This is a genomic window from Exiguobacterium sp. s48 (assembly GCF_018617395.1).
In the GTDB taxonomy this organism is placed as follows: domain Bacteria; phylum Bacillota; class Bacilli; order Exiguobacteriales; family Exiguobacteriaceae; genus Exiguobacterium.
In genome coordinates this window covers 1725931-1955462 of sequence record NZ_JACSKC010000001.1, presented here as the reverse complement: position 1 = coordinate 1955462, position 229532 = coordinate 1725931, and the positions used below count along the sequence as shown (strand labels likewise).

Genomic DNA, 229532 nt, shown 5'->3' with positions numbered 1-229532 from the left:
ATCCAAGTCATTTCGTTCAGCTCCTCTTATAGTGATGTCCGGACCGTCCAAAGCTCTGGGAAGAAGCGATGATCGAGCACGCGACGCAAGTAGTTCACGCCAGACGAGCCACCTGTCCCCATCTTCTGTCCGATGATGCGTTCCACGGTACTCATGTGGTTAAAGCGCCACATCTGTTGCTGACTCCCGATATCGAGTAGCTTTTCACCGAGCTCATATAAGTCCCAATACGTATCGACGTCTCGATAGACTTCGACCCATGCTTTCTCGACACTTTCATTCCATTCCCAATCCTGGGTGACATCACGTTCGAGCACGCTCGCATCAATCGATAGACCCCGACGATGCATTTCGCGGACCGTCACATCATAAATGCTAGGAGCCTGTAGCGAGCCTTCGAGCAATGGATACAATTTTTTATCGTGTGCGTAAACACTGAGCGTCCGTGCGTTTTTGAAGCCGAGTGCGAATTCGATCTGTCGGTTTTGGTAAGACTGAAAACCAGAGGACGAGCCGAGTTGGTCTCGGAACTCTAAATACTCGGCCGGTGTCAACGTCGCGAGGACGCCCCATGACTGGATGAGTTGCTGCTGAATCTTCGAGACGCGGGCGAGCATCTTGAACGAACGCTCGAGCTCCCCGTTCGTGATGGCCGTCGTGGCTGCTGTCAATTCATGCAAGATGAGCTTCATCCACAACTCGCTCGTCTGGTGGATGATGATGAACAGCATCTCATCGTGATGGTCGGAAAGGCGATGCTGACTCGATAAAATCGGGTCGAGCTGGAGATAGTCCCCGTACGACATGTCTTTTGAAAAGTCCGTTTGAATCGATTTTTCTACTTTATGTTCCGTGCGTTCACTCATGACAGTTCCCCCTTATGCGACCACTTCGCGGACGTTCTCGAACGCCTCGTACTCTTTGTCGTCCATGATTTTCTTCAACGTCACGATCACGTCATATACGTCGGTAAACGTGTTATACAATGCGACCGGTGCGAGACGGATGATGTTCGGTGCCCGAAAATCTGGGATGATGTGATGTTTCTTCAATGCCTTACAGATACGTGCCGCCTCCGGATGCTCGAGGCTCAAATGAGCGCCACGCTGTCGTGTGTCCGTCGGGCTACCGATGAAGAATCCGTGTGGTGCGAGCATCTCTTCGATCAAGTCCATCATATACGTCGTGAGCGCGAGTGATTTTTGGCGAATCGCTTCCATCCCGACCTCGTTGAACATCTCAAGCGCGCCAAGCTGAGGTGCAAGACTCATAACGTGTGGCGTTCCGATTTGGAATGCGCCGGCATGTTCGGCAGGTGTCATCGTATGATCCATATCGAACTGCTTATCTTTGCGCGAACCGAACCATCCGGCCAGTCCTGGTGCCGTGCCGAAGTGACGTTCATGTACGAATAAGCCACCGACCGTTCCCGGACCCCCGTTTAAATGTTTATAGTTGCACCAGTATGCGAAATCGACACCCCACTCATGGAAGTCGTGAGGGATGGCACCGACGGAGTGACAGGCATCGAAGCCAATCAAAATCCCACGCTCGTGCGCCGCTTTTGTCAGACGAGGCATGTCTAAAATCTGACCGCTCCGATAGAGGACGGTCGGCAATACGATAATGGCGATCTCATCGGTCATTGCGGCAATCAAGTCGTCTTCTACCAAGAAGCGCCCATCCGGACTGTCGACTTGAACGAGGTGCTCAGAAGGGTCGAGTCCACGCAATTCGAGCTGGCTCTTTAAAGCGTAAATGTCAGACGGGAACGTGAGGGCGTCTGCCAAAATCTTCGTGCGTTTGCCTTCCGGTTTGAAGAACGATGCGACGAGTTGATGCAAGTTCACCGTCGTTGAACCGGTGACCATCACCTCTTCCGCCTTTCCACCGATGAGCGGCGCGTTCAGAGTGGCCAATTCTTCAGACAAGTTGAACCAAGGATGGCGACCGGACATCCAACCGTCGATCCCGAGCTCTTTCCAGTCCGCAAGCGATTCAAGGAGTGTGCGCTCGGCTCGTTTCGATAAGAGACCGAGTGAATTTCCATCCATATAAATCCCGTCTTCCGGTAAATAAAATTCTTCCCGATACGATGCGAGCGGGTCTTGTTTGTCTAGTTGTTGTGCGTAAGCACGTGTGAAATCGTTCATCCCCATATTCCCCCTTTAAAGCTTATACGTTGTCAAAATCGTAGCAATCGGTCATGAGGAAGTCAACAAACAACGAGGGAGAGGGCACTAGCATACACATCAGTACTTATTTTGCTGTATTGTGAGTACTGGATTTGGGAAAAGAATCAAAGAGGAGGAATCGATATGAAATTGATTGCGATTGATTTAGACGGGACGCTGTTATCGCGCACAGGCGTGATTACAAAGGCAAACCAGGAGGCGATTCGTCGTCGGAAAGAACAGGGTGATATCGTCACGATTTGTTCAGGACGTTCGATTCATGATATCGAGGAGCTATTGAAGCGGAGTGACCTCGTCTGTCCGATTTTGTCAGGTAACGGAGCAATCGGGTTTTATGAGAACGAGCGAATTTACTATCATGCGATGGATCAAACGGTTGTAGACGAGCTATGGGAAATCGCGAAAGCAGATGATGCGTACGTCGAATTTTATACGAACGTGGGAGTAAAAGTGCTCCGTTCGGGGAGTGATTTATTAAAACAGGAACTCGATGAGGTGTTGCCGCATGATCAATCGTTCACTCGCGAGTGGGCGGAACGTGAGATTGAAATTCAAAATGAACAGTTTGGGCTGACGTACATGGACTCGATGGCAGATATCGACTTTGCACGAGATGAAGTGTACAAGGTGTTTGTCTACTCGTTCGATCGCCGAAAGCTACACCGGTTGCGTAAAATCTATGAACCACGGAACGATATTTTAATCACGACAGCAGGGTGGACGAAAATTGAAATCGGACATCCCCATGCGAGTAAAGGGGCAGCCTTGAAACAGCTAGCGGAGCATTATCAGATTCCGATGCATGATGTCGTCGCCATCGGAGATAATTTGAATGATGTGTCGATGTTCGAAGTGGCAGAAACAAGGGTTGCGATGGGGAATGCTGTGGACCCGCTAAAAGATTTGAGCACGCATATTACAAAAGATGTGGAAGAGGACGGAGTCGCTTATGCGCTGACGCACTATGTATAATTAGGATTATGGAGAAATCGTGAACGAGGATTGAATCTCACTTAAAACGGATATTGTATATATGTAACCATTCACTTTCTAAAATGAGTCGGGGAACGGGGAGGCACTTTCGTCACCTGTCGCTTATGGATGAAAGGGATGGGCAAAGTCCATATGAACGTGAATCGTGTATTCCAAACGATGATACGTCGGCCTCTGCTTGCCATCGGAGCAAGCATACCAGACAGACTGTTTGTATACGGAATTCCACATGATCCGCGTCAGAAGTGGACATCACAGGTGCCGAGTCCTCTCGTGCCCATTCAATCAAAATGTCTATGAGTCACCTATTCGATTTCATGTTTTCGAATGAAAAACAATTGGTGAACCAATGGACGATGAGCGGATTGGAATGATGCGTCACGTTGGCTTGGACAGCTCTAGTCGAACCAAATCATGGATGGGACGGTCAATCGAGCAAGGGCTTGGTTGGATGAAAGTCCGGGAACTAGAGAATCAAGAAAAGCGCCGAGTGAGGGCGCTTTTCTTGTGGTATCCTATTGAGTGAATGCAACCGATGGAGGGATCATATGCCAAAGCTATATTGGTTTGGGACGTTTCTTAGTGGAGTGATTCTTTTGACAACGGGAACGATGGAAGGTCTTTACCGCATACTCCCAATTGGGTTGATGGCTATCGCGGTCATCGGCTATTTCATACAGATTCGATTCGAGCAAAAGAAGCGGCGCCCTTGATTGGGTGCCGCTTCTCTATATTAGGTTATAAAGATTCGAGTAAACGTGTCATCACGTCATCGATTTCAATTTGCAGTGCATCGACTTGTCGTTGTAGCGCCATCAATTCATCAAGGTCATCCAATTCATTCATTCGTTGGAGCAGTTCCTGATGTTCTGCTTCTAATTGGGTCAGGTGAGTTTCCTCATCAACCGTAGATGGAGCGGGTTTCGTCTGCTTCAGCGATTTTGATGGCTTGGTGTGTTCCGTTTTCGATTCCTGTTTCGATTCCTGTCCACGTTTGTCGAGGGCATAGGCGACGTTACCTTCGAAACGTGTCATCGTTCCGTCGAGCCAATACGTGATGGGAAACAGCTTATTTAAGAAGTAGCGGTCATGGGAAACGGTAACGACCGTTCCAGGGAAACGTTCGAGCGCCTCTTCAAGTGCCTCTCTCGATTCGATATCGAGGTGGTTCGTCGGCTCGTCTAGGACGAGGACATTGATTTCTTCGTGGACGAGGATGGCAAGCATGAGTCGCATCTTCTCCCCGCCGCTCAAATTTGAGACCGGCTTAAACACACTCGCGCCGTAAAACAGAAATTGAGCGAGAAGATGTCTCGCTTTGCCTTCATCGACTGCGATCCGGTCTCGAAACGCCTCGATTAAGCGATGAGATTCGTCGAACGTGATATGTTGCGACAGATATCCAATTTTGGCTTGATCGGCTTTTCGGACGGTTCCGGATTGAGGGATGACTTCACCGAGTAACATCTTTAAAAGCGAAGACTTTCCACTCCCGTTCGGTCCGACGATGGCGACGCGTTCCCCGTGCCCTGTGTAGAAGTGCACGTCTTTAAATAGGGGACGGTCATAGATAAGTGTCACGTCACTCACTTCGAAGACATCGCGCCCGGTTCGCCCGTTCGTCGTGAACTGGATATTCGGTTGCTCGGCCTCGAGTTGTGGTCGTTTGATTCGTTCAATTCGTTCGAGCGCCTTTTCCATCGATTTGGCGCGACGATAGAACTTTTCATTCGGCGGATTGCCCTCGTTGGCCCATTGCCGCAACTGCCGAATCGTTTCTTTCATTTTTTTGATTTTCTTCTGTTGCTCCGTGTAAGCGTGAAACTGGTCGAGTAACTGTTTTTCTTTTTGGGCAACGAAGTCCGTATAATTCCCAGGATAACTCGTCAATTCTCCATCCTCGCACTCGACAATTCGCGTGGCGACTGCATCTAAGAAGACCCGGTCATGAGAAACGATGAGGAGAGCTGAATCGTAATCCTGTAAATAGGATTCGAGCCACGTCATTGCTTCTAAATCTAGATGGTTCGTCGGTTCGTCCAAAATGAGTAGCTCTGGTTCTTGAAGGAGTGCTAAGGCGAGTCCGATTTTTGTACGCTCGCCACCGCTTAGCGTATCGAACGGTTGGTCCACGAATGAGGTCAATTTGAGTCCATCAATCATTGCGCTGATTTTTGACTCGTAGACATATCCACCCGCATGTTCAAATTGTGCTTGGGTGGCACCGTATGATTCGAGAAGGCGTTCGAGCTGTTCAGTCGTCGCCATCTCTTGCTCGAGACGAGCCATGTTTTCGCTTAAGCGAATCACTTCCTCAAAAGCAGTGTACAGGACGTCACGGCCACTGCGTCCGGGGTAGTCGGGAAGCTGCACCAAATAGCCAATGGAGAGTCGTTGCCGACGATAAATCGTGCCGGCATCATGCTCTTCAGAGCCGACAATCATGCGTAACAGCGTCGTTTTGCCGCTTCCGTTTCGGCCGACGAGCCCGACTCGTTCGTTTTCGTTCATGAATAAATTGGCATCTGTGAGAACGGCGTGCCCGCCGTATTGTTTTTGAATGTGTTGAAGATCGATCAACATAATAGGTTCCTCCTAAGGTTAGGGCCTATCAAAAAAACCGAGCGCAAAGAAGCGCTCGGTTTAGAAAGAGAGAGGCGCTTTGTCGTATATTCAGCAATGTCTAAAAAAGGACAGACGGGTCCCTTGATTAAGCGACATCGTGAAAAATCGCACGCAAAATGTACAAATGTTCAGTTGTCCAATGCGTACGTCCGACAAATTTCACCTTTCTCCCTCCTTTCATTCAATCTATATCTTGATTGTAAGCGTTTTTCTTACGACTGACAATGAAAATAAAGGAAATGGAAGCAAAGACGTCGTATATAGTCGCCATCGAGGAGGCGAAGAAATGAGGAAAGAATGGCTAGGAGCACTCAGTTTGACCCTTGCGGCGAGTATATGGGGAGGGATGTATGTGGTCAGTAAATATGCGCTCGCATATATTGAACCGTTCACGTTCGTCTGGTTACGATACACTGTTGCATTTATGGTCCTTTTCGTCGTTTGGTTTCGGTTTGGACGGGAATCGATTCGACGGGCGGATTGGAAGTGGATCGGACTCGTCGGCGTCATTGGATACGTCGCTTCGATTTCGTTTCAATTTATCGGAACGAAGCTATCGGATGCACATACCGGCTCCCTTGTGACCGCAGCGACACCGGCGTTCATGGTCTTATTTGCCCGAATATTATTAAAAGAACGACTGACTCCTGTCAAGATTGGAGCGCTTGGGTTGGCAACGGTCGGTGTTCTCATCGTCGTCGGTTGGGAAGGGGAAGGGACGTATCGCTTAGGCAGTTTTATACTCGTATTAGCCGCCGTGACGTGGGCGCTCATGTCCATTTACGTCAAAATCGGAACACAGACCTTATCGACGTTGACACTGACGACGTTTGCGATTGGAGTTGCCTGGTTGTTGATGACCCCTTTGATGAGTATAGAGGTCATGCAGTCGGGTTGGCCAGATTTAAATGGCGTTCTTTGGCTCAGCATCCTCTATATCGGGATTATATCAACGGCAGGGGCGTTCTTCTTTTGGAACAAAGGGCTTGAATTGATGGATGCGAGTGTCGGGTCACTCTTTTTCTTCTTTCAACCCTTGGTTGGCGGGACGCTCGGTTGGCTCGTTTTGAACGAGACGCTCCATCTGAACTTCTTTATCGGTGCCGGTTGTATCATGACGGCTGTGACGTGGTCGACGCTCGCAGAACGGCGACAACAACTGCCCATTTCAGAACGAAATCTTTGACGACAAAGCGGTCACCCTTATGTTAGAGGGCGACCGTTTTTATTAAAATCCATGATGATCAAGCTTGTCTTGTTCGCGTCTCATTTCGAGTTCAAGTCGTTGAATCGCGAGTTTTTCTTCTTCAATCTTCAAGCGACGTTCTTCGACACGCGCTTCTCTCGTTTTAATGATTGTATTGGCGCCGACCGATGAAACGACAATCACCATGACCATGATGTAGAAAAAGAAATCCATGTGTATCCCTCCTTTAGTTGATTAAGTTCGTGACCAGTCGTTGTGTCTCAAGTGCGGTACGACCGTCCGTTAAAATCGCTGTATCCTCGATGAGTGCGGAAATGAAATGGTCAATCGCGCCCTGGAATCCTCGTTGCACGAGTGTCGTGTCCCATGAACCGAACGTTTCGACTTCATGCCGACCTTCTTTGAAACGATGTAGCGTGATCATCTCGTCGACGGACAACCGTTCTCCGTCACGAACGATCGAGACGTGCTCGTGATTCACTCCGGCCATGCGATGCATCGATGTCGTGTGCATTCCGTGCTCGTCTTGCCACACGTGGCGGGCAAATCGAAGCTCGTGTTTGTCATTGACCTCGATTTGACCTGAGACGAGTGTGAGCTCGGTACCAGCGAGAAAACGTAACGTATCAACGACATGTAAGTAATCATCGAGTAAGGTGAAGGTTGCATCCTTTGGACCGACATCGTTCTCTCGATGCTTCACCACATCAATCATGTGGGTAGGGGACTCATGTTGTAGACGCATATACATCGGTGCAAAGCGTCGGTTGAACCCGACCATCAGCTTTCGACCAAGTCTTTCAGCTTGTTCAACGAGTTGCGCTGCTTCTTCTACCGTTGCGGCGAGGGGTTTATCAACGTAAACATCGACCCCGTGTTCTAGTAGATACGATACGATGTCATAATGGGTTTCAGTTGAACTATGTACGAACGCTGCATCGATAGATGAGGCGAGATCATTCAATGTGTCGAATGAGGCCATTCGGTATGTTTGACAAATCGTGTCTCGCTTAGATGTGTTCGGTGAAAAGGCACCGACTACATCGATTCGAGGATGAATCGAAAGGATGGGTAAATACGCTTTTTGAGCGATGTTTCCGAGTCCGACGATCCCGATTTTAGGTTTTTGCATTCCATTCACTCCTTTAGTCCATCATAACAAAAAAACCGGACAACACATGTGTCCGGTTCAGGAATTATAAACTTGCACTTAAGACGATCTCACCTTGTGGCGTCTCGTTGCCACGATTCGGTTCTTTCGTGACAGCGACGGTATCCCAGTCGACGTCGACTTCATCCGAATCGAGCGTATAGATGACCGTCCCATTCCCTTTATCATCGGTGACGAAAGCACCGGTCGGAATAGGGGCACCATCTTTTAAGAGCCATACTTGATATACCTCATTGGCATCGAGTGAGGCTAGGCCGTTCGTTTGGACAATCAGTTGTGTCGTCCCGTCCTGCTCTGCAAGATAAGCGGTTCCTTCCGATTCGCCGTCGAGTGGGATTGTTTCGGTTAACGCGATGCCAGGGGCATCAGGCTGATCGGTGAGCAAATATCCATTCCCGATCAAGGAGAGAAGGAGTGCCGCTGCTAGGGCAACCATTCCCCAAACCGGTACGTTCCGTTCCTTTTTCTGTTTGAACGGTGTCACGGGTGGCAAGGATTCAGATGATACGGTCGTTGTGACGGGTTCATTGTCTTCTTCTTCGAATACACGATCGAGGACACGGGCTTTCATGCCTCGGGGTGGTTCAGTCGGAGTAGACAAGAACGCGACGCCACCGACGAGCGCTTCAAGTTGTTCGAGCTCTTCTTGACAGTCTTTACATGTTGCCAGATGTTGTTCAAACTTCATTCGTTCTTCTTCCGTTAAATGTTGATTGAAGTAGTCAATCAATTGGTCGCATGCGTTCATTGTTCTACCTCCTTTCCGATGAATTCATGGGATAACTGTTTCCTCAGCTGCCTCAGCGCCAGTCGAATCCTTCCTTTTACCGTTCCGAGCGGGATGCCGCATGCATCAGCAATTTTTTGCTGGCTCAATCCTTGGAAATACATAAGTCGGACAACCTGTTGTTGCTCGGCCGGTAATGTCGCCATGGCCGTTTCGATTTGAGCACGTTCTTCTTGCCATTCTACTTCTGTTTCGACAGAAGGTGACTCGGAAGGGATGGCCTCGGCATAGGATTCATCTAACTGTAAATCGGGTTTACGCTTCCGGATTAAATCGATTGCCACGTGACGACTCATCGTGAAGAGCCAGGAACGAAACTTTCCTTTTGACTCATCATAGACTCCACCACCGCGCCATAGTTTGATGAACACTTCTTGCATAGCCTCTTCAGCCAAATCACGATCCTTTGTCAGCTGTAAGACAAACGCGTATAAAATTCGTTCATACCGATCATACAATATTTCGAGCGCCTCTTTGTCCTTTTGCCTGACACGCTCATATAACTCTAAGTCAGTCATAACATACTCCTTTGCGCAGAAGGGATGTCCCTTGTATTGATCTAACGTATAAAACTGAAAAATGGATGACTATTTTGTGTGACGATTTATTGAACACGTCGCGGATGGGTTGGGGAGCTTCGCATAAATGAATAGTCTTAATTTCTCTGAAAAGATATAGGTGATGACACTTAACCCAATCGCCGTCATCAGCATCAATCCGATTGCGATGAAGGGAGCGGTCATCGTCGCCCAAAAGAAGTGTGTGCGAATGCCAAAAAGAAAAGCGAATACAATGAAAAATCCTGTAATCAAGCTACTCATTTGGCAATAGACTTGAGAGATTCGTTGAATCATAAGATGCCTCCTTTGTTTCATTGTACTATAGGAGAAAGAGAAAACGGTAAGGAGACGAGATCATGAAGCGATTTACGAATGAAGGACGCATCCTCATCTGCTTTGATTTTGATGAAACCTACTTTCCTCATGCATGTACATCAGATCAATTGGCATCCGTTCGTCGGCTTGAAGACTTTTTGGAACGATATTCGCATCAATTGTCAACGATGTGGGTGACAGGTAGCACCCTCAAATCGTTGCGTGAAAAAGTTGACCGAGCAAACCTTCGCTTTTGGCCACACCGCATTGCTTCAAGTCTCGGGACGGAACTGTATCGCATTGATGGGAATGGGACGTTTTTTGTAGAAGAACCCTATCAAGCGTCATTCCCGAGTGATTTTGTATCTCGTGTAGAACGAATTTGTGCACGGTCTATCAAGATAAAAATTGAATTAGAAGAGCAACCCGGGAATGGCTCGAGTCCCTGGATTCGTAGTTACTACGCCCGTGACCGGGGTGAATCATGGAAAGAGACGCTTCGACTACTAGCCGATGAAGAAGGGATTGCCGTCAACATCAGCCAATGTAATCCGAATGCAGGTGACCCGGCGGATGCGTTTGATATCGATTTTTACCCGATCCATGCCGGGAAGGTCTCAAGTATTGAATATGTATGTGCCACTTCTTCTTTTGCACGAGAAGATACATATGCTTTTGGAGACAGCGGAAATGATGTGTTTATGTTGGCACATGTGCAGAATGGATATTTAGTCAAAAACGCAACGAATCAGGCGAAACAGATTCATCCGAAAGTGACAACAAAACCTTATGCGGAAGGTATTTTAGAAGTGCTCGAGGCTGATGTTTCTTCGTTCATCTGATGTATGATTTGTTCTAAAGAACGGATCAGGGTTACACGAACGGTTTCTGTATGAGGTTCGAATTTGAGACGTTGTTGCCAGACACGACAAAATAAATCAGTCAAAGCCGCTTCTGCAGTTGCAGGGCGGTTATTTAAATGAAGCGCATATCGATAGAGTAGATTTTCGTAGCGCGTGTATAAATGTTCTAGAGCTTGTCGATTTTTAAGACGAATTTGATCGACTAAGCGTTCATCGAGTGTAGGAAGCATATGCAACTCCTTCTTATGAAATAAGAGATCAACAGGAAACGAATAAAGAGACTTTACTCAAATAAAGTGTCCTCTCTGTTCTTTCACTTAATTTCTCTTCTTCAAACAAAAGGATGTGGGAATGAATGCTTGAATATGCATGCCTCTCAATGATTCAAAACGTGTGATAACAATTCGGACAAGTCTGCGCATCTCCCGGCGCACGTTTGAATGACGTTTTACAATTCGGGCAGGTGACCGTTTCACTTTGTTGATTGAATAAACTGCCGCGATTGAATAAAATGTTGCGAAGGTTTGGTAAGGCCAAGGCAGCGAAAATCATGGCTCCAAATAAAAAGGCTGCCAAGATGAGTAATAATACATAAGTCATCGTGTGTTCCCTCTCTCGTTTTTGATTTCCTTCATCATAATCGAAATTTGAAATAGCGAACAGCTTATTGATGGAAACGGGAACAAATGTTCTGTACAATAAAGAAAAGGAGGGAAAACAGGATGAGAGAAGAATTGTTACGGTGGATGCGTTCGGGAAGAGTCACGGAAATGGTGTATGTCGATCGACATGGGACATTTTCAGAGCGACGGGTCAAATTGATTAAAGTGCAAGGAGAGTACGTCGTAGCATGGGATTTGAATAAACAAGCGAGACGAACGTTTCGAATCGAACAAATTCTTGCCTGTCTTCCCATCAACGAACGATTTAGAAAACGGAAGGCGGAGATTGGATGATTGCCTTACCAACGCTAGCATCGCCAGCTCAAAGAGCACTAGTCGCCAAAGGAATCGAGTCTTTGCATGAATTGTGTCCCTATACACGCCATGAGGTTGCGAGCTGGCATGGAATCGGACCGAGTGCCCTTCGCGTCCTTGAGCTAGAGCTAATAAAACATCACTTAGCATTTAAGGAAGAGGAACCTAGTACGTAAATGAAACGTCTAGGTTTTTTTGTGAAGTGATTGCTTTTCTTTGAAAACGGGAAGTAATATATTTGTCATCTCAATTGCCGTTTAAATCTAGTAACATGACGATAAGGTTTATGAACCTAGCGACACCCATGAGAAAGGACGTACACAGCATGAGAACGAAACGTTTATCCGCCATTCTACAAAATGAGATGGATGACATCTTTGATCCATGGGTGACCGGAGTCGAAACGGACTCTAGAAAGGTCAGTTCAGGGAATGTCTTTATTTGCATTCGCGGCTATACGGTTGACGGTCATAAGTTTGCGGAAGATGCCGTCGCTAACGGTGCGAGTGCGGTCATCTCAGAATATCCACTCGATCTCGATGTACCAAATGTGGTTGTTGCAGATACGAAGCAGACGGCAGGAGCGGTTGCGAGTGTATTTTATGATTACCCCTCTCATCGGATGCGTATATACGGTGTGACGGGAACGAACGGGAAAACCACGACAGCGACACTAACTTATGACTTGTTACGTCTTTCAGGACGTCATGCTGGAATCGTTAGTACGATTGGCGCGCGTTTTCATAATCAAACGGTTGAAACAGCCAATACGACACCGGAAGCCGTCGTCTTACATCGTATCTTGGCAGAGATGGTCGATGCAGGCGTCACAGATTGCGTACTTGAAGTATCATCGCATGCATTAATGGAAGGTCGCGTGGCGGGAATTCATTTTCATGCGGCCGCGTTTACGAATTTGACGCATGATCATTTGGACTACCATCGTTCGATGGATGAGTACGCCCGAGCAAAAGCGCGACTGTTTGAACAGGTGGAAGTAACGAATGGTGAGGCGATTGTGTTAAATGCGGAAGATCCGGCCAGTCATGTCATGGCTGAGTTTGCGCCGACTCGTCAAGCCATTATGTATAGTACAAAAGAGGAAATCGAGGCCGACATTCAAGTCATTTGGCGTGAAGAGACGGTACTCGTCAATATGAAAGAGTTTAAGCTCGAAGTGCCTGTTCGATTTATGGGGGCATTCAACGCAGCGAACTTAGCAGCGGCAATCGGACTTGTGTCGACTTCGGATATGGCGCTACGGACCATTGTTTCAAATGTTCCAGGACTTACTTTGCCAAAGGGACGATTGGAACGTTTAGCTACAGAGGATGCTGAGATTTATATCGACTACGCGCATACACCAGACGGGCTAGAGAAATGTTTGTCCACATTGCAACAAGACGACCGTGCACTTGTCGTCGTGTTAAGTGCGGCAGGAGACCGTGATCCCACTAAACGTCAAGACATGGGTCGGATCGCAAGCCGTTATTCAAACGAAGTGATTGTCACCGTACATGATGTCCGCATGGAAGACCCGAAACAAATCATTCGTGATTTAGTAAAAGGTATCCAACCGGATGTGAAGTATGTGACGTTTGAAGCAAGAGAAGATGCGCTCCGCCATGCTGCAAAACAAGCGTTAGCGGGGAAGCGTGTCGTGGTCGTCGGGAAAGGACATGACCACATCGAACGAATCGGTCGACAGTCGATTCCATTTAATGAATCGAACATTTTATTGGAAGAATTGAAAAAACGAAAAGGGCAGGAGCCTGCCGTTTAACAAAACGATGACGTTTGTCATCGTTTTTTAATGTGTGGAAATAAGCTAGGAAGGTAATAACTAGTAATGTAGTAGAATTGAAGGAGGAGAATAGACATGTCAGTTTTGTACAAAGAATTTACAAATGATGAAGAAGTCGTTACCGCCGTTCAATCGATGAAAACAAATGGGATTGATGAGTCCAATATCTACGTCATCACACATGACGATGACCGGAGCAAACGTGTCGCGGATAATGCCGATGCGAACACCGTTTCAGCAAGTGACGTCGGCTTGGGGACAGCCGCCAAAAACGTGTTCCGTAAAAAAGGGGACGAATTACGAGCCGATTTTCAGGAGCTCGGCTTCACAAAAGAGGAGGCAGAGCGCCTCGAAGAAAAGTTAGATCAAGGCAAAGTGCTCGTCGTCGTAAAAGATGCACCGGCCGGATTTACGATCTGATTCCACACCATGGAGAATAGAGAGAAAAGAGGCTGAATCGTGAGCGATTCAGCCTCTTTTGATGGGCTTAGCGAAGGCGGACGACGGTGCGACCACTCAATTCGCCACGCATCATTGCTTCGGCGTGACGTGGGACGTCGTGTAGCGGAATCTCATGAATCATTTCATTGAGAACTTTCGTGTCGATGAGTTCTTCGAGACGTTCCCATGCGTTCGTACGGCGCGTCATCGGTTGCATGACCGAATCGATTCCGATGAGCTTCACGCCACGTAAGATGAACGGATAGACGCTCGTTGGCAACTCGGCGCCTCCGACGAGACCGCATGCGGCGACAGCGCCTTCGTATCGTGTCTGACTCAAAATGTTGGCGAGTGTATTCCCACCGACCGAATCAATTGCGGCATCGAAGCGTTGCTTGGCGAGGGGACGAACAGGTCCTTCTAATTCGCTCCGATCGATGATCGTCTCGACACCGAGTGAGCGTAAGTATGGTGAATCTGTTTTACCGGTCGAGGCGACGACATGGTAGCCAAGACGACGAAGCAAGGTAATGGCGAAGCTCCCGACACCTCCGGTCGCCCCCGTGACGAGTACTTCTTCACCCGGACGTACGCCTGCATGTTCGAGTGCATCAATCGATAACATGGCTGTAAGTCCTGGTGTCCCGATGGCGATGGCATTCCGCATGCTCATTCCTTTTGGTAACTTCACGAGCCAATTCCCAGGCACTTGTGCATACTGGCTAAATCCTCCGAAGTGCCGTTCCCCGATCCCGAAACCAGTGGCGATCACTTCGTCCCCAACTTTGATGTCAAGGTGGTCAGATTCGACGACAGTTCCGACAAATTCGCATCCTGGAATGAATGGATAATGGCTCACGATTTTGCCCGATGTGGTTAATCCGAGCGCGTCTTTATAATTCAACGCGGAGTAGTGAACTTCCACTAACACATTTCCGTCCTCTTCTTTCGGAAGGACGTCGGATTTTACTTCTTTAACTTCGGCATGAAGGTGATCCTCGTGCTGGTCGAGCACGAGTGCTTGGAATGATTCATTCATCTGCTTAACCTCTTTTCCTATGGATGTCCTCACTCTAACACTCTTTCCCTCGCGAAATGAAATATATGCACGAAACTTTAGGGGGAATTGGGTAGAGAGTGGTACAATAAAGGGGATTCAAATTGCGTAAGGAGGAATGTAGTATGCGGCACGATGACTATGAGTTTGATGATGTAGAAGTAGAAGAAGGCGAATTGTTCAACGTATACGATATTCTCCCACCAGACGGGACAATCCTGGAGATGGCGACAGCTGAGGAAATGGTTCGAGCGGCCGAATTAGAAGCGAAACATCATGCGCTTCAACGGCTCCAAGATTCAAACTTTCAGTTAACAGGTGTGTCGTTCAAAGAACTTCTGACAGAATTTGAGCAGTATGAGCAAGAATCAATGGAGTTCTGGACAGGTGTCTATAACCGGTTACGCATTCCTTGGGCGTGGACGATTCGAATCGATGTGGCCAATGGCCCGATTCACGTCGTGAACGATCGTGATATCTTTATCGACGAAGACGACTTCGAAGAATACGATGTTGATGATTTATTAGAGGAATACGAAGAAGATTGAATCAAAAACGTCTTTCCCTCATTCAGATGGGAAAGACGTTTTTTTATCGTGGAGCAAGTCGTGACGGACTTTGTTTAGTTCGGTTGCTCCAAATAACAACCCGACGCTACATAAAATCGAGACTCCGCTCACCATCGCCCCGACGACGGCGGTATCTCCAATCATTGTGAACGACATGGTGAGGCTGAACAGTCCAAATAACAGTAATCCTCCAGCGATTGTTTTCATAGGATTCACCCTTTCACGTATCTATGCATGTAGTGTAGACGGTTTAACGAGGGAAGGGTGATTCTTTTTTTGACCTGGTAAATTATTTGATTAAGTCATAAATCGAATACGTCTTGCCATTTTCCAACGGACGGTCGATCAACTGTTCAGCAAATACACGAGCAACCGTCTCAGGAGAGCGTAGTCGTCCTTCTGTCTCGTATGAACGGAATTGTTCAAGGTCAGCAAACGCCTCTTCCGAAGAAGAACGAATCTCTGCCTGCATCGACGTATCCATCACGCCTGGATTGAATAGAGCCGCACGATGTGAGGTTCCTTCTAGCTCTAGTGCAAGCGTCTCTGTGAAATGATCGAGTCCTGCTTTCGTGCCACAATATGCGCTCCAACCTGAGATTGGACGCTTAGCAGCACCAGAGGTCACATGAATCAACTCAGTCGGCTTATCGAAAGCGAGGACCGCATTCGCCAGTAGCATCGGCGCAAGCAAGTTAGCGTGGACATGAGCGGTCACTTTCTCGCCATCTAATTGTCCGACACGATGAATCGGTTCAATCCATGCTGCGTTTTGGACGAGTAGTATGGATTCAGCTTTCTCTAAAAACGGTGCAATCTCCCGGATGACCGCATTGATTCCGGATACGTTAGACAGGTCGACTGATAGCTGTTGATACGTAACGTCTTCTGCCTGTGATCGAGAGAGACCGACCACTTCGCAGTTCCGAGTTTGGAGTTCCTGTGCGATGGCGCGGCCAAGACCACGTGAAGCGCCGGTAATGAGAGCGAGTTTCATCTATATTCCTCCTATTCGTGAATCGTTTTCCGAAACCCATAAAACGGACGGAATCGTAGTTTTTCGTAATATGTGTGCGAAGTTTGACTCGCTAACAGTTCGATTCGCGTTGTTGGGTATCGTTCATGAATATGTTGAAGTAGCTGTTCACCGAGCCCACGTTTTTGATAGGCGGGAGCGACCAACAGTTCACAGACATACAAACTGACTGTCGTATCGGTCAATCCCCTTAAGTAAGCGACAATCTCATCATCTTCAGACTCCATCACATAGGTGACGTTGGATTGACGCCATGCCTCACGTGTCAAGGCATCCCGTTCCACCAATTGGCTCCAACCTTCATCGTGATTGAGTTGTTGAATCGAGTCAAAGTCTGATTCTTTATAGGCACGAATGTTCATACAAGTGGTTCTCCAATCTGTGTTTCAATTTGTTTCATGACATCAAACGCCCCATCTGATTGATTTGAACAAATGACCGAGATGACCTCGTTTTCTGGATAGTACCCCGAATGAAAACTGACGCCCGGGTCATATCCCATCACATGATATTTATAGACGTCTCCCGATGCGTGATGTTGAATCCAAAGTCCGTATCCATAACTCCCGCCGCGGTCATTGACCGTCACATGTGGTGTGAGAAGGAGGGAGGTGGATGCGGCGTTCAGTAGCTGATGTGAAAACAATGCTTTCCAAAAACGACTCATATCTTGAGCGGTCACATAAGCTCCGCCATCTGCCCCACCTTTAATTGGAATCGCATATTGATTCGTACGCCACGTGCCGTCCGAGTTGTCGATATAACCGAGCGCTGTTTTAGCAGGCAAGGCATCGAGTGAGAAATATCCAGAATCGGTCATACCAGCAGGCTGAAAAATCGATTGTTCGACATAGTCGGTGAAGGACTGTCCGGTCACTTCTTCCACGATCAACCCTAACAAAATATACCCCGCATTGTTGTAGGAGAATCGAGAACCTGGTTCGCCCTTCATGGTTTTTTGTTGAAACAGTGGTAGAAAATCACGTAACTTTTGGAAACGATACATCGGGATATCACGCCATAGCGCTTCGAAGTCATCAGAGACGGACTCATCAAAATAGTCAGGGATTCCCGACGTGTGCGTCAACAGTTGATGCACGGTGACGTTTGGTGACAGATGAGGTAAGTCGAATGTTTGAAACGAGTCGAGCAAGGTGGAGAAGGATAGTTTCCCTTGCTCGACTAACTGAGAAATCGCGATTGCTGTAAACAGCTTGCAGCCGGAAGCGATTCCGAACCGTGTTGTCACGTCATGTTGAATCTGTTCTGAGCGATTCGCATAACCGTATGACTGGTGGATTGATTCGTTTCGATTCGTGACCAAATAGACCCCCGAAAATGTCTCGTCAATCGGTGGGTGTGTGAACTGTGACATGAGAAACCTCCATCTATTGAGTGATTCATTAAGTCGACTATATCATGTACGTCACAACCTCTCTAAAATTTACTCAATTTTCAAAAAAACATTTACCAAATAACAGGAATTGAGACAGGTGTCTGACCTCGAACGTGGTACGATATGGTCGAACAGAGAGGAAGTGGATTCAATGACGTTATTCTTCTGGGGGATACTCGTTGGATTTTTGATCGCCTTGTGGCTATACAAACGTCCACAGCCACATGCACCGTCTCTTTCGTTTATGCATTTCGGGAATCAAACGAAAGATGTCATTTACATTTTTGAAACGAAACCGACCTGGCGTTTCCGATACATCAGTCCTTCTTTAGATTTATATCTTGGAGAAGGAACGGTGATGCGAAGTTATTCAGATGCACAAGAGTGCTTTCGCAGAATCCACCCGGACGATCGGCGACTATTACTCGATAAAGTGGCGGGACGCGTCAACTACGAAGAAGCGATTCTTCAGCGATGGCGCACGAATGACGGCGCTTATGTATGGTTCGAGGAATATACGACCCCAATCTATGAGAATGGTGAAATCGTAGCGGTTCAAGGTGTGATTCGGAACATCGAAGCAGCCATGACCGAGCGTGAACGTCTCATGTATGAAAGTCGCCACGATAGCTTGACCGGTGTCTTCAATCGTCGGGCGTTTGAAGAAACGATTGCTCAAGCCGAAAATGCGTGTAACGTCGGAATCGTCGTGCTCGATGTGAACGATTTAAAAGTCGTGAATGACGAAGAAGGGCATTCAGCTGGTGACTGTTTATTGAAACGAGTCGGTACAATCCTTCAAGACATCGAATCATCCGTCTATCGTTTAGGAGGAGATGAGTTCGTCTTATTTCTAGAAATGATGCCTAAAGACGCATGTGAACGAATGGTTCGTCAAATTGAAGCGACTTGTCAACAAGAAGGGATTTCCGTTGCCATCGGGTTGGCATGGGCATCTTATCCGGAAACGATTGAGGAGCTTTGGCAACGTGCGGACGATGCCATGTATGAACGAAAGCGACAACAAAAAGTAGACCTCCTTGACGCGTAAGTTCAAGGAGGTCTATTTGTTTAGCTGCTTACTTCTTCTACGTCAGACGAGTCTTCACCTAAATTGTTTAGATAGCGTTCATAACGAGAAATGCCATAGCGGTATGATGCCCACATGAGGACGGACGTGACGACGACAAGTCCCATTGTCACTGGAACGAACCATTCGGAAACGATGCCGTTCGCATAAGCGAGTCCGATTGGTGAGAAGACAAGGTAAACGAAAATCATCGAAGCGACGAGCAAAATCGATGTCGAAAGGGCATGCCGCCATGGTTTGACGCGTCCGAGTTCGATTTGGATCGGATTTGTTTGCAGCATCGGTCGTACACGCGCAAATACGAGCATGATTCCCGTTTCGATGACGAAGAGGATTCCGTAAATATGGATAAAGTTGATGCCGATTTCGACGCCGAACCATTGTTTCGTTCCCCACACGAGGAAATAGTAGGCGATGACGTGGAAAAAGACGACGGTCTTCGCGGCGATCGGTGGCACACGTTTGACGAGCATTCCGATTAAAACGATGACGAGAATCGGGATGTTGAAGAAACCGGTGAAGCGACGGATCAAATCCCACAAGCCATCTGGTGCATACATGAGATTCGGGGCGACAAAGAACGAGACGAGCGCCACGAACGTCCCGAACCATTTACTGACACGGATCAACTCTTGGTCAGAAGCATTCGGCTTGAACTTCGGTTTATAAATATCGAGGACGAAGAGCGTCGCGATACTATTCAAAAGCGAGTTGAACGAGCTGAATACGGCACCGAGCAAGACGGCGAGGAAAAAGCCCATGAGCCACATTGGTAATAGTTCGGCAATTAGACTCGGATAAGCGAGGTCTGCCTTCTCCACGTTTGACCCATACAAATGGAATGCAATGACGCCAGGTAACAACATAAAGATTGGGACGAGTAACTTCAAGTAGCCGGTAAAGAGTACGCCTTTTTGACCTTCTGCTAAATTTTTTGCACCGAGAGCACGCTGGATTACGTATTGATTCAGTGCCCAATAGAATAAGTTCGCAAAAATCATTCCGGTAAAAATAGATAGGAACGGGACCGAGTCATTGGTGGAGCCGATTGCATTCAACTTTTCGGGATTCGTCGTCGCAATCGTCTTCATCCCGTCCAACAGATTCCCGTCCCCTAGTGCGAGGAAACCGAGCGTCGGAACGAGGAAGCCGATGATGATGAGACCGATCCCGTTTAACGTGTCCGATACAGCGACCGCGCGAAGTCCACCGAAGATGGCATAAATCGCCCCGATGATGCCAATGAACCAAACGACGAGCCAAAGGGACTGCTCAAAGCTGATGCCGAGAAGGGCCGGCACGTCGAACAGTTGTAGGACGGCCAATCCACCTGAGTACAGCATAGACGGAATCGTGACGCACATGTAGCCTATTAAAAACAACAGGACGGTCAATCGACGAACGTCTTCGTCATAGCGCTGACTTAAAAATTCAGGAATGGTCGAAATTCCGATGCCAAGAAAACGTGGCAACAAAAAGAGTGCCATGATGATGGCAGCTATCCCGGCCGTGACTTCCCAAGCCATCGCTGACATGTTGCCGGCGAACGATTGACCGTTCAAACCAATCAATTGTTCAGCAGACAAGTTGGTCAACAGAAGCGATCCCGCGATGAAGACGCCTGTTAGACCGCGACCGGCCAAGAAATAATCATCGGCACTTTCGACTTTTCCTCGCGTCATGCGATATGAGACGTAGGCGACGAGCGCCATGAACAAAGCACCAGTCACGAGTATGTAGAGTACTTGTTGAAATGTCATGAAATCCCCTCATTCCTTACTTATGTTTTATATGTATTTGTAGGAAATACCCTAAAGTGTAAGAAGGTAGTCATTTTAATCAGAGAAAATAAAAAACACTCGATGTTTCGAGTGTCAGCTTGTTGACAAATAACATGTTCGAACTCGTCCTTCCGGAGCCCACGCTTTCCTCAGGCAATCCCGGAGCCGCATCACGACCTAGGTCGCTGCTGGGTCTCCGTCGGATTGCTTTCCTGTAGGAGTCGGGGGCGCCGTCGGGCGAGCAACGCAAACGGTCGTCACCTGGCGGCCGTTTGTCTTTTTTCTAAGGCCACGACGGCCGAAGAAAATACTAAATACTTACTTCGAATCGATGCATCAGGGAAAAGGGAAGGTAAACGCCGAGCCCGCCCGTCATCAATCCCGAGATCATCCGCCTCGAGCCGCCGTTCAACATCCGTTCCGTTCGTCAGACCGTGAAGGATGGATGGTGTCGACTTGTTGATCATCAGATCCGCCCCTGTGTGTTCTTCTCACACCATTATATGGGACGGAGGACAAAAGGTGACCAAGAACGGGCAGGCGAGACTCCTGAGGGAATAGCAAGCAAAGGGAGACCCAGCAGTGACGCATTCGCGATGCGGCTCCCTGCTTGCCCCTAGGAAAGCGAGCCGTGTCCGGATTGGGCATAACACCTATACTTTGTCTATAGTCTGACACTCGATGTTTCGAGTGTTAGAAGAATTGGAGCATAGACGTCGCAACCGTGAAGTAGATGATGAGCCCTAGATTGTCCATCAATGTCGTGATGAACGGTCCCGAGGCGACAGCGGGGTCTAACTTCAGGCGATTGATGAGAAGCGGGACAATCGTACCAATCATTGTGGCGACACTGAGTGCGGCAAAGATGGAAACTCCGACAATGAAACCAATCAGCATATTGTCATACAGCAGCGTGATCACGCCGAAGATGACAATCATACAAGCGATTCCTAAAATAATACCCGTCCCGAGTTCGCGTCGAATCATCTTCATGACGTTCTTTCGATTGATGGTCCCGAGTGCAATCGAGCGGACGGCGACGACGAGTGATTGCGTGGCTGCGTTCCCGGCAGAGCCCATGACAAGTGGCATGAAGACGGCGAGAAGCACAATCGTTTCAAGCGTGTCTTCGAAACCACCAATCGTCGAGGCCGTAATCATGCCGAGAAACATGAGGCTGACAATCCAAGGGGCACGTTTTTTCGCCGCCTCGAGCGGGCTCATATTGATATCGGACGACCCCTTCGTCGCGGAGAGTTCTTCAAAGTCTTCCGTCGTCTCGCGCTCGATGACGTCTAATATATCATCGACCGTGATGATACCGAGTAGCTTTTGCTGATCATTGATGACAGGAAGGGCCAATAAATCGTACTTTTGGACAATCCGAGCCAAGTCTTCTTGGTCGGTCATGACGTTTGCCGAGATGACGCGAAATCCCATGATGTCCTCGATTTTCGCATCGAGCGGTGCGACAATCAAATCACGCAATGAAACGACCCCAACAAGTTGGTGCGCTTGGTCAACCACATATAAGTAATAAATCGTCTCGGCATCAGGTCCTAGTTCACGCAACTCTTCAAGGGTCAACCCGACCGTCTTATCAGCTTGAAGGACGACAAACTCAGTTGTCATGAGCGATCCGGCCGTTTCTTCTGGATACTGCATCAAGTCTTTGACTTCTTGCTCCTCGATATCATCCATCTGCTCAAATAACGTGTCCATGAACGCATCGGGTAATTCCCGCATCAGGTCGGCCGCGTTATCCGAATACATTTCATTTAAGATGCGGACGGCATACGGCTGAGGTGTTTCTTGGATAAATGTACATTGTTCCTCTAACGTCAGCTTTTCAAATAGATCGGTGAATACCTCAGGGGAGATGGTTCGATACACGAACGCCCGCTCATGTTGATTCAGTTCGATAAAATGATCCGCCTGCTCACCCGGGTGAAGGGAGAGGAATAGATCTTGAAAATCAATCGGGTCTCCTTTTTGAATCAATGTGCGAAGTGCTGCTTCGTGTTCGTTGTATTCCGTTTCTTCAATTTTCATATCCTCACATCCTGATCTCTCGCGTTTTCAATTTATTTTACGGTGAATAAAAAAAGTTTTCCGCTTTTTTTACGGAGATGTTATACATCATCCATACATCTCATTTCCCCTTGTCATGGCGCCGATTTTTAGAGCCTTGTTTGTTCATTCACAAAGGTGAACGTTTATACATAGCTATGTGGAATCGACAACAGGTGAAGTGCCGGATTAGACATTCGCAAATTTGGTAAAGTGATAAGGTAAGGGTAGTCACACACCCGAATCACAAGGAGGAAGCGAGATGATCTCAATGACGAATCAACCGATTTCACAAGATACGACGCTGAAACATCCGATTCATGTGTATTCAGAAATTGGAGAATTAAAAACAGTATTACTGAAACGACCGGGCAGGGAATTAGAGAATCTTACCCCGGAATATTTAGAGCGCCTCTTGTTCGATGATATTCCCCATTTGCCGGTCATTCAAAAAGAACACGATTATTTTGCGAGTGCGCTTCAAAATCGTGGTGTGGAAGTCCTTTACCTCGAAAAACTAATGGCCGAAACGTTATCACTCCCCGGTGTGCGCGAAAAGTTTGTCGCGGATATCTTATCGGAGTCTAAATCAAATATCAACGGCTCTTACGAAACATTAAAAGAGTATTTACTCGATTTTGATAACGAAATGTTGATTGAGACGGTGATGGCCGGTATCCGAAAATCGGAAATCAAGCCGGAGAAACGTCGCCATTTACATGAAATGATTGAAGATACGTACCCCTTCTTTTTAGATCCAATGCCAAACCTCTACTTTACACGAGACCCAGCCGCTGCAATCGGTCACGGACTCTCCATCAACCGAATGAAAGAACCGGCACGTCGCCGTGAATCACTCTTCACGCAATATATTATGCGCTATCACCCACGCTTTGCGAAACATGATGTTCCCATTTGGTCGGACCGCGACTATCGATTTGCGATGGAAGGGGGAGACGAACTCGTCTTGTCAAAAGAAGTCGTCGCCATCGGCATCTCAGAACGAACGACCGCACAAGGCATCGAGCGTGTCGCCCTCAACCTACTCAAACATGGAGACAGCTTTAAAAAAGTCATCGCCATCGAAATTCCGAAATCACGCGCCTTCATGCACCTCGATACCGTCTTCACGATGGTCGATTATGATAAATTCACCATCCATCCATTCATTCAAGGACCGGAAGGAAAAATGAACATTTTCGAGCTCACGTTAAACGCGGAAGGCGAACTCCAAATTACTCAACATACCGATTTGTTGAAAGTATTAAAAGATGTCCTTGGGTTACAGGAAGCCACGTTGATTCCTTGTGGTGGTGGTGATCCAATCGCAGCGGCTCGCGAACAATGGAATGATGGATCAAACACGCTCGCCATTGCCCCAGGTGTCGTGGTCACGTATGACCGAAACTACGTCTCGAATGAGTTGCTTCGCAAAGAAGGCGTCGAAGTGATTGAAATCATGTCGAGTGAACTATCACGCGGACGTGGGGGTCCACGTTGCATGAGCTGTCCGATTATCCGTCAAGACATCTAAATGTGATAAGGAGGAAGCAGTATGTCTACAACGTTCAACTTTGATTTGAAAGGTCGTCATTTTTTATCGCTAAACGAGTTTTCTGGTGAAGAAATCAACTACTTGATCGATTTGTCTGCTGCATTCAAACGTCAGAAAAAACAAGGCGTGCCACATCGGATTTGTGAAGGGAAAAACATTGCCTTGCTCTTTGAAAAACCATCGACGCGGACGCGTTGTGCGTTCACGGTTGCTGCTATCGATTTAGGGATGCATCCCGAATATTTAGGTAAGAATGACATCCAGTTCGGGAAGAAAGAATCGGTGCGCGATACCGCAATCGTCCTCGGACGCATGTTTGACGGCATTCAGTTCCGTGGCTTCGCCCACGAGACGGTCGAAGGTCTTGCGAAAGACGCAGGCGTACCGGTTTGGAACGGCTTGACCGACTTGTATCACCCGACTCAAATCTTGGCTGACTTTTTGACAGTGAAAGAGCAAAAAGGAGAGTTAGCCGGAATTAAATTCGTGTATGTGGGTGATGGACGGAACAACATGGGCAATACGCTGTTGATCGGTGGTGCAAAAGTAGGGATGGATATGCGAATCTGTGCGCCGAAATCACTTTGGCCATCTGATGAAATCGTGGACTACGCGAAGTCGGTCGCTGCTGAAACAGGTGCTGTGATCACCTTGACGGAGAGCATTGAAGAAGCGATGGATCAGGCGGACGTCGTCTACACAGATGTTTGGGTGTCGATGGGCGAAGAGGCGGCCTTCGCAGAACGGATCGAACTGTTGCGACCATATCAAGTGAACATGGATATGCTTCAAAAGAGCGGCAACCCGGACATTATGTTCATGCATTGCCTCCCAGCCTTCCATGACTTAGAAACGGAAGTCGGTCGAGCGATTCACGAACAATACGGATTGACGGAAATGGAAGTGACCGATGAAGTGTTCCGCAGTCGTCACTCGTTCGTATTTGATGAGGCGGAAAACCGGATGCACACCATCAAGGCGGTAATGGCAGCAACGCTCACGGAGACACGCGAATGGCTTGATCGTTGACGAGGAGGGGATTTCCCCTCCCGGTTCAAAATAAGCGAAAGGGATGAGTAGAATGTCTACGAAGTTGGAGCATGACTCAGGTGGTTCGGCTGGAGTACATCCTGACAAGCAAGACAAGCGGTTAGGTCTCGGAGCATTGACGGCACTTGTCGTCGGATCGATGATTGGCGGTGGCGCCTTTAACTTGGCTGCCGATTTGGCGCAAGGTGCGAACGCAGGTGCCATTCTCATCGGTTGGGTGATTACTGGGATTGGGATTATCGCGCTCGGTCTCAGCTTTCAAAATTTGACGATGCGTCGTCCTGACCTGGACGGTGGTGTGTATAGCTATGCACGGGCAGGTTTTGGGTCGTTCGTCGGATTTAACTCGGCCTGGGGATATTGGTTGTCTGCCTGGCTCGGAAACGTGGCGTATGCCACATTGCTATTCAGTTCGGTCGGTTATTTCTTCCCGATTTTTGAAGGGGGACAGAACATCGCATCGATCATTGGCGCATCGATTATGCTGTGGCTCGTGCATACACTCATCTTACGTGGGGTGCATGAGGCATCGATGATCAACATCGTCACGACGATTGCCAAGCTCGTCCCGATTTTTGCATTCATTACGATTACCTTGTTCTTCTTTAATCTCGAAAACTTCACTTTCGATTTTTGGGGACAAGGCGGCTTCTCGTGGGGAAGTGTGCGTGACCAGGTCGTCTCGACGATGCTCGTGACACTTTGGGTATTTATCGGTGTGGAAGGAGCTGTCGTGCTTTCTGGTCGTGCTCGGAAACGTTCAGACGTCGGAAAGGCGACCGTGATCGGGTTGCTCGGTACACTCGTCATTTATTTGCTCATTTCCATCATGTCGCTCGGTCTCATGACACCGGAAAATGTGGCGAACGCCTCACAACCCGCGATGGCATATTTGCTCGAATCGGCCGTCGGTCCGTGGGGTGCGATGCTCATCAACGGGGGACTCGTCATCTCTGTCCTTGGCGCGTGGCTCGGTTGGACACTTTTAGCGGCTGAGATTCCATTCGTCGCCGCAAAAGATGGGGTCTTCCCAAAATGGTTCACAAAAGAGAATCAAAATCAGGCTCCCGTCAACGCCCTTTGGTTGACGAACGGGTTGATTCAGCTCTTCCTCTTCACATTCTTGATTTCAGATGCCGCATATAACTTCGCCTTCTCTCTCGCTTCGAGTGCGATTTTGATTCCATACGTGTTCTCGGCCTTTTACCAAGTGAAAGTAGCGAAGAACGGAATCGGATATAGTGCCGGTGAACGAAAAACACGCGATTTGACGATTGGATTGGTCGCGTCCGCTTATGGACTATGGCTCATTTACGCCGCTGGAATCGATTATTTACTTCTCACCACGCTTTTATATGCACCAGGAACACTTCTCTACATGAAGGCACAACGTGAAAATGGCATCAAGTCACTCACTAAAACGGAATGGATGGTCGCCGGTGTATTGACCGCACTCGCCATCTTCGCAGTCGTACGCATACTATCGGGTAATATCTCAGTCATCTGATCGGGGGTATGGATATGGAGAAAAAACGTGTGGTCATCGCTTTAGGCGGGAATGCGATTCAACAAGGGAAAGATGCGACAGCTGAAGCACAAATACATGCCGTCGAGGCGACGGCGGAATCTCTCGCTGCACTCATTGCGGAAGGAGTCGAGGTCATCATCACACATGGGAACGGTCCGCAAGTGGGAAACCTGATGTTGCAACAAGCCGCATCAGACAGTCCGGCCACACCAGCGATGCCGCTTGATGTCTGTGGTGCGATGACGCAAGGGATGATTGGATACTGGTTCGAGAATGCACTGTCCAAAGCGCTTCGTGCACGTGGTCTTGAACAGCATGTGGCCTCGCTCGTCACCCGGAGTATTGTCGACCCGAACGATAGTGCGTTTCATCATCCGACCAAACCGATTGGTCCGTTTTACACGGAAGACGAAGCGCTTCATCTCGAACGGACGACGGGCTATGTTTTTAAAGAAGACGCAGGAAGGGGATATCGTCGGGTCGTGCCGAGTCCAATCCCTATAAAAATCGCTGAACATGCCGTCATTCGTACACTCGTTGAAGCGGGGCACATCGTTGTCGCTTCGGGTGGGGGTGGCATTCCGGTCATGGAGACAGCGGACGGATATGTTGGCATCGAAGCGGTGATCGATAAAGATTTCGCGGCCGCAAAACTGGCGGACCTCGTCCATGCAGACGTATTACTCATTTTGACGGCTGTCGAACATGTGTATGTCAATTTCGGGAAACCGGACGAGATGGCGCTTCAAGAAACGTCGAAAGAACAGATGGAGACTTATATTGCCGAAGGTCAGTTCGCACCCGGGAGTATGTTACCGAAAGTAAGGGCGGCGCTTCAGTTCGCCGAATCCGGTACGAACCGTGTCGCCATCATCACGTCACTCGATCAGGCACTAGCAGCCATTGACGGAGAAGCGGGTACACGAGTCCGTTTGGCGCCATCGCTTCAACAATAAAAATGTGTCGCAGACGTGAAGCGTTTGCGACTTTTTTGTTTTCTGCCTGGGTTCAAGGGGAAGGAATGTTGTATGCCAAAAATGAGATTGCTATCCTATTCAGTGTAAACGTTTGCACTTATTTCAGGAAGGAAGTGACGGAGAGCGGAAACGCTCGAATGTATGCGCCTATTCGAAGAAAATCATGTGTACCAGTCGTGGATGAGACCAAAAGCAAGAGAAGAGGCAATCGTTCAAGGAAGCTGCTATCGCTTTACCGTATTGACGAGTCAATTGATTCGAATGGAGTATGCGGAGGACGGTGTCTTTGAAGACCGTGCCACGCAAGTGGCATGGAATCGGGAGTTTGATGTGCCTGATTTTCGAGTGATTGAAGATGAGACAGAACTCCAAATCATCACCGAACATGTCCATTTATATTATACGAAAGGTCCGTTCGCGCCGAACACGCTCTACGTGGACGTGAAAGGGAACTTTAGTACGTATTATAGTCGTTATCAATTTAACGGTCCTGAACGGACGCTGAAAGGGACAGCGCGGACGCTCGACCATGTAGACGGGGCGACCGAATTAGAAGAAGGGATTCTCTCTAAACAAGGATATGCGATCATTGATGATTCATCCTCGTTTTTAATGACGGATGATCGCTTCGTTGAGCCGAGACGAAAAGGGATTCATGATATTTATTACTTTGGATATGGTCATGACTATAAACGGGCACTTCGCGATTTTTATACGTTGACAGGTCCGACACCGATGCTACCGCGTAAAGCGCTCGGAAACTGGTGGAGCCGCTATTGGCGATATGACGAGAAAGAGTATAAGGCGTTGATGCGCCGGTTCAAGTCGGAAAATGTTCCGTTCTCGGTCAGTGTCATCGATATGGATTGGCACGTGACGGACATCCCGGAAGAGTACGGGAGCGGCTGGACGGGCTATTCTTGGAATAAAAACTTGTTTCCTGAACCGAAGCGATTCCTCAACTGGTTAAAGGATGAGGGAATGATGGTGACGTTGAACCTGCATCCGGCGGACGGGGTTCGTGCGTTTGAAGACCAATATGCGGCGATGGCGGAGGCGATGGGAATTGATCCGGAATCGGGAGATCGAATCCCGTTCGATTTTTCAGACAAACGATTCATTCAAGCGTACTTTGAACAAATGCATCATCCACATGAGGCGGATGGCGTTGATTTTTGGTGGATCGATTGGCAACAGGGGTCGACCTCGAAGATGGAAGGACTCGATCCGTTGTGGATGTTAAATCATTATCACGCCATCGATATCGCCCGTGATGGCAAGCGGCCACTCATTTTCTCTCGTTACGCCGGACCAGGGAGCCACCGTTACCCGGTCGGATTCTCAGGAGACACGATCATCTCGTGGGCATCACTTGCCTTTCAGCCGTACTTTACAGCGACAGCGACAAATATCGGTTACGGGTGGTGGAGTCATGACATCGGAGGCCATCAGCTTGGGAAAAAAGACGATGAGCTCGCTGCGCGTTGGGTCGCATACGGGGTGTTTAGTCCAATCATGCGCCTCCATTCGACGTTCAGCACCTTCAACGGGAAAGAGCCTTGGCGTTTCGGGACCGAAGCCGAACAGTCGATGAAGCGATTCTTACGTCTGCGTCACGAACTCATCCCTTATTTATATACGATGAACTATCGTAACCATGCCGATGCGTTACCACTTGTGCTACCGATGTATATCGAACATCCCGATGACGAAACGGCTTATCAAGTACCGAATCAGTTTTATTTTGGTAGTGAACTCATTGTGTCCCCAATCGTCACGCCGATGGACCGAAAGCTCCATGTCGCCGGAACGAATGTCTGGCTACCAAAGGGAGAATGGTTTGATTTCTTCACGGGACATCGTTATGAAGGCGACAAGTCGATTCGTGTGTTCCGTGTACTCGATGAACAACCGGTCTTCGCCAAAGCGGGTGCAATCATTCCAATGATGCCGCATCGACCGCATGGGAATGAGACGGGGAATCCGAGCGAGCTAGAAGTACTCATCTTTCCAGGTGCCTCGAACACGTTCACGATGTATGAAGATGACGGGGAAAGCCGAGACTATGAGACGGGCGCCTCGCTTGAAACGACGTTCACGCTCGACTGGGAAGCGCGGACGCTTCACATCGAGACATCAGGTGATCTGACACTCGTCCCGGCAAATCGGACGTTGACGATTCTAGTTCGTGGGGTCGTCGGAGAAGGGGATTATGATGCGGAGACGCAGACGCTACACATCCCACTCGGTGAATGGAAACAAGAGCAGACAGTGACACTTCCTGTCGATGTGACACAGAACGCCCATCGACTTGACCGTCTCTATCGGTTCTTAGACCGCGCGGAAATCGCCTACGATTTGAAAGATCGTTTGTATCAGATGGCGACGACGAAGACGCGTCTCGAGGCCTGGTTGTTTGGCCTCCATGCGTTAGAACTCGATCGAGATTTGCAAGATGCGCTATTAGAACTGATGTTGGACTGAAAAAGGGGGGAACCCCCTTTTTGTCATGTCAGAAAACTGTCGGTTTTTGAAAGCGTTCTCACGAAAAATCCCTATATACTTGAGATAGAGGAGTCGATTAGAAATGAGGGGATGTATGATGCGACATATGTGGACAGTAGATGATTTACGACAGTTGACGTTATTTTCGAACTGTTCGAGTCGGGCGCTCGAACAACTCGTTCCGCACGTCTACTGTCGAACGTATCGAAAAGGACAACTGTTGTTCATGGAAGGGGATCCGCGAGAGCGCGTGTATTTCTTAATGAGTGGATACGTCAGACTCGAACGGATGAACGAGCATGCGACGCATCAGTATGCGGACTATGTGAAGCCGAAACAGTTCTTCCCATACAATGGATTATTCACGGAGGAAGACTATCGTCACACGGCTGAAGCAGTGACGGATATTGAGGTCATTTACATTCCGACAGACCGATTCGAGCGTTTTGTATCCACACAGTCGAATATGCTGCTCTATATCATCGGACAGATGAATCGCATTTTGGATTTGCATGAGCGGCGTGTCCAAGAAATCATCACCCCGAGCGCAAAAGAACGCGTACTCAATACGATCCACTTCTTAATCGAAGATTTAGGTGAACCGGATGAACAAGGGATACGTGTCCGTTGTCCGTTCACAGCGATGGAATTATCTCGTCTCTCCGGAACGTCCAGAGAGACGGTTTCTACGATTTTAACAAAGCTTCGAAAAGAAGAGGTGCTTCGAATGGATGCGCACCAGCTCGTCATCGATCATCCCGAATATTTTGAGCAGGACTTTGATTGACGCCACTCAGGAGAGGGCGTCTTTTGCATGTTCGAACGAGCGGAGCGTTCGCTTCAAAACGTAGCATATTGTATAATTAGTGATGAATCTCACAAAGCAATCGGATTGTGAACAGAGAAAGGATGAATGCAGTGAAACGACTGCAAACCCTTGCGTTCGCCGAGCGAGGTCACATCATCGGACTCGTGTTGTCTGCGGTCATGATTGGCCTATCGATTTTGGCACAAGCGTATTTAATCGTCGACATTGTCGACCGTATCTTTTTAAAAGATGAATCATTTGAAGCTGTCGTTCCGGCGTTACTTTGGCTCATCGTGGCCCTGTTGGCGCGAGCGCTTTTCGGCTATGTCTCCGGACGAATCGGAGCGAGTTTATCGGAAAAGGCGAAGCAGACGTTACGCCTGCAATTGCTAGAACGCTATGCCACGAGTCCGGTCGAGTCGTCCTTGACGGGACAGTCTGGGAAGAAAGTGAGTGTGTTCATGGATGCTGTTGACGAGGTAGATGCCTACTTCAGTCAATACTGGCCACAAGTAATCCAAACCTCAATTATTCCGCTTCTGATTTTGGTTGTTGTCTTCAGCCAACATTGGATTTCAGGTGTCATCATGATGGTGACGGCGCCGTTTATTCCGTTGTTCTTTATTATCATCGGGATTGCGACACAGAAAAAATCGGAAGAACAGATGGAGAAGATGAATCAATTTTCCGGGAAGTTTCTCGATGTCTTACAAGGTTTGACGACACTCAAACTCTATAATCGAACCGAACAGGAAGCAAAAGCGATTGAGAAGAGCAGTCTCGACTTTCGGGATGCGACGATGGTCGTCTTAAAGACGGCATTCTTATCTGGACTCATGTTAGAATTCATCTCGATGCTCAGTACCGGCGTCGTGGCGCTAGAAGTCGCGCTACAGATGGTCGTTTGGGAGAACCTGACGTTCTTCTCGGGCTTCTTGATTCTCGTGTTGGCGCCAGAGTATTACTTGGCTATCAAAGATCTAGGTAGCGCCTTTCATACGGGACGTGGCAGTATGGGCGCAGCGGATCGCATTTTTGACGTGTTAGACGCCCCGGATGATCGCATCCAGTGGGGGACGAAATCGCTTCGTTCACGGACACCGGACCTTGAACTAGAAGAGGTATCGTTTGAGTACGCAGGTGGACGATTTTCCCTTCAGCCATTGAGTGGTCGCATTTCGTCCGGCACCCACCTTGCGTTAGTCGGCGCGAGCGGTTCCGGGAAGACGACTGTCCTTAACGTGATCTCAGGACTTTTGCAAGTGAAATCAGGGCGCGTCCTCGTGGATGGTGAACCACTTCATACGTATGAGGAATCTGCCTGGTATGGAAATATTGCGTATATCTCTCAAAATCCGTATCTGTTCGCCGGGACACTCGCCGATAACATTGCTTTAGGTGAAGTGGCTGACGAGCGTGCGTTACTCGAAGCAGCCGAGGCAGCTGGTCTATCCGATGTGATCAATCAGTTACCGAACGGGATTTGGACAGAGCTCGGAGAGGGAGGATTCGGACTATCTGGTGGGGAGCGGCAACGCCTTGCACTCGCACGTGCTTTCTTTAAGCGCCCCGGTATTTTATTGTTTGATGAACCGACGACCGGCCTTGATTTGAAAACAGAGCGGATTGTCAGACGCTCGATTGAAGAGCTGTCGAAAGGTGCGACGTTAATCACGGTTGCGCATCGTCTGCATACGATCAAAGAGGCGGACACGATTTGGTTCATGGATGACGGGAAACGAATCGCAGAAGGGACGCACGAAGCGTTACTCGCTGTCCCAGAGTATGCAGAACTGTTTGCACTTCAGAAAGGGGTGAGCCGATGAATTCGCTTTGGACCATCACAAAATGGATGATGCGCGAGAAAAAAGATATCTTTCTCTCCATCTTCTTTGGATATGCGGCAGGGATTGCGGCGGTCGCCCTCTTCGCTGCAAGTGGCTATCTCGTATCACGGGCGGGGCTCGTCCCGCCACTATATGCGCTCATGGTACCTGTCGTCTTGATTAAGCTGTTCGGTGTGATTCGGGCGGGAAGTCGTTATCGTGAACGTCTCGCCTCACACCGGGCGACGTTTACGATTTTAAGTGAGTTGCGTGTCCGGTTCTATCGTCAGTTAGAGCCGCTCGTTCCGTCCATCTTCGCGAAATATCGGAGCGGGGACTTGCTCGCACGCGTCGTCGGGGATGTGGAGAGTCTTCAAAACTATTTCCTGCGCGTGTTTTATCCGCCGATCATTCTCGTCCTCGTCTTTTTGAGCACGATTTACTTCGTCACGTTCTTCTCGTTTACGGTCAGTCTCTGGATCTTGTTTGGTGTACTGATCACGGGCTTCTTGATTCCACTCGGATTTGCACGAATTCGTGCCCGTCATGACGAGACGATTCGCGCATTACGTGGAGATGTATCGATTCACTTGACAGAGATGCTGTTCGGGTACCGGGATTTGAAACTTCATCATCAACTCGAGCGCACGAAACAAGCTGTCTATTCGCACAGTGAGCGTTACATGGAGGCGGAGCGGAAAGATACGACGAATCAGTTCTTCAATTCGGCGCTCGTCGTCGCGGCTTCCTTACTCGTCTCATGGGGCGTCTTGGCCATCGGTGCGTATCAGGTGGTAAATGGAGACTTGAACGGATTGTTCTTGGCAATGCTGATCATGATGTCGCTCACAGCGTTTGAGAATACGACGCCGATGGCTGTCTTCCCTGGTCATTTTGCGGACAGCAAACAAGCGGCAGATCGTCTGTTTGAAGTGACGGAGCCGAGTGAAGTGATTGCAGCGCGTGAGGCGACACGTCATGACGTGACGTTCACGACATCGCCATCGATTTCATTTGAAGAAGTACGGTATCGCTATCCAGACACGTATCGAAATGTGATTGATGAGGTGACGTTACACATCCCGAGTGGTTCGAAGTCGGTCATCGTGGGACCAAGCGGGTCAGGGAAGTCGACGTTACTTCAACTGCTCTTGGCTTTCGTTCGGACGGAAGACGGCACGATTCGGTTGGATGAGTACAACGTGAACGATGTCAAACAGACAGCCATTTGGCAACATGCGAGCGTTGTCTTGCAAGACAATCATTTCTTTTACGGAACCGTTCGAGAAAATCTGGCGTTAGCGGGTGATTTCACAGACGAAGAGATGAACGTAGTACTTGAGCGCGTTCGTTTATCATTCACGCTAGACGAACCAGTCCTTGAGAAAGGGGCAAACTTGTCAGGTGGGGAACGGCAACGGTTAGCCATCGCACGGGCACTTCTCAAAAATGGGCTACTTTGGTTGCTCGATGAACCGACATCGGCACTCGATGCCGGTACGGAGGCCCATGTGTTCTCTGAACTGTTGACACAAGCCGGGACAGGGACGTTGATTCTCGTCAGTCATCGTTTGACCGGTCTAGAAGCGTTTGATCAAATCATTGTCATGGAATCCGGAAAAATCGTCGAAGTCGGGTCATATGAGGAACTGATGGTGAAACGTGGCATGTTCTATGAATTAAAACAAATCGAACAAGAAGTGTTCGCATCATAAAAAAGACGAGCGGCCCCGTCGGTGGGCTGCTCGTCTTGTTTTTGGCAAATATGGGTGCAACAAATGGGGGTTGTCGCAACACTTTCAAAAGAGTGTCGTGGAGGGGAATCCACGTGACGTGATGTGTTTGGGGAACGTACACGCCAAGCTTTTGGGAAGCTACAACTAGAGTATAATTGATAACGATTATCATTGTCAATGAGAATCATGAAAAAAATCCATACGTGCGAACACGTACGGATTGGGTCTTGAATTAATTCGAGGCCACGCCTTTTTGAACCGTGAATCGGATCAAACTGAACAAATATCTCGTGAAGAAGAGGGCGAACGCATAAAATACCGCGATGAACGGTGACTGAAGATGAATACCTGGGATGTTCATCAAAAACTCTAACACGAGTATAGATAAAAGAAATACATAAAGTGCCGCGTCTAAATAAAGTGGCATCAGTCGGCCACGTTGATGCCAAAACGTCCGAACAAGTGGTGCCACGGTCATTCCGACGATTCGTTCAGCGAAGCCGATGCTCAGAACGGCGATGATGAAAGATGGGACGGTGTTAAACGACACGAGTTCCGAGAAAAAGAACCCGGAAATCAACAGGAGTGGACCGATGACAATCATCATGGATAGCGATGTACGGAAGAAAATCCAAAGGTTCTGCTGAATCGAGCGAACGCCCCCGAGTGCTGATTGCTGAAGCGTTTTACCCCGTTTATAATCAAGCGCGAATGAGCCGATAAACATAATTCCAAATAACGATAACAAAACTGACATGAACGATGTTTCCCCTTTTCTGAATAAATCATGATGTACCAATACGAACCAAAGTCTAGCCTAGTTTACCGATTCGATTCGAGAAAGTAAAGCGAGAAAACACCGCCAAGTGTGAAGATGTTGACACATTAAGAAGCTAGGATGAAACGATTTCGTCCAGACTCTTTTGCGTGATATAACGCTTCATCTGCGTGTTTTAATACGCTATCGATTTCAATATCGTTGGAATGACAGGCTCCAAGCGAAACGGTAATGTGTAATGTACCGGCACTCGTTTCAAACGGAAAAGTAGAAACCTTTTCTCGAATAGATTCGGCAAGCCGTGATACTTCGTTACGTGTCGCATGTGGCATGACGATTAAAAATTCTTCGCCACCGAAACGCCCGACCAAATGGCGTTCTTCGCTCTCGTTAACAAGGAGCATACCGAGCTCACGTAAGACGTCATCCCCGACATCGTGTCCGTACGTATCGTTCACGCGCTTAAAATGATCGATATCGACCAAGATTAACGCATATTCCTCAGCCTCAACCGTCAAATTGGCCATCGCTTCGTTCAAGAGACGCCGGTTGGCAATCCCGGTGAGCGCATCGGTACGTGCGAGTTGTTGCTGATGTTGAACGTTCTCGAAGTGACGGCGTAATTCAAGAAGTAGTCGATAAGCGGCGCAGGCTCCACCGTAAGACATCAATGTATAGATGATCAAAACGGGATAGAAGAGACTGAGAGGGAGTGCAGCATAAATGGCCGCCCCGAAGATGACGACACTGATTGTAGTGAATACAAGTAAGGTAGCACGTGTATTGTCTATGCGCGTTCGGAGGATACTGATTGATCCAACGAGAACGAACATAGTCGCAAACGCTAAGTAAAGCCCAATCATGGCGCCGTCTGTATACCAAACGACGAGAGCGCGAACAATTAGAAAAATGACACCGGCAACCGTACCACTCACCCAGCCGCCGAATAAGACCGCAAGCATGATTGGAATCGCGCGTAAGTCAATCAGCACGCCTTCTAGATGTAAGGCGTTGGCTAACAGCAACGTGGCAATCAGTCCTGTCTGCACACCGAGCAACACTCTTCCTTTCAATGGAGACTGTGGTGTCAAGCGAGGTCGATTGCGAAACGGTAAAAAGGAAATGGTGAAGAGCGTGAACAAGATACACAGGTTGATGAAAAACGCATTTATGATTGCGAGCATCGAAGCTCCCCCTTACCCTGTATGGAAATATTTAGTTACAGTATAATGCATCTTCTTGGAAACAGACAGGCATAACCTGCGGGCGAAAAAATCCCTAAAGTGAGTATTCAAGAAATCATCGTTGATTCCTTTTGTCTATGCTGTGATTTGTCCCATCATTTAGAACTTTCGCTATGAGAAATCGAAAGTTTGGTATGATAAGAGAAAAGGAGGACTGTCCGTGCGTTACTGGGATCATTTTAAACGAGCGTTTATTCCGATTGCGCTCATCTTGATTGGATTAGCGATCTTTTATACTTTATCGGCTCGAGATAACATGGTGTTGACGCTTTTAGGGGCTGCGATTGTTGGAGTCATCTTATTTTTAGTAATGCGTCATGTGAATCAAGTCGAAGAAGACTGAAACGAGAACACATTTTGTGGTTCTCGTTTTTTGTTGTCTTGCTACATTTTTGGGTACACTACAAAGTAAGGAGGGATTTATTATGGCAAAAGCTACATTTGCGGGAGGCTGTTTCTGGTGCATGGTCAAACCGTTTCATAAATATGAGGGAGTCGAACGTGTCATTTCGGGATACACCGGAGGACATGTCGACAACCCGACATATCAACAAGTCTGTTCAGAGACGACTGGACATTTAGAGGCAATCGAGATCACGTTTGACCCTGAGGTTATATCGTATGAGGAATTACTCCGCATCTATTGGCGTCAAATCGATCCGACAGATGGTGGAGGTCAGTTCAACGACCGTGGTGAATCTTACCGTCCGGCCATCTTCTATCATACTGAAGAACAACGAGCTGCAGCGGAGCGTTCGAAACAGGAAGTGGAAGACTCTGGACGATTTGACCGACCAATCGAAGTCGAGATTCGTCCGGCAAAAACATTTTGGGAAGCGGAAGACTATCACCAAGACTATTATAAAAAGAACCCGTTCCGTTATGAGATGTATCGGGTCGGTTCGGGACGCGCGAAGTTCATCAAAGAGGCATGGAGCGATCGCAAACAACAGCAAGCACTTCGTGAACGCTTGACGCCGATGCAATATAAAGTCACGCAAGAAAATGGAACAGAACCACCGTTCCAAAATGAATATTGGGATGAAGAACGGGAAGGCTTGTACGTCGACATCATTGACGGGACTCCGCTCTTCACGTCTCACGATAAGTTCCAATCGAACTGTGGATGGCCGAGCTTCTCGCGTCCGATCGAAGAGAAACGAGTCGATTTGAATATGGACACGACGCACCATATGGTTCGGACGGAAGTCCGTTCGAAACAAGGTGACAGTCACCTCGGGCATGTATTTGATGACGGTCCGAAAGAGCTTGGCGGTTTACGCTATTGCATCAACTCGGCCGCTCTCCGATTCGTTCCTGTGGAAGAGCTTGAAGAGGCTGGGTACGGGGAATATAAACACTTATTCAACAAGTGAGGGAGAGAACCGTATGTTCACAGCCGTCAAACAACAAATTCGGTGCGAGACAATCGGGACCGTACTGGATTTTTATGACCAGTCGATTCGTCATCTTTCTGAAGAGGCGAGACAAGAGAAGTATACGAAGATGAGTTCGAGCCCATTCTCATTCTTTCGAGGGAGCTCACACTTGTTCTACTACGACTTTGCGAAAGTGCCGATTGCTTTTGACACAGGTCCCGATCATCCGACGTTCATTCAAGGCGACCTACACTTTGAAAATTTCGGTGTGTTCGAGGACGGAGCCGGGACCATCATCTATGATGTGAACGACTTTGACGAAGCGTACATCGGTTCCTACTTGTTCGATTTATTGCGGATGGCGGTTTCCGTCGATTTGTTCGCAGCCGAATCAGGATTTGACGGCAAAGCAGCAATCGAGGCATTTGCCCGGACTTATGCGGATGCCATCGAGCAACATGCATCTGGACGGAGTGAACATATTCAGTTCACGAAAGACAACACGTGTAAAGCGGTCAAAAAAGTCATTAAAAAAGCGGAGAAGAAGAAAGATGAGTTCATGTCGGAACGAACGGAAGTGAGGGACGAAGAACGCTACTTTTCGACAAGTGACGACCTGATTCCAGTTTCCTCGGAAGTACGGGAAAAAATCGAAGCGGCATGGGGTGATTATCTGTCTTCCTTGTCAGATCAACATCGCCATCACGCCGATCACTATGACATCAAAGACATCGCCATCAAGCTACAAAGCGGCACGGCTTCCATCGGGCTTGAACGCTACTATATTTTGATTGAAGGTGCCGATGAGGAGCACGATGAAGATGTCATTTTAGAGATGAAACAAGCGCAATCCGCTGTTCCGTCCCTCTTTCTTCCGACACACCTACTGTTTGAAAACGGGTTGTCTCATCAAGGGGCTCGTGTCGTTGCCGCACAACGGGCAATGGTCCACAGTCGGGACCCATATCTTGGCTATTTGACGATTGATGACAAAGAATATTATGTCAGGCAGCGTTCGCCCTATAAGCGAAAAGTAAAAGCGAAACACATGAAAGATGAGACATCGCTCATTGAGACGTTACAAGTTCAGGCGCAAATCACGGCAAAAATTCATACTCGAGCCGATGCGACATCGAATGTGCTCGACTATACGGCAAGCGAACGAATCGCGGCGGCAATCGGTGACTCCCCGTCCCTCTTTATTCGACAGTTATCGAGATGGGCTGATTTTTATGCAAATCAAGTTCGTTTCGACTATGACGCCTTTTTAAATTGGGTCGAGTCAAGGAATCGATGAGGATACTTGCGAATCGAGGATGAAATCCTGCACAATGGAAGCGTAAAGGATGTGTACGGACTATGATTACAGAACAACAAGTCATCGCCCAAATGCGTCAGGTGATGACACAGATTGAATTGTCGACCGGTGAAGTGCAAAAGCGTCATTTAGCAAAGTTAATGGGCTTTTGTGAATTACTTCTAGATGAGACGTCAGAAGCGAAAGCGGTCGGTGTGCCGCAAACGTCGACACCTACGAACGAGACAAAACCGCCACTTGATCGACAGATGGCTGCCTTTCTCGGCATTCCGATGGAGGAAGACGAACAACCGAAATCGGATTCATTGCTCGATTTTTGAACCACATGTCATGAACATGTGGTTTTTTTGTGGATTCACATTCGTTGACTTAAATACCTTAGGGGGTATAATGGGTGTAAGAAATGAATGCAAATGGAGGCGTAAATATGTTGGACTTTCTTTTTGTAGCGGTCATCATCGGAATCGTATATTTTTGGTGGAGTCGTCGTAACAATGTCAAAACGGTCTCGACAGACGATTTAAAGCGAAGAATCGCGGAAGAACGAAATATTCAATTATTGGACGTGCGTGAGCCACATGAATACCGCGGTGGACATATCAAGCAAGCGAAAAATGTTCCTCTTTCTGGATTCGGGAACGCACAGTCGAAGTATCCGAAAGACAAAGAACGTCCTGTGTATGTCATTTGTCAGAGCGGGATGCGTAGCCAACGTGCGGCAGCGATGCTGAAGAGTGCCGGATATACCGACGTCTATTCGGTAAAAGGCGGAATGAGCTTCTGGCGAGGATAATAGATGCGACTGAACGGATTCGTTCAGTCATTTTTTTGTCACCACGTTTTCTCTTTTGCATTTTCGGGGATTCTGCTACGGTAGGGAGAGAGTGAAAGAGAGGGGATCAATCCAATGGCAGTGATTTTATTTGATATCGATGGCACGTTAGTAGATACGACTGGACCGATGACGAAGGCGATTCATGAGGCGCTCGAGGAGCTTCCTCACCTTCCGAAACCGAGCGAAGAGGCGGTCCGCTCAGGATACGGCTTGGCAGGAAATGCGTTTTGGGAGCATGTCATCCCAGAAGCGACACTTGAAGAGATTCGTCTCATCCGTAGATTGCGCCACGCGACGCTCGAGAAGACGATGGAAGGGCAGAACGTCTTATTTGACGGAATTCGTGAGATGTTGGAGACGCTTCACGAGCAAGGACATACGTTGACGACGGCGAGTAACTGTGGCGTTCACTACATGAACTTGATTTTAGATACGCAACAGATTCGTTCCTATATGACGGCACCGGAATGTTTGGAGTCTGTCGGTGGCGAGAAGAAGGCAGATATTCTGACAGCACACCGTGTTCGTCACGGTGAGGCGGACTATATGATGGTCGGCGATCGCAAATCGGATGTCGAGGCAGCGCGGGCACATGACTTCCCGGTCGTCTTGACAGGGTTCGGATTTGGGAATGAAGAGGAATGGGCGCTTGCAGATCACGTCATCCAATCGCCGAACGATTTAGTCGAATGGGTCAACCGATAAAAAAAGGGCTTGTCGCATAACAATGTCGACAAGCCTTTTTGTATGCCTACACTTACAACCCGAGTGAGATGTATTTGACCTCTAAAAATTCTTCGATGCCGTGATGACCACCTTCCCGGCCGAGTCCGCTCTCTTTCCATCCACCGAACGGCGCTTGTGGAGTTGACGGAAGACCATCATTCACACCGACGATTCCATATTCTAATGACTCCGCTAAATAGACGGCTTCATTGATGTCTTGCGTGAACAGGTAAGCGGCTAAGCCGAACGGTGTATTGTTCGCCCGCTTGATCACTTCGTCGAGTGAATCGAACGTCGCAATCGGCGCGACAGGTCCGAACGTCTCTTCGTTCATGCAGAGCATGTCTTCATTCGCATAACGAATGACGGCTGGCCGGATGAATAAGCCGTCTAGCACCTCACCACCGTACACTTCACCGCCACGAATCTGAGCGTCTTCAATATGCTTTTCGACTTTACTGAGTGCATCGTCATCGATGAGTGGACCGATATCGACGCCTTCCTCTAGTCCGTTCCCAACTTTCAAGGCTTCGACCTCTTTGATGAAACGTTCCGAGAATTCATCAACGACGGCACGTTCGACATAAATTCGGTTTGCGCAGACGCATGTCTGTCCACCGTTACGGAACTTCGTGGCGACCGCTTGTGGAACGGCCTTGTCTAAGTCCGCCTTCGCTGTGACGATGAGCGGAGCGTGTCCACCGAGTTCGAGCGAAATCTTTTTCATCGTATCCGCAGCATCGCGCATCAGCATTTTCCCGACTTCCGTTGATCCTGTGAACGTCAATTTGCGGACGCGTTTATCTTGTTGCCATGCTTTGACGATATCTGATGCCTGTCCTGTGACAAGGTTGATGACCCCTTTTGGGAATCCGGCTTTCTCCGCTAATTTAACTAGTTCGATGGCAGTCAACGGTGTCGCTGATGCAGGTTTCATAACGACTGTACAACCTGCGGCAAGCGCAGGCGCGACTTTTCGTGTAATCATGGCAGCCGGGAAGTTCCAAGGTGTGATGGCTGCGATGACGCCAACCGGTTGCTTGATGGCAAAGATTCGTTTTTGATTTGATGAAGCAGGGATTGTCTCCCCGTATACGCGACGTCCTTCAGCCGCATACCAGTCGATGAATCCGTTCGCATAGTTGATTTCGCCAATTGCTTCTTTCAGTGGCTTGCCTTGTTCCTCTACCATCGTCCGTGCGAGTTCTTCCGTATGTTCTGTAATCAAACGATTCCATTCATTGAGTAGTTCGCCTCGTTCTTCTGCTGTCTTTTGTTGCCATTCTTGTAACGCCTCGTGCGCGGCATCGACAGCTTGTGTCGCTTCGGCGGTATCACTTTTGGTCACGACGGCCATCACGTTACCCGTGGCCGGATTGCGTACCTCGATTGTCTGTCCGGTTTCTGTCCATTCCCCGTTAATGAAGTTTTTCTCTTCTCGCATCTTGATTTCCCCTTTCCAAAAAGTGCACAGTTAATTAGAGGATACCCGTTTTTCTGAAACGCACACAAATTTCCAAAAAATGAGGGGATATTATGTGGATCATCATCATTGGCTATCTCGTCGGGAGTCTGCTTGGGGGTAGGCTGTATGGGGTGCTAAGTGGACATGATTTAGCGACATCTGGTTCGAAGAATACCGGTGCGCGCAATGCGCATCGCATCGGTGGTGTGAAGGCGTTTCTCATCGTATATGGATTCGACGTGCTCAAGACGATTCTCGTCCTACAGATGAGCGGACCGTATTTTTGGCAGACGGCACTCGCGCTCACACTCGGGCATATTTATCCGTTTTGGCGAATCCGTGCAGGTGGGAAGGGATATGCCGTTTTTTCTGGAATCATATGGGCATATGACCCATGGTGGTTTATCGGTGGTCTTGTTGTCTTGTTGCTCTTCATCAAAGTAACAGGTAACTCTCGTGAGACGGGACTAGTGATGCTGATCTTACTTCCGCTTGCTGCGCTTGGACATGTTGAGAATGTCATATGGGCTATGCTGATTGCTATCGTGATCGTCTATCATCATGTGAAGGAGGGAAACCATGATCGTATACAGAAAAGCCGTGGCGTCTGATTTTGACGCCATTCATCGGTTGAATTACGAGACATTCGTTGAAGAGATCCCGCAACATCCACCGAATCCGGAGCGACGACTCGTCGACAAGTTTCATGAAGAGAATACATATTGGATTGGGGAAGCGGACGGTGAAGTGATTGCCATGTGTGCGTTACGAGGGGAACGGCCGTTTTCATTGGAGCAAAAGGGAGTGCGTATTCCTGAAGGGGAATGGCTCGAGATACGTCTTCTTGCTGTGAAGAAAGCATATCGGCGCAATCGGACATTTGCCGGACTGATGCGTGCGGTCATCGACGATGCGACAGAACGTGAGGTTGATGGCATCGTCATCAGTGGAACGACACGTGAACAAGTACTTTACCATCGGTTTGGATTTGTGCCGTTTGCTGATCCGATTGGTCCTGAAGAAGCGAGATATGTCCCGATGATGTTAACGAGGACTGCCTTTTACAAATCCCAATCAGCGTCGACCCTTCGTTCGAAAAGTTTACTCGCAGGTCCCGTTGAATGCTCAGAACGTGTACGAATGCGACTCTCGAGGCAACCGCGCCCTCATCGTTCAAATGAAACGAAGCGAATGCTTGAAGCGGTGCAACAAAAACTCACGGGAATAATCGGACTCCCTTACGTCTATACGCTTCTTGGAAGCGGGACGGTCGCCAATGATGCGGTTGCCGTTCAGTTGGTTGGACAAGGTGTCATTCTCAATGCGGGCGAGTTTGGAGAACGCCTGATTGACCATGCCCGGCGTGCGGGTCTCGCTTTTGATGTCATTACAGTAGACGGAGATGGAAGGTGGGATCGAACTCAATTCGAATGCATTGCGCCGGATTGGGTATGGACCGTTCATTGTGAGACCTCACATGGGGTTTTAATCGATCTTGAACCACTTCAGACATGGCAAGGCATCGTTGCCATTGACGCGATTAGTGCCGTTGGGACGTTTGCCTATGACTATGGATTCGCGAACTACGTGACCTTTTCTTCAGGAAAGGCGTTGCGGAACGCACCGGGTCTCGCATTCGTCGCCATGAAGCATCGGGCAGAAGCGATGCGAAACGTGCCACGCTATCTTGACTTGTCACTTTATCAACCAATCGCCTTTACGCAGTCAGAACCGCTCCTTTCGGCGATGGCGGTCGCATTAGACGAACTGACGGAAGAAGAGGTCGCGTCGCATGAAGAGAAGCTGCTCGTCCTAGTCGATTCGCTTCATGAGAACGGCTTACACATTGAGCTCAGTCCTGCCCAGTCACCGGGTATCCTGACCATTCCGATTCCCTCTACCCAATCCTCCATCGCGCTGGGGAAACAATTGTCGTATCAAGGCTATCTCGTGCAATATGAAAGTGACTATCTAAAGCGGGCGAACGTCATTCAAGTATCGACCATGGGTTGGACGACGACTCGCATGATGCGAGACGCTGGGGCTTACATCGCACAGTGGATTCAACAAAAAACCGCCACTTCTGAAAGTGACGGTTCGCTTACACTCGAAAGTCTTGGCGTGCCAAATGACGAATCTTTCGTCCGAGGCGTCTCCAATTGAAATAAGCCAAAACGGAGACGACACCACCTGACCAAAAGAGCCATTCATCTGGTCGGATGTAGCCGAGTAGACCGACAAGTAAACCAAGTAAAATGACGATGGCATTGAACGTCTGACGGTGCAAGAGTTCTTTTGATTCCATGTTTCGCTGGAACATCGCTTGCTCCGACAGGCGTTTTCGTGTCGGTTCTTTTAAATAATTGTCGAGAAGGGGTGGGACGTTCAATAACTTTTTCGCATAATTGATCCCTGTCTTTACGTAACGATTTTGTAAGGTCGTTCCATCTTCCTCAAGCCAGTCGATGACAATCGGTTTCCCGAGTGTAAATAGGTCAATTTTCGGATCGAGAATTTGTAGAATTCCAAGTAAAGTCGAGGCGGCCCGACCAAAGAAGGCAAACTCTGCGGGTAATTGAATTGGTTCGTTTTTGACGAGTAACTGAATGTCTTGTAACACCTTCTCGATCAATTTCGTATCGACGGTGTCGATATCGGTTTCTAAATAAAACGTGACGGCCTTCTCCAACGCTTGGCGAATGTTTTGTTTGTTCGCCGTTGGTAAGAGAAAACGTAAATCTTCTAATCCGTCGACGATGCTGTCATAGTCGAGCGAGATGAACGCCTGTAGGATATTTCGAATTGTCGCCATATCTTGTGAGGTCGTCTGACCGACCATGCCAAAGTCGAGCAAAATGATGGTGCCGTCTGCCCGAATCTGAACGTTACCCGGGTGCGGATCGGCATGGAACTGTCCACCGAACAAAAGTTGTTCGGCGGCGAGTGTGAACAGACGTTCTGCTAGGGCGGAACGGTCAATGTCATTTTCTTTCAAAAAGGCGAGATCGGTAATACGGCGTGCATCGACCCAATCCATCGTCAAGACGCGATTTGTGCAGAGATGCTCATGATAATCCGGGATATAAACATCTGGATTGTCGGCGTATTTGGCTTTGAAATATAAGGCGTTTTTTAATTCGGTTTGAAAATTTAGTTCATCCCCGATGACAAAAATCATTTGGCGATATAAGCTATCTAAGTCGGTTGATTTTGCGAGGGATGTCCGCTTCAACATCGACGTGACAATCCGCATGGCTCGGAAGTCGGTTCGGATGATTTTTTCGATATTCGGGCGCTGGATTTTGATGGCGACCCGCTTACCGTTTTCGAGAAGTGTAGCACCGTATACTTCACCGATTGAAGCGGATGCGACGGCATCGATGCCGACGTCTTTGACGACTTGAGTGTATGGGACACCCCATTCCGCTTCAAGAATCGCACGTGACTTATCCCAACCGGATGTCGGGACACGGTCGACGAGCTCGGATAACTCGTTTAAGACGGCCGGTGGCAGTAAGTCTGCACGAATGGATAGGAATTGACCGAGTTTGATCAATAGACCCTCAAGCCGTAGTGCGTTTCGTTTATACTCGCGCGCGAGCTTGAGCATGAGCGCTTCATATTCTTCGGTCGTGGCGACACCTTGTTGTTGTTTGCGTGAAAAGGCGTACAGCCGGATGATGAATCGGGCGAACATGGTGACGATAATCCATATGCGGAACAAAGCGATACGTTTCATAGTAATACCGACATCCTTTACGACAGTCGCTCGACTGACCTGAATTTTTGTAACTATACTTTACCATACAATGCGTTGAAGAAAGGGCAAGGGATGTTCATGGAGTGGGAATTGCTCAACGTCGTCGGAACGATTGCGTTCGCGGCGAGCGGAGCCATCATTGCGATGGATGAAAAATACGATATTTTTGGGGTTTGGCTGCTCGCGTTTATTACTGCATTTGGTGGTGGCGCCATTCGAAACGTTCTATTAGGAAACCCCGTCAGTTTGATTTGGCAACAGAATGATTTATTTATTTTATGTTTTCTTGTCGCACTCCTCATCTTCCTGCTACCAAGTGTCGTCTTGCCACATTGGGAGCGCTGGGGCGTGATTGTCGATGCGATTGGTCTCGTCGCTTTCGCCTTCCAAGGAGCGCAGGTCGCCATCAAGCTTGATTTACCTTTATCCGCTGCGATTGCAGCGGCTGTCCTGACTGGGGTCGGCGGTGGGGTCGTCCGTGACTTACTAGCCGGACGTAAGCCGCTCGTCTTACAGTCTGAGGTGTATGCGATTTGGGCGATTCTCATTGCGGTCATTACGTACTACTTCAAGCTCGAAGGTGGCCTTGCCGTCTATGCGCTTTTAATTGTCGTCGCGACACTTCGAGTGATATCCTACTATCGGAAGTGGAATTTACCAGCACGAAAAGTCAGATAAGGGGGAAGACAAATGAAAATCTTATTAATGATCGGTGCCGGATTAATGGCACTCGGCGTGGCACTCGGTGCATTCGGTGCGCATGCGTTAAAAGAGAGACTATCACCGAATATGTTAGCGAACTGGCAGACTGGTGTGCTCTATCACATGATTCATGCGCTCGGAATCATCGGGATCGCGTCACTGCTCATGCGTGTGAGCATCAGCCAGTTTAACGTGGCCGGTTGGCTCATGTTTGCTGGGATTCTCTTTTTCTCGGGAAGTTTATATGTCATGGCATTGACGGGAATCACGAAACTGGGAGCTGTGACACCAATTGGTGGCGTTTTATTCATCGCCGCCTGGATTTTTGTCATCGTTGGTGCAACGAAACTATAAAAATAGCATATGTATGTAACGTCCATGTCTTGCTCATGTTCACATGAAGCGAGGCATGGATTTTTTTATGATGAGCCATCCCATCAATTGGAAATTGGATGTATACTTCCTATATTTATTATTTGAAAATAGGGTAAAGTATTCTCTATTTACATAAAACATTACAGAAAGATGTCAAAAAGGGGAGTCGAAAAAGATATTGATACATAATAAGTGGTGCGTATTCATTAGCGACGCTATTGTTTGTGCGTAATAAAATTGAAATATAACTTTAACAGGAAAATATCTAACAGTTAGATATAATTAGTCGTGTTGAAACTCAACGGATCGATCGTTTTTGTTACATACTGAAACGGCTTAAAATATGTAGTTCCGCTGGTACCCAGGTTTGTTATTTTAGAAAGGATGTACCTCATTCATGAATTGGAAACGCACAGTCTCGACGCTGACGCTAGGTGTGATGCTGATCAGCACACATACAGTTGCGGATGCATCGACGTCAATTAAAGAAAAACAAGAACAACAACAAAAAGTGCAAGAAAAACGAAATAACGTGAAGAAAGACCAAGCTGATACTTCATCAAAAATCGAAGTGAACAAAGAAGAGATTTCGAAAGTTCAGGCAGAGGTCAATAAAATGGACGCGCAGTTACAGGACATCATCAACGATGTCGCTATGAAGCGCCAAGAAATCAAACGCACTGAAATGAAAATCGAGGATTTGGAAGCTGATATTAAAGACTACCAAGAGAAAATGAAAGCCCAAGAAGAAATGATGAAAGAACGGATGGCCACGATGCAAAAAAATGGTGGTAGTTCAATCAACTGGGCCGAGTTTATCTTTGGGTCGAAAAATCTTTCAGACCTCGTCACACGCATGATCACAGCTGGAACGATTCAACGGAGTGACCAAGAATTGTTTGACGACTATGAAGCGACACAACGGTCGTTGAAAAAAGCACAGGCCGACTTGAAAGCAGAGCGTGCCTCGCTGCTCGAACAACAAAAAGCACTCGAAATTCGTCAAGCCGAGCTTGAAAAGAAAATGAAACAACGCGAAAAACGTATTAAAGAACTTGAAGAAAAAAATATCAAGTTCGAATCGCAAATCTTCGACCTTCAAGAGATTGAAGCGACGTTAGAGGCGCAAGAACAGGCGATTGCCGCTGAAATCGAAGCGCAACGTCGTGAAGAAGAGGAAGCCCGTCGACGTGCGGAAGAAGCAGCTCGTCAAGAGGCGGCACGTAAAGCGGAAGAAGCGCGTCAAGCAGAAGCTGCACGACAAGCGGAAGCAGCACGTCAGGCCGAAGCTGAACGAAAAGCAGAAGCGGCTCGTCAAGCAGCACAACAAAAACAAGACAATAAGACTAATACCACGTCTTCGTCATCTTCAAACAAGACGTCGACACCTGCACCAAAACCGGCACCGGCGCCAGCCCCTAAACCTGAGCCGACTCCACCGCCGGCACCAACGACATCTACGCCAGCTCCGTCTAGCTCGATGTTTATTCAACCGGCTTCAGGTCGATACTCACAAGGCTGGGGACCAGCGAGCGGCGCTTACGGATACTCGTTCCACAACGGCTTAGATATCGCAGGACCTGTTGGTACACCGATTCATGCAGCAGCTACAGGTACGGTCATTCGTGCAGGCTGGGGCGGGGCATATGGGAATCACGTCATGATCGCCCACGTCATCAACGGTCAAGTTTGGACAACGGTATATGCACATATGACATCAGTATCTGTCAGTTCAGGGCAACGTGTGACCCAAGGATCGAATATCGGGACGTTGGGAAGTACTGGTAATTCGTCAGGTCCACACTTACACTTTGAAATCCACAAAGGTGGCTACTCGTACTCGGCAACGAGCGCAGGAAGCACCGTCAACCCCCGTCAGTTCTTCTGATGCCTTAAATTGCGAGTTCCTTTCGATTGCGAAAGGAACTCTTTTTGCATAAAAAAACCCTCCGTATCATGACGGAGGGAGAAGACTTAATTGGCTTTTTCAATATTTTGTGAGCGACCTTGTTTATTACGCAATTGTTCTCGTACGTAATAGATGATGGTCAATCCAATCAACCATGGTACGCCGAATTTCAACAAGATGTTGAAATCTGTGAACCAGGTTGTGATCATCAGACTGAGGAGTAATACTGCTCCGAGTAATGGGAGGAACGGATAGCCCATCATGCGAACGGGAAGTTTTCGTCCAGTCCATTTCTTACGGAAGAACAAGTGGGAGACAAACACCATGAACCATGTGAAAATGGCTCCGAACATCGAGATTCCCATCAAGAATGGATACGACGACTCCATGAATACTTGTAGGAGCGCGGCAAGGACGATCCCTCCCGTTGAGACGAGTAACGCGAACGTCGGGATACCGTTTTTGCTAATTTTTTTGAACGCTTTCGGTGCATCACCGGCTTCCGCGAGTGAGTACATCATGCGTGTCGATGCATAGAGCTGTGCGTTCATAGCCGACAAGGCAGCGATTAAAATTACAAAGTTGAGGATGCCTGCCGCGAACGGGACATCGAACTGTTCCATGACGAGTACGAACGGACTTTGGTCAATCCCTGCTTGCTGCCATGGGATGAGCATGAGCATAATTGCGAGCGTGATGACATAGAAGAACGTTAGACGGAACACTGTCGCACGTAAAGCACGTGGTACAGCCTGGTCCGGGTCTTTCGCTTCACCGGCTGTGACAGCGACGAGCTCGGTTCCAAGGAAACTGAAGAGGGAGATGAAAATCGTCACCCACATTCCGTAAAAGCCGAACGCGAAGAAGCCTTCGTTTCCTGTCGTGATTGACTCAATCGGTGATCCTGGTTCGCCGAACAATGTGGCGGCACCGAGGACGATGAATAGGATGATGGCAGTTACTTTGATGAAGGATAACCAGTATTCGGTCGTTCCGAACGTGTGAACGTGACGGGCGTTGACGTAAATGAGTAGTCCACCGAAGAGGGCGACCCAAACGAACCCGTTCACATCTGGGAACCAGTAGCGCATGTAGATGGCGATGGCACTGACTTCAACCCCTACAGCCAGTACGTTCGCGACCCAGTAAGAGTAACGGACGAGAAAACCGGCGAGTGGATGAACGTATCGCTCGGCAATCGTTCCGAATGATCCGGATGTTGGATGGGCGACCGTCATTTCGGCGAGAGCACCCATGAGTAAGAGGACGATGAACGCCCCGATGGCATAGCTGACGAGCACGCTCGGGCCAGCGGTTTGAATCGCGAGACCGCTTCCGAGGAACAGCCCAGTTCCGATGGCGCTCCCGAGGGAAATCATCGTAAGTTGCCGGGTGGACAGCTCGCGCTTTAGTTTATTTGTTTCCAAAATCGATTCTCCTTTAGCTGAGTGAAATGTTGTTGTGGACGACTATAGCAGACGAAAAAAAACAATGTCAATTCGAAAAATCGATGAAGGTTTCTCATTTTTGGATGCACATATAGAGGCAAAGTTTTTATAATTTTTTTATTTGACATGGATTCATCTGCCCTGTATAGTACGAATTAACTTAACTGAAACGAATAAAGGCGTCGACGAAGAGAAGTAACGACGAATCCTGTATGACAGAGAGCTGATGGTTGGTGCGAATCAGTATATGGGACGTCGCGAATGGACTTCTGAGCTCTAAACCGAACTTTGAGTAGGCTTTAGCGGGTTACCCACCGTTATCACGGGGAAGCGGATGATTGTCCGTGAAGTGGGTTCTTTGGAACCAACGAAGGTGGCACCACGGGGTTACTCGTCCTTCTTATAGCGCAGGCTATGAGGAGACGGGTGACCCCTTTTTCGTTTCAACAATATAAATCGAGGATTGAGAAGAGTAGCGCGAGAAGACGTTTCGTCCAGAGAGTCAGGGATGGTGAGATCCTGACCGAGGCGTCCGCGTGAATGGGCTCATGAGAGCATGGCTGAAGAGAGTAGGCCGTGACGGTTTCCCCCGTTATCGGGATACGATGTGATTGCATCGGAGAGTGGATTCTTTGGAATCAACGAGAGGTGGCACCGCGGTCTTGAACCGTCCTCCATACGACGACTGTCGTGTGGAGTTTTTTTATACACATTTTTAGAGGGGGAACCGACGATGATTCAACAATTGGAGACAAACGCATTATCAACAGCAGAGATGAAAGTGGCAGCCAGCGAGATGTTCCAAGCGGATGAAGCGCAAATCGAACGAGTGCTTTTGGCGATGAAAGAGCGCGGTGAGACAGCAGAAGAGATGGCAGGACTCGCGGCATACATTCGTGAAGCGGCACAGTTCCCCCAGAGTGATTTACCCGTCCTTGATGTTTGTGGTACGGGTGGCGACGGGGCGCATACGTTCAATATCAGTTCGACCGTTGCCTTTGTCCTAGCTGGTCTTGGGATTCCAGTCGCGAAACATGGGAATCGAAGTGTATCGAGTCGATCCGGGAGCGCGGACGTCTTAGAGGCATTGAACGTTCCGATTGTGAAGACGGCAGAGGAGGTACATGCTGACTTGAAACGGACGAATCTCAGCTTTCTCTTCGCCCAGCATGTCCACCCGATCATGAAGCATGTCATGCCGGTCCGGAAACGACTCGCCACTGCGACCATCTTCAACCAAATCGGCCCGTTGACGAATCCACTTCGCCCGAAACGACAACTTGTCGGTGTCTATCATCCATCGTTACTCGAGAAGATGGCGACCGCGATGCGTCATCTCGGCGTCGAGCGCGGCATGGTCGTCCATGGTGCAGGTGGACTCGATGAAGCGAGCCTCGCCGGTGTGAACGACGTGTACTTCTTTGATGGGGAACAGACAGCGCGTTATGCGGTCGACCCACGAGATGTCGGCTTGATGCGGGCGCCCCTCGAAGCATTACGCGGAGGTACGCCGGAAGAGAACGCCGCAACCCTCGTCGCCGTATTGAACGGAGAAACAGGTCCGGCACGAGATGTTGTTTTACTGAACGCAGCACTTGCCCTTTGCACGTATGGCACGACCGCAACGCTTCGTGCAGGAGTGAAAGAGGCAAAACGAAGCATCGATGAAGGGCACGCTTTACGCGTGTTACAAAACTTACAACGTACGGAGGTCGAAGCATGAGTTATTTAACAAAAATCATCGGAACAAAAATGGAAGAAGTGAGTGACATGCAGCCCGTCGATGTCCCCGTGACGAAGTCAATCTCTCTCTTACATGTGATGAGCGAGGGATTCCATATCATTTCAGAGATCAAACGGTCGTCCCCCTCGAAAGGAATGATTCGGGAAACAGTCGACGTCGCCGAACGGGCACGTCAATATGAAAAAGCTGGTGCGACAATGATTTCCGTTCTGACAGACACGACGTATTTCAACGGTTCGTTTGACGATTTGCGACAAGTCGCCGATGTCGTCACCATCCCGGTGCTCTGTAAAGATTTCATCATCGATGAACGACAACTCGACTATGCAAAGCATTACGGTGCGAGTGTAGCGCTCCTCATCGTGGCGGCACTCCATCCGACACGTCTCCATGAGTTGACGCGATACGCTCGCTCCATCGGCCTCGACGTCTTAGTCGAAGTACATGACGAGGCAGAGTTAGGCATCGCACTCGAACTTGATGACGTGTTGATCGGCATCAATAACAGAGACTTAAAAACGTTCGAGGTATCTCTCGAAACATCGATCGATTTGATGAAACGCTACCCCGACGTCACATTCGTCAGCGAAAGTGGTGTCAGTACAGTCGAGGCGGCTGCACGTTTACAAGAAGCTGGGGCAAGCGCCATTCTCGTCGGGGAAGCACTCATGCGTGAAGAGGACCCGACCCGGTTACTCGAGGAGTTGAAAACATGTTCGTTAAAGTCTGTGGACTAAAGACAGAGGAAGCTGTTCAGGCGGCGGTCGAAGCGGGAACGGATGCCATCGGGTTCGTATTCGCCCCGAGTTCTCGACAAATCGACGTGACGACTGCGAAGAGATTAGCCGCACATATCCCACAATCGGTTCGCATCGTTGGTGTGTTTTTAAGTCCTTCAATGGAAGACATCGAGCAAGCGCTGGACGTAGGACTGACGGATTTACAAATTCACCATCGAACGCAATCAATGGAACAACTTCGCATCTTCGGGTTACCGATTATCGATGCGTCGACCGAGGAGACGGCAGATGTACGATTGATGGATCATCCGACCCCGGGAAGTGGGCAGGTATTAGACTGGGGCGCAATCGACCGGCCGAAACGTCCGTTTTGGCTAGCGGGTGGGCTATCCCCAGATAATGTGAGACAAGCGATTCAAATGATTCAACCAGACGGCGTCGACGTCTCGAGCGGTGTCGAGACGGACGGTGTGAAAGATATCAAAAAAATTCGTGCGTTCATTCAACGCGCCAAGGAGGAACTATGATGTATGCACAACCAGTGAACGGGAAGTTTGGACAATATGGTGGGAAGTATATTCCGGAGACGCTCATGCAGGCGGTCGAAGAATTAGAGGTCGCTTACGAAGAAGCGAAGCAAGATCCTGAGTTTCAAGAACGGTTCTCTTCCTTATTACGTGAATACGTGGGACGTGAGACACCACTTTATTATGCGTCGAACCTAAGTCGTCGCCTTGGGACGAACGTCTATTTGAAACGAGAAGACTTGAACCATACAGGTGCCCATAAAATCAACAATACGATCGGGCAGGCGCTCCTGGCGAAACGGATGGGGAAACAAAAAGTCGTTGCGGAGACAGGGGCGGGGCAGCACGGTGTCGCGACGGCAACGGTATGTGCGTTACTCGATTTAGAATGTACCATCTTCATGGGTGAGGTCGACGTCGAGCGCCAAGCGTTGAACGTCTTTCGGATGGAGCTTCTTGGAGCGAAAGTCGTACCCGTTAAATCAGGCAGTCGTACACTAAAAGATGCCGTCAATGAAGCGCTCCGTTACTGGGTCAAACATGTCGACGATACACATTATGTGATGGGTTCTGTTCTCGGACCACATCCGTTCCCACAGATGGTGCGTGACTTCCAAAGTGTGATCGGGACAGAGACGCGTCGGCAAATCCTTGAACAGACGGGACGGCTCCCGGACGCCGTTGTCGCTTGTGTCGGCGGAGGGAGCAACGCCATGGGCATGTTCTATCCATTTTTGAACGATGAGTCGGTCGCGCTCTACGGTGTCGAAGCGGCAGGAAGTGGTATTGATACAGATAAACACGCAGCAACCCTCACAAAAGGGGAAGTCGGTGTCTTACATGGGTCGCTCATGTATGTCCTGCAAGACGCAGCGGGTCAAATCGAGGAAGCCCATTCCATTTCAGCTGGACTCGATTATCCAGGGGTAGGACCAGAGCACAGTTTCTTGAAAGACATTGAGCGGGTGCGCTATGCGGCCGTCACGGATGACGAGGCACTCGATGCTTGTCTCGCCCTCAGCCGACAAGAAGGAATCATTCCTGCCTTAGAGTCTTCACACGCCCTTGCTTACGCAGAGACGCTCGCGAAGACGATGGGAGAAAACGATACACTGGTGATTTGTTTATCAGGGCGCGGAGACAAAGACGTCCATACAATCCGAGAGAAGGTGGCGACACGATGAAACTAGAGACAGCGATTCGACAGCGAGAAGGAGCGGCGTTCGTTCCGTATATCATGGCCGGTGACGGCGGGATGGACCGGCTCATCCCGACCATCGTGGAACTAGAGCGGATGGGTGCGACGGCGATTGAACTCGGGATCCCCTTCTCTGATCCGGTAGCGGATGGACCGATTATTGAGGCGGCAGGAATGCGCGCGCTTGAAGCAGGTGTGACGCTTGAAATGGTATTGAACCATTTAATAGAAGGAAATGATCAATTTAACGTTCCAATCGTCTTGATGACCTACTTGAATCCAGTGTTTCGGTTCGGGGTCCAACCGTTCTTTGATCGGGCGAACGAATGTGGGGTGAGCGGGGTCATTATTCCTGACCTTCCGTTTGAGGAGAGTCTCCAGTTATTCGCAGATGTTAATCGGCATGACGTCGCCGTCATTCCGCTCGTCACGTTGACGAGCAGTGAGGCGCGGACAACGTCCATCTTAGAAAAAGCAGAAGGATTCGTGTATGCGGTCACGCTCAAAGGAACGACCGGGAAAGCGGATGTATTCCCGGACGAGCTTCTCGCCTACTTAACTCGATTGACTGAGCAGTCACGTGTTCCCGTCTTAGCAGGATTCGGAGTCCATCGTCCGGAGCAAGTGCGGACGCTCGGGCAGGCATGTGATGGTGTCGTCGTCGGGAGCTTTATCGTCGAGGCACTTCATGAAGGACGAACAGATGACGTTCAGACGTTGATTCAATCAGCAAAACAAGTGCATATATAAAAAAACAGCGCTTCATACGAAGCGCTGTTTTTTTGCCTATAACTCCACTCGGTCGAGGCCGTCTTCACCAAATTTTTGGTCGAGTTGATCATGACGATACATCGAAGCGAGCACATATAAAAGGTCGCCTTCTTCGATGGATGTCTGTCCATTCGGTGGAATCAAGTATTCGTTTCGGACGATGGCGTTCACGACAGTGTTTGGTGGGAGTGTGATGTCCGCGAGCGTCTTTCCGATCATGGATGAGCTAGCTGTGACCGCATAAGGAACGAGCTTATGTTGAGACTGTTTGCTTGAGACGAGGGCGATTGTGTATGGGGAACGGATTTTATCCGGACCGAGCAACCCTAACTTCTCGGCAAGTGGCGTCAACGTCGTCCCTTGAATCAGGGCGCTCGTCACGACGACGAAAAAGACGGCATTGAATAACAGTTGGCTATTTTCGGTACCGGCAATAAGCGGGAATGTCGCAAGGACAATCGGCACGGCGCCTTTTAGACCAGCCCATGAGATGAACAACTTTTCTTTTCTCGTAAATGCCATGCCCAGTGTCGATAAATAGACGGCGATCGGACGTGCCAGGAACATGAGGACGAATGAGATAAGTAGTCCTTTCCAAATCAAGTCCGGCTCGATGAGTTGACGAGGGAAGACGAGTAACCCAAGGATAACGAACATGATGATCTGCATAATCCATGCGAGCGCTTCTGAGAATTGGACAATCGTCACTTCATGCGCCGTGTCCGCATTTCCGACAATCATGGCAGCGATATAGACGGCGAGTAATCCGCTTCCCAATAAGTAAGCTGTGACACCATACGTGAGGAACGCCATAGAAATCATGAGGACGGCATGCAATCCGCTCGAATCAAGTCTCAAGTGATTCAACATGAGGCGAGACAGTTGTCCAAGGATGAATCCGATTAATGCCCCGACAACGATTTGAAGGACGAACATCCAAATTCCGTCCCAGATGGTCGTATCCGGCTTCATCATGAAGTCGAGAGCGAGAATCGTCAAAAACATCGCCATCGGGTCGTTCGTGCCGGACTCGGCTTCGAGAGTCGCACCGACTTTCGGTGAGATATTCTTTCCTTTAAATGCGGCAAAGACGGCCGCTGCGTCGGTCGAACCGATAATCGCACCGAATAAGAAAGATTCAATCCAATCGAAACCAAATACGAAACGAACGGCCACGGCGACCACGGTCGTGGTAATCAATACTCCAAGCGTCGCCAGCGAGGCAGAAGGGGCGAGCACACTCCGAATCGATGACCATTTCGTTTGAAGACCCCCTTCAAACAAAATGACAATCAAGGCAGCGACTCCAATCAACTGCGCTAAATTCGAGTCGTCAAAGAAGATGAGACCGGTAATGTCACTTCCCATGATCATGCCGATTCCCATAAATAAAATCAAGGCGGGTAAGCCGAATCGAGTTGAGATTCGCGTCGCCATGACACCGGCTACGAGAAGTAGACCGAAGAGTAATATGAGTACATCAGTACTTATAACAGGTACGGGCAAACACAACACTTCCTTTCCAAAACAATACTCTTAGGTTCATTGTACCATGAAATCGTCTGATATTTCAGAATTGAGGATTAGGCAAACCATACACATTGGAATTGTCGGTTATGGATATGGTAAAGTAAACACATCATAGAAGGAGGAATGATGATGTCTAAAATTCACGTCATTCATGAAAACGAAGAATGGACGAACCACCTTGTTCATCGTTTAGAAGAGTTGAACTTGCCATATGAATTATGGCACTTGGACCAAGGGACGATTGACCTCGAAGCCACGCCCCCGGAAGGTGTCTTTTATAATCGGATGAGTGCCTCTTCGCACACACGCGGACATCGCTACGCCCCTGAATTGACGGAAGGTGTCCTCGCTTGGTTAGAAGCGAACGACCGGACTGTATTTAACGGCACGCGCGCGATTCGCCTCGAAGTGAGCAAGGTCAATCAATATACAGCGCTTCGCCGTGAAGGGATTCGTGTGCCGAAGACGATTGCGGCGGTCGGTAAAGCACAAATCATCGAAGCGGCTGAGAAGCTAGGCTTGACACCATTCATCACGAAACATAATCGAGCAGGGAAAGGACTTGGGGTCCAATTGTTCCATACGATTGAAGGACTCAAAGAATATGTATATGGTCCCTCATTCGAAGACTCGATTGACGGCATCACGCTCATTCAACAGTATATCGAAGCCCCGGAACCGTATATTACCCGCTGTGAATTTATCGGCGGAAAGTTCCTGTATGCGGTCCGTGTCGATACGTCGGAAGGATTCGAGCTCTGCCCGGCCGATGCCTGCTCGATTGAAGATCAGTTCTGCCCGGTCGGTGAGACGCCACCGGCGAAGTTCGAAATCGTCGAAGGATTCGATGACCCAATCATTCCACAGCTCGAACGATTCCTGAAAGCAAATGCGATTGATATTGCGGGGATTGAGATCATTCGAGACCGAGACGGCAACGTCTACGCCTACGACGTCAATACGAATACAAATTATAATTCCGATGCTGAAGCGAAAGCGGGATGCTACGGAATGCTTGAATTGGCTGCTTTCTTAGGCGACGCACTTCACGTCACCACGACAAAATAAGGGTCAGGCGCTCGCCTGACCCTTTTGCTGTGTATGTTTGAGTTGCTCTTCAAATCGATGTTGGACTAATTCTGCTGTCGGTGCCATTCGTTCGATGAACGAATCTAAACGTTCCGCAGTGTCACGATCGGTTTCTTTAAACACGCGCATCGTTGTTCACCTCGTTAATTAAGATTACTTGCTTACATCATCCTTAATTCCCGAGGTGTTATACGCGTAAACCTTTTACACGCTAAAGAATGTGCTCAAATTTTCTTTCGGTAAGATGTTCCCAACGTAGAAGTCGCCGAACTCACCGTATTTCGCACTCACTTCATCAAAACGCATCTCGTAAACGATTTTCTTGAACTGAAGTGAATCTTCAGCGAAGAGTGTGACGCCCCATTCCCATGCGTCGAATCCAGTCGACCCACCGATGAACTGCTGAATCTTACCGGCGTAACTACGGCCGATCATGCTGTGGCGATACATGAGGTCCTTACGTTCATCCATCGACAACATGTACCAGTTGTCGCCGTCGCGACGAGCCTTGCTCATCGGATAGAAACAGATGTGTGCGGCCTTTGGAAGTGTCGGATAGAGGCGTGAACGGATATGAGGGTTTTGATACGGGTCCCCGTCTCCAGATCCGCGATACATCCCGAGCTCGATGACCGACACGTATGAATACGACGGAATCATATAGTCGTATAGCGCTGTTTTGCGGAATGCGCGCTCGACGTCTTCAAGTTCGTTGAATGTTGGACGAAGGACCATCAAGACGAGGTCCGCCTTCTGGCCGAGAATCGAGTAGAAGGCGTGGCTTCCTTCACCTTTTGCTTCCACTTCTTCAAGAGAAGCGAGGAACGCTGTGAACTCGTCAATCATCTGTTGACGTTTTTCAGCATCAACGAGTTTCAAACGAGCCCAATCAATCGTACGGAAATCATGGAGTGAATACCATCCGTCTAATGTGGCGGCGGCATGTTGTGTATCTGTTGTAGGTACTGGACGTTCTGACATAAAAAAATCTCCTTTCGGGACTTGGCTTCGCCGTCTATTTTACCATACACGCTTCACTGACTGGCAACTTTGAGGCACTGTGAGGGTTATCACGATTCATGACGGGTAAAGAACAGAGGACAGAAACATGAAAACGGCTACAAAAATGGCTGTATCAGTCGATTTGTCGAAACTGTTCTATTCATATAATGATTGATTCTAAGCGATTTATGGCGAAATGGGCAGAATAGTTTATTTTGAAAAGGGTACTGTGTATAATTGAAATCGCGTAAAGACACAAGTCAACGGCAAAACCATTAGCAGTCATGCTGTAAATTGAGAAAAGGGGTTCATTCGTTATGAAATTATTTGAAACGTTGAAGCAAAAAGTTAGCCCGGTTCGTCCGACCATCGTCTTCCCGGAAGGTATCGATGAGCGTGTTCTTGGAGCCGCTGTTCGATTGAAAGCAGACGGTATGGTAGAACCGATCGTCGTCGGTGCGAGAGCAGATCTCGAAGCGGTTGCGGCGAAACACGGTTTCGACATCTCAGGTTTGACACAATATGACCCAGCGACATACGAAGACATCGACGTTCTCGTCGAATCATTCGTCGAGCGTCGTAAAGGGAAAGCGACGGCTGAACAAGCACGCGAACTCCTTACATCAGACGTGAACTACTTCGGAACAATGCTCGTTCACACAGGCAAAGCAGAAGGTCTTGTCTCAGGCGCGATGCACGCGACGGCTGATACGGTACGTCCGGCACTACAAATCATCAAAATGCAACCAGGCATCAAAAAGACGTCAGGTGTGTTCATCATGGTACGTGACGACGAGCAATACGTCTTCTCGGACTGTGCGATCAACATCGCACCGGATGCAGCGGACTTAGCAGAGAACGCGTTCTTGTCGGCAGCGACAGCGAAGACGTTCGGCATCGACCCACAAGTCGCGCTTCTTAGCTTCTCGACGAAAGGTTCTGCGAAGTCACCGGAAACAGAGAAGGTCGTGGAAGCGACACGCCTTGCGAAAGAGAAATCACCGAACCTTCCAATCGACGGAGAACTTCAATTCGATGCGGCATTCGTCCCTAGCGTAGCGGCGAAGAAAGCACCGGGTTCTGACGTTGCTGGTAAGGCAAACGTATTCGTCTTCCCAAGTCTTGAAGCAGGGAACATTGGCTACAAGATGGTTCAACGTTTCGGTGGATTCGAAGCGATCGGCCCAATCCTTCAAGGTCTCAACAAACCAGTGAACGACTTATCACGCGGCTGTAACGAAGAGGACGTCTACAAATTGACGCTCATCACAGCAGCACAAGCAATCGACGAGCGCAACGAAGCGTAAGTCCGGAGCATCCTTCTTATAGAAGGGTGCTTTTTTTGTTTTTTTAAAGGTGGACTGAGGTAAACTAAAAGAGGAGTCTATAATCGAAAGGGGAACTATGTATGCAAAGCATTCATGCGACAGAATTACGAGAAAAGTTAGAGAATGGGGAGTCTCTCCATATCATCGATGTGCGCGAACAAGATGAATATGAGTCAGGGCATATCCCGAACGTACCACTCTACCCATTATCGGAATTCCCACAAGTGACAGAAAAGTTGGCACAAGACAATGTGTATCACGTCATCTGTCGCTCAGGTGGACGGAGCCAGACGGCTTGTGATTACTTAGAATCGCAAGGCTACAAAGTCGTCAATGTCGACGGCGGAATGCTCGCTTGGGACGGCGACATCGAGGCGTGATGCTAGAGAATCCTTGGGTCGTCGTACCGCTTCTCATTGCGCTTTATCTCACTGTCTACGCGGTGATGAAGCGATTTGACTGGGAGAAGTGGCGACTCGTCTGGGCAGTGTGGGTGATGCTCATCATCATCTTATTGACGATTGAACTCGTGACAAGTCTATAAAAAATGCGGAACCTTCTTTAACAGAGGTTCCGCATTTTTTATGCGTCTTGGCGCTTATCGAATGTGATCGATGCGATGGCATCGTGTTGGTGAATCGACTCTTCGTTACGGCATTCGACGAAGAAGTTCACGACTTGTTTCATCTCGTACAAGTCAGCCGCGATCAAGCGGACCATGTCCTCGACGAAACGTGGGTTTTCGTATGCGATTTCAGTCGCACGTTTCTCATCCGGACGTTTGAGGACAGGGTGAAGTGGTGCTGAGGCGTTTGACTCCGCTGCATCGAGAAGGGCTGCACGCCAATCGAACCCGTCCATTGACGTTTCATCAAGTCCGGCTTCAATCGTGATGTACCCACGTTGGTTATGGGCACTGTATTCACTGATTTCTTTTGAGCATGGGCAAAGTGTCGTAACGTTGATGACGAGACCGACCGTCACGTTTGCGACGCCCGTTTCAAGGTTGTACGTCACACGATGCATGACATCCGCGTTCATCAAACCGCTAAGACCTGTCGCAGGTGCTTTACGCGTGAAGAACCATGGGTAACGGATTGTCAATTGACCTTCTGTTTGTTCCATACGCTCGGCGAGCTCCTGTGCGAATTCGATTAACGAACGGTTCGATACTGTCCATCCTTGTTGATGGTACGCGTCGAGCTGCTCTGTCAAACGAGACATGTTGATTCCTTTACGATCTTGAACGAGCGATGTCGTCAATTCGAATGTGGCAACCGTCGACTGAACTCCTTCTGGCGTTTCGACGTTCACAGGGTGCTTCACGTTCGAGATCCCAACACTGTCGAGAGCGAACAAGAAGTTTTTCGGTGTATTTTGTAAATCGACCATTTGTTCTTTCTCGGTCGGCTTTGTTCCTTTAATCGGTGGGACCGACCCGAACAATTTATGTCGTTCTGCTTTAGTAGGTAAAGCGACATGGCTTGTAGACATAATCGGATTCTCCTTTTTTTAGAGCGGTTCAAAGGACCACTCGTTCTTGTTAGGATTTTATCACGAAATGATGACTGAACGGGTATGATTTTGCTCTCATAACATGTTTTGAATGTGTGAAGGTCACGAATTCATTCATATATGAAAGAAAGAGGATTGATTTACTTCCGAAACGGGAATAAAATGGTCCTGTGAACTTAAAAAATAGATCACTATTAAATATGTAGGAATCGAAAGACAAAAGGAGAGGTTTTTATGGATTGGCAGTTAATCCTGCAGTACGCCTGGATCATCGTCGTGCTTGTCGGTTTAGAAGGCTTGTTATCTGCAGACAACGCGCTCGTCTTGGCCGTCATGGTCAAACACTTACCGCGTACAGAGCAGAAAAAAGCATTATTTTATGGGCTCCTCGGGGCGTTCGTCTTCCGATTTATCGCATTGTTCTTAATCTCGTTCTTAATCAACGTATGGCAAGTTCAAGCGATCGGTGCACTTTATCTGATTGGAATGAGTGGTCGACACTTGTATATGACGTATAAGGCACGTGGCCAAGAACCGAAGCAAGACTTGGCGGCTGAAGCGAAAGAAGAGACGGCTGTCACTGAAAAGCCGGTGTCGAAGAAAGAATTTTGGCTCACTGTCGCAAAAGTCGAATTTGCGGACATCGCCTTTGCGGTCGACTCAATCTTGGCAGCAGTCGCGCTCGCTGTGAGTGTCAAACCGCTTGGTCTCGGAGAAATCGGTGGGATTGACTCAGGTCAGTTCTTCGTCGTTTTGACGGGAGGACTCATCGGGGTCGTCTTGATGCGATTCGCCGCCCGTATTTTTGTCAAGTTGCTCCATCAACGCCCATCCCTCGAAACGGCTGCTTTCATCATCGTCGGTTGGGTCGGGGTCAAGTTGACGGTCCTCGTACTTGAACACCCAGGTTTCAAGGAATTGATTGCCGGTACACCGTTCGAATTCATGGGACTCCCAGACGGATTCGTCCACTCGACAGCTTGGACGATTTTCTTCTGGTCAGTCATGGTCGGAATTGCGACATGGGGCTGGTTCTCATCGAAACCGACAGCGGTCAAACAGTAAAAAAAGGTCTCTCGTTTTAAGCGAGAGACCTTTTTTTATGCCTGCACATTTTCTTTTTCGTAAATCGGCACCCAGCCCTCGGTCGTCACAAAAATACGAACAGCAACAACTTGACGGTCTTCTTGCAACGTGAAGTAATGACGTGTGTTGACCGGCACCGAGATAAGATCACCCGGATTGAGCTCGATATTGAAGTATCCACGTTCAGCATCGTCAATGGCAAAAATGCCGTGACCACTGACGATGAAACGAACTTCGTCATCTGTGTGGTGATGTTCTTTTTGGAAGTTGACGAGCAGTTCATCTAAGTTCGGTGTCGCGTCGGATAGCGAGATGACATCAGCTGTCTTGTAGCCGCGTCGCGCCGATACATCTTGAATCTCGTCACGGAACGTCGACAAAATGGCTTCTTTGTCCTCGTCTGACAGTTGATAGTTTTCCTGAAGGGAAACCGGTAATTTCGTGATGTCCCATGCTTCGTAAAGGATGTCTCGTGATTCTAAAAAGTCACGTACCTCTTGTTGGTCGCTGACGCGTTCTTCGGTTTGTTGAAAATAAATCGTTGCCATGTTGAATTCCTCCTTATGAATGGACGCCTAGGGCGCGTAATTTTAATGAATAGCTAAATAAAAATTCATATGCTTCTAAATAACGCTTTGCCGCAGCGGACGTTTCGCCCCAAACGGTGATTCCGTGGTTTCGGATGAGAACAGCACCAGCATCGCCTGTGACATGTGGGGCAAATGCATGGGCGAGTGTCGGGATATCCGCGTGATTCTCGATGATTGGGATTCGGACACTTGCCGTCTCTTCCCAATAGCCGAGCGCCTTGATGATTTCTTGACCTGTGAACGTCACATGACCTTGTGCTGCATACAGTTCCGAGATAACGTTGTTGTCGACCGTATGCACGTGAAGGGAACAGGTTGCGTTCGTATTGTTAAAGATTTCGACGTGCAGTAACGTCTCCGCGGATGGTTTGCCTATTTGTTCCCCAATCAATTGACCAGTCGCATCGACGAGAACGAAGTCTTCATCCGTACGCTTTCGTTTGTCACGACCGCTTGCCGTCACGAGGAACGTCAACGGGTCGTCCGATACGCGGATCGCCAGGTTGCCACTCGTCCCAGGGAACCAGTCTCGTGCGGCGAGCTCGTCTTTAATGTCGGCGAGTTCTACCCATCGTTCTTGTACGGTCATACGTTCACTCCTTTCATATGAGCTGAGATGTCATGGAATGTCTCGAACGGAACATAGTGAATTCCTTCCGCCTCGCAAAGTGAAATCAGTTGACCGCGCGCATACACAACGTCGGCACGTTTGGCGATTTCAAAATCGGTGACAGAATCCCCAATAACGATCAACGTGTCGGTAGGTGCGACAATCTGTCGGGCGATCGTCGGTTTGCAACATCCGCAATCGTTCGAGCAATGAACATCGCATAAATGAGGCCACGTGACGCGCGCTGTCTCTCCTGAAAAATCAACGTGATTGCAGTGGATGTGTTCCGGTTCGACATGACCTTCTAGAATCGGATGGACGAAAAAGTCCATGCCCCCACTGACGACATCAAATCGAAAGCCGTGCGACTCTGTCTCTTGTAAAAACTCGACAAACCCTGGTCGAAGCGTGATGGTCGACTGCAGAAATTCACGGTACTTCAATTCCTGTTCACTCGGGAGCAAGCTGAACATCTGACCGACGCCTTCTCGAATGGAGAGCGTTTGGTTCAACACACCATCTTTGAGTTCGACCCATTCAGGTGGGGCGAATTGTCGCATCAACGCGATGATGTTATCTTCTTCCGTGATGGTTCCGTCGAAGTCACAGATGACGTGCGTACTCATCGCGCACCCCACGCATCTAACGCAGTCGATAACGCATCGGTCTCGCTCGTCTTACCGATTGCCTGATCGATTGCTTGGCGGAATGCCCTCGCACCGGCAGCCGCACCGTCCGGGTGTCCGTGAATCCCACCGCCGGCATTGATGACGACATCCGTTCCGAAGTCTCGAATCAAGTCCGGGACGAGTCCTGGGTGAATCCCGGCAGATGGGACCGTCAGAATTGGTTTCGTCCAATGGGGTTCAGTCGCATATGTCTGAATCTGTTGTGTTTCGTCTTTCGGTGTCGACAGCGAACCGTATGGCGACGGGAAGAGTGTCAAGTCGGCCCCGGCGAGTCGAATCAGTTTCCCGAAGAGGAGGGAATGACGAATCGATCCGGTCAATGCTCCGGCAAAAGCAGGATGTGCCAAAATCGGGACGTGAATCTCAGGGTCTTTGGCGAGCTCTCGTAACGCGTCAAGCCCGTACGTATACACGTTGAACAACAATGCGGTCGCGCCTGCCTCGATCAAACGTTTTGCCTGATCGCGTAAGGTGAAAACGGGTCCGCTCAACGTGACAGCGTATAGAACGGAACGATCCGTCAATTCTTTATGTTCTTGAATGATCGATGCTCCAATCCGAGCCCGTTCGAGCGATGGGGTGAGCGGATTGTCATATAAAATCTCATCGTCTTTCACGAGATCGATGCCACCTGTAAACTGGTCACGAAGTTGTGTCGCCAAAAAATCAAGGTCACGCCCGATGACGCCTTTGAAGATGCTCATGGCGAGCGGTCGATCGTGTACACGAAGGATGTCGCGAACACCTTCAACACCGAATGCGGCACCCGGAAAGTCCGGGACGAGTTCCTCTGGAAGCGATAGGTCGACGAGTTGAACACTCGGGTCGAGGGAGAGCTTACCGAATGTCGTCGTCAGAATGGACGAAAAGTCCGGTGTCACGTTATGTAGCGGGTAGCGAATCGAAAAGCGACTCGTCGTTTCCTGTTGGGACGTTGAGATGACCTCACCGCGGAACGCCTGTAGTTGATGCTGCTCGAGATGGTTCAATTCGGTCCATGTCCCGACGGTCAGCTCATGTGCAATCTTCTCAGCCACGCGTTCGACGTGATCGGTATGTTTGATTTCATAAGTAGCGATGATTCCCATAAGTTCCTCCTTTCAGGTCAAACAAAAAATGACCTCATGCCAAGGCAAGAGGTCATTCGAAAACAATGAACTCTTATCTCTCAGCGTTAGCTGCAAGAATTAGCACCGTGCCATTTCTGGTCGGTTGCTGCGACATCATCGGGCTTGTCCCTCCGTCTGCTCTTGATAAGAATAGTTGTGAAGTTGTGAAATTTAATTGAATTTTTACATAGAATCGCGCACTCGTCAATTCCTTTTTTTGAGAAAAAAGTTTGAAAATAATGTTTCTATATATGCGTGTCAAAAATAGGGAGGCGACTAAAAATAGAGGATTGACAACTAGCGTGCCTAGTCCGTAATATTCGTTTCAACACGTCAAACACAATTACATCATTTACTCTTATCGCGAGTTGGCAGAGGGAATTGGCCCTAAGACGCCGCAGCAACCGACCATTTGGCACGGTGCTACATCCACCAGACATATGTCTGAAAGATGAGAGGAACAACCAATTTGGGTGTGCCTCTTTCTCGCGGAGAAAGGGGCTTTTTTCATGTATAGATTCAAGAAAGGGGAAAATCATCATGACTTATGAGGCGTTTACAGAACAAAGTGTTGTCGAACACGTTCGACAGTTGGGGTTACTAGAAGAGGGGATTGCAGAATGTGAGGAGATTGGGGATGGAAATTTAAATCTCGTCTTTCGTATTCGACAAGGAGAGACGTCATTGATTGTGAAACAAGCGTTGCCGTACGCAAAAGTCGTTGGGGAGAGCTGGCCGCTCACACTGGACCGGTCGTGGATTGAACAGCTGGCACTCCGTGAATTTTCTAAGGTCGTTCCTCAGTTCGTACCGGATGTACTCGGTAGCGACCGTGAACTCGCCTATACGATTTTGGAAGATCTGTCAGCGTTTGAGATTGTTCGGACGGGCTTCCTAAAAGGAGAGAGCTATCCGAATTTAGCCCGCCACGTCGGTACGTTCCTCGGAGAAACGTTGTTTGCGACGTCTGACTACGCGAACGGACCGCTCGTGAAGAAACAAATCGAAAAAGAGTATTACAATCCAGAGCTATGCGATATCACGGAAAAACTCATTTTCACCGACCCATATCGCGATGCAGAATCGAATCAAATCGAAGCGGCCCTTCGTCCGGATGTGGAGCAGCTGTGGTCAGATCTCGCCTTGAAAATTGAAGTGACGAAATTGAAGGTTGGGTTCGTGACCAAACACGAAGCGTTGCTACATGGAGATTTACATACAGGAAGCATTTTTGCGACCCGTCAGGAAACAAAAATCATCGATCCTGAGTTTGCTTTTTATGGCCCGTTCGGTTTTGACATCGGTCAAATCATCGCTCACTTGGTGTTCTCGACATATGCGCATCCGTTGAAACGGTTCGAACGCTTCACAGAAGTGCTCACCGTCTGGGAAACGTTCGAAAAAACGTTCCGTACCCGCTTTACACAGGCGGTCGAGCCGTTCAACACGGTAGGTTTCGTGGATGAACTGTTGCCATCCATTTTGAGCGATGCCATCGGTTACGCAGGTTGCGAATTGATTCGACGGACGGTCGGTCTAGCTGGCGTCGCTGACTTAGAGACATTGCCGGATGACCTGCGCATCGAACGGAAACGTCACGCCCTAGAGCTCGGCACACGTCTCATCAAACAGCGTCATCAGATTCAATCCATCGATCAGCTGATCCCGGTCTTGTCGGAGGTGCGCGTATGAGTGTGCAAAGTATTCATTTTGATGCCGACACGGAAGTGTTGACGATTTTAGATCAGACACTATTGCCGCAAGAAGAGCAATATATCGAAGTGCTAACGCTCGAACAGGCGGAACAGGCAATCAAATCGCTTCAAGTCCGGGGAGCGCCGGCCATCGCTTACTTTGGGGCGTTCGTCCTTGCGAAAGAAGCGTCACGCCTGCAAGACAATCCCTATTTTCACCTCCAATTGAATCAAGTCGGTCAACGATTGATTGCGACAAGACCGACCGCGGTCAACTTACAGCATGTCATCGAATCACTCCTTCGACTGAATGTGGGGGAGGACTTTGAACAGATTGCAAAAGCCATCAAGCAGCGTGCGATTGAAATCTATGAACAAGATGTGGCTACGTATCGCACGATTGGGGAGCATGCGCTCACCGTGTTACCCGCTGGTGGCAATGTATTGACGATTTGTAACGCCGGTGCCATTGCGACGTCACGGTACGGTACCGCGCTCGCGCCGTTCTATGTCGGGAAAGAGCGAGGCATCCCCTTTCGGGTGTTCGCGTCGGAAACCCGTCCATTGCTTCAAGGGGCACGGTTGACGGTATGGGAGCTCGACCGGGCGGACATTGACGTCACATTGATCACGGATAATATGGCTGCTTGGACAATCCAGACGAAACAAATCGATGCCATCATCGTCGGGGCGGACCGCATCACCCGTACCGGTCATACGGCCAACAAAATCGGAACACTCCAGCTTGCGATTTTGGCGAAGCATTACGGCATCCCGTTTTATGTGGCAGCCCCGCATTCGACGTTTGATTTGGAAGCGGATGACACGATTCAAATCGAGGAACGGGACGCGAATGAAGTGACCCATATCGGGGGACACCCGACGGCGCTCGTCGGCATCACCGTCTTCAATCCGGCGTTTGATGTGACCCCACCAGAACTCATCACCGGTCTGATCACAGAGACAGGAGTGCTCGAACCGACCGAGTCGGTCATTGTAGAACATGTAGGAGGAAACACATATGTCTAAAAAAATCATCTTCTTCCTGTTGACCGTCATCTTAGCACTTGCCGGATGCACGAACGAACAGGCGCAACCGAAAACGACTGCGACAACAAATAAAACAGAGACAAAAACCGTCAACGTCTCAAATGAGACACTTCCGAAAGATCTAGAAGTCGCCCTCGTCATGCAGATGTCGATCGGGACATTCTCTTCGCAATATATCGAAGGGGTGACTGAGCAAGTCGAAGCGTTCGGTGGCAACGTGAAAGTGTATAACGCCGAAAATGATTTGTCGAAAATGGCGAGTTATGTCGATACGGCGACGACGCAAGGAGTCGATGTGATCTTGATTGACCACGGACGTGCAGATGCCTTGAAAGAGCCTGTTCAACGGGCGCTCGACAAAGGCATCAAAGTTGTCGCATTCGATAACGATTTGACGAATGAAGGGGTGACGGTCATCGACCAAGACGATTATTCACTCGCATGGCGCTCGCTCAAAGCACTCGCGGAAGATTTGGACGGGAAAGGGAACATCGTCACGATCTGGGTCGGTGGATTCACACCGATGGAACGCCGTCATACGATTTATGATGCATTCTTGAAACGGTATCCGGGCATCCAGGAAGTCGCGAAGTTCGGTTCGGCGACGAACAACACGGCGCTCGATACACAAAGCCAGATGGAGGCGATTTTGAAGAAGTATCCAGAAGGCGAAATCGATGCGGTGTTTGCGATGTGGGACGAGTTCGCCAAAGGGGCGAGCCGTGCCATCAAGCAGGCAGGCCGTGACGAGATTGCCGTTTACGGGATTGACTTGAGTGACGAAGACCTACAACTCATGCAAGAAGAGGGGAGTCCGTGGGGTGTGACGGCTGCCACAGATCCGGCCGAAATCGGTCGCATTCAAGTTCGTTACGCCTACCAAAAAGTAGTCGGGGAAGAAACCCCTTCGATTCATTCGGTCGACCCATATCTCGTGGACCGTGATGTCTTGCCGGACGAGGCTGTCACGATGGAGGACCTTGGACAGTACGTGCCGGGTTGGGGTGAGTCGAATGCGGCATGGTCGGATTGGATGAAGGAGACGAACTGATGATTCGCTTGATACGAATCACGAAACAGTATGGTGACGTCACGGTGCTCGATCAACTGTCGTTCAGTTTGAAGCCGGGGGACATTCATGGGCTCCTCGGTCTGAACGGGGCTGGTAAGAGTACCCTCATCAAACTATTGAACGGAACGGCTGAACCGACGTCCGGCGAATTGTCCATTGATGGAAAACCAATCCGGCTCACACCAGCGGAAGCGATTCGTCATGGCATCATCACCGTATCGCAAGAAGTCGATGATGCGCTTTATTTGGACTTGCCAGTATATGAGAACGTCCTTCCATGGCAGACGGTGAAACGGATTTGCCCGCAACGTTTGAAAGAGCGAGCGAAACGTGTGTTGTCCCGAGTCGGTTTAGAGGTCGATCTAACGCGTCCAGCCGGTCACTATCCGCTCAGCGTGAAACAGCGCCTTCTCATCGCTCGGGCACTCGAGAGTGATGCTAAGTATTTACTCCTCGACGAACCGACCGCTGCCTTATCGGAAACGGATGCCGACGCCTTACTTGAATTGTTACAGAAGCTTGCGGCAGAAGGAGTCGGGATTGTCTTGGTCACGCATCGTTCAAACGAGCTCACACGGGTCACGTCGACCTCTACGTTTCTTCGGGACGGACGTGTCGTGTACGATGGACCGTACCAATCGCTCTCCTCGGAAGCGGTGCAGACATTTTTAAGTGGGACAACATTTGATGCGGCGTTAGAAAAGGCGGTGCCGGAAGACAAGATTTGTTTGTCCGCGCAGTTGACCCTTCCGGCGTTCCAATCCGAGATTTCGATTGAAGCGTATCGCGGAGAAGTGCTCGGGATTGGAGGATTGACGGGGAGTGGGAAGACGGAACTGATGGAAGCTTTGTTCGGTCTTTCTGGGATTCGTCAATCCATCACAATCGATGGAAAAGAACATGTGATCAAAGAACCGGCAGACGCCGTACGTTTAGGGTTTGCACTCGTTCCAGAGGAGAGACGTCGTCATGGATTATTTCTAGACGAGACGATTGAGCGGAACGTGATTGCTGTCGCAGGAAAGGCAACTCGCGTCTCGGACGTATTGGCATCGCTTCGCGTCCGTTATGCGAACGTGAAACAACCGGTTTGTGAGCTGAGTGGTGGAAATCAACAGAAGGTCGTCTTTAGCAAATGGTTACTCGACGACCGAGACATTTATCTGCTCGACGAACCGACAAAAGGAATTGATATCGCGGCGAAACAAGACGTATATGAACGTGTCATCGCACTCGCGAAACAAGGGAAGACCGTGTTGTTCACCTCGAGTGAGCGACACGAGCTCGAACGGGTCGCCAATCGAATTCTTTGGCTCGACCGTGGACAAATTGTAGAGAAAGGAGGCGTGTAAGATGGCACAATTGGTGGTCAAGGAACGAAAACGAATCAGCGGTCATATCGGACAGTATGGGACGTTACTCGCAATCCTTGGTTTGATTGCGGTCTTTACCGTGACGAACGATCAATTTCTGACATACGCAAACTTTAGTGACATCATCAAATCGGTGTCAATCGTTTCGCTACTTGCCCTCGGCGTCACGTTTTCGCTCATCGTCGGAGGATTCGACTTGTCGGTCGGCTCGACGGCGAGTCTTGCGACAATCGGGGCAGCGGCAAGTCTCGTCCTTCATCGACAAGAGCTTCTCGTCGCCCTGCTGATTCCACTTGCACTCGGGATTCTCGTCGGGCTGTTGAACGCGCTCGTCACAATCAAATTCCGATTACCGGATTTACTAGCGACGCTCGCCATCATGTACGTCATTAACGGGATTCAGTTGACGTATACGAAAGGATTCTCGATTTATGACAACATGCCGATTGAAGGGGGGACGGCGCCAGGGCGTTTCATCCCGTCATTTCTATTCATCGGTCAAGGGACGATCGGTCCGATCCCGTTCGTCGCCCTGCTCATGCTGGTGTTCTTTATCGGAGCGCATCTGTTCTTGACTTATACGCGGACCGGGCGTGAATTTTATTACGTCGGGTCGAACGCCGAAGCGGCCCGTCGTTCCGGAATCGCAGTGAATCGCATCAAGTTGTACGCCTACGTGCTCAGCGGATTGTTTGCAGCCATTGGCGGAATCATTCTCGCATCGCGAATCGGGACAGGACAAGTCTCGGCTGGAGCACCTCTTTTGATGGACGCTGTCGCGGCTGCCTACATCGGCTACGCCGTCTTTGGGACAGGGCGCCCGAACGTGATTGGGACATTGATTGGAGCTATTTTGATTGGAATTCTCTTGAACGGACTGACGATGTGGGACGTACCGTATTATGCGCAAGACATCGTCAAAGGGACAATTTTAATTGGAGCGCTCGGTCTTTCTTATATTCAGAAGAAACAGCGGACATGACAAAACCCCCGGACATCAGTTGTTCGGGGGTTCGCTTTGTTCACGTGTCATTGAGAGAAACGGATACACTCCACCGTTCGTCTCCTGCATGAATGTTTTCTGTGGGATGAAGCCGAGTGATTCATACAAACGGATGGCCCGTTTGTTAAACGAGGCGACGGAAAGATATATGGTACGAGTCCCATATGTCGCCTCGATCCAATTTAGGATTGACGTGAGGAATCGATGTCCATTGCCGTTCCCCGTCAAATCAGGGCGCATGCCGAGACCGATAGAAACAGCGTCTACTGATTCGAATTGCAACGTGACAAAGCCAATCAGCTCATTCGTTTCAAGGATGGCGAACGTTGTATCACCTCGCTCATCTGCATCTAAAAATAAGGCGAGATCTTCTTCGTCGGCATCCATATTGTAAAATGCGTAGTCACCTTCATAGCGCCACTCGAAGGCGATCAATTCGGCTTGCTCTTGGGTGAGTGGTTGAAACGTATGGCTCATAAAAATTCCTCGTCTCTGATTGAAGTGGTCATGCTACACTCAAATCGTATCATGAAAACAAGGGGAGGGAACGTGATGGCAGTCAAATTGGACATGGTCGGGATCGTCGTGACGGATATGAAGCGGTCGCTCGATTTTTATCGTGCGCTCGGGTTTGAGATTCCAGAAGCGATGAACGAGGAAGCACATGTAGAGATTGATGAAGGAGGCGTGCGTCTTGCGTTCGATACGGTGGAAGTGGCCGAATCAGTATACGGGGAATGGAAACAGGCAGACGGGCATCGGATCGAGCTTGCCTTCTTATGCGAAAGCCGTGAGTCACTGGATGCTTTATATGACTCAATCCTTGAACAAGGTTATGCGTCACACAAAGCCCCATGGGATGCGTTTTGGGGACAACGTTACGCCATCCTGTACGATGCGGATGGGAATTTGATCAGTTTATTCGCCTCATAAAAATAATCCCGGGCCATGTGGCTCGGGATTATTGATTGTCGTGGCACTCTCCCCATGAACAAAGGGCATTCATGGCAGGTTGAAGGCCGAGGGCATCTTCAGTCAATGAATACTCGACATGGAGGTGCTTCTCGGTCGAATAGTCGACACGGCGAACCATACCGAGTTGTTCGAGTTCACGCAATTGGTCGGTCAACACTTTCCGGCTGACGTCAGGGATCGCCCGTTGAATGTCAGAAAAACGAAGCGGTCCATCTTGAAGCGTACAGTACACTTGAGGGCGCCATTTGCCGCCGATAATCTCGAGTGCACGGTTGACGGGGAACGATGTGGTCATGTTCAAAGAGCCTCACTTTCGGGTAGTTACTTCAATGTGCGTACTTTTTTTCTTGCTTCAATGACAGTATCTTATCGTTATCCGCTAAATTGAGCAAACAAAAAGGAGTAGATGAAACATGACGTATCCAAGAACATTTTCACACATCGGTCTTTCTGTGCCGAGCGTAACCGAGGCCGTTAAATTTTATGAGGACGTGATGGGGTGGTATACCATCATGACACCATCAGACGTCGTCGAGGATGATTCGCCAATCGGCGTGATGTGTACCGACGTCTTCGGACCAGGCTGGGGTAAATTCCGCATTGCCCACATGTCAACAGGCGACGGAATTGGAATCGAGTTATTCGAATTCCCGAATAACGAGACACCAGAAGATAATTTCGAGTTTTGGAAGACAGGAATCTTCCACTACTGTGTACAAGACCCTGATATCGAAGGACTTGTCGAGAAGATTGTCGCCCATGGTGGGAAACAACGGATGCCAATTCGTGAATACTACCCAGGCGAGAAACCGTATCGCATGGTGTACTGCGAAGACCCATTCGGTAACCTCGTTGAAATTTATTCACATTCATACGAACTCACGTATTCGGAAGGAGCTTACTAAACATGAAAGCATGGCTACTCGACCAACCCGGTCTAGAACATCTGCACATTGGAGAAATCGACCGACCGACACCAGGAACGGGCGAACTGTTGATCCGTGTCGAAGCGGTCGCTTTGAACCCGGTCGACTATAAAGTCGGTTCAAACGGAAACCCGAACTGGGCATATCCACACATTCTCGGTGTCGACCTCGTCGGAGAAGTCGTCGAGGTCGGTTCAAGTATCGCCAACATCATTACGGGTTCACGTGTAGCCGTGCATACGGATCTTTCGAAATATGGAGGGTTTGCCGAGTATACGGTCGTTGATGCCCGGGCGTGTGCGGTCGTTCCGCAAGGTGTAAGCGATGAGGCGGCGGCTTCGATTCTATGTGCCGGAATGACGGCTTATGAGGCGGTCATGCAGAAACTGAACACGCGGGATAAGGAGACGATTCTCGTACACGCCGGAGCGGGCGGTGTCGGTGGCTTTGCGATTCAGCTCGCAAAACGCCTCGGTCTGAAGGTATTCACGACGGCATCTCCAGAAAACGTTGAGTGGGTAGAATCACTCGGGGCGGACGTAGTGATTGATTATAACGTCGAGGATGTGACGGCACGCATCATGGAAGAGACGGATGGACGTGGGGTCGACCTGATTTTGAATACGGTCGGACGAGACGTTGCGACAGCTGACCTCGATCGTCTCGCGTTCAGCGGACACCTCGCTTATATCGCCGGTCCACCAGACATGACGAATATGAAAGGATTTTCCTTGTCGCCTTCGATTCATGAGGTGGCACTCGGAGCGGCACATGCGAGCGAGGACGAACGTGCAATTCGCAACTTGGCGTATATGGCCGAAGAGTTGATGAACTTGCTCGATGCGGGTGAATTGAACGATCTCGTCACAGAAGTGTTATCGTTCGACCAATTGAAAGAAGGTCTCGAAAAACTACAAACGCGGAAAGTGCGCGGTAAACTCATCGTCCGGATTCGCGACTGAGTAGAGGACTCCCTGTTATACTGACAGGGAGTTTATTTGTCGAGGAGGGGAATATATGGAGCGATTAGCAGACACGTATCGTCAAACAGCTGTTCAGTTGAGCGGTCATGGCAAACGAGAAATCGGAGTATTGAAGCGTGCGTTTGAGCATGTGCGTGAAGATAAGCCGAGTGATCAGTATGGACAGGGGAAAACGATTCGGCAATTTGAAGAGAAGATGGGACAAGTCCTTGGGAAAGAGTCGGCAGTATTCTTTCCGAGTGGCACGATGGCGCAACAAATTGCGCTACGCATTTGGTGTGACGAGACAGGGAAGATCACGGTCGCGTATCATCCACTCTGCCACCTTGAAATCCATGAACAGGATGGCTTGAAGGAGTTGCATCACATCGAACCGATTTTAGTCGGGGAAGAAAATCGATTGATGACACTCGAAGAGATTCGAGCGTTACCGGATATCGCGTGTCTATTGCTTGAACTTCCACAACGAGAAATCGGAGGGGAATTGCCGACGTTCGAGGAACTTGTGGCAATTCATGAACACTGTCGTGAAAAAGGGATTTATCTGCATCTAGACGGTGCGCGACTGTTCGAATCGCTTCCGTATTACGAAAAAGAAGCGTCTGAAATCTGCGCGCTCTTCGATAGCGTATACGTCTCGTTTTATAAAGGAATCGGTGGGATTGCCGGTGCCATCCTTGCTGGACCAAAATCATTTTGTGACACGTCGAAGGTATGGAAGCGACGTTACGGCGGTGACTTGATCAGCCTATATCCGTATATTCTTTCTTCAGATTATTATTACGAGATGCGGAAAGATAAGATGGCCGGCTATCGGGATTATGCCGTACAACTGGCAGCGCGCTTCAATGAACTCGACGGCGTCTGGACGACACCACTCGTCCCGGTCACGAATATGTTCCACTTACATTTCCAAGGGGGGAAAGAGGAACTCGCTGAACGAATTGCAGGAATTCAAGAAGAGACCGGGATTGGCATCACCGGTTATCTCGTTGAAAAAGATGGGTACTGTTCCACAGAAATCAGTATCGGGGATATGTATGGCGAGATGACTCTCAATCAACTCGATGATCTTTTCAAACAATTCTATACAAGATAAGTGAGGAAACTTAGAGGACCATTGAACTGAACCCTGTTTTACGGACAGTTTAGTAAAAAGTGTCTCGAATTCTATGCGGCGATCAGATGGCCCCGATATTGTTCCGAGGTTATCTTTTTAGATTCCATTGCTTGCGTTCACTGTTGTAATAGTCGACATGGTCTTTCAGGTTTTCAAAGTAGGACTCGATTGGTGCTTTGTCGAGATAATTCCCACGGCGTGATATGGGCTGGGCCAATCCCAGCCCGTGAACCCGTGAGTGATAGGCTGGATGGGTGTAGTGGAACCCTTGGTCCGAATGAATCACCAAACTTATAAGTGGGCAAAACGTGAAGGATCGGCGTATTGGAAGGATGAAGAGAATAAAATAGCCTTAAGATTAACATTTAACTATTTCAAAAAAATGTTATAGGTAGATTTTTTATAATCCATCATTTTATACTTTTTGTAATAATATAATGATGGAGGTATTTAAATGTTAAAAAAAGGAACTTTATTTTTAACGATAGCTTTATTAGTAAGTAATCTAAGTTTAGGAATTCCAAACGATGTGTATGCCAATGAAATTCTTCCAAAAAACATTTCAGATGAGACTATTGATGTAGAGGTCACGTTTACTGATTCTGAAATCAAAGCAATATCTCTCGAACGTGAAGAAATCATTACAGATATTACGAAACAAGTAAAAACGAATCATGCATCACTCGACGAAGTAGTAGCGGAAAGTTTACAAAAGACTCAACAACACACCTTAATAGAAGGTTTGAATGAAGAACTTGAAATGATTAATCTTCCAACTTCGAATGTCACTCTTGACACAAACCTTGATACGGAAACTTATGAAATAAACGATAACTTATCTGTAACTTTTGATGATAATTTTATTATTGTAGATGAATGGAATGAATCAGATGAAATAGAATCCGAAGAAGACGTTGAACCTAACTTCTTCTCGTTCATCCAAAACATATTTTCTAGTCCAGTCCAAGCAGCAGGAACAAGCAAGATTAAAAATGCTTCCAATAGCCGCAGCATCTACGACGCAAGAGCTACTAGTTGGAAATTAGTCACAGCATATATTAGTGCTGAGTTCACTTATAATGGAACTACAGTCACCGCAAGAAGAACTGGGAACTATATGAAGACTGAAAATGGAGGAGGGGTTCTTATCGACATAGTCGATAAGAAGAGTGAAGTCCAAAAACCAAGCAGTTCGAGAAGAGTCGCATACCAAGAAGGGACAGCGATTATGGGGCTCACTGTTAAAGGACACGGTCTCAGACTCCAGGAACGATATCTACGTGTTAACGTAGAGTGTAATGCAAAAGGAATGATTAAAAAAGATTCTATTTTAAAATAATCTGGAGGCATGACATGAACTTTCTTGATTTCGCAGTATTTTTATTACTCTTTATTTCATTCGCAATCTTTATGATTGTTAAATTATTAAAAAAACCAAAGTAAAATACAAAATTGTAATCTTAAATCAATATTATTTTTTCATCGCTAACTAAGATTGACGAATGGTTTTGTTCATATTACGTTGCACTTTAAAAAGCGAAAAATGTGATGAATGGAAAATACTTCTCATCAACTCAATACTGTAACGATTTCAGAAGGTGTATTCTCAATGATAGAGGGTATGCCTTTTAGGTTTAACCATCCAAATAATGAGTTTACTTTTTTCATCAGATTTATTCTTATATTTTCCGAACTTTGCATTCATAAGTACGTGCTCAATCAACGCTAACACTACATGATTTGTTTTTCTTTTATTTTGAAGTCCTCGTGAAGTTGAAATCACTTTTCTTCAAATAAAAATGCATCAACGAAATAAAGGGTGCGCTGTTTTTTCATGGGACGATGTTCTTCAGACATTTTCCCAGACCAACTGGTCAAACTCTTTTGAATAGTGTATTTGTCGACAGCGTTCCGCACCAACGTACGAAGTGACGAACTTTCATTATTATCGAAGCGAGAATTTGAGTGGTGCAGAACATCAATTGATTTCAGCAATCGGGATGTTATCGATTTTGTTCGGCATCAGTACAATTCTTGTAGGAACCCGTTCCTATTTGAAGAAAGTGCATACGATCAACACGCAACAATTCAAATATGCGAAGATGAGTCTCATTGCTTTGGCAATTGGGATGGTCTTCATCTTTTCACTAACCCTCGTCGTGAGCTACTTTTTATTGTGAACGCAATCAGGCACCGTCTCTATTATGAGGCGGTGCCTTGTTCGTTACTGTGTCACAATCGCTTCGAGACGATCGAGTTGGGAAGTGAATCCTTCGACAGCTCCCATATCGACGACTTGTTGGAGGGCTTCCTCGCTTGGAAACTCGGAACGGCTTATGAATAACGTACCTTCTGGTGTATCGAGAAACTCATTTGTGATGGTCATGACAGGCAAGTCTGGATTGACGTGTCCGTCCGCATTCGAAAATGCGTCCGTATAGACGATTCGGGAGTAGGGATCGACATCGATAAAGGTCGATTTTCCCCATGAATCCATACCGTAAAAGTCACCCTGTTCTTTGTCGACGCACGTCATACAGTAGTGCCAAATGCCACCTGGTTTGAAGTCGAAGCTGTATACTTTCGTTTCCCATCCAGCCGGCCCCCACCATTTCTCGAGATGTGCTGGTGTCGAGAATGCTTCAAATACAAGTTGCCGTGGTGCCTTGAATAGTCGCTCCATAATCAAGGTCGTACCCTCTACATATGATTTAATCGTACTCATGTGGTCCATTCTCCTCTCGTTGTGACTCCGCTAAAAACGTTTCCAATCGATCGAGACGCGCCGTTTCCCGGGCAATATAAGTTCGCCAAGCATCTAACGGTTCGAGAGCTTGAGGTTTGAGCGCATAGCGTCGCCGATTGGCATCAACCGTTACCGTGACGAGACCTGCATCATGTAAGATTCGCAAATGTTTCGACGTCTGTGGTTGACTGATTCCAAGTTGTGTCGCTATCATTCCGACCGTCCATTCCTGTTTCCGTAACAATTCAATCATCCGCAACCGGCTCGGGTCGGCTAACGCTTGAAACAAAGAAGCGAGTTTCTCTTCCATCTGTCGTCACCGTCCTCTTAGTTTGGAATATTCCCGATTTAGAATATTCTAAATCGGGAATATAAAAAGGAATTCGTGATGAATTCCTTAATGCCGATAGCCGCGAATCCAAGTCGCCATATAGACAAGTGTCGCGATGATGAGCGTAGAAGCGAGTGCATAGATCGGATAGGCGGGAAGAACGTCTTCAAACAACGGATAAAACATGAACGAACCCATAAGGATTGGAACAGAGATGCCGAACGAGACGTAGGCAGCTTTTGTCGCTTTCGCAGTGATGATTTGCTCACGTTCATCGACTTCACTGAATTCAGTCATGCGGACGGACCATTGAGCGAAGCTTACCTGCTTATTCGGGCGTGTGTTAAACGAGTAGACTGTCCAAACAATGCCAAAAACAACGAGTAAAAGTAAAGGAAGCAGATTGAATTCAACTGAGAAGCGGTCAGACTCGATGACGGTCTTTGACACATCAGATAAAAACGAACTGAACAGAAAAGCCATTAGGACATACAGAATGATGCTTGAAATAGATTGAACGACGACGTGTTTCATTGTGATTCCTCCTCGATTGTGAATATAGACTCGACCGGTTCCTCGAACACTCGCGCGATTTGCATCGCTAACATAAGCGACGGCGTATAACTTCCTTTCTCGAGCGAGATGATCGTCTGTCTCGTCACACCGACCTTTTCGGCCAGGTCGCCTTGGGTTAACTGGTGCCGGGCACGCAGCTCTTTCACACGATTGACCAATGGCATATTGCCACCTCATTTCTAGTTTCTACCACTATTGTAAAACAAACTTTACATAATGTAAAGTGGATTTTACTTTTTAGGAGGTGCTACAATAACGGTATAGTCGAAAGGGGAGATAGCGGATGAAAATGATTGGAGGACAACATCACGTGTCAGCGATGACGGGTGACGCAAAGAAGAACTTACGATTTTATACGGAAGTACTAGGGATGCGACTCGTCAAAAAGACAGTCAACCAGGATGACCCGTCGATGTATCACTTGTTTTATGCAGACGAGACGGGGACGCCCGGAACCGATTTGACGTTCTTTGAGCTACCGTTTCTCGGACAAACGTATCGAGGGTCGAACAGTATTTCTCGCACATCCCTAAGAGTGCCGGACGGGGCACTCGCGTATTGGCAAGAGCGTTTCGACGCGTTTGATGTGGCATATGGGGAAGTCAAATCAGTTCTCGGACGGGCGACGTTGTCGTTTGAGGATCATGAGGGTCAACGCCTCTGTCTTGTGGAAGGGGGGAGCGGGACACCTTGGAAGAATGGTCCTGTTCCAACGGATGTCGGCATCTTCGGTCTCGGATTTAGTGAATGGACGGTACGACGGATTGAGAAGACGGCACGGGTGCTGACTGAAATACTCGGTTATCGATATGTGACGACGTTTGAACGGGATGGTCACGATGTACGTGTTTTTGAGACGGGAGAAGGTGGCGTGGCGACAGAGATTCATCTCGTTGATCGTTCGGATTTGCCATCGGAACGACCAGGACGGGGGAGTGTGCATCATGTGGCGATTCGAGTGAAAGAATCAGACGATATGACGAAATGGATTGAGAAGCTTGACGCACATGGGATCAGCCACTCTGGTCTCATTGACCGCTACTATTTTCAGTCGATCTACTTCCGCGAACCGAGTGGGATCTTAGTGGAACTGGCGACAAATGAACCGGGGTTCGCGACGGATGAATCGGTTGAGACGCTCGGAGAACGCTTGGCATTGCCGCCGTTTCTAGAGGCGAGACGAGCAGAAATCGAAGCGAAACTAAAGCCTTTATAACCGAAAAACCCGACGGCCATTTCAGTCCGTCGGGTTTTGTACGCCTAATAACATGGCAAGTTCGTTCGTTCGATTAGCAACGAGATCGGCAATCGTGTAACGGTCAAGCACATGAAGAAACGCCAGCATGGCCTCATTCAAAACGCCTCGTAAATCACAGGCCGGTGCAATCACGCAGCGACCTTCCCCGAAGCACTCCACGAGTTCGAACGGTTCCATCGTCCGAACGACTTCTCCCACATTGATATCATCCATCGGTCGTGCGAGTCGAAAGCCGCCACCTCGACCGCGCACCGATTCCAAGTAGCCATGTTTTCCGAGTTCGTATACGACCTTCATGACATGATTTTTGGAGATGTCATATTGATCCGCCACTTCTTGAATCGTGACGAGCCGATGTGAAAACGTAGCGCTATACATCAACGTCCGTAGTGCGTAGTCACACGTTTGCGTGAGTCTCATCCATCATCACCTCTTGTTTCATTGTACAAGACAATTCAAAAAAGTGCGATTCGGACAAATGTGAAAGGATGATGGCGAAAATAAGTCGGAAACGTGAAATCAACTTTAAACAAGTATTTAATATATTGCTTTAAAGTAACTTGACTCACATAATGAACGTGTACTGAACAAAAGGGGGAAATTCACATGTTAGATCAACAAACGATTGAGATTGTAAAAGCGACGGCGCCTGTTTTGAAAGAACATGGTGTGACAATTACGAAGCATTTCTATCAACGAATGTTCGAACAAAATCCAGAAGTACGTCACTTCTTCAACCATACGAACCAAAAGCGAGGACGCCAGCCAGAAGCACTCGCGAACGCGGTCTATGCGGCTGCCCTTCATATCGACCGGCTCGAAGCGATTTTTCCTGCCATTCAACCGGCACTCCATAAACATAAGAGTTTGAATATCCGGCCAGAGCATTATCCGATCGTTGGTGAAAACTTACTCGGAGCGATTCAAGACGTCCTCGGAGAAGCGGCAACACCAGACATCATCGACGCATGGGCGAAAGCGTATGGCGTGATTGCAGACGTCTTCATCTCACTCGAGAAACAGATGTATGATGATGCACCGTGGGCCGGATTCAAACCGTTTGTCATCGAAGAAATCATTGTAGACACACCGGAAGTGAAGCGATTCCGTCTCGTCGCAAAAGACGGGGGCGTCGGTACAGCCATTCCAGGACAATACATCTCGGTTCAAGCACGAATTGCGGGAGAGGATATCCTACATCACCGCCAATATAGCGTCATCGATACGACAGAAAACGGGTACTGGATTGCACCGAAAGCGGAAGGTCTCGTCTCGAACTGGCTTCATGAACAGACGGTCGGTACAGAAATCCCGGTGAGTGCACCCGCGGGTGAGTTCATCCTTGAAGCATCAGATCGTCCGCTCACACTCATCGCGGGAGGAATCGGGATCACGCCCCTCTTCAACATGGCGAAGACGGCACTCGAACAAGGACGTTCTGTCACGTTATTGCACGCAGTTCGGAGTATGGATCTTCGTCCGCTTGGAGATGAACTTGATGAACTCGTGGAGGAAGGGCTTCACTTGATCACACACGTGGATGACGTATCGGGTTGTATGAGTGCGATGCAACTCGAGGCACTTGGTGTCGAAGGACATGACGTCTACACGTGCGGACCAAATGCGATGATGGAGACGGTTGTACGTGTGATGCCTCAGGCACGATATGAATTTTTCGGACCGTCTGCTACATTAGCCAGTGGTGTATAAAAAAATATTATAAAAGTAGAATGTGGTTCGGACATCGTTCAAGTGAATGTCTGAACCATTTTTCTATGGACAGCAGGAATACATCGACATATGAAAGAAACTTATACTCAAACTAGAATGGATGGGGACAGGTGAAGAAATGATTGATTACAAGGGAACGGTTGCAATCGAAACCAATCGACTTCTTCTAAGAAAAGTTAGAAAAGACGAAGCTCAAACCATTTTCAATCATTGGCTAAGTGATGATCGAGTGATGGATAATTTAATAAAGGGGGCTCATCAGTCTGTTTCAGAAACAATTAGTAGAGTAAACGAGGTCGTAGAATCATATGATTCATTAGAGTTTTGTTATTGGGGAATTGAACTGAAAACAACGGGGCAATTGATTGGGTCCATTGATTTATTCAATTTTGATAGTATGACAGAGAACTGTGAAGTGGGCTATACCATTGGATACTCATGGTGGAATCGCGGATATGGAACCGAGGCGCTAAAAGCCGTCATTGATTTTGGATTCAAAAGGATGAACATACATAAAATTTCAGCTGCACATAATTTAGATAATCCTGCTTCAGGTATCATCATGAAGAAAAATGGAATGGTGCAAGAAGGAATAGTAAGACATATGATTCGGAATGCTAAAAACCAATATAAAGACTGTGCGATATATGGTTTGTTGCAAGAAGATTATCTAAAGTACGATGAGGAATCATCTTAATCATTCGTTCAGTATGTTGGAAAATACGAACACCCCATGCTTCGCGAATGCGTGCATGGGGTGTTTGAATTAGTACGTTAAACTCGCGGCGACGATGATCCCGACGACGAGTGAGGCGGCGAACAAACTGAAACCGATGGCCATATTGCCGTTCTCGACTTCTTTTTCTAAGTTCACGCCTGGTGTGAGGACGTATTCAAACGTCCAGAACGCCAATACTTGAGCGACAATCCCGACGAGTCCCCAAATGAATGCGTCGAGCAAGTTGACGCTGTTCGCCCAAACCGTATAGATGACGATGGCAAGTCCGAGCGCTTTCCCCCAAAGTTTCAAGGCGACGGCCATATTGCCTTCTTTGATTAACTTACGTTCCGAATATTTGGTCGTCAGTGCGAAGATGATGAGTCCGGCGAGAATGAGGCCGAATCCCGTCCCGAGATGGGCGAGGAAGCTTAAAATTGAATCGAGTGTGATGAATGTCATGAGTTCGTCTCCTTTTGTGTAGGTGTGCCAACGGCTAAGTAGTAAGATTGGTTGTTCGTGATCATGCTACCGGCGCGGACGCCGAGTGCGGATGCGTGTCCATTCAAACAGAAACATCCGACCATATAATGTGTCTCGACACGACCCTTAACGGTCGTCGTCATCCGTGTCGGAAGTTCAATGAACTGTTGGTACACGGCCGTTTCTTCCGCATACGTTTGTAATGCTTCCCGGTGAAACGGTTGGCCATCTTTCGTATACAAGATGACGGAGTCCCCTTCACGTCCAAACGCTGGTTTTTTAACATAATCCGATTCACCGAGAAACGGTGTCTCGTCTAAGTAAGTCGGTAAAAAATACGTAGCGATGATCTTGCGCTCGGCTTCATCAAACAATGTCTCCGTTTCGTACAGTTCCCAAATCAGCGCTTGTACACCTTTTGACTGCATGAGGAACGCAGAGAGAGGGTTGAGCAGCGATACCTGTTTTTGTTGATTGAGTTCAAGTAACCGGATGCCAATCAAGTCGCCGTCTGGTGCCCGGTCGTCTACGAGATGCTCAATCGGATACGTTTGGCGATAAAAGATGTCGATTCGCTCGCCCGATGGCGTGTAGACACCGTCTTCGTCGACGAGTAGGGCGTGCAAGGGTACGAATTCAGATGGTAAATCGAGCGTTTCTTGCAAGAAGCGTGCCGTCCATTTGTCTTCGATGTTGTCTTCATGGGCCGTGAAGACGATTTTTGGTGTACCCTCACGACCGAGTCGTTTCCATGCGGCAACGATGGCCTTCCGCAACTCGGTTTTCAGTTGAGCAGTTGCGTCTCTGTTTGGGTCGAGGAGACCGAACTCAGAAGCAACCACACCATTTACGTCAAACAGTTCCTTAATGAACGTCGGTGTGTCCGCATTGAACTCCATCAACTTGAGTTGACCGTCTTTCATGATCCAGTCGTAACGACCGATGATTGTCTCTTGAGGCATCGTTTTCTCCCGTAAGAACGGCAGGCTCGCCTCGGGGTAACCAAGTAGTCGGAGCGTTTCGTCAGGAAGCGTGCGCAACAGCTGATTCGTCTTCCGAAAAATTGAATCAACCGCCTCGGTCGCTTCTCGAATCAAGTCGACCTGCGAGGCGGGCATGTCGAAACAGTCGTATAGGGCATATTCTTCGTCGTTTAAATCGGGCCAAAAATAAGGGATTTGACTGTAGAGTTCGTCACGCGTCATCCGCCGAATCCACCTTTAGAGCCGCTCCCGAGTCCAGATTTTGACGACCCTGAATTTGAACCGTTCGATACGGCACCGGTCGCGCCGCCGTTCGACTTGTAAGATTTGTAGGTAGAAGAATTTTTTAGTGCACTTTTCGAGCGGAACAGGCTACCGAGTAAGAAGTAGCTACCATAGTGTGGGGACCGATCGTCGTCGCAATAATACGACTCCGTCACGTCATCCCAGTCCCAATCGTCACATTCATAGCCGGTCGGTTCTTCCGGGAGTGACGCTTCGTTATAACTGTCGTCTCCGCAAGCGGCAAGAGAGGTCGTCAATACCGCCGCAGAGAGACCGCTTAAAATTTTCTTACTTGTCTTCATGTTGATTCCTCCAATTCATAGCCAGTCGGTGTGACATAGATGACATACACACCACGATCTTCATCTGTTTCTGCAGAGTCCCGCTCATATTCTTTACCGGCGACGTACAAGTATTGGCTGCCGAGCATAGCGAGCGCATCGAGGTGACGGTCAACGTAATAGGCCTCGAGTAACGGGTTGTCAAAACGGTCATCGAGTGTACGAATCTCGACTTTAATCTCATTCGTTTCGTGTTTGTCCATCGGTCCTTCTGTGTACCGGTCGACATAAATCAAGAAGTATTGATCACCTTCTAAAGCGGATGAGCGTTGTTTATAGGTCATGCCGTCTTTGACGAAAAACTCACATTCACGACGGGCCAGCACTTCATCTAATCCGAGAGACGTGTAATGGTATAGTGGTTCGAACGATAATTCATTTTTATAGAGACGATACTCTAAGACGATGGAGTTCATAAGCCAGTCCTTCCTTTTTTCTTCTTATACGGAATCACGATCAAAATGGTTTCGTGAATCTTTTTGTAGATACGTTTAGTATATAAGAGAGAAGGAGGGGGAAACAGTGCATATCTTATTTCGTTTGTGGAAAGGATTAGCGAAATTATCATTTTTAAATGTCGTCTTGGCGTCGATTGGCATCATCGTCCTAGGAACCGTGCTCGGTTATTGGTTAGAGCCTGAGACGTTCGGATCATTATTTGATTCGTTCTGGTGGACGATGACGACGCTGACGACCGTCGGATATGGGGACTTTTATCCGTCCTCCGTGGCAGGACGATGGCTCGGGATATTCTTGTTCCTATTCGGGATTGGGATTATCGGGGCGTTGATTGGAAAATTGGTTGAAATCGGTGCGACGTTTCAACGGCTAAAACGGGAGGGAAGACTAGTGTATCGTGGAGAAGGACATTATGTGTATATCGGGTGGTCCCCGAAGACGAAGAAGGCAATCGATGAAGTGCTTAATTACGAACGGAAAGCGGAAATCGTCTTGATTGATCAGTTGATGGAGGAGCCGTACGTGCACGATCAAGTACACTTCGTATCAGGGGATGCTTCGGAGGAAGCGGTATTACTGCAGGCGAACGTCTTAAAAGCCCGACGAATCGCCATCTTTGCGGATGCACGCATCACGGAAACGTTACTCGCCGATGGGAAGTCGTTATTGATCGCATCGGCGGTCGAAGCGCTATCGCACGATCATCATGTCGATTTACATACGGTCGTTGAGGTATGCGAAGAGCGGAATATCTCGAAATTCAAACACGTCCGGGTCGACGATTTTATTTTGGCGAACGACTCGGTCTCGCTCTTGATGGCGAAAGCAACGTTGCAACCGGGGACGACGGCGATTTTCCGTCAGTTGTTGAGCAAGCAGTCGGGTGGAAACATTCAGTCACTGAAGCCGAAAGCCGAGTGGCAGAATGTTCGGCAAGCGAACACGGCTTTACTTGAATCAGGGGTGACACTCATCGCCGTCAACGACCGACTAGATGTGGCGACGATGTTAGATGTTCCCCTTCAAGATACAGACATGCTCTATGTCGTCTGTCATGACGATGTATTTGAACGATTATCATAAGGAGTGAGACCATGCACAACGGAACGTTTATCCGAAAGATGACACGCATGCAAAACGTGCAACGATGGGACGAATATGCCCCTCATTATCATGATAACGCAGCGAGTCATAGCTTTCGTGTCGCGGTCTTTAGCTTGATCGCGGCGTATGTGGAAAAAGAGAACGGACGTGAAGTCGATTTGCTCGATTTACTCGGGAAAGCCATTTTCCACGACATGAATGAAGTTCAGACGGGTCCGATTATGCACCGAACGAAAAAAGAACCGACCTTGATCGGTCATATCGAACGGATGGAGCGGACGGCGAGCCTCGGTCTTGTCGAGTTACTGTCGCAGTCGCTGCGTCCTCACTTCCACCGCTTCGTGGTGGAAGCGGAAGATGACTCGTTCGAGGGGCGGATTGTCGACGGCATCGATTCATTCGATGCGATGCTATTCGTGCGACGAGAAGTCGCGCACGGCTCTCCGCATTTTGATGACAAGCTAGAAGAAATGAAAGCCGCACTAAGACATCACCCAATCGATTCGGTCCGTTGGCTGTTTGACCAGGTCGAGGAAGAGACCGATGTGTTGCGGTTCATCGAGAACGTCATGCGGATGGATAGTGTCCGTCGCTGGAAAGGTCGCTTCAACACGATTGACGACAACGATGCGATTCACGGTTTCCGAGCGGCTGCGCTCGGCATGTTCAGCGGGCTCTTAGAGCGTGAGAAGTACGGCGTCGATGTCGATGTCGCCGAGCTTGTCGCTCGTCTTCTCTGTCACGACTTAGTCGAAGGGGTGACTGGGGATGTACTCGGTCCGGTGAAGCATTCGACACAAGAGACGGGGGCAGCGTTTGAGGCATATGAACGGGCAGAAAGCGAACGTCTTCTTGGGCTATTGCCAGAATATATGCAGTCGGCGTTTCGGCGATACATGGCCGACTCGAAAGACGATACGTATGAAGGAATGCTCGTCGATATGATGGACAAACTCGATGCCCTCATCAAGATGAACATGGAGCGCAAGATGAACGGGGCGGAGTATGAGGTCACGTATCGCGAGCAGCTCCGTAAAGTCCAGATGCGCTATGAGAATCCAAGTATGATCTTCTTCCTGGCGTATATTTTGCACGACCTGGATTACGTCACAAGTTAATAACTAGGCGGATGGCACAAGCCATCCGTCTTTGTTTCGTTCGACTGAACTATTCGAATGAGAAATAGTTAGGGAGAGAGAACTGTTTTTTGACGTTGGTCTATGCAACAAAATCAAAAACCTTCACAATAATTAATGCAAGCGCTTTCATTAATTATTTGAGGAGGAATGAAGGATGTTGAAGAAACGACAAGGGATTGCCGTCCTGGCTGGAGTGACATCGATTGCACTGCTTTCAGGGCAACCGGTCGCACAAGCGGCGACCCCGCAGAACGGAACGATGATGCAATACTTTGAGTGGTACGTTCCAAACGATGGACAACATTGGAACCGACTCTCGAACGATTCGCAGCACTTAAAGGACATCGGGATTTCGACCGTTTGGATTCCACCGGCGTATAAAGGGACATCGCAAAACGATGTCGGATACGGAGCGTACGATTTGTACGACCTTGGAGAATTCAATCAAAAAGGAACGACGCGGACGAAGTATGGAACAAAAGCGCAGCTACAGTCGGCCATCTCGAACCTACATGGGAAAGGGATTGGTGTGTACGGGGATGTCGTCATGAACCATAAGGGCGGAGCCGATTATACGGAATCTGTTCAAGCGGTCGAAGTCAATCCTTCTAATCGAAATCAAGAGACATCAGGGGAATATGCCATTTCTGCCTGGACCGGCTTCAATTTCGCAGGGCGGAATAATACATACTCTCCATTCAAGTGGCGTTGGTATCACTTTGATGGAACGGATTGGGATCAGTCACGGAGTTTGAGTCGAATTTATAAATTTAAGAGTACCGGTAAAGCGTGGGACAGTGAAGTGTCCGGTGAGAACGGGAACTACGATTATTTGATGTATGCGGACATCGACTTTGAACATCCGGAAGTACGACAAGAGATGAAAAACTGGGGCAAATGGTATGCGGATTCACTAGGACTAGATGGATTCCGACTCGATGCGGTCAAACATATCAACCATTCCTATTTAAAAGAGTGGGTGACGAGCGTCCGTCAGGCGACAGGAAAAGAGATGTTCACCGTTGCCGAGTATTGGAAGAACGATCTTGGGGCTATCAACGATTATTTGGCGAAGACGGGCTACACTCATTCCGTATTCGATGTACCACTCCATTACAATTTCCAAGCAGCAGGAAATGGTGGCGGTTATTATGATATGCGAAATATCCTAAAAGGCACGGTCGTCGAGCAACATCCGACACTCGCTGTGACGATTGTTGACAATCATGATTCGCAACCAGGACAGTCACTTGAGTCAACGGTCGCGAATTGGTTCAAGCCGCTCGCCTACGCGACCATCATGACACGTGGTCAAGGGTATCCGGCACTCTTCTATGGTGACTACTATGGAACGAAAGGGACGACGAACCGTGAAATCCCGAATATGTCAGCGTCGCTTCAACCGATTTTGAAAGCGCGTAAAGATTTCGCCTACGGCACCCAGCATGACTATATCGACCATCAAGATGTCATCGGGTGGACGCGTGAAGGTGTGGCAGATCGAGCGAAATCGGGACTTGCGACGATTTTGTCGGACGGACCGGGTGGATCGAAATGGATGTATGTTGGAAAACAAAACGCGGGAGAAGTATGGAAAGACATGACTGGAAATAATGGACGTCTCGTGACAATCAATACGGATGGCTGGGGCGAATTCTTCGTCAACGGTGGGTCGGTTTCCATCTATACGCAACAATGAATCAGTTAGACTTGTCTCTAAAGAGGGACGAGTCTTTTTTCTGAATTTTCACCACATAAGTTTTATACGTGATATAATGACCTAGTGTTAATTCTTGATAGGGACGACTTTCCGATCCATGAATTCACATTGAACAACGTTGGTTGTTGGTTTTATCTATATTTTTGCGTTGTGACGCTGTTGAATTCAAGGAGGTTGTGATGAGTAAAGAAAAGATTGCCCAATTAAGAAAGCACGTCTCGCCGTTTGAAAAGTCCGATATTCGGATCAGTGTGCGGCAGATGATCAATACGATTTTACCGTTTCTCGTGTCATGGTTTTTAGCGTATCAACTGCTAAGTGTCTCGATTTTCCTGACATTGCCGTTCACGCTGATTGCGGCAGGATTCGTTGTGCGAATGTTCATCATTTTCCATGACTGTACGCACGGTTCATTCTTTAAGAACAAGAAGGCGAATGCGATTGTCGGAACCATCACAGGGGTCTTGACGTTATTCCCATACGAGAAGTGGAAACGAGAGCATGCGATTCATCACGCCTCGAGTGGGAATTTGGATAAACGGGGTGTCGGAGACATCTGGGTCATGACGATTGAGGAGTATATCGAAGCATCAAAATGGACGCGTCTAAAGTATCGCCTATATCGTCATCCGCTCGTCATGTTCGGCCTCGGGCCACTTTGGCTCATTCTCGTCACGAGTCGTTTCAACCGGAAGGACGCCCGGAAAAAAGAGCGACAAAACACGTATCTCATCAATATCTCTCTCGTCGTCCTATATAGCGTGCTCATCTATCTGATTGGTTGGCAAGCGTTCTTGATCGTACAAGGAACGACGATGTTCATCGCTGGTGTGCTCGGAATTTGGTTGTTCTATGTTCAGCATACGTTCGAAGATTCCTATTTTGAAGATGAGCAGGAATGGGATTACGTAAAGGCAGCCATTGAAGGGAGCTCGTATTACGAGTTGCCGAGAGTGCTTCAATGGGTGACGGGAAATATCGGATTCCATCACGTGCACCATTTGAGTCCACGCGTGCCGAACTACCATTTAGAGAAGGCACATACATCAACACCACCATTACAGCGGGCGACGACGATTGGATTATTTTCAAGTCTGAAATCGTTACGCTACAAATTGTATGATGCGAACAATAAAACGTTCGTCACGTTCCGGGAAGTGCGCCATCTCTTGCGCCGAGCGAACGCAGCTTAAAAAAAGATTGTCCCTTTTTTACAAGGGACAATCTTTTTAGCGTTTCCAGACCCATTCATCACTCTCATACTTTTGAATGAGAAGATCGATTTCGGCTTGCTGTTCTTTCGTGAAGACGAGCGGTTCGAACGTCAACGAGAAGGCGTCCTTGAAGCCCGTCTCGAACGCGGCCGCCACTTCATCGAATGTGACGAAGCGCTTTAAGGTGTCGTTTAAGGCGACGGCTTTTTCGCTGAAGCGTTCTTTGGCTTCTCGTTTCTCCGTCTCATTCATCGCGAAACAGTCGAATAATACCTCATCATCGACAGAGAGAGGGATCGACCCATGTTGAAGCACGGCGCCTTGATGACGCACTTGTGCGCTACCCGCAATCTTCTTGCCGTCGACAGCAAGCTCGTAGTACGAGGCAGCGTCGAAGCAGACGGCCGATTTTGGTTTACGGAGCGCTTCGCGGTCCTCTTCCGTCAACGGTACCGAAAATTCAGCAGGGACGCCAAGTTCGTGATACCCGCGACGGACTCCTTCCGTGAGTAGGCGATAGCTCTCGATAATATTCGTCGGAAGGGCAGGGGTCGATTCTGGTAAGATGACGCTATACGTCAACTCGTCCGCGTGCAACACGGCCCGTCCCCCCGTCAAGCGACGAACGACCGGAATCTTGTTCGCTTCGAGGGCGTCACGATCCAAGTCACGCGTCGCCCGCTGGAAACGTCCGACGCTGATTGCATGAGGTGCCCATGAATAAAAACGAAGCGTCGGTTTGAGTTCCCCTTTCGCGACCCAATTGGCGATGGCTTCATCAATCGCCATATTTTCGGCCGGTGAAGTCGATTCAGTTCTAAGTAAGTGCCACGTCGTACCAGTCATAATCTCTCTTCTTTCTGTTAGTCGATTGGCAACATCGTGTGGCGACGTGCCTTGTGTACTTGTTCATCCGCATGGTATGACGAACGGACGAGTGGACCTGCCTCACAATGTGAGAATCCTTTTGATAGAGCAATCTCTTTCAACTCGGCAAACTCATCTGGATGGTAGTAACGTTCGACCTCGAGGTGTTTCTTCGTCGGCTGCAAGTATTGACCGAGCGTCAAAATATCGACGTTATGCGCGCGGAGGTCATCCATCGCTTCAATCAATTCCTCTTTCGTCTCACCAAGCCCGACCATGATCGATGATTTCGTCGGGATATCCGGATTCAATTCTTTCGAACGCTTCAAGAACTCGAGTGTCCGGTCATACGTTGCTTTCGCACGGACTCTCGGTGTGAGGCGGCGGACTGTCTCTAAGTTATGGTTCATGATGTCTGGGCCCGCATCGATCAACGTCTGCAAGGCAGAGAAGTCACCCATCATGTCCGACGGGAGCACTTCAATCGATGTCTCTGGGTTCATGGCACGGACCGCGCGAACCGTTTCGGCGAAGACGGTAGCCCCGTAGTCGTTCAAGTCGTCACGCGCGACAGCCGTGATGACGACGTGTTTCAAGTTCATAAGTCGAACCGATTCGGCGACACGTTTCGGCTCTTCCCAATCGAGCTCGTTCGGCTTCCCGGTCGTGACAGCACAAAAACGGCAAGCACGTGTACAGATGCTCCCGAGAATCATGAAAGTCGCGGTCCGACGTACCGCCCAACATTCATGGATGTTCGGACACTTCGCTTCCTCACATACCGTATGTAGATTTTTCTCACGCATCATTTTCTTCAGACCGGTGTATGTGTCATTCGTGTTCAATTTAATTTTTAACCATTCCGGCTTGCGCTTCAGTTCCCCTCTTGCCACAATAATTTCCCCCTTTTTGAAAGTTAACCTGTATCGAATTGAGTTTACCAAAAAACGAATCAAAAACGAACCACGGAAATTATTGGTTTTGCCAATACAGTTGACCGTGTATCAAAACAGAAACATTATTTCAAAATGGTTACGCTTTCACGTGAACAATTGTTTCTAAAAAGTGGAGTTGCTATACTGTTGTTGACCACCTGAATAAGGACCAAATGTAACTGATACGATCAGGCATGGGGTGAACGAGCGTTGATGAGGCAACGCTTCTTCCTCCATGCCTTTTTGTTTAGGGGTCAGCCAAATTTGACTAAGGGGAGTGGGAACATGAACAAGGCACTGAATTGGACGGCAACACTCGGATTGACGACGACATTGCTCGTCTCTTCGATTCCGGCGGCAGACGCGGTCGTGGCAGAAGGGACGCCGACGATGTCGATTGAACAGCGCGTCAGCACGAAGCTAGAGTCGATGACACTCGAACAAAAAATCGGGCAGATGATTATGCCAGACTTCCGATTATGGAACGGAGCGAATCATACAGCACTTGCACCGGAAGTGGCGCGAGTCATCGATCGTTTTGACCTTGGAGGCGTCATTTTATTTGCGGAAAACGTGAAGGAGACAGAACAGACGACAAAACTCGTTCATGACCTTCAGGAGGTCGTGAAACAAGATACGAGCAATGATATCCCGTTATTCGTCACGATTGACCAAGAAGGTGGGATTGTGACACGTCTTGGAACGGGAACGAATTTACCGGGGAATATGGCGCTTGGGGCGACACGCAACCGTCAATATGCCTATGACGCAGGGGAAATCATCGGTTCTGAATTGCACGCACTCGGGGTAAACGTGAACTTCGGACCAGTGTTAGACGTCAACAACAATCCAGGAAACCCGGTCATCGGTGTCCGTTCGTTCTCGAGCGACCCTGAGCTAGTCGGTGAACTCGGTTCAGCCATGACACAAGGTATTCAAGACCAAGGTGTTGCCGCAACGGCGAAACATTTCCCAGGTCATGGGGATACGGCCGTCGACTCGCACTATGGGTTACCGGTTGTCGATAAGTCGCTCGACGAGTTACGCGGACTCGAGTTGTTACCGTTCAAACGCGCCATCACGGAAGGAATCGATATGATCATGACGGCACATATCGGAATGCCACAAATCGAGGACGAGGTCGTCGAATCGGATCGCGGCACGTTCCCGCTACCGGCAACGCTATCAGACGATGTCATCACGGGAGTACTTCGTGAAGAGCTTGGCTATGAAGGAATCGTCGTGACGGATGCACTCAATATGCAAGCCATCGCAGACAATTTCACGGAAGCAGAGGCGGTCATCAAGACGTTTGAAGCGGGCGTCGACATCGCACTCATGCCGACGATTTTACGCTCAGAGGCGGACGTGAGCAAACTCGAGGCGATCTTTGAGGAAGTGATTGCAGCAGTAAACGATGGGCGCTTATCAGAAGCGACCATCGATGAATCAGTGGAACGCATTTTAAAATTGAAGGCAGAGCGTGGGATTTGGGAAGAAACGATGGACTCCACTACACTCGAGGCAAAACTCTCAGGAGCGAATGCGACGGTAGGAAGTGCCGAGCATAAAGCGAAAGAACGTGAAATTGCGGAAGCGGCCGTCACTCTCGTGAAGAATGAGTTCAAGACACTCCCGTTCAAACCGAAAAAAGGGGACACGGTGCTCGTCTTGTCGCCAGCGAAAGATCAAACAGACAGCATGGTGAAGACGATCAAGTCACTCGAGAAGAACGCTGGGAATATGAAAGGCGTGAACGTCATCACGGCCAACTATTCGGCGTCAACGCCACACTTAACGCAAAATCCGGAGCTTCAGCAAAAAGTCGAGGCAGCCGATTACATCATCGTCGGCTCGAACGTGAACAACAGCGCCAAATTGAAGCCGACATCAGCTGATCATTACGTGCCGGCCGAGGTGTTCCGTTACGCCAATGATACAGGGAAGAAGTCAGTCTTACTCAGCTTGCGCAACCCATATGATGTTGCCGTTCAGACGGATGCTCCGGCGCAGCTCTTGATCTATGGGTTCAAAGGCGACCCGAACGGACCGGACTCGGAAGCAGGGAACTTGAAATCGGCCGGACCGAACTTGCCGGCTGGCATTCGTGCCATTTTCGGCGAAGTGAAGCCGCAAGGGAAGTTGCCGGTAGACGTACCGAAGTTTGCGGACGGTGTGTTCCAAGCCGAAAATTACGCGCAGTTCGGTGATGGATTGAAAAACTGGAATCGCTAAACGAAAATGAGCTCGCCCGAAAATCGGGAGAGCTCATTTTTCATGCCTCTAAATAGGCGATGACGAGTAGACCTGGACCGGTATGGGCACCGATGGCAGAGCCGACAAGTGTTTTCGTGATGTGTTTCGGTTGAACATGTTCAAGGACCATCTTCTCGAACTGTTCCGCTTTTTCAAGGTCGTCACCGTGACCGATGAAGAGGTCCCCGTTCTCGACGAGTGACTTCGACTCCATCGTCCATTCGACCATACGGCGCATGACCTTTTTATGACCGCGTACTTTTTCAATCGGGACGAGCTTGCCGTCCTCTACCGTCAATAACGGTAGAATCGTCAATAAGTCTCCGATAAAAGCACTCGCTTTCGACACACGTCCGCCTCGCATCAAATATTCGAGCGATTCGACCGTGAACAAGTGACGGACTTTGCCGACGAGAGAAGCAGCATATTCCACTGTTTCTTCATACGTATGATCTTGGCTATACGCTGCGACCGTTTTGACGAACAATGCTTGTCCGACAGAGGCTGTCCGTGTATCGAGAACCTTGAATGAACTGTCCGGATATTCTTCTTTCAACATTTCACCGACCATGACAGCGGTTTGGTATGTACCGGAGAGTTCTCCGGAGAAAGCGAGATATAAGAACGGGATTCCAGACTCGAGGTGTTGACGGAAACAATGTTCGATTCGTGATGCCTCGATTTGGAACGTCTTCGGCGTCTTGCCTTGACGCATCGCTTCGTACACTTCGATGGATTGAATCGTTTCCCCGTCTAAAAATTCTTCGTTGTCGATGATGACACCGAGCGGTAAAATCTCAAGACCGAATTCGATAATTTGATCGTGAGTCAAATCAGCACCGGTATCTGTAATCAGTTTAAACATTGGATGAATCACTCCTCTGTTAATTGTTGTTCAATGTCGCGTAACGGTTCATTCCGTTTCCACATGCGTTCGAACTGACTTGTGAACATCGTTTGTTCGTCAGCCGTTAATGTCGCGTTTTGGAGCGAACTGACAGTGGAAAGAACGCGGTAGGCCCGAGTCAGGACATCTTGCACGGTGAGTGGAATCCCAAGCAAGTCTTCAAGCGAAGCCATCGTTTCCGGTACAATGGTCGGGTACGTGAACTTCGTCGCTTCCCCTTGGATGGCAAGGTCGTAAAAGTCGCGGATGATTTCAGCACGTGCGCTCCCGCTCTGTCTCACGCTCAAATAAATTTGAACGGCGACACCGCCACGAACGCGTCGTTGCGAAATGCCGGCGAACTTTTTACCGTCAATCGACAAGTCGAAACTTCCCGGACAGTATGAACCGACGACTTCACCGGGAACGATGTCATTCGTGACATCCTGAAACATGTGTTGAATGAGCGAGGTCATGGCCTCATAGCCGCTGTCGATTTGAATCCCGTCCTTCTCGGGTAAAATTAACGAAAGGTTGAGGACGTCATCGTCTAGCACGACGGCTAACCCGCCTGAGTTTCGGACGACGGGACGGAATCCCCGCTCATGTAGATAACGAACACCCTCTTTCAGGTGTGGCAGTCGGGCGTCTTGGATTCCGAGGACAATCGTGTCAGTGTGCACCCATGCCCGCAAGACGGCACCTCGTTCTTGCGTTGACGCACATAACGTATCATCGGTCGCAAACGATTGTTCCGCTTGAAACATCGGGCCGAGACTCGATTGATCGATGATGCGATAGCTCGGTTGTCTTAATAATGGATGAATCATATACATTAATTCCTTTTCACAAAAAATTTTCCTTCTCATTATAGCATGGAGGGAACGATTCGTTTGAAGTCGAATCTAGAACATAACGAAACGTAGGAGGGCATGTCATGTACTCGTCACGAGGACAACTATCTGGCTCGAAAGTATTTAAGGATCCGGTACATCGATATATTTATGTTTACGATCACCTCATTTGGGAGCTGATCAATACGAAAGAATTTCAGCGGTTGCGTCGCATCAAACAACTCGGTACGTCTTTTTTGACGTTTCATGGGGCGGAGCACACCCGATTCCATCATTCGCTCGGCGTATACGAAATCGCACGCCAGTTGATCGATCAGTTCCAACAATACCCGGAATGGGACGACCGTGATCGTGAGTTATTGTTAGCGGCAGCGCTCTTGCATGACGTCGGACACGGTCCATTCTCGCACGCGTTCGAACACGTCTTTTCCGTTCGGCATGAAGTGTGGACGGAACGAATCATTTTAGGGGATACCGAAGTCAATAAGGTGTTATCTGAGATGGGTGTCGGGTTTGCGGAAGAAGTGGCCTCGATTATCAACAAGACGCATCCGAATCGCTTGATCGTCAATATGCTCAGCTCGCAGCTTGATGTTGACCGGATGGACTATTTATTGCGCGATGCTCACTTTGCGGGTGTCAGTTATGGAAAGTTTGACTTAGAACGCATGTTACGCGTCTTGCGCCCGGATGAAGACCAAGTCGTGGTCAAACAGTCGGGTATGCATACGATTGAAGATTACATCATGCGCCGCTATCAAATGTATTGGCAAGTATACCTGCATCCGGCGACACGGTCGAGTGATCTTCTCTTAAAAGCGATTCTTGAGCGGGCGCAGGAACTCTATGAGAGTGGTTATAAGTTTAACATGACGCCGAAACATTTCTTGCCGATTTTTGAACGAACGGGTATGTCACTCGAACAATATTTGAAATTGGACGAGACGGTCGTCTACTTCTATTTCCAAGAATGGATGGAGGAAGACGATGCCATTTTAGCTGATCTTTCAAGTCGTTTCGTGAATCGCCGATTATTAAAATATAAAAACTTCCCGGAAGCGAATCGCGTCCGTTATATGGAGCGCCTGCGACAGACGATGGAGACGATCGGGCTACCGCCGACATACTATCTGCTTGAAGACCAGTTGAGTCAGCTACCTTATGATTTATACAAAGGGCAGGGTAAGTATGAAGGAATTTATCTACAGATGAATGACGGGGAGCGCAAAGAGATTTCAGAGGTTTCGATGCTCGTTCAATCGATTTTGAACTCGAGGCAGTCGGATGAGAAAATCTATTACCCGGAAGATGTGTTGTTGAATTTAAAAGATCATGCGAACGAAAAATCGTGGATATTATCAACATTAAAAGACGATTGAACACGCAAAGGGGCGTGACACGATGGAGATTGCGACACTGATTGGTGGAATCGGGATTTTTTTACTCGGGATGATGTTACTGACGGATACGCTCAAAAAATGGGCGGGGACACGATTACGTCATCGGTTGAATCAGTTCACCGACGGATCGATATCTGGAGCGGCACTCGGTGCAATGTTAACAGCCTTATTCCAATCTTCTTCGGTCATGACGTTGATGACGATTGGGTTTGTGAGTGCAGGACTCCTCACGTTCACACAATCGTTGCCGCTCATCATTGGGGCCAATGTAGGGAGTGCGACGACCGGGTGGATCATTGCCGTCCTCGGCTACAATTTAGACGTGCGCCAGTTGTTTCTGCCGCTCATTGGAATCGGGATGGCGGTTCGTCTCTCCCGTCCGCGCCTTCGCCGTGTTGGACTGTTTCTCGTCAGTATCGGGTTGATTTTTGTTGGCATTGGGACGCTACAAGAAGCGATGCGGGATGTCGTCACGTTCTCGTTTGGCTCGGCCGGTGAGATGACCGTTCTGCATCAGGCCGTTCTGATTGGAATCGGGTTCATGATGACCGCCGTCCTTCAGTCGTCGACGATTGGACTCGTGTTAACGATGACGGCCCTTGCGACAGTGGCGATTTCACTCCCGCAGGCTGCTTATTTGGTGCTCGGTCAGAGTGCGGGGACGAGCCTTGTCGTGGCACTCGGTTCGCTCGGAGGGTGGAAATCTGCGCGGCGTATCGTGTTGGCTCACGCCATCTACCATGTATCGATTGTCCTCATCGGGTGGCTCACGTTCCCTGTTCTCTTCTCTGTGGTGAACCGAGTAGCGGATTGGTTCAACTGGAACGATTTGTTACGCCTTGCCTTGTTCCATACAACCTTCCATTTACTCGGGGTGCTCCTATTTTTGCCGTTTTATAAGCCGTTTGCGCGTCGATTACTGAAGTGGATTCCGAGTCGCTCTGAAAAATTGACGCGTCTGCTCGACAAAAATATGTCGCAACTCCCGACCGTTGCTTTGGAAGCGGCACGACGTTCCCTACTCGAAATCGAACGTTATTTAGGGAACGAGACCGAGTTGCTCGTCCGTGGGGGGCGTCTTCGTGAGGATGAATTGATCCTCGTCGATAAGACGTTGAGCGATGTTCGCGTCTTTTTAAGTACGATTCGTCTTGAGGATGAGGGGAAACAAAATGATTATGGCCAACATCTCTCCCTCTTGCATACAATTGATCATCTCGAACGCTGGTTGTATGTCTTGCGAGAGGTCGAACCGGTCCACGCACTTCGGGACACCGACTTTTTGACGGCACGAGAGCTGGTCTTACATGAACTTGACCTTGTGAATCAACTGAATCATCACACGCCGCCGGAAGATTCGAAGATGTGGAAACAGGCCTCGAAACAACTGGCGGAGTATCGGAAAGCACATCGTTCGGAACTGTTAGAAGAAACAGCGGCGAACCAAATGGAGATGGACCTGACGATACAAAAAGTGCAAGTGTTGCTTTGGCTCGACCGTATCGGCTACCACATCTGGCGAGCGACTCGTCACTTGATTAAACCGACTGTTCCGAGCGAGCGGTTCGACGTGAATAGGGAAGATTGAATGAGAAATGGAGGAATAAAAATGGCAACATGGGTGACGCATTTTCGAATAGCGGAGAGGATTCTTGAGACGGATTCCTCGTTTGACCGTCTATCTTTTTTAGTTGGGAATATCGGTCCGGATTGTGGACTGGTCGGAGCGGACGGACGTCCTGAACCACCGAAAACCATCACGCATTTCAAAACGGAGAACGGGATCTCGTCCGACTTGTTCAAAAAGACATACTTGACCGACCCTGAGCGATATACGAGCGCCGAATGGTCTTATTTAGTCGGTTACTACTTTCATCTGGTCACAGACGAATATTGGGTGCGGTTAACACGTGCGAAAAAGGAAGAACCGATTGTAAAGGCAATCGCCGGGACACCAGACTATACCCGTTTAGTCAAAACGGACTGGTATGGGATTGATTTTGAGTACTTGGCAAAACATCCGAATCATATCTTTTGGACGGACTTCCGTCACATCACGTCGTTCGCAGACGTCTTACCGTTTTTTCCTCAAGGACAGACGAAAAAACAAATTCAGAACATCACATCCTTTTACGAGACACATCCGTTCGACCCGCAACATACATATATGTATATGTCTCCTGAAGAGGTTGATGATTTCATTGAAGAGGTTCTTTGTGGGCTACAAGCGAAGATTCAAGAAGTTCAACGGATACATTGTTGATACGGTGCTTAGACGAAAAACGGACTCCATATTAGGAGTCCGTTTGTCACTTATTTCTTATCCGCATGCATCACACCGGCTTGACCGTAATGTGTCGCATCCATCTCTTCGATGAAGACGGTGATGTTCTCTTTTGGCGCGTTCGTCGTTTCGGAGACGGCGTCCGTTACTTTTTCAATCAACGCACGTTTTTGCTCTACAGTACGACCTGGGAGCATTTTTACCGTTACATAAGGCATGGGTTGTTCCTCCTTTTATGAAGTCTCTTTCATTGTAGTGAATCCACATCCTCTAGAAAAGAAAATTCTCATCTATGGAGAAACATGAGCTCACTTTTACTGGATTTGGGGTAATAAACAAGACAGAGCGAATGTAGGAGGAATCGGGATGAAGTGGAAAGGGAGACAACAGAGCCGGAACGTTGAGGATCGACGCGGGCGTAGCATCGGAGGAAAGGGCATTGCCGGAGTCGGTGGTGGCCTCGGATTGATTCTCGTCATCGTCTTTACATTGTTGAACGGGGGCAGTACAACGGACATCGTCAATAATATCGGACTCGGGGAACCTCAATCAGAAGGAGCATATACAGGAACGGCAAGGGAAGAGGAGATGGCAGACTTTGTAGCGGTCGTCTTAAAAGATACGGAAGAAGTATGGACCGACATCTTCGCTGAAAACGGGATGACGTATGAAGAGCCGACGCTCGTCCTATTCTCCGGACAAGTTGAATCCGCTTGTGGCATTGCTGGGTCTGCCGTTGGTCCGTTCTATTGTCCTGGCGACCAAAATCTATATATCGATTTGAGCTTTTACGATGAACTGAGCCAACGTTTCAATGCACCAGGTGATTTTGCGATGGCCTATGTTGTCGCCCACGAAGTCGGACACCATGTCCAAACGCTTCTCGGGACGACTGAAGAGATTATGCCGCTTCGTAACGAGATGAGTGAGACCGAGTTCAATCGTTATCTCGTCCGATTCGAGTTACAGGCAGACTATTACGCGGGCGTTTGGGCCCATCATGCACAAGGACTCGGCTATCTTGAGGCTGGGGATGTCGAAGAAGCGATGAACGCCGCCCATCAAATTGGGGATGATACGTTACAGCGTCAGTCACGTGGATATGTGACACCGGATTCGTTTACACACGGGACGTCGGAACAACGTATGCGATGGTTTGAAAAAGGGTTCGAGAACGGTGCCATTCAAGGCGGGGACACGTTCAATTCGAACAATTTATAGGTCGGGCGTACGCTCGACCTTTTTTAGGTGATTGGAATATGAGGAAAGAATCCGCTATCATAAAGGGACAATAGTAGCAGGAAGGGGATGACCCGATGGAATCCTTACTTACGAAAATTGATTTAGCGAAAGAGGATATGACAGCGGTCGAAAAGAAGATCGCAGATTATATTTTGTCCCACTCAACGCTCATTCCAAACATGACAACAAAAGAACTTGCCCAAAAGACGGATGTGTCCGAGGCGAGTATCGTTCGTTTCGCTCGAGTCGTCGGGATTGATAGTTTTAAAGCATTTAAACTAGCCCTTGTGAAAGACTTGGCCGTCACGGAGACGACATTGACGGACTTCAACGTCCTCCAGCAAAAAGATACACCGTATGACTCGTTCCAAAAAGTCATTCATGTGAACAAGGTAGCCATCGAAGCATGTGCCGAAGCGATGGATAAACGAGAGCTCGAACATGCGGTAGATTTGTTCGCGCGTGCGAATCGTGTCGTCTTCTATGGGGTCGGTGGTTCATCAACGGCAGCCATCGATGCACACTATAAATTCACAAAACTTGGCTATGCGGCCACGACCTCTCCGGATTTTCATTATATGCTGTCGCTGATTCCGCATTTAGGAAAGTCTGATGTATTCGTCGCAATCAGCACGTCAGGACGAACAAAAGATGTACTCGAACTCGTTCGATTTGCGAAAAAGAAACGAGTGCCTGTCATCGCCATCACCAATTTAGATAAATCACCACTCTATCGGGAAGCGGACGTACGACTCTGCACACCGAACGTTGAGAGTGACTTCCGAATCGCAAGTATCGCCTCACGGATGACGCAATTGACGATTGTCGATACGTTATACATGGGTCTCTTGCACCGAAAGGGAGAAGGGTTGATTGATCGATACGCTGAAGCCCGGGATGAGATGGTGAAATTGCGCCGATGATTCGACTATACACTGCCGAGGATCGACTGGCGTTAGAAGATTTTTTAATGTGTCAACATACCTTCGCTCGGTTGAATAAACAATCTGTCGAGATGTTTCGTGACGAGAACGTGGCGGATTTTGAAGAAGAAGGTACCGTTAGCCTGATTTTTCGCGACAAAGAGCGGATCGTGGCAATTGCCGACCTCTTGAAAAAACACCCGGTCGATGGTTCGCTTTGGCTTGGTTTGTTCGTCGTTGAAGAATCTCTTCACGGGACGGGCTTGGCGCAAACGTTGTATGATCAATTGGAAGATCAATATATGCGTCCATATCAAACGGAATTTCGGTTAGGGGTGCTTCCTCATAATGAGAGGGCACAGCGATTTTGGAAACGGAACGGGTACGTATATGAAAAGGATTCGGTCACGAATAAAGGGACTCGCGTGCACGTCTTGAAGAAACGACTCATTCGCCCAGAGTGAGTTTTTCTTTTGTGGTAATTGAAACTAAATTTCATAAATATTAAATAATAAATTGACTTTAAGTTTCAATGTAGTACGATGAAATCATAGAGAAGAAAGGATGGTGGCGATGCTAGATAAATTGGCTACAGAAAGACGGAATGAACGAACGATGCACCTAGACGAGATGTCGATTGAGGAACGATTGACGATTATGAATGCAGAGGATCAAACAGTCCCTCAAGTGATTCAAGAGCAGCTCCCGGTCATCACACAAGTCGTAGAGCGGGTCATCGCATCCTTTCGTAAAGGCGGTCGCTTGATTTATATTGGGGCAGGTACAAGCGGACGTTTAGGGATTTTAGACGCTGCAGAGTGTGTGCCGACGTTTGGCGTGTCACCCGATCAAGTCATCGGATTGATTGCAGGTGGCGAACGTGCGCTCATTCAGGCCGTCGAGGGAGCGGAAGACAGTAAGGAATTGGCGGTCACAGATTTGAAAGCGCTTCATTTAACGGCTGAGGATACGGTCGTGGGGATTGCGGCGAGCGGTCGGACACCATACGTGGTCGGAGGTCTAGATTACGCCCGAGAAATCGGTGCCACTACTGCTTCGATATCATGTAATCGTGATGCAATCATCAGCCGACATGCGGATTATCCCATTGAAGTGGAGACAGGACCGGAAGTATTGACCGGTTCAACGAGATTGAAGGCGGGAACAGCACAAAAATTGGTCCTCAACATGATTTCGACGACGTCGATGATTGGAGTAGGCAAAGTGTATCAAAACTTGATGGTCGATGTGCAACCGACGAATGAAAAGTTAGAAGTGCGTGCCAAACGGATGATTGCAGAAGCGACAGGGGTCGACATGGAAACGGCCGCGCGTTATTTTGTGTCATCTAAAGGGCACGTCAAAACGGCAATCGTCATGATTTTAGCGGACGTCTCTTATGAGGAGGCTGTCAAACGATTAGAGCGCGCGAACGGATTCGTCCGCGAGGCGCTATAAGGGGGAAATCGAGATGAAAAAAGAAGAGGTTTTAGCACGGGATATCCTCGCACATGTCGGGGGGAAAGAAAATATCCGTCAACTCGCGCACTGTATGACGCGTGTCCGATTGACATTGAAAGATGGGACGAAGGCAGATATTGACGCATTGAAGAAGATTGATGGGGTCATGGGTGTCATCGATGATGAGACGCTACAAATCGTCGTCGGTCCAGGTACCGTGAATCGGGTCGCGGATTATATGAGTCATGAGACGGGACTTGCCATCGGGGAAGAGTCAGTGGATGCGAATTTGACGTTAGAGGAACGTGCGGCGGTTGAACGCCAAAAGGTGAAAGAAAAGCAAAAGTCACCGTTCAAACGATTCCTTCGTCGCCTTGGGAACATCTTCATCCCGCTCATTCCTGGACTTGTCGCCTCGGGGATCATTAACGGGGCTGCGAACTTTGCCGTCAATGCCGGCGTCGACCGGACGGAGACGTGGATGCAGATTCTACTCGTGCTCGGAAGCACGGTATTCGCGTATTTGGCCATCCTTGTCGGGTGGAATACGGCAAAAGAGTTTGGGGGGACCCCGGTACTCGGGGCGATTGCAGGGGGAATTCTGTTCAACCCGCTCCTCGCGGACATCGTCATTTATGGGGAACCGCTCGTCGTCGGGCGTGGTGGATTATTCGGGGTTATTTTTGCCGGTTGGCTCATGACGTATATCGAGAAACACATTCGTCGCTTCATGCCGGTATCCATTGATATTATTTTCACACCACTCTTTACTGTTCTCATCGTTGGATTTACAGCACTCTATGCAATCATGCCGGTCGCTGGCGTATTGTCAGACGGTATCATGCGAGGAATCAATGCGACGCTCGAATTTGGGGGACCCGTCGCAGGGGCACTCTTGGCCGGATTCTTCTTACCGCTCGTCATGGTCGGATTGCATCACGGGTTGACGCCAATCCATTTGGAACTGTTGAACACGGTCGGGACGACGGCCCTTCTCCCAATCTTGGCGATGGCCGGTGCGGGTCAAGTCGGTGCGGCGCTTGCGATTTTTGTGAAGACACGCAACCCACGCCTTCGTAATATTATCAAAGGGGCCATCCCCGTAGGTTTCCTCGGAATCGGTGAGCCGCTCCTGTACGGGGTCACGCTTCCCCTCGGACGTCCGTTCTTGACAGCGTGTCTCGGGGCCGCTGTCGGTGGGGCTTTCCAAGCGACAATGAAAACAGCGGCGCTCGGAATCGGTGTATCCGGTCTATCGCTCACACCGCTCATTGATAATGGCATGTATTTGACGTACATCGCCGGACTATTGATTTCGTATACGGCAGGTTTCTTGTTCACTTATTTCTTCGGTTTCAAAGAAGAGATGGCGGATGGGATTTAACAAGAAAAGATGGCTCGAATCGAGTCATCTTTTTCTCTACTTTCGGAAAGGGGGATTCACATGAGAGGAATTTCAATATACTTAGGCGATGAACTGACACCCGATTCAATTGCTTGGATGGAACGTATGCGAGAGAGTGGTTTCACGAGCATCTTTACGTCGCTTCATATTCCGGAAGACGATCCGACAATCTACACGGAACGACTCCAGCAGTTAGGTGCGTTAGCGAAACGTCTTGAAATGGAGCTCGTGGCGGATATCGCCCCATCGTCTCTACGGGCGCTCGGTAAGACCTGGGACGATGCCCATACGCTGTTGGAGTGGGGCGTCACCGGGTTACGTGTCGACTATGGCGTCACACCGAAACAAGTGGCAGACTTGTCACGACGTATGATGATCGCCCTCAATGCGAGTACGCTCACAGAAACAGAACTTGAAGAGATGTTACGACAAGGGCTTCGACGTGACCACGCCGAAGCGTGGCATAACTTTTATCCCCGTCCCGAAACTGGACTCGACCGTTTCTGGTTTGACGAGAGAAACGCCTGGTTACATGCGCGAGGGGTTAAAGTTCAAGCGTTCATCCCGGGAAATGAACAGTTACGTGGACCTTTACATGAGACGTTGCCTACACTTGAAGAACATCGTTGGAAATCTCCATTTTCTTGTTATCTTGATTTGCATAAAACGGTCGATCGCGTCTTGATTGGTGACCCGCGTGTGACAGATCAGACGATGCGACAGTTTCAGGCGTACGACGAGGGCGTCATCGTTCTTCGAGCGACCACACGAAATCATGATGATTCGCTTATAACCAGTCATACGAACCGGATGGATCCGGCGCGGGATGTCATCCGTTCTGTCGAATCGAGAGCGTATGGACGACCTGGGAACCATTTGATTCAACCGCGAGATATAAAAGAACGAGTGCTCGGCAGTATCACGATCGACAATGAACGTTACGGTCGTTATGCAGGAGAAATGCAAATAACGAAGCGAGATTTGCCGGCAGATGAGCGCGTCAATGTCATCGGACGAGTCATCGAAGAAGATCGTTCATTGATTGAACAGATTGGTCCAGGTGGACGCTTTCAAATCGACTGGGTGTGACTCAGGATTGCCACCATCCTATATCATTGTGTACAGTAGAGGGGGAGGGTGGAACATGAAAGACATTAATTTTAATATCATTTCAGACGATGCGACGGACGGTCACGGTGGTTTTGGTGTCGGTTCGCTTAGCTTAAATAACATGTCTCCGGTGATCATCGATGTTGATGCAGGTACTGCGACAATCGACATGGGGGCGATGCATGCCAAATCGGCCATCGAGAAACGCATTAAGTTTTTGACGGACCCGGAAGCGGTACCGAATGGAAAACCATACTGGATCGTGTGGGTGACGGTAGGTCGAAAACCGGAAGGCTTCTACTACGGCGGGGTCGCGGCATGTGACATGCTAGTGGATGTCGAAGCGAGACGAGGTTATAAACTATTGCCGTATCACGTCAATCAAATGGACAAATCGCTAAAGGGTCGGGTTTTAATCGACATGATGGACGCCCCGTCCCGGAACGTCTTGGCGAGTTTCTTACAGGAACACCGTCCTGAGATTTGGGAGAACTCGATTGAATTGCATGCAGAGATCGAGCGCTTAAGCGCCGAGTAAAAAGATTGGACGATGTTTCGTCTCCAATCTTTTTTGTTTCAACTTTTTGGGAATTCCAATAAAAAATGTAACTGAAGAGATATTCATTTGTAATTGTATGAAAATTCAGTATTATGATATACTGACTACATTGTGAAAAATAGAAAGGGTGATACGATGAGCGAAACGAAAAAAATCTTAATCGGTCTCGCGCTAGGTGTTGTAGTTGGTCTCGGATTGGCGGGCTTGCCGGATAATATTTATGAGATTGTGAATCCATATATTCTATCTCCGGTCGGAACAATCTTTTTGAACCTGATTAAAATGTTAGTCGTCCCGATTGTCTTCTTCTCGATTATTTTAGGCGTCATGGGTCTCGGGGACCCGAAAGAGCTAGGTCGGGTCGGAACGAAGTCGATTTTATTCTTCTTAGTGACGACGGCGCTTGCCATTATGTTGGCAATGGGTGTCGCATCGGTCCTACAACCAGGGGAACGTGGGGACTTTGCGACAACAGGACTTGAATTTGAATCAACAGCGACTGAGGATTCTTCAAATATCGTACAGACATTTGTCAATATGATTCCAACGAATCCGATTACAGCACTCGCTGAGGGGAACATGCTACAAATTATCGTCTTCGCAGCATTGATTGGGTTTGCGTTAATCGCCCTAGGGGATAAGGCGAAAACGTGGCGTCAATTTGTGAAGCAGGGCGATCGCATCATGATGTACCTCATTCATATCGTCATGAAGCTCGCGCCGTATGGGGCGTTTGCATTGATTGCTTCCGCAATCGGAGGAATTGGTCTCGATGCGGTTGTCGCCATGGCGTGGTATATGGCTGCCGTCGTCTTGACGCTATTCTTACACGCAACGATTGTATATGGGGCAGCGGTATACTTCATCGGGAAAATGAGCCCGGTCTTCTTCTTTAAAAACTTCTATGAGGCCATGACGTTTGCATTCTCGACCTCATCGTCAAACGCGACGCTTCCAGTATCGATGGAAGTCGCACAGAAGAAACTTGGCGTGCCGCGCTCGATTTCATCGTTCGTGCAACCACTCGGTGCGACCGTCAACATGGACGGAACGGCGATCATGCAAGGTGTTGCGACAATCTTCATCGCGCAGGTGTTCGCATCTGACTTGACGATTACGCAATTATTGACGGTCGTCATCACAGCCGTTCTCGCTTCCATCGGGACAGCGGGTGTACCAGGAGTCGGACTCGTCATGCTTGCCCTCGTCTTACAGTCGGTCAACTTGCCGGTAGAGGGAATTGCCCTCATCATCGGGGTCGACCGTATTCTCGATATGCTTCGCACATCGGTCAACATCACGGGGGATGCGGCGTGTGCGGTTGTCGTTTCGAAATTGGAAGAAAAGCATCTACCACCTGTCGACGAAGACTCGTGGGATGAAGCAGGCGCAACGTCTTCTTCATCACTATGATATAGTAAAGGACCATGACGATCTGTCATGGTCCTTATTTTGTGCATAGAAAGAGTGATTGTTATGGAATGGGAACTGCTCCCGCTCCCTATATTTTTAATCGTCAGTGTGTTATTGAATAGTGTGATTGCGGTCGCCGGCGTCTTACCGAGTGCGTTTTTGACAGCAGTCAACGTCGGTGTCCTCGGTCTCGTTCCAGGTATCCTCATCTCGATAGTCGGAGAGGCAATCGGTGCTATTGTGAGCTTTATTCTTTATCGTAAAGCATTGTACCGTTATACGTCCCCGGATGGTGGACGTTTTCAACGTCTTCGAGCGTCGAGAGGGACAGAGGCATGGTTTCTCGTTCTCGGCATGCGTCTCATGCCGTTTGTGCCGTCTGGCCTTGTCACGTTATCGGCAGCATTCAGTCGCATGACGCTTGGATCGTTCGCGATCGCCAGTACGCTTGGGAAAATCCCGGCGCTCATGATGGAAGGACTTGCGGTAACGGCGGCGATGCGGTTGACGATCGGCTGGCAACTGCTGTTAGTAGGTCTTGTCGTCATAGTATATCTCGTTTGGCGAACGCGTCAAAGAAGCGGCGAAAAGATATGACAAAACGCTTCGATGAATCGTTTTCCGGTCGTTTTTTTCCGTAACATCGCCCAGTCGATTAAAATCGACTCTTCGAAATCTTTTAAAAATGATTCATGCAGTCGCTTGATGGATGTCGTATCAAATTGTGCCACCATCATCTCATGATTGAGAAACATGCTTCGGAAATCAAAGTTAGCGGATCCGACCATAGCGATTTTGCCATCAATCAGTAAGGTTTTGGCATGTATGAAATGTCGATTATATTTATAAATCTTCACATTCCGTTTCAACAGCTCCTCAAAATAATATTCGGAGGCATGATAGCTGAACCATTCATCACCTTTTCCTGGAACGACGAGCCGGACATCGACGCCGCTTCGTCCTGCGACTTCGAGAATAGCCAATAGTTCAGGTGGCGGAATGAGGTATGGCGTTGTGAGCCAAATGGATTCTTTTGCCTCCATCAATAAGCGCATGAATCCGTCACGAATGGTCACATCTCTTCCGGGAGACGTGACGAGGAGTTGGATCGCACCGTTTTGTCCTTTCGGTTCATTCACGAAGTAGCGGGAAAGGTGTTCACCTTCTGCAAATAAGTCCCATGTTTCATCGGTCGTCCCTTGACCAGCATATAACCAGTTCTCGACAAAAAGTTGTTGAAGCTCTCGGACGAGAGGACCTTCGAGCCGGAGATGGGTGTCGCGCCAGAACCCTAACTTCTCATTTTTACCTAAATATTCGTCACCTACGTTCAAGCCACCAGTTAACGCAACTCGTCCGTCTACGACGATTAACTTTTGATGGTTGCGGAAGTTGGCGTTAAAGACGAGGTATGGATGTAAGACTGGATCGAACGCCTGGACGTGAACACGTGAATCACGTAACGGTTGAATGAAGTCTTCACCGATTTCTTGGCTACCGAGTCCATCGTATAAAAAACGAACCGTCACGTTCTCATTCGATTTTTGAATGAGAGCATCTCTAACCTTCAAGGAGATTTCGTCTGTTCGGAATAGATAGTATTGAATATGGATATGGTCAGTCGCCCCGTTAATGGCCTCTAATAGGGCATCAAATTTTTCTTCCCCATTGAGGAGGAGCGTTGTCGAGGTATGTCCATCGGCACCAGATGCGCCTAATTTTTCGAGTGTGCGCGTCAATGGATAGGAACTCACGATGTCAGGCGAGGTTTCGATTTTCTCGCTTTCGATTGCTTGCCGGAGCATACGGATTTCAGATGACGTGCGTTTAAAGCGTCGATGGCGACGTGGTGTACGTCCGAACATGACCCATGCGATCACTCCGATGAACGGAAGGAGAAATACGGCCAATAACCAGGCGAGTTTTCCTTGAGGAAGGACCTGATCGAACAAAATTTGCCATCCTACGATGAATGGGGCTAAAAGTGCAATCGTAATGAGGACAGGTATGAGAATATCTAACCAAAATAAGAGGCCGACTAAAGCGATAACACTGACGACCATGGTCATTAATTGAATGACACGACGTTTCAAACGAAACACCACCTTTCCGATACGATGAAAACGAGGGGATTTCCCCCTCGTTTTTTAGTACACGCTATTTAAAACAGCGTTGATTTCGTCCGCATAACGGGCGAAAAAGTATACATTCACTGCGAGAGAGAACAAGACGAGGAAAAGGGCAAACTGTGCTTTTGTCCGATTTCGAGTCCAATAGTAGAAGACGGACAATAAGACAGCCAGTCCGACGAATAGAGCGATGACTTCAACGATTCCCCAAACGATATCTTTGGATAAAAACATGTCGACAATCGTCATGATGACAAAGATGAAGACGACAATCCCCATAATCACGACTAAAATAGCTAAAATAATACTAATCCAATCCGAGCTGACTGCATCAATGAGGTTCTCAATGGCCATTTCGTATTCGCTCACAACCGTTCCTCCTTTCGAGAAAGTGCATAACTATTCATCTTTTACCCTTTTTTTCATTCTGAAACTCAAGGTTTTACTGGAGAATGAATGAACGAGGGGAGTGGAATTTTGGAAACGACTGCCACGACGGCAAACACATAAAGCCAGCTGTTCGGTGGAAAGAATAGTACGAGTAAGACGATGATGGCCAATGGTTGTCGCATTGCTGTCGCCAGTAAAGCACTTGTCGTCAGGACGACGGTGAACGTCATATCATGTCCGAATAACAAACTAAAAAAATAACCGAGCGTGAAAGAAGAGAAGAGAAGGGGATAAATGTGTCCACCACGCCAGCCCGTCGCTAAACAAAATGCCGTAAACAGTAATTTCAGTACGCTGAACAGGAGGAGAATGTAGAGTGGGACGAGTCGCCACTCTTCTACATATTCGAGAATGGTCTCTTCACCGGAGAACAGTAAATCCGGATAAAGGAGTGCCATACTACCAATTCCGACGCCTCCGAGCACGGTAAGAAAGAGAATTGGAACGTTTGAAAACAGTCGCATGAGCGCATGCTCACTCAACAAATAGAGCCAACCGAGCAGAATGCCGGATAGAACGATGAGGAGTATGGTCCAACTGATTTGAACGTTCTCGATTGCCGGGAATTTAATGATGAATGGCGGACGTTCATCAAGTTGATTGAGCAGATAAAACGTTCCGAGTCCGGCGAGTGTCGCAAGAAGGTTTAACATCGGTTGTTTTTTCTGTTCCGTCTCTTCGGCAGCAATCGCACCAAACAGTGGTGCGTTGAAGACGATCCCGAGAACGACGGCATGCCCCACTTCCTGTAATTCTCCTAACTCTTGCCGCACGTGGCGAATGCGCTCGGAGAACCATGTCGTGAGTCCGCCGACAATTCCGACGAGCGCGGCCTCAGGACCGAGACTAGCGCCTCCAATCAAGACGAGTAAGGCAGTCAACGTGGTGAACCCGATCACGCGATAGTCGATGCGACCGGTATCTTTTCGTTCTGCCATCACTTCGGGCATGAGGCGAGGCATCCGACCGTAGCGATGTTGCAATAGACCAATTCCTACTCCGGCGAGAACCGGGACGAGAAACAGATAAAAAGGAAAGTCGAATTGCTCGGGCACCGTATGCCAGACGAAGTGTATTCCTTTGTATACGACAGACAGGAAGAGCCAGCTCACTAGACCGATGATGATTCCAAGTACGACTGCATATCCGCTGACAATCCATGATTTCATCTTTTCACCCACCTTTTCCGCGCACATCCATCTTCTATAATAGGCTATCTCCTGAACACCTCTGACCGAAACCTAAAAATCGATGAAACAACATGAGAATGCTGGAGAAAGTATTTTTACTTAAAAAAAGCACAGGATGTCGACGAAGCCGATTCCTGCACTTTAGGTAGGGATTATGAAATTTCAATCTTGTATTGATTGGCTGGGACTGGTTTCCCGTAGAAATAACCTTGTGCCAAATCGAACCCGAGTTCACGACACACATCTGCCTCTTCCGCGCGTTCGACACCTTCAGCAAGAAGTGTGATCCCCATTGAGTGGGTCAATTCACGAACTTGTTTGAGGAATGTACGTTTTTCAGCATCTTCATCACAAAACGAGATGTACGAACGGTCAATTTTAACGTAATCCGGTTCGAGTCGCTTCAGCATATCGATCGTCGAGAAGCCAGCCCCGACATCGTCTAGCGCGACTTGCATCCCGCGTTGTTTATATGTGGAAAACACGTGTTGGAGATGATCGACGTCGTGTACTTTTTCCGTCTCGACGACTTCAAAGATAAAACGATCTGGACTGAGGTCATAGCGGTCGATGATATCGAACGTATGCTGGAGACAATAGTCCGGGTTGTAAATCGTCGAGGGCAAGAAGTTGATGAATGTCTTTTGGTGAGGGGCGACGGCTTCAAACGTTGCTTTGATTGCCTCGGCGCGGGCGCGTTGATCGAGCTTTGAGTGTAGGCCGAAACGGTTTGCCGTCCGGAATAAATCATAGGGCGAGATGTTGGCGCCGCTACGGAGGAGCGCCTCGTACCCAAACGTTTCCTTCGAGTTGAGGAAGATGATTGGTTGGAGATGGCTCTCGAACGTCCCATGTTGAATCTGTTCAATGATGTGTCGATTGGCAAGCTGATCTTGTAGCGCTTCGACCTCAAGCGGCGGTGTCTGACGGTTCGTTTCAGGATCGACACAGTAAACCGTTCCGTCCGCATGCATAAGGAGTGTGTCGAGTTCTTCAAACGATTTATAAGAGTATTCTTTGAATTTCGTGACGAGCGTTCCTTGAGCAATCAAAGGAATGGTTGTGTTACAAGAAGCACAGGGTGACCACATACTATTCCACCTTTCGATTCAGAATTGGTTCATTCAGTATATCGGTCGTATCTCACAAAAAACTCACATTCTGAATCAGTTCCACAAAAAAATCGTGCAAAATGGGTACAGGTTTTGTATACTTCCTATCGTATGATTAAGAAGCGCCTCAAAACGCCACTCGCATACGAACAACTTTTTGAACAGAAAGGGGTTCTATCGATGGACCAAAAATTAAAATTATGGTTTACGGAGCACCAAACAGAAGATTACGGAATTACGTTCCGTGTAAACCACGTTTATGAGAGCGAACAAACGGAGTTTCAACGACTAGAGATGGTCGAAACGGACGAGTTCGGAACGATGTTGTTACTTGACGGAATGGTCATGACGACGGATAAGGACGAATTCGTCTATCACGAGATGGTCGCACACGTCCCACTCTTTACACACCCGAATCCGAAACATGTACTTGTTGTCGGCGGGGGAGACGGCGGTGTCATCCGTGAAATTATGAAACACCCATCAGTGGAAAAAGCGGTTCTCGTTGATATCGACGGGAAAGTCATTGAATATTCGAAGAAATACTTACCAAATATTGCGGGTGAACTCGATAACCCACGTGTAGAAGTCATCGTCGGTGACGGTTTCATGCATATCGCCAAGTCAGAAAACGAGTACGATGTCATCATGGTCGACTCGACTGAACCAGTCGGACCAGCAGCAAACCTCTTCACAAAAGGGTTCTATGCAGGAATCTCGAAAGCGCTCAAAGAGGATGGCATCTTTGTCGCACAAACAGATAACCCATGGTTCACACCAGAACTGATTCAAACGGTTCAACGTGACGTGAAGGAAATCTTCCCAATCACGAAATTGTACACGGCAAACGTACCAACGTATCCGAGTGGCATGTGGACGTTCACAATCGGTTCGAAGAAATACGACCCGGAACAAGTATCAGCTGAACGTTTCCATGATATCGAAACGAAGTACTACACGCCGAAGCTTCACAACGCAGCATTCGTTCTTCCTAAATTCGTGGAGGATTTGACAAAATGATTAAGCGTTTCGATGAAGCCTACTCAGGTAAAGTGTTTATCGCCAGCCTCCCAGAGGTGACAGAGGCGAAGACGGTTCTTTACGGGATGCCAATGGACTGGACGGTCAGCTTCCGCCCAGGCTCACGTTTCGGTCCGAACCGGATTCGTGAAGTATCGATCGGACTTGAAGAATATAGCCCGTATTTAGACGGTGACTTGGCAGATGCAGCGGTGTACGATGCAGGAGATATCCCGCTTCCATTCGGGAACGCACCGAAGTCGCTCGATATGATTGAGGCGTTCGTCAAAGATGTTGTCAAAGCAGGTAAGTTCCCACTCGGAATGGGTGGGGAGCATCTCGTCACATGGCCAATCATAAAAGCGATGCATGACGTGTATGGCAACGACTTTGTCATCCTCCACTTGGATGCACATACGGATCTTCGTGATGAGTATGAAGGCGAACCGCTTTCACACTCGACTCCGCTCAAAAAAGCGGCAAACTTGATTGGACCATCGAACTGTTACTCGTTCGGGATTCGTTCAGGGATGAAAGAAGAGTTTGAGTGGGCTCGTGAAGTCGGCTACAACATGCATCAATTTGAAGTCATCGAGCCTCTCAAGCGTGTCTTACCGACACTCGCTGGGAAAAAAGTATATGTCACGATTGACATCGACGTTCTCGACCCTTCAGCGGCACCAGGGACAGGGACACAAGAAATCGGTGGCATCTCGACGAAAGAATTGCTCGAAGCGGTACATGCCATTGCGAACGCAGACCTCGACATCATCGGTGCAGACCTTGTCGAAGTATCACCGGCATACGATCAGTCAGATATGACAGCCATCGCAGCAGCTAAGATTCTTCGTGAGATGATGATTGGATTCGTGAAGTAAATGCGAAAAAAGGGTCAGCTGGAAATGGAACTGAGTGCCCGTATCACCCAATGGGAGAAAGAATACTTGGGGCGCGGGTCATTGACGTGTAAGGCAGACCTGCTTCGAGACCTCGCCATCGTCACACTTCAAGGGGTGTTGACGCCGGCCGAGTATGACTTGGCCATCAAGTCGGCGGGTCGCGAGCAATTGAAGAAATACCGCAACAATCTCGTCGAATCCGGACGGAGTCAACTTGAAACGATTGTCGGGCAAGTGCTCGGTCGTTCGATTGTCTCGCTCCACACGGACATCAGTACGAAAACAGGCGAACGTCTCATCGTGTTTCGTTTAGATGCACCTTGGGATCAAACCGATTGACAACGAAACGTCACCTTTTTAAAATAAAAATCAGAGACGTATAGAGGATCGACTGGACGAGTCGTCATGAGGCGTGCTTTCGAAATCTTCTTACGGAGCTACTGACCAATTTAATCAACCGACAGTTGTCGGCCTGACGGAGCGATTAGTCGAGCCGTCGGCATACAGCGCACACCTTCTTTAGGTGTGCGCTTTTTTGTCGCCAAGGAGGAAAATGTATGGAATTGTTCTTATTTTTATTGACGAGCGCCCCGGTACTCTTATTCGTGACGGGTGTCATCGCCGCAGTCGGAAAATCAAACTTAACAATCCCGGATGCATTGAGCACGACGCTTAACATTTACTTATTGCTTGCCATCGGACTGAAGGGAGGCATGGGACTCGCCGCGGTATCTTTTGTAGACATCGCATTACCGCTGACCGTGACGCTGTTGAGTGGGATTTTACTGCCGACACTCGCGTTCTACGTCGGGGGAATACTTAAATTCTCATTTCCCGAGCGAATTGCCATGGCTGCGACGTTCGGCTCGGTATCGCTCGTCACCTATGTAGCCGCGTCGACACAGCTCGAACGGCTCGGGATCGCCTACGAGCCGTTCATGACGACATTGGTCGTCGTCCTTGAAATCCCCGGTCTGATTGTGGCGCTACTGCTATACAATCAAACACAGGTCATGGGGATCACGGCCACGTCAGGGAAGACGAACTCTCTGTCTGTGCTACGGGATAGTTTGTTCTCGAAAAGTATCCTCTTGATGTTTGCAGGTCTAATCGTGGGACTTGTGACACCAGATGCCACACCGCTCAAACCATTTTTCGTCGACTTGTTCCCAGGTGTGTTACTTCTATTCTTATTAGGTCTAGGGGTAAAAGTCGGACAGCAGTTGAAGACGGTGCCGTCATATGGCTTGAAGTTTGTGATCATGGGCATGGTGTTTCCATTAGTCGGGGCACTTGTCGGCTTTGTCGCTGCGAATATCGCTAATTTATCTGATGGCGGAACAATTCTCTTGATGACACTCGCGGCGAGCGGGTCGTATATTGCTGCTCCCGCAATGTTACAGGCATCGGTCCCAGATGCGAAACCTTCCTTTTATTTGACCCTGTCCCTTGCCGTGACGTTCCCGTTCAATTTGTTAGTTGGCATTCCGTTATATATTGCTATCGTCACATGAAAAAGCGTCGACTCTGTTGAGTCGGCGCTTTTGTATGCGTTCATCTGTGTAGGTTATTGTTTTACTTTTTGTTCCTCCATACATTTTAAAGCGGCCGTCCAGCTTCCGAACAACGCATTGATCGTCGATGTACTCGGGACGTTTCGACCTTCAGCCCATTTTCGGTAATGAAGGATACTAAAATGCGGTAGCTCTGTTTTGGCTAAGCGCAAGGCATCAATGACGTCTTCCTCGTCCCACTTGCGTTTCGGTGGCGCGATATCCAAGACGAAAAGTGCATAGCTCCATGATCCATATTTTCGAGCGATTGTCGCCACTGTCGGATAGCCTTTTTCTTGTGCCCATACCGCGTAATGTTGGGACGTGAGACGCTCTAGCTTTTCAGAGGCCTCAATCAACGCTTGGATGATGCGTTCTTCATTGTTCCGTACCGTCGTCGTTTGAAGTTTGGCTTCACGTAACGCATTTGACCACGAACCGAATCGGCTACTGATCAGCGTCAAAGAAGGGGCTTGTGAAATTTTTGCCCAGGCACGATACGTCTGGCTCGTAAAGAGCTCGAGTTCTTCCGAGGCCTCAATCAGTGCCGTCAAAATATCTTCATCTGAGTAATAACGATACAACATCTTAATCTCCGCCGCCTGAACGGCTTCCCGCCAAGAACCAAATTTGTAGATCACGGTCGATAGGGAGGGGACGTCTTTGTTGCGGGCCCATAGTGTGTACTGTTTTGTGTCAAATTCATCGAGTTCGTCTGCTGCTTGTCTTAGGCATGAGAGGATCTGTTGCTCTGTCCATCGTTTCATCGTGATGTCTCTCCTTTTCAGAAGCGTGTTGTGGCTTCAAAGGTCATGGTGTGGTCAAACAATGGTGGTCCTAAAGGAAAGCTAGAAAGATTATTCAGTGACGAGAGATGATGTAAAGGACATGTGAATTCGTTTACTGCTTTGGGATAATGCGACATAAACAAAATTTCAAAGTGAAAATAATCCAAATGTCCTACCTTATACTTCCCATAATACCCATATGAATTAAAAATATTCACAAAAGAAAAGAAAAACTCATTACACATTTGTTAAACCGTTTCATGACGAAATGTCATTCGTATCAAAAAGCTATTCTTTTCTTTTGAATTGTGAATCTTGAACGGGTACTTATCTAGCATCAACTCGAAGCTGATTGGGATGGAAGGTGGTGAAAGGATGAGTACTCCAACTGTTCGGTCTCCCATTGATCGAAAAAATGCGCTCTTGATGTTACTCGATATTACGATTGCGGCACTCGCAATTTTTGTGACATTTGACCTATTCTTTGCAAATGATCCAACGGTAACGTCTGATCCGTTAGATTTGATCTCAATCCTCGGATTGAAGACACTCGTTCTTCTCATTTTAGGATGGGTGACTCGGGTATACCGAATCGACTGGCGCTATGGATCGATGCGTGAATTGCAACTCCTGGCGATTGTATTGGTCATGAGTGATACGTTCGTTTTATTTGCATCCTACTTATTGTTGGATGGCTTTTCCTATCAAGCAATTTTTATTCAAAGCTTAATCGCGTTTAACGGAATGTTATTTATCCGTCTCGTCGCAAGAACACGGTCGTTCTTCCAATTTCATGCACCGGTGTCGAACGGGAAAGCGACATTGGTCATTGGTGGCGGCGAATCGGGCCAAAAAATCATTAAAGAATTGAAAGAACACCGGACCAACGTCCTTCATGTCGTTGGGGTGTTGGATGATAATCCATTGCTTCACCGTCTTTACATTCACGGAACACCGGTCATCGGTTCGATTGATTTACTGGAGAGAAAAATTGAAGAGCTGAATATCGAAGTGGTTGTGTTGGCCATTCCTTCTCTTCCATACGGAGATCGCGTCCAACTGCTGAAACGAATTGAAAAGACGGGCGTGGAATCTCATGCACTACCGATGCTTGCGGAACTCGCATCCGGCAAAGTGTCATTAAATGAAATTCGAGAAGTGGCCATCGAAGATTTACTCGGACGTGAACCGGTTCAGCTCGATGTTTCGGAAATCTCTCAAACGTTGAGCGGGTTGACGATTTTCATCTCGGGTGCAGGAGGATCGATTGGTTCCGAGCTTTGTCGTCAATTGCTGAAGTTTCATCCAGGGAAACTGATTCTGTTTGGACATGGTGAAAATAGCATATATGCGATTGATCGAGAGCTTCGCTTACTTGGGTCCGATACAGAAATTTGTCCCGTCATCGGTGACGTCCAGGATCGGGCTCGATTAACAGAAGTGTTTGATCAGTATCGACCAGACGTTGTCTATCATGCGGCAGCTCATAAGCATGTTCCGCTCATGGAAGACAACCCAAGGGAAGCCGTAAAGAATAATATTTACGGGACAAAGAATATGGTGGAGGTCGCTGATTTCTTCGGAGTAAAACGATTCGTCATGATCTCGACAGACAAGGCGGTCAATCCAACGAACGTGATGGGTGCGACGAAACGTGTGGCAGAAATGGTGGTGCAGCAGCAGGCGAGACATAGCGAGACAAGATTTTCAGTTGTACGTTTCGGCAATGTCTTAGGGAGTCGAGGTTCGGTTGTCCCGCTCTTCAAGGAACAGATTCAAAAAGGCGGACCGATTACGGTGACGCATCCTGAGATGACCCGATACTTTATGACCATTCCAGAAGCGAGTCGTCTCGTCATTCAAGCGAGCGTGCTCGCGAGCGGAGGAGAAGTATTCGTACTCGATATGGGCAACCCAGTCAAAATTGTAGATCTTGCGAAGCGAATGATTACATTGAGTGGTTTTACACTCGAACAAATCCCGATTCAGTTCAGTGGTATTCGCCCTGGTGAAAAGTTGTTCGAAGAACTACTTGCCTCGAGCGAACATACGAATCAAGTATATGAAAAAATCTTTGTCGGTTGTACGAGACCGTTTAAATCGGTCGATCCGATTTTAAAAACAATTGAGCATCTGCTCGATCAATCGAACGGACTCACCTCTTTCTTATTATTTGTCGCCAATAACGAATTACCAGAAGAAGTGATGGAAAGTATTTTCGGTCCACAAATTGAACCGGTACGGATGCGAGTCAACGAGTCAGCGCAAAGGAGGAAGTCGTTATGAAGAAAACAGTGCTCGTCACCGGGGTAGCCGGGTTCATCGGATTTCATCTGGCTCGACGGTTATTAAAAGAAGGTCACCATGTCATTGGGATTGATGTGGTCAACGATTATTATGACCCGAGACTAAAAGAATCAAGACTTCATGTGTTGACCCATCCGCGGTTCAAATTATACCGGGATGCCCTTGAAAACAAGATGGCCATCACGCGTGTCTTTGAAAAAACGCGACCTCAAATCGTGGTCAATTTAGCGGCGCAGGCGGGGGTGCGATACAGTTTAGAAAATCCGGACGCCTATATCCAATCAAATATCGTTGGCTTCTTGAATATATTAGAGGCGTGTCGTTATTATCCGGTAGATCAGTTGATTTACGCATCATCGAGCTCGGTCTATGGCTCGAATCAAGCGATGCCATTTTCTGAACAGCATCCGGTGGACCATCCGTTATCTCTATACGCCGCATCGAAAAAAGCCAATGAGCTGATGGCTCATACGTACAGTCATTTATTCGGACTCAAGACAACGGGCCTACGATTCTTCAGTGTCTACGGACCTTGGGGACGGCCGGATATGGCACTGTACAAATTCACGGAGGCGATCTTAAAAGGTGAACCGATCGATGTATACAATTACGGCGAGATGGAGCGTGATTTCACATACATCGATGACATCATTGAGTCGATTGTCCGACTCATGGATATCGAACCGATGGCAGAAGAAGAGTTCGACTATGAACAACCGCTTCCTGACCGAAGTGACGTCCCATTCCGTGTGTATAACATTGGGAATCAACAACCCGTGTCGTTGATGGACTTTATTCGAACGATTGAAGAACGTGTCGGCAAAAAGGCAATCCTTCGTTTGCTTCCTCTTCAAGCAGGCGATGTGCCTGCTAGCTTTGCGGACTCATCTTCTCTATACGAATCGATTGATTTTCAACCGCAAACTTCCATTCAAGACGGCGTGAACGCATTCATTGACTGGTACCTTACCTATCATCAAGTGCTAAAGGAGGGCATTGAGTAATGCGGATGATTCAGGACCGAATATATGCCAATTCACCGATTCGCATTCAAAATTGGTTGATTTCGTTATATGGAATCAAACTATACCGGGAGCGATACGGTCCATACTATCAACAAGAACTCGAACGACTGAGACGTACACAAGGGAGCTCGCCAGATGCGAGGTTAAATCACTTAAATCAATTTTTAACGTTTTGTAATCGGCATAACGCATATTACCGCCGCATCTTTAAAAAGCATCGTATTTCTCTACCGCTCGAACGACTAGAGGACTTTGAACGAATTCCGCCATTAGAGAAGGAAACGTTACGAACAGATGAAACCATTTTTTCTGATATTCATGCTCCGATCATCGGTATGACCGGGGGAACGACAGGAAAATCGATTCAAGTACGCTTCACCGAATATGATTATCAAATTCGAATGGCACACCTTGATTATTTCAAAGAGCAGCATGGTTTTTATCGAGGGATGAAACGAGCTAGCTTCACCGGACGAATGATTTGTCCACGAGCCCAAAAAAGTGAAGTGTATTGGCGATACAACGCACCGATGAAACAGATGCTGTATTCAGTCGTTCATTCCAATCCGGCGACGATTCCGTATTACATTGATTCGTTGAATCGGTTTCAACCAGCTGCACTCGACGGCTCACCTTCCGATATGCTTGAAATCGCCAAATATTTAAAAAGACATGAGAAGACGTTATCGTTTCAACCAATCGCGTTATTCCCGACTTCGGAGACACTTACGCCATCGGGTCGCTTGTTACTTGAAGAAATGTTTCAGGCGCCAGTGTTTGACCAATACGCCTCTTCTGAGGGAGCTCCAATTGTGACGGAATGTGAACAAGGAAAAATGCATTTGCGACCAGAGATGGGAATCATCGAGACAGATGTTTCTGGAGAGGCGCTCGTCACGAGTTTCACCACACACGGCACACCGCTCATTCGCTATCGAATCGGCGATCGGATGACAATCAGTGATACGAGTTGTCCGTGTGATGACCAAGATACAATCATCGAATCAATCGATGGTCGTCAAATGAACTATGTCGAGACACCGGAAGGTTATAAAGTCTTTGAAGGTGATTTGACGGCTGCTGTCGGAGTGTTGCCAAATTCTATCGTTCAAATTCAGGTGCTTCAGTATCAAATTGATGAAATTGAGATGTTGTATGTGAAAGACGACGAGCGATTCGAACCAGAGCATGAAGCGGTACTCAAAAATGAAGTCGAGCGCCTCTTTACATCACGGATGAAAGTATTCATGAAAAGCGTCAGCAGTATTAAAAAAGAAAAAAACGGAAAAGTGCGGGTCGTGAAACGACTTCACGCATAGATGAGAGGAGACGACACCATGGCAGGGATTGCACTACGTGATCTATACATGAAATCACCAATTTCGGTACAACAGTGGATGACATCATTGTATGGAATGAAGTTATGGCAGGAACGATATGGTCGGACGTATGCGAATGAGTTGGTCATGTTAGCTAATCGGTCGAAAGAAAGAGAAGTCGTTGAAGCAGATCAATTGAAACGGCTCAATTCGTTTCTTCAATTTTGCGAGACACACAATACGTACTATCAACGATTGTTTAAAGAGAATGATATTACGCTCCCTTTGAATTCGATGGAAGATTTAAAACGTATTCCGGTGCTAGAGAAAGAAACGGTACGAAAAACCCCGGACATTCACTCCAATATTAAAACAGATATTTTAGGACGGACCGGGGGAACGACAGGGGCCTCTTTACAGGTTCATTTCACAAAAGAAGACTACCAGAAAAGAATGGCTCACGTGGATTTCTTTAAAGCGCAGCATGGTTTTCGAAAAGGGATGAAGCGTGCCAGTTTTACAGGAAGAAAAATTTGTGATCCAAACCAGGAAAAGCCGATATTTTGGCGCTACAATCGTCCGCTCCATCAATTGTTACTTTCGCTCTATCATATTAAGCCGGAAACCATCCCGCATTACGTCGCCGCCTTAAATGCATTTAAACCGGTCGTCTTAGATAGTGCGCCATCTGCCATGATTGAACTGGCGAAATACATTAAAGAAAATCAGATTCAACTTGAGTTCCAGTTACTCGCCATCTTTCCAACATCCGAAACGATTACACCTCAAGGTAGAGCGTTGTTAGAAGAGGCATTCCAAGCCCCGGTCTTTGACCAATACGCCTCATCCGAAGGAGCTCCGATCTTAACGGAATGCTCTCATGGGAATATGCATTTGCATCATGAAACGGGCGTGATTGAACCTTACGGAGAGGATGGAGAGATCCTTGTGACGAGTTTTACGACGCATGGAACCCCGCTCATTCGTTACCGGATTGGAGATCGAATGAAAATCGGGGAAGGAACATGCACATGTGGGCAAGGTGGAACGTATGTCACCTCGATTGAGGGACGTGAAAGCAATTACGTGGTTACCCCGGATCAACGAAAAATTTATGAAGGGGATTTGACGACCGTTGTTAGAGTTCTACCTAATTCAGTCATTCAAACACAATATTGTCAAACTGATGTGAATCATATTGAACTGAAGTATGTTCCAGATCTTGAACGTTTTAAACCGGAACACGAAGAAATAATGAAACGTGAATTGGAACTTTTGTTCGGGAATGAAGTTGTGATTACCTTGACCCCCGTACAGTCGATTCCACGGGGACCGAATGGAAAAATCATTGTGATTGATAAACCTGCATAATTCCGAGTCTTAGGAGGCAGATGGACATGGATAAACTCATCTCAGAATCACGGACAACACGAAAAACCATTGCCAATCGTCACGTTGCTGTTGTTGGGCTAGGATATGTCGGATTACCTGTCGCTGTAGCATTAGGCGGTGTAGGCGATGTTATCGGAGTAGATATCAATGAAACACGGATTAATGAACTGAATCTTCATTTGGATAGTACACGCGAAGTGGAATCGGTCGACCTTGAGCAGGCAGCCGTTTTATATACGACAGATGTCGCAAAACTAGAAGAAGCGGATTTTATTATCGTAGCCGTGCCGACGCCGATCAACGATCAAAATCAACCGGATTTAGGTCCGATCTGTAGCGCGACTCGTGCCGTCGGATCCCATTTACGACCAGGTACAATCGTCGTCTATGAATCAACAGTCTATCCAGGATTGACAGAAGAAGAATGTGTCCCATTACTTGAAAAAACATCAGGTCTCCGAGCTGGGATTGATTTTAAAGTCGGCTATTCTCCTGAACGAATCAATCCAGGGGATCGTGAGCATACGTTCCGGACGATTAAAAAAGTCGTGGCAGCGGAAGATGAAGAAACGTTAGATGTGGTGGCAGCTGTTTATGAGACAGTGGTCGACGCTGGGGTTCATCGCGCCTCCTCGATTAAAGTAGCCGAAGCAGCGAAAGTCATCGAGAATACGCAACGTGATTTGAACATTGCGTTGATGAATGAATTAGCCATTATCTTTGATCGGATGAACATCGATACACTTGAAGTGTTAGAGGCAGCGGGAACAAAGTGGAACTTTCTTAACTTCCGACCTGGTCTTGTAGGAGGCCATTGTATCGGTGTCGATCCATTCTACTTGACGATGAAATCGGAAATGCTCGGCTATCATCCGGAAGTGATTTTAGCAGGACGCCGAATCAATGAGACGATGGGTCGTTTCGTTGCTACATCGCTCATCAAAACAATGATCAGTCAAAATATGGCCATCCTTGGATCTCGTGTCACGGTGATGGGTATGTCCTTCAAAGAAAACGTGAGTGATATTCGAAACTCGAAAGTCGCGTCATTGATTCGAGAGGTCGAAGAGTTTGGTTTAGAGGTGCAAGTGTGCGACCCGCTCGTCGATCCGGAAGAGGTACGTCGAGAGTATGGGATTGAGGTTAAATCATACTGTGACTTAAAACCAGCGGATGTCGTCATCTATGCTGTCTCTCATGATGAGTTCGTGCAAGAAGGCTGGAAGATTGCAGAGCGTCAGTTGAAGCTCGGACGAGGAATCGTCATTGACTTGAAAGGCATGCTCGATCGTGCGATGAAGCCGGAGGAGGTGCACTTATGGCGCCTCTAAAAATCCTTCAATTTTGTGCAGTCGACATGACAGCGGATGTGTTGCTGCGACCCCTCATTGAGTCATTAAAAGCGGAAGGGCATGAAGTGGACGTTGCGTGTGCTTATGGGGATCGGACAGATCGACTTCGAGAAGAAGGATGGGTCATTCATACGCTTCCGATCGATCGGAAATTTAGTCCTCGTCGAAACTTACAAACCATTCAAGAACTGGTCAGGCTATTGCGTCGTGAAAAATATGATGCGATCCATGTTCACACACCGGTCGCTGCAGCGTTAGGGCGAGTTGCGGCCCGGATTGCCAGGACACCTCATATCCTCTATACCGCGCACGGGTTCTATTTCCACGAACGGATGGGACGAATCGCATACGAACTCGTCTTTTGGTTAGAGAAGTCACTTGCGGCATTGGCGACCGATTGGTTATTACTCCAAAGCGAAGAAGATTACTCACTCGCCAAAACGAGACACTTTAAACAAGATGAACGATTGATGCATCTTGGCAACGGGATTGATTTGACGCGCTTTTATCCAACGGAAAAATTCATTTCCCCCGACAGTCTAAAATTCCTGTTTGTAGGGCGTCTCGTTCAAGAAAAAGGGATTTTGGATTTGCTCCAAGCATTTGATGAACTGACGGAACATTATCCGAATGCGACTTTGACCATCGCCGGAGAATTGATGACGAGCGAACGTGACCAAGAGACGGCGAAACAAGTAGAGGCACATTTAGCAAAAAATCCACAGATTCACTATGCCGGATTTGTTCGGGATACCCCTTCGTTATTTGCGGCACACGATGTCTTTTTACTCCCCTCTTACCGAGAAGGATTACCGCGTTCTATTCTTGAGGCCATGGCATCCGGATTACCGGTGATCGCGACAGATATCCGTGGCTGTCGAGAAGAAGTGACGGATGGAGAGACCGGATTTCTTGTCCCGGTCGGTCGGCCGGACGCCTTGGCGTTGGCGATGCGCTGGTTCATTGAACACCCGGATCAGTGTGATTCGTTCGGACGGCGCGGGCGTGAAGTGGTGGAAGAAAAATTTGACGAGACTAAGATTTTGAGTCGCCAGCTTCATCTGTTCGCACAAATCAGTAGTCGTGAAGTAGGATGAGCCGATACTTCGATTACGTAAGGGGGAGGCGACATGGGAGAGCAACAACTGATTGATCATTTAAAAGAGGCTTCTTCGGACGGTCGCCTCACCATTTACATGTATCAGAAATGGCAGCGAATCCACGGCGGTGTCACGGTGATCGAGTTGTTAGAAATGTACGGGTCGTGGACAAACGTCTTGCGGCTGGCGGGGCTAGAACAACAAACATCGCGTTTTACAAAGAAAGAAATGATTCAAATGCTCCGTGAGGCGGCGAAAGAACATGATACCTTCAATAGCGCAGATTACCGAAAGTGGGCGATGACGAACCATGCTCCAACGCTGACAGAGGTCGTCATTCAATTCGGTTCATGGAAAGTGGCGTTGATTGAAGCGAATTTAAAGAGCATCATTTCAATCGATCAAAAATGTGAAATCATTCAGGCGCTACTAGATGCCAATGAAGAAGTGCATCCGTTTACCTCGACCGCCTATGCGAGATGGGCGAAACAACATCAACGACCGAGTATCACGAAAGTGGTGCGACGTTTTGGTTCATGGTCCCAAGCGTTAGATGAGATCGGGATCTCCACGCGAGAACTGTTCACAGAGAAACAAATGATGGATGCGCTACATGAGGCGGATACACAATTGACATCACTCTCGCCATGGGGATATGAAGTATGGCAAAAAGAGCAGGGGAACCGCCCAACCTTAAAGGACATTCAACAAATGTTTGGTTCGTTTGATGTGGCCGTCTCAGAAATGCGACAAACTGCAAATCAGAGTGGGGGGAGATGAGGAGATGCGAATGGTGTTGTGTATGGGAGACCACTGGAGTTCACCCTTTGTTTATCAAGCGGTTCGTGATTTAGGTGTCACGCACGTGGTCATGGAAGATGGCCCTGCTCCGACGTACGTCACAACGTGGAAAGAACTTTTACAACAGTCGTATATGCACCTCATGACCCCAATGATGCGTTTATTTAGCAAAGAACGGATTGAGGAGTTAAAAACACGATATCCTTTCGAGGAACAGTCCATCCCGGAACAACGAATGACACGTGTCGTTTCTTTGAACGACCAAAAAGCGGAACATGTCATTCGACACCTGCAACCCGATGTGATCATCTTACACGAAACGACTGATCTGGATGAACGCTTTTTGCAGGAAATGAGTTGTCCCATTTTAAAACTTACTCCGACCCTGGCAGAAAGCCAAAGACATGCATATTGGGGGTTTCATACCTACACGTCAAGAAAAGAAATTCAAATTTGTCAGTGGACGAAGAAGGGGTGGATTCCTCTTACGAGCGAGGTATTGTACACAGGCGGGTCAGACAATTTTTCCACATTCCCTTATATCTACTTAGCAACGGGTTTGCCGATGTTATGGGAACAACTTCAGAAAGGGTCGCAGCAAGACACCGAGCGACGACAAAAAGTCCAAGCCTGAGGCTTGGACTTAGCTGTTAGCGATACAATAGAATTGGATGGCCTCGTTATAATACACAGCGAGTCCTGGCTCAAAGCGATCATAAAATGCCGTGAATCGCTCATCCGCCACATACATCTGTCCGAGTCCACTGAACATGTCGAGAGAACAGTCGTAAAAGTACGTGTCGATGAAGCGATGATTGTCTTTGACAATCGATTGGACTCGTTCATCTTCGATAGCGACGTGTTCGCGATATAAATCGACGAGTGGCGCAATTAAATCGAGTTGCATTTGGTTGATCCGTTCCCAGTCTTCTTTGGAACGTGCCGATGCCCGACCTTGCGCGGTTTTGTATGCTGTACTGTCTCCCCAACGCTCTTGTACCTCATCTTGATGCTTCGCCTCATGAGCTTGAATCTCCTCATAAGACAATCCGTCAAACAATGATTTGTCATCCATCGGAATCCCTCCTTTGAGTGAGGTGAGGGTCGCTTCTGCCGTCTCGGCGAGCTGCGCGAAATAGGCGGCTTTCTGTCGCAACGCCTCGATATGCTCGCTCAATACATCAATCCGGTTGAACGTCGTCGAATCAAGCAATTCCCCGATTTGATCGAGGGGAACATCGAGCGTGCGATAGAGTAAAATGAGTTGCAACCGTTCCGCATCGCTCGAAGAATAACGCCGATAGCCGTTAACGTCGCGACTCGCAACGAGAAGACCGATTGCGTCATAATGCCGAAGCGTTCGTGTTGTCGTTCCGGCGAGTGATGCAAGTTGCTGAATTGAATACATCCCTTCACCTCCTTAGTCAAAGCGTAAAGGTTGACGTCGCGTCAAGGTCAAGCCTGTTTTTCAAATAATGAGAATCCGTTTCGTTCACCGATATAGCGGAAGCCGAACTGAGGATAGTAGTTATTCAAGAAGGCGTTGTCCGCGACACAGTCCAACCGAACGGTCGTAGCCGTGTTTGCTAAGGCATGTTGCATCAAACGTTCCCCGATGCGTTCACCTTTCGCGCTTGAATCCGTGACGAGTCGATGTAAGTAGACGGCACCGTCCACGTCATTCCATAGATTATGGTCCCAATCGGTCGGTGGGATGAGACTGACTGCACCAACCACTTTCTGATTTCGTTCGTATACAAACACCGTCCCTTTCATCAAGTCGTGACGAACATAATCCGAGCGACTCGGCTCTAGGTATTTGACCCATTGTGACTTCCCGGCTGCCTGAAATTCTTTCGCTTTCTTTACAATCAATTGGTCGATGGCTGAAAAATCATCAAGTGTAGCGATTCGAAACATGATGAGGCACCTCGCTTTCATTTCTTTTCAAAATCGTGTAGGGTACACGTTGAGTATGCTGATGAAACATCTTTGTATCATCGAATGTTTTTTGGTAAGATAAATTTATTGCATCGTGCAAACGATTGCGCTAATGATATAAAGTTCACAGCACGAATAAGATAAGTATAAATGATGAGCAGTGAGTTTTGGGACAAGGAGTATCTAGATCACATGCAACTTTTACAACGAGAACAACAAACACAAACGCTTAAACGCAACTGGTGGAAAGAAGCCGTCGCCTATCAGATTTATCCGCGCAGTTTTTATGACGCGAACGGAGACGGAATTGGAGATATTCAAGGAATCATTGATAAGCTCGACTATTTGAAAGACCTTGGCATTGACGTCATCTGGATTTGCCCGATGTACAAATCGCCAAACGATGATAATGGGTATGACATTAGTGACTACCAAGACATCATGGATGAATTCGGTACGATGGAAGACTTCGACCGCTTATTGGACGAGGTGCATCAGCGCGGTATGAAACTGTTGCTCGACCTTGTCGTCAACCATACGTCTGATGAGCACCCTTGGTTCATTGAATCGAAGAGCTCAAAAGACAATCCGAAACGTGACTGGTACATTTGGCGCGACGGGAAACCGGACGGATCGAAGCCGAATAACTGGGAATCCATTTTTGGGGGTTCGGCTTGGGAATTCGATGAAGCGACGGAGCAATACTACCTGCACGTCTTCTCGAAGAAACAGCCGGACCTCAACTGGGAAAATCCAGAGATGCGTACAGCCGTATACGACATGATCAACTGGTGGCTCGAAAAAGGAATCGACGGGTTCCGTGTCGATGCGATCAGTCATATACGCAAGAATCCGACGTTCGCCGATTTGCCGAACCCGAACGACCTCGACTTTGTACCGTCATTCGAGATGCACATGAACGTGGACGGAATTCACGACTACTTAGAAGAGCTTCGTGACGAGACGTTCAATAAGCATGACATCATGACGGTCGGTGAAGCAAACGGTGTATCACCTGACGATGCGCACCTTTGGGTCGGCGAAAAAGAAGGGAAGATGAACATGGTCTTCCAATTCGAACACATGGACCTTTGGAGTGAGGATGCCGATTCGAAACTAGATGTCGTCCATTTGAAGAACGTGTTGACGAAATGGCAAAAAGGACTTGAGGCCGATGGATGGAACGCCCTTTATGTCGAAAACCATGACCAGACACGTACGGTCTCGAAATGGGGAGACGATGAGCGTTACTGGAAAGAGAGCGCGAAGTCGATTGCGATGATGTATTTCCTCATGCAAGGAACACCATTCATCTATCAAGGTCAAGAAATCGGGATGACGAACGTCAAATTCGATTCAATCGACCAATATGATGATATTGCGACACGCAACCGCTACTATATCGGTGTCGAGCAAGGGAAGAACCATGACGAGATGATGCGCATCACATGGAACTCGTCACGCGACAACACCCGCACACCGATGCAGTGGAGTGATGCTCCAAACGCTGGCTTCACGTTCGCGGAGAAGCCGTGGGTTGGTATCAATCCGAACTATACGGATATCAACGTCGAATCACAGCTTGAAGATGAGGACTCCATCTTTAACTTCTATAAAGAGATGATTCAACTTCGTAAAGATGATGAAACGTTTGTCTACGGGTCATACGATGTCGTCTTGCCAGATCACCCGGAAGTCTATGCGTATACGCGTACACTCGGTGACACGCAGTACCTCGTCGTCACGAACTTGACGGCGAAAGAGACGATGTTCGATATGGGTCAACCGCTTCGTGCGCAAGATGTCGTCTTGAGCAACATGCCGGTTGAAGGTGATGCGGAATCGTCGCTCCTTCACTTGAAACCGTTCGAAGGTCGCGTGTATAAAATCAGCTAATTTTTCATGACTGGAAGGTCGTAGGCGAGAATTTGTCTACGGCCTTTTGTTGTGAATAGAGGGGATGACGGCGACTCATGCGAACTCCTTATATAGATGAAAAAGGAGGAGTTATAGATGAGACTATTATTGACGTCAGCAGGCATTAAGAACGAAAGCATCAAACGAGCGCTTCTGGAACTATTGGGTAAACCGATTGAGGAGTGTGAGGCGCTCTGTATACCGACAGCCATTTATGCACTGAACGGGGGAACGAAACACGCATGGAACTTTTTCAATGGGGATTTCTCGACACCGATGTGTGAGTTAGGTTGGAAGTCGGTTGGGGTGCTCGAACTGAGCGCGCTTCCGAGCATTGATGAATCGGTGTGGAGACCGGCGTTTGAACAGGCCGACGTCCTGTTAGTGAACGGTGGCGACCCGCTCTTTTTACATCATTGGATGGAACAGTCCGGGGTGGCGGCGTTACTCCCTTCTTGGAATGGAGTTTACGTCGGATTGAGTGCGGGGAGCATGGTGATGACCCCACGAATCGGGGAGGAATTTGTCGGATGGCGTTCATCCGATGAGCAGAGCGATGAGACGTTAGGGTTTGTCGACTTCTCGATTTTTCCGCACCTAGACCATGAAATGTTACCGGGGAACACATCACGTCATGCAGCGGATTGGGCGGAGACATTACAAGCACCAGCTTATGCGATTGACGACGAGACGGCGATTCGTGTGAAGGATGGGAAGGTCGATGTGATTTCAGAAGGGAATTGGAAAAAGTTTTTCTGAATGTGTCTAAGCAATAGGAAGGGGACATGAGAGATTGAACCGATTTACTCATCAACGAAAAACGAATCGAATCATCTTACGACCGTTAGAGAAGCAGGATTATGACACATGGTTAGGCGGCTTTACGTACCGTCGTGTTTCGCAACACATGTACGATCCTGGGAAATTAGATATGAGAGACTGTACATCTGTTTGGTTTGATCAACTAGTCGATACGCATCAATCGCTTGCGCATGAGGACCGTGCCTATATCTTTGCCATCTTTCGGATTGAAGACGGGGCGCACCTTGGCATGGTAGACTTCTCTACCTTGGCGCGAGATGGGTTTCATTGGGGAAGGATTGGATATACGATTCATAATCAACACTGGGGTCACGGATATGGAAAAGAAGCGGTCGACCTAGCGATGGAGATCGCATTCGAAGAGTTATCCTTCCAACGGATCGAAGCACATATCAACCTAGACAATGGGGCATCGGTGTTACTTGCGGAGCGTGTCGGGATGACATACGAATGCACGAGAGATGGGTTCATCTATGAGAACGATGAGTGGGTAGACCATCTTGTCTATGTGAAAACGAAGCACCGTCGATAGAACGATTCCTGCTAAATATGGTACGATGAGTTGACGGAAAGGGGGATGAGCATGGCGATTGAACCACTTCGCGTGCGTGTCCAGCAAACAACACGGATGAGTGACATGCCGGAGGCGATCGAACTTTCGGCTGACGGCTTATATTATCCATTGAAGACGGGATTTATTCTCATGTTTGACCAACAACAAGAGGACGGACCGGTCCCGACGACAATCAAGTATACGCCGGAACGATTGGCACTCATCTGCAAAGGACCGATCGAGATGAATCACTCCTTCATCGAAGGTCGCTTCACGCAAAGCTTATACAAGAATCCATATATGTCGATGACGATGGCGACGACGACATCGCGACTCGATGTGTCCGAAGAATCATGTACGTTCGTATATGAATTATCCATGAACGAAGAAGACGTAGGGATATATGAGGTACATGTCGCATGGACATTTGAAGGAGGAGAGGACGTATGAACTTTACAGAACGTGTAAACAAGATTGAAGAAATGTTAAATGAAGACTGGTTTGAGATGCTCGAAACGAACGAAGAAGAGTATGAAGAGTGGCGCGGTCGTCTTGAAGATCATGCCGAACAAGTGATTGCCCATTATGACCAGGAGAACGGGGTCGATGTCAATTCAATCGATAAACTGCTTCAATTGAATGATGAGTTCCCGCTTCTTTACGGAGAAGATACGGTTCGCCTGTATATCGCACTCATCGAGGCACGCCCAGAAGACAAAGCGGTTTACGATCGGTACGTCGATTATTTGGCTGCCATCAGCGATGCATCACACGAACAGTTTTTACATTTCCATACGCTCGTCGAAGCGGGACGGTTAGAGGAAGCGAGACAACTCGCGCCACATATGCCGCAACGTCTCGGACTTGAAGAGTAAGCATAGCGAAAGTGTCATCTGAACAAGATGGCGCTTTTTTTATGGTTGAAAGGGGACACAATTCATTCCGAACGTCTATTTTAATTGGCGTGTGCGTTCCCTAAGATGAAGGAACAAGGAAATCAATTTAGAGAACGCGAATGGAAAGAAATAAAGGGGGAAATGGGATGTTGAGACTAATCAAGACGTCTGTCGAACAAAAAGAACAGATTCTCGCATTTTTAGAGGAATGGTATGAACGCGATGAGCGGATCGTCCCGACTTCGGTGGACCGTGAAACGACGGACTTCGAGGCATACGTCAACACGTTGCGTCAGAAAGAGCTACGTGAACATATAGAGGAAGGCTGGGTCCCGAGCACGACGTATTGGCTCACGGACGGGAAAGAGCTTCTCGGGGCAGCGAACATTCGTCACGAGTTGAATGAATCACTTTTGAAGATTGGCGGTCATGTCGGGTACGGGGTGAAACCGAGTGCGCGCGGGCGCGGACTCGCTACCATCCAACTGCAACTTGCGCTCGAGAAAGTAAAAGAACTTGGCATTGAGCGTGCACTCATCACGTGTAACAGGACTAACGTCGCTTCCCGTCAAGTCATTTTAAACAACGGGGGTATCGCGGACACACCGTACACGGAAGAGGACGGGACGATCGTCGAGCGGTTTTGGATTGACTTGAGAGGGTGAAGACGAGATGGCGGACTGGATTATCATCTATTTGGCGCTGATTAACTTCTTCGGCATTTATTTGTTTCGGGAAGAGACCGTACCTTCAAAGAAGTGGTTCTCTTTCTCAAGTGGGATCGCCATCACGTATTTCTTCATGTATCTTTTGCCGTCGTTGAACAAACGCCAGGACACGCTTCGCGTCGATTGGTTGAATCTGGCCCTACCTTCAGAGATTTATATCGTCAGTCTCATCGGATTCACGATGTTCTACGGTACGATGCGGTTCGTTCGAACCCCTCACTTTCAAGATGAGGCGGTCGATCGGGCCGTTTCGTATTGGCTACAGGTGACACTCCTTACAGCCTATATGACCTTCTCAGCGTATGTCGTGACGGCCGACTCGGTGACGTTCGTTGCGAGAAGCTTCTATGCAACAGCGCTCGGCGTGCATTTTTTAGCGCTCGGTCATGACTTGAATCGGCACTATGGTGAACGTTACATGCGACAAGGACGCTACTTGTTGAGCGGCGGGATTTTGCTCGGTGGGTTCGTTTCACGCTGGATTGACTTGGCTACGCACATCGAAGCGCTCTGCTTTGCGTTCGTGGCTGGGGCGATGATTCTCAATATCGTGAAGTTTGAACTCCCGTCGGATCGAAATCTGCACTTCCGCACATTTGTATTGGCGGTATGCAGTTATGGGGGATTATTGCTCATCTTGAAACATCTTCTAAACTTCTAACGAGAACTTCACAAAAATGAATGACTGTTCATTCATCATTTGATATACTGAATTCAAGATTGAATCCGTTTTCATAAGGGGGAGTTTTGGGGATGTCTACATTTTTAATGGTCAACTGGATTCTATTCTTGCTCGTCCTCGGCTATGGTGTATATTTATTTGCTACGCTGGTTCATCAGCGCTATACGTTCATCAAGCTCGGGAAGAAAGCAGAATGGAGCCAAACGAACAAAGAACGACTTGAACAGGTCATGATCAACGTGTTCGGTCAAAAGAAATTGTTGAAGGATAAAAAGAGTGGCGCCATTCACGTCATGATGTTTTATGGCTTCATCCTCGTCCAATTCGGGGCGATTGATTTTATTTGGAAAGGACTAGCGGTCGGAACGCGCTTCCCACACATTCCGCTCGGTCCACTTTATCCAATCTTTACATTCATGCAAGAAATCGTCATGCTTATGATTCTCGTCGCGGTTGTTTGGGGATTCTACCGTCGTTACGTCGAGAAGCTCGTACGCTTGAAGCGAAACTTCTTAGCAGGTCTCGCCCTCATCTTCATCGGTGGGTTGATGGTTTCCGTCTTATTTGGGAACGGGTTTTACCTCGTCTATAAGGAAGAGCTTCCGATGTGGGGTGAACCGGTCGCGACACTCATCGGGTCTGTATTATCTTGGGTACCAGGTTCGGTCGCTTTCGCCTTATTTGTTGTCTTTTGGTGGATGCACCTCTTATTCTTACTCAGCTTCATGGTCTACATTCCACAAGGGAAACACGCGCACTTGATCGCCGGCACGCTCAACGTTTGGCTCGGCCGCACACACAAAGTCGGTCGCTTGGCACCTGTTGATTTTTCAGCGATGGAAGAAGCGGAAGAGTCGGATGAAGAGATCGTCTTCGGGGTCAACAAGATTGAAGACTTTAACCAGAAGCAGCTCGTCGACTTATACGCCTGTGTCGAGTGCGGACGTTGTACGAATGTATGTCCGGCAACCGGAACTGGGAAGATGTTGTCGCCGATGGACTTGATCGTCAAGCTTCGTGACCATATGAATATGAAGGGTGCGGCGGTCACGAGAAAATCACCGTGGGCACCGGCACTCATGTTCCAAAACACGCAAGGTGCTGAAATTGCAGCAGCGGCGCAAGATGGACATATGCTCGTTGCAGACGAATTGATCGGTAACGTCATCACGGAAGAAGAAATCTGGGCGTGTACAACATGCCGGAACTGTGAAGACCAATGTCCGGTCATGAACGAGCACGTCGATAAAATCATCGACCTTCGTCGTTACCTCGTCATGATGGAAGGGAAAATGGACCCAGAAGCGCAGCGCACGGTCGCTAATATCGAGCGTCAAGGAAACCCGTGGGGAATGAACCGGAAAGAACGCGAGAACTGGCGTAAGGACACAGAGCTCGTCATCCCGACGGCGAAAGAGAAGAAAAAAGCGGGAGAAGAATTTGAGTATCTCTTCTGGGTCGGCGCGATGGGCTCTTACGATAGCCGTAGCCAAAAAGTCGCGCAGAGCTTTGCGAGCGTGTTGAACAAGGCAGGTGTCTCCTTCGCCATTCTCGGAAACGAAGAGAAAAACTCAGGGGACACACCACGCCGAATCGGAAACGAGTTACTCTTCCAAGAACTCGCCGAAGCGAACATTAAACTCTTTGAGAAGTATGGCGTGACAAAAATCGTCACGGTCGACCCGCACGCGTACAACACCTTCAAAAATGAGTATCCGGACTTCGGTTTGACTGACGTGAAAGTGTATCACCATACCGAATTACTCGCCGAGTTGCTCGATACGGGTCGGATTCAGCCGGATCTTCAAGTGAACGAACGTGTCGTCTATCACGACTCATGTTACCTCGGTCGTTACAATGGCATTTACGACGCACCACGATTTGTCCTCGAACGCATCCCGGGTGTCGAACTCGTCGAAGCCACACGTAACCGTGAAAACGGTATGTGCTGTGGAGCCGGTGGTGGTCTCATGTGGCAAGAAGAAAAAGTCGGGACACGTGTCAACGTGGCTCGGACGGAACAACTTCTTGAAACGAAACCGACCGTCATCGGTTCGGCATGTCCGTACTGTTTGACGATGTTGTCTGATGGAACGAAAGCGAAAGAAGTCGATGAGACCGTCGGCACGTTCGATGTCGTCGAATTGCTCGATCGTTCGCTGAAAGCCATCGAGATTCCAGAACCAGTTGTACAATAATAGATAAACAAGGCATGAATCAATCTCATGCCTTGTTTTTTTGTACGTGCAACGGGAAAAGGGAAATGATGTGATTCACAGAGATGAAAGAAGGGACAACGATGAAACAGTTGGTGGTTCTTCTCACAATTGTCAGTGCGCTCAGTAGTCAAATCCTTCCCCAGATTTTGTTTTTATCTATCATGGCTGTCGAAGAGGGTGTCGGGCGTCTCATTCCATTCCTGATTTTTTATGTGGCGAGTATGTCTGGTCTCTTATTGTGGGTGTATGTCATTGGTCGACGTGGTTCAAAGGATACGTTTTTAATTGCTTTGTCTATCCTTGTCGTCGGTCTCGTGTGTTTTGTTCTTCCATTTGATCGTGCCATTGAATGGAGCGCATTTTTGGTAGGTGTCGGCTCGATTGGAGTCGGTACCATCATGACGACGATTTTATCGCAATTGAATGAATTGAAGCCTGCTGCGAAAGCTGACTCGAATGAAGAGAGTGGCAGTTCATTACCATTAGTCCTCGCGTTAGTCGGCTGGATCGCTGTGTTCTCTTACGCATTGTCACAGTCGTACAATCTTGCCATCACCTTATTCTTAGTGAGTCTCATTTTGCCGTGGCTATTTGTACGAAAGTTGCCCCTTCAAAAATCGGCGACATGGCAGTTTGAAACCCGTTCTTTTCTCCGCGCCTTTATCGCGATCACCGTCTTTACGTTGATTAGTCGTCTCCTTAGTCTCTTGGAAGGAGCGCGAGGCTACATTGAAGTGTTTAGTCTGATGATTATTTTGTTAGCATATGTGGGTTGGTTGTTATTCCAAAAACGAGTTCGCGCCTTCATTGGGGCGAGTCGGACGCGCCAAGTTCAATTATTGTCATTTGTCATCGGATTGTTCGGCGGTTGGACGTTGATTGGTGCTGTGTTTGTCAGCATTGCTCTCTATTCGTTCCAAGTGTTAATGATATATGTGTTCGTTCCGTTTTTAGTCGGCGTGATTGGTTGGATCTTGTTTGGTCATATATTTGATTTTGCGCGACACCCTTATCTCGTTTTACTGATTTCTTCCCTTGTGTTTTTCCTTGGTTTTCTTAATCCGCTTGCGTTCATACCGGTATTGTTCGTAAGTGGATATACACAGACGATGTATTCTAATGTGAGTCACACGTATCTATTTGGTGAGTATGGTGAAAATAAAGAATTCGCATCATTACTTCTTCAATTATGGAAGCGGTTCGGAATGGTCGTGTCGTATTCGTTCTTGATGGTCGGATTATTAGCGTACGGTTTATACGTTGGACAGACCGTCAATACGGAATTATCGTTTCAAATCCCGAGAGGTTGGATGTTTGGTGTTTTGGGCCTGACGTGGTTGTTCAATATCGGGTTGATTAGTGTCTATTGGTTCCGTGTTCGAGCCGAGGTATTCAATGAATCATAATTTCCTCTAGCTTTTTCATATCGCTTTTGTTTATAATGAGGAGTGATGTTTAACTAGTGACGGAAAAGGAGTGTCCTTTAATGAATAAATCGTTGATTGATTTCGTTTATGAACTTCTCCAAGAAACTGGCGAACAGCCTGTTTCTTTTGATGAGATTCGCGAAAAAATCAAGCAAAACTATACGTTTGCGAGTGAAGAGGATGAACTCGAGAAAATCGCACAACTTTACACCGATTTGAACATCGACGGGTTGTTCGTCAACTTAGGAGCAAACCGTTGGGCGCTTCGCGTTTGGTATCCATTCGACAAGTCGGATGAAGATCTCGTTATCGAAGCACGTCAACGTGGTGAGCTTGACGAATTCGAAGAAGAGTTCGAAGAAGCAGACGAAGGCATCGTCGATATCGAAGATGACTTGGATGTATTCGCAAAAGTTGAAGATTACGATTCATCTGAATTCGATGATGAGGACGAAGAAGAAAAAGTAGAAGGCCTTGATGACTTCAAGGATGACGACTTGGACGACGACCTCGATCTCGAAGACGAGGATGATTTATAAGAGACCGCAAAAAGCCGGGCATTGCGCCCGGCTAGGCGTGTCTCTTTTTCTTTTTTAGTCGTTTTCATCGACTTGAAAAAAAGAAAAAATAATATCTTGACGACTGTATCGTCTCTGGCGTAAATTAGTCATGGGCTAGTTTAGCACGTAACGATGCAGCAAAAGTGTCCCCCATTCACGGGGGCACTTTTGCTTTTTTTGTTTTTTCGTTTCCCGATGGTTGGTATTCAAGAGAGGAGAAAGAAACATGACAAAGTACATTTTCGTAACAGGCGGGGTAGTATCTTCGCTCGGTAAAGGGATCACGGCAGCTTCACTCGCGCGTCTACTCAAAAATCGAGGACTCAACGTGACGATTCAAAAGTTTGACCCATACATCAACATCGACCCAGGTACGATGAGCCCGTATCAACACGGAGAAGTATTCGTCACAGATGATGGCGCTGAGACTGACCTTGACCTCGGACACTATGAGCGTTTCATCGACATTAACTTGTCGCAAAACGCGAACGTCACATCAGGACGCATTTATTCGACTGTCTTGAAAAAAGAGCGTCGTGGAGACTATAACGGTGGAACGGTTCAGGTCATTCCACATATCACGAATGAAATCAAAGACCGTGTCTTCCGTGCAGGTCGTGAGACGAACGCTGATGTCGTCATTACAGAGATTGGTGGAACAGTCGGAGATATCGAATCTCTTCCGTTCATCGAAGCCATTCGCCAAGTAAAAAATGACATCGGGAAAGAGAACGTCATGTACGTTCACTGTACGCTCGTTCCTTACCTTCGTGCGGCAGGTGAGATGAAGACGAAACCGACGCAACACAGCGTCAAAGAGCTTCGCAGCTACGGGATTCAGCCAGACATTATCGTTCTCCGTACAGAGCACGACATTCCGGAAGACATGCGTGAGAAAATCGCACTCTTCTGTGATACGCGTAAAGAAGCGGTCATCGAAGCACAAGATGCGTCGACACTTTACGAAGTACCACTCAACCTCCAAAAACAAGGGATGGACCAACTTGTCAACGACTACTTCGGTTTCAACACACCGGCTGCCGACATGACGGCTTGGAAAGAGCTCGTTCACACGGTCACACACCTTGAGAAGAAAGTGAAAATCGCACTCGTCGGGAAATATGTCGAGTTGCGTGATGCGTATATTTCAGTCGCAGAGGCGCTCAAGCATGCAGGTTATGCGTTCAACGCGGACATCGACATCGACTGGATCAACGCAGAAGACGTGACAGCTGAAAATGTCTCAGACATCCTCGGCGATGCAGACGGGATCCTCGTTCCTGGTGGATTCGGAGAACGTGGTATCGAAGGGAAAATCGAAGCGACACGTTTCGCTCGTGAAAACAACGTGCCATTCTTCGGAATCTGTCTCGGGATGCAACTCGCGACGGTCGAGTTTGCCCGTAACGTCTTGAAGTTGGAGGGTGCCCATACGGCTGAAATCGATCCATCGACACCGTATCCGATCATCGACCTTCTCCCAGAGCAAAAGGACATCGAAGACCTTGGCGGCACACTTCGTCTCGGACTCTATCCATGTAAACTCGAAAAAGGGACGAAAGCGCATGCCGCATACGATCAAGAGCTCGTCTACGAGCGTCACCGTCACCGTTATGAGTTCAACAACGAATACCGTGAAGCGTTCGAAGCAGAAGGCTTCAAGTTCTCAGGAACGAGCCCAGACGGTCGTCTCGTAGAAATCATTGAGATTCCAGAACACAAGTGGTTCGTGGCATCACAATTCCACCCAGAGTTGATTTCGCGTCCAGAACGTCCACAACGTCTATTCCATGACTTCATCCAAGCGTCACTTGGAGAATAAGTGATTGAAAGCCACGATCCGAAATGGATTGTGGCTTTTCTACATCAAAAGCATGAGAGGGAAGGTGCCCTCGGCAGGATACATCCCCTCCACTTTGTGGGTACACTAGAAGTAGAACGGGGAGAGGGTGATGGCTCATGAAAGAACGACATTCGATTTATCTTGGATATGGATTGGGACTTATCGCGCTCAGTCTGTTGCCGTTCGTCGTCCTGCCTTCACTCTTATTGCCGTACCAACTCGGTTGGACAGGCGTTGTTTTACTCGCCCTCTCGGTCGGACTACTTCGGGCCATTCGGGACGGCTCGAATGTCATCCTGAAGCAGATGTGGAAAATTACGTTCTCTCTCTTCTTGATTTTCGTTCTCGTCTATTACGTCTCGTTCGGACTCGTCCTCTATGACACATACGGGTTGGATCGTCTATTAGAACAATATGAACGACAGGCGGTTTGGGTGTTCGCGGCATTTAGCTTCTTACAGCCGATCGCCTTACCGGTCCCAGAAGCGGTCAGTGTGCCGATTGGGAGCGTGGCGCTCGGACCGTTTCGCGCAGCTATGGTCGGGAGTATTGCGACCACGCTCGGCATCTTTGTCATGTATGGGTTGGCCCGGTTCGGTCGTGAGCGAATCATTCGCTGGGTCGACGAGGAGAAGTTGAAGACGTACGACCGATATGTGAATAAGTACGGTCTTGGAATTTTGCTCGTGTTGTTCATCATTCCGATTTTGCCGGATGAGGTCATTTGTCTTGCGGCCGGGTTCAGTCGCGTGCCATTCCCGCGTTTTGCGGGTATCGCATTCGGGGCAAAACTCGTCACGTCGTTCGGGCTTGCCTATTCTTTATCCATCGGACAATTGTTTATGACCGATTCGAGTCCGATTGCCATCGCTTCCGTCATGGCGAGTTTGATTGTCTTGATTCTCGCGTTCATTTGGCGCAAACGAAAAAAAGGGGATTCGAACGGGACGCAAGAATAAGGTAAGGACGATTTATAGAGAGGAAGACAAGATGCGACAAGACAATGAAGTGGTCATTCGACCGATTGAAGCACAAGACTTATCACGACTATGGGAATTGATTTACCGCGAGGCGACACCGGAATGGAAACAGTGGGACGCCCCTTACTTCGAACATAAGGCGCTGTCCTACGAAGAGTTTCAGCAAATCGAACAGTCGCTCATTCAAAAAGATGACATGTGGGTCATTGAGGTCGATGGGATTGTATATGGGACCGTTTCTTACTATTTCGAGGATACCGGACGAGAGTGGCTCGAGATGGGCATCATCTTACATCAGTCTGACCGCTGGAATCGTGGTGTCGGGACGCGTGCCCTTCGCTTATGGACCGAGCATCTATTTGAGACGCTACCAGTCGTCCGTGTCGGTTTGACGACGTGGTCAGGAAATGAACGCATGATGCGGGTCGCTGAAAAAGTAGGGATGCAACTGGAAGGTCGAATCCGTCAAGTGCGTGTCGTGAATGAGAAGCGCTATGATTCGATTCGGATGGGCATATTACGGGAAGAATGGAATGAAAAAACGTTGAGGACATAAACCTCAACGTTTTTTTTGATGGTGTGATTGACGATATTGTAGGGGTGTCATGTTTTGGTAAGTTTTGAATGTACTGATGAACGTTGTACATGAAGAAAAACAATACGATTTCGCAATTGCACAAATAGGGGACGAGGTCACAATCAAATCGCTCATCGAGGCCTCGATTCGACGTCTGCGAATGCGTTCTGAAATGGTTTCACCCGTCTCCTGTTTAAATAAAGACGATAAATAATTGTTAGATAACCCGACTCCAATCGCTACGTTTGATAGAGACAAAGTGGGGTCGGTTAAGTGTTCCTCAATCAATCGGATGGCGGACAGAACGCGATGATCCGAAGAAACTTGAAAAGATACAAATGACATCATCGTAGCCAATGATTCTGTAATGACAGGGATTGCATAGACAAAATCGAGTGGGGTATCAAGTTCATCGACCAGTTTTAACAGTGCACTCGTGTATGCTAGTGATGTTTGGACATTCGGATTAGAAGCAGGAACAAGGCGACTCACATGATAGGTGAGTCCTCGGAAATAAAGCCGAACGCCATGATATTCATCAATCATGGGGTGCTTTAACAAATCGATAGTCAATGTTTCGAGCAATGTATTCGCTAGATGAAGTTGATTACTCTGAAGAGCCCGTATAATCTGCTCATCCAATTCATAAAAATTTTCCACGTAACTTTGGTCTGTGAAATGACTTTTTTCTCGAGCGAGATGGGTTAAAAACTGTTGTCGGATTCTATTTTCCATATAACGGTTCACTTCTTTCCTTGCGGGTAGAAGCGATCAAGAATGCTCATTTGGACGCATGTCGTTTCGTTTGCTGTTTTAGCTCCGCGATTTCTTTAGTAAATGCTCGTTCGTGTGATTCTGAAGAGTCTTGCATTCGTTGCTGAATGGCCTGGCTTTGCTGTCGAAATGCTTCCGTTTTGCGTTTAAATTGCTGCTGATATTGACGGTGTTGTTCATTGTGTAAATTCAAATCTACTGGTTGGTCTGCCATTAGGATATAGTGCCCCTTTCAACAAAAAATCAAACAGACTGACCCAACGCATCGTCAATACTAGATTAAAATTGTGTGATAAATGTGAAAAGTGGAATATATAAAATTTAGAAAGAAAATCAAATAAAAATGTGTCTAATATGTGTCTGAAATGTGTCCGCAACAATAAAGAAACGACAGACATAAAATATGTCTGTCGCATACTAACGATTTATTTTACTTCTTGATCTTTAATTGGGAACCACCCGGCACGTGTCGTGATGGCGTTCCATAGTGGAGCGGGGACGGCGAGTTCGGCTTGTTTGTTCAAGTCGAGTGCGGTCTCAATCTCGTCTTCACGGTCCGATTTCACTTTTTCGAGCCATTCCGGGTCGATGATCAGTTCGCGACCGAGTGCGGCAAGGTCGACAACCTCGAGCGCATCTTCCACTTGCGCCGGACGCTGAAGCTGCCCGACTCCGATGAGTGGGATGGCACCATTGATCCGTTTGGCGATGCGGTCAATCGAACGCTCCGTGACATTCTCATCGCGCATGGAAGCTGTATTGAAGTTCCAGAGAGACGCGTGAATATAATCGACGCCTTCCTCTAAAATCATATCGAGCAACACATCCGTGTCGTCGAGTGTGATACCTGGCTCTTCGATTTCTTCTGGTGAGAAGCGATAGCCGACGAGGAAGTTTTCCGCATCTGCGGCGGCTTCTTTGACACGACGAATGACTTCGCGTGGGAACGTCAAACGTCCATGGACATCACCGCCGAAGCGATCTTCACGGCGATTTGAGTGCGGTGAGAAGAATTGTTGAATCAAGTAAGTGTTCGCTCCGTGAATCTCGACTCCGTCAAATCCGGCTTCGATGGCGCGACTTGTCGCTTCACCGAACGCCTCGATGATGGCTTCGACTTCTGACGTCTCGAGGGCACGTGGTGTAGCGGCGCCTTCTCGGACAGGTGCGACGGCACTTGCACTGACAGGTTGTTCGTTCGGGACGAGTTCAGGTGGTGACATCCGTCCTGCGTGGAAAATTTGAAGGATGGCTTTTGCGCCTTCCGCTTTTAAACTTTCCGCCAATTGACGGAGACCTGGGATGAATTTGTCGTCATTGACCCCGAATGCGTTCGGGAACCCTTTCCCGTCTTCTGTCACGTACGCGCAAGCCGTGATGGCGAGCCCGACGTTTTGCGCCCGCTTCCGATAGTAGGCGAGCTCATGCTCGGATACTTCGCCTGTTGGTTCTGATGAGTAATGTGTCATCGGTGCCAACACGAGGCGGTTCGGTACTTCGACACCATTTTTGAACTGAAAAGGTTGTAACATACGTTTCATCTGAAATCCTCCTTCAATATGATACCTTGAAGTCTAAGCTTCTCGACTCAAAAATGCGAGTTGGATGCTTGTGAAACGGCACATTGCAGGTTGAATAAGCGTAAGAGATGATTGAACTGAAAAGAATAGGGTATAATACAGGAGAAAAGTTGATATCCGGTTCGAGACAATAGAGAGACCACAACAGAAGGGGGAAGCCTTATTTTTGTTGTGGTCTCTTTTTCTATTCATTGAACCGTACTTACTATAGGAGGGAATAAGATGGAAATCAGAAATTTCTCAGCGAAAGAACGAGCGAAACGATATGAACAACTGACGAGTGAACGTCATGACGTTCTTGTTGTCGGTGGCGGAATCACAGGAGCGGGGATTGCGCTCGATGCATCGTCGCGTGGGATGAAGACAGCCGTCCTCGAGATGCAAGACTTTGCGGCAGGGACATCAAGTCGTTCGACAAAACTTGTTCACGGGGGACTCCGCTATTTGAAACAATTCGAAGTGGCGCTCGTCGCCGAAGTCGGGAAAGAGCGGGCCATCGTATATGAGAACGGTCCACACGTCACGACACCGGAACAAATGCTCTTACCGATGCACAAGGGAGGCACATTCGGTCCCTTCTCAACATCAATCGGGCTCATGGTGTATGACTTCCTCGCAGGTGTCAAACGGGCAGAACGTCGCATGATGCTCAAGCCGGATGAGGTCATCAAAAAGGCACCGCTCGTGAAGAAAGATGATTTAGTCGGAGGCGGCTATTACGTTGAGTACCGCACAGATGACGCACGATTAACGATTGAAGTGGCGAAAGAAGCCGCAAACCACGGTGCGCTTCTCATGAACTATGCGAAAGTGACAGGACTGATTTACGAGAACGGGAAAGTAGCCGGTGTCCACGTCGAAGACCAAATCGACGGGTCGACATATGACGTCTATGCGAAAAAAATCATCAATGCGACCGGTCCATGGGTTGATGAGTTACGAGAAGAAGATAACTCGAAAAAAGGCAAGCAACTTCGTTTGACGAAAGGGATTCACTTGGTCATCGACCAGTCGAAATTCCCGCTCAAACAAGCAATTTATTTCGATACACCAGACGGTCGCATGGTCTTTGCGATTCCACGCGGAAACAAAGCATACGTCGGAACGACGGATACGTTCTTCGATAAAAACAAGGCGCATCCACGCATGACGACGGAGGACCGTGATTATATTTTGGATGCCATCCACTATATGTTCCCGGACGTTCATGTCACGGCAGATGATGTGGAGTCAAGCTGGGCCGGTATTCGTCCATTGATTTACGAGGAAGGGAAAGATCCGTCTGAAATTTCACGTAAGGACGAAATCTGGCAGTCAGACAGTGGCTTGATTACGATCGCCGGCGGTAAATTGACAGGGTATCGCAAGATGTCAGAGACGGTCGTCGACCTCGTCGCCAAATTGTTGAAAGAAGAAGAAGGTGTCGTTTACTTGGCGAGCCGGACGAAACATATGCCGATTTCGGGTGGTCATGTCGGTGGGTCAAAAGGCTTCCAAGACTTCCTTGATAAGAAAACGAAAGAACTTCAAAATCATGGTCTCGATGCAGAACACGCGGAAGCGCTCGTCCGTCTATACGGATCGAATATCGATCGCGTCATCGAACGAATGGATGCGAATGCATATGACCTTCCTGAAATCGTCTACGCGCAATTAGTATACGGAATTGAGGAAGAATCGGTTGTTCGTGCCATCGACTTCTTAATTCGTCGGACGGGTGCGATGTTCTTTGATATCGACTTCGTTCGTCAATACAAAGACGGTGTCCTTCGTTGTATGGCTGACGTCTTTAAATGGTCAGACGAGCGTTTGAAAGAGGAACGTGAAGAGGTCGAGAAAGAAATTGAAATCGCGGTCGTTCCAGTGACGGTCGAATCATAAGATTCAATGTGTAACACGAGAGGTTCATTCTGAACAGGATGAACCTTTTTTATAGGGTGGTTTCATGTTTTCGGAATAACGGTATATCTCATAGGTAGTAACTCTTACCTTGAAGGAGAACAGGTTATGAAACGAAAACTTATCGCCGTCTTAGTGATCGGTGTTCTATTAATAGTCGGCTGGCGCTTTGTCGATTCAAATCGAATTTTGGCAGATGTGTATTATGTCAAAGTTCCGAACGCGGAAGTAGCGACACAGACATCGAACGGCTATCGATACGATCTCATCGGATACGATGAAGACGGGAAGAAACGATCTCTAGCCATTGCAACCTCTTCACTTCTAGCAGAAGGGGATTATTTGAAAGTGTTTGTGAAAGAAGAAGATGCGGAAGTGACCGATTATGAACGGGTCAATCAGTTAGAAGTGCCTGAACAATTGAAAGAAGAACAGGAAGTAGACAGTTCCGAACCATCGTTCCCTTGATTTCAAAAGATAGGCATCGCGAAAAAGAAACGAGTTTGGTATGGTTGAATTGTTTGATTATGGAAACCGACGTAAGGAAAGAAGGGACATGCATGTCACGGATGTTAATAGCAGATGACCAGGACGGGATTCGTACGATGCTCGCGCAAGTGTTTACAAACATGGGTGTAGACGTAGATACAGCGAAAGATGGCGTCAGCGCCTGGGAGTTTTTAGAGCGAGAACAATACGACTTGGTATTACTCGATATGAATATGCCTCGTATGTTTGGACATGAAGTGTTACGTCGCATGCGCGAGGAGAACGTGGAAACGCCCGTTATGATCATGACGGCATTTGGGGAAGAAACGGTGATCGAAGAAGTTCGTCGACTCGGAGTCGCTGCACAATTTGAAAAGCCGTTCGATATTTATGGAATGATTGAAAAAGTGAAAGAAGTCTTGAAAATTTGACGTTTCGTCACCAAGATGACATATGTAAACGCTTGCGCTAAGCCATTTCTATGCCCGAATAGCATAGGCACATGTTTTGCGGTGTGTTATAATGGGAACGAATTGCACGGGGGAACTTTTCCCAAACGTGTATAATAGCGAACAGACAGGAGGATGTCATTATGCCATTAGTATCAATGACAGAAATGCTTAACAAAGCATTCGAAGGCAAGTATGCAGTAGGCCAATTCAACATCAACAACCTCGAGTGGACGCAAGCGATTCTTCGCGCTGCGGAAGACGAGAAATCACCAGTAATCCTCGGTGTATCTGAAGGTGCAGCGAAGTACATGGGTGGCTTCACAACAGTTGTCAAAATGGTTGAAGGTCTCATGCACGACTACAACATCACTGTTCCAGTTGCAATCCACCTTGACCACGGTTCTTCATTCGACAAGTGTAAAGCAGCGATCGACGCTGGATTCACATCAGTCATGATCGACGGTTCACACCACCCAATCGACGAAAACGTCGAAATGACGAAACAAGTTGTCGAGTACGCGCACGCTAAAGGTGCTTCTGTTGAGGCAGAAGTCGGTACTGTTGGCGGCGAAGAAGACGGCGTCATCGGTGGCGTACAATACGCTGACCTCGATGAGTGTGTACGTGTTGTTAAAGAAGCGAAAGTAGATGCACTTGCTGCAGCACTCGGTTCTGTACACGGACCATACCAAGGTGAGCCGAAGCTTGGCTTTAAAGAGATGGAAGAAATCGCGAAAGCGACACAAACTCCACTCGTTCTTCACGGCGGATCAGGAATTCCTGAGCACCAAGTTAAAAAAGCAATCGAGCTCGGACACAGCAAGATCAACGTCAACACAGAGTGCCAACAAGAGTGGACTCGTGCGGTACGTGAGAAGCTTGACGCTGACTCGAAAGTATATGACCCACGTAAAGTTATCGGACCTGGGATCGAAGCGATCTACAACGTCGTAACTGGCAAAATGCGTGAGTTTGGTTCAAGCAACCAAGCATAATCCTGTTTGATCAAGTCGGTTCTCTATGAGGACCGACTTTTTATATTTTTGCTCCGTCGTCCCGAGTCGAATCTGACAATGGGTGTAGTAATTCGCTTAGTCTTTCCGCATAATAGAGATTGTAAGCGATCACAATTAGAGGAGGAGACACATATGCGTTTTTTCATTGACACAGCAAATGTGGAAGACATTAAAAAGGCTCACCAAATGGGCGTCATCGGAGGCGTGACGACCAATCCATCGCTCGTCGCCAAAGAAGGTGTCGACTTCCATACAAGACTTCGGGAAATCTGTGAGATCGTCGGGGATCTCTCAGTCAGCGCTGAAGTTATTGCACTCGATGCGCCGGGTATGGTGAAAGAAGGAAAGGAACTTGCCGCCATTGCGCCGAATATTACGGTAAAGGTACCGATGACGCCAGCGGGGATGGAAGCGGTGAAACAGTTTAAAGAACTCGGGATCAAAACGAACGTCACGCTCATCTTTAACGCCAACCAGGCGCTACTTGCAGCACGCGCCGGCGCATCATATGTTTCTCCGTTCATCGGACGATTGGATGATATCGGACAGGACGGACTCGATTTAGTCGAAACCATTGCGAACATCTTTGCGATTCATGGCATCGAAACAGAAATCATCGCGGCATCTGTACGTCACCCGGTTCACGTGACGAAGGCTGCACTTCTTGGGGCTGACATTGCTACGGTCCCATACAAAGTCATCGAACAGATGATGAAACATCCGCTCACAGACAAAGGTATTGAGCAGTTCTTAGCGGATTGGAACAACGCTCAATCCAAATAAGTCCGTCGTAGAAAGGTTTTGATTAGCGTGGAAATTTTGCATATCGTTGGGCAGCAAAAATTAGAAGGAACCGTCGAGATTAGCGGGGCGAAACAGAGCGCTCTCCCTTGCCTTGTGGCTGCACTTCTTACGGAAGAGTCGGTGACGATTGAAAACGTTCCGATGATTGAAGATGTGGAAGTGATGGTCAATCTGTTGAAAGAGCTCGGGGTTCGAGTGGAACGTGATGGCGAACGGACGACCATTCATTCGAATGAGGCGGTCGCCATGCCACTTCTCGGTTCTGAGACGCGGAAAGTCCGTGCCGCTGTCTACTTGCTCGGGGTCTTCGCCGCCCGTTTCGGAAAAGGTGCGGTGGGGCTACCTGGGGGATATGCGATTGGTCCACGACCGATTGATTTACATTTGAAAGCACTAGAGCGTCTTGGGATTCGTGTCGAGAATGAATCGGGACTCTATCATGTCCGGGTCGAGGAACTTGTCGGGAATCGAATTTATTTGGATTTACGGTCATTTGGGGCAACGGTGAGTGCCATGCTCGCAGCGGTTTTAGCGGAAGGGACGACGGTCATCGAAAATGCGGCCTGTGATCCGGAAGTCGTGGACGTGGCGACGATGCTCACATCGATGGGAGCGCACGTAAGTGGTGCCGGAACCGATGAAATTCGCATCAAAGGTGTCGAACGTCTGCATGGGTGCACGCACACGTTGATTCCAGATCGCCTTGAAGCCGGAACGTTCATGATGTTCGGTGCGGTGTCTGGTAGTGTGACCGTACAACCGGTCATTCCGACACACCTCGAAGGGGTCATCCAAAAATTATTGGACTTCGGAGCAGACGTCCAAGTCGGTGAGGAATCAGTCACCGTGACGGCCGACCGCTACGTGCCGACGGACATTCGGGTATTCCATTATTCTGGATATCCGAGCGACCTGCAGCCGATCATGTCTGCTGCTTTATTAAAAGCAGAGGGGACGAGTATCATCACCGATAAATTATATCCTCAGCGATTCCGGCATATTGCCGAGATGCGACGGATGAACGCACAAATCACACTTGAAGATGCTTCGGCGGTGATTCGTGGAGGGAATGCGTTAGCGAATGCCGAGATGGAATGTACGGATGCACGAAGTGCCGCAGCACTTGTCTTATCGGCACTTCAAGCAAATGGAGAATCGACATTGCTACATGCGGAACGATTGAATGATTCATATGTCGACTTTGTCGGCAAACTAAAACAACTTGGTGCGCTCGTATGGGTAGACGAACACACTGAAGTATAAAGGGGAGATTTCGGGTGGAACGAAGTTTATCGATGGAACTGGTCCGGGTGACAGAAGCAGCTGCACTTGCTTCAGCCCGTTGGATGGGACGAGGATTAAAAGTGGAAGCCGATGATGCGGCGACGACTGCCATGCGAGATGTCTTTGACACGATTCCAATGAAAGGGATTGTCGTCATCGGAGAAGGAGAGATGGATGAGGCTCCGATGTTATACATCGGAGAAAAAGTCGGAAACGGTTATGGCTCGCGTCTCGATGTTGCGGTCGACCCGTTAGAAGGAACGAACATCGTAGCGACAGGGACATGGGGAGCACTTGCCGTTCTTGCAGTCGCGGATGCAGGAGACCTCCTTCACGCCCCTGATATGTACATGGAAAAAATCGCAGTCGGCCCGGAAGCGGCTGGTCTCGTCAGTCTCGATAACTCGATTGAAGAGAACATTGAAATTGTGGCGAAAGCGAAGAAAAAGAACGTGGAAGACGTCGTCGTGACCATCTTACATCGAGAGCGTCATGAAGAAATGATCCAACGTGTCCGTGCGACAGGTGCGCGCATCAAACTCATTCCGGATGGGGACGTTGCGGCCGCAATCAATACGGCTTTCCCGAAAACGGGTGTCGATTTGCTTCTCGGTTCAGGTGGAGCGCCGGAAGGTGTCATCGCGGCGGTCGCGATGAAGTGTTTAGGTGGAGACTTCCAAGGACGCCTACTCCCGGAAGATGAAGCGCAGAAACAACGTTGCCATGACATGGGGATTGAAGACACGGATCGGATTCTTCTACTCAATGACTTAGTAAAAGGTGAAGATTGTATCTTTGCTGCGACCGGTGTCACCGACGGGGAATTGTTACGTGGTGTTCAGTTTACATCACAAGGTGGACAGACCCATTCGGTTGTCATGCGTGCCAAATCCGGAACCGTTCGTTTCGTCGAAGGGAACCACTCGCTCACGAAAAAACCAAAAATGGTCATGAAACCGGAATAATCAGAAGTCGTGGATGTGCAAACGTCCACGATTTTTTTTGTTATGAAATATCTATAAAACGGGAATGGAGTAGTCAGGAGGTGGATATGATGATCGAGGTAGCTGAACTTGTGAAAACGTTTAAAGATGTTCCCGCTGTGGATCATGTGTCGTTTTCCGTGAAAGAAGGAGAAATTTTTGCTTTTTTGGGACCGAACGGAGCGGGGAAATCGACAACGGTACAAATGTTGACGACACTCGTGCGTCCGACGTCTGGAACGGCACGAGTCAATGGATTCGATGTCGTCAAACAAGAGAAGGATGTCCGGTTATCAATTGGAGTCGCCCTGCAAGAGACGGGAATTGACAAAGTGTTGACGGGACGAGAGCTGCTTGTCTTACAAGGTCGTTTATTTAAAATGTCGAATGAAGAGGCACGCCGCCGTGCAGATGAGTTATTAGAAGTCGTTTCACTGACGGATGCGGCCGACCGACGGAGTGGTACGTATTCCGGGGGGATGCGCCGACGTCTCGATTTAGCCCTTACACTCGTTCATCGGCCGACGGTTCTTTTTTTGGACGAACCGACGACGGGTCTCGACCCAGCGAGCCGAATCGAGATTTGGAATGAAGTGCGGCGATTGAATCAGGAATTTGGGACGACGATTTTTTTGACGACCCAATACTTAGAGGAAGCGGACGAGTTGGCTGACCGCATCGCAATCATTAATCACGGGAAAATCGTGAGTGAAGGGACGGCTGAGGAGTTGAAACAACTCGTTGGTGGAGAGACAATCGCGATGGACTTTTCCAACGAATCGGACGCCGCGGCTGCTGCGACATTATTTGATGCTTCTTCGAGTGGAACACATGTGTCGTTTGAGTTACGTGATGTCACATTGACGGAAATCGTTCGGTCGTTAGATGAACAAGGATTACAGCCTGAACGATTGACGGTGAAGCAACCGTCGCTTGATGATGTGTTCTTGAAAGTGACGGGCGAATCGTATGAAGGAGGCGAGATTCGTGTGGACTGAGACATGGTTATTCACGAAACGGAGTTTAGTGACGACGATTCGAAATCCGTTTTCGTTTATCCCGAACTTGATCATTTCTGTATTCTTTTTACTCGTGTATACGAGCGGTTTATCGAGTGTGGCCTCGTTGCCTCAGTTCGAAGGAAGCGATTATTTGAACTTCATCTTACCCGTATCAATCGTTTCAGGTGCAGTCGGGGGAGCGGGAGGCACGGGACAGGCGCTTGTCCGTGATATTGAGAGTGGCTATTTCGCACGGCTCTTGTTGACACCGGCGACCCGTACGGCAATCGTTCTCGGCCCAATGATTGCCGGGATGTTACAACTGCTCGTCCAAACATTGCTCATCTTTGCTGTCGCCTTTCTACTCGGTCTCACCATTCCTGTCGGTGCGGCTGGATTCTTTTTCACGGTATTACTCGCGATCGGATTTGGACTGGGCTTTGCGGGATATTCAGTGGGTGTGGCCTTGAAGACACGAAACGCTCAGGCGGCACAGGCGGGGACATTGTTGTTCTTCCCTTTGATTTTCCTGTCAACGACGTTCGTTCCGAAAGAATTGATTGAAGCGGAATGGTTGAAAGTGGCGGCGACGTTCAATCCGACCACGTATATTTTTGAAGGGATGCGGGCGGTTCTGACTCAGCCTGAGATTGATTGGGGAGCACTCTCAGCGGGACTCGCAGTCGCGGGGACGATGAGTGTCCTCATGATTGTCTTTGCTGCGACGAATGCGAGAGGGGCATTGAAGCAAAAATAAAAAACGACTCGGTTCCAATGAACCGAGTCGTGATGTTGTATTATAGGTATGATCCAGCGCCAACGTAACGTGGTGCCCAGTATCCAGAAGTGAAGCTCGCGTATTTCACGCCGCCAGTTTCTGAGTTGATCATTTGTGTTTTGCTAAGTGCCATCCCAACGTGTTGAATCGTCCCACCTGAGTGTGAGAAGAAGACGAGGTCACCCGCTTGAATCGATGACTTCGAGATTTTCTTCGCGCTTGAGTATTGCTGACGTGAAGAACGTGGAAGTGTTTTGCCGATTGCTTTTTTATAAACATGACCAGTGTAACCTGAGCAGTCAAATCCAGCAGTCGTTGTTCCACCGTAACGGTAAGGTGTACCTAAATATTTTTTTGATTCTGCAACGAGTTTTGCACGTTTACTTGAAGATGACGTAGAAACCGTTGTTGACGTTGACGTGTTCGCTTTCAAGTACGTGTACGTTGAAGAAGCTGAAATGTAACGTGGTGAGCCTTTGTAGTTGATCTTATAGAACGAACCGGATTTACCAAGGTATGTATAGCGTTGACCTTTATCCATTTTCGCGACGACTTTCGATGACGTAAGTGACGGGGCAGTACGGATGTTCAAACCGTTTACTTTCGAGTAAGCAAATGTTCCAGTAGCGGCTTCCGCTTGTTCACCTGTTGAGAACATAAGACCCGAGAAAGCGACAGTGGCAGCGACAACGATTGATGCAATACGCTTTAACATTGTGTAAATCCCTCCGTTTTTTAAAATCAACACGTTCATAGTTCATATATGACAAAATCGAGTAATGTTTTAATAGTCGAGCACAAGTTGCGGTTAATACCCGGTTTCCTGTGCAAATAAACTATATCATGCGCAAGACCGATGGCATTTTTCAATCGCAAGTCAAAAAAGCGTTTTCTTGTAACAAAAATGAAACAATATGCGGATATAGTACTTCTTTTGTTACAAAACCTTTCGGATTCGTGTAAAAATTTGTACATGAGGGAAATGCTTAAACAAAACCCTGGTCTTGTACAGTGACGGCATTGAAAAAATGTGGTTAGATGATGGCAGAACAAATGAATCAAGTTGAATTCTTCTTGTAATGAAATGTAGAAAGATAGGTGACTTGAATGAGTCAACAGACAGAACCGACAAAGAACTATACACTTCGTGAGCTCGAGACGAAGACGTTAAAAGAATTATATGAGATTGCCAAAGAAGTCAAAGTCCCAAACTTCCGAGAAGCGCGTAAGCGTGAGCTCATGTTCCGTATTTTGAAATCACAGGCTGAATCAAAAGACTTATATTTCCTCGAAGGTATTTTAGAAATCATCCCACCGAATCCACAGTCTCAAAATGATGGCGGATTTGGATTCCTCCGACCGATCAACTATTCTCAATCTTCCGAAGACATCTATATCGCCGCATCGCAAATTCGTCGCTTTAATCTTCGAAACGGAGACCTCGTCACAGGGAAGGTCCGTAAACCAAAGGAGAATGAGCGATTCCAAGGTTTGTTAAGTGTTGAAGCAGTTAACGGGGAGTCGACGGACTCGACGCGTTCGCGTGATTACTTCCCGGCACTGACACCGATTTATCCAGAACAACAGATGGTGCTCGAGACAGAGCCGACCCATCTTTCAGTTCGCGTCATGGATATGATAGCCCCCGTCGGATTTGGGCAACGTGGGTTAATTGTGGCGCCACCAAAAGCGGGGAAAACGTCCCTTTTAAAAGAGATTGCGAACTCAATCACGACGAATCATCCGAACGTCGAATTGATCATTCTCTTGATTGACGAGCGACCAGAGGAAGTGACCGATATCCAACGCTCTGTACCGGACGCAGACGTGGCGTTCTCGACGTTTGATGAGACCCCAGAAAACCATGCACGTATTTCAGAACTTGTTCTCGAACGCGCGATGCGTCTCGTCGAGCATAAGAAAGATGTGGTCATCCTACTCGATTCCATCACACGCTTGACGCGTGCGTATAACTTATCCGTTCCGCCGAGTGGACGGACACTCTCTGGGGGGATTGATCCGGCAGCTTTCCATAAACCGAAAAAGTTCTTTGGAGCGGCCCGGAATATCGAGGATGGAGGGAGCTTGACCATCCTTGCGACAGCGCTCGTCGATACCGGATCACGAATGGACGACGTCATCTATGAAGAGTTCAAAGGAACAGGGAACATGGAACTCCATCTCGACCGGAAATTGGCGGAACGTCGCATCTTCCCGGCAATCGACATTCGTCGCTCGGGCACTCGGAAAGAAGAGTTGTTACTCGGGAAGGAAGAACTCGATTCGCTTTGGACGATTCGCCGTACGATGAACGAGTCTCCAGACTTCGTTGAACAGTTCTTACGCCGTGTCCGTGAGACGAAAACGAACCTCGACTTTTTTGCTGCATTAGAGGCGGATAAGAAAAAAAGACGACCGGTGAAAAAAACGAAAACAGACTTGTAAATCCTATAGTAGGGTGATATTATATTCTAGTGAACTTTCTCTAGGTTGAAAGAATACTTAGGGCCGAAGGAGTTGAAAAGCAATGAAACAAGGAATCCACCCAGAATACCGTAAAGTCGTATTCATGGACTCGACGACAGAATTCAAATTCATCACTGGTTCAACTCGTTACTCTAACGAGACAATCACGATGGAAGATGGAAACGAGTACCCACTCATCCGTGTCGATGTATCTTCTGATTCGCACCCGTTCTACACAGGTCGCCAGAAATTCGCATCTGCAGATGGTCGTATCGAGCGCTTCAACAAGAAATACCAACGTTAATCGTAAAGTTGTATGCTCACCGCCTAGGGATTGCCCTTGGCGGTTTTTTGTTACATTGACGCGGGTAAAGAGACGAAAGACTGTCATTAGGGGGCCTTTATGGAACTTATACTCATCAGCATCAGCTTGTTAATCGGAGTCGGGATCATGTCACAATGGCTGGCATGGCGTTATCAAATTCCGGCGATCATCATTATGACGCTCGCCGGGGTGTTGGCGGGTCCGATTCTCGGGCTGTTCGACCCGCGTGAACTATTAGGAGACTTATATAGTCCGATCATTTCGTTCGCGGTTGCCATTATCTTATTCGAAGGAAGTCTTGGACTTCATTTCAGCGAAATCAATCAGTTCCGGCGGTCGATTGTTCGCATCGTCACGATTGGTGTCGCGCTCTCATTTGTCGGAATGTCATTACTGATCCAATACGTCGGCGGGCTACACTGGGTCGTCGCCTGGACGATGGGAGCGCTCTTTGTCGTGACAGGGCCGACCGTCGTCATCCCGTTATTACGACAGGCGCATTTAAAAGACCGTGTCGGAGCGATTTTGAAGTGGGAAGGCATCATCGTTGATCCGGTGGGGGCGTTGCTCGGACTGTTTGTCGTCCGCCTCGGTTATATCGTATATGAAGGTATGGATTTGTGGATGCAACTCCTCTTCGCCGGTGCATGTATCGTTGGTGTCGGACTAGGTTATTTGTTCGGACATCTCTTGATGGGGTGGTTCGTTGCCGAAAAGGTGCCTCGTTATCTCCGTGCCTCGGTCACGTTGACAGCCGTCCTCGTTTTATTCTCACTCAGTGAGCTCATGATGCACGAAGTAGGGCTTCTTGCCGTGACAGCGATGGGGATGACGATGGCCAATACAAAACATCGTGATGAAGAAATCATTGAAGAATTGCAATCGTTTAAAGAAGACATTTCAATCTTACTCATCTCGTCTGTTTTCATCTTATTGACGGCATCGCTCTCTCGGACCGAGCTGTTGAATATCTTCCAGTGGCCACTTCTCTTGACGATTGCGGGCATTCTCTTCTTAGTTCGCCCGGTGGCAATTTATTTGTCAACGATTGGAGGAGGTCTGCCGTTAGCGGAACGAGGATTCATTGGTTGGATTGCCCCACGCGGGATTGTCGCGATGACGGTTGCGGGATTCTTTGCTGAAGAGGTGGCGCATCTCGGAATTGACGATGCGAAACAAATGTTGCCGCTCACACTCGGACTTGTCTTCATTTCCGTTACGTTACACGGTCTCACGATTCGACCGCTCGCGCGTAAATTGAAATTAATCGATGAACAAAAAGAGGCGAACGCTGACGAATAAAGGCTCATGCTCTTTCAATTAAGATTTGGGAGAAGTCAACCCTTTTCCTCAACTCGAAAGATAGGTATAATCGGAAAGCGATTATCGATGGAGAGGGCGAAGAATAATGATGCATGTGACGAACCGATATGGTTGGATTGAAGTGATTTGTGGGAGTATGTTTTCGGGAAAATCGGAGGAATTGATTCGCCGAGTCCGTCGTGCTCATTACGGGAAAATTCCGGTCCAAGTGTTCAAACCAGCAATCGACGACCGGTATCATGAAGAGAACGTCGTCTCACATACAGGCAACTCGGTCGTGGCAGTCCCTGTCGCGTCAAGCCAAAACTTATACGATGCCGTACGTGAAGAAACGCAGGTCATCGCCATTGATGAAGTGCAATTCTTTGATGAAGGAATCGTCGATGTCATCGAGCAACTTGCGAACGAGGACAAGCGCGTCATCTGTGCCGGGCTCGATATGGACTTTCGTGGTGAGCCGTTCACGATGATGCCTGAACTGTTATCACGTGCGGAGTTTGTCACAAAGTTGCAGGCGATCTGTTTGTCTTGTGGGGCGCCGGCTTCACGGACACAGCGTTTGATTGACGGGAAACCGGCGCGCTATGAAGACCCGGTCATCTTGGTCGGCGCTTCCGAGTCTTACGAACCGCGATGCCGACATTGTCACGATGTACCGAATAAACCACATCCGGTCCGCCATACGGTGGTAGACTGATGAATCGACGGACCGCCCTCGGCGGTCCGTTTTTTTGCTATAATAGATAGAGTTTGATTTGACGGAGAAAGGACGGATCATCATGTTTGACCGTTTAAGTGTTTTAGAAGATCGTTACATGCAATTGAATGAAATGCTCGCCGATCCTGAGGTGCTCAGTGACTCGACGAAATTGAGACAATATTCGAAAGAACAGGCACAACTAGAGGAGACGGTACAGATGTATCGTCAGTATAAAGAAACAAGTGAAGCGTTCAAAGAAGCGAAGGCAATGCTTGAAGACCGGACGCTCGACGCCGACATGCGTGAATTGGCAAAAGAAGAGATGAACCTCCTCGAACCAGAAGTCAAAGAGCTAGAGGCGAAACTGCGGATTTTATTGCTTCCAAAAGACCCAAACGATGACAAGAACGTCATCGTCGAAGTCCGAGGGGCGGCAGGTGGAGACGAAGCGGCCCTGTTCGCTGGGGACCTTTATAAGATGTATACGCGATTCGCTGAACGTCAAAATTGGAAAGTGGAACTCATCGACGCGAACTATACCGAGCTTGGTGGATTCAAAGAGGTCACGTTCATGATCAATGGAGCAGGCGCCTATTCGAAACTCAAGTTTGAGAACGGTGCCCATCGTGTACAACGGGTTCCATCGACTGAATCGGGCGGACGAATCCATACATCCACAGCAACGGTAGCCGTTCTCCCTGAGGCAGAGGATGTCGAAGTCCACATCGATATGAAAGATGTACGGGTCGATACGTTCACCTCATCAGGTCCAGGAGGGCAATCGGTCAACACGACGCAATCGGCTGTACGTTTGACACACATCCCGTCAGGACTCGTCGTATCATGTCAGGACGAGAAGTCGCAACATAAAAACAAAGACAAGGCGATGAAAGTACTTCGGGCACGTCTCTATGACAAAATGCAAAGTGAGCATATGGAAGAACTGTCGGCACAGCGAAAATCGGCTGTCGGCACAGGGGATCGCTCCGAGCGGATCCGCACGTATAACTTCCCACAAAGTCGCGTCACCGATCATCGAATCGGATTGACCCTTCAGAAGTTGGACCGTGTCCTAGCAGGTGAACTCGAAGATATTATCGACGCACTCATCATGGATGAACAGGCACGTCTGATGGAGGATGCGGAATGATGCGGATTGCCGCGCTACTCAAACAGACAGAGGAACGATTGCAAAAAGCTGGACGCGACCGAGCAGCTGCCGAATGGTGGCTCATGCATGTACTTCAAGTCGACCGGACGGGTCTCCTCGTCCGCCTGTCAGACGAACTCTCTGGTGACGAAGCGACACGGTTTGAGGCTGGGATTGACCGTTTGTTGGTGGGAGAACCCGTACAGCATGTGATTGGGCATGCGCCGTTTTATGGACGTTCGTTCGAAGTGAATCGGGACGTCTTAATTCCGAGACCGGAAACAGAAGAGTTAATCGATTGGGTGCTCGGACAAGTTCGCCATGTCGAGGATGATGAGATTGTCGATATCGGAACGGGAAGCGGAGCAATCGCAATCACGTTGAGTCTTGAGCTCGGAGTCCGCGTACAGACGGTCGATATTTCTCCGGAAGCAATAACGGTTGCAAAGCGGAATGCGGCAGCCCTTGGTGCGAATGTACGATTTTATGAAGGCGACGGACTCGCCCCGATTGCCGATCACTCGATTCGCGTCCTCGTCTCAAATCCGCCCTATATCGAGGCGGATGAGCTGTTAGATGAGACCGTCGTCGGCTACGAACCGCATCTCGCCCTCTTTGGAGGAACGGACGGACTCGACATGTATCGGCAATTGATTGCGGAGTCTGTGCGCGTCTTACGTGCCGATTGGCATTTGATTGCGTTTGAAATCGGGTATAACCAAGGACAAGATGTGAAATCATTCCTGTCTGAACGTTATCCTGAAGCAGAAACGGGTATTTTAAAAGATATAAACGGCAAGGACCGTATCGTCTATGCCGTAAGGGAAGGGATTGCGTATGGAAACGAAATGGATTAATTCGAATGAGATTGAAGAAGGGGTACGTCTTCTTCAAGCGGGTGAAATCATCGCCATGCCGACAGAAACTGTCTATGGTCTCGCTGGAGATGCCATGAACGATGTGGCAATTCGAAAGATTTTTGAGGCAAAAGGTCGTCCGTCGGACAACCCACTCATCGTCCATATCGCTTCAATCGAACAAACGAGTTTGTTTGTCGATTCGATTCCTCCTGTTGCCAAACGCTTAATGGATGCGTTTTGGCCAGGCGCTTTGACGATCATCTTGCCTTCAAACGGACGAGCCTCTTCGCTCGTGACCGCGGGCCTCGATTCCATCGGACTCCGGATGCCGAACCATCCGGCAGCACTCGAATTGATTCGTAAGTCGGGGTTAGGACTTGCGGCTCCGAGTGCGAATCGTTCGGGACGTCCTTCACCGACGACCGCTCAACACGTCGCGGATGACTTGAATGGACGAATCGCTGGAATTGTGGATGGAGGTCCCACTGGAATCGGTGTCGAGTCAACCGTTGTAGATTGTACGGGGGATACGGTCACGATTTTACGACCAGGTGGTGTGACGCGAGAAGAAATGGAAGCCGTCATTGGACCGGTCGCCTTAGATGCCAACTTGAGCAACGATGAAGCCGCACCACGATCACCGGGAATGAAGTATACTCATTACGCTCCGACGGCTCCTGTTTATCTAGTCGATGGCACACGTGAAGATTTGGAGCGTGTCATCGAGGAGCGGAAGCAAGCGGGGTTGCGAATCGGTGCCCTCGTCTTCGACGAGAACCCGACACCGGCTGAGGTCACGTATTCCCTCGGTACCTCAATGGAAGTGGCGGCGCAGCGTTTATACGACGCGCTTCGTCGATTTGATGCAACAGACGTGGATGAGATTTATGTGAACACGATTGAACCGGTCGGGGTCGCGCTAGCCGTCTATAACCGTTTATACAAAGCGGCGGGCGGAAAGGTTGTGCACCCGACGAAAGATGCCTAAAGACATAGAGGAGGACACGCGATGTCAATGAAACGCGTATTATTCATATGTAGTGGCAACACGTGCCGAAGCCCGATGGCGATGGCCTTGCTCCGTTCAAAGATGACGGGGGACGAATTTGATATTCGCTCAGCCGGTCTACGGACGATGCAAGGATTCGATGCTTCAGAAAATGCACTGCAAGTTCTCAGAGAACGTGGGATTGAACTCGATCATGTCACCCAGACGTTCGATGAGGTGTTAGGGAATTGGGCGGATATCATCTTGACGATGACACGCGCGCACCGTGAACAAATTCGGGATACATACCCGGATTTGTCGGAGCGGACGTACACGCTCTATGAATTCGTGACGGGGCTCGAGCGAGACATCAACGACCCGTTTGGCGGTTCGATGAATGTGTATCGCCAAGTGCGAAACGAGCTCGAACCACTCGTGAATCGACTTGTGTTAAAATTAACGAATGACGGGTCAAAGGTGACGAAACCACCGAGACGCCTACCAAAGAAGACGGGGGAATGAACGAATGAAAATTGCAATTGGCGCCGATCATGGCGGCTTCAACTTGAAAAAAGAAATCGTAGCCTTGCTTGAGGAACTTGGGCATGAGTATAAAGATTTCGGGACGCACTCGGCGGACTCGATCGATTACCCAGACGTGGCCATCCCGGTCGCAGAAGCGGTAGCAGCAGGGGAGTTCGATCGTGGAATTTTGATTTGTGGTACGGGAATCGGAATCGGGATTGCGGCGAACAAAGTCAAAGGGATTCGTGCGGCACTCGTCCATGACTCATTCAGCGCGAAAGCGACACGTCAGCATAACGACTCGAACATCATGACGATGGGCGAGCGTGTCATCGGACCTGGTCTTGCACTCGACTTGGTGACGACGTGGCTCGATACGGACTTTGAAGGCGGTCGCCATTCAAACCGTGTCGACAAGATGAGTGCTTACGAAACGAAGTGAGTCACATGAAGACGGAACTTCTCGGATTCTTGACGGAGCTTCACGAGCGATTTCCGTTACATGATGAGCGTATTCTCGTCATCGGATGCTCCACGAGTGAAGTGCTCGGAAAAACGATTGGGAAGGCCGGCTCCATTGATGTCGCAAGTGAATTGATGGAGGCCTTCCTTGAATTTAGGGAAAAGACAGGTGTCCATTTGGCGTTTCAAGGATGTGAGCATATCAATCGTGCCCTCACCGTTGAGCGCCGGACGCTCAAGCAGTTCGGTCTCACAGAAGTGACGGTCGTCCCGGTCCGTTCCGCAGGTGGGGCGATGTCGGAGAAGGCGTATGCGAACTTCGAGGAGCCGTGTGTTGTCGAATCGATTCAAGCAGATGCGGGAATCGATATCGGCTCGACATTAATTGGGATGCATTTGAAGCCGGTCGCCATTCCGGTCCGGTTGTCATCGAAGCATCTCGGCGAAGCGTACGTCACGTTTGCGGTCACGAGGCCGAAACTGATTGGTGGGCCAAGGGCTCAGTATTCGTCAAATTAAAAGAACTCCTACCGATTTTTCATCGGTAGGAGTTCTTTTAACTAAATCAGGCGAGAATTCTCCCTCCTCTAAGCGTCTCGGGGCGAGGCCCGGCGTAGGTGGGAGATGAATCGCCCGGTCCAACAGTTTGCTCTCCCTATGACAGATGTTACGAACAAAAGTTCGTGATTCCGTCAGATTCTCCCTCTTCCTCCGCGGGTATCGGACGAGGAGGATACATCACGATCTTCAGGAGGGAGGAGGGACGGACATGCTGAAAGGCTATACATACAGGCTCCACCCGACGCCGGCACAGGCTGAGTTCTTCATCAAGACGATCGGCTGCGCCCGGTTCATCTACAACAAGCTGCTCGAGGACCGCATCGCCATCCGCGAGGAGGCGAAAACGGGGATCGTGACGAGACGGAAACCGGCGACACCCGCCTCCTACAAGCCCCTGTTCCCGTTCCTCGCCGAGGCGGACAGTCTCGCGCTCGCGAATGCGAAGCTGAACCTGGACACGGCGTTCGCGAAGTTCTTCGCCGGGACAGGTGGCTTCCCGACCTTCAAGTCGAGACGACGGTCGCGTGCCTCCTACACGACGAACAACCAGCACGGCACGATCCGCATCGAGTCGAGAAAAGTCCGGCTGCCGAAGGTCGGGTTCGTGCGGTTCACACAACATCGCCAGTTCGAGGGCGTCATCCGGTCGGCGACGGTCTCGATGACCAAGACAGGCAAGTTCTTCGTCTCCATCCTCGTTAATCAAGATGAGGAAAAGTGGATCCCAGCCAAGAACAAGGTCGGGATCGATCTCGGTCTGGAGCACTTCGCCGTCATGACGAATGACGAGATGGTTTCTGAGAAGATTGGAAACCCTCGCTTTCTCCGACAATCCGAAGCGAAGGTCAAGAAGGCGCAGCGCGCGTTGTCTCGAAAGAAAATCGGGAGCAAGAATCGTGAAAAAGCCAAGTTACTTTTGGCCAAGAAACACGAAAAGATTGCGAATCAACGTAAGGACTTCCTCCACAAACTGTCGAGACGAATCGTTGACGAGAACCAAGTCATCGTCGTGGAGACATTGACATCGAAGGACATGATGAAGAATCACAAGGTCGCGAAGTCCATCGGGGATGTCAGTTGGTACGAGTTCGTCCGACAGTTGGAATACAAATGTACCTTCTACGGACGGACGCTCATCAAGGCGGACCCCTGGTACGCATCCACGCAGATCTGTTCTTCTTGTGGCGTCAAAGGCGAGAAGAAGACGATGGATGTCCGTGAATGGACGTGTGTTTGTGGCGCGCATCATGACCGTGACATCAACGCGAGCATCAACCTATTGATGTTGGCTGACTGACAACCATTCAGGGCAGGGACTGCCCGACGAGCTTGGTAAATAACCGTGGCTGGTAAGAGCACGGTCTTCCCAAGAAGCTCCCCCTTCAATTTGTGAAGCAAATAAGTGGCGAGTAGTTCACTTTTGTGCATGAGGTTTTAAGTGTCTTACCCAATAATACATCCCTTGCAATAGGACGATGAAGAGGGCAACGATTGTCATGGATACAAAAAGATAGACAGAGTCGATCAACCAATATCCCCCGATTAGAAGAATACCGAGTAATAACCGTAATTGAAGAAAGTGTCGAGTCATACGTTGCGACAACTCATCTTTTTTACCGACGATGCCAGAGCCTCCTGTTGTGAATAGGAAAAGGAGTGCACCGATTAACAGTAAGAGCATCGATTTCGGGTCTTCTACTTTCAAACCGATAAAGGTAGAACGGATGAGTAGGAGTGAAGCGACAATGCCTAAATTCCAGACACTCCACCAGTAAATATGCCAAGCCGTCGGTTCGAATAGACGGTGTATGACTTGATCGTAGTAAATCCAAAAGCAAGCAACAATGAGTAAAAACAAGAGGAATGGCAGTAACAACTGAGATGATTCGCTCAAGATATAGATGACCCCGAGCACACCTTCCCCGAGGACAAGCATCGTGAAGAGTCCGAACCGCTCAGGTAGATGGTTATGCGTGAGGGCAGGGAGTTTTTCATGGGATCGAAGTGTAAAGAGCGTTTGGAATAGTTCAATCAAAAGCGCAATCGTGACAAACGGAATCATCGAGTGGGTCAACCATCCGAGAGTCACGAGTAGCATCGCGCTTCCATGCCCCGTTAATAAGACACTGAACGTCTGACGCTGAGCTGACTCGGTCATCTTGATGCTTCCCCACATAAACAACAGCCAAAAACGAGACAGGACAAAGCTTAAGACGAACCATCCATACTCGTGATCGGTTGTGTAATGAATCGAATAGGCGAACAATCCGATTGGGACCATGAGAACAATCATGAGTAGACGGTGGCGTGTCGTATTTTCTTCATACCGATCCGAATAGAAAGTGGAACTCCTCCACACAATCCAAGGTGCTGTAAACAGGATGAAAAACCAAATGATTGTATGAACGAAACCATCTGCAAGATGCGCTTCTACATAGTGAATGACTTCTGCCAGTGAGGCGATAAACACAAGGTCGAAAAAGAGTTCGATCCAGGAAGCTTGTCGATGTCCTTCGGTTGAATGAACATGTGGTCGAGACCACTCACTCATGTCATCTCCTCCCTCGTCATGTACCTTCAAAGTAGCGAACGAGTTCTTCTGCGACAGCTTGGCCAGATTCTTGTTGCTGACCGGTAATTAAATGACCATCTCGAACGACGTATGGTGTCCAAGGTTCAGCTTTTTTGAAATGAGCGCCCAACTTGATCGCTTCTTCTTCGATTCGGAATGGCATGACTTTCATTCCTACGGATGCATCGGCCTGATCTTCTTCTTCGTTTGTAAATCCTGTCATCACTTTACCTTCAACGAATGGACGATTTCCCTCTTGCAGGTATAACAATAAACTCGTTCCGTGGCACAGGGCGATAGAAGGTTTTCCGCTTGCGTAGAACGCTTCGAACGCTTCTTGTAATGAGTCGGCATCTTGGAACGTAAACATTGGTGCCTGTCCGCCGGCAACGAGAATCGCATCGAAACCGGAAAGGTCGAGGTCACCGATTTTTGGCGTATTTTCTAGCAAAGCAAGGAAATCAGCATCGTCTAGATACTTGAGAGACAACGTATCATGTTTCGAGTAACCACTTTCATGTGTCGGATCGCTCAGCGCATCCCACTCGACTTTGCCACCGTCTGGACTAGCAATCGTCAGTTGATGACCTGTTGCACTCAACACATCATACGGGTGCGTCAATTCAGATAACCAAAAACCGACTGGCCAATTTGTTGTGGTCGAGACAGTTGGGTTGGATACGACCAATAATACGGATTTCATAAAAAATTCCTCCTTCGTTAGGTGAATACGATGACTTTCTTCAATCGTATCAGCTATACAAAGGAGGACAAGTACGCACTTTTAGGTGAGTGACTCTGTTTTATAGCGCATACCCCATTGTTGTAGGGCGAGTAAAACCGGCTCTAGTTCTCGACCTTGATCGGTCAATTGGTATTCGACGTGTGGGGGATTTTCATGAAAATCAATTCGTAACAAGAAACCGTCTTCTTCAAGAGATTTGAGTGTCTCAGCCAAAACTTTGTGACTGATTCCTTGAATCAATCGCTTCAGTTCACCGTAACGACGAGGGCGACGTAACACGTGCCATAACACAAGCACTTTCCATTTCCCCATAATGACATTCATGCTCAATTGTACGGGGCATTCAAATGTTCGATCTTGATACAAAAAAGTAGCCATAGATACTCCTCACTTTCGAATGAGATGAACCTCGGTGACGTGTTCTACAAGATGACGTGCGCTCAGTTCTAATTGTTCGGCTGTGAGTGTCCGTACCCCACTCTCAATATAAGGAGGAAGATATGTCATGCCTGTCAGGTTCGCTATCGCACGAAACGGTGACAACAATTCCTCCATCGTAAAACGATTATACCCATCCGGCCGATAGGCATCAGCAGGACCACCCGTTGAGACGGCTAGAACAAATTCTTTCCCATGTAATTGTGTACCCGATTGTCCATACGCCCATCCATAGGAGAGGACGACATCTTGCCATTCCTTCAAGAGGGCTGGGCTACTGTACCAATAGAACGGGAACTGAAACACGATGAGGTCGTGTGACAGTAGCAATTGCTGTTCACGTGCCACATCAATTTTGAAATCGGGATAGGTCGCATACAAGTCGTGTACGGTCACATCATCATGCTGTTCGAGAGCTTCTTTCCATGCTTTGTTGACACGAGACGTTTCTAAGTTTGGGTGGACGAGGATGACAAGTGTGCTCATGCGTGGTCTTCCTCATACATGCGCTCGACTTCCGTTTGTTGAACGTGCATGTCATATAACGCTTGCGCGATGCGTTCCGGCGCGAAATAGGTTCCTTCTTGTACGAACCCTTTGATCGTTAACGTTCCAACGTAAATCGAGGAGTCGGCAAGTTCTTCATGAAGACTATAGGCGAGGTTGCGGAGTGCGGCTTTTCCGATGGCGAGCGAGGCATAGTCTGCCGACGGGTAAAGTGCGAGTCCGCCACCCGTCAACAAGATAGATCCCGTATTCATGAGCGGGGCAGCAAAGCGTGCGCTCATCAATGCACCAAGTACGTTCACTTCGAAGTCACGAATGACATCCGCTGAAGAAAGCGTAGTCGGACGACCAGGTGTCGCAGCCACTGCGTTGTAAACAACCGCATCGATGGAGCCGAACGTGTCATGGATTTGATTCATCACCAATTTTAAATCCTCTTCTGAACGTGTATCGACCTCAAATTCTTTTGCTGTATATCCTTTTTGAATGAGTTGCTTTGCAGAGTCTGCTAAGCGGTCGGCGTTTCGAGCAAGTAGCGCGACTTGATACCCATTTTTGGCGAATTGTTCTGCTGTATGAAGACCAATTCCTGGACCGGCTCCGATAATGACTGCTGTTTTCATTGACATGATGATGTCCTCCTTAATAGTTGTATATACACATGAAGGTGTAAAAAAATTTATTTTTTTTCGAGTTGTTCATTTGCTTCGTGCAACGTTTTGCTGAGAAGTTCACTTTCCTCTTTCCCGAGGATCGAAGCATAGTTTGCAAATAGGGTCTTGAGCGATTGATGAAATTCTGTGTATGTCGCCTCTCCAGAAGGTGTCAACGTGATATGCGATTGCTTTCCGATGACGTCGCGTTGAAGCAATCCCGATTTCTCCAATTTATCGAGGAAACGGGTACTCGTTGAAGGGGCGAGTGATAAGCGTTCACTCAATTCCTTTTGGGTGATCCCGGGATGGAAATGCACAACGAGCATTAAGTAGTAGTAAGACGGTGCCAATTCTCCATCGATTGCCTCATCGGCGAGTTTTGAGATGTTGCGTGCGAAGCGGCTGGCAGTGAAATAAAGACAATACATCAGAATGTCATCTTCTTCTTGAATACGTTCCATCAGATTCTCCTTTCCTTGACGTTTGTACATACAACTTAAAATAAAATATGGCGAGTGTCAACAAAGGACACTCACCTCAAGTTTACAATTCTTCGCCAAATAAATAGGAGATGACCATCGGGAAGCGCTCGCGCCAGGCAAGTTCGTTATGAACCCCTTCTTCAATCACTTCGAAGCGGATGTGTTCGACCTTGTCTTTTAACAAGTTGTACACGCGTTCGCTCGACTCACGATACATTTCATTTGTTGGTCCATTTTCAATCGGTTCCTCGACTTCTTTGGCACCGACGTCCAAGTAAAGACGCTCCATTCCCTTCAAATCGCTCGCTTCGATCAATTGTTCCAGCTCGGTTTGGTTGAACCAAAACGCAGAGGACAGTGAGGCGACACGCTTGAAGATATCTGGATATACACACGCGGCATATACCGAGATGAGTCCACCCATCGAACTTCCCATCATCGCTGTCGCTTCTGGAATCGTTCGATAGTCAGCATCGATTCGAGGTTTCAATTCCTGTGCAATATATTCGATATATGCCGATCCTTCTCCGCCGAGGACGATGTCTCGTCCGAGTAGGCTGTCCCCGATATATGGATTTTCCCATGGTCCATACTCATCAAGTCGTTGTTCACCTGGTGCACTATCGAGGGCGACGACAATCAAGTCACGCTTCGAGGCATCTAAATATTCACCGACGCGCCAACTCAGGTGATAGCTCGCATCCTCGTCAGCAAAGCAGTTCTGTCCATCGTGCATATAGAGGACCGGATATCGTTTTTCGGATGTCTCATAGTCGGCAGGTGTATAGATCCGAACCGTTCGAGTGCGTTCGAACGGTGTAATTGTGATTTCTTTTGTCTCAATCATGAAGTGACCTCCTTTGGATTCTCTCTAAATCATACCCAACTTTTCGTCAGATTATAGCGATACCCAAAAAAACAAGCGTGTGGTACGATGGGGGTGTTGATTTTTAGACATTTAGAGGGGGTCTTCACATGGTAAACACGACGAAGTTGAAAGTGCAGGATGCAGAATTGTTTGAGGCAATGCAACACGAGCTCGGTCGTCAGCGCGACAACATCGAACTCATCGCTTCAGAAAACTTTGTTTCAGAAGCGGTCATGGAAGCGCAAGGAGGCGTATTGACAAACAAATATGCCGAAGGATATCCAGGACGCCGTTATTATGGTGGCTGTGAGTTTGTCGACGTCGCTGAAAACTTGGCGCGTGACCGTGCGAAAGAGTTGTTCGGTGCAGAACATGCGAACGTACAACCACACTCGGGTGCACAAGCAAACATGGCGGTCTATTTCACGGTGCTTGAAGCAGGAGATACGGTTCTCGGGATGAACCTGTCTCATGGTGGTCACTTGACGCACGGTAGTCCGGTCAACTTCTCAGGTGTGCAATATAACTTCGTCGAATACGGTGTAGACAAAGAGACAGAACACATCGACTACGACGTCGTCGCGGCACTTGCGAAAGAACATAAGCCGAAATTGATCGTCGCTGGAGCGTCAGCATACCCGCGCACGATCGACTTCGCGAAGTTCCGTGAGATTGCGGACAGTGTCGATGCTTACCTCATGGTAGATATGGCGCACATCGCTGGACTTGTGGCAGCAGGACTTCACCCGAACCCAGTCGAGCATGCACATTTCGTCACGACGACGACGCATAAGACGCTTCGTGGACCACGTGGTGGAATGATTCTTTGTAAAGAAGAGTTCGCCAAAGCGATTGACAAGTCGATTTTCCCAGGGATTCAAGGTGGCCCTCTCATGCACGTCATCGCAGCGAAAGCGGTCGCGTTCGGTGAGGCACTTCAACCTGAATTCAAAGATTACCAGCGTCAAGTGATTGCGAATGCGCAGGCGCTTGCGAAAGGTCTTGAAGAAGAGGGACTCCGCATCGTATCGGGCGGAACGGACAACCACCTCTTACTCGTCGATCTTCGTGGCATCGATATCACAGGGAAAGCGGCCGAGCACGCGCTCGATGCTGCAGGGATCACGGTCAATAAAAACACGATCCCGTTCGACCCGGCATCACCATTTGTCACGAGCGGAATCCGTCTCGGTACGGCTGCGATGACGACTCGTGGTTTTAAAGAAACGGATATGAAAGAAGTGGCACGTCTGATCGGACGTGTGCTCAAACAACATGAAGACGAAGCGGTACTCGCAGAAGCCCTTCAAGACGTGCAAACGTTAACGGCGAAGTTCCCGCTTTACCCTGAACGAGGCTGAGTCAATGGATATTCGGACACTAGCAGAACGAGAGCTATCCGAACTTCCCTTATTCGATATGACGGAATGGTTGGCTCGTAAAGGGGAATACGATCCGTCTTTCCGTCTTGTCGCCAGTGAATTCGGTGTCATCACGACGCTCCTCGACCACGGCTATTATGAAGAGGCGAGCGAACGCATCGTGCCGCTTCTCGGGATGAAAGTGCCGGCTGCTTTCCATCGACTAGGTCTTGCGCTAGAAGTAAAGGCGAACGGAAGAAAAGCGGCCAAGCGCCGCTTTCGTTCGTTCTCGTCAGCTGTCATCCAACATGCGGATTTAGCCGAATGGCGACAGGCGTTCAAGTTCGACAAGAAATGGCTCGGGCTTCCGCTCGTCGTTGGTCTCGCGGCTGGAGCGCTCGTGTTTTGGCCAGATACCGAACCGCCAGTCGTACCAGTCGTGACGCCGAACGAATCGGATCAAACTGTTGTCGAGACGGTGACGGAAGAAGAAGCACTCGCGGAGCGCCTTGAAGAACTCGAGGCAGAAGTCGCTCGGCTCGAAGAAGAGAATGAGAAGCTTCAAGAGTCGGACGAACAAAAACCGAAGGAAGCAACGGAAGAGGCACAGGACACATCAACAGATGTTGTACCGCTGACCGAGGTAGAAGCACTCGTTCAAGACAAGAAATATGAGCGAGCTGATCAGTTGTTAGACGGGAAAGCAAAAGCTGGTCAAGAGCAGGCTGTCGGATTTTATCGACTTCTCGTCGATAACAAGTTAGAAAAAGCAGAAATCGCGGATTATGCGGCTTATATCGAGTCGTATCCAGAGTCCGGTTACAAAGCGGATGTCCTTTGGATGAAAGGGATTGCCGAGAAAAAAGCGAATGATCCGGCTTATCGTGAGACGTTGACGACCGTTTCCGAGATGGAAGGGACGTATTGGGCACCGATTGCCAAATCCGTGCTTGAAGAAGAATGAGGCGCTGCGTGAGCAGTGCCTTTTCTCATGGAACTCTAATGAAGTCCACCTTATATTCTCTTATTTACATCGTATGATGCGAGTAGGAGGGATGTGTCGATGAAACGTATATTGAAATCGATTGGAACTTTTCTTTTGGCGATTGGACTGATGGGAATCGGACTTGCCGGATTCTTCTTTTTCACTTCAACCGGTCAATCCAGCTTGTCGCAACTATCGTTAGCGGCGCTGGACATCGAACGGCAATTGGAGCGAGTGGACGCGAGTTGGGATGAGTGGGAAGACAGTCTCGAAAGACAAGTTGAATCCGCTATTCCAGAAGGAGTTCGTCTGTTTTTTGCGGATTGATTTCGGGAATTGAATAACAATACGTCGAGCGAGTCGCTCGACGTTTTTTCAAAGGAGTGAGCAGGATGCAGACGATTCTCGTCGTAGAAGATGATTCGAAGATTGCGCGATTACTGGAATTGGAATTGAAGCACGCCGGGTATGCCGTCGTTGTGGCGATGGATGGGCGTGTCGGTTTGGAGCGAGCTCTCGTAGATGATGTCGATCTCGTCTTGCTTGATGTGATGTTGCCTCAAATGAGTGGACTCGAAGTGGTACGTCGTCTGAAAGAAGAACGGCCGTTGTTACCGGTTCTGATGGTGACGGCTCGTGGCGATCGTTATGACAAAGTGAGCGGACTCGATCTTGGGGCAGATGATTACATCACCAAACCATTTGAAATCGAAGAGGTGCTCGCTCGGATTCGGGCATTTTTACGTATGCGTCAGCTCGTTCACCAGGACCATTCCGAACAGGTATTGACGTATGACACATTAACCGTTGACGTGAATCGTCATGAAGTATATTGCGATGGAAATAAAGTCGACTTGACTCGACGTGAATTTGACTTGTTGGTTTTCTTTTTAGAACACCCTGAACGTGTGTTGACGCGAGACCAACTCGTCGAACACGTTTGGGGATTTGACTATTATGGGGATACGAACGTCGTGGACGTCTATGTCCGGTACGTACGAAAAAAACTGACCGGTTCTTGGATTCAAACGGTTCGTGGTGTCGGTTATATGTTGAAGCGTGGTGAGTGACCGATGTTACGAACAAAAATCGCATGGGCGATGACGGGGTTCATGTTGTTGCTTCTCCTCGTCTCCTTCGGTGTGACGTGGTTCGTCGCTAGGCAGGAGATTGTCGATTCACGTTTTGACGTGTTACTGCAGGCGTTAAATCTCTTGGAAGAAGATGTCCGAAACAGCGATGCGGTATTGTCACTTCATGAGGACAGTGTCGTGTTAGAACGTCAAGATAATGGAGAATGGGGAATCATCGGGGGAGAAGTGCCCGACGGAACGACGTTTCCCATCAATTACGGTGAGCCTGCTCTGATCGATGACTGGTTTGTGGTCGCGACGACGGATGGCCTGGCATTTGGCTTTCAAGATCAAGACGTGAGCAATACGATTCAAGCGCTCGCGACCATTTTTCTCGTCATGTTCTTCCTTGCCGTTCTAATGACGTTTCTCGGAACGTGGTGGATTTTACGTCAAGGTCTGTCACCTTTACGCAGATTGACTGAAACGATGGAGCGAATCACGGAGTCCGGGAAGTTAGAGACGATTGAAGTAGATGACCGACAAGATGAAGTGACGACCCTTTCGAATGGATTTAATCATATGATTGAGCGGGTCGAAGGAACGATGGAACAACAGCGCCGTTTTGTTGCCGATGTTTCACATGAACTGAAGACGCCATTGACGGTCATCGAGGGCTATGCGAAATTATTGCAGCGCTGGGGACAAGAGGATGAGAGTGTGCGAACAGAAGCGATTGACCATATTTTGACGGAGTCACGTCAAATGAGAAGTGACTTGATTGAACCGATGCTTGAATTGAGTCGATTCACTGCACTCGAGCAGGTAGAACGAGAAGACATCGATTTAGCTGAACTTGGGGAATCACTAGCAGAACGCTTTTTACGGTCGTACGGTGTCCATCTATTCGTTGAAGCCACAGGCAACTGGTATGGTCATCGTGAGTCGTTACAGCGCATTCTTGTCATCTTGTTAGACAATAGTTTGAAGTATGCGAAGGAGACGAGCCTTCATTTGAAGAGTGATCGGATTGAGGTGCGCGATCGTGGACCAATCCTTCCAAAGGACGTGAGGAATCGTTTGTTCGACCGATTTTATCGATTGGATGAAGCCCGTGATCGAAGCGGGAGCGGTCTCGGTCTCGCAATTGCGAAAGAAGTGGCGGACTTGAATGAGTGGACGATTGGAAGTGAATCGAATGATCCGGACGGTAGTGTGTTTTATCTGACTCGATGATGAATGTTTCGCACTTTCTCATCAACTTCTAATGAAACCTTAAATGGACTCTCACTCGAGAGGCTTATGATGCAAATAAGAAGAACACATCATAAGGAGGAAATGACCATGAGACGTATCGGCTGGATCATCGGAGCTTTACTAGCTGTCATGGCGATTGTAGGAATTGGATTTTATGTAAGTGGAAATCAGACGGACACAGTCATCGTGCCACAAGCAATGAATCAAGCGAGTGATGATCAATCAACGGACAACCCGGACGACTCCGCTTCATCGGATGACTCGAGTAACACACCAGATGACGCATCGCGAGTCGAGAGTGGGGACGACTATGAACTATATGGGACACTCGTTCAGTTATCGAAAGAAGATGTGACCATCAGTTTCAATGGAAAAGAATCGACGTATCGTTTAGCAGCGACTCATGAAATTGATGAGGATACACCGCAAGTGGGAGATCGGGTCAAACTTGAATTGAATCAAAACGATGAAGTGAAGGAAGTAGACCGTGAGAGCGGAGACAAAGATTCTTATATTTACGGGACACTCGTGAAATTGACGAATCAAGATGTCACAATCAACATCGATGGAAAGGACAACACCTATTCTTTAGCGGCACGTTCGGAAATTGATGAGGATACACCACGAGTCGGAGATCTCGTCAAACTTGAACTGAATCGAGATGGGGCGGTCATTGAAGTGGACCGTGAATCACAGGACGATCAATATGAGAATGACGATTCTTCACAAGACGACTCATCTGAATCTGAAAATGAATACGAAAAAGATTAATACGGATACTTGAAAGAGCGGATCTATCGATCGGCTCTTTTTTGTAGCGTCGACTATGCGAAAGAATTCATCAGAAACGTAATAATTCTGAAATCATCACAAAAATAGGTTATATGTTATGATATACAAGAAAAATTTAGGTGGTTTTCACCGAATTGGGAATGAGGAGGGACATCAATGCGGTCGTATTGGGGAATCTTGCTCAGTTGTATCTTGTTGAGTGGATGTGGTACCGAGACGATGAACGCGATTGAGTTACGTCCATTGTCTTCCTATCGAGTCGAGCAAGATCCTGAGATAGCATTAACAGAACAGACGAAAAAACAATTGCTTACATATTGCGAGCGTCGTCCAACCGATGTCTTGCCGACAAAGAGAGCGAAAGTGGCAGAAGTCACATTCCGTCACCCACTATATGAAGTCCTCGGGTCTAAAACTGTGAAATATTTTGCTGCGGGGGACGAACGGTATATCACCTGTGCGAACAGCAGTCAATTGATGGAGCGGACGTTCGCTGTAGAATCAATTCAAGAGTTTGAAACTCTTGACGAAGAGCGATTCGAGGAATCGGAGATCGCCTCAACGATTGAGTTCGATCAAGTCAGTGATCTCAATCAACTTGCGAAGACGTTCAACTTGAATGATGGACACGAAGAAATTGTGGAGGATTCTGCTTTTCACTACACGACACCCGATACAGGAGCAATCTTTGTAACGTTCGAGACAGTACGGGATGGACGTACACTCGATCCAATCATTGAACCGAAGTTATTTCCGTTTAAGAGTGGGGAAAATGAAGGGTATGTGTTTTTGACGAGCCGAGCCGATGATCGGCTCACCCTTCAAATCGGGGATGCGCCATCCCTGAAACAACTCGTGCTTCCCAATATGTTTGAGGCATCGTACATGAAAGTTGATCCGAAAGAGGAGGCGCTTTCTCTTGAAGGGGAACACCGTAAACTGATGAAACGGATTATCTTATCCGATCAACCGATTGTAGAAGACGTGGCTAACCAATCGTCACTAACCCTATCGAAAACATACGGAACCGTCCTTGAGATTTGGGGGCACGTTCGCCGGCCGGCCCTGAATAAGATGTCTTCGCGTCCAGCCGATGGGGAAACACGCCTTGCCGTTTTTGAGTCGAACCAAGATACCGTATGGTTAGACGGTCCAAAGACACAAGAGCTGTTTGATGCCTTATCTCATATTCAACCTCATGAGAAAGCATCTACAGCTGTCAAAATCGGAGTCTTACATCTATATGAAGAATTGACCGAACAATCCTTTGATGTATGGAAGACAGAGACGGAACTCTATGTAGTGGACCAACAGTCATCTAAAACGTATGAACTTCCGACAACCGATTATTTTCAAATCAACCAACCATAAAATGGCGTCTGACCTTTATGAAAAAAGAAGTTGGCTCTACCCTTCTCAACTGAGTTAGGGTACAATGCTCGAGAGAGAATGAGAGAGGAGTGAAGCAAGATGGGAAAAGTACATGTTTATGACCATCCTTTGATTCAGCACAAAATGACGATTATGCGTAAAGTAGAGACGGGGACGAAGCAGTTCCGTGAACTCGTCGACGAAGTATCTTCACTTATGGCATACGAAATCACGCGCAGCCTACCACTAACAGACGTAGAAATCGAGACACCGGTCTCTGTTTCCACTCAAAAGATGATTGCCGGCAAGAAATTGGGAATCGTCCCTATTTTACGTGCAGGACTTGGTATGGTGGATGGGTTCCTCAAAATGATGCCGAACGTAAAAGTCGGTCATATCGGTCTCTATCGTGACCCGGAAACGCTTGAGCCACACGAATACTATTTGAAACTTCCGACAGATGTCACAGAACGTGATTTTATCGTCGTAGACCCAATGCTCGCGACAGGTGGTTCGGCTGTTGATGCCATCGCCTCACTCAAAAAGCATGGCGCGAAGTCAATCAAATTGGCATGTCTTTGTGCAGCACCAGAAGGCGTAGAGCGTGTGCAAGCAGAACATCCGGATGTGGAGATTTATCTTGCGGCACTCGATGAAAAATTAAATGATCACGGTTATATCGTTCCTGGACTTGGGGACGCGGGTGACCGTTTGTTTGGTACGAAGTAAGTTTGATCCATGGGAATCGCCTGAGCGATTCCCGTTTTTTTATGGGGATCAGGTGAAATTTTAATCATTCAATTCGGTCACAAAATAGACACAAAAAAAGAAAGGTGAAGCATCGAATAAAAGTGTTCATTTCTTAGTTTCTTCTTATTTAACTATCAGACAAAGAATATACGGGAGAGTGACGAGCAATCATTCCGCTAATTCAACGAATGAGATTACTCACAAAAAAATGGGCGAAATCGCTCGACATGTCAAAAACATCCTCGGTATACTGATACAGGACGTTGAAAACGATTTCAAAAAGTAGTCAACGACCGTTTCGTAACTCTTTGTGAACGTAAACGTTTACGGATTGAAATTTCCAAAACGTGGAGGTATAACTGAACTATTCTTCATCTGATTCCTTTTGTGAAATGTTATAAAGTCAACATTTTTATTTCAACGTTTCTTCACACTTTCTTTAAAAAGTGCTTTAAACGTTTAGTTTATGAAGTGCGGAAAACTATTGATATGACTTGATTTAAAGCGCTTTTATAATTGTGAAATCCATTGACTTCTTATACCATTTCCGTTACTCTGAACTTGTGTGACTTTTGGCGGTCACGCGAGTGTGAATTGATGAAAGAGAATCTAAGTTTGATTGTGTAAAAGGAGGTCGAGGATGGTGAAAAAAGACAATCGTTACCTATCCTACGCCTCGATTGCCTCTCAACTTTCAACCGCACTGGCAGGACCGATCGTCATTGGTTATTTCGTCGGACAATATGGCGTCAGACGAGAGTTTTGGGGAACATTTGGTTTGAATGCGTCGGTGTTTCTGGGGATGTTGTTCGGACTCATCGCGCTCGTACTCATTCTTCGGAGTTTATTGACAGGAGAGAACGAATGAATAATCAGGTGCAGGCAAATGTACATGCACAAAAGAGATTGATGAAGCGTTATACGATAGGGTTTTCGGTTTGGTTTACTCTTTTGTTAGCCGTATCCTATGCGATTCCTCGATATGAATCCGTTTGTTTAGGCCTTTTTATCGGTGGAGTGGCAAGTCTGATCATTTTACATATGCAAAATCGATCGGTTGTTCGAATGTATGACGTTATTGAAACGGGCAGACGCCCGAAATCACATGGGACTGTTTCAAGAATGGCAGTCGGTGTGTTGGCAGTGATAGTCGGTCTATTCTATGACGACCGGGTATCCTTGATTGCGGTGGTAACTGGTCTAATCGCCGGCCACATTATACAAATTGGCGAGTTTGCACTTGCCCAGCTCAGCAGGAAAAGAGGTGAATATTAATGAATCATGGGTTACCCACCTATTCTTTAGAACTTGGGGGCTATACGCTTTATGGCAGTTGGACAAACATTCTGACTGTGTTGATTGCGGCAGTTTTAGTCTTCTTATTCGCGGTGATTGGTACTCGAGCGCTTGCAATTAAACCAACGGGATTGCAAAACTTCTTCGAATGGTTTGCGGAGTTTGTCCGTGACATCATTTCAAGTTCAATGGATTGGAAGACCGGAGGACGATTTATTGCATTCGGTATGACACTCACCCTGTTTATTTTGATTTCAAACTTGATGGGATTACCATTTACGCTAATTAGCGGACATACGTTATGGTATAACTCACCGACAGCAGATCCATATGTCACGTTGGCCTTGTCGACACTCGTCGTTACAATGTCTCACTATTATGGAATCAAGCTTGTAGGATTCAAGCATTACTCACTCGAGTATGTGAAGCCGGTATGGTTCATGCTCCCAATCAAATTGATTGAAGAGTTTGCGAACACGTTGACGCTCGGTTTGCGTCTATACGGTAACATTTTTGCCGGTGAAATCATGATTACAATCATCTTAGGACTTGCGATTACTGCAGAAAGTACATTAAACCCACTTGGGGCAGTATTTGCAATCTTCCCGATGGTGCTATGGCAAGGATTCTCGATCTTTATCGGGTTAATCCAGTCGTATATTTTCCTAACACTTGCCATGTTGTACATTGGGCACAAGGCAACTGTTGAGCATTGATCAAGCAAGTGACAAACAGCGTGAAGACAATAACTACTTATATTTTCTCTAGGAGGAACTTACAAAATGGAACAACTCAATCTTATTGCAACAGCACTCGTAATCGGACTTGGAGCACTTGGTGCTGGTATCGGTAACGGTCTTATCGTAGGTGGTACAGTTCAAGGACAAGCACGTCAACCAGAACTCAAAAACGAACTTCGTCAAACAATGTTCATCGGTATCGGTTTGGTTGAAGCCCTCCCGATCATCGGTGTGGCTGTCGGTTTCCTTCTCCTCAACTCTTGATTCCGAGTTAACGAGAACAACTTAAGAGGGAGCATGTCTCCCTCACTTATTTAGTCAAGAGGAGGGTATGCATGGATACGATGATGATTGCAGCGGAAGCAGGTCATGAAGGCCTTCGCGTCCTAGATATGATCTTTACACTTGTCACATTCCTCGTACTCTTGGCCCTGTTGAAGAAATTTGCTTGGGGACCACTCCTTGGAATGATGAGACAGCGTGAAGAGTATGTAGCGAATGAAATTGAGCTCGCTGAAAAGAGCCGCAAAGATGCGGAAACATATGTCGTTGAACAACGTGAAGCACTTAGTGCAGCACGTGTTGAATCGAAAGAAATGCTCGATTCAAGTCGTCGACAAGCAGAAGCTGAACAGGCACGCTTGGTGGAGCAGGCGCGCATGGAAGCAGAACAAATTAAAGTCGAGGCAGAAAAAGCGATTGATCGCGAACGTGAACTTGCGAAACAAGCGCTTCAAACTGAAGTCGTCACACAAGCGATTTCGGCAGCACGCCACGTCCTTCAGTCTGACCTTAAAGGCGACGAAGCGAAACAACGTGCCCTCGTCACAGACTTCTTGTCTAAGGCGAAAGGCGCTAACTAATGAACGGATCATTAGCAAAACGTTATGCCAAAGCGCTCTTCGACTTAGCGCGCGAACAAGAGATGCTCGACCAAGTCGAAGCGGAAGTGCGCCTGCTCGATGAAGTGCTCCACGCGACGCCTGAATTGATGAACGTATTGACGAATCCATCATTCAGCGACAGCGAGCTTGCACAGCTGTTAAAAGATAGCTTTGGTGATATGACGGCAATCGTATTGAATACGTTGCTTGTGATGGTCGAAAACGATCGTGCTGAAGAAGTACGGGCGCTCCCACACTTTGTCCTTGAGTACATCAACGACTTCCGTGGAATCGCAGAGGGTATTGTCACGAGTGCTTACCCATTATCAGAATCAGACTTAAAAGACGTCGAACTCGTCTTCGGAGAGAAGTTAGGTAAGACGCTCCAGTTGAAAAACGTCGTCGATGAAAAAGTCATCGGTGGACTTCGTGTCCAAGTCGGATACACGACGTACGATGATACAATCGAAACGAAATTGACACGCCTTGAGCGTGAATTGTTGAATGCGTAAGAAATAGGGGTGAATTCAATGACAATCAAAGCTGAAGAAATTAGCGCCCTGCTAAAAGAGCGAATCGCTTCGTACGGTTCAGACCTCGAAGTCAGTGAGACAGGTACTGTCATTCAAGTAGGTGACGGAATCGCTCGTGCACACGGTCTCGATAACGTTATGGCGGGGGAACTCGTAGAGTTCTCGAACGGCGTAATGGGCTTGGCGCAAAACTTAGAAGAAGGTAACGTCGGGATTATCATCCTTGGCGATTACAAAGGCATCAAAGAAGGCGACGCTGTCAAACGTACAGGTCGCATCATGGAAGTTCCAGTCGGTGAGGCACTCCTCGGACGTGTCGTCAACCCACTCGGACAACCAATCGATGGTCTTGGACCAATCGTGACTGACAACTATAACCCGATCGAGCGTAAAGCTTACGGTGTTATGGCTCGTAAATCGGTTCACGAACCACTTCAAACAGGAATTAAGGCGATTGACGCCCTCGTTCCAATCGGTCGTGGTCAGCGTGAGTTGATCATCGGTGACCGTCAAACAGGTAAAACATCGGTTGCGATCGATACGATCATCAACCAAAAAGAAGAGAACATGATTTGTATTTACGTTGCGATCGGTCAGAAAGAATCGACTGTCCGTGGCGTAGTTGAAACGCTTCGTCAAAACGGCGCGCTCGACTATACAATCGTTGTTTCGGCATCGGCTTCACAACCGGCACCACTTCTTTACCTCGCACCATTCGCGGGTGTATCGATGGGTGAATACTTCATGGACCGTGGGCAACACGTCCTCGTTGTTTATGATGATTTATCGAAACAAGCGGCAGCTTACCGTGAGCTCTCGCTCCTTCTCCGCCGTCCTCCAGGCCGCGAAGCCTATCCAGGGGATGTCTTCTACCTCCACTCACGCCTTCTTGAGCGTGCAGCGAAGTTGAATGACGAACTCGGTGGTGGTTCATTGACTGCACTTCCGTTCATCGAGACACAAGCATCGGATATCTCAGCATACATCCCGACAAACGTTATCTCGATCACGGATGGTCAGATCTTCCTTCAGTCGGACCTCTTCTTCTCTGGGGTACGCCCAGCGATCAACGCCGGTCTCTCGGTATCGCGTGTAGGTGGTTCGGCACAAGTAAAAGCGATGAAGAAAGTTGCTGGTACACTTCGTCTTGACCTCGCATCATACCGTGAGCTCGAAGCGTTCGCTCAGTTCGGGTCAGACCTTGATAAAGCGACGCAAGCGAAGTTGAACCGTGGTCAGCGCACAGTTGAAGTCTTGAAACAAGACTTGAACGCACCACTTTCTGTAGACAAGCAAGTCATCATCATCTACGCACTCACGAAAGGTCATCTCGATGACATCCCAGTCGAAGACGTACGTCGTTTCGAAAAAGAAATGAACGCATGGCTCGACCAAAACCGTGCAGATCTTTGCCGCGAAATCCGTCAGACAGGAAACCTTCCTTCAGACGAGGCGATGATCGATGCAATTACGGAATTCAAAAAGACGTTCTCGCCATCGGTTTAATCCGGTGACGAGCGTCTATTAAGGTGGTGAATCGAAATGGCATCATTACGTGAGATCCAGATGCGGATCACCTCGACCCAAAGCACGAAGCAAATCACGAAAGCGATGAACATGGTGTCGGCATCGAAGTTGAACCGTGCCCAAGGCAACAACGCCAACTTCAAACCGTACATGAACAAGTTGCAAGAAGTCGTCTCGTCGATTGCCGGCGGTACGTCAGGTGCGACGCACCCGATGCTTCAAGTTCGTCCCGTTAAACGAACAGGCTATATCGTCATCACGTCAGACCGTGGTCTTGCCGGTGGGTATAACGCTAGTGTCCTTCGTGACGTCTATCGTGAACTCAAGGCAAACCATAACTCGACAGATGAGTATCGTCTCTATGTCATCGGGAAAGTCGGTGTTCAGTTCTTTAAATCACGCAACATTCCGGTGTATAGCGCGATGACAGGATTGAACGACCAACCATCTTTCGTGGAAGTATCAGAAATCGTTAAACAGACGGTCGGTGCTTTCAGCGAAGGCGAGATTGATGAATTGAAGCTCTGCTACAACTCATTCATCTCGGTCATCAGCCAAGAAGTGAAGATTCAACAATTGCTCCCGCTCGGGAATATCGAATTATCTGCATCTAATGTGGTGTACGAATACGAACCAGAAGAAGACACGATCTTAGCGGCGCTTCTTCCGCGTTATGCGGAAGGACTCATCTATGGTGCGTTACTCGATGCGAAAGTATCGGAGCATGCAGCTCGGATGACGGCAATGTCGAATGCGACAGATAATGCGGATGAACTCATTCGCGGACTCAAGCTCAAATTCAACCGCGCGCGTCAAGCAGCGATCACACAAGAAATTACAGAGATTGTCGGAGGTGCGGCGGCGCTTGAATAAGGCGCACGCCCTCTAGATTGTAGGAGGCTAACACGATGAACGAATACGGCATGAAAGGCCACGTAGTCGCAGTCATGGGCCCAGTTATCGACGTTAAGTTCGAAAACCACTTACCAAACATCTATAACGCCCTTAAAGTCACACACGTTGCGACTTCATCGGAAGATGTCAGTGTTGACTTGACGCTCGAGGTAGCTGTTCACCTTGGCGATGATACGGTCCGTACGATTGCGATGGACTCAACCGACGGCGTTCGCCGCGGCATGGAAGTAATTGATTTAGGATCACCGATTTCAGTACCGGTCGGAGAAGCGACATTAGGACGCGTCTTCAACGTACTCGGTAACCCAATCGATGATAAAGAAGTGGCGGCAGACGTGCTTCGGTCACCAATCCACCGTCAAGCACCAACATTCGACGAGCTTTCAACGAAAGTTGAAATCCTTGAAACAGGGATTAAAGTCGTCGACCTTCTCGCACCATACATCAAAGGTGGTAAAATCGGCCTCTTCGGTGGTGCCGGTGTAGGGAAAACCGTCCTCATCCAGGAACTCATTAACAACATCGCGCAAGAGCACAGCGGGATTTCTGTATTCGCAGGAGTCGGTGAGCGTACGCGTGAAGGAAATGACTTGTTCCACGAGATGACGGACTCAGGCGTTATTAAACAAACAGCAATGGTATTCGGTCAGATGAACGAGCCACCGGGTGCACGTCTTCGTGTTGCCTTGACTGGTTTGACAATGGCAGAATACTTCCGTGATGAGCAAGGACAAGACGTTCTTCTCTTCGTTGATAACATCTTCCGTTTCACACAAGCAGGTTCTGAGGTATCGGCCCTTCTCGGGCGTATGCCATCAGCGGTAGGTTACCAACCAACGCTTGCGACTGAAATGGGTATGCTTCAAGAGCGAATCACATCGACTGCAAAAGGATCGGTTACATCGATTCAAGCGGTTTATGTACCAGCCGATGACTATACTGACCCGGCTCCAGCAACAACGTTCGCTCACCTTGATGCAACGACTAACCTTGAGCGTCGTCTCTCTGAGATGGGGATTTACCCAGCCGTTGACCCACTCGCTTCAACATCACGTGCCCTTTCTCCTGAAATCGTAGGCGAAGAGCATTATGCTGTTGCGCGTGACGTTCAACAAACACTACAACGCTACAAAGAACTCCAAGATATCATCGCAATCCTCGGAATGGATGAATTATCAGAAGACGACAAACTCACGGTACACCGTGCGCGTCGTATTCAGTTCTTCTTGTCGCAAAACTTCCACGTGGCCGAGCAGTTCACTGGTCAAAAAGGTTCGTATGTACCGGTCAAAGAGACTGTACGCGGCTTCAAAGAGATCCTCGATGGTAAACACGATGATCTTCCAGAAGATGCATTCCGTCTTGTCGGTCCAATCGAAGACGTCATCGAAAAAGCGAAGACGTTGGTCTAAGACCTACGCGGAAGGGGGAAACTAGACGATGAATACACTTCACGTCAACGTCGTCACCCCGGATGGTGCAGCCTTCGAAGGTGAGGCACGCATGGTGATTGCACGCTCGGTCGCAGGTGAAGTCGGGATTTTACCGAAACACGTACCGATGGTAACACCACTGGATGTCTCAGTCCTCAAACTGCGCCACGAAGATGGTGGACGCACGCTGATCGCAATCAGTGGCGGTTTCATGGAAGTTCGTCCCGACACGGTGACGATCTTAGCTGAAACAGCCGAAATGGCGGACAAGATTGACTATGACCGCGCTTCTGCGGCGAAAGTTCGGGCCGAGCGCCGTCTCCAAGACACAAAGCTCTCAGAACTCGAATTCCGTCGTGCAGAACTTGCGCTCAAAAAAGCAATCAACCGCTTGAGCATTCGCGAGATGAACGATTAAGTAAGTCAACTCCTACACTTTGGTGTGGGAGTTTTTTGTTGTTCTCATGAAAGATAGGTCTTTGGTCGCGCCCCTAAATAGTTGGACTAGTAAAAAATATTGAAAGGAAAGCCGATAATAAAGGTGGGAACTACCGTAAAGGAGATTGAGGAATGAAAGTTTACGTTGCGCGACAACCAATTTTTGACCAACAATTACGCGTTTGCGGCTACGAATTGTTATATCGCCGCAGCGAAAATAATATCTTTGAGAATGTGGATGATTCGTTAGCGACGGCTGACGTCATTCATAACGCTTACCTTGTGTTCAATTTTCGGGAATTGACAGAGGGGACGCGTGCGTTCATCAACTTTCCTCAGACGTTGATTGAAGGAGAAGTCCCATCACTACTTCCTCGTCAATCACTCGTCGTCGAAGTGCTTGAACACGTTGAGCCGACAGAAAAAGTCTTGCAGTCCCTCCGTTCGTTAAGGCGTCAAGGTTATACCATCGCATTGGATGATTTCGTTTTTGAAGAGAAATACCGACCATTGATCGGACTCGCCGACATCATTAAAATCGATTATCAAGCGACTCCAGTGGATCAGCAACAAAAACTAATTGATGCGCTTGGCCATCGGGTCGAATTTCTAGCAGAGAAAATTGAAACTCCGGCAGAGTACGAGATTGCGAAACGACTAGGGTATAAAATGTTCCAAGGATATTTCTTTAGTCGCCCGATTGTCGTACACGGAGCAGAAGTTCACCCGTTGCGTCATACGCTCATCGAAGTATTGAAGGAGCTCGATCGCCCAGAACCAAGTTTCCGGCGCATTTCGGCTCAGATTGAGAGAAGTGTCGACTTATCGTATAAAATGCTTCGCTCGGTCAATACGGTGTATCAAAAAGGGCGAGGAACGATTCAGTCCATTGAACAGGCCGTCGCACGTATTGGGTTAGATGAGTTGAAACGATGGTCCTATTTGATGCTTCTACGGGAGATGCAGACGTCTGAATCGAAAGAACTCATCAAGCAGAGTGTCATCCGTGGCAAAATGATGGAATTGATTGCGGAAGATACATTGACAGATGTATTACCGTTTGATGCATTTATCACAGGAATCTTCTCATCACTCGACGTCATTCTCGATGAGGCGATGCAGACGTTGATTGCGGAGCTTCCGGTGGCACCTCCTGTTAAGGCGGCGTTACTCGGTGAACAGAATGGTTTGCGAAAGCTTTTAGAGGATGTCATCGCCTACGAAAAGTTGACGATTCCACTTCATAACACAGATTCTGATTGGTCTCAATATTACGTCGAAGCGATTCGCTGGTCTCGTAGCCTTGACGAATCGATTGAATAATGTTTGAAATATGTGAGGGACGTCAATTACTGTAGTAAGGCATTACTGCTGATGACGTCCCTTTTGGTGTGCTTGTAGAGAAAGTGAGTTGATCGAATGGTTCAAACCGCTCGAAGCTTAAGACCCTAAGTCTTTTTTTCTCTAACATGACATGATATGATTAAAAATGGTACGAATTTTAGAAAAGAGGGGAATCGTCGATGATCAATACCGTATTTTCGCTAGCGATTTATGTCATAGCGATTTACGTCGCTTGGTGGGCACTCTTACCCGTCAAATGGGACAAGTTGCTCAATCAAGTGAGGAGTCCGCAGGCTGCTGTCTTGCGCGTTCTCGTCGCGGTTGTCTTCGGTTCGCTGATTGCCCAGTTCTTTTTGGAGTATATCCGACTGGCGCAGGCGCTCGCACCTATACAGTAGTCGCAGAATATTTAACAAACTGTAATCCTGCTGTAACGACTCCTATATGATTATCATGTAGGATAAATTCGTCTGACATGATGTTTTTTCATTCAGTTTGCACTTATTTATTATTCAGATTGATTGATGAATGAAACACCATCACGTTTTACAAACCATTCAAATAATCGACATCATCACATCCGGAATCGGATATCGACGCACTATATAAAAAAACAATGAAGTTGGAGGACAAAGAGAGATATGAAGGATTTGATTGTAGTCCGTGGAGGACGTAAACTGTCAGGTACTGTGCGCGTTGAGGGAGCAAAAAACGCCGTACTCAAAACATTGGTTGCCACTCTATTAGCTAGCGAAGGAAAGTCAATCTTACAAAACGTACCACGTCTTGCTGACGTGTACACGATTAACAAAGTACTTCGTCACCTCGGTGCAGAGGTATCGTTCAATGAAGAAAAGAATGAAGTAACTGTCGATGCGTCGGGCGACATCAAAGATGAAGCACCGCTTGAATATGTGCGGAAGATGCGTGCTTCAATCCTCGTCATGGGACCTCTTCTTGCCCGTCTCGGTCACGCTCGTGTAGCGATGCCAGGCGGATGCTCAATCGGCTCACGTCCGATTGACCTCCACTTAAAAGGATTCGAAGCGATGGGTGCGAAAACGGTCATCGGAAACGGATTCGTGGAAGCTTCTGTAGAAGGCCGTCTCCAAGGCGCTAAAATCTACTTGGACTTCCCATCTGTTGGTGCGACAGAGAACATCATGATGGCAGCTGTGCTTGCAGAGGGTACGACTATCATCGAGAACGTTGCAAAAGAACCTGAGATTGTCGACCTTGCGAACTTCTTAAACGGAATGGGCGCACACGTTCGCGGTGCAGGTACAGAAACAATCCGCATCGAAGGTGTCGAAACACTTCGCGGTGCAGAACACTCGATCATTCCTGACCGCATCGAAGCAGGTACGTTCCTCGTCGCAGGTGCCATCACAGGTAGTGACATCGAAGTCATCGGTGCAGAACGTGAGCACCTTCGTCCATTGATTTCAAAAATGGAAGAAATGGGTGTCCACTTCGAGGATACGGCAGAAGGTATGCGTGTCACGGCACCAGACGAATTGAAGCCGGTTGATGTGAAGACGATGCCACACCCAGGATTCCCGACAGACATGCAGTCACAAATGATGGCACTCGTCTTGAAAGCGGGCGGCACATCTGTCATCACGGAAACAGTGTTTGAGAATCGCTTCATGCACGTGGAAGAGTTCCGCCGTATGAACGCGGACATTAAGATTGAAGGACGCTCGGCAATCGTCAAAGGTGGCGTACGCCTCCAGGGAGCGGAAGTTGTCGCAACGGACCTTCGTGCTGGAGCAGCACTTATTCTAGCAGGTCTCATCGCGGAAGAAGAGACACGCGTTGGAGATTTATATCATATCGACCGTGGATACGTTGACTTCCACAAGAAACTTCAAGCACTCGGTGCAGACATCGAGCGTATTGAAGGAACTGTCGAAGTTGCTGAAGAAATGGTTCAGAACTAAGAAACGAGTACGAATGAGAGGGCGAGGAGAGACTCTTCTCGCTCTTTTCAATGAAGAATCGAACGGAGGAACCTATACATCATGTTTTCAAAAGATATCGGGATTGATTTAGGGACAGCGAACGTTGTCATTCACGTCAAAGGGAAAGGAATCGTCTTAGACGAACCTTCAGTCGTTGCCATGAAACGCTCTACAGGGAAAGTACTAGCAGTCGGTTCAGAAGCGTATGAGATGGTTGGTCGTACACCTGGGGATATCGTGGCGATCCGTCCTCTCCGCGACGGAGTCATCGCCGATTTCGCCACAACAGAGGAAATGCTCCGTCACTTCATCGAGAAAATCCAAGTCCGTGGCTTCTTCGGTGGCATTCGCATGTTGATTTGTACCCCTGCGAACGTGACGCCGGTCGAAGCAAAAGCTATTCGTGAGGCTGCTGAAAAAGCAGGAGCGAAGGAAGTCTTCCTCGCCGTCGAACCGAAAGCGGCAGCTGTCGGTTCAGGCATGGATATTTGGAAGCCGGTCGGTCATATGATCATCGACATCGGTGGTGGGACGACAGACGTCGCCATCCTGTCGATGGGTGACATCGTCTGCGGTGAGACAATCAAGATTGCAGGGGATCGTTTCGATACGGATATCCTTCGTGCCATCAAAGAGAAGCACAAGCTCATCATCGGAGAACGTACGGCAGAACAAATCAAGAAAGAAATCGCAACGGTCTTCCCAGGAGGACGGAACGAATCGATGGACATTCGTGGACGTGACATGGTACGTGGATTGCCACGTACGGTGACCATCACATCAGAAGAGCTTCGTGAAGCGATGGCGGAATCAGCCAATGAAATCGTAGAAGCAGCGAAGCGTGTCCTCGAACAGACACCTCCGGAACTCGCAGCGGATATCATCGACCGCGGCATCATCATGACAGGTGGGGGGGCACTCCTTCACGGTCTTGACCAACTTGTCGCAGAACGCGTCATGTTGCCGGTCATGATGGCTGAGGAGCCAACACTCAGTGTCGCGCACGGAACGGGAATCATGCTCGAAAACTTAGATCGATTGAAATAAACAAACAAGCGACCGCGCGAGCGGTCGCTTGTTTTGTTTCAGACGTTAGGTTGTCTTTTCGCATAGTAGCGCAAGAAGATTATGCTCTGAATCTCGAAAGAAGCTCATCCACGTTTCTGTTGTGTCCATTTTGGCGACGAGATGAGGCTGATCCATGAAAGACACCCCTACATTTTTCAACTGAGTATAAGCATCATCGATGGATTCAACACTCAAGTAAAGAATGGGACTCGATGTTGCGAATTCTTCGTTTTCAGGAGGAGATAACATGAGGCGGATGCCACCGCAATTGAAAAACGCGAGCGTTCCCGCTTGGAAAAGAAGAGGCAGTTCCAGGATGTTTTGATAGAATGTGATAGCTCGATCTAACTCTTTGACGGGAATGTAGATTTGTCCAATGCCTTGAATCAAGTTCATTCGAATCACTCCTTTTAATCTGTAGTAGTTTATGGAAAGGTGATATGTACAGAAGCAAGTAAAAAAACTATCTCTATTATAATTGAAAACAGCTTATGAAATGGATTTATTCTGAGGAGAGTGAGATATTATGAAAGCAATAATCAAGGGAAGGGGAATCATGATGGCACCGATTCATTAATAAACTAAACAGGACAAACAAATAGAATCGGAGGACATCATGAACAAACCACTTACACTCATTACTGGCGTCAGTCGCAATCAAGGCATCGGTGCTGCGATTGCGCGAAAACTTGCTTCTGAAGGACATGACTTGTACTTGACGCACTGGAGTCCGTTTGACGCTAAAGAAGGAATCGGGGAAGAAATTGGCTTCATCGAACGATTGGTTCAAGAACTGACTGAAGAAGGGACCCGTGTCGAGCATGAGGCATACGATTTGGCTTCAGGAGACGAGGTCGGATTACTTGATCGAATGGAAGCTAAACTTGGTATACCGAGCAGGCTAATCCATAACGCGACCTATGAGCGACATGTCAACGTCGAGAACTTTACGACCGACGTATTGAGAAAACATTACCTGGTGAATAACGAAGGGACACTCGGACTCACCTTTGCGTTTATTGAGCGCTATAAACAAGCGGGACATCAAGATGGGCGAATCCTGTTCTTCGTATCGGGGGGACCGGATGCGAATAACCTGGCCTACATCGCAACGAAAGGTGCATTGATTGCCATCACACCTGCGTTGGCGAATGGATTAGGAGAATACGGCATTTCGGTGAATGCGTTCGATCCGGGACCGACGGATACGGGTTGGATCAATGACGAACTTCGCGAACACTTGCTACCATTATTTCCTTACAAGCGAATGGGGACGCCTGAAGATACGGCTCGCTTCGTCGCTTTCTTGATGGGCCCAGACGGCGCATGGGTGAATGGCCAACATCTTCACGTTGACGGAGGGTTTACTGGGCGGTAATAGAGAACGTTCGATGATACAACAAGAAGAAGGCATCTCACCGTTGAAGTGAGATGCCTTTTTCAATGCCATGTATAATCTTTATCAACAAATAAACGATTTTTGATTTCGGTCTTCGAAACGGAAGCGTCTTTCGCATCGAGCCATTCATAATAGTCACACACACAGGAGTCACCAAGCTCGATAGAATAGCCATTATTTATTGTATTAACAGTTATATCGAGGTTATGTTCAGCTAACGTCTTTTTCAATCGATAAATCGTGTTGTATACGTTGTGTAAGGCGCGTTGTGGTTCATCGATGTCCGGGTAAAGGGTTTCGGCAAGCACCCACTTATTAATGACCTGCTTACGATGAAAAACTAAGTAGGCAAATAACTCCTCTGTTTTTTGTGTTGGCCACTTCACAAGATTTCCATCTTGTGTTCGTACCGAAAAACGATCTAGAAATTGTATGCGACAAGATTGATTGAGATTCTTTTGTTGAATCGCCTCATAGCGCTGGATGATACGCGGAATGACGTTATGAATCATCTGCTCTGTGATGGGCTTCAACAAGTAATGCGTGGCATGCAAATTGAACGCTTCGACGGCATACTGCTGATGGGCGGTCGTGAAGACGACTTGCGTCCGTTCCGGCAAATAGGTCGCCAATTCGAGCCCGGTCATTTCAGGCATCTCGATATCTAAAAAGACGAGGTCGACCGGGTGCTCCTGAATAAATGTAAGGGCTTTAGTTGGGCTTTGGAACGAGCCTACCCACTCAAGAGAAGGCTCCTCTTTTACAATTCGCTCCATCATTCCTAAGAGATGATGTTCATCTTCAATTAAAATCGTACGCATTGATGTGATTCGTCCTTTCTTGTTTTGGTAAACGCAGGTGAATGATCGTGCCTTTTTTTAAAGTAGAAGTTAAGTCAAACGTTGCACCATGAAGGTGTTCGATTCGACTTTTAATATTGCAAAGCCCAATCCCAGATGTTTCGTTTGATACGTTAGGGTCAAATCCACTTCCTGTATCTTGAACACGAATCACAATCATTCCAGCCTGTTCTTGAATGGAAAGGATGAGCCGCTTTTGTCCAGGGTGTCGGTAGAGTCCATGTCGAACGGCATTCTCAACGAGTGGCTGAATCAATAACGGTGGGATGGAACAGTCTAAAAGAGATTCATCAATTTCTTTGACAACCTCGAACGAATCGCGAAACCGCGTCTGTTCAATGGCGAGATACGAGTCAATCATATCCACCTCTTGTCGAATGGAAATCTCGTTTTCCGTTCGACCATTTTCAAAAATGAAGCGGACGTAAGTGCTCAAGTGACTGAGTAGACGAGCCGCATCAGGTGGAGACGTATAACAGAGTGCAATCACATTTCCGAACGTATTGTATAGGAAGTGAGGTTTGATTTGAGCATTGAAGAAGGACATCTCATGCTGAGAGGCCAGTGCTTCGACTTGTTGCTTCTTCTTTTTGTCCGTAGATAAGTGAATCGGTAGAAGTAAAAACATCAATAGAAAATAAATGATGGTAAACGTATTGGCGTATAGCTGCTGATTAGGCGACACGATGAACGTCGACGTCATAATTCCGATATACCCGACGAGCTGGGCGAGCGTGAAAGTTAATAATTCTAGCGGATTGCCTGTTCTGTACTTTTCAAGGAGCCATCCGATGTTCAAACCGACCCAGAAGAACGTGATAAATAAAACGATCATCCATACGAAATATTCGAACACTTCGTAAACGGAAGAAGGCAAGAGGATAGCTAAACCAGTCAATCCGTACAGCGGATATCTCGAAATGGCTAAAAACCGGTCAAATGATACACGTTCCAAACATCTCGAAAATTCAATCAACATGATGATGCTCAGTAATGCTGAACTTAACGTCAACTTGTCACTGCCGGAGATCCACATGCCGTCTCGAGACATGATGGAAAGACTCGTCAATAAAAAGAAGGCTGTCCCGAAACCGTACAAACGTTCATTTCGGTGAAAGAGATACACGATGGCATAGAACATGGCAATCAATAGTGAAATGAGCAACATGAAAAATTCGTAGCCAGCATAAGCATTTTGAGTGGTGATGATGGCATGTAACGGTCCGACCAATATACTTTCTTCGATAGGTGCGGAATTCCCTGCCTGTCGTTCATGTTGAATCGTCAGTCGGAATTGTTTTGTCTCATCATCGAGCAAAAGTAGAGACGGCTGTTCGATGAGACGATTGTTTCCGATTTGGGTCGTTTCGACAGCCTCCCCATCGATCAAAATCGTCGAGGAGGATAGTGATTTTGGGATGAGTAAGGCATACGTTCCGGTTGGTAACGTGAGGTCGAGTTCATATGTGGATGCCCGATAAGGCGTTGTAAATGGAATGGTTCGATACGAGCGGCGATCAACTTGGTTAACAATTCCTGACTCATACCGCCATGAGCCGTCCAGTCGCAAAATCTCTTCGTCGACAGAAGAGGAGAGAAGAGAAGCTTCGCCCTTATTCACGGTAGCGATTGGGTTAATCGACTGATGTCGAATTAATAAAGTGAGACTGACGGCAATCAACATCACTAGGATGAAGATAAACGTCATTCGATTACGCGTCATGTGCACATTCCCTTCAATCTTTGTGAGTTTCTTGTGAGGTCCTTACGTTATTCTTCCTATTAGGTGAATGGATTTTTTGAAGTGACTCTCCGTCTCATCATCGTACCCGAACTTTTTTTGTTTGAACAGAAAAAGTCATTCACCGTACGAGGTGAGGCATTCTAAGAGTGAAGGAAGAAGGCATTCCATGAAACGTTGGATTGAGCAACGAATTAGTCGACAAGTCTTGACGATTTTTTATATATTGATTGCTTTAGTGACGTTTACCTCGGTTGGGACCTATTTTTATACCCAACAGTCGATTCAAGAGACGACCGTCCAATTAGAACGAATCAGTGAGCAACGTGCACGGGCGACAGACTTGTTTGAAACGTGGCAATCGATGCAATATGAATTACGAGGGCACGTCCTGCTGGGAGAAAGTGCTCTATTAGAAGAAGTACGAGCAGCTCAAACGAACATTGATGAACAGACGACCTGGTTTGAAACACAAGCCAGCAACGAAGACGAGACACAGTTCGCAAAAGATGCGAGACTTCTCTTCTCGATATACACGACCCGTGTCATGCCGGCTCTTGAACAATACGTGATTGCAAAACAAGCGGGAGAGATTGATGAATCTTTTCTACAGATGCGTACCGTCGGACAATTCATGCCGAAAAATGAAACGTCCACACAGACGCGATTCAAACTAAATTCAAGTAGTGCGGCGGATATGAGTGCGAGCATCGTCGATATGGAATCGGTCTTTACTGACTACCGACAAAATCTTGATTTTCAGGAGAGTGAATTACGCGATGCGCTCTCGAAACAGTTAGTGAAGGCCCAGTGGATGTGGTTGTTGATCCTACTCGGGGCACTCTTCTTGCTGTTTGTGGGATTACAGCCTTATATCCTAAGACTGACAAATCAATTACAGACACTCATGATGAACAGTGAGCGGCTTGCGAGTAACCCTAGCGCAACGCTCATTCCAATCAAACCGTTAAAAAATGAAGTCGGGCAATTATCCAAAGCATTTAACGAGATGGCAACTTCACTTCGGAATCAACAAGATCAAGTAGATCTCGAACGTGAGAAGACCGCCCGAATTTTGCATACGATGCGTGACTCTATCGTCTACACGGAACTCAAGACGAATGAACGTTTTGGTAACAGTGCGCTCTTTGACTTATATGAACATCCGATTCCAACAACTGAACGGAGCAGTCTATACCCGATTGCGATGTATTACCCGATGTTCATGGATCAGATTGACGACAAAGAGGGACTAAATCAGTTCACGAAGCGTGCCAAAGAAGAAGGCATGTTCGACGAAACATTCACGTATACGATGCAGGATGGTCAGAAAACGATTCGAATGTATGCAGAACCGATTGATCTTCAAAATGAACGCGCAGGTGTCATCTTCGTGTCACGAGATATTACCCAGGAAACAGAAATCAATCGGATGAAAACAGAACTTGTGGCGACAGTATCTCATGAACTGCGGACGCCTCTTACCTCGATTCTCGGTTTTTCAGAACTACTCAAAAGCCGTCAATTGGAGAACGCGAAACGAGAACGCTATTTAGACATGATTGCGAGTGAGACGAAACGTCTCGAGCGCCTTGTCAGTGATTTGTTAGATGTTCAAAAAATGGAGGCAGGGATGGGAGCACCGGAATTTAAAGTGGAGAGTTTGTATGATTTACTATCTGACTTGCTAGAGATTCATGCAGGGTCGACGGAACATCATTTCTTCCATTTTGATTGTGACGAATCGCTATTCGTCGCAGGAGATCCGGCCCAATTGCGTCAAGTCTTCTCAAATATCCTGAACAATGCCATCAAATATTCACCAAACGGTGGGAATGTGACGGTCGATGTCACGTGTGAAGGTGATTCGATTCGAGTCGGAATCACGGACGAAGGGTTAGGTCTTTCGGAAGAAGATGCGACGCGAATCTTTGATAAGTTTTATCGTTCGGCCTCGGAAGAAAGTAAACGCATCGGTGGAACCGGATTAGGATTAGCGATCTGTAAAGAAATCGTTCAATTGCACGGTGGTACCATCTCTGTTCAATCTCAACTTGGAGAAGGAACGACGATGATTGTCGAGTTACCGATGGTCGATCATGTCAACGAAGAAAGTTCATCCTAATTTTGGGATGAACTTTTTTTGAAAAAACGGTGAATGTCACGCTCGTTTGGTACGATATAGAGAGTGAATCATGTTACAGGATGAAAGGAAGACGATTATGCTACGCGGATTATATACAGCAGCTGGAGCGATGAATGCCCTGCAGCGCCAACAAGAGATTTTGAGCAATAACCTTGGTAATGTGAGAACACCAGGCTTCAAAGCGTCTGACGGCGTGGTTCGTTCGTTCCCAGAGATGCTGCTCGCACAAGTCAGCAATCCGGATAACGCGAAATCGCGCGTGAAGGGAGAAGTAGGAACTTTATCGATGGGTGTTTATCTTCAAGAAACAATGCCTCGTTTCTCAGCTGGAAGTATCACTGAATCTGGTAGCCCGACCGATATTTACTTAAAGGCGCCCACTGATTTTGCGGGAGCCCCGATGTTTGCAGTCGAACAAGGCGACGAAACGTTATATACGACAAACGGACGCTTCTCAATCGATGAGGCGCTCTTCCTTCGTTCTGCGGACGGCGGCTATATCCTTTCTGATGAAGGAGAACGAATTCAACTTCCATCGAGTGAGTTTCAAGTAGGAAAAGATGGGACCATCACTTCTCTCGGACAAAATGTGGCGACACTCGGCGCTTATCAAATCGATGACTTGACGACGCTTGAACAAGTCGGGAATGACTGGCGTGTGACGGGGGATGCGCCGGCACCGGCCCAGGTCGAAGTACTACAAGGATTTATTGAAGAAGCGAACGTCAACCTCGATCAGACGATGGCAGATTTGATGATGACGTATCGTCAGTTTGAAGCGAATCAAAAAGTCGTCCAAGCGTATGATAAAAGTGCCGAGCGAGCAATCGAAATCGCTCGTATTCGTTAAGGAGGAACACCATGCAGTCCATTTATAACTCGGTCAACTCGCTGTCGCAACTTCAACGTCAATTGGATGTGACCGGTCATAACATCGCGAACGTTGATACGGTCGGCTTCAAGCGCCAACAAGGGAACTTTGCTTCTCTGCTATCACAAGCGTATAACAATCAACCACGCCCTGAATTTGAAGTCGGACGAGACACACCGAACGGAATTCGAATCGGAGTCGGTGGACACGTCGCCGATATCACCCAACAGTTCAACATCGGACAAGTGCGTACGACCGATCGCGGATTGGACGTCTTTTTGAAGGCGAGCCGTCAATTTTTCGTCGTGGACACACCGAATGGCGTTGGGGTGACACGAAGCGGAAACATGCAATTATCGGTCGGTGACGAGACGACGCTCGTCGATGTGAACGGTAATCCGCTTCTTGGGGATAACGGCAATCCGATCACGATGCCGAATGACGCAACGAATCATCGGATTCGTCAAGACGGTGTCGTCGTGGCGAGTGTGAACGGCGTGGAACAAGAGTTCGGACGTCTCGACATCGTGGAAGTCCGAAACACGTCGGAATTACGTCCACTCGGAGATAACGTGTTTGCAGCGGATTTGGAGACCGAAGTGGATCGTCCGCTCGGAAATCTGTTGATTGAAGGGACACTAGAATCGTCTAACGTCGATTTGACAAAAGAAATGACGGATATGACGATTACGCAACGAGCGTATCAAATGAACTCACGTGCTCTTTCGATGAGTGATCAAATGATGGGCCTCGTCACGGCATTACGACCATAACGCATACCGCTTCTCAAGTCGAGAAGCGGCTTTTTTATAGTAAGGAGGGGAACGGGCGATGCGGATTGTGGTCGCGATGGATTCATTCAAAGGCTCACTTTCGAGTGGGGAAGCCAATCAAGCGGTCAGTCGAGCACTTATAGGTCATGACGTAACGTGCATTCCGATTTCTGATGGGGGAGAAGGTTTTTTGGACGCCTGGCTTGTGATGCATGCGGATGGGACCGTCATAGAAGAAAACGTCATGTGCTTGGACGGAACAAAACGCGTTGCACGTTTCGGTTTCAATCCGTCAACGCGGCATGCGGTCATCGAAGTGGCAGAAACGACAGGACTAACGCTCATCTCCCATGTCGACCCGTGGCGCTACAGTTCAGTCGGAGTGGGTCATCAGATGATACAGGCGTTAAACCGCGGAGCGAAGGTCGTCACAATCGGACTCGGGGGAAGCGGAACGATTGATGGTGGAAAAGGGATGCTTGAAGTGCTAGGGGTTCGTTTTCTTGATGCATTCGGGAGTATCACCCCTTCCATCCCGCATCAACTTCAAGACGTAAGATCCATTGATTGGTCGGGACTCGATCCGAGGGTACGTGAGGTCGAGTGGCGAATCGCATCCGATGTACGAAATCCGTTAACTGGAGAGAACGGGGCGGCGTTCGTATTCGGAGGGCAGAAAGGATTGGCAACGAACGATACAGTGCCTTATGACCGCATCCTTCATGACTATGCGAATTGTTTTGAACGGGATATGCGAGCAGTACGTGGGGCCGGGGCAGCTGGCGGTATCGGCTTTGCGCTATTGCAGCTTGGCGCAACCTATGTGAGTGGCATCGAAGAAGTGGTCAGGTGGTCTAAATTTGAAGAACAAATCAAGAGTGCAGATTGGCTCATCACCGGTGAAGGAAAATTTGATGTGCAGAGTCTTGAAGGAAAGGCTCCTTATGGCTTGGCACGGCTTGCGCATACGCATGGAGTTCCGACACTTGTTTTCACCGGACAGTCTGACTTCACCTCTCATCTAGAATCCGGAATCATCGCAATATTCCCGATCGTATCACGCATTATGACGTTAGAAGAAGCAATTTGGGAAGCTGCTCCGTTACTGACGAGTGCGGTCCAACGCGTACGTCATGTCATTGAAAAGGCGCCTCGACAATAGTCGGGCGCTTTCGTGTTCATCAAGAACGATTTTTTAATAAATCACGAATCTCCGTCAACAGTTGCTCTTCTTTCGTTGGAGTCGGAATAGCAGCTTCTTCCACTTCCTTCTCACGTTGTAGACGATTGATGACCTTGACGATTAGGAAGAGGGCAAAAGCAATCAAGATGAACGATACAATCTGTTGGATGAAGTTCCCGTATAAGACGTCCACTCCAAGCACGCTCGCTTTTAAGTTCGAAAAATCAATTCCTCCGATAATGATTCCGAGAAGCGGCATAAAAATATCATTGACGAGCGAGTTCACGATGGCTGTGAACGCCGCACCGAGTACGACAGCGATAGCGAGATCGATGACATTCCCGCGCATCGCGAATTTTTTAAATTCTTTTAACATATACAAACCTCCTGACATTGAATAGCATAAGCGTAGCATATTTATGATGAAAGGAAAAAATCGTTCAGCTTCTGTCAGGGAAGGATGCTTGTTCGACATTTGTGCATAGGGTACACTAAAAAGGTAGCAATTTACGCATTTTAATACCAGGTACTAATATGATATAATCATTTTAGCTGAAAGGATGGTTGGACGTGGCGAACGATGAACAAACAAGTTCGGAAGAACAAAAAGGTTCACCAGAACAAGAGACGGAGCAGAAAAAACGATCGCGATTATCAAATCATCGCCGATTCCCGATTTTACTCCGGGTCCTCGTTGTTTTAGTGTTGGCAATCGCAATGCTCGCCCTTGGAGCGATCATTGGGTATAGCGTCATTGGCGGAGGGGACTGGAAAGACGTGTTTGATATCGAAACCTGGCGCCATATCACCGATTTTTGGCTAACCTCTTAAAGGCGGTGGATGGATGTATACAATTGAGCAAATTAAAGAAGTAATCCCACACAGATACCCGTTTCTATTGATTGATCGAATTATTGAAGTCGAAGAAAAGAAACGTGCTGTCGGATTAAAAAATGTCACGGCGAACGAAGAGTTCTTTAACGGGCATTTCCCAGACTATAACGTCATGCCAGGCGTCTTGATTGTTGAGGCACTCGCTCAGGTCGGTGCTTTTGCGATGTTGAAAGACGAATCGAATCGAGGCAAACTTGCCTTTTTCGCAGGGATTGACAACTGTCGTTTCAAACGCCAAGTCGTCCCAGGTGATCAGCTTCGCCTCGAGGTAGAAATCATGAAAATACGTGGTCCAATCGGTAAAGGACGTGCCGTGGCTACGGTCGATGGAGAAGTTGCTTGTGAAGCAGAACTCACTTTCGCCTTGAAGTAAGGAGAAATGGGATGCGTGCTTTAGTCATTGTATTACTAGTCGGCTTAATGACGATTGTGGGCTGTCAACAATTTCAAACGAAAGAGTCGAACGATGAGAATGTTGTATATGAGCAAAACGTGGGAGAGACAATGATTGAGAAACGGGCTGGGCAGTCCGACGCGATGGCAGTCTCACTTGAACGGACGAACAACACGACGATGCTCTTCACGATTCGTATGCTTGAAAATCGCCGTCTCGATCCGACAACGGTCATGAGTTATGAGGTCGAAGGTGAACGAGTCGCGATTCCGTTCGGGGAACTGATTGCAGAGCGGGAAGAAGATATTCGTACGTATGAATATCAAACAGATGTCGATCCCGATTTGTTCATCTCCGAAACTCTGCCACTCTTCCATCTCGTAGAGGAAGGCGAAGCAGAGGTCACGATTCCACTTGAAGTCATCGATTCGACAAATACGAAGTAGAAACAGACGATTTTGTCGAAAATCGTCTGTTTTTTTGTGGAGATAAGTCCGTTCTATCCGATAAATAGAGTAAGGAAAAAATGGAGGGATCAGAATGAAACAGAAATCACAATCGTTGCAGACACGAATTTTAGCAGCGATGTTAGTCTTCGTTACGCTGCTCATCGTCGCGTTCGGAGTGGTTCAATATTTTAGTACGAATTCTGCTGTACTAAGTACACTACATGCAACAATGATTGAGGATGGAGAGCGGATTGCTGAACGATTTGATGTGGATACATATTCAGCATTTATAAAAAATCCGACAAAGAATGAACAATACGAGCAGTTGCGAAAAGAATTGGATACATATCGTCAACAAGTTGGTGCCATGTACGTGTATACGCTCGCAACGGAAGGTAAGGAAGTTCAAATTATCGTAGACGGATTAGATGAAGCGGAAGCCGCCGAGATTGGTTCCCCCACTACAGCGATGACATATGAAGGTGCGACCGCTGCATTTCAAGGGGGAACGGTCACGACAGATATCATTGATGATCCCGAATTTGGAAAATACGTAACCGTTCTTGTTCCGATTAAACGTGGCGGTGAAATTATTGGGGTGCTCGGCGTTGACAAGGCCGCGACTGAAGTCGAAGCCATTACAGGACAGGTTTTAAAAGATAACTTGATTCCAATCCTGATCGGACTTCTCATTTTACTTGCCGTATCCGCAGTTATCATTTGGCGCTACCTCGGTTGGAAGTTGAATCCACTCCGATCACTGGAGCGAGTGGCGACATCGATTGCTGCAGGAGACTTGGCGACTGCGACAACAGAGGTTGAAAGCATTCGATTGAAATCAAATGACGAAATTAAACGCCTAACGGTCTCGATGGACAAGATGACCCATATGTTAAAAGATTTGATTTCCGGAATTCAAACGTCGGCACAAACGGTACGGGATGAGAGTGGGAACGTCTCGGGTATTTCAGAAGAGGTGAATGATGCATCTCGTCAAATCGCCTATACGATGGAAGAAATCGCAAGTGGCGTGGAAAACCAAAGCGTCTTGACGATGCGCTTGTACGAACATATGAACGAATTCTCGAGTCTCGTCGAACAGACGACGTCAGACGGGGAACAAGTGAGCGAGCAGGCAGAAGTCGTCAGTCGGGTGACGATGGACGGTCTCCATTACATGGAGAATGCCGTACACAAGATGACACATATCCATGCGCAAGTGAAAACATCACAAGGACAAGTGCGCGATTTTGAACAGCAAGCGGACGAAGTGACGGAACTGGTCACAATGATTCGTCAAATCTCACAACAGACAAACTTGCTTGCTTTGAACGCAGCAATCGAAGCTGCCCGTGCCGGCGAGCATGGAAAAGGATTTGCGGTCGTCGCCTCGGAGATTCGCAAACTTTCGGACAGTGTTGCCGAGTCCGTCAGTGAAATTTCAGAAATCGTCGGAAGCGTCAAACAGAATTCGATTGCACTCGGTCAAACCTTCACAGAAAGTATGGCGGCTGCAGAGGAAGGCAAAGCAACACTCGAATCGACGAAGCGAGCCTTCACGGAAATTGAACAGAGCGTTCGTCATATGCAACAGTTGACGGGTTCGATGCGCGGTCAACTCGATCGAGTGAAGACGAACCAGGACCACATTCAACATGGATTGTCTGAAATCGCCTCAATCTCAGAAGAGAGTACGGCCGGAAACGAGGAAGTGGCCGCTTCGACAGAACAGATGTCGGCGACGAGCGAAACGATGAACCGTCTCGTTAAAGATTTATCGAGCACGGCAGAAGACATGCAGCGAATGAGTCAACAGTTCAAGTTATAAACAGTCTCACTTCAGACAGACCTCTCGTGCGTCCGCTATAATGGGCGCAAGGGAGGTTTTTTCATGCAACAATTCTCTAGTGAACTGACACAATTTCGGGGGAGTCATTATGACTTCGGACGATTTCAAGGGAAATATATTAAACGAAGCCAATTGCTCGAGAATCGGACGGACCAATGGAAACTGCGCGTCCCCCGATTTGAGATTGATGCGGTAGAGGCGAAAGCTGCCTTTGATGAATTCGCCCCGAAGATTTGGGAAGAGTTGATTGGATTACAAGATGAGCTGAAGTTGTCTCTCAATGATACGTTACTTCATTTCGGACATTTTCGCGTCAACAATCCAATCAGTGGATGTTCGATTTTGACAGGGGACAATTTCCTTGTCCGGAATTACGACTATCATCCGATGACATATGACGGTCGCTACAACGTGTTTCAACCTGAGGATGGGTATGCGGTCATCGGACCGGTCTCTCGCGTCACCGGACGTATGGACGGGATGAATGAAAAAGGGCTCGCCATGGGCTATAACTTTATCAATCGTCGTCGACCGGGGGACGGGTTCGTCTGCCAGATGATTGGTCGCATTATTCTTGAAACGTGCGCGACCGTGGAAGAAGCAGTCGACTTATTAAAAGAGATTCCGCATCGTGGATCATTCACGTATGTCGTTCATGACAAGTCGTCGAAAACACGCGTGATTGAGGCGACACCACGAGATATACAAGTACGAGAATCAAATATATGTACAAATCATTTCGAACTACTGCAGCACGAGAATCGCTATCATCTTGATGATTCCACGCGTCGCATGATGGAAATCAAGGTCGTGCAACACTTGATTCAAGATGCGGAGAGCGCGTTTCGTCTCATGAACGACACCGACAAAGGCGTCTTTTCAGAATTGTACAAGAGCTGGGCGGGGACGATTCATACAGCAGCCTATTTCCCGGAAACGCTCGAGACGTGGTTCGCGCTAGGCGGAGACCGCGATCCGGTCATATTCGACTTCCAAAAATGGCTCGATGGGGAAGACTTCGACCTCCATGCACTTGATGGAGAACTGGCAACAGATATCGAGTTTGCGAACACGGTTCAATTGTGGCGCTGACGTTTGTCAGTGCTTTTTTTCGATAATCGGGAATACACATTACAGGAGGGATGAACGATGAAACGAATTGGAATCATATTCATGATGTTGACGCTCGTCACATTACTCGGCGGCTGTGTACCCGGAGACGGGACGTACACGACGGATCCGGCAGGCTTTTTCTGGGGCATCTGGCACGGATGGATTGCGCCGGTGTCACTCATTTTAGGATTGTTCAATGAAACGTACCGCGTGTATGAAGTGAACAATACCGGCTGGTTCTATGATTTAGGATTTTACATTGCCGTCATCAGTGGATTTGGCGGATTGACGTTGACACGGAGAAGTCGGGGATGAGTCACTTCTCCGACTTTCTTCCTTTCACGGCGACCGTATGATAATCACGGGAGTTCGGTCCGCGTTGTACCGACACATCCTCAAATCCGAGGTTTATCGCTTCAGGAATAAATCGATCCTGAACCATATCGGAAATGGTGGTCCACTCGACATCACCTTTTCCATCACAGTACGTGATAACAAATGTGCCATTCGGTTTCAAGACACGTTCGATTTCAGACAGGACGGTCGTGATCTCTTCCCAAAAATATAGCGTGTGAATGCTAAACACGTGATTGACGGATGCGTCTACCACTTCAAGTTGATGCAGATCTCCTTGAATGAAATAAGCACGTCCTGTTTGAATAGATGCTTCATTTCGTTTTCGTGCTGAATGAATGATTGTCTTTGAGCGATCGAGCCCAATCACGGACACATCATCACGTTTATGGCGAATCGTAGCCATCGCATCACCGGCCCCACATCCGAGCTCGAGAACGGTGGCATTTGGATGTATCTGTAACTGTTCGATTGTCCACTCAACTTCGATGCGATGTTGGCGCACCATCTTTTCCCCGATATATTTTCCGACGGGACCGCGTGGATTTTCATATTGACTGTCCACCCAGTTTTTGAACACTTGTGGGAACATACTATCACCTCACTTTGAAAGTAGCTCGATTGTAGCATATTGATGAGATAAAGGAGTCAACAACATGCGTTCATTTTGGATACTCGGCAATCAACTCTCGCACGAGCTTGCGATGCTGAAGGATATGAAGGAAGATGACGTCATCGTTATGATTGAGGCGACATCACGCGCAACATGGCGTCCGTACCATAAACAAAAGCTCGTCCTCATCTTCTCTGCGATGCGCCACTTTGCGGAAGAACTGCGCAAAAAAGGATATACTGTGGATTACCATGAGGCGGATTCGTTCCAAGAGGCATGGGACAACCATGTGAAACAGTACAATCCGGACGAAATTCATGTCACCGCCGTCACGGATGAACCGATGGCGAAAAAACTGAAACAATTCGGGAAGAAGTATAAACTGGTCGAACATACGGATGTCCCGCTCTTCTACTTATCAAAAGAAGAAGCGACCGAGACACTCGGCAGTGAGCCGTGGCGAATGGATCGTTTTTATCGTCACATGCGGAAGCGATTCGATGTCTTGCTCGAAGATGGGAAGCCTCAAGGTGGGAAATGGTCATTCGATGCGGATAACCGAAAGCCGCCGAAAGAAGGTCTATCGTTTCCGTCCGCCATCCATTTTCGTCCGGATCCCATCACGAAAGACGTCATCGAAAAGGTCGAGTCGACATTCTCGGATCATCCGGGGGAATCAACCCCATTTCACTGGCCGGTCACCCATTCCGAGGCAAGACGTGCCCTGAAACGGTTCGTGGAAGAACGACTTGAGTCGTTCGGTCCGTATCAAGATGCGATGATGACGGATGAGCCGGAGATGTCGCACAGCCTGTTGTCGGCTGCCATCAATATCGGTCTATTGACACCGCGAGAAGTCGTTGATGCGGCATGTCAGGCCGACGCCCCTCTATCGTCGATTGAAGGATTCGTCCGGCAAATCCTTGGTTGGCGGGAATATATGCGCGCCGTCTATCTCGCTGTCATGCCCGGTTATGAAGACGTGAACACGTTCAAACATGAACGCGACTTACCGTCCTTCTTCTGGGATGCGAAGACGGAGTTGAACTGTCTGCATCAAAGTTTGAAACCGGTCGTCGCGCATGCTCACAATCATCATATCCAGCGACTGATGGTACTCGGAAACTATGCGACCCTTTTCGAGATTAATCCGAAGCAGACGAGCGACTGGTTCAACGAGATGTATATCGATGCCTATGACTGGGTCGTCTTACCGAACGTTCTTGGGATGGCCCTTCATGCGGACGGTGGAAAGCTCGCCACAAAACCGTATGTCGCTTCCGGGAAATATATCGACCGGATGAGTGACTACTGTCGGGGTTGCCCATACAACCCAAAACATACGACAGAAGACGACGCCTGTCCGTTCAACGCCCTCTATTGGCGGTTCATCGATCGTCACGAAGAACGATTCTCGAAAAACCAGCGGATGAAGATGATGGTCCGCAATTGGCGGGGACGGGATGATGACGTGAAAGCCGACATCTTAGCGAAAGCCGAACAGACGTTGACCGATTCCCCGTGAATCGGTTTTTTTACGTTCTCTTCATGAAACTTTGCGATTCCTTTATCGTGTCTTTACAATCGTTCGTTACGATAGGAGCTGTGAGACCCCCTCACTCCAAGTGAATAGTTACCGGTAGAACCTTTGAGAGACCAACAGAAGCCCGTACGTCGATGACGTGTCGTTTCTGTTGGTCCTTTTTTTCAAGAAAGGATGATTCAAGTGAATGAAGCGATTGCACGAATCGGACAAGAACGGATGATTGCCTCCATCAAAAGTCCAAAACAAATCGAGGCGTTTTTACGGACGGATGTGACGACGACGTTTCTCATGATGGGAACGCTCAGTACACTCGACCGCTATGTGGCGCACTTGAAGCGAGAGAATCGAACGGTCTTCCTCCACGCCGAGCGAATCAATGGGATCAGCCTCGACCGGGACGGGATCGATTACCTCGCCAAACGTGTCGGCGCCGATGGGATTGTCACGACGAAAGCATCCGTGCTCCAGCATGCGAAGCGAGCGGGGCTCTTGACGGTACAACGACTCTTTCTCGTCGACTCCGATGCTGTCACGAGTGGGCTCAAGCTCGCCGAGGCGCAACAACCGGATGCGATTGAACTCATGCCGGGTCTGATTCCGAGCGTGGTCGAGAAGATTTCCCAGGAAGTCTCCTTTCCGATTGTGACGGGTGGCATGATTCGTCAACCGATTGATGTGCATCGCGCCCTCGATCATGGGGCATTCGCCGTATCGACCGGGGATGAACGACTTTGGAACGTACAAAGTCAGAAGGAGGAATTAGCATGAAATCAATACAGTTACAACAACTGACAAAATCATTCGGGGAGACGGAAGTCATTCGAGGGATTGACGTGACAATTGAAGCAGGTGAATTTTTCGCACTCGTCGGACCATCCGGTTGCGGGAAGAGTACGATGCTTCGGATGATTGCCGGGCTCGAATCCATCACAAGCGGCACGCTTCGTATCGATGGGGTAGCGGCCAACGGGATGAAGCCGAGTGAGCGTCACTTGTCGATGGTATTCCAAAACTATGCCCTCTACCCACATATGACGGTTGAAAAAAATATCACGTTCGGTCTACATACGAAAGGACTGACGAAGCTTGAACAGCGAGAGCGTTGCCTCCAGGCGGCCGAGACACTTGGACTTACCGATTATTTAAAACGGAAGCCACGTGAGTTATCGGGTGGTCAAAGACAACGTGTCGCTTTGGCACGGGCCATCGTGACCGAGGCACCGATTTGTCTGATGGATGAGCCACTTTCGAACTTGGACGCGAAATTACGGGCAAAGATGCGCTCAGAGATTCGCCAGTTACAACGAAAACTCGGACTGACGATGATTTATGTCACTCACGACCAAGTCGAGGCGATGACGATGGCGGACCGGATCATGCTTCTCAATGAAGGCGAAGTCCAACAAGTCGGAAAGCCGCTCGACTTATATAACAAACCGGCGAACACGTTCGTCGCTTCTTTCATCGGGTCGCCTCCAATGAACCTAGTCGAGGTCACACGACAAGAAAAAGGCTGGATGGCATCGGACGGTCGCATATTCCACCCAAATGCCTTGACGGAAGTACCACAGGCGACACTTGGTGTCCGTCCAGAACAAATTAAACCGGCGGACGAAGATGTGACATTTTATGCAGAGTTGAAAAACATCGAGGTGCTCGGGACCGAAACGATTCTCGCCTTCGATGTCGGAGGAAATGAATGGTTGGCGAAATGGCCGGGACAATGGCCGCTTACGGTCGGCGAAAAAGTGGCGTGTTATGTGGATCCGAAACAGATGTCGCTATTTGATACGAACGGGCATCGCATCGAGCCACGACAGCCGAAGCTGTTTGAGGCGTTGGAGGTGTTCCAATGACGGTCGCTTTACCGAGACAAAAAGTTCGAGCGAGATTGACGGATGCGGTGAGCGGGCTGTTGTATTTGTCCCCGTCCATCATCTTATTCGGTGTCTTTCTCGTCTATCCGCTTCTTCGGACGATGTACTTAAGTTTCTTTCGGACGGACACGCAAGGGACACCACTCGAATTTGTAGGAGTCGGTCACTATAGCCATCTGTTCACAAGTGCCGCGTTTTGGCAAAGCATCCAAGCGACGGTCGGCTTCGTCCTCTTGACGGTCCCGCTCACAATTCTCATCGCGCTCGGTCTCGCACTCCTTGCCAATGAGAAACTGAAGGGTATTGGCATCTTTCGGACGGCGTTCTCGGCGACGATGGGGATGAGCGTCGCGGCATCATCTGTCATTTGGATGTTCATGTACAATCCGTCAATCGGTATCTTCAACCGATTCCTCGAGGCAATTGGTGCGAGCGGCGTGCAGTGGCTCCTCGATCCACAGTATGCGCTCCTTTCCGTGTCACTTGCGACCGTTTGGATGAACATCGGCTTCACGTTCTTGATTCTACTCGGTGGTCTGCAAAACATTGACCGAACGTTGTATGAGAGTGCGGACATTGCTGGGACGAGCTATTGGACACAGCTCCGCGCCATCACCATCCCGATGTTGTCACCGACACTCTTCTTCGTCGGGATCATCTCGCTCATCAATGCCTTCCAGACGTTCGGGCAGATTGATTTATTGACGAAAGGTGGACCGACGAATGCGACGAATGTCATCGTCTATGCCATTTACAAAGATGCGTTCATCAACTATAACGTCGGCAGCGCCAGTGCACAGGCCGTGCTCTTATTTATCGCCGTCCTTTTGTTGACATGGCTCCAATTTAAATTGGTCGAAAGGAAGGTGCATTACCAATGAGACTACGGAATGTTGGCGTATATGTCTTACTCGTCTTGAGCGCCGTCGTCATGCTGTTTCCGATCGCCTATGCGTTTTCAATTAGTCTGATGGACGGGAAGGAAGTGCTTCAGGGACATCTGCTCCCGCGTGAGCCTTCATTTGAAAACTATGTGGCCGCGTTCGAGCGCATCCCGATGATGACGTACCTGCTCAACAGTCTGATTGTGGCGCTCCTCGTGATGATTGGACAGGTCGTCTTGTCGAGTCTCGCGGCATTCGCGTTCGTCTTCATCGACTTTAAAGGAAAAGGGCTCATCTTCATGCTCTTCCTGGCGACGATGATGGTGCCATGGGAAGCGACGATGGTACCGAACTTTTTAACGATTCAGTCGCTCGGTTGGCTGAATAGTGTCTGGGGACTGTCGGTGCCGTTCTTCGCGCTCGCATTCGGGACATTCTTACTTCGGCAACAGTTTAAAACGATTCCGTATGAAATGTACGAGGCGTCCCAAATTGCTGGGATTAGTCGCTTCCGTTTCTTTTGGAACGTCGTCTTACCGGTCTCGAAGACACCGCTTGTCACATTGTCGGTGTATAGCTTTTTAACGACTTGGAATATGTACTTATGGCCGCTTCTCGTCACGAATACGGAACAGGCGCGGACGGTTCAAATCGGCATCAAACAGATGCAGTCGAACGAGGTCGCCTCGGATTGGGGCGTCGTCATGGCGGCAGTCATCTTGATTATCATTCCGACACTCGTATTGTTGTTTGCAGGACAAAAGCACCTGCAAGAAGGTTTGACGCAAGGCGCTATCAAATAATAGGGGGATATGACACATGAAAAAGTTAGGATTATTCGCAGGATTGGCAAGTTCGGTATTATTACTCGGGGCATGTGGCAGTGAAGAAGCGGCACCGGTGGCGGCGACGACAGAAGATGGAAAGACAGAGGTTGTCTTTTGGCACGCGATGAGCGGGGACTTGGAGACGGCGTTAAACAGTCAAGTTGATGCGTTCAACGCTTCGCAAGACGACTATGAAGTCAAACCGGTCTTCCAAGGAACGTATGAAGAAGCACTGACAAAATTCAATGCGGTCGCTGGTTCAGAAGACGCTCCGGCCATCATGCAAACGTTCGAAGTCGGGACGAAATACATGATCGATTCGAATAAAATCACACCAGTTCAAGAGTTTATCGACAAAGAGGATTTTGATACGAGCGTATGGGAAGAGAATATCTTGAGTTACTATCAGGTCGATGGGAAACAATATTCGATGCCGTTCAACTCATCGACACCGGTCCTCATCTATAATAAGGATGCGTTCAAAAAGGTAGGGCTCGACCCGGAGAAGGCGCCACGGACGTATGACGAATTGAAAGAGGCGGCGAAAAAGTTGACGACGGACGGCCAGACGGGCTTCACGATGCTCAACTATGGATGGTTCTTTGAACAACTTGTGGCTGCGCAAGGTGGGCTGTATGTCGATAATGAGAATGGACGTAACGGTGAGCCGACGAAAGCCGTGTTCGATGGGGAAGAGGGACAGAATGCGTTCAACTTGATCAAAGAGATGTATGACGAGAAGACGTTCTTAAACGTCGGTCAGAACTGGGACGATATGCGCGCGGCATTCCAATCTGGGAAAGTTGCCATGTACCTCGATTCTTCAGCAGGGATCCGTACGGTCGCAGACAACGCGGACTTTGAAGTCGGCGCATCATACTTACCAGTGCCGAGTGAAGCGGACCGTCAAGGCGTCGTCATCGGTGGCGCATCACTTTGGATGGGTGATGGTATCGCCGAAGAGACGAAAGAAGGCGCATGGGAATTCATGAAGTATGTGTCATCAACAGAAGCACAAGCTCAGTGGCATGTCGACACAGGCTACTTCGCCATCAACCCTGACGCATACAATGAACCGGTCGTTGAAGAGATGTGGGCGAAATATCCACAATTGAAAGTAACGGTCGACCAGCTCAGTGAGACGAAACCATCACCAGCGACACAAGGAGCGCTCATCTCGACGTTCCCACAATCACGTCAAAGTGTCGTCAATGCGATGGAGAGCTTGTATCAAGGCGTGTCGGTCGAAGAGGCATTGAAACGTGCGGCCGATGAGACGACTTCCACCTTGGGGCAGTGAGATGTTGATTTACGCACATCGCGGCTATAGCGCCAATTACCCGGAAAATACATTATCTGCGTTCGAGGCGGCTCTCCCATACGTAGATGGGATTGAGCTGGATGTTCAGCTATCGAAGGACGGTCGCCTCGTCGTCATTCATGACGAGACCGTCGACCGGACGACAGACGGGACCGGATGGGTGAAAGACATGACGCTTCAAGAGCTTCGTCAGTTGAAGATTGACGGCTATGAACGCATTCCGACGTTAGAAGAAGTGCTCGGCTTGATCGAACGGAGTGACGTCACCCTGAACATTGAATTGAAGACGGACCAATATGCGTATCCGGGAATCGAACGACTCGCTTGGCTCGCTGTTGACGAGTTTGAACTCGGTGACCGTGTCGTGTTCTCCTCGTTCAACCGAGAGACACTCGTCCGGATGCGGGATGTGGCCCCGCACGCTCGGCTTGCAGTGTTGACACTTACGGGTGAGGCGGACACCGTCTCATTCGCTGAAACGATTCGGGCCGAGGCGATTCACGCACAGGCTGAATTTATCGGATCAAGTGCATGGGAACAGATGCTTCGTACGACACTGGAGACACGTCTCTATACGATTAACGATGTGAAGGACCTGCCTCCGATACCGGTTTCAGCCATCATGACAGATGAGGTTGAACGGTTTACGAAATGAGTAGAACAAACCCCGCTTCCGAGAAGGAGCAGGGTTTGTTCATGTCATGATTGGTTGAGGTGTGTCAGATGTCGAGACGACAACTTGATTGCGTCCTTCGTTTTTTGCTTGATAGAGCGCCGAATCGGCGAGGTCGACCATTCGTTTGATAGGAAGCGAGGTGCCGTGCGCGACCCCGACGGACGTCGTGATGTGAATCGGTGGGAAGTCATTCAAATGGAACGTTTCAGCGGCAATCCGTTCCCGAATCCGGTTAGCTACTTTATCCACTTTTTCAGGCGTCAAATCGTACATTAAAATGACGAACTCTTCCCCACCAATCCGAGCGACCGTGTCGTGGGCACGTGTTTCCACCTTAAGGATGTTGGCAAACTGTTGTAAGACGAGATCACCGTTTCCGTGCCCATATGTATCGTTCACATGTTTAAAATGATCGATATCGAGCGCGAGCACATTATACGTCCGATTCTCTTGCCCGACGGATGCCGTATATCGATCCCATACACGCCGATTGTATAGACCCGTCAAATGGTCCCGTTCAGACGACTGCTTGTACTCGATGGCACGACGGGTCGTCTGTTCAAGATCGATGGTGAGGATGCTCGAGAGCAGACCGACAAGCATCCCAATCATCCAAATGGTCAAGACGAGGGACACATACGCCGTGCTCCAACCCATATTGATGTAGACGGCAATCGAGATGATGAAGAGCGCCCATACGTTCAAGAAGATGCTTTGGATGAAAAGTCGCTCCCGAAGCAACCGATGAATCCAGAGCATCCCGATACTGACGATAAACGTCGCGACAAACGCAATCGCGGCTTGTTCGGTCATTCCGAACAAGAATCGTGTGCTCGCAATGAAGAGTGTTGCGATGAATAAAGGGAAACGGGCTCCATAAAACGCGAGCAACACGAGCGGTAAGTGACGTAAATCGACACGGACCGTATCGTTGACTTCCACAGCGTTATACATCAAAAACAGACCGAGCGCACCGGCGAGTAGTCCGATCACGAAACTACGAAGACGGTATGAGTTAAACAGTGAAGAATGATAAATCTTCGAGATGATATAAAACCCGGTGAATGCGACACAAGCATTAAGCAATAAAACGGTGAGCGTCATTCCTTCACGACCTTTTTTATGGACTATACATTAACGGTAGCAGTCTTCAAATAATTGTCAATCTGAAGGTGTGTAAATTTTCGTCATTTCTTCACGCTTTTTTCTTCGTTCCTCGAAATGCGAAAAACATGGCGATGCCAATCCCGATTCCGAGCCACCAATTGTCGAGAGTCAGACCAAAGACGACGGCGAATACGACCGCGACTGGAATCGATAAATGTCCTCGTTGTTTCATCTTCATTGCCTCCTCTCTTCGTCATTTCTTTATTCCCAAAAGGTAGAAGCTTCATTCTCAAATTGAGGTAAGACAAAAACGTTCGACCGATCAAATCAGTCGAACGAAAGCGAGTGTTTAGGGGATGGAAGCAATGGACAACTCTGTCTGGTATGAAGCTCGATCGTGAAAGTCGTCCCTTCTCCATATACCGAATCTGCATGGATGCCCCAACCGTGGGCTTCGGCGATGCGTTTGCAGATTCGTAGCCCGAGACCGGTTCCTTTAATCGATTGGTGGGCAGCCGATTCGACACGATAGTATTCATCAAATACGTAGGGAAGGGCATCTTCCGGAATGCCGATGCCGGTGTCAGATACGGACAAGATCACTGTCCCGTCGCATTCCTCAACCTGGGCATGAACCTCCCCACCTTCGGGAGAATACTTGATCGCATTGCTAATCAGGTTATGGAGCAATTGCCGTAACTTTTCTTCATCTGCTTGAATCAAGACATCGTTCGCTTCAAACGTCACTGTATGAAGCGGGGAGGTCGTCTGATAGCTCGACATGACATCCTCTAGAAGAGGAGGGAGTGCGAACGTCGTCACGTTCAGTTGATCAGCCGTGTAGCGTTCTTTTTGATAGTCGAGGAAATTATCAACGAGCCGCTCCAGACGTTCCGATTCTTGTTTGACTTGTTGTAGCATCTGATACGACTTTTCCGCACCTTGATGACGTCTCATAAGTAACTCCGTATAGCCGTGGATGGCAGTCAATGGCGTGCGGAAATCATGAGACAGTTCGGCAAGAAAACTGTCTTTACGCTCTTCAAAGCGGACGGCTTCCGTTTGGTCGCGCCACATGACGAAAACGCCACGTGGTGTCCGCGTAAAGTTGAAAATCAAATGTAGCGTTTTGTCATCAAAACGAAGACGACGTGAGGCCATCCTTGGATCCATTTCGGTCGCACATTCGAGCAATTCCTGAATCAGGTGCATGACTTGTGCGGAATCCGCCCCATGCCGTTCCAACGTGGTATATACATGACGAGTCAATGTGTCCAATGTGTCAAAAGACTGTGTCGTCATAGAAGGGTACCATTGACGAAGAGAATCATTCGTATACAGGCGGCACCTTGAGAAATCGATATAACACATCGCATCCTGCACTTCTTCCACGATAGAAGTGATGGAGAACGTATGACGTTGCTGTTTTTGACGAGCGGAGCGTTTTTGCCTAACCCTACGAAATCGGCGCATAGATCTACCTCCTCGCGAACATTTGTACATTCATTCACAACAAGTATACGACATTCGAGAAGGAATCCCTATACAGGCAATAGTCCTAGCAGAAACGTAGTGAAATTGGGACGGACATTTAAAACACCTCTCCGTTACGTGAACGGAGAGGCGTGAGTTATTCAGTCACTTTTAATTGTCCCATCATCCCGTTTTCTTCATGTTCGAGGATGTGGCAATGATACATGAACGTTCCCGTTTTGGTGAAGGTCAGTTCGATTTTCACCTGTTCATCAGGAGCCACAGCGACCGTGTCTTTCCACCCTTTCTCCTGATCGGCTGGCGGGCTGCCGTCTCGACTGATGACTCGGAACTGGACGCCGTGGATGTGGAAAGGATGTGTCATCCCACCCATCATATCCGGCTTATTTTCAATCTCCCATACCTCAGTGTCTCCGCGTTTCGCTTCGATATCGATACGCTCTGGGTCAAACGTTTTTCCATTGATTGATACCATATTTCCCATTCCAAACAGCGTGAGCCGGCGATCTGCCTTCTCATCTGTCGAACGCTCTCTCGTTTTAGTTGTCGGAATATCGATGGACGTCTTATCGAGTTCACCAACACGAAACGTGGTGAACGTCACCCCGTCCGCTTCTAAGGATACGTCATCTTCTACTTGTGAAAAATCAATCAGCACCTCTGCCCGTTCGCCCGGTGTCAACGAAATGGTCTTCAAGGGAACTGGTTTTTCCAACAGACCACCGTCTCCTGCAATTTGAATCAAATTCTCTCCGTTCGATAGCGTGAAGTCGAAATTACGTGCGTTCGAACCGTTGACTAGTCGCACTCGTAACGTCTCGGTTTGAACATCGAACGTGGTGTTGATGACACCGTTCGCAAGAATCGTATCCCCTGTCGTCCCATCGACGTTCATGTGGGCATCGTAATCAAGCTCACCGTTATCAGTGAAGAGCCGATCCTGTACGATTAGCGGGATGTCATCGACACCATAGTCATTCGGGAGACCACTCTGTGCATCGTCGGTCACATAAAGAAGGCCGGCGAGCCCTTTGTAAACTTGTTCAGCTGTCAATCCCATCGGATGGGGGTGAAACCAAAGCGTACTAGGTTCTTGGTCGATGTCGAGTCGAACTTGTGCATGTTTACCCGCAGCTACAGCTTGATGAGGTCCCCCGTCCATGTCGGCAGGGATAACGAGTCCGTGCCAGTGGAACGTTGTCGGTTCATCCAATCGATTGATGGTATCAATCACGACTGTTTTTCCTTTCGGTAACTCGAGCATCGGTCCGAGCAAGTTTCCATTATAGCCGAACGTTTCCGATTTTTTGCCGTCTTTGAAAAATCGTGACGTGCCTTTAGTTGCTTCCACCGTATAGTAGACCGTGTCTCCCGTGACACGATCTGGCTGTAAGGCAGTCGGAATCGGAAGTGGCTGTGTCGGTTCATCCGATGCTTGGAGATTTTGGGTCGCACCGTGTCCCGTCGGTCCGCCATTGCCCATCATGTGGTCACCCATTTGCCCGGTTGACGAATCATTGCCCATCATATGATCTTGATTCATATTGTTGTTATGGTTCCATGTCCCGTTGAAGAGAACGGCTAGTAAAACGAGGATGCCCCCAATTAAAATCCCCGTCAACAGAAACCACATTCCTTTTGATTTCATCTGATAACACTCCTTCATTGTTCAGTCCTCACTCTGTTGTACCACCTAATTGTGAAAGAAACATGAAAGTCCGAATCCGTTTATTTATATACCGCATAGGGGTATGAAATATGTGTAAAGGAGAGGATAGATGATGGAACACGAACACAATCAACACCATGAACATCATGAGGAGAGTCACGATTCTCATCATGGCGGACACGAACATATGATTGACGATTTCAAACGACGCTTTTTCGTATCGATTGGTCTGACGATTCCGATTTTATTGTTGTCGGACATGATTCAAGAATGGCTACAGTTTGAACTCAATTTTCCGCTTGAAAAGACTATCTTATTTGTATTGGCGACGATTGTGTATGTATACGGAGGATGGCCGTTCTTAAAAGGGAGTGTAGAGGAGCTACGGGATCGTAGCCCAGGCATGATGATGCTGATCGGCTTAGCAATCAGTGTCGCTTACTTTTATAGCGCAGCTGTTATTTTTGGATATGGAAGTGGACATGACTTCTTTTGGGAACTTGCTTCATTGATTGTGATCATGCTACTCGGTCACTGGATTGAGATGCGTTCTGTGAGGGGGGCGTCAAATGCGTTGGAGCAACTCGTTCAACTGTTACCGAACGAGGCACATCGCATCAATGGGGAAGAAACGGAAGACGTCCCGATCTCTGAACTAAAAGAAGGAGACCGGATTCTAGTCAAACCAGGAGAACAGGTCCCGGTAGACGGGAAAATCATCAAAGGACGAACGACGATCGACGAGTCGATGTTGACCGGTGAATCGGTCCCGGTCGAAAAGACAGAAGGTGAAGATGTCATTGCGGGTTCAATCAACCAAGAAGGTAGTTTGACGATTGAAACGATTGGTACGGGAGAAAGCACGTACTTGTCAAAAGTCATCGAATTGGTGAGCGAGGCTCAAAAATCGAAATCACGGGCTCAAAACTTAGCAAACCGTGCGGCGAAATATTTGTTCTATATCGCGCTTGCAGCAGGCGTCATCACATTTACTATCTGGTTCATGCTTGGCTATTCGGTCGGAACCTCAGTCGAACGGATGGTGACGGTCATGGTCATCTCATGTCCGCACGCACTCGGACTAGCGACACCGCTCGTTGTTGCCGTTTCGACAGCGTTATCGGCGAAACAAGGTCTCCTTATCCGTAATCGGACTCAATTTGAAGAAGCGCGTCGCCTCGATGCCGTCATCTTTGATAAGACGGGTACGTTGACGGAAGGAAACTTCGGTGTCACGGACGTACAAGCGAGCTCATCTTTCACAGAAGAAGATGTATTGCGATTAGCTGGAGCTGTCGAACGGGAGTCGCAACATCCGCTCGCGCAAGGAATTTTAAGAGAAGCCGAGAAACGAGAATTGAAACTGGAGACTGTCGACAACTTCGGTTCGATGGCGGGTGTCGGGTTAGAAGGGACGGTTGAAGGAGCGCATGTTCAAGTCGTCAGTCCACGTCATATCCGTGATCAACACATTCAGATCGATGAAGAGACGTTCGCACGACTCTCGGGAGAAGGAAAGACCGTCGTCTTTGTCTTAAAGGACGGGGAATGGGTTGGTATGATTGCAATGGCCGATTTAGTGCGGGAAGAGGCGAAAGAGACCGTCGAGGCACTTCGTGAAAAAGGAGTCCGTTCCATCATGTTGACGGGGGACAATGAGAAGGTCGCACATTGGGTCGCGGGTCAGCTCGGCATCGATGACGTGTATGCCGAAGTATTACCAGACGACAAGGCGAACCAGGTAAAAGACGTCCAGAAAGATGGCAGCAAAGTAGCGATGGTCGGGGATGGAATCAATGATGCTCCGGCACTAGCGCAAGCGGATGTCGGTATTGCCATCGGCAGCGGGACGGACGTTGCTGTTGAGACGGCTGACATCGTCCTCGTCCGTAGCAATCCGAAAGATGTGCTATCGATTTTAGAGCTTTCACAGAACACATATCGAAAGATGATTCAAAACTTGTGGTGGGCCGCAGGGTATAACATCGTCGCCATCCCGCTCGCTGCAGGTGTGTTGGCTCCGATTGGCATCATCTTGTCCCCGGCCATCGGTGCCGTCTTGATGAGTTTAAGCACAGTTATTGTCGCCATCAACGCTCGACTTTTGAAGATTTAACAAGTTTTTCATCTTTAGCACGTATGCTAGATGGGATGCTATAGATGGAGGGATTTAGATGAAACGAATGTTGATGCTATCACTATTCCTGACTCCACTGCTTTTAACGGCTTGTGGAACGGAAGAAGTACCGTCGGACACTAGTCAATCCGAGAACGTGACGCCCCCTACAAAAGACGAGTGGCAGCGTGTGGGATCCGATGAAACGGTTTCTCATATCCACGGGGCTGGATTTTGGCAAGACGACGAACGTCCTGTCATCGCGACGCATGACGGGTTGATAGAATATCGAGAAGACGGTTGGTATACACTTCCGACGAATCGTCACGACTATATGGGGTTTGAAGTCGTCGAGGATGGATTTTATGCGAGCGGTCACCCCGATCGTCGGACAGATTTCAAAAATCCACTTGGGGTTATGCATGGAAAAAATCATGGGACAGTACTCGAGAGTCGGTCGCTAGAAGGCGAGGCAGATTTCCACTATATGAGAGCCGGTTATGCCACGGGTACACTCTACGTTTATTTGGAAGAAGCGACCTCGGAGCTAGAGCCGGGATTTTATCGTTCAATCGATGGTGGGAAATCATTTGAACCGATGCAAGTGAACGGAATCGAGGGAGTACAAGTGGCAGGCATCGTCGCCGATGCGACGGATGCGGAGCGCGTCTTCTTGTATGGACCGTCCGGCATCCTCGTTTCGAACGATGCCGGAGACTCCTTCGAGCCACTCATCGAGTCGGAACAAGTCGTCACGGTCGGGGAGGACGATGGGCAGTTGGCCTACATTCGACAGACAGATGGTTCATTCGAAGGGGTTCGTTTCAACTTAGACGATGAGTCGACAGAGACGTTCAACCTTCCAGAGCTTCAAGTGGACGCTGTGCCAATCGAATTGGCCATCAAAGAGGAGCACATGTTGCTTGTCACATCGGATAACAGTGTATATGAGTTCACGGACGGAGAGTGGCAGACACGTCTTGACGCAGGGGAGCTCGACTAAGTAAAGACGCCTTTCCATTAAAGGGAAGGCGTCTTTTTGTCGAGCGGAAGTGTGACGGTGAACGAAGTACCTGATGTATCCGAAGATACCGTCAACGTCCCACCGTGGCGCACGACGATTTGATCAGCAATCGCGAGTCCGAGTCCACTGCCACCGGTCTGACGGGACCGTGATTTTTCCACACGATATAGACGGTCAAAAATGTGCGGTAAATCTTCTTCAGGAATGCCTTTCCCATTGTCTGTAATGGTCAGGATCAGGTGAGTGTCCGTGACGTTCGAACGAAGGGAGACATGTGAAGCCTCACTATGTTCAATCGCATTATGGGCGATGGAGCGGAAGACTTGGAGCATTCGATGACGGTCTAATGTGAGCGAAACATCTGGTCGTCCGACATTTGGCAGAGTATCGAAGCGAATCGTCGTCATCCGAAACATCGTATCGAGCATTCGTCGTAAATCCGCACAAAACGTCGTGACAGATACTTCTTCTCGATGTAACAAGAACGTGTTTTCATCGAGCTGTGCCAATTGAAATGCATTTTCGACGAGTTCTGTGAGCGAGCGGCTCTCATCTAAAATCGTTTGAATCGACTGTTGCCGAAGTGATTCTGGAGTGCTGTCTTTCGAAGCGATTTCGGCATACCCTCTCAAATAAGTGAGAGGGGTCTTGATTTCATGTGAGAGATCGGATAGAAACTGATGCCGCTCGCGTCGTAGCCGAGATAATTCAAGAGACATCGATTCGATTGAACGTGCCAATTCTCCGATTTCATCAACTCGATTCGTCGGTAACTGTAAATCGTCCGGGTTTGTGAGAACGTTCTCCGTCGCTCGTCTTAATGACTCAATCGGTTTTGAAATGAGTCGACTTAGAAGAATGAAAGTCAAGATCGTCGTCACGAGTGCGATAGCCGTGATGTAGAGAAATCGCAACTGAAGGCGATGACTGATTCCATGAATGATCTCAGTCGGTAAAAACATGTAGACGTACCCATACCGTGTATCGAGATCATCTGTGATTGGCGTACGAACGCTTAAATACGGCTCGTTTTCCCAGTCGTCCTCTAAAACAGTCGTATCATCGAATGGACCTATACGTCGTTTCGTTTCGACGGTATCGACTAGTACCTGTGGAAAAGAACGGGACGTTTGAAGAAGAACATGTGCTGGGTCAGTGATGGCAACTTTTGTGTCCGTCTCACTTTCCATCGTAGCAACGTGACCAATCGTCTCTTTTGAAAAGTTCATCGCCAACACGTTCGCATGGCTCTCGGCTCTCGACTCGAGACGATTGATTTCTTCTACAACGCGTTCGCCGAGTAACGTGTGATAAAGGAGAAGGAATAATACGCCTTCAATTAATAACGTAGATAAGAGGAAGACGAGGCTGATGCGAAATGGTAGACTGTTACGACTTCGCTTCATCCGGAACGCTCTTCGGTCCATCGATAGCCACGTCCCCATACCGTCCTTAAATAATCATCAATCGGAAATCCTGCATCCCCTAACTTTTCTCGAATCATACGAATATGCGCATCAACCGTGCGAGGATCGGATTCTGCAGAGTAGGGCCAGACAAGGTCAAATAAATCTAGGCGGTTGAAGAGTCGATTCGGATGCTGAAGGAACAGTTTCAGAATGGCCGTCGCTTTCGGCGTGAGGACGATTTCTTGTTCCTCATAAAGGATACGTCCGCTCTCTTCATCATATCGAAGCGGACCGTATTGAATATTGACGACACGGGTCCGTCGTAAGACGGCGCGAATACGGGCGAGGAGGACGTTTCCGTCGAACGGTTTCGTAACATAATCATCCGCTCCAGCATCTAATCCTCGGATGGTCGTCTCGTTGTCTGACCGTGCCGTCAACAAGACGACAGGTAATGCCGGGTCCATCGTCTTTAACTGACGACAAAGTGAGATCCCATCTACTTCTGGCATCATAATATCTAAAAGGACGAGATCCGGTCGCTCTTCGATTTTGTCGAGTGCGGAACGAGCATCGCTTGCCTCGATGCAAGAGTACCCATCACCCTCAAGGAACAGACGAATCAAATGTCTCATTTTTTCTTCATCGTCTACAATGAGAATCTTCATCTTGTACTCCTCCTTCCTTTATATATTATCGTTCCGCGTGCTTCGCATGATTTCCTTCTGTAGCGAAAAGAGTCTGTAGTTGTTCACATGCGCGCGCGACGTCTCAACAGTAAATGACGGGCACTCTCGCATCAATCGGGCGATCCGTGACAATGGCGACTGCCCCGTTCCGGATGGCCACCTTCACTAAATCGACACCTCGTTCATTAATCGGACGTTTGCATACATATAAAAACATTTTTTTAATTTTTTCTGGTGTCGTTCCGATGCCGCGAATCGCCATATCTTCAGGACGGTCCAGATACGACCAAGATAACACAGAATCCAGTGATGCCAATACGTCACGCAATGTCACCTCTTGCATTGTCGTTCTGCTTCCGTGCAAAATCTCAATTTCATTAGTCTACCCGACGATTGTGAAAAAGAAGTGAAAAACATTCAGAACACGCCATGGCTAAAAAATATGCAGGTTTGAGTGCAGAACAAGTAGGTAAAAGTAATTCTACATGCATAACAAGAAAGGATGAACGAGATGAAATCATACGGTAAATTCGGCATCATGATTGCGGTCTCTACATTTATTATGTATTGGCTCATGTATTTGAACGTCTTTCAAATCAACCATATCTTCTTTAGTCAAACGAGGTTGTATATGGCACTCATCATGGGATCGGTCATGGCAATCGTCATGTTGCTCTTCATGTGGGGGATGTACAAGAATAAAGCCTTCAATTTTATCATTATAGCGGTCAGCGCCCTCGTCTTCAGTGTCTCCCTGTGGCTTGTACGGAGTCAAACGACTGTCGATGACGTCAGTTGGATGAAGGCGATGATTCCGCACCACTCGATTGCGATCTTGACGAGTGAGCGAGCTGAAATTGAAGATCCGCGCGTCAAAGAACTGGCTGAAGGAATCATTGAAGCGCAACGTCGCGAAATCGAAGAAATGAAGCAACTGATCAAAGATTTAGAAGAGGAAGAAGAAAATCAAGAATAATAGACATACACAGTCGAATGGGGCTGTGTATTTTTTAATCCATTCGAAAGGAAAAATAAAGAAAGTAAGTTAGAATTTGTTTTCCTTTATTTGAAATATAAATGACATATTTGTCGGTTCATTTTGGTGGTAAAATTTTTTCAGTTAGATAATATAAAATATAAAAATTTAAATACATAATTGAAAGGATTTACCACATTATGAAACGAAAGATGCTTTCTCTCTTCTGTGCCGTTCTTCTCACCGTCGGAATCTTCACTCCCGCCGGTACCCCGGCTGAAGCCGCCACCACGTATTATGTCAAAGTGACGACCAACAGTTTAAACGTCCGTTCGGGCCCGAGCACGACGTATGCGATCGTCGGTAGCGCCAAGTTGGGACAGTCGTTCAAGTATCTCGGCGTGAGCGGGGGATGGACGAAAATCAACTTCAACGGGACGTCCCGCTACGTATCCAGTACATATGTGAAGAAGTACAGTGTCTCAACGCTTTCAACGACATCGACTGCGAAAATGATCATCCCGACAAAAGGGACGTTGACACAAAAGTATGGTCCGGCGAGCGGGCAGTACGGTTATACGTTCCATAACGGCATCGACTTGGCTGCTCCAAGAGGAACACCGGTCGTGTCAGCCGCTTATGGAAAAGTCATCGTTTCTCGAAACTATGGGGCTTACGGTAACCACGTCATGATGAGCCATCAGTTGAACGGACAAACATACATCACAGTATATGCACACCTCGATCGTCTCAATGTCGTCACAGGACAGACGCTAGCAAAGGGAGCAACAATTGGAACGGTCGGGAATACCGGCAACTCGTTCGGGAACCACCTTCACTTCGAAGTACATCGAAACAGCTATGTGTATAGCAGTTCAGCTCCTGCCAACAGTATCAACCCATATACGATGTTTTAACCAAAAAGCACGCACTCCCAAAGGATGGGAGCGCGTGCTTTTTGGTTAATGAATCGTCGTTTGTTTGTTTCGTTCGATTTGGTTGGCGGCGATGAGGCTGACGCCAAGAACGACACCAAACACCAATCCGAATAAGGTATTGAAGAGTAACATGAGGATGATCCCGAAGACGAGACCGATACTCATGAGGCCAATCCGATCAAACATATTGAATCCCCTTTTCTGTAGTGGTGCACCTCAATAATTACCCGAATTTCAAAGAAAGAACACCGACGAAATGGATCGATTGATTCATTATACGTGTTTGGACGAACCAGGTTTCGTTTTGTAGAAACTATAGAGAACGCTAATCAAGATGACGAGAACGATGGTTCCAAGAGACATCCAAATCGGCATCTTGTACACATCACCCAAAATCATCTTCGCCCCGATGAAGACGAGCATGAAGCTGAGACCGTGTTTCAAATAGTAGAAGCGGTCGATCAAGTTGGCGAGAACGAAGTAGAGACTACGAAGTCCGAGAATCGCCATGATGTTCGCATAGAAGATGATATACGGGTCACGTGAATACGCAAAACTTGCGGCGACTGAATCGACAGCGAAGACGATATCCGACAACTCGATGAAGATGAGCGCGATGAAGAGGGGGGTGAAGAACAGCTTCCCATTGATGCGTTTCGTGAACTTCCCGGATGTGATGTCTTGTGTGATGGGAAGGCGTCGCTCGAGCCAACGAATCGTCTTGTTTTCTTCAAGTGACTCGTCTTTCCCGATATTCTTATACATCATCCATCCCGTATAAACGAGGAACGCTCCGAACACGTAATAGACCCAACCGAAGTTTTCTAAAAGGGATACCCCAGCGACGATGAAGACGGCGCGGAAGAAAATTGCTCCGAGAATCCCCCAGAACAGTACCTTGTGTTGATACTTGAGTGGGATGGCGAAATAGGCGAAAACAAGTGAGAAGACGAAGACGTTATCGATCGCGAGTGCCTTTTCGATAAAGTAGACGCTCGCATATTCTGTTGCGGCTGTACTTCCTTGCGTGAAGAACAACCATCCTCCGAATGTGATGGCAATCCCAATCCAAACAAACGTCCATGTCCACGCCTCGCGGAGCGAGACTTCGTGTGCTTTACGGTGGAACACCCCGAGGTCAAGTGCGAGCATGAAGATGACGATAAGTAAAAAACCGATGAGTAGGGTCAATAATTATTCCTCCTTTTTAAGGTCTTGTGAACTTCTATGTATTTAATTTAAGTTCATTTGAACCTAAAGTCAAGACTTTAAGTGTAAAAAAACGTTTAATAAAAAACGGTTATCTTGTGGCGCGTCGTTTAGAAATTTGGCGTGCAATCCAAACAACGAATGCAACAATTACGAGTCCAAGTACGACGTACATTGCATGTGAATAGGTTTCGATGTATCCAAGCCACACTTTCCAGTTTTCTCCGACATAGACGCCGATATAGATGAGCACTGTATTCCAAATGAGAGTACCAAATGTCGTCAAAGTGAAAAATTTTAGAAACGGCATGTTGGACATCCCGGCAGGAATCGAAATCAAACTACGTACGACGGGAATGAAACGTCCGAAAAATACTAATTTCGGACCGAAGCGATCAAACCACCGATCGGCCATTCGCACGTCATCGACTTTGAGGTATAAGCGTTTGCCATAGCGTGCGACCCATGACTCCAATCTTTCACGATCAAACAACAGTCCGACACCGTATAGGACAACTGCCCCAAGAAGTGCCCCAACCGTTGCGGCTAAAATCATCCAAACCGGATTGAGTGTTGTCGTGGTCGTGAAGAAGCCTCCAAAAATTAATATCAATTCGGAAGGAATCGGAGGGAATACATTCTCAATAAAAATGAGGAACATGACCCCTAAATAACCAAACTGTTCGATGATTTGTTGAATCCATTGTTCCATATCGTAATTTGTCTCCTATCTAATTCATATTCTCTATCAACAATAAGTCTCATCACATCGATTTGGACATCCACCCTAAGATGTAAAAGTAGTTTTAAACGATTTTTGGATGTCACGAAAGGTTGATTTCAAGTTCAAACTCACTTGAAAGTGATCATTCTGGTATATACCGCAGAAGTGATCACAAATCTAGGATGGGATATCAATGCGTGATTTTCTGAACTGTAATTTCAGTATGAAGAAACTAGGAATAAAAAAACTTATGAATAATCATATTCATTTCACGAAAATCATTCGGATAAATCTGACAATTTAAGTCAAAAAAATTTTTATGAAAATTTATTTACAGTCTTTTTGAATCGGCGTAATATCCATCTCATCAACTTCATACGTATTGTTGAAATCTTTTCGCCGAGTTCCGGAGACGGAAGCGGGGGACCCACCGTCCAATCTGGACTGGGGTGAATCCTCAAGTGAGGTAGGGCCAACCTAGGCAAGCCCGAATCCGACAGCTAACCTCGTAGGCGTTATTAGGGGGATCCGACTCATGCAGTGATATGCCACTGGAGCCGTCTCTTGCTCCTGTGGTTTTTTGTATATCTTGAATGTTAAATAAAGTTAAAAAATTTAAAAAAGAGGTTATTAAAATGACTGATTTATTCGCAATCGCTATATTGATAAGTTTAGTGGCGTCCATGAACGTGATGATTCGTTCAATCGATCGGATGCACTGGAATGACGCGGGGTGAAGACATGTATATCGTGCTACTCTCAATCGGGATTGGGTATCTCGCTTACTTGACGGTTGCTTTACTAAAACCAGAAAAATTTTAAGGACAGAGGAGAATGACAAAAGATGTGGGTTACATTCATCATCACATTGAGTTTGCTCATCGCGATGACGATGACAGCTAGTGCTGTTTTAGGCGGTTACGTCGGAAGACGGTTTGTGCCAATTCAAGAACGACCAAACTATGTAGGGAAAGCGCTCGAGACGAGGATCACACGTCGCCTTCGAGTAGATGAGCGTGAGAAGCAAACATGGTTTGGCTATGCAAAAGATTTTTTGACACTCAATTTGCTATTTTTATTGATTGGTTATGTGTTGCTTCGCTTTCAAGGGGTGTTGCCCTTCAATCCGAACGGGGCCGTCAACTTAGACTGGCATCTAGCCTTCCATACGGTCATCAGCTTTATGACGAACACAGACCAACAGCACTATTCAGGTGAGGCACTCTCTCACTTATCACAGATGTTCGTCCTCTCGACACTCATGTTCGTGGCACCGACGATGGCATTTACGATGGCGCTGGCATTCATTCGAGGGATTCTCGGAAAGCCGATCGGTCAGTTCTATTTCGACTTTGTACGCGTCATCGTGTACGTGCTCTTACCGATCAGCTTATTTTTCGGTATGTGGTTGATCGCGTTTGGTGTCCCGCAAACCCTTAGTCCGAATACTGTCGTCACGACGCTCGAAGGAGCGAGTCAAACGATTCAACGAGGACCGATCGCATCATTTGAGGTCATTAAACAGCTTGGGAATAACGGTGGAGGCTACTATGCGGTAAACGGTGCGCATCCATTTGAAAACCCGAGTGATTGGACGAATTACATCCATCTTTTCTTGATGCTCTTATTACCGATGTCATTGCCGTTCATCTACGGGGCGATGGCGAAGAAACGAAAACAAGGATTCCTTTACTTTGGTGTCATGCTCCTCTTGTTTGTAATCGGAACAGTATTCATGTATGCCACGTTGTACGCCAACCCGTCTTTACATGGACAGGAGATGCGCTTTGGAGCATTGGGCACAGCGCTTTACGGCGCGGTAACGACAGCTGCTGAAACGGGTGCTGTCAATGCGATGCATGATTCGCTTCCATCTCTCGGTGGCATCATCTTGATGGGAAACATGATGTTGAACGTGGTGTTCGGGGGAGTCGGTGCCGGGTTCATGAACTTGATGATGTATGTGATCATCACCATTTTTGTCGCGGCCTTATTGATCGGACAGACCCCGACCGTGCTCGGCAAGAAGATTGAAGGACGTGAGATGAAGCTCGTTGCGTTGACACTACTCGTCTCGCCGCTCCTCATTTTAGGATTTACAGGTTTGGCGCTCGTCTTGCAGCCGGGACAAGACGCCATCACGAATGCGGGGCCACATGGGATTTCTCAAATCTTGTATGAGTACACATCCGCTGTCGCCAACAACGGATCCGGATTCGAAGGGTTGTTGGATGCGACGCCGTTTTGGAATATCACGGCAGGGTTCGCCATGTTCTTCGGCCGATACATTCCGCTGTTATTAATGGTGGCGATGGCAGGTAGCCTTCAAATGAAACCACGTGTCACGGACGACGGGGCGCTTCAGACCGACACGCCGTTATTCACGTCACTTCTTTTCGGTGTGATTGTCATTGTCGGCGCCTTGACGTTTTTACCAGTGTTGTTGCTTGGACCATTCGCCGAATGGCTCATGATACGTTGAACATAGGAGAGAATAGAAGATGAATGAACTAGAAAAACAGACACGCCGTTTTGATACGAGCTTGATTGTGCCTGCCATGTGGGACGGAGTTAAAAAACTAGATCCACGATCGATGGTGAAACAACCGGTCATGTTCCTCGTGTGGGGCGGATTCTTATTATCGCTCGTCTATACGATCATGTCGGAAGAGATGCGAGGCTTTCACTTGGCAGTGACGCTTATTTTGCTCGTCACGTTATGGTTCGCCAATTTCGCCGAAGCGATTACGGAAGGTCGGGGGAAGGCGCAGGCCGCGACACTACGGGCATCCAAAAATGATGTAATGGCACGGCGGATTGTGAAGGATGGGATTGAAGAAGTTGCGTCGTCCCTTCTCCGAAAAGGAGACCGTGTCGAAGTGCGTGCCGGAGACTATGTCCCGGGAGATGGCGAGATCGTAGCCGGATTGGCGTCGATTGATGAGTCTGCCATTACGGGTGAATCCGCACCGGTCATCAAAGAATCAGGTGGAGACTTCTCCTCCGTCATCGGGGGGACGCTCGTCGTCAGTGACCGAATCGAGGTCGATATTACGAGCAATCCAGGGGAATCGTTCCTCGACCAGATGATTGCACTCGTCGAAGGATCGAAACGACAAAAAACACCGAACGAGATTGCCTTATCTTTACTTCTCATCTCGCTCAGTATGATTTTCTTACTCGTCGTCTTGACGTTACCTGCTTTTACGAATTATTTAGGGTTTCAATTGTCTCCTCCCATTTTAATCGCGCTTCTCGTCTGTCTCATTCCGACGACAATCGGTGGACTCTTATCCGCCATCGGGATTGCGGGAATGGACCGGGTGACACGTTTCAATGTCATCGCGATGAGCGGGAAAGCTGTCGAAGCAGCGGGAGACATTCGGACCATCATTTTAGATAAGACGGGGACCATCACGTTCGGAAACCGGATGGCGTTTGAAGTCGTTCCCGTAGAAGGCAATACGGCCTCGCAGGCACTCGGAGTCGCCGTGTTGACGTCTCTTGAAGACGAGACGCCGGAAGGACGATCTGTGTTGACACTCGCGAAAGAGCAGTGGGGAGAATTAGATGAGTCCCCAAAACAAGGTGCAGTCATCATTCCATTCAAAGCAGAGACGCGTATGTCGGGACTCGATTTGGCAGACGGGCGACGCGTCCGAAAAGGTGCGGCATCCGCCGTCACCGACTGGGTGAGTGCCCAAGGTGGGATGATTCCGAGCGACTTACAGGAGCAAGTCGATGCGATTTCAAAAGAAGGCGGCACACCGCTCGTCATCTCAGAAGATGCACGAATCGTTGGTGTGATTCACTTGAAGGATACGGTGAAACCTGGCATGCGTGAGCGCTTCGATCGATTGCGTCAGATGGGGATCAAGACCATCATGTGTACCGGAGATAACCCGTTGACAGCGGCGACGATTGCACGTGAAGCGGGTGTGGATGAATTTGTAGCCGAATGTAAGCCGGAAGACAAGATTCGTGTCATCAAGGCAGAACAACAAGCAGGTCATCTTGTCGCCATGACGGGGGATGGGACGAATGATGCCCCGGCGCTCGCGCAGGCAGACGTCGGTCTCGCTATGAACTCCGGAACACAGGCCGCAAAAGAAGCTGCGAATATGATTGATTTGGATTCCGATCCGACCAAAATCATTGAAGTAGTCGAAATCGGTAAGCAATTACTGATGACACGCGGCGCCTTGACGACGTTCTCGATTGCGAACGATGTGGCCAAATATTTCGCCATCTTGCCCGCCATGTTCGTCGCCTTTATTCCAGAGATGGACTGGTTGAACGTGATGCGTCTCGGTTCACCGGAGTCAGCCATTTTAGCGGCGCTCCTCTTTAACGCCTTGATCATTCCACTCCTCATTCCGGTTGCGATGAAAGGTGTTCGTTATGACCCGGTCGGTCCGGAGAAGTTGTTACGTCGAAATTTACTCATTTATGGTGTCGGTGGTGTGATTGTCCCGTTTCTCGGAATCAAAGCACTCGACGTCATCTTAAACTTATTCATGTGAGGTGGATCAAATGTCTTCTATAAAACAAGCAGGCATCGTCGTCAGTTTGACGATGGTCTTATGCGGTGTGGCTTATCCATTCGCTTTAACAGTAGCAGGCCAGGCACTATTTCCGAGTCAGGCTGAAGGTAGCCTGATCGAACGCGATGGTGAACAGATTGGCTCAAAGTGGATCGCACAACCTTTCGTTTCGGAAGGTTACTTCCACGGCCGACCAACAGCAGTCGATCAACTCACTGGTCAATCGGGCGGCGATAATATGGCGGAAAGCAATCCAGACCGTCCAGAACACGATTCTAAACTGCCGGGTGCGATTGAGACATCGGGATCAGGACTAGATCCGCATATCTCCATCGAACATGCGATGTCACAAGTTAAAAGAATCAGCGAGACGCGCTCATTGGACGAAAGTGAAGTCGAGAGGATCATTCGTGAGACGGCAGACGGTGAATCGTACGTCAACGTCTTGATGATGAACCTTTCACTCGACGAGTTAGGCTGATGCGAGGCAAACTTCGTCTCTATATCGGAGCCGCGCCAGGTGTGGGGAAAACATATAAGATGTTGGCGGACGCACGGGCGCGTCAGCAAGAAGGGGTCTCGGTCATGATTGGA

General features: G+C 48.2%; 245 protein-coding genes, 3 riboswitches and 2 other annotated features (2 of these 250 only partly in view). Of the genes, 165 read left to right on the top strand and 80 right to left on the bottom strand.

The window, feature by feature from the left end:
* The 3 genes in view from kynB to kynU are tightly spaced (at most 15 nt apart) and all read right to left on the bottom strand, a layout consistent with a single transcriptional unit that may run on beyond the window.
* Window positions 1–11: the start of an arylformamidase gene (gene kynB, locus KNO66_RS09895; RefSeq protein WP_214742253.1), read on the bottom strand. The gene continues 613 nt to the left of window position 1, outside the view; the window shows 11 of its 624 coding nt (coding positions 1–11); it begins with the start codon at window positions 9–11; its stop codon lies off the left edge, out of view.
* Between the two features lie 15 nt (window positions 12–26).
* On the bottom strand, window positions 27–866 hold the full coding sequence (gene kynA / locus KNO66_RS09890) for a tryptophan 2,3-dioxygenase (RefSeq protein WP_196431377.1): 840 nt from the start codon (window positions 864–866) through the stop codon (window positions 27–29).
* A gap of 12 nt (window positions 867–878) precedes the next feature.
* Window positions 879–2159 (bottom strand): kynureninase, encoded by a 1281-nt coding sequence (gene kynU, locus KNO66_RS09885; protein ID WP_214742252.1) that lies wholly within the window; start codon window positions 2157–2159, stop codon window positions 879–881.
* A gap of 159 nt (window positions 2160–2318) precedes the next feature.
* Here kynU and KNO66_RS09880 point away from each other — a divergent pair, with 159 nt between their 5' ends.
* Window positions 2319–3167 carry a Cof-type HAD-IIB family hydrolase gene (locus KNO66_RS09880; RefSeq protein ID WP_214742251.1) on the top strand — a complete coding sequence of 283 codons (849 nt, stop codon included), beginning with the start codon at window positions 2319–2321 and terminating at the stop codon, window positions 3165–3167.
* 569 nt (window positions 3168–3736) lie between these two features.
* Window positions 3737–3901: a hypothetical protein gene (locus KNO66_RS09875; protein WP_167365511.1), complete on the top strand. Its 165-nt coding sequence runs from the start codon at window positions 3737–3739 to the stop codon at window positions 3899–3901.
* 25 nt (window positions 3902–3926) lie between these two features.
* Here the strand turns inward: KNO66_RS09875 and abc-f are convergent, their stop codons facing one another.
* The gene (gene abc-f, locus KNO66_RS09870) at window positions 3927–5771 is read right to left on the bottom strand and encodes a ribosomal protection-like ABC-F family protein (protein ID WP_214742250.1); all 1845 of its coding nucleotides are present in this window, start codon (window positions 5769–5771) and stop codon (window positions 3927–3929) included.
* A gap of 328 nt (window positions 5772–6099) precedes the next feature.
* Between abc-f and KNO66_RS09865 the strand changes: the two genes are divergently transcribed.
* Entirely contained in the window at window positions 6100–6999 is a 900-nt protein-coding gene (locus KNO66_RS09865; protein WP_214742249.1) for a DMT family transporter, read from the top strand.
* 42 nt (window positions 7000–7041) lie between these two features.
* Here KNO66_RS09865 and KNO66_RS09860 read toward each other — a convergent pair whose 3' ends face one another.
* The 4 genes from KNO66_RS09860 to KNO66_RS09845 all read right to left on the bottom strand — a co-directional run bounded on the left by KNO66_RS09860 (window position 7042) and on the right by KNO66_RS09845 (window position 9496).
* On the bottom strand, window positions 7042–7233 hold the full coding sequence (locus tag KNO66_RS09860; protein ID WP_214742248.1) for a hypothetical protein: 192 nt from the start codon (window positions 7231–7233) through the stop codon (window positions 7042–7044).
* 13 nt (window positions 7234–7246) lie between these two features.
* Entirely contained in the window at window positions 7247–8152 is a 906-nt protein-coding gene (locus tag KNO66_RS09855) for a Gfo/Idh/MocA family protein (protein ID WP_214742247.1), read from the bottom strand.
* Window positions 8153–8216: 64 nt separating this feature from the next.
* Window positions 8217–8939 carry an anti-sigma factor gene (locus KNO66_RS09850; RefSeq protein ID WP_214742246.1) on the bottom strand — a complete coding sequence of 241 codons (723 nt, stop codon included), beginning with the start codon at window positions 8937–8939 and terminating at the stop codon, window positions 8217–8219.
* Window positions 8936–9496 carry an RNA polymerase sigma factor gene (locus KNO66_RS09845; protein WP_214742245.1) on the bottom strand — a complete coding sequence of 187 codons (561 nt, stop codon included), beginning with the start codon at window positions 9494–9496 and terminating at the stop codon, window positions 8936–8938. Before KNO66_RS09845 ends, KNO66_RS09850 begins: the two co-directional genes overlap by 4 nt.
* A 160-nt stretch (window positions 9497–9656) precedes the next feature.
* On the opposite strand from KNO66_RS09845, the gene KNO66_RS09840 reads away from it, so the two are divergent.
* Together KNO66_RS09840 and KNO66_RS09835 are read left to right on the top strand one after the other, a co-directional pair.
* Entirely contained in the window at window positions 9657–9809 is a 153-nt protein-coding gene (locus KNO66_RS09840; RefSeq protein ID WP_214742244.1) for a hypothetical protein, read from the top strand.
* Between the two features lie 85 nt (window positions 9810–9894).
* Window positions 9895–10695: an HAD family hydrolase gene (locus KNO66_RS09835; RefSeq protein WP_214742243.1), complete on the top strand. Its 801-nt coding sequence runs from the start codon at window positions 9895–9897 to the stop codon at window positions 10693–10695.
* Here the strand turns inward: KNO66_RS09835 and KNO66_RS15010 are convergent.
* Together KNO66_RS15010 and KNO66_RS09825 are read right to left on the bottom strand one after the other, a co-directional pair.
* The gene (locus KNO66_RS15010) at window positions 10641–10946 is read right to left on the bottom strand and encodes an RNA polymerase sigma factor (RefSeq protein WP_214742242.1); all 306 of its coding nucleotides are present in this window, start codon (window positions 10944–10946) and stop codon (window positions 10641–10643) included. The genes KNO66_RS09835 and KNO66_RS15010 overlap by 55 nt on opposite strands.
* 154 nt (window positions 10947–11100) lie before the next feature.
* Window positions 11101–11316: a zinc ribbon domain-containing protein gene (locus KNO66_RS09825; protein ID WP_214742241.1), complete on the bottom strand. Its 216-nt coding sequence runs from the start codon at window positions 11314–11316 to the stop codon at window positions 11101–11103.
* A gap of 122 nt (window positions 11317–11438) precedes the next feature.
* Here KNO66_RS09825 and KNO66_RS09820 point away from each other — a divergent pair, with 122 nt between their 5' ends.
* The 4 genes from KNO66_RS09820 (at window position 11439) to KNO66_RS09805 (ending at window position 13917) form a co-directional block, all read left to right on the top strand.
* Complete coding sequence (locus KNO66_RS09820) at window positions 11439–11672, top strand: WYL domain-containing protein (protein ID WP_214742240.1); 234 nt, start codon at window positions 11439–11441, stop codon at window positions 11670–11672.
* Window positions 11669–11869: a helix-hairpin-helix domain-containing protein gene (locus KNO66_RS09815; RefSeq protein ID WP_214742239.1), complete on the top strand. Its 201-nt coding sequence runs from the start codon at window positions 11669–11671 to the stop codon at window positions 11867–11869. The genes KNO66_RS09820 and KNO66_RS09815 overlap by 4 nt, the downstream gene beginning before the upstream one ends.
* A gap of 149 nt (window positions 11870–12018) precedes the next feature.
* Window positions 12019–13476, top strand: a complete 1458-nt coding sequence (locus tag KNO66_RS09810; RefSeq protein ID WP_214742238.1) for a UDP-N-acetylmuramoyl-L-alanyl-D-glutamate--2,6-diaminopimelate ligase — start codon at window positions 12019–12021, stop codon at window positions 13474–13476.
* Window positions 13477–13572: 96 nt separating this feature from the next.
* A complete protein-coding gene (locus tag KNO66_RS09805; protein WP_078147786.1) occupies window positions 13573–13917 on the top strand; it encodes a YflT domain-containing protein in 345 nt (114 codons plus the stop codon).
* A gap of 67 nt (window positions 13918–13984) precedes the next feature.
* Here KNO66_RS09805 and KNO66_RS09800 read toward each other — a convergent pair whose 3' ends face one another.
* A complete protein-coding gene (locus KNO66_RS09800; RefSeq protein WP_214742237.1) occupies window positions 13985–14977 on the bottom strand; it encodes an MDR family oxidoreductase in 993 nt (330 codons plus the stop codon).
* Between the two features lie 143 nt (window positions 14978–15120).
* Here KNO66_RS09800 and KNO66_RS09795 point away from each other — a divergent pair, with 143 nt between their 5' ends.
* Window positions 15121–15543: a hypothetical protein gene (locus KNO66_RS09795; RefSeq protein ID WP_012727530.1), complete on the top strand. Its 423-nt coding sequence runs from the start codon at window positions 15121–15123 to the stop codon at window positions 15541–15543.
* A gap of 18 nt (window positions 15544–15561) precedes the next feature.
* Here KNO66_RS09795 and KNO66_RS09790 read toward each other — a convergent pair whose 3' ends face one another.
* The 4 genes from KNO66_RS09790 to KNO66_RS09775 all read right to left on the bottom strand — a co-directional run bounded on the left by KNO66_RS09790 (window position 15562) and on the right by KNO66_RS09775 (window position 17975).
* On the bottom strand, window positions 15562–15771 hold the full coding sequence (locus KNO66_RS09790; protein ID WP_214742236.1) for a hypothetical protein: 210 nt from the start codon (window positions 15769–15771) through the stop codon (window positions 15562–15564).
* A gap of 82 nt (window positions 15772–15853) precedes the next feature.
* Entirely contained in the window at window positions 15854–16561 is a 708-nt protein-coding gene (locus tag KNO66_RS09785; protein WP_214742235.1) for an SDR family NAD(P)-dependent oxidoreductase, read from the bottom strand.
* A gap of 11 nt (window positions 16562–16572) precedes the next feature.
* The gene (locus KNO66_RS09780; protein WP_214742234.1) at window positions 16573–16962 is read right to left on the bottom strand and encodes a GNAT family N-acetyltransferase; all 390 of its coding nucleotides are present in this window, start codon (window positions 16960–16962) and stop codon (window positions 16573–16575) included.
* Window positions 16959–17975: a serine hydrolase domain-containing protein gene (locus tag KNO66_RS09775; RefSeq protein ID WP_214742233.1), complete on the bottom strand. Its 1017-nt coding sequence runs from the start codon at window positions 17973–17975 to the stop codon at window positions 16959–16961. Before KNO66_RS09775 ends, KNO66_RS09780 begins: the two co-directional genes overlap by 4 nt.
* Window positions 17976–18147: 172 nt before the next feature.
* Between KNO66_RS09775 and KNO66_RS09770 the strand changes: the two genes are divergently transcribed.
* Entirely contained in the window at window positions 18148–19047 is a 900-nt protein-coding gene (locus tag KNO66_RS09770; RefSeq protein WP_214742232.1) for a GGDEF domain-containing protein, read from the top strand.
* 20 nt (window positions 19048–19067) lie between these two features.
* Here the strand turns inward: KNO66_RS09770 and KNO66_RS09765 are convergent, their stop codons facing one another.
* The 3 genes from KNO66_RS09765 to mgtE all read right to left on the bottom strand — a co-directional run bounded on the left by KNO66_RS09765 (window position 19068) and on the right by mgtE (window position 22919).
* Complete coding sequence (locus KNO66_RS09765; protein WP_214742231.1) at window positions 19068–20846, bottom strand: solute:sodium symporter family transporter; 1779 nt, start codon at window positions 20844–20846, stop codon at window positions 19068–19070.
* 278 nt (window positions 20847–21124) lie between these two features.
* Window positions 21125–21334, bottom strand: a complete 210-nt coding sequence (locus KNO66_RS09760; RefSeq protein ID WP_251128081.1) for a hypothetical protein — start codon at window positions 21332–21334, stop codon at window positions 21125–21127.
* 226 nt (window positions 21335–21560) lie between these two features.
* Entirely contained in the window at window positions 21561–22919 is a 1359-nt protein-coding gene (gene mgtE, locus KNO66_RS09755; RefSeq protein WP_214742230.1) for a magnesium transporter, read from the bottom strand.
* A 322-nt stretch (window positions 22920–23241) separates the two neighbouring features.
* On the opposite strand from mgtE, the gene arcA reads away from it, so the two are divergent.
* The 8 genes from arcA to cydC all read left to right on the top strand — a co-directional run bounded on the left by arcA (window position 23242) and on the right by cydC (window position 34901).
* Window positions 23242–24471, top strand: coding sequence for an arginine deiminase (gene arcA, locus KNO66_RS09750; RefSeq protein WP_214742420.1), 1230 nt, complete (start codon window positions 23242–23244; stop codon window positions 24469–24471).
* 21 nt (window positions 24472–24492) lie between these two features.
* Complete coding sequence (gene argF, locus KNO66_RS09745; RefSeq protein ID WP_214742229.1) at window positions 24493–25521, top strand: ornithine carbamoyltransferase; 1029 nt, start codon at window positions 24493–24495, stop codon at window positions 25519–25521.
* A 52-nt stretch (window positions 25522–25573) separates the two neighbouring features.
* The gene (arcD, locus tag KNO66_RS09740; RefSeq protein ID WP_214742228.1) at window positions 25574–27049 is read left to right on the top strand and encodes an arginine-ornithine antiporter; all 1476 of its coding nucleotides are present in this window, start codon (window positions 25574–25576) and stop codon (window positions 27047–27049) included.
* A 14-nt stretch (window positions 27050–27063) separates the two neighbouring features.
* Window positions 27064–28026, top strand: a complete 963-nt coding sequence (gene arcC / locus KNO66_RS09735) for a carbamate kinase (protein WP_214742227.1) — start codon at window positions 27064–27066, stop codon at window positions 28024–28026.
* A 162-nt stretch (window positions 28027–28188) separates the two neighbouring features.
* The gene (locus KNO66_RS09730) at window positions 28189–30531 is read left to right on the top strand and encodes a glycoside hydrolase family 31 protein (RefSeq protein ID WP_214742226.1); all 2343 of its coding nucleotides are present in this window, start codon (window positions 28189–28191) and stop codon (window positions 30529–30531) included.
* A 118-nt stretch (window positions 30532–30649) separates the two neighbouring features.
* On the top strand, window positions 30650–31339 hold the full coding sequence (locus tag KNO66_RS09725) for a Crp/Fnr family transcriptional regulator (RefSeq protein WP_214742225.1): 690 nt from the start codon (window positions 30650–30652) through the stop codon (window positions 31337–31339).
* Between the two features lie 122 nt (window positions 31340–31461).
* Window positions 31462–33186, top strand: a complete 1725-nt coding sequence (cydD, locus tag KNO66_RS09720) for a thiol reductant ABC exporter subunit CydD (protein ID WP_214742224.1) — start codon at window positions 31462–31464, stop codon at window positions 33184–33186.
* The gene (cydC, locus tag KNO66_RS09715) at window positions 33183–34901 is read left to right on the top strand and encodes a thiol reductant ABC exporter subunit CydC (protein WP_214742223.1); all 1719 of its coding nucleotides are present in this window, start codon (window positions 33183–33185) and stop codon (window positions 34899–34901) included. Before cydD ends, cydC begins: the two co-directional genes overlap by 4 nt.
* A 253-nt stretch (window positions 34902–35154) precedes the next feature.
* Here the strand turns inward: cydC and KNO66_RS09710 are convergent, their stop codons facing one another.
* Together KNO66_RS09710 and KNO66_RS09705 are read right to left on the bottom strand one after the other, a co-directional pair.
* The gene (locus KNO66_RS09710) at window positions 35155–35679 is read right to left on the bottom strand and encodes a hypothetical protein (protein ID WP_214742222.1); all 525 of its coding nucleotides are present in this window, start codon (window positions 35677–35679) and stop codon (window positions 35155–35157) included.
* A 128-nt stretch (window positions 35680–35807) separates the two neighbouring features.
* A complete protein-coding gene (locus KNO66_RS09705) occupies window positions 35808–36884 on the bottom strand; it encodes a diguanylate cyclase (RefSeq protein WP_214742221.1) in 1077 nt (358 codons plus the stop codon).
* 220 nt (window positions 36885–37104) lie between these two features.
* On the opposite strand from KNO66_RS09705, the gene KNO66_RS09700 reads away from it, so the two are divergent.
* The 6 genes from KNO66_RS09700 to KNO66_RS09675 all read left to right on the top strand — a co-directional run bounded on the left by KNO66_RS09700 (window position 37105) and on the right by KNO66_RS09675 (window position 41181).
* On the top strand, window positions 37105–37287 hold the full coding sequence (locus tag KNO66_RS09700) for a hypothetical protein (protein ID WP_031422036.1): 183 nt from the start codon (window positions 37105–37107) through the stop codon (window positions 37285–37287).
* 82 nt (window positions 37288–37369) lie between these two features.
* Window positions 37370–38320, top strand: a complete 951-nt coding sequence (gene msrA / locus KNO66_RS09695) for a peptide-methionine (S)-S-oxide reductase MsrA (RefSeq protein WP_214742220.1) — start codon at window positions 37370–37372, stop codon at window positions 38318–38320.
* Between the two features lie 13 nt (window positions 38321–38333).
* Complete coding sequence (locus tag KNO66_RS09690; RefSeq protein ID WP_214742219.1) at window positions 38334–39620, top strand: DUF2252 domain-containing protein; 1287 nt, start codon at window positions 38334–38336, stop codon at window positions 39618–39620.
* A gap of 62 nt (window positions 39621–39682) precedes the next feature.
* Window positions 39683–39961, top strand: a complete 279-nt coding sequence (locus KNO66_RS09685; protein ID WP_214742218.1) for a DUF5327 family protein — start codon at window positions 39683–39685, stop codon at window positions 39959–39961.
* A gap of 107 nt (window positions 39962–40068) precedes the next feature.
* Window positions 40069–40434 carry a rhodanese-like domain-containing protein gene (locus tag KNO66_RS09680; RefSeq protein WP_214742217.1) on the top strand — a complete coding sequence of 122 codons (366 nt, stop codon included), beginning with the start codon at window positions 40069–40071 and terminating at the stop codon, window positions 40432–40434.
* Between the two features lie 114 nt (window positions 40435–40548).
* Complete coding sequence (locus tag KNO66_RS09675; protein ID WP_214742216.1) at window positions 40549–41181, top strand: HAD family hydrolase; 633 nt, start codon at window positions 40549–40551, stop codon at window positions 41179–41181.
* A gap of 52 nt (window positions 41182–41233) precedes the next feature.
* On the opposite strand, the gene KNO66_RS09670 is transcribed toward KNO66_RS09675, so the two are convergent.
* Window positions 41234–42646: an NAD-dependent succinate-semialdehyde dehydrogenase gene (locus tag KNO66_RS09670; protein ID WP_214742215.1), complete on the bottom strand. Its 1413-nt coding sequence runs from the start codon at window positions 42644–42646 to the stop codon at window positions 41234–41236.
* Between the two features lie 92 nt (window positions 42647–42738).
* On the opposite strand from KNO66_RS09670, the gene KNO66_RS09665 reads away from it, so the two are divergent.
* Both KNO66_RS09665 and KNO66_RS09660 read left to right on the top strand, forming a co-directional pair.
* Window positions 42739–43278 (top strand): glycerol-3-phosphate acyltransferase, encoded by a 540-nt coding sequence (locus KNO66_RS09665; RefSeq protein ID WP_214742214.1) that lies wholly within the window; start codon window positions 42739–42741, stop codon window positions 43276–43278.
* Window positions 43247–44830 carry a GNAT family N-acetyltransferase gene (locus KNO66_RS09660; RefSeq protein ID WP_214742213.1) on the top strand — a complete coding sequence of 528 codons (1584 nt, stop codon included), beginning with the start codon at window positions 43247–43249 and terminating at the stop codon, window positions 44828–44830. The genes KNO66_RS09665 and KNO66_RS09660 overlap by 32 nt, the downstream gene beginning before the upstream one ends.
* Here KNO66_RS09660 and KNO66_RS09655 read toward each other — a convergent pair.
* Complete coding sequence (locus tag KNO66_RS09655) at window positions 44769–46406, bottom strand: ABC1 kinase family protein (protein ID WP_214742212.1); 1638 nt, start codon at window positions 46404–46406, stop codon at window positions 44769–44771. The two genes, KNO66_RS09660 and KNO66_RS09655, sit on opposite strands and share 62 nt — an antisense overlap.
* Before the next feature lie 93 nt (window positions 46407–46499).
* Between KNO66_RS09655 and KNO66_RS09650 the strand changes: the two genes are divergently transcribed.
* The 3 genes from KNO66_RS09650 (at window position 46500) to KNO66_RS09640 (ending at window position 49392) form a co-directional block, all read left to right on the top strand.
* The gene (locus KNO66_RS09650; RefSeq protein ID WP_012727503.1) at window positions 46500–47105 is read left to right on the top strand and encodes a trimeric intracellular cation channel family protein; all 606 of its coding nucleotides are present in this window, start codon (window positions 46500–46502) and stop codon (window positions 47103–47105) included.
* Between the two features lie 12 nt (window positions 47106–47117).
* Window positions 47118–47483, top strand: coding sequence for a DUF423 domain-containing protein (locus KNO66_RS09645; protein WP_214742211.1), 366 nt, complete (start codon window positions 47118–47120; stop codon window positions 47481–47483).
* 418 nt (window positions 47484–47901) lie between these two features.
* A complete protein-coding gene (locus KNO66_RS09640) occupies window positions 47902–49392 on the top strand; it encodes a murein hydrolase activator EnvC family protein (protein ID WP_214742210.1) in 1491 nt (496 codons plus the stop codon).
* Window positions 49393–49478: 86 nt separating this feature from the next.
* Here KNO66_RS09640 and KNO66_RS09635 read toward each other — a convergent pair whose 3' ends face one another.
* The gene (locus KNO66_RS09635) at window positions 49479–50792 is read right to left on the bottom strand and encodes an amino acid permease (RefSeq protein WP_251127384.1); all 1314 of its coding nucleotides are present in this window, start codon (window positions 50790–50792) and stop codon (window positions 49479–49481) included.
* Between the two features lie 242 nt (window positions 50793–51034).
* Window positions 51035–51263 (top strand) — a binding site (T-box leader).
* 48 nt (window positions 51264–51311) lie between these two features.
* Window positions 51312–51539: a binding site (T-box leader), on the top strand.
* A gap of 55 nt (window positions 51540–51594) precedes the next feature.
* Between KNO66_RS09635 and trpD the strand changes: the two genes are divergently transcribed.
* Genes trpD through trpA form a run of 5 tightly spaced genes read left to right on the top strand, consistent with a single transcriptional unit; the run spans window position 51595 to window position 55820 of the window.
* A complete protein-coding gene (gene trpD / locus KNO66_RS09630) occupies window positions 51595–52584 on the top strand; it encodes an anthranilate phosphoribosyltransferase (protein ID WP_214742208.1) in 990 nt (329 codons plus the stop codon).
* Window positions 52581–53342: an indole-3-glycerol phosphate synthase TrpC gene (trpC, locus tag KNO66_RS09625; protein WP_214742207.1), complete on the top strand. Its 762-nt coding sequence runs from the start codon at window positions 52581–52583 to the stop codon at window positions 53340–53342. Before trpD ends, trpC begins: the two co-directional genes overlap by 4 nt.
* Window positions 53318–53872 (top strand): phosphoribosylanthranilate isomerase, encoded by a 555-nt coding sequence (locus KNO66_RS09620; RefSeq protein WP_214742206.1) that lies wholly within the window; start codon window positions 53318–53320, stop codon window positions 53870–53872. The genes trpC and KNO66_RS09620 overlap by 25 nt, the downstream gene beginning before the upstream one ends.
* Window positions 53869–55056, top strand: coding sequence for a tryptophan synthase subunit beta (gene trpB / locus KNO66_RS09615; protein WP_041917953.1), 1188 nt, complete (start codon window positions 53869–53871; stop codon window positions 55054–55056). The genes KNO66_RS09620 and trpB overlap by 4 nt, the downstream gene beginning before the upstream one ends.
* A complete protein-coding gene (gene trpA / locus KNO66_RS09610) occupies window positions 55053–55820 on the top strand; it encodes a tryptophan synthase subunit alpha (protein ID WP_214742205.1) in 768 nt (255 codons plus the stop codon). The genes trpB and trpA overlap by 4 nt, the downstream gene beginning before the upstream one ends.
* Window positions 55821–55856: 36 nt before the next feature.
* Here trpA and KNO66_RS09605 read toward each other — a convergent pair whose 3' ends face one another.
* The gene (locus KNO66_RS09605; RefSeq protein ID WP_214742204.1) at window positions 55857–57347 is read right to left on the bottom strand and encodes a potassium/proton antiporter; all 1491 of its coding nucleotides are present in this window, start codon (window positions 57345–57347) and stop codon (window positions 55857–55859) included.
* A 153-nt stretch (window positions 57348–57500) separates the two neighbouring features.
* On the opposite strand from KNO66_RS09605, the gene KNO66_RS09600 reads away from it, so the two are divergent.
* Window positions 57501–58439 (top strand): ATP-grasp domain-containing protein, encoded by a 939-nt coding sequence (locus KNO66_RS09600; RefSeq protein WP_214742203.1) that lies wholly within the window; start codon window positions 57501–57503, stop codon window positions 58437–58439.
* A gap of 3 nt (window positions 58440–58442) precedes the next feature.
* Here the strand turns inward: KNO66_RS09600 and KNO66_RS09595 are convergent, their stop codons facing one another.
* The gene (locus KNO66_RS09595; protein ID WP_012727492.1) at window positions 58443–58589 is read right to left on the bottom strand and encodes a hypothetical protein; all 147 of its coding nucleotides are present in this window, start codon (window positions 58587–58589) and stop codon (window positions 58443–58445) included.
* Window positions 58590–58664: 75 nt separating this feature from the next.
* A complete protein-coding gene (gene hemQ, locus KNO66_RS09590; RefSeq protein ID WP_214742202.1) occupies window positions 58665–59441 on the bottom strand; it encodes a hydrogen peroxide-dependent heme synthase in 777 nt (258 codons plus the stop codon).
* A gap of 338 nt (window positions 59442–59779) precedes the next feature.
* Between hemQ and pta the strand changes: the two genes are divergently transcribed.
* The 3 genes from pta to KNO66_RS09575 all read left to right on the top strand — a co-directional run bounded on the left by pta (window position 59780) and on the right by KNO66_RS09575 (window position 61334).
* Complete coding sequence (gene pta / locus KNO66_RS09585) at window positions 59780–60769, top strand: phosphate acetyltransferase (RefSeq protein WP_214742201.1); 990 nt, start codon at window positions 59780–59782, stop codon at window positions 60767–60769.
* A 101-nt stretch (window positions 60770–60870) separates the two neighbouring features.
* Window positions 60871–61170, top strand: a complete 300-nt coding sequence (locus KNO66_RS09580; RefSeq protein WP_214742200.1) for a rhodanese-like domain-containing protein — start codon at window positions 60871–60873, stop codon at window positions 61168–61170.
* On the top strand, window positions 61170–61334 hold the full coding sequence (locus KNO66_RS09575; protein WP_012727488.1) for a hypothetical protein: 165 nt from the start codon (window positions 61170–61172) through the stop codon (window positions 61332–61334). The genes KNO66_RS09580 and KNO66_RS09575 overlap by 1 nt, the downstream gene beginning before the upstream one ends.
* 38 nt (window positions 61335–61372) lie before the next feature.
* Here the strand turns inward: KNO66_RS09575 and folE2 are convergent, their stop codons facing one another.
* On the bottom strand, window positions 61373–62284 hold the full coding sequence (gene folE2 / locus KNO66_RS09570; RefSeq protein WP_012727487.1) for a GTP cyclohydrolase FolE2: 912 nt from the start codon (window positions 62282–62284) through the stop codon (window positions 61373–61375).
* Window positions 62285–62539: 255 nt separating this feature from the next.
* Between folE2 and KNO66_RS09565 the strand changes: the two genes are divergently transcribed.
* The gene (locus tag KNO66_RS09565) at window positions 62540–63370 is read left to right on the top strand and encodes a TerC family protein (RefSeq protein WP_214742199.1); all 831 of its coding nucleotides are present in this window, start codon (window positions 62540–62542) and stop codon (window positions 63368–63370) included.
* A gap of 35 nt (window positions 63371–63405) precedes the next feature.
* Here KNO66_RS09565 and KNO66_RS09560 read toward each other — a convergent pair whose 3' ends face one another.
* The 4 genes from KNO66_RS09560 to KNO66_RS09545 are packed head-to-tail and all read right to left on the bottom strand — an operon-like array spanning window position 63406 to window position 66368.
* Window positions 63406–63939 (bottom strand): cupin domain-containing protein, encoded by a 534-nt coding sequence (locus tag KNO66_RS09560; protein ID WP_214742198.1) that lies wholly within the window; start codon window positions 63937–63939, stop codon window positions 63406–63408.
* Between the two features lie 13 nt (window positions 63940–63952).
* Window positions 63953–64570, bottom strand: a complete 618-nt coding sequence (locus KNO66_RS09555; protein ID WP_214742197.1) for a methylthioribulose 1-phosphate dehydratase — start codon at window positions 64568–64570, stop codon at window positions 63953–63955.
* The gene (locus KNO66_RS09550) at window positions 64567–65217 is read right to left on the bottom strand and encodes a 2-hydroxy-3-keto-5-methylthiopentenyl-1-phosphate phosphatase (protein ID WP_214742196.1); all 651 of its coding nucleotides are present in this window, start codon (window positions 65215–65217) and stop codon (window positions 64567–64569) included. Before KNO66_RS09550 ends, KNO66_RS09555 begins: the two co-directional genes overlap by 4 nt.
* Window positions 65214–66368: a 2,3-diketo-5-methylthiopentyl-1-phosphate enolase gene (locus tag KNO66_RS09545; RefSeq protein ID WP_214742195.1), complete on the bottom strand. Its 1155-nt coding sequence runs from the start codon at window positions 66366–66368 to the stop codon at window positions 65214–65216. Before KNO66_RS09545 ends, KNO66_RS09550 begins: the two co-directional genes overlap by 4 nt.
* Before the next feature lie 70 nt (window positions 66369–66438).
* A riboswitch (SAM riboswitch) is annotated at window positions 66439–66540 on the bottom strand.
* A 204-nt stretch (window positions 66541–66744) separates the two neighbouring features.
* Window positions 66745–66847, top strand: a riboswitch (SAM riboswitch).
* An 82-nt stretch (window positions 66848–66929) separates the two neighbouring features.
* Here KNO66_RS09545 and mtnK point away from each other — a divergent pair.
* The 5 genes from mtnK to KNO66_RS09520 are packed head-to-tail and all read left to right on the top strand — an operon-like array spanning window position 66930 to window position 72560.
* Window positions 66930–68081: an S-methyl-5-thioribose kinase gene (gene mtnK, locus KNO66_RS09540; RefSeq protein ID WP_214742194.1), complete on the top strand. Its 1152-nt coding sequence runs from the start codon at window positions 66930–66932 to the stop codon at window positions 68079–68081.
* Complete coding sequence (gene mtnA, locus KNO66_RS09535; protein ID WP_214742193.1) at window positions 68078–69112, top strand: S-methyl-5-thioribose-1-phosphate isomerase; 1035 nt, start codon at window positions 68078–68080, stop codon at window positions 69110–69112. The genes mtnK and mtnA overlap by 4 nt, the downstream gene beginning before the upstream one ends.
* A complete protein-coding gene (locus tag KNO66_RS09530) occupies window positions 69105–70184 on the top strand; it encodes a sugar ABC transporter substrate-binding protein (RefSeq protein WP_214742192.1) in 1080 nt (359 codons plus the stop codon). The genes mtnA and KNO66_RS09530 overlap by 8 nt, the downstream gene beginning before the upstream one ends.
* Window positions 70184–71557: a sugar ABC transporter ATP-binding protein gene (locus KNO66_RS09525; RefSeq protein ID WP_214742191.1), complete on the top strand. Its 1374-nt coding sequence runs from the start codon at window positions 70184–70186 to the stop codon at window positions 71555–71557. The genes KNO66_RS09530 and KNO66_RS09525 overlap by 1 nt, the downstream gene beginning before the upstream one ends.
* 1 nt (window position 71558) lies before the next feature.
* The gene (locus KNO66_RS09520) at window positions 71559–72560 is read left to right on the top strand and encodes an ABC transporter permease (RefSeq protein ID WP_012727477.1); all 1002 of its coding nucleotides are present in this window, start codon (window positions 71559–71561) and stop codon (window positions 72558–72560) included.
* 15 nt (window positions 72561–72575) lie between these two features.
* On the opposite strand, the gene KNO66_RS09515 is transcribed toward KNO66_RS09520, so the two are convergent.
* The gene (locus KNO66_RS09515; protein WP_214742190.1) at window positions 72576–73058 is read right to left on the bottom strand and encodes a GNAT family N-acetyltransferase; all 483 of its coding nucleotides are present in this window, start codon (window positions 73056–73058) and stop codon (window positions 72576–72578) included.
* 75 nt (window positions 73059–73133) lie between these two features.
* Between KNO66_RS09515 and KNO66_RS09510 the strand changes: the two genes are divergently transcribed.
* A complete protein-coding gene (locus KNO66_RS09510; protein WP_214742189.1) occupies window positions 73134–73514 on the top strand; it encodes a VOC family protein in 381 nt (126 codons plus the stop codon).
* A 28-nt stretch (window positions 73515–73542) separates the two neighbouring features.
* Here KNO66_RS09510 and KNO66_RS09505 read toward each other — a convergent pair whose 3' ends face one another.
* The gene (locus KNO66_RS09505; RefSeq protein ID WP_026824988.1) at window positions 73543–73851 is read right to left on the bottom strand and encodes a winged helix-turn-helix transcriptional regulator; all 309 of its coding nucleotides are present in this window, start codon (window positions 73849–73851) and stop codon (window positions 73543–73545) included.
* Between the two features lie 118 nt (window positions 73852–73969).
* Here KNO66_RS09505 and KNO66_RS09500 point away from each other — a divergent pair, with 118 nt between their 5' ends.
* The 5 genes from KNO66_RS09500 to KNO66_RS09480 all read left to right on the top strand — a co-directional run bounded on the left by KNO66_RS09500 (window position 73970) and on the right by KNO66_RS09480 (window position 78765).
* On the top strand, window positions 73970–74461 hold the full coding sequence (locus KNO66_RS09500) for a lactoylglutathione lyase family protein (RefSeq protein ID WP_012727473.1): 492 nt from the start codon (window positions 73970–73972) through the stop codon (window positions 74459–74461).
* Between the two features lie 2 nt (window positions 74462–74463).
* Window positions 74464–75444, top strand: a complete 981-nt coding sequence (locus KNO66_RS09495) for a zinc-binding dehydrogenase (protein WP_214742188.1) — start codon at window positions 74464–74466, stop codon at window positions 75442–75444.
* 55 nt (window positions 75445–75499) lie between these two features.
* Entirely contained in the window at window positions 75500–76564 is a 1065-nt protein-coding gene (locus tag KNO66_RS09490; RefSeq protein ID WP_214742187.1) for a threonine aldolase family protein, read from the top strand.
* Window positions 76565–77039: 475 nt separating this feature from the next.
* Window positions 77040–77924 (top strand): hypothetical protein, encoded by an 885-nt coding sequence (locus KNO66_RS09485; RefSeq protein ID WP_214742186.1) that lies wholly within the window; start codon window positions 77040–77042, stop codon window positions 77922–77924.
* 589 nt (window positions 77925–78513) lie between these two features.
* On the top strand, window positions 78514–78765 hold the full coding sequence (locus KNO66_RS09480) for a hypothetical protein (protein WP_214742185.1): 252 nt from the start codon (window positions 78514–78516) through the stop codon (window positions 78763–78765).
* A gap of 44 nt (window positions 78766–78809) precedes the next feature.
* Here KNO66_RS09480 and KNO66_RS09475 read toward each other — a convergent pair whose 3' ends face one another.
* The 4 genes from KNO66_RS09475 to KNO66_RS09460 form a co-directional block, all read right to left on the bottom strand.
* A complete protein-coding gene (locus KNO66_RS09475) occupies window positions 78810–79310 on the bottom strand; it encodes an SRPBCC family protein (protein ID WP_214742184.1) in 501 nt (166 codons plus the stop codon).
* The gene (locus tag KNO66_RS09470; RefSeq protein WP_214742183.1) at window positions 79297–79641 is read right to left on the bottom strand and encodes an ArsR/SmtB family transcription factor; all 345 of its coding nucleotides are present in this window, start codon (window positions 79639–79641) and stop codon (window positions 79297–79299) included. The genes KNO66_RS09475 and KNO66_RS09470 overlap by 14 nt, the downstream gene beginning before the upstream one ends.
* Before the next feature lie 87 nt (window positions 79642–79728).
* Window positions 79729–80196 (bottom strand): hypothetical protein, encoded by a 468-nt coding sequence (locus tag KNO66_RS09465; protein ID WP_214742182.1) that lies wholly within the window; start codon window positions 80194–80196, stop codon window positions 79729–79731.
* A complete protein-coding gene (locus KNO66_RS09460; RefSeq protein WP_214742181.1) occupies window positions 80193–80402 on the bottom strand; it encodes a helix-turn-helix transcriptional regulator in 210 nt (69 codons plus the stop codon). Before KNO66_RS09460 ends, KNO66_RS09465 begins: the two co-directional genes overlap by 4 nt.
* Before the next feature lie 119 nt (window positions 80403–80521).
* Here KNO66_RS09460 and KNO66_RS09455 point away from each other — a divergent pair, with 119 nt between their 5' ends.
* Window positions 80522–81454: a ring-cleaving dioxygenase gene (locus tag KNO66_RS09455; RefSeq protein WP_214742180.1), complete on the top strand. Its 933-nt coding sequence runs from the start codon at window positions 80522–80524 to the stop codon at window positions 81452–81454.
* A gap of 21 nt (window positions 81455–81475) precedes the next feature.
* Here KNO66_RS09455 and KNO66_RS09450 read toward each other — a convergent pair whose 3' ends face one another.
* Complete coding sequence (locus tag KNO66_RS09450) at window positions 81476–81916, bottom strand: RrF2 family transcriptional regulator (RefSeq protein WP_214742179.1); 441 nt, start codon at window positions 81914–81916, stop codon at window positions 81476–81478.
* A gap of 186 nt (window positions 81917–82102) precedes the next feature.
* Here KNO66_RS09450 and KNO66_RS09445 point away from each other — a divergent pair, with 186 nt between their 5' ends.
* Window positions 82103–83206, top strand: a complete 1104-nt coding sequence (locus KNO66_RS09445) for a globin domain-containing protein (RefSeq protein ID WP_214742178.1) — start codon at window positions 82103–82105, stop codon at window positions 83204–83206.
* 121 nt (window positions 83207–83327) lie between these two features.
* Window positions 83328–83924: a GNAT family N-acetyltransferase gene (locus KNO66_RS09440; protein WP_251128080.1), complete on the top strand. Its 597-nt coding sequence runs from the start codon at window positions 83328–83330 to the stop codon at window positions 83922–83924.
* A gap of 69 nt (window positions 83925–83993) precedes the next feature.
* On the opposite strand, the gene KNO66_RS09435 is transcribed toward KNO66_RS09440, so the two are convergent.
* The 4 genes from KNO66_RS09435 to KNO66_RS09420 are packed head-to-tail and all read right to left on the bottom strand — an operon-like array spanning window position 83994 to window position 86453.
* Entirely contained in the window at window positions 83994–84407 is a 414-nt protein-coding gene (locus KNO66_RS09435) for a DUF350 domain-containing protein (protein ID WP_074035708.1), read from the bottom strand.
* Window positions 84404–85633 (bottom strand): glutathionylspermidine synthase family protein, encoded by a 1230-nt coding sequence (locus tag KNO66_RS09430; RefSeq protein ID WP_214742177.1) that lies wholly within the window; start codon window positions 85631–85633, stop codon window positions 84404–84406. The genes KNO66_RS09435 and KNO66_RS09430 overlap by 4 nt, the downstream gene beginning before the upstream one ends.
* Window positions 85630–85998, bottom strand: a complete 369-nt coding sequence (locus KNO66_RS09425) for a hypothetical protein (protein ID WP_214742176.1) — start codon at window positions 85996–85998, stop codon at window positions 85630–85632. Before KNO66_RS09425 ends, KNO66_RS09430 begins: the two co-directional genes overlap by 4 nt.
* Window positions 85995–86453 (bottom strand): hypothetical protein, encoded by a 459-nt coding sequence (locus KNO66_RS09420; RefSeq protein WP_214742175.1) that lies wholly within the window; start codon window positions 86451–86453, stop codon window positions 85995–85997. Before KNO66_RS09420 ends, KNO66_RS09425 begins: the two co-directional genes overlap by 4 nt.
* A gap of 106 nt (window positions 86454–86559) precedes the next feature.
* Here KNO66_RS09420 and KNO66_RS09415 point away from each other — a divergent pair, with 106 nt between their 5' ends.
* From KNO66_RS09415 to desA, 4 genes are all read left to right on the top strand, one after another.
* Window positions 86560–87579, top strand: a complete 1020-nt coding sequence (locus KNO66_RS09415; RefSeq protein WP_214742174.1) for an ion channel — start codon at window positions 86560–86562, stop codon at window positions 87577–87579.
* A gap of 11 nt (window positions 87580–87590) precedes the next feature.
* Complete coding sequence (locus KNO66_RS09410; protein WP_214742173.1) at window positions 87591–88718, top strand: YfbR-like 5'-deoxynucleotidase; 1128 nt, start codon at window positions 87591–87593, stop codon at window positions 88716–88718.
* 178 nt (window positions 88719–88896) lie between these two features.
* Window positions 88897–90438 carry an alpha-amylase gene (gene amyS / locus KNO66_RS09405; protein WP_483299194.1) on the top strand — a complete coding sequence of 514 codons (1542 nt, stop codon included), beginning with the start codon at window positions 88897–88899 and terminating at the stop codon, window positions 90436–90438.
* A 200-nt stretch (window positions 90439–90638) separates the two neighbouring features.
* A complete protein-coding gene (desA, locus tag KNO66_RS09400) occupies window positions 90639–91652 on the top strand; it encodes a Delta(5) desaturase DesA (RefSeq protein ID WP_214742171.1) in 1014 nt (337 codons plus the stop codon).
* 36 nt (window positions 91653–91688) lie between these two features.
* Here desA and KNO66_RS09395 read toward each other — a convergent pair whose 3' ends face one another.
* Together KNO66_RS09395 and lipA are read right to left on the bottom strand one after the other, a co-directional pair.
* Window positions 91689–92519 carry a lipoate--protein ligase family protein gene (locus KNO66_RS09395; RefSeq protein WP_214742170.1) on the bottom strand — a complete coding sequence of 277 codons (831 nt, stop codon included), beginning with the start codon at window positions 92517–92519 and terminating at the stop codon, window positions 91689–91691.
* Window positions 92520–92536: 17 nt separating this feature from the next.
* Window positions 92537–93472 carry a lipoyl synthase gene (lipA, locus tag KNO66_RS09390; protein ID WP_324292278.1) on the bottom strand — a complete coding sequence of 312 codons (936 nt, stop codon included), beginning with the start codon at window positions 93470–93472 and terminating at the stop codon, window positions 92537–92539.
* Between the two features lie 288 nt (window positions 93473–93760).
* On the opposite strand from lipA, the gene KNO66_RS09385 reads away from it, so the two are divergent.
* Entirely contained in the window at window positions 93761–95710 is a 1950-nt protein-coding gene (locus KNO66_RS09385) for a glycoside hydrolase family 3 protein (RefSeq protein ID WP_214742169.1), read from the top strand.
* Window positions 95711–95750: 40 nt separating this feature from the next.
* Here the strand turns inward: KNO66_RS09385 and KNO66_RS09380 are convergent, their stop codons facing one another.
* Window positions 95751–96596 (bottom strand): DegV family protein, encoded by an 846-nt coding sequence (locus KNO66_RS09380; protein WP_214742168.1) that lies wholly within the window; start codon window positions 96594–96596, stop codon window positions 95751–95753.
* An 8-nt stretch (window positions 96597–96604) separates the two neighbouring features.
* Window positions 96605–97447, bottom strand: a complete 843-nt coding sequence (locus tag KNO66_RS09375) for a lipoate--protein ligase family protein (RefSeq protein WP_214742167.1) — start codon at window positions 97445–97447, stop codon at window positions 96605–96607.
* 107 nt (window positions 97448–97554) lie between these two features.
* On the opposite strand from KNO66_RS09375, the gene KNO66_RS09370 reads away from it, so the two are divergent.
* The 3 genes from KNO66_RS09370 to KNO66_RS09360 are packed head-to-tail and all read left to right on the top strand — an operon-like array spanning window position 97555 to window position 101134.
* Complete coding sequence (locus tag KNO66_RS09370; protein ID WP_214742166.1) at window positions 97555–98850, top strand: HD domain-containing protein; 1296 nt, start codon at window positions 97555–97557, stop codon at window positions 98848–98850.
* Between the two features lie 22 nt (window positions 98851–98872).
* Window positions 98873–100459 (top strand): Na/Pi cotransporter family protein, encoded by a 1587-nt coding sequence (locus KNO66_RS09365; protein ID WP_214742165.1) that lies wholly within the window; start codon window positions 98873–98875, stop codon window positions 100457–100459.
* A 21-nt stretch (window positions 100460–100480) separates the two neighbouring features.
* Window positions 100481–101134: a hypothetical protein gene (locus KNO66_RS09360; RefSeq protein WP_214742164.1), complete on the top strand. Its 654-nt coding sequence runs from the start codon at window positions 100481–100483 to the stop codon at window positions 101132–101134.
* Window positions 101135–101184: 50 nt separating this feature from the next.
* On the opposite strand, the gene KNO66_RS09355 is transcribed toward KNO66_RS09360, so the two are convergent.
* A complete protein-coding gene (locus KNO66_RS09355; protein ID WP_012727443.1) occupies window positions 101185–101373 on the bottom strand; it encodes a 2-hydroxymuconate tautomerase in 189 nt (62 codons plus the stop codon).
* A gap of 148 nt (window positions 101374–101521) precedes the next feature.
* Between KNO66_RS09355 and ypfJ the strand changes: the two genes are divergently transcribed.
* The 9 genes from ypfJ (at window position 101522) to KNO66_RS09310 (ending at window position 109865) form a co-directional block, all read left to right on the top strand.
* The gene (gene ypfJ, locus KNO66_RS09350) at window positions 101522–102376 is read left to right on the top strand and encodes a KPN_02809 family neutral zinc metallopeptidase (protein WP_214742163.1); all 855 of its coding nucleotides are present in this window, start codon (window positions 101522–101524) and stop codon (window positions 102374–102376) included.
* Window positions 102377–102471: 95 nt separating this feature from the next.
* Window positions 102472–103320, top strand: coding sequence for a MurR/RpiR family transcriptional regulator (locus KNO66_RS09345; protein WP_214742162.1), 849 nt, complete (start codon window positions 102472–102474; stop codon window positions 103318–103320).
* Window positions 103317–103784 carry a GNAT family N-acetyltransferase gene (locus KNO66_RS09340; RefSeq protein WP_214742161.1) on the top strand — a complete coding sequence of 156 codons (468 nt, stop codon included), beginning with the start codon at window positions 103317–103319 and terminating at the stop codon, window positions 103782–103784. Before KNO66_RS09345 ends, KNO66_RS09340 begins: the two co-directional genes overlap by 4 nt.
* Before the next feature lie 100 nt (window positions 103785–103884).
* The gene (murQ, locus tag KNO66_RS09335; RefSeq protein ID WP_214742160.1) at window positions 103885–104778 is read left to right on the top strand and encodes an N-acetylmuramic acid 6-phosphate etherase; all 894 of its coding nucleotides are present in this window, start codon (window positions 103885–103887) and stop codon (window positions 104776–104778) included.
* Window positions 104779–104791: 13 nt separating this feature from the next.
* Window positions 104792–106165 (top strand): PTS transporter subunit EIIC, encoded by a 1374-nt coding sequence (locus KNO66_RS09330; RefSeq protein WP_214742159.1) that lies wholly within the window; start codon window positions 104792–104794, stop codon window positions 106163–106165.
* 60 nt (window positions 106166–106225) lie between these two features.
* Entirely contained in the window at window positions 106226–107275 is a 1050-nt protein-coding gene (locus tag KNO66_RS09325; RefSeq protein WP_214742158.1) for a DUF871 domain-containing protein, read from the top strand.
* Window positions 107276–107330: 55 nt separating this feature from the next.
* Entirely contained in the window at window positions 107331–107834 is a 504-nt protein-coding gene (locus KNO66_RS09320) for a YwhD family protein (RefSeq protein ID WP_214742157.1), read from the top strand.
* Window positions 107835–107990: 156 nt separating this feature from the next.
* Window positions 107991–109268, top strand: a complete 1278-nt coding sequence (locus tag KNO66_RS09315) for a dicarboxylate/amino acid:cation symporter (RefSeq protein WP_214742156.1) — start codon at window positions 107991–107993, stop codon at window positions 109266–109268.
* 63 nt (window positions 109269–109331) lie between these two features.
* Window positions 109332–109865, top strand: coding sequence for a TVP38/TMEM64 family protein (locus tag KNO66_RS09310; protein WP_251128078.1), 534 nt, complete (start codon window positions 109332–109334; stop codon window positions 109863–109865).
* On the opposite strand, the gene cls is transcribed toward KNO66_RS09310, so the two are convergent.
* From cls to KNO66_RS09290, 4 genes are all read right to left on the bottom strand, one after another.
* On the bottom strand, window positions 109841–111370 hold the full coding sequence (gene cls / locus KNO66_RS09305) for a cardiolipin synthase (RefSeq protein ID WP_353048566.1): 1530 nt from the start codon (window positions 111368–111370) through the stop codon (window positions 109841–109843). The two genes, KNO66_RS09310 and cls, sit on opposite strands and share 25 nt — an antisense overlap.
* A gap of 45 nt (window positions 111371–111415) precedes the next feature.
* Window positions 111416–111766, bottom strand: a complete 351-nt coding sequence (locus tag KNO66_RS09300) for a hypothetical protein (RefSeq protein WP_214742154.1) — start codon at window positions 111764–111766, stop codon at window positions 111416–111418.
* 65 nt (window positions 111767–111831) lie between these two features.
* The gene (locus KNO66_RS09295; protein WP_214742153.1) at window positions 111832–113016 is read right to left on the bottom strand and encodes a chloride channel protein; all 1185 of its coding nucleotides are present in this window, start codon (window positions 113014–113016) and stop codon (window positions 111832–111834) included.
* A gap of 173 nt (window positions 113017–113189) precedes the next feature.
* A complete protein-coding gene (locus KNO66_RS09290) occupies window positions 113190–114128 on the bottom strand; it encodes an EAL domain-containing protein (RefSeq protein WP_214742152.1) in 939 nt (312 codons plus the stop codon).
* Between the two features lie 201 nt (window positions 114129–114329).
* Between KNO66_RS09290 and speE the strand changes: the two genes are divergently transcribed.
* The 4 genes from speE to KNO66_RS09270 all read left to right on the top strand — a co-directional run bounded on the left by speE (window position 114330) and on the right by KNO66_RS09270 (window position 117582).
* Entirely contained in the window at window positions 114330–115169 is an 840-nt protein-coding gene (gene speE / locus KNO66_RS09285; protein WP_012727429.1) for a polyamine aminopropyltransferase, read from the top strand.
* Window positions 115166–116047, top strand: a complete 882-nt coding sequence (gene speB / locus KNO66_RS09280) for an agmatinase (RefSeq protein ID WP_012727428.1) — start codon at window positions 115166–115168, stop codon at window positions 116045–116047. The genes speE and speB overlap by 4 nt, the downstream gene beginning before the upstream one ends.
* Window positions 116048–116407, top strand: a complete 360-nt coding sequence (locus tag KNO66_RS09275; RefSeq protein WP_214742151.1) for a Na-translocating system protein MpsC family protein — start codon at window positions 116048–116050, stop codon at window positions 116405–116407.
* Between the two features lie 218 nt (window positions 116408–116625).
* Window positions 116626–117582: a sodium-dependent bicarbonate transport family permease gene (locus KNO66_RS09270; RefSeq protein ID WP_214742150.1), complete on the top strand. Its 957-nt coding sequence runs from the start codon at window positions 116626–116628 to the stop codon at window positions 117580–117582.
* Window positions 117583–117635: 53 nt separating this feature from the next.
* Here KNO66_RS09270 and KNO66_RS09265 read toward each other — a convergent pair whose 3' ends face one another.
* Window positions 117636–118388, bottom strand: a complete 753-nt coding sequence (locus tag KNO66_RS09265) for a homing endonuclease associated repeat-containing protein (RefSeq protein ID WP_214742149.1) — start codon at window positions 118386–118388, stop codon at window positions 117636–117638.
* A 396-nt stretch (window positions 118389–118784) separates the two neighbouring features.
* Between KNO66_RS09265 and KNO66_RS09260 the strand changes: the two genes are divergently transcribed.
* The 8 genes from KNO66_RS09260 to KNO66_RS09225 are packed head-to-tail and all read left to right on the top strand — an operon-like array spanning window position 118785 to window position 128339.
* Window positions 118785–120695, top strand: a complete 1911-nt coding sequence (locus KNO66_RS09260) for a polysaccharide biosynthesis protein (RefSeq protein ID WP_214742148.1) — start codon at window positions 118785–118787, stop codon at window positions 120693–120695.
* Window positions 120692–121720, top strand: a complete 1029-nt coding sequence (locus tag KNO66_RS09255; RefSeq protein ID WP_214742147.1) for an NAD-dependent epimerase — start codon at window positions 120692–120694, stop codon at window positions 121718–121720. The genes KNO66_RS09260 and KNO66_RS09255 overlap by 4 nt, the downstream gene beginning before the upstream one ends.
* Window positions 121720–123060 (top strand): phenylacetate--CoA ligase family protein, encoded by a 1341-nt coding sequence (locus tag KNO66_RS09250; protein WP_214742146.1) that lies wholly within the window; start codon window positions 121720–121722, stop codon window positions 123058–123060. Before KNO66_RS09255 ends, KNO66_RS09250 begins: the two co-directional genes overlap by 1 nt.
* An 18-nt stretch (window positions 123061–123078) precedes the next feature.
* Window positions 123079–124431, top strand: coding sequence for a phenylacetate--CoA ligase family protein (locus tag KNO66_RS09245; protein WP_214742145.1), 1353 nt, complete (start codon window positions 123079–123081; stop codon window positions 124429–124431).
* A 26-nt stretch (window positions 124432–124457) separates the two neighbouring features.
* Window positions 124458–125783 (top strand): nucleotide sugar dehydrogenase, encoded by a 1326-nt coding sequence (locus KNO66_RS09240; protein WP_214742144.1) that lies wholly within the window; start codon window positions 124458–124460, stop codon window positions 125781–125783.
* Window positions 125771–126901, top strand: coding sequence for a glycosyltransferase family 4 protein (locus tag KNO66_RS09235; RefSeq protein ID WP_214742143.1), 1131 nt, complete (start codon window positions 125771–125773; stop codon window positions 126899–126901). Before KNO66_RS09240 ends, KNO66_RS09235 begins: the two co-directional genes overlap by 13 nt.
* Window positions 126902–126934: 33 nt before the next feature.
* The gene (locus KNO66_RS09230; RefSeq protein WP_214742142.1) at window positions 126935–127684 is read left to right on the top strand and encodes a hypothetical protein; all 750 of its coding nucleotides are present in this window, start codon (window positions 126935–126937) and stop codon (window positions 127682–127684) included.
* Window positions 127685–127688: 4 nt separating this feature from the next.
* Window positions 127689–128339, top strand: a complete 651-nt coding sequence (locus tag KNO66_RS09225) for a hypothetical protein (protein ID WP_214742141.1) — start codon at window positions 127689–127691, stop codon at window positions 128337–128339.
* Between the two features lie 9 nt (window positions 128340–128348).
* Here the strand turns inward: KNO66_RS09225 and KNO66_RS09220 are convergent, their stop codons facing one another.
* Entirely contained in the window at window positions 128349–129113 is a 765-nt protein-coding gene (locus KNO66_RS09220; RefSeq protein WP_214742140.1) for a MerR family transcriptional regulator, read from the bottom strand.
* A gap of 47 nt (window positions 129114–129160) precedes the next feature.
* Window positions 129161–129625 carry a GNAT family N-acetyltransferase gene (locus KNO66_RS09215; RefSeq protein WP_214742139.1) on the bottom strand — a complete coding sequence of 155 codons (465 nt, stop codon included), beginning with the start codon at window positions 129623–129625 and terminating at the stop codon, window positions 129161–129163.
* Between the two features lie 213 nt (window positions 129626–129838).
* Between KNO66_RS09215 and KNO66_RS09210 the strand changes: the two genes are divergently transcribed.
* From KNO66_RS09210 to KNO66_RS09150, 13 genes are all read left to right on the top strand, one after another.
* A complete protein-coding gene (locus KNO66_RS09210) occupies window positions 129839–131542 on the top strand; it encodes a glycoside hydrolase family 13 protein (protein ID WP_214742138.1) in 1704 nt (567 codons plus the stop codon).
* A 117-nt stretch (window positions 131543–131659) separates the two neighbouring features.
* Entirely contained in the window at window positions 131660–132322 is a 663-nt protein-coding gene (locus KNO66_RS09205) for a Type 1 glutamine amidotransferase-like domain-containing protein (protein ID WP_214742137.1), read from the top strand.
* Between the two features lie 34 nt (window positions 132323–132356).
* Window positions 132357–132917: a GNAT family N-acetyltransferase gene (locus KNO66_RS09200; RefSeq protein WP_214742136.1), complete on the top strand. Its 561-nt coding sequence runs from the start codon at window positions 132357–132359 to the stop codon at window positions 132915–132917.
* A gap of 51 nt (window positions 132918–132968) precedes the next feature.
* Window positions 132969–133388, top strand: coding sequence for a YwiB family protein (locus KNO66_RS09195; protein ID WP_214742135.1), 420 nt, complete (start codon window positions 132969–132971; stop codon window positions 133386–133388).
* Entirely contained in the window at window positions 133385–133813 is a 429-nt protein-coding gene (locus KNO66_RS09190; RefSeq protein ID WP_214742134.1) for a hypothetical protein, read from the top strand. The genes KNO66_RS09195 and KNO66_RS09190 overlap by 4 nt, the downstream gene beginning before the upstream one ends.
* A 167-nt stretch (window positions 133814–133980) precedes the next feature.
* Window positions 133981–134499: a GNAT family N-acetyltransferase gene (locus KNO66_RS09185; RefSeq protein ID WP_214742133.1), complete on the top strand. Its 519-nt coding sequence runs from the start codon at window positions 133981–133983 to the stop codon at window positions 134497–134499.
* A gap of 7 nt (window positions 134500–134506) precedes the next feature.
* Window positions 134507–135223, top strand: coding sequence for a hypothetical protein (locus tag KNO66_RS09180; protein WP_214742132.1), 717 nt, complete (start codon window positions 134507–134509; stop codon window positions 135221–135223).
* A 92-nt stretch (window positions 135224–135315) separates the two neighbouring features.
* Window positions 135316–137442 carry a (Fe-S)-binding protein gene (locus KNO66_RS09175; protein ID WP_214742131.1) on the top strand — a complete coding sequence of 709 codons (2127 nt, stop codon included), beginning with the start codon at window positions 135316–135318 and terminating at the stop codon, window positions 137440–137442.
* 83 nt (window positions 137443–137525) lie between these two features.
* A complete protein-coding gene (locus KNO66_RS09170) occupies window positions 137526–138869 on the top strand; it encodes a hypothetical protein (protein WP_251128077.1) in 1344 nt (447 codons plus the stop codon).
* Between the two features lie 80 nt (window positions 138870–138949).
* The gene (gene rpoE / locus KNO66_RS09165; RefSeq protein ID WP_214742130.1) at window positions 138950–139429 is read left to right on the top strand and encodes a DNA-directed RNA polymerase subunit delta; all 480 of its coding nucleotides are present in this window, start codon (window positions 138950–138952) and stop codon (window positions 139427–139429) included.
* 247 nt (window positions 139430–139676) lie between these two features.
* Complete coding sequence (locus tag KNO66_RS09160) at window positions 139677–141272, top strand: CTP synthase (protein ID WP_214742129.1); 1596 nt, start codon at window positions 139677–139679, stop codon at window positions 141270–141272.
* A 137-nt stretch (window positions 141273–141409) separates the two neighbouring features.
* Window positions 141410–142252 carry a TVP38/TMEM64 family protein gene (locus KNO66_RS09155; RefSeq protein ID WP_214742128.1) on the top strand — a complete coding sequence of 281 codons (843 nt, stop codon included), beginning with the start codon at window positions 141410–141412 and terminating at the stop codon, window positions 142250–142252.
* 31 nt (window positions 142253–142283) lie between these two features.
* A complete protein-coding gene (locus KNO66_RS09150; RefSeq protein WP_214742127.1) occupies window positions 142284–142829 on the top strand; it encodes a GNAT family N-acetyltransferase in 546 nt (181 codons plus the stop codon).
* A 3-nt stretch (window positions 142830–142832) separates the two neighbouring features.
* On the opposite strand, the gene KNO66_RS15005 is transcribed toward KNO66_RS09150, so the two are convergent.
* The 3 genes from KNO66_RS15005 to KNO66_RS09135 all read right to left on the bottom strand — a co-directional run bounded on the left by KNO66_RS15005 (window position 142833) and on the right by KNO66_RS09135 (window position 145165).
* Window positions 142833–143510, bottom strand: coding sequence for a helix-turn-helix transcriptional regulator (locus KNO66_RS15005; protein WP_214742126.1), 678 nt, complete (start codon window positions 143508–143510; stop codon window positions 142833–142835).
* 121 nt (window positions 143511–143631) lie between these two features.
* Window positions 143632–143838, bottom strand: coding sequence for a hypothetical protein (locus KNO66_RS09140; protein ID WP_214742125.1), 207 nt, complete (start codon window positions 143836–143838; stop codon window positions 143632–143634).
* Window positions 143839–144049: 211 nt separating this feature from the next.
* Complete coding sequence (locus KNO66_RS09135; RefSeq protein WP_214742124.1) at window positions 144050–145165, bottom strand: NADH-dependent flavin oxidoreductase; 1116 nt, start codon at window positions 145163–145165, stop codon at window positions 144050–144052.
* Window positions 145166–145426: 261 nt separating this feature from the next.
* Between KNO66_RS09135 and KNO66_RS09130 the strand changes: the two genes are divergently transcribed.
* The 9 genes from KNO66_RS09130 (at window position 145427) to KNO66_RS09090 (ending at window position 153889) form a co-directional block, all read left to right on the top strand.
* Window positions 145427–147085, top strand: a complete 1659-nt coding sequence (locus tag KNO66_RS09130) for a glycerol-3-phosphate dehydrogenase/oxidase (protein WP_214742123.1) — start codon at window positions 145427–145429, stop codon at window positions 147083–147085.
* A 126-nt stretch (window positions 147086–147211) separates the two neighbouring features.
* Window positions 147212–147571: a YxeA family protein gene (locus tag KNO66_RS09125; RefSeq protein WP_214742122.1), complete on the top strand. Its 360-nt coding sequence runs from the start codon at window positions 147212–147214 to the stop codon at window positions 147569–147571.
* 92 nt (window positions 147572–147663) lie between these two features.
* Complete coding sequence (locus KNO66_RS09120) at window positions 147664–148023, top strand: response regulator (protein WP_214742121.1); 360 nt, start codon at window positions 147664–147666, stop codon at window positions 148021–148023.
* Window positions 148024–148184: 161 nt separating this feature from the next.
* Complete coding sequence (gene fba / locus KNO66_RS09115) at window positions 148185–149039, top strand: class II fructose-1,6-bisphosphate aldolase (RefSeq protein WP_214742120.1); 855 nt, start codon at window positions 148185–148187, stop codon at window positions 149037–149039.
* 153 nt (window positions 149040–149192) lie between these two features.
* Entirely contained in the window at window positions 149193–149843 is a 651-nt protein-coding gene (fsa, locus tag KNO66_RS09110; RefSeq protein WP_214742119.1) for a fructose-6-phosphate aldolase, read from the top strand.
* Window positions 149844–149870: 27 nt separating this feature from the next.
* Window positions 149871–151127, top strand: coding sequence for a UDP-N-acetylglucosamine 1-carboxyvinyltransferase (gene murA, locus KNO66_RS09105; RefSeq protein ID WP_214742118.1), 1257 nt, complete (start codon window positions 149871–149873; stop codon window positions 151125–151127).
* Window positions 151128–151141: 14 nt separating this feature from the next.
* A complete protein-coding gene (gene glpX, locus KNO66_RS09100; protein WP_214742117.1) occupies window positions 151142–152113 on the top strand; it encodes a class II fructose-bisphosphatase in 972 nt (323 codons plus the stop codon).
* A gap of 89 nt (window positions 152114–152202) precedes the next feature.
* Entirely contained in the window at window positions 152203–153129 is a 927-nt protein-coding gene (locus KNO66_RS09095; RefSeq protein WP_214742116.1) for an ATP-binding cassette domain-containing protein, read from the top strand.
* Window positions 153119–153889, top strand: a complete 771-nt coding sequence (locus KNO66_RS09090; RefSeq protein ID WP_214742115.1) for an ABC transporter permease — start codon at window positions 153119–153121, stop codon at window positions 153887–153889. Before KNO66_RS09095 ends, KNO66_RS09090 begins: the two co-directional genes overlap by 11 nt.
* Window positions 153890–153929: 40 nt before the next feature.
* Here the strand turns inward: KNO66_RS09090 and KNO66_RS09085 are convergent, their stop codons facing one another.
* On the bottom strand, window positions 153930–154625 hold the full coding sequence (locus KNO66_RS09085) for a C40 family peptidase (protein ID WP_214742114.1): 696 nt from the start codon (window positions 154623–154625) through the stop codon (window positions 153930–153932).
* Window positions 154626–155017: 392 nt separating this feature from the next.
* On the opposite strand from KNO66_RS09085, the gene rho reads away from it, so the two are divergent.
* From rho to tnpB, 11 genes are all read left to right on the top strand, one after another.
* A complete protein-coding gene (rho, locus tag KNO66_RS09080; protein ID WP_214742113.1) occupies window positions 155018–156355 on the top strand; it encodes a transcription termination factor Rho in 1338 nt (445 codons plus the stop codon).
* A gap of 82 nt (window positions 156356–156437) precedes the next feature.
* A complete protein-coding gene (locus KNO66_RS09075) occupies window positions 156438–156680 on the top strand; it encodes a type B 50S ribosomal protein L31 (RefSeq protein ID WP_012727387.1) in 243 nt (80 codons plus the stop codon).
* Window positions 156681–156779: 99 nt separating this feature from the next.
* Window positions 156780–158003 carry a cation:proton antiporter gene (locus KNO66_RS09070; protein WP_214742112.1) on the top strand — a complete coding sequence of 408 codons (1224 nt, stop codon included), beginning with the start codon at window positions 156780–156782 and terminating at the stop codon, window positions 158001–158003.
* A gap of 106 nt (window positions 158004–158109) precedes the next feature.
* A complete protein-coding gene (locus tag KNO66_RS09065) occupies window positions 158110–158721 on the top strand; it encodes a thymidine kinase (RefSeq protein WP_214742111.1) in 612 nt (203 codons plus the stop codon).
* Window positions 158722–158803: 82 nt separating this feature from the next.
* On the top strand, window positions 158804–159874 hold the full coding sequence (prfA, locus tag KNO66_RS09060) for a peptide chain release factor 1 (protein WP_078147952.1): 1071 nt from the start codon (window positions 158804–158806) through the stop codon (window positions 159872–159874).
* Window positions 159871–160731, top strand: coding sequence for a peptide chain release factor N(5)-glutamine methyltransferase (prmC, locus tag KNO66_RS09055; RefSeq protein WP_483299188.1), 861 nt, complete (start codon window positions 159871–159873; stop codon window positions 160729–160731). The genes prfA and prmC overlap by 4 nt, the downstream gene beginning before the upstream one ends.
* Entirely contained in the window at window positions 160712–161722 is a 1011-nt protein-coding gene (locus KNO66_RS09050; protein WP_214742110.1) for an L-threonylcarbamoyladenylate synthase, read from the top strand. Before prmC ends, KNO66_RS09050 begins: the two co-directional genes overlap by 20 nt.
* Window positions 161723–161743: 21 nt before the next feature.
* The gene (locus tag KNO66_RS09045) at window positions 161744–162244 is read left to right on the top strand and encodes a low molecular weight protein arginine phosphatase (protein WP_012727381.1); all 501 of its coding nucleotides are present in this window, start codon (window positions 161744–161746) and stop codon (window positions 162242–162244) included.
* Window positions 162245–162248: 4 nt separating this feature from the next.
* Window positions 162249–162689, top strand: a complete 441-nt coding sequence (rpiB, locus tag KNO66_RS09040) for a ribose 5-phosphate isomerase B (protein ID WP_214742109.1) — start codon at window positions 162249–162251, stop codon at window positions 162687–162689.
* A complete protein-coding gene (locus KNO66_RS09035) occupies window positions 162686–163228 on the top strand; it encodes a TIGR01440 family protein (protein WP_483299187.1) in 543 nt (180 codons plus the stop codon). The genes rpiB and KNO66_RS09035 overlap by 4 nt, the downstream gene beginning before the upstream one ends.
* 250 nt (window positions 163229–163478) lie before the next feature.
* On the top strand, window positions 163479–164567 hold the full coding sequence (gene tnpB / locus KNO66_RS09030) for an IS200/IS605 family element RNA-guided endonuclease TnpB (protein WP_214742107.1): 1089 nt from the start codon (window positions 163479–163481) through the stop codon (window positions 164565–164567).
* Window positions 164568–164684: 117 nt separating this feature from the next.
* On the opposite strand, the gene KNO66_RS09025 is transcribed toward tnpB, so the two are convergent.
* The 7 genes from KNO66_RS09025 to KNO66_RS08995 all read right to left on the bottom strand — a co-directional run bounded on the left by KNO66_RS09025 (window position 164685) and on the right by KNO66_RS08995 (window position 169517).
* Complete coding sequence (locus KNO66_RS09025) at window positions 164685–165821, bottom strand: low temperature requirement protein A (protein ID WP_214742106.1); 1137 nt, start codon at window positions 165819–165821, stop codon at window positions 164685–164687.
* 16 nt (window positions 165822–165837) lie between these two features.
* A complete protein-coding gene (locus KNO66_RS09020) occupies window positions 165838–166545 on the bottom strand; it encodes a type 1 glutamine amidotransferase domain-containing protein (protein ID WP_214742105.1) in 708 nt (235 codons plus the stop codon).
* 81 nt (window positions 166546–166626) lie between these two features.
* Window positions 166627–166899 carry a winged helix-turn-helix transcriptional regulator gene (locus KNO66_RS09015; protein ID WP_214742104.1) on the bottom strand — a complete coding sequence of 91 codons (273 nt, stop codon included), beginning with the start codon at window positions 166897–166899 and terminating at the stop codon, window positions 166627–166629.
* Window positions 166900–166974: 75 nt separating this feature from the next.
* Window positions 166975–167511: an NAD(P)H-dependent oxidoreductase gene (locus KNO66_RS09010; RefSeq protein ID WP_214742103.1), complete on the bottom strand. Its 537-nt coding sequence runs from the start codon at window positions 167509–167511 to the stop codon at window positions 166975–166977.
* A complete protein-coding gene (locus KNO66_RS09005; RefSeq protein WP_214742102.1) occupies window positions 167508–168161 on the bottom strand; it encodes an SDR family NAD(P)-dependent oxidoreductase in 654 nt (217 codons plus the stop codon). The genes KNO66_RS09010 and KNO66_RS09005 overlap by 4 nt, the downstream gene beginning before the upstream one ends.
* Window positions 168162–168211: 50 nt before the next feature.
* Window positions 168212–168649, bottom strand: coding sequence for a MarR family winged helix-turn-helix transcriptional regulator (locus KNO66_RS09000; protein WP_214742101.1), 438 nt, complete (start codon window positions 168647–168649; stop codon window positions 168212–168214).
* An 82-nt stretch (window positions 168650–168731) separates the two neighbouring features.
* Window positions 168732–169517, bottom strand: coding sequence for an alpha/beta hydrolase (locus KNO66_RS08995; protein WP_214742100.1), 786 nt, complete (start codon window positions 169515–169517; stop codon window positions 168732–168734).
* 128 nt (window positions 169518–169645) lie between these two features.
* On the opposite strand from KNO66_RS08995, the gene glyA reads away from it, so the two are divergent.
* The 22 genes from glyA to mreB all read left to right on the top strand — a co-directional run bounded on the left by glyA (window position 169646) and on the right by mreB (window position 189248).
* On the top strand, window positions 169646–170899 hold the full coding sequence (gene glyA / locus KNO66_RS08990; RefSeq protein WP_214742099.1) for a serine hydroxymethyltransferase: 1254 nt from the start codon (window positions 169646–169648) through the stop codon (window positions 170897–170899).
* A gap of 4 nt (window positions 170900–170903) precedes the next feature.
* Window positions 170904–171863, top strand: coding sequence for a hypothetical protein (locus KNO66_RS08985; protein ID WP_214742098.1), 960 nt, complete (start codon window positions 170904–170906; stop codon window positions 171861–171863).
* A gap of 99 nt (window positions 171864–171962) precedes the next feature.
* The gene (locus KNO66_RS08980; protein ID WP_214742097.1) at window positions 171963–172211 is read left to right on the top strand and encodes a hypothetical protein; all 249 of its coding nucleotides are present in this window, start codon (window positions 171963–171965) and stop codon (window positions 172209–172211) included.
* Window positions 172212–172276: 65 nt separating this feature from the next.
* Entirely contained in the window at window positions 172277–172954 is a 678-nt protein-coding gene (locus KNO66_RS08975; protein ID WP_214742096.1) for a response regulator transcription factor, read from the top strand.
* Window positions 172955–172957: 3 nt separating this feature from the next.
* Window positions 172958–174193: a HAMP domain-containing sensor histidine kinase gene (locus KNO66_RS08970; protein ID WP_214742095.1), complete on the top strand. Its 1236-nt coding sequence runs from the start codon at window positions 172958–172960 to the stop codon at window positions 174191–174193.
* A 108-nt stretch (window positions 174194–174301) separates the two neighbouring features.
* Window positions 174302–174985, top strand: a complete 684-nt coding sequence (locus KNO66_RS08965) for a hypothetical protein (protein ID WP_214742094.1) — start codon at window positions 174302–174304, stop codon at window positions 174983–174985.
* 177 nt (window positions 174986–175162) lie between these two features.
* Window positions 175163–176377, top strand: a complete 1215-nt coding sequence (locus KNO66_RS08960) for a hypothetical protein (RefSeq protein WP_214742093.1) — start codon at window positions 175163–175165, stop codon at window positions 176375–176377.
* Window positions 176378–176476: 99 nt separating this feature from the next.
* Window positions 176477–177106, top strand: coding sequence for a uracil phosphoribosyltransferase (upp, locus tag KNO66_RS08955; protein WP_012727364.1), 630 nt, complete (start codon window positions 176477–176479; stop codon window positions 177104–177106).
* A 661-nt stretch (window positions 177107–177767) separates the two neighbouring features.
* On the top strand, window positions 177768–177995 hold the full coding sequence (locus KNO66_RS08950) for a hypothetical protein (RefSeq protein ID WP_214742092.1): 228 nt from the start codon (window positions 177768–177770) through the stop codon (window positions 177993–177995).
* Window positions 177992–178402, top strand: a complete 411-nt coding sequence (locus KNO66_RS08945; RefSeq protein WP_214742091.1) for an ATP synthase subunit I — start codon at window positions 177992–177994, stop codon at window positions 178400–178402. Before KNO66_RS08950 ends, KNO66_RS08945 begins: the two co-directional genes overlap by 4 nt.
* Window positions 178402–179139, top strand: a complete 738-nt coding sequence (gene atpB, locus KNO66_RS08940; protein WP_214742090.1) for a F0F1 ATP synthase subunit A — start codon at window positions 178402–178404, stop codon at window positions 179137–179139. The genes KNO66_RS08945 and atpB overlap by 1 nt, the downstream gene beginning before the upstream one ends.
* A gap of 66 nt (window positions 179140–179205) precedes the next feature.
* The gene (atpE, locus tag KNO66_RS08935) at window positions 179206–179427 is read left to right on the top strand and encodes a F0F1 ATP synthase subunit C (RefSeq protein ID WP_214742089.1); all 222 of its coding nucleotides are present in this window, start codon (window positions 179206–179208) and stop codon (window positions 179425–179427) included.
* Between the two features lie 71 nt (window positions 179428–179498).
* Window positions 179499–180026, top strand: coding sequence for a F0F1 ATP synthase subunit B (atpF, locus tag KNO66_RS08930; RefSeq protein ID WP_214742088.1), 528 nt, complete (start codon window positions 179499–179501; stop codon window positions 180024–180026).
* Complete coding sequence (locus tag KNO66_RS08925; protein WP_214742087.1) at window positions 180026–180559, top strand: F0F1 ATP synthase subunit delta; 534 nt, start codon at window positions 180026–180028, stop codon at window positions 180557–180559. The genes atpF and KNO66_RS08925 overlap by 1 nt, the downstream gene beginning before the upstream one ends.
* Window positions 180560–180577: 18 nt before the next feature.
* Entirely contained in the window at window positions 180578–182086 is a 1509-nt protein-coding gene (gene atpA / locus KNO66_RS08920; RefSeq protein WP_214742086.1) for a F0F1 ATP synthase subunit alpha, read from the top strand.
* A 36-nt stretch (window positions 182087–182122) separates the two neighbouring features.
* Entirely contained in the window at window positions 182123–182980 is an 858-nt protein-coding gene (atpG, locus tag KNO66_RS08915; protein ID WP_214742085.1) for an ATP synthase F1 subunit gamma, read from the top strand.
* A gap of 35 nt (window positions 182981–183015) precedes the next feature.
* The gene (gene atpD, locus KNO66_RS08910) at window positions 183016–184434 is read left to right on the top strand and encodes a F0F1 ATP synthase subunit beta (protein ID WP_285800718.1); all 1419 of its coding nucleotides are present in this window, start codon (window positions 183016–183018) and stop codon (window positions 184432–184434) included.
* A gap of 28 nt (window positions 184435–184462) precedes the next feature.
* Window positions 184463–184873, top strand: a complete 411-nt coding sequence (locus KNO66_RS08905) for a F0F1 ATP synthase subunit epsilon (RefSeq protein WP_214742084.1) — start codon at window positions 184463–184465, stop codon at window positions 184871–184873.
* A gap of 152 nt (window positions 184874–185025) precedes the next feature.
* Window positions 185026–186216 (top strand): EAL and HDOD domain-containing protein, encoded by a 1191-nt coding sequence (locus KNO66_RS08900; protein ID WP_214742083.1) that lies wholly within the window; start codon window positions 185026–185028, stop codon window positions 186214–186216.
* Window positions 186217–186416: 200 nt separating this feature from the next.
* Window positions 186417–186635, top strand: coding sequence for a DUF1146 family protein (locus KNO66_RS08895; protein ID WP_214742082.1), 219 nt, complete (start codon window positions 186417–186419; stop codon window positions 186633–186635).
* Window positions 186636–186878: 243 nt separating this feature from the next.
* Window positions 186879–188180, top strand: coding sequence for a UDP-N-acetylglucosamine 1-carboxyvinyltransferase (gene murA, locus KNO66_RS08890; RefSeq protein ID WP_012727351.1), 1302 nt, complete (start codon window positions 186879–186881; stop codon window positions 188178–188180).
* Between the two features lie 81 nt (window positions 188181–188261).
* Complete coding sequence (mreB, locus tag KNO66_RS08885) at window positions 188262–189248, top strand: rod shape-determining protein (protein WP_214742081.1); 987 nt, start codon at window positions 188262–188264, stop codon at window positions 189246–189248.
* A gap of 45 nt (window positions 189249–189293) precedes the next feature.
* Here the strand turns inward: mreB and KNO66_RS08880 are convergent, their stop codons facing one another.
* Window positions 189294–189665 carry a VOC family protein gene (locus KNO66_RS08880; RefSeq protein WP_251127327.1) on the bottom strand — a complete coding sequence of 124 codons (372 nt, stop codon included), beginning with the start codon at window positions 189663–189665 and terminating at the stop codon, window positions 189294–189296.
* Window positions 189666–189885: 220 nt separating this feature from the next.
* On the opposite strand from KNO66_RS08880, the gene KNO66_RS08875 reads away from it, so the two are divergent.
* Window positions 189886–190647, top strand: a complete 762-nt coding sequence (locus KNO66_RS08875) for an SDR family oxidoreductase (RefSeq protein ID WP_196431267.1) — start codon at window positions 189886–189888, stop codon at window positions 190645–190647.
* A 62-nt stretch (window positions 190648–190709) separates the two neighbouring features.
* On the opposite strand, the gene KNO66_RS08870 is transcribed toward KNO66_RS08875, so the two are convergent.
* On the bottom strand, window positions 190710–191489 hold the full coding sequence (locus KNO66_RS08870) for a response regulator (protein ID WP_214742080.1): 780 nt from the start codon (window positions 191487–191489) through the stop codon (window positions 190710–190712).
* Window positions 191470–193251 (bottom strand): sensor histidine kinase, encoded by a 1782-nt coding sequence (locus KNO66_RS08865; protein ID WP_214742079.1) that lies wholly within the window; start codon window positions 193249–193251, stop codon window positions 191470–191472. Before KNO66_RS08865 ends, KNO66_RS08870 begins: the two co-directional genes overlap by 20 nt.
* Window positions 193252–193438: 187 nt before the next feature.
* Between KNO66_RS08865 and KNO66_RS08860 the strand changes: the two genes are divergently transcribed.
* The 4 genes from KNO66_RS08860 (at window position 193439) to KNO66_RS08845 (ending at window position 198221) form a co-directional block, all read left to right on the top strand.
* On the top strand, window positions 193439–195394 hold the full coding sequence (locus KNO66_RS08860) for a HAMP domain-containing sensor histidine kinase (RefSeq protein WP_214742078.1): 1956 nt from the start codon (window positions 193439–193441) through the stop codon (window positions 195392–195394).
* A 97-nt stretch (window positions 195395–195491) separates the two neighbouring features.
* Entirely contained in the window at window positions 195492–196265 is a 774-nt protein-coding gene (locus KNO66_RS08855; protein ID WP_214742077.1) for a flagellar hook-basal body protein, read from the top strand.
* An 11-nt stretch (window positions 196266–196276) separates the two neighbouring features.
* Window positions 196277–197059 (top strand): flagellar hook-basal body protein, encoded by a 783-nt coding sequence (locus tag KNO66_RS08850; RefSeq protein ID WP_214742076.1) that lies wholly within the window; start codon window positions 196277–196279, stop codon window positions 197057–197059.
* Window positions 197060–197117: 58 nt separating this feature from the next.
* On the top strand, window positions 197118–198221 hold the full coding sequence (locus tag KNO66_RS08845; RefSeq protein WP_214742075.1) for a glycerate kinase family protein: 1104 nt from the start codon (window positions 197118–197120) through the stop codon (window positions 198219–198221).
* A 19-nt stretch (window positions 198222–198240) separates the two neighbouring features.
* Here KNO66_RS08845 and mscL read toward each other — a convergent pair whose 3' ends face one another.
* On the bottom strand, window positions 198241–198618 hold the full coding sequence (mscL, locus tag KNO66_RS08840; RefSeq protein WP_214742074.1) for a large conductance mechanosensitive channel protein MscL: 378 nt from the start codon (window positions 198616–198618) through the stop codon (window positions 198241–198243).
* Between the two features lie 194 nt (window positions 198619–198812).
* On the opposite strand from mscL, the gene KNO66_RS08835 reads away from it, so the two are divergent.
* From KNO66_RS08835 to KNO66_RS08810, 6 genes are all read left to right on the top strand, one after another.
* Window positions 198813–199073, top strand: a complete 261-nt coding sequence (locus tag KNO66_RS08835) for a DNA-directed RNA polymerase subunit beta (protein ID WP_026825107.1) — start codon at window positions 198813–198815, stop codon at window positions 199071–199073.
* 13 nt (window positions 199074–199086) lie between these two features.
* Window positions 199087–199509 carry a 3-hydroxyacyl-ACP dehydratase FabZ gene (fabZ, locus tag KNO66_RS08830; protein WP_031422282.1) on the top strand — a complete coding sequence of 141 codons (423 nt, stop codon included), beginning with the start codon at window positions 199087–199089 and terminating at the stop codon, window positions 199507–199509.
* A gap of 11 nt (window positions 199510–199520) precedes the next feature.
* Window positions 199521–199976 carry a hypothetical protein gene (locus KNO66_RS08825; RefSeq protein ID WP_214742073.1) on the top strand — a complete coding sequence of 152 codons (456 nt, stop codon included), beginning with the start codon at window positions 199521–199523 and terminating at the stop codon, window positions 199974–199976.
* 94 nt (window positions 199977–200070) lie between these two features.
* The gene (locus KNO66_RS08820) at window positions 200071–201807 is read left to right on the top strand and encodes a methyl-accepting chemotaxis protein (protein WP_214742072.1); all 1737 of its coding nucleotides are present in this window, start codon (window positions 200071–200073) and stop codon (window positions 201805–201807) included.
* A 63-nt stretch (window positions 201808–201870) separates the two neighbouring features.
* On the top strand, window positions 201871–202920 hold the full coding sequence (locus KNO66_RS08815; RefSeq protein ID WP_214742071.1) for a C45 family autoproteolytic acyltransferase/hydrolase: 1050 nt from the start codon (window positions 201871–201873) through the stop codon (window positions 202918–202920).
* Between the two features lie 57 nt (window positions 202921–202977).
* Entirely contained in the window at window positions 202978–203256 is a 279-nt protein-coding gene (locus KNO66_RS08810; RefSeq protein WP_214742070.1) for a hypothetical protein, read from the top strand.
* A 1-nt stretch (window position 203257) separates the two neighbouring features.
* Here the strand turns inward: KNO66_RS08810 and KNO66_RS08805 are convergent, their stop codons facing one another.
* A complete protein-coding gene (locus KNO66_RS08805) occupies window positions 203258–203887 on the bottom strand; it encodes a class I SAM-dependent methyltransferase (protein ID WP_214742069.1) in 630 nt (209 codons plus the stop codon).
* 64 nt (window positions 203888–203951) lie between these two features.
* On the opposite strand from KNO66_RS08805, the gene KNO66_RS08800 reads away from it, so the two are divergent.
* The 7 genes from KNO66_RS08800 to KNO66_RS08770 all read left to right on the top strand — a co-directional run bounded on the left by KNO66_RS08800 (window position 203952) and on the right by KNO66_RS08770 (window position 211018).
* Window positions 203952–205433 (top strand): cryptochrome/photolyase family protein, encoded by a 1482-nt coding sequence (locus KNO66_RS08800; RefSeq protein ID WP_214742068.1) that lies wholly within the window; start codon window positions 203952–203954, stop codon window positions 205431–205433.
* A gap of 201 nt (window positions 205434–205634) precedes the next feature.
* Complete coding sequence (locus KNO66_RS08795; RefSeq protein WP_483299186.1) at window positions 205635–206222, top strand: glycerol-3-phosphate responsive antiterminator; 588 nt, start codon at window positions 205635–205637, stop codon at window positions 206220–206222.
* Window positions 206219–207310, top strand: a complete 1092-nt coding sequence (locus tag KNO66_RS08790) for an ABC transporter ATP-binding protein (RefSeq protein WP_214742066.1) — start codon at window positions 206219–206221, stop codon at window positions 207308–207310. Before KNO66_RS08795 ends, KNO66_RS08790 begins: the two co-directional genes overlap by 4 nt.
* Window positions 207307–208212 (top strand): carbohydrate ABC transporter permease, encoded by a 906-nt coding sequence (locus KNO66_RS08785; protein WP_214742065.1) that lies wholly within the window; start codon window positions 207307–207309, stop codon window positions 208210–208212. Before KNO66_RS08790 ends, KNO66_RS08785 begins: the two co-directional genes overlap by 4 nt.
* Entirely contained in the window at window positions 208209–209018 is an 810-nt protein-coding gene (locus tag KNO66_RS08780; protein ID WP_214742064.1) for a carbohydrate ABC transporter permease, read from the top strand. The genes KNO66_RS08785 and KNO66_RS08780 overlap by 4 nt, the downstream gene beginning before the upstream one ends.
* A 16-nt stretch (window positions 209019–209034) precedes the next feature.
* Entirely contained in the window at window positions 209035–210342 is a 1308-nt protein-coding gene (locus tag KNO66_RS08775; protein ID WP_214742063.1) for an ABC transporter substrate-binding protein, read from the top strand.
* The gene (locus KNO66_RS08770; protein ID WP_214742062.1) at window positions 210314–211018 is read left to right on the top strand and encodes a glycerophosphodiester phosphodiesterase; all 705 of its coding nucleotides are present in this window, start codon (window positions 210314–210316) and stop codon (window positions 211016–211018) included. Before KNO66_RS08775 ends, KNO66_RS08770 begins: the two co-directional genes overlap by 29 nt.
* Window positions 211019–211057: 39 nt before the next feature.
* Here KNO66_RS08770 and KNO66_RS08765 read toward each other — a convergent pair whose 3' ends face one another.
* The 4 genes from KNO66_RS08765 to KNO66_RS08750 form a co-directional block, all read right to left on the bottom strand.
* Entirely contained in the window at window positions 211058–212143 is a 1086-nt protein-coding gene (locus KNO66_RS08765; RefSeq protein ID WP_214742061.1) for a GGDEF domain-containing protein, read from the bottom strand.
* Window positions 212144–212234: 91 nt separating this feature from the next.
* Complete coding sequence (locus tag KNO66_RS08760) at window positions 212235–212378, bottom strand: hypothetical protein (protein WP_214742060.1); 144 nt, start codon at window positions 212376–212378, stop codon at window positions 212235–212237.
* A gap of 95 nt (window positions 212379–212473) precedes the next feature.
* Window positions 212474–213619: a sensor histidine kinase gene (locus KNO66_RS08755; protein WP_214742059.1), complete on the bottom strand. Its 1146-nt coding sequence runs from the start codon at window positions 213617–213619 to the stop codon at window positions 212474–212476.
* A 157-nt stretch (window positions 213620–213776) separates the two neighbouring features.
* Window positions 213777–215288 (bottom strand): multicopper oxidase family protein, encoded by a 1512-nt coding sequence (locus KNO66_RS08750; RefSeq protein ID WP_251128076.1) that lies wholly within the window; start codon window positions 215286–215288, stop codon window positions 213777–213779.
* Between the two features lie 130 nt (window positions 215289–215418).
* Between KNO66_RS08750 and KNO66_RS08745 the strand changes: the two genes are divergently transcribed.
* Both KNO66_RS08745 and KNO66_RS08740 read left to right on the top strand, forming a co-directional pair.
* Window positions 215419–217425 carry a heavy metal translocating P-type ATPase gene (locus KNO66_RS08745; protein ID WP_214742057.1) on the top strand — a complete coding sequence of 669 codons (2007 nt, stop codon included), beginning with the start codon at window positions 215419–215421 and terminating at the stop codon, window positions 217423–217425.
* Window positions 217426–217483: 58 nt separating this feature from the next.
* A complete protein-coding gene (locus KNO66_RS08740) occupies window positions 217484–218428 on the top strand; it encodes a F510_1955 family glycosylhydrolase (RefSeq protein ID WP_214742056.1) in 945 nt (314 codons plus the stop codon).
* Window positions 218429–218445: 17 nt separating this feature from the next.
* Here KNO66_RS08740 and KNO66_RS08735 read toward each other — a convergent pair whose 3' ends face one another.
* The 3 genes from KNO66_RS08735 to KNO66_RS08725 form a co-directional block, all read right to left on the bottom strand.
* Complete coding sequence (locus tag KNO66_RS08735) at window positions 218446–219876, bottom strand: sensor histidine kinase (protein ID WP_214742055.1); 1431 nt, start codon at window positions 219874–219876, stop codon at window positions 218446–218448.
* Window positions 219852–220526 carry a response regulator transcription factor gene (locus tag KNO66_RS08730; protein WP_214742054.1) on the bottom strand — a complete coding sequence of 225 codons (675 nt, stop codon included), beginning with the start codon at window positions 220524–220526 and terminating at the stop codon, window positions 219852–219854. Before KNO66_RS08730 ends, KNO66_RS08735 begins: the two co-directional genes overlap by 25 nt.
* Before the next feature lie 103 nt (window positions 220527–220629).
* Window positions 220630–220890, bottom strand: a complete 261-nt coding sequence (locus KNO66_RS08725; RefSeq protein ID WP_214742053.1) for a hypothetical protein — start codon at window positions 220888–220890, stop codon at window positions 220630–220632.
* Between the two features lie 168 nt (window positions 220891–221058).
* Between KNO66_RS08725 and KNO66_RS08720 the strand changes: the two genes are divergently transcribed.
* Both KNO66_RS08720 and KNO66_RS08715 read left to right on the top strand, forming a co-directional pair.
* Window positions 221059–221523, top strand: coding sequence for a DUF305 domain-containing protein (locus tag KNO66_RS08720; RefSeq protein ID WP_214742052.1), 465 nt, complete (start codon window positions 221059–221061; stop codon window positions 221521–221523).
* A 200-nt stretch (window positions 221524–221723) separates the two neighbouring features.
* Window positions 221724–222440, top strand: a complete 717-nt coding sequence (locus tag KNO66_RS08715) for a peptidoglycan DD-metalloendopeptidase family protein (RefSeq protein ID WP_214742051.1) — start codon at window positions 221724–221726, stop codon at window positions 222438–222440.
* Between the two features lie 45 nt (window positions 222441–222485).
* On the opposite strand, the gene KNO66_RS08710 is transcribed toward KNO66_RS08715, so the two are convergent.
* From KNO66_RS08710 to KNO66_RS08700, 3 genes are all read right to left on the bottom strand, one after another.
* Window positions 222486–222647 carry a hypothetical protein gene (locus KNO66_RS08710; RefSeq protein WP_214742050.1) on the bottom strand — a complete coding sequence of 54 codons (162 nt, stop codon included), beginning with the start codon at window positions 222645–222647 and terminating at the stop codon, window positions 222486–222488.
* Between the two features lie 87 nt (window positions 222648–222734).
* Window positions 222735–223652: a TerC family protein gene (locus KNO66_RS08705; RefSeq protein WP_214742049.1), complete on the bottom strand. Its 918-nt coding sequence runs from the start codon at window positions 223650–223652 to the stop codon at window positions 222735–222737.
* 109 nt (window positions 223653–223761) lie between these two features.
* Window positions 223762–224382, bottom strand: a complete 621-nt coding sequence (locus tag KNO66_RS08700; RefSeq protein ID WP_214742048.1) for a DedA family protein — start codon at window positions 224380–224382, stop codon at window positions 223762–223764.
* A gap of 399 nt (window positions 224383–224781) precedes the next feature.
* Window positions 224782–224924, top strand: a riboswitch (cyclic di-AMP (ydaO/yuaA leader).
* Between the two features lie 193 nt (window positions 224925–225117).
* Between KNO66_RS08700 and KNO66_RS08695 the strand changes: the two genes are divergently transcribed.
* The 5 genes in view from KNO66_RS08695 to KNO66_RS08675 are tightly spaced (at most 22 nt apart) and all read left to right on the top strand, a layout consistent with a single transcriptional unit that may run on beyond the window.
* Window positions 225118–225216 carry a potassium-transporting ATPase subunit F gene (locus KNO66_RS08695; RefSeq protein ID WP_214742047.1) on the top strand — a complete coding sequence of 33 codons (99 nt, stop codon included), beginning with the start codon at window positions 225118–225120 and terminating at the stop codon, window positions 225214–225216.
* 22 nt (window positions 225217–225238) lie between these two features.
* Window positions 225239–226876 carry a potassium-transporting ATPase subunit KdpA gene (gene kdpA, locus KNO66_RS08690; RefSeq protein WP_214742046.1) on the top strand — a complete coding sequence of 546 codons (1638 nt, stop codon included), beginning with the start codon at window positions 225239–225241 and terminating at the stop codon, window positions 226874–226876.
* A 19-nt stretch (window positions 226877–226895) separates the two neighbouring features.
* Window positions 226896–228917, top strand: a complete 2022-nt coding sequence (gene kdpB / locus KNO66_RS08685) for a potassium-transporting ATPase subunit KdpB (protein WP_214742045.1) — start codon at window positions 226896–226898, stop codon at window positions 228915–228917.
* Between the two features lie 10 nt (window positions 228918–228927).
* The gene (locus KNO66_RS08680) at window positions 228928–229419 is read left to right on the top strand and encodes a potassium-transporting ATPase subunit C (RefSeq protein WP_214742044.1); all 492 of its coding nucleotides are present in this window, start codon (window positions 228928–228930) and stop codon (window positions 229417–229419) included.
* Window positions 229419–229532 carry the 5' end (the start) of a universal stress protein gene (locus KNO66_RS08675; RefSeq protein ID WP_251128075.1) on the top strand. 966 nt of this gene lie beyond the right edge of the window, so only the first 114 of its 1080 coding nucleotides appear in the window; the start codon lies at window positions 229419–229421; its stop codon lies beyond the right edge, outside the window. The genes KNO66_RS08680 and KNO66_RS08675 overlap by 1 nt, the downstream gene beginning before the upstream one ends.

Excerpts from the sequence above, each read along its gene's own strand:
- KNO66_RS08825 (WP_214742073.1), top strand. The coding sequence starts at position 199,521 with ATGCGTGCTTTAGTCATTGTATTACTAGTCGGCTTAATGACGATTGTG.
- KNO66_RS09555 (WP_214742197.1), bottom strand. The coding sequence starts at position 64,570 with ATGACCGTACAAGAACGATGGGTAGAACTCGCCGACATTAAAGACGAG.
- KNO66_RS08995 (WP_214742100.1), bottom strand. The coding sequence starts at position 169,517 with ATGATTGAGACAAAAGAAATCACAATTACACCGTTCGAACGCACTCGA.
- KNO66_RS08820 (WP_214742072.1), top strand. The coding sequence starts at position 200,071 with ATGAAACAGAAATCACAATCGTTGCAGACACGAATTTTAGCAGCGATG.
- KNO66_RS09775 (WP_214742233.1), bottom strand. The coding sequence starts at position 17,975 with ATGTCACAGTTCACACACCCACCGATTGACGAGACATTTTCGGGGGTC.
- KNO66_RS09875 (WP_167365511.1), top strand. The coding sequence starts at position 3,737 with ATGCCAAAGCTATATTGGTTTGGGACGTTTCTTAGTGGAGTGATTCTT.
- KNO66_RS08790 (WP_214742066.1), top strand. The coding sequence starts at position 206,219 with ATGAAATCAATACAGTTACAACAACTGACAAAATCATTCGGGGAGACG.
- KNO66_RS09155 (WP_214742128.1), top strand. The coding sequence starts at position 141,410 with ATGAAAGAACGACATTCGATTTATCTTGGATATGGATTGGGACTTATC.
- arcC (WP_214742227.1), top strand. The coding sequence starts at position 27,064 with ATGGAGAAAAAACGTGTGGTCATCGCTTTAGGCGGGAATGCGATTCAA.
- KNO66_RS09595 (WP_012727492.1), bottom strand. The coding sequence starts at position 58,589 with ATGCGCGTGTTTAAAGAAACCGATCGTGACACTGCGGAACGTTTAGAT.
- KNO66_RS08695 (WP_214742047.1), top strand. The coding sequence starts at position 225,118 with ATGACGCGGGGTGAAGACATGTATATCGTGCTACTCTCAATCGGGATT.
- KNO66_RS09495 (WP_214742188.1), top strand. The coding sequence starts at position 74,464 with ATGAAAGCATGGCTACTCGACCAACCCGGTCTAGAACATCTGCACATT.
- KNO66_RS09465 (WP_214742182.1), bottom strand. The coding sequence starts at position 80,196 with ATGAAACACGTCGTCGTTCAATCTATTTCAAGCATCATTCTGTATGTC.
- pta (WP_214742201.1), top strand. The coding sequence starts at position 59,780 with ATGAAATTATTTGAAACGTTGAAGCAAAAAGTTAGCCCGGTTCGTCCG.
- kdpB (WP_214742045.1), top strand. The coding sequence starts at position 226,896 with ATGAATGAACTAGAAAAACAGACACGCCGTTTTGATACGAGCTTGATT.
- KNO66_RS09485 (WP_214742186.1), top strand. The coding sequence starts at position 77,040 with ATGTTAAAAAAAGGAACTTTATTTTTAACGATAGCTTTATTAGTAAGT.
- atpE (WP_214742089.1), top strand. The coding sequence starts at position 179,206 with ATGGAACAACTCAATCTTATTGCAACAGCACTCGTAATCGGACTTGGA.
- upp (WP_012727364.1), top strand. The coding sequence starts at position 176,477 with ATGGGAAAAGTACATGTTTATGACCATCCTTTGATTCAGCACAAAATG.
- KNO66_RS08970 (WP_214742095.1), top strand. The coding sequence starts at position 172,958 with ATGTTACGAACAAAAATCGCATGGGCGATGACGGGGTTCATGTTGTTG.
- trpB (WP_041917953.1), top strand. The coding sequence starts at position 53,869 with ATGATGTATGCACAACCAGTGAACGGGAAGTTTGGACAATATGGTGGG.
- mscL (WP_214742074.1), bottom strand. The coding sequence starts at position 198,618 with ATGTTAAAAGAATTTAAAAAATTCGCGATGCGCGGGAATGTCATCGAT.
- KNO66_RS09680 (WP_214742217.1), top strand. The coding sequence starts at position 40,069 with ATGTTGGACTTTCTTTTTGTAGCGGTCATCATCGGAATCGTATATTTT.
- cydD (WP_214742224.1), top strand. The coding sequence starts at position 31,462 with ATGAATGCAGTGAAACGACTGCAAACCCTTGCGTTCGCCGAGCGAGGT.
- KNO66_RS08760 (WP_214742060.1), bottom strand. The coding sequence starts at position 212,378 with ATGAAACAACGAGGACATTTATCGATTCCAGTCGCGGTCGTATTCGCC.
- argF (WP_214742229.1), top strand. The coding sequence starts at position 24,493 with ATGTCTACAACGTTCAACTTTGATTTGAAAGGTCGTCATTTTTTATCG.
- KNO66_RS09260 (WP_214742148.1), top strand. The coding sequence starts at position 118,785 with ATGAGTACTCCAACTGTTCGGTCTCCCATTGATCGAAAAAATGCGCTC.
- KNO66_RS08845 (WP_214742075.1), top strand. The coding sequence starts at position 197,118 with ATGCGGATTGTGGTCGCGATGGATTCATTCAAAGGCTCACTTTCGAGT.
- KNO66_RS09835 (WP_214742243.1), top strand. The coding sequence starts at position 9,895 with ATGAAGCGATTTACGAATGAAGGACGCATCCTCATCTGCTTTGATTTT.
- KNO66_RS09860 (WP_214742248.1), bottom strand. The coding sequence starts at position 7,233 with ATGGATTTCTTTTTCTACATCATGGTCATGGTGATTGTCGTTTCATCG.
- KNO66_RS09135 (WP_214742124.1), bottom strand. The coding sequence starts at position 145,165 with ATGAAACGTATGTTACAACCTTTTCAGTTCAAAAATGGTGTCGAAGTA.
- trpD (WP_214742208.1), top strand. The coding sequence starts at position 51,595 with ATGATTCAACAATTGGAGACAAACGCATTATCAACAGCAGAGATGAAA.
- mgtE (WP_214742230.1), bottom strand. The coding sequence starts at position 22,919 with ATGAAAATTGAAGAAACGGAATACAACGAACACGAAGCAGCACTTCGC.
- KNO66_RS09065 (WP_214742111.1), top strand. The coding sequence starts at position 158,110 with ATGATGCATGTGACGAACCGATATGGTTGGATTGAAGTGATTTGTGGG.
- msrA (WP_214742220.1), top strand. The coding sequence starts at position 37,370 with ATGGCAAAAGCTACATTTGCGGGAGGCTGTTTCTGGTGCATGGTCAAA.
- KNO66_RS09325 (WP_214742158.1), top strand. The coding sequence starts at position 106,226 with ATGAGAGGAATTTCAATATACTTAGGCGATGAACTGACACCCGATTCA.
- KNO66_RS08750 (WP_251128076.1), bottom strand. The coding sequence starts at position 215,288 with ATGAAATCAAAAGGAATGTGGTTTCTGTTGACGGGGATTTTAATTGGG.
- KNO66_RS08905 (WP_214742084.1), top strand. The coding sequence starts at position 184,463 with ATGAATACACTTCACGTCAACGTCGTCACCCCGGATGGTGCAGCCTTC.
- KNO66_RS08860 (WP_214742078.1), top strand. The coding sequence starts at position 193,439 with ATGAAACGTTGGATTGAGCAACGAATTAGTCGACAAGTCTTGACGATT.
- KNO66_RS09375 (WP_214742167.1), bottom strand. The coding sequence starts at position 97,447 with ATGATTCATCCATTATTAAGACAACCGAGCTATCGCATCATCGATCAA.
- KNO66_RS09345 (WP_214742162.1), top strand. The coding sequence starts at position 102,472 with ATGGAATCCTTACTTACGAAAATTGATTTAGCGAAAGAGGATATGACA.
- KNO66_RS09705 (WP_214742221.1), bottom strand. The coding sequence starts at position 36,884 with ATGCTCGCAATCATAAATGCGTTTTTCATCAACCTGTGTATCTTGTTC.
- KNO66_RS09470 (WP_214742183.1), bottom strand. The coding sequence starts at position 79,641 with ATGGAAGAGAAACTCGCTTCTTTGTTTCAAGCGTTAGCCGACCCGAGC.
- kdpA (WP_214742046.1), top strand. The coding sequence starts at position 225,239 with ATGTGGGTTACATTCATCATCACATTGAGTTTGCTCATCGCGATGACG.
- atpB (WP_214742090.1), top strand. The coding sequence starts at position 178,402 with ATGAATCATGGGTTACCCACCTATTCTTTAGAACTTGGGGGCTATACG.
- KNO66_RS09355 (WP_012727443.1), bottom strand. The coding sequence starts at position 101,373 with ATGCCTTATGTAACGGTAAAAATGCTCCCAGGTCGTACTGTAGAGCAA.
- KNO66_RS08770 (WP_214742062.1), top strand. The coding sequence starts at position 210,314 with ATGAGACGACTTCCACCTTGGGGCAGTGAGATGTTGATTTACGCACAT.
- ypfJ (WP_214742163.1), top strand. The coding sequence starts at position 101,522 with ATGAAGTGGAAAGGGAGACAACAGAGCCGGAACGTTGAGGATCGACGC.
- murA (WP_012727351.1), top strand. The coding sequence starts at position 186,879 with ATGAAGGATTTGATTGTAGTCCGTGGAGGACGTAAACTGTCAGGTACT.
- KNO66_RS09620 (WP_214742206.1), top strand. The coding sequence starts at position 53,318 with ATGTTCGTTAAAGTCTGTGGACTAAAGACAGAGGAAGCTGTTCAGGCG.
- KNO66_RS08765 (WP_214742061.1), bottom strand. The coding sequence starts at position 212,143 with ATGACGCTCACCGTTTTATTGCTTAATGCTTGTGTCGCATTCACCGGG.
- KNO66_RS08855 (WP_214742077.1), top strand. The coding sequence starts at position 195,492 with ATGCTACGCGGATTATATACAGCAGCTGGAGCGATGAATGCCCTGCAG.
- KNO66_RS09640 (WP_214742210.1), top strand. The coding sequence starts at position 47,902 with ATGAATTGGAAACGCACAGTCTCGACGCTGACGCTAGGTGTGATGCTG.
- KNO66_RS09255 (WP_214742147.1), top strand. The coding sequence starts at position 120,692 with ATGAAGAAAACAGTGCTCGTCACCGGGGTAGCCGGGTTCATCGGATTT.
- KNO66_RS09210 (WP_214742138.1), top strand. The coding sequence starts at position 129,839 with ATGCAACTTTTACAACGAGAACAACAAACACAAACGCTTAAACGCAAC.
- atpA (WP_214742086.1), top strand. The coding sequence starts at position 180,578 with ATGACAATCAAAGCTGAAGAAATTAGCGCCCTGCTAAAAGAGCGAATC.
- KNO66_RS08810 (WP_214742070.1), top strand. The coding sequence starts at position 202,978 with ATGAAACGAATTGGAATCATATTCATGATGTTGACGCTCGTCACATTA.
- KNO66_RS09865 (WP_214742249.1), top strand. The coding sequence starts at position 6,100 with ATGAGGAAAGAATGGCTAGGAGCACTCAGTTTGACCCTTGCGGCGAGT.
- KNO66_RS09780 (WP_214742234.1), bottom strand. The coding sequence starts at position 16,962 with ATGAACATTCGTGCCTATAAAGAATCAGACTTTGACTCGATTCAACAA.
- KNO66_RS09360 (WP_214742164.1), top strand. The coding sequence starts at position 100,481 with ATGGCAACATGGGTGACGCATTTTCGAATAGCGGAGAGGATTCTTGAG.
- KNO66_RS08950 (WP_214742092.1), top strand. The coding sequence starts at position 177,768 with ATGGTGAAAAAAGACAATCGTTACCTATCCTACGCCTCGATTGCCTCT.
- KNO66_RS09455 (WP_214742180.1), top strand. The coding sequence starts at position 80,522 with ATGAAAATGATTGGAGGACAACATCACGTGTCAGCGATGACGGGTGAC.
- KNO66_RS09490 (WP_214742187.1), top strand. The coding sequence starts at position 75,500 with ATGGAGCGATTAGCAGACACGTATCGTCAAACAGCTGTTCAGTTGAGC.
- KNO66_RS08730 (WP_214742054.1), bottom strand. The coding sequence starts at position 220,526 with ATGAAGATTCTCATTGTAGACGATGAAGAAAAAATGAGACATTTGATT.
- KNO66_RS08715 (WP_214742051.1), top strand. The coding sequence starts at position 221,724 with ATGAAACGAAAGATGCTTTCTCTCTTCTGTGCCGTTCTTCTCACCGTC.
- KNO66_RS09380 (WP_214742168.1), bottom strand. The coding sequence starts at position 96,596 with ATGTTTAAACTGATTACAGATACCGGTGCTGATTTGACTCACGATCAA.
- KNO66_RS08800 (WP_214742068.1), top strand. The coding sequence starts at position 203,952 with ATGCGTTCATTTTGGATACTCGGCAATCAACTCTCGCACGAGCTTGCG.
- KNO66_RS09460 (WP_214742181.1), bottom strand. The coding sequence starts at position 80,402 with ATGCCATTGGTCAATCGTGTGAAAGAGCTGCGTGCCCGGCACCAGTTA.
- trpA (WP_214742205.1), top strand. The coding sequence starts at position 55,053 with ATGAAACTAGAGACAGCGATTCGACAGCGAGAAGGAGCGGCGTTCGTT.
- KNO66_RS09425 (WP_214742176.1), bottom strand. The coding sequence starts at position 85,998 with ATGAAGACAAGTAAGAAAATTTTAAGCGGTCTCTCTGCGGCGGTATTG.
- KNO66_RS09510 (WP_214742189.1), top strand. The coding sequence starts at position 73,134 with ATGGCAGTCAAATTGGACATGGTCGGGATCGTCGTGACGGATATGAAG.
- KNO66_RS09385 (WP_214742169.1), top strand. The coding sequence starts at position 93,761 with ATGAACAAGGCACTGAATTGGACGGCAACACTCGGATTGACGACGACA.
- KNO66_RS09765 (WP_214742231.1), bottom strand. The coding sequence starts at position 20,846 with ATGACATTTCAACAAGTACTCTACATACTCGTGACTGGTGCTTTGTTC.
- KNO66_RS09020 (WP_214742105.1), bottom strand. The coding sequence starts at position 166,545 with ATGAAATCCGTATTATTGGTCGTATCCAACCCAACTGTCTCGACCACA.
- KNO66_RS09450 (WP_214742179.1), bottom strand. The coding sequence starts at position 81,916 with ATGAGACTCACGCAAACGTGTGACTACGCACTACGGACGTTGATGTAT.
- mreB (WP_214742081.1), top strand. The coding sequence starts at position 188,262 with ATGTTTTCAAAAGATATCGGGATTGATTTAGGGACAGCGAACGTTGTC.
- KNO66_RS09770 (WP_214742232.1), top strand. The coding sequence starts at position 18,148 with ATGACGTTATTCTTCTGGGGGATACTCGTTGGATTTTTGATCGCCTTG.
- KNO66_RS08895 (WP_214742082.1), top strand. The coding sequence starts at position 186,417 with ATGATCAATACCGTATTTTCGCTAGCGATTTATGTCATAGCGATTTAC.
- KNO66_RS09245 (WP_214742145.1), top strand. The coding sequence starts at position 123,079 with ATGGCAGGGATTGCACTACGTGATCTATACATGAAATCACCAATTTCG.
- KNO66_RS08755 (WP_214742059.1), bottom strand. The coding sequence starts at position 213,619 with ATGCGCCGATTTCGTAGGGTTAGGCAAAAACGCTCCGCTCGTCAAAAA.
- KNO66_RS08925 (WP_214742087.1), top strand. The coding sequence starts at position 180,026 with ATGAACGGATCATTAGCAAAACGTTATGCCAAAGCGCTCTTCGACTTA.
- KNO66_RS08785 (WP_214742065.1), top strand. The coding sequence starts at position 207,307 with ATGACGGTCGCTTTACCGAGACAAAAAGTTCGAGCGAGATTGACGGAT.
- KNO66_RS09855 (WP_214742247.1), bottom strand. The coding sequence starts at position 8,152 with ATGCAAAAACCTAAAATCGGGATCGTCGGACTCGGAAACATCGCTCAA.
- KNO66_RS09725 (WP_214742225.1), top strand. The coding sequence starts at position 30,650 with ATGCGACATATGTGGACAGTAGATGATTTACGACAGTTGACGTTATTT.
- KNO66_RS09690 (WP_214742219.1), top strand. The coding sequence starts at position 38,334 with ATGTTCACAGCCGTCAAACAACAAATTCGGTGCGAGACAATCGGGACC.
- KNO66_RS08945 (WP_214742091.1), top strand. The coding sequence starts at position 177,992 with ATGAATAATCAGGTGCAGGCAAATGTACATGCACAAAAGAGATTGATG.
- KNO66_RS09850 (WP_214742246.1), bottom strand. The coding sequence starts at position 8,939 with ATGAACGCATGCGACCAATTGATTGACTACTTCAATCAACATTTAACG.
- murQ (WP_214742160.1), top strand. The coding sequence starts at position 103,885 with ATGGTGGCGATGCTAGATAAATTGGCTACAGAAAGACGGAATGAACGA.
- fabZ (WP_031422282.1), top strand. The coding sequence starts at position 199,087 with ATGTATACAATTGAGCAAATTAAAGAAGTAATCCCACACAGATACCCG.
- KNO66_RS09515 (WP_214742190.1), bottom strand. The coding sequence starts at position 73,058 with ATGAGCCATACGTTTCAACCACTCACCCAAGAGCAAGCCGAATTGATC.
- KNO66_RS08700 (WP_214742048.1), bottom strand. The coding sequence starts at position 224,382 with ATGGAACAATGGATTCAACAAATCATCGAACAGTTTGGTTATTTAGGG.
- KNO66_RS09575 (WP_012727488.1), top strand. The coding sequence starts at position 61,170 with ATGCTAGAGAATCCTTGGGTCGTCGTACCGCTTCTCATTGCGCTTTAT.
- KNO66_RS09550 (WP_214742196.1), bottom strand. The coding sequence starts at position 65,217 with ATGAGTACGCACGTCATCTGTGACTTCGACGGAACCATCACGGAAGAA.
- KNO66_RS09185 (WP_214742133.1), top strand. The coding sequence starts at position 133,981 with ATGTTGAGACTAATCAAGACGTCTGTCGAACAAAAAGAACAGATTCTC.
- KNO66_RS09220 (WP_214742140.1), bottom strand. The coding sequence starts at position 129,113 with ATGTATTCAATTCAGCAACTTGCATCACTCGCCGGAACGACAACACGA.
- KNO66_RS09430 (WP_214742177.1), bottom strand. The coding sequence starts at position 85,633 with ATGACGCGTGACGAACTCTACAGTCAAATCCCTTATTTTTGGCCCGAT.
- KNO66_RS09845 (WP_214742245.1), bottom strand. The coding sequence starts at position 9,496 with ATGACTGACTTAGAGTTATATGAGCGTGTCAGGCAAAAGGACAAAGAG.
- KNO66_RS09645 (WP_214742211.1), top strand. The coding sequence starts at position 47,118 with ATGAAAATCTTATTAATGATCGGTGCCGGATTAATGGCACTCGGCGTG.
- KNO66_RS08900 (WP_214742083.1), top strand. The coding sequence starts at position 185,026 with ATGAAAGTTTACGTTGCGCGACAACCAATTTTTGACCAACAATTACGC.
- KNO66_RS09070 (WP_214742112.1), top strand. The coding sequence starts at position 156,780 with ATGGAACTTATACTCATCAGCATCAGCTTGTTAATCGGAGTCGGGATC.
- atpD (WP_285800718.1), top strand. The coding sequence starts at position 183,016 with ATGAACGAATACGGCATGAAAGGCCACGTAGTCGCAGTCATGGGCCCA.
- KNO66_RS09825 (WP_214742241.1), bottom strand. The coding sequence starts at position 11,316 with ATGACTTATGTATTATTACTCATCTTGGCAGCCTTTTTATTTGGAGCC.
- KNO66_RS09340 (WP_214742161.1), top strand. The coding sequence starts at position 103,317 with ATGATTCGACTATACACTGCCGAGGATCGACTGGCGTTAGAAGATTTT.
- mtnA (WP_214742193.1), top strand. The coding sequence starts at position 68,078 with ATGAGTGTGCAAAGTATTCATTTTGATGCCGACACGGAAGTGTTGACG.
- KNO66_RS09015 (WP_214742104.1), bottom strand. The coding sequence starts at position 166,899 with ATGGGGAAATGGAAAGTGCTTGTGTTATGGCACGTGTTACGTCGCCCT.
- rpoE (WP_214742130.1), top strand. The coding sequence starts at position 138,950 with ATGAATAAATCGTTGATTGATTTCGTTTATGAACTTCTCCAAGAAACT.
- KNO66_RS09730 (WP_214742226.1), top strand. The coding sequence starts at position 28,189 with ATGCGCCTATTCGAAGAAAATCATGTGTACCAGTCGTGGATGAGACCA.
- KNO66_RS09010 (WP_214742103.1), bottom strand. The coding sequence starts at position 167,511 with ATGAGCACACTTGTCATCCTCGTCCACCCAAACTTAGAAACGTCTCGT.
- KNO66_RS09150 (WP_214742127.1), top strand. The coding sequence starts at position 142,284 with ATGCGACAAGACAATGAAGTGGTCATTCGACCGATTGAAGCACAAGAC.
- KNO66_RS08960 (WP_214742093.1), top strand. The coding sequence starts at position 175,163 with ATGCGGTCGTATTGGGGAATCTTGCTCAGTTGTATCTTGTTGAGTGGA.
- KNO66_RS09170 (WP_251128077.1), top strand. The coding sequence starts at position 137,526 with ATGAAAGAAGGGACAACGATGAAACAGTTGGTGGTTCTTCTCACAATT.
- KNO66_RS09650 (WP_012727503.1), top strand. The coding sequence starts at position 46,500 with ATGTTCATGGAGTGGGAATTGCTCAACGTCGTCGGAACGATTGCGTTC.
- KNO66_RS09435 (WP_074035708.1), bottom strand. The coding sequence starts at position 84,407 with ATGACATTCATCACACTCGATTCAATTTTAAGCTTCCTCGCCCATCTC.
- KNO66_RS09560 (WP_214742198.1), bottom strand. The coding sequence starts at position 63,939 with ATGGCAACGATTTATTTTCAACAAACCGAAGAACGCGTCAGCGACCAA.
- KNO66_RS09600 (WP_214742203.1), top strand. The coding sequence starts at position 57,501 with ATGTCTAAAATTCACGTCATTCATGAAAACGAAGAATGGACGAACCAC.
- KNO66_RS09395 (WP_214742170.1), bottom strand. The coding sequence starts at position 92,519 with ATGACTGGTACGACGTGGCACTTACTTAGAACTGAATCGACTTCACCG.
- KNO66_RS08805 (WP_214742069.1), bottom strand. The coding sequence starts at position 203,887 with ATGTTCCCACAAGTGTTCAAAAACTGGGTGGACAGTCAATATGAAAAT.
- KNO66_RS08980 (WP_214742097.1), top strand. The coding sequence starts at position 171,963 with ATGAAACGTATATTGAAATCGATTGGAACTTTTCTTTTGGCGATTGGA.
- KNO66_RS08975 (WP_214742096.1), top strand. The coding sequence starts at position 172,277 with ATGCAGACGATTCTCGTCGTAGAAGATGATTCGAAGATTGCGCGATTA.
- KNO66_RS09795 (WP_012727530.1), top strand. The coding sequence starts at position 15,121 with ATGCGGCACGATGACTATGAGTTTGATGATGTAGAAGTAGAAGAAGGC.
- KNO66_RS09805 (WP_078147786.1), top strand. The coding sequence starts at position 13,573 with ATGTCAGTTTTGTACAAAGAATTTACAAATGATGAAGAAGTCGTTACC.
- KNO66_RS08680 (WP_214742044.1), top strand. The coding sequence starts at position 228,928 with ATGTCTTCTATAAAACAAGCAGGCATCGTCGTCAGTTTGACGATGGTC.
- KNO66_RS09520 (WP_012727477.1), top strand. The coding sequence starts at position 71,559 with ATGGCACAATTGGTGGTCAAGGAACGAAAACGAATCAGCGGTCATATC.
- KNO66_RS09665 (WP_214742214.1), top strand. The coding sequence starts at position 42,739 with ATGTGGATCATCATCATTGGCTATCTCGTCGGGAGTCTGCTTGGGGGT.
- trpC (WP_214742207.1), top strand. The coding sequence starts at position 52,581 with ATGAGTTATTTAACAAAAATCATCGGAACAAAAATGGAAGAAGTGAGT.
- KNO66_RS09565 (WP_214742199.1), top strand. The coding sequence starts at position 62,540 with ATGGATTGGCAGTTAATCCTGCAGTACGCCTGGATCATCGTCGTGCTT.
- glyA (WP_214742099.1), top strand. The coding sequence starts at position 169,646 with ATGGTAAACACGACGAAGTTGAAAGTGCAGGATGCAGAATTGTTTGAG.
- abc-f (WP_214742250.1), bottom strand. The coding sequence starts at position 5,771 with ATGTTGATCGATCTTCAACACATTCAAAAACAATACGGCGGGCACGCC.
- KNO66_RS09215 (WP_214742139.1), bottom strand. The coding sequence starts at position 129,625 with ATGTTTCGAATCGCTACACTTGATGATTTTTCAGCCATCGACCAATTG.
- KNO66_RS08870 (WP_214742080.1), bottom strand. The coding sequence starts at position 191,489 with ATGCGTACGATTTTAATTGAAGATGAACATCATCTCTTAGGAATGATG.
- KNO66_RS09295 (WP_214742153.1), bottom strand. The coding sequence starts at position 113,016 with ATGAAATCATGGATTGTCAGCGGATATGCAGTCGTACTTGGAATCATC.
- KNO66_RS09330 (WP_214742159.1), top strand. The coding sequence starts at position 104,792 with ATGAAAAAAGAAGAGGTTTTAGCACGGGATATCCTCGCACATGTCGGG.
- KNO66_RS08735 (WP_214742055.1), bottom strand. The coding sequence starts at position 219,876 with ATGGACCGAAGAGCGTTCCGGATGAAGCGAAGTCGTAACAGTCTACCA.
- KNO66_RS08865 (WP_214742079.1), bottom strand. The coding sequence starts at position 193,251 with ATGACGCGTAATCGAATGACGTTTATCTTCATCCTAGTGATGTTGATT.
- KNO66_RS09880 (WP_214742251.1), top strand. The coding sequence starts at position 2,319 with ATGAAATTGATTGCGATTGATTTAGACGGGACGCTGTTATCGCGCACA.
- desA (WP_214742171.1), top strand. The coding sequence starts at position 90,639 with ATGAGTAAAGAAAAGATTGCCCAATTAAGAAAGCACGTCTCGCCGTTT.
- speE (WP_012727429.1), top strand. The coding sequence starts at position 114,330 with ATGGACCAAAAATTAAAATTATGGTTTACGGAGCACCAAACAGAAGAT.
- KNO66_RS09125 (WP_214742122.1), top strand. The coding sequence starts at position 147,212 with ATGAAACGAAAACTTATCGCCGTCTTAGTGATCGGTGTTCTATTAATA.
- KNO66_RS09785 (WP_214742235.1), bottom strand. The coding sequence starts at position 16,561 with ATGAAACTCGCTCTCATTACCGGCGCTTCACGTGGTCTTGGCCGCGCC.
- KNO66_RS09310 (WP_251128078.1), top strand. The coding sequence starts at position 109,332 with ATGGAATGGGAACTGCTCCCGCTCCCTATATTTTTAATCGTCAGTGTG.
- KNO66_RS09420 (WP_214742175.1), bottom strand. The coding sequence starts at position 86,453 with ATGAACTCCATCGTCTTAGAGTATCGTCTCTATAAAAATGAATTATCG.
- KNO66_RS09205 (WP_214742137.1), top strand. The coding sequence starts at position 131,660 with ATGAGACTATTATTGACGTCAGCAGGCATTAAGAACGAAAGCATCAAA.
- KNO66_RS09085 (WP_214742114.1), bottom strand. The coding sequence starts at position 154,625 with ATGTTAAAGCGTATTGCATCAATCGTTGTCGCTGCCACTGTCGCTTTC.
- KNO66_RS09275 (WP_214742151.1), top strand. The coding sequence starts at position 116,048 with ATGCGAAAAAAGGGTCAGCTGGAAATGGAACTGAGTGCCCGTATCACC.
- KNO66_RS09180 (WP_214742132.1), top strand. The coding sequence starts at position 134,507 with ATGGCGGACTGGATTATCATCTATTTGGCGCTGATTAACTTCTTCGGC.
- KNO66_RS09760 (WP_251128081.1), bottom strand. The coding sequence starts at position 21,334 with ATGATCAACAAGTCGACACCATCCATCCTTCACGGTCTGACGAACGGA.
- KNO66_RS09815 (WP_214742239.1), top strand. The coding sequence starts at position 11,669 with ATGATTGCCTTACCAACGCTAGCATCGCCAGCTCAAAGAGCACTAGTC.
- KNO66_RS09475 (WP_214742184.1), bottom strand. The coding sequence starts at position 79,310 with ATGAGTACGATTAAATCATATGTAGAGGGTACGACCTTGATTATGGAG.
- prmC (WP_483299188.1), top strand. The coding sequence starts at position 159,871 with ATGATGCGGATTGCCGCGCTACTCAAACAGACAGAGGAACGATTGCAA.
- KNO66_RS09175 (WP_214742131.1), top strand. The coding sequence starts at position 135,316 with ATGTCTACATTTTTAATGGTCAACTGGATTCTATTCTTGCTCGTCCTC.
- KNO66_RS08850 (WP_214742076.1), top strand. The coding sequence starts at position 196,277 with ATGCAGTCCATTTATAACTCGGTCAACTCGCTGTCGCAACTTCAACGT.
- KNO66_RS09505 (WP_026824988.1), bottom strand. The coding sequence starts at position 73,851 with ATGACCACATCGTTCCCCGTCAACCGTGCACTCGAGATTATCGGCGGC.
- KNO66_RS09195 (WP_214742135.1), top strand. The coding sequence starts at position 132,969 with ATGGCGATTGAACCACTTCGCGTGCGTGTCCAGCAAACAACACGGATG.
- KNO66_RS09160 (WP_214742129.1), top strand. The coding sequence starts at position 139,677 with ATGACAAAGTACATTTTCGTAACAGGCGGGGTAGTATCTTCGCTCGGT.
- KNO66_RS09370 (WP_214742166.1), top strand. The coding sequence starts at position 97,555 with ATGTACTCGTCACGAGGACAACTATCTGGCTCGAAAGTATTTAAGGAT.
- KNO66_RS08745 (WP_214742057.1), top strand. The coding sequence starts at position 215,419 with ATGATGGAACACGAACACAATCAACACCATGAACATCATGAGGAGAGT.
- mtnK (WP_214742194.1), top strand. The coding sequence starts at position 66,930 with ATGACTTATGAGGCGTTTACAGAACAAAGTGTTGTCGAACACGTTCGA.
- KNO66_RS09685 (WP_214742218.1), top strand. The coding sequence starts at position 39,683 with ATGATTACAGAACAACAAGTCATCGCCCAAATGCGTCAGGTGATGACA.
- KNO66_RS09190 (WP_214742134.1), top strand. The coding sequence starts at position 133,385 with ATGAACTTTACAGAACGTGTAAACAAGATTGAAGAAATGTTAAATGAA.
- KNO66_RS08740 (WP_214742056.1), top strand. The coding sequence starts at position 217,484 with ATGAAACGAATGTTGATGCTATCACTATTCCTGACTCCACTGCTTTTA.
- KNO66_RS09790 (WP_214742236.1), bottom strand. The coding sequence starts at position 15,771 with ATGAAAACAATCGCTGGAGGATTACTGTTATTTGGACTGTTCAGCCTC.
- KNO66_RS09365 (WP_214742165.1), top strand. The coding sequence starts at position 98,873 with ATGGAGATTGCGACACTGATTGGTGGAATCGGGATTTTTTTACTCGGG.
- KNO66_RS08725 (WP_214742053.1), bottom strand. The coding sequence starts at position 220,890 with ATGCAAGAGGTGACATTGCGTGACGTATTGGCATCACTGGATTCTGTG.
- KNO66_RS09290 (WP_214742152.1), bottom strand. The coding sequence starts at position 114,128 with ATGTGGTCACCCTGTGCTTCTTGTAACACAACCATTCCTTTGATTGCT.
- KNO66_RS09445 (WP_214742178.1), top strand. The coding sequence starts at position 82,103 with ATGTTAGATCAACAAACGATTGAGATTGTAAAAGCGACGGCGCCTGTT.
- arcD (WP_214742228.1), top strand. The coding sequence starts at position 25,574 with ATGTCTACGAAGTTGGAGCATGACTCAGGTGGTTCGGCTGGAGTACAT.
- KNO66_RS09005 (WP_214742102.1), bottom strand. The coding sequence starts at position 168,161 with ATGTCAATGAAAACAGCAGTCATTATCGGAGCCGGTCCAGGAATTGGT.
- KNO66_RS09120 (WP_214742121.1), top strand. The coding sequence starts at position 147,664 with ATGTCACGGATGTTAATAGCAGATGACCAGGACGGGATTCGTACGATG.
- KNO66_RS09235 (WP_214742143.1), top strand. The coding sequence starts at position 125,771 with ATGGCGCCTCTAAAAATCCTTCAATTTTGTGCAGTCGACATGACAGCG.
- KNO66_RS15010 (WP_214742242.1), bottom strand. The coding sequence starts at position 10,946 with ATGCTTCCTACACTCGATGAACGCTTAGTCGATCAAATTCGTCTTAAA.
- tnpB (WP_214742107.1), top strand. The coding sequence starts at position 163,479 with ATGCTGAAAGGCTATACATACAGGCTCCACCCGACGCCGGCACAGGCT.
- KNO66_RS09095 (WP_214742116.1), top strand. The coding sequence starts at position 152,203 with ATGATCGAGGTAGCTGAACTTGTGAAAACGTTTAAAGATGTTCCCGCT.
- KNO66_RS09315 (WP_214742156.1), top strand. The coding sequence starts at position 107,991 with ATGAGCGAAACGAAAAAAATCTTAATCGGTCTCGCGCTAGGTGTTGTA.
- KNO66_RS09500 (WP_012727473.1), top strand. The coding sequence starts at position 73,970 with ATGACGTATCCAAGAACATTTTCACACATCGGTCTTTCTGTGCCGAGC.
- KNO66_RS09525 (WP_214742191.1), top strand. The coding sequence starts at position 70,184 with ATGATTCGCTTGATACGAATCACGAAACAGTATGGTGACGTCACGGTG.
- hemQ (WP_214742202.1), bottom strand. The coding sequence starts at position 59,441 with ATGTCAGAACGTCCAGTACCTACAACAGATACACAACATGCCGCCGCC.
- kynU (WP_214742252.1), bottom strand. The coding sequence starts at position 2,159 with ATGGGGATGAACGATTTCACACGTGCTTACGCACAACAACTAGACAAA.
- KNO66_RS09820 (WP_214742240.1), top strand. The coding sequence starts at position 11,439 with ATGAGAGAAGAATTGTTACGGTGGATGCGTTCGGGAAGAGTCACGGAA.
- KNO66_RS09545 (WP_214742195.1), bottom strand. The coding sequence starts at position 66,368 with ATGGGAATCATCGCTACTTATGAAATCAAACATACCGATCACGTCGAA.
- KNO66_RS08985 (WP_214742098.1), top strand. The coding sequence starts at position 170,904 with ATGGATATTCGGACACTAGCAGAACGAGAGCTATCCGAACTTCCCTTA.
- KNO66_RS09230 (WP_214742142.1), top strand. The coding sequence starts at position 126,935 with ATGGGAGAGCAACAACTGATTGATCATTTAAAAGAGGCTTCTTCGGAC.
- KNO66_RS09410 (WP_214742173.1), top strand. The coding sequence starts at position 87,591 with ATGCACAACGGAACGTTTATCCGAAAGATGACACGCATGCAAAACGTG.
- KNO66_RS09000 (WP_214742101.1), bottom strand. The coding sequence starts at position 168,649 with ATGGAACGTATTCAAGAAGAAGATGACATTCTGATGTATTGTCTTTAT.
- KNO66_RS08965 (WP_214742094.1), top strand. The coding sequence starts at position 174,302 with ATGAGACGTATCGGCTGGATCATCGGAGCTTTACTAGCTGTCATGGCG.
- KNO66_RS08880 (WP_251127327.1), bottom strand. The coding sequence starts at position 189,665 with ATGAACTTGATTCAAGGCATTGGACAAATCTACATTCCCGTCAAAGAG.
- prfA (WP_078147952.1), top strand. The coding sequence starts at position 158,804 with ATGTTTGACCGTTTAAGTGTTTTAGAAGATCGTTACATGCAATTGAAT.
- KNO66_RS09075 (WP_012727387.1), top strand. The coding sequence starts at position 156,438 with ATGAAACAAGGAATCCACCCAGAATACCGTAAAGTCGTATTCATGGAC.
- KNO66_RS09710 (WP_214742222.1), bottom strand. The coding sequence starts at position 35,679 with ATGTCAGTTTTGTTATCGTTATTTGGAATTATGTTTATCGGCTCATTC.
- KNO66_RS09265 (WP_214742149.1), bottom strand. The coding sequence starts at position 118,388 with ATGAAACGATGGACAGAGCAACAGATCCTCTCATGCCTAAGACAAGCA.
- fba (WP_214742120.1), top strand. The coding sequence starts at position 148,185 with ATGCCATTAGTATCAATGACAGAAATGCTTAACAAAGCATTCGAAGGC.
- KNO66_RS09635 (WP_251127384.1), bottom strand. The coding sequence starts at position 50,792 with ATGATTTCCCTCGGGAGCGCCATCGGAACTGGGCTGTTCCTCGGAAGC.
- rho (WP_214742113.1), top strand. The coding sequence starts at position 155,018 with ATGAGTCAACAGACAGAACCGACAAAGAACTATACACTTCGTGAGCTC.
- atpG (WP_214742085.1), top strand. The coding sequence starts at position 182,123 with ATGGCATCATTACGTGAGATCCAGATGCGGATCACCTCGACCCAAAGC.
- KNO66_RS09225 (WP_214742141.1), top strand. The coding sequence starts at position 127,689 with ATGCGAATGGTGTTGTGTATGGGAGACCACTGGAGTTCACCCTTTGTT.
- KNO66_RS09045 (WP_012727381.1), top strand. The coding sequence starts at position 161,744 with ATGTCAATGAAACGCGTATTATTCATATGTAGTGGCAACACGTGCCGA.
- KNO66_RS09660 (WP_214742213.1), top strand. The coding sequence starts at position 43,247 with ATGATCGTATACAGAAAAGCCGTGGCGTCTGATTTTGACGCCATTCAT.
- KNO66_RS09810 (WP_214742238.1), top strand. The coding sequence starts at position 12,019 with ATGAGAACGAAACGTTTATCCGCCATTCTACAAAATGAGATGGATGAC.
- folE2 (WP_012727487.1), bottom strand. The coding sequence starts at position 62,284 with ATGTCTACAAGCCATGTCGCTTTACCTACTAAAGCAGAACGACATAAA.
- KNO66_RS09440 (WP_251128080.1), top strand. The coding sequence starts at position 83,328 with ATGGGGACAGGTGAAGAAATGATTGATTACAAGGGAACGGTTGCAATC.
- KNO66_RS09130 (WP_214742123.1), top strand. The coding sequence starts at position 145,427 with ATGGAAATCAGAAATTTCTCAGCGAAAGAACGAGCGAAACGATATGAA.
- KNO66_RS09655 (WP_214742212.1), bottom strand. The coding sequence starts at position 46,406 with ATGAAACGTATCGCTTTGTTCCGCATATGGATTATCGTCACCATGTTC.
- KNO66_RS09530 (WP_214742192.1), top strand. The coding sequence starts at position 69,105 with ATGTCTAAAAAAATCATCTTCTTCCTGTTGACCGTCATCTTAGCACTT.
- cydC (WP_214742223.1), top strand. The coding sequence starts at position 33,183 with ATGAATTCGCTTTGGACCATCACAAAATGGATGATGCGCGAGAAAAAA.
- KNO66_RS09140 (WP_214742125.1), bottom strand. The coding sequence starts at position 143,838 with ATGGCAGACCAACCAGTAGATTTGAATTTACACAATGAACAACACCGT.
- KNO66_RS09670 (WP_214742215.1), bottom strand. The coding sequence starts at position 42,646 with ATGCGAGAAGAGAAAAACTTCATTAACGGGGAATGGACAGAAACCGGA.
- KNO66_RS09580 (WP_214742200.1), top strand. The coding sequence starts at position 60,871 with ATGCAAAGCATTCATGCGACAGAATTACGAGAAAAGTTAGAGAATGGG.
- KNO66_RS08720 (WP_214742052.1), top strand. The coding sequence starts at position 221,059 with ATGAAATCATACGGTAAATTCGGCATCATGATTGCGGTCTCTACATTT.
- KNO66_RS08875 (WP_196431267.1), top strand. The coding sequence starts at position 189,886 with ATGAACAAACCACTTACACTCATTACTGGCGTCAGTCGCAATCAAGGC.
- fsa (WP_214742119.1), top strand. The coding sequence starts at position 149,193 with ATGCGTTTTTTCATTGACACAGCAAATGTGGAAGACATTAAAAAGGCT.
- KNO66_RS09050 (WP_214742110.1), top strand. The coding sequence starts at position 160,712 with ATGGAAACGAAATGGATTAATTCGAATGAGATTGAAGAAGGGGTACGT.
- atpF (WP_214742088.1), top strand. The coding sequence starts at position 179,499 with ATGGATACGATGATGATTGCAGCGGAAGCAGGTCATGAAGGCCTTCGC.
- kynA (WP_196431377.1), bottom strand. The coding sequence starts at position 866 with ATGAGTGAACGCACGGAACATAAAGTAGAAAAATCGATTCAAACGGAC.
- KNO66_RS09675 (WP_214742216.1), top strand. The coding sequence starts at position 40,549 with ATGGCAGTGATTTTATTTGATATCGATGGCACGTTAGTAGATACGACT.
- KNO66_RS09025 (WP_214742106.1), bottom strand. The coding sequence starts at position 165,821 with ATGAGTGAGTGGTCTCGACCACATGTTCATTCAACCGAAGGACATCGA.
- rpiB (WP_214742109.1), top strand. The coding sequence starts at position 162,249 with ATGAAAATTGCAATTGGCGCCGATCATGGCGGCTTCAACTTGAAAAAA.
- KNO66_RS08815 (WP_214742071.1), top strand. The coding sequence starts at position 201,871 with ATGCAACAATTCTCTAGTGAACTGACACAATTTCGGGGGAGTCATTAT.
- speB (WP_012727428.1), top strand. The coding sequence starts at position 115,166 with ATGATTAAGCGTTTCGATGAAGCCTACTCAGGTAAAGTGTTTATCGCC.
- KNO66_RS08775 (WP_214742063.1), top strand. The coding sequence starts at position 209,035 with ATGAAAAAGTTAGGATTATTCGCAGGATTGGCAAGTTCGGTATTATTA.
- KNO66_RS09320 (WP_214742157.1), top strand. The coding sequence starts at position 107,331 with ATGAAAGACATTAATTTTAATATCATTTCAGACGATGCGACGGACGGT.
- KNO66_RS09240 (WP_214742144.1), top strand. The coding sequence starts at position 124,458 with ATGGATAAACTCATCTCAGAATCACGGACAACACGAAAAACCATTGCC.
- KNO66_RS09270 (WP_214742150.1), top strand. The coding sequence starts at position 116,626 with ATGGAATTGTTCTTATTTTTATTGACGAGCGCCCCGGTACTCTTATTC.
- KNO66_RS09800 (WP_214742237.1), bottom strand. The coding sequence starts at position 14,977 with ATGAATGAATCATTCCAAGCACTCGTGCTCGACCAGCACGAGGATCAC.
- KNO66_RS08780 (WP_214742064.1), top strand. The coding sequence starts at position 208,209 with ATGAGACTACGGAATGTTGGCGTATATGTCTTACTCGTCTTGAGCGCC.
- KNO66_RS08710 (WP_214742050.1), bottom strand. The coding sequence starts at position 222,647 with ATGTTTGATCGGATTGGCCTCATGAGTATCGGTCTCGTCTTCGGGATC.
- KNO66_RS09250 (WP_214742146.1), top strand. The coding sequence starts at position 121,720 with ATGCGGATGATTCAGGACCGAATATATGCCAATTCACCGATTCGCATT.